Origin of the sequence: Streptomyces neyagawaensis (assembly GCF_023516595.1) — a bacterium.
GTDB classification, from domain to species: domain Bacteria; phylum Actinomycetota; class Actinomycetes; order Streptomycetales; family Streptomycetaceae; genus Streptomyces; species Streptomyces neyagawaensis.
Map to the genome: position 1 here is coordinate 1 of NZ_JAMGBG010000027.1, position 229597 is coordinate 229597.

Annotated in this window: 198 protein-coding genes, 1 tRNA gene and 2 pseudogenes (1 of these 201 cut by a window edge); 92 read left to right on the forward strand and 109 right to left on the reverse strand. The window is 71.4% G+C overall.

The window, feature by feature from the left end; translation table 11 throughout:
* The first annotated feature begins 151 nt into the window (after nt 1-151).
* Nucleotides 152-1642, forward strand: a complete 1491-nt coding sequence (locus M8J73_RS13890) for a glycosyltransferase family 2 protein (protein WP_206187781.1) — start codon at nt 152-154, stop codon at nt 1640-1642.
* Nucleotides 1639-3735: an ATP-binding protein gene (locus M8J73_RS13895; protein ID WP_107423919.1), complete on the forward strand. Its 2097-nt coding sequence runs from the start codon at nt 1639-1641 to the stop codon at nt 3733-3735. Before M8J73_RS13890 ends, M8J73_RS13895 begins: the two co-directional genes overlap by 4 nt.
* A 25-nt stretch (nt 3736-3760) precedes the next feature.
* Here the strand turns inward: M8J73_RS13895 and M8J73_RS13900 are convergent, their stop codons facing one another.
* Nucleotides 3761-4675: a glycoside hydrolase family 16 protein gene (locus M8J73_RS13900; protein ID WP_055537505.1), complete on the reverse strand. Its 915-nt coding sequence runs from the start codon at nt 4673-4675 to the stop codon at nt 3761-3763.
* A gap of 289 nt (nt 4676-4964) precedes the next feature.
* On the opposite strand from M8J73_RS13900, the gene M8J73_RS13905 reads away from it, so the two are divergent.
* The 3 genes from M8J73_RS13905 (at nt 4965) to M8J73_RS13915 (ending at nt 7825) form a co-directional block, all read left to right on the forward strand.
* Nucleotides 4965-5888 carry an ABC transporter ATP-binding protein gene (locus M8J73_RS13905; RefSeq protein WP_055537506.1) on the forward strand — a complete coding sequence of 308 codons (924 nt, stop codon included), beginning with the start codon at nt 4965-4967 and terminating at the stop codon, nt 5886-5888.
* A gap of 142 nt (nt 5889-6030) precedes the next feature.
* Entirely contained in the window at nt 6031-6747 is a 717-nt protein-coding gene (locus tag M8J73_RS13910) for an ABC transporter permease (RefSeq protein ID WP_055537526.1), read from the forward strand.
* A gap of 70 nt (nt 6748-6817) precedes the next feature.
* Nucleotides 6818-7825, forward strand: a complete 1008-nt coding sequence (locus M8J73_RS13915) for a COX15/CtaA family protein (RefSeq protein ID WP_055537507.1) — start codon at nt 6818-6820, stop codon at nt 7823-7825.
* A 116-nt stretch (nt 7826-7941) separates the two neighbouring features.
* On the opposite strand, the gene pgl is transcribed toward M8J73_RS13915, so the two are convergent.
* The 5 genes from pgl to tkt are packed head-to-tail and all read right to left on the reverse strand — an operon-like array spanning nt 7942 to nt 14760.
* Entirely contained in the window at nt 7942-8724 is a 783-nt protein-coding gene (gene pgl / locus M8J73_RS13920; RefSeq protein ID WP_055537508.1) for a 6-phosphogluconolactonase, read from the reverse strand.
* Nucleotides 8724-9995 (reverse strand): glucose-6-phosphate dehydrogenase assembly protein OpcA, encoded by a 1272-nt coding sequence (opcA, locus tag M8J73_RS13925; RefSeq protein ID WP_055537509.1) that lies wholly within the window; start codon nt 9993-9995, stop codon nt 8724-8726. The genes pgl and opcA overlap by 1 nt, the downstream gene beginning before the upstream one ends.
* The gene (zwf, locus tag M8J73_RS13930) at nt 9992-11524 is read right to left on the reverse strand and encodes a glucose-6-phosphate dehydrogenase (protein ID WP_372503945.1); all 1533 of its coding nucleotides are present in this window, start codon (nt 11522-11524) and stop codon (nt 9992-9994) included. The genes opcA and zwf overlap by 4 nt, the downstream gene beginning before the upstream one ends.
* On the reverse strand, nt 11521-12639 hold the full coding sequence (tal, locus tag M8J73_RS13935) for a transaldolase (RefSeq protein ID WP_055537511.1): 1119 nt from the start codon (nt 12637-12639) through the stop codon (nt 11521-11523). The genes zwf and tal overlap by 4 nt, the downstream gene beginning before the upstream one ends.
* Before the next feature lie 33 nt (nt 12640-12672).
* Entirely contained in the window at nt 12673-14760 is a 2088-nt protein-coding gene (gene tkt, locus M8J73_RS13940) for a transketolase (RefSeq protein WP_055537512.1), read from the reverse strand.
* A 373-nt stretch (nt 14761-15133) separates the two neighbouring features.
* Here tkt and M8J73_RS13945 point away from each other — a divergent pair, with 373 nt between their 5' ends.
* The 3 genes from M8J73_RS13945 (at nt 15134) to M8J73_RS13955 (ending at nt 17816) form a co-directional block, all read left to right on the forward strand.
* Nucleotides 15134-16090 (forward strand): heme o synthase, encoded by a 957-nt coding sequence (locus M8J73_RS13945; RefSeq protein ID WP_055537527.1) that lies wholly within the window; start codon nt 15134-15136, stop codon nt 16088-16090.
* 198 nt (nt 16091-16288) lie between these two features.
* Nucleotides 16289-16651, forward strand: a complete 363-nt coding sequence (locus M8J73_RS13950; RefSeq protein ID WP_055537513.1) for a hypothetical protein — start codon at nt 16289-16291, stop codon at nt 16649-16651.
* Between the two features lie 58 nt (nt 16652-16709).
* Nucleotides 16710-17816: an amidohydrolase family protein gene (locus tag M8J73_RS13955; RefSeq protein WP_055537514.1), complete on the forward strand. Its 1107-nt coding sequence runs from the start codon at nt 16710-16712 to the stop codon at nt 17814-17816.
* Nucleotides 17817-17856: 40 nt separating this feature from the next.
* Here the strand turns inward: M8J73_RS13955 and M8J73_RS13960 are convergent, their stop codons facing one another.
* Nucleotides 17857-18804: an NHL repeat-containing protein gene (locus M8J73_RS13960; RefSeq protein ID WP_063799168.1), complete on the reverse strand. Its 948-nt coding sequence runs from the start codon at nt 18802-18804 to the stop codon at nt 17857-17859.
* 481 nt (nt 18805-19285) lie between these two features.
* On the opposite strand from M8J73_RS13960, the gene M8J73_RS13965 reads away from it, so the two are divergent.
* From M8J73_RS13965 to fabG, 13 genes are all read left to right on the forward strand, one after another.
* Nucleotides 19286-20128: a 2-amino-3,7-dideoxy-D-threo-hept-6-ulosonate synthase gene (locus M8J73_RS13965; protein WP_079054700.1), complete on the forward strand. Its 843-nt coding sequence runs from the start codon at nt 19286-19288 to the stop codon at nt 20126-20128.
* Nucleotides 20125-21330, forward strand: coding sequence for a 3-dehydroquinate synthase II family protein (locus tag M8J73_RS13970; RefSeq protein WP_055537516.1), 1206 nt, complete (start codon nt 20125-20127; stop codon nt 21328-21330). The genes M8J73_RS13965 and M8J73_RS13970 overlap by 4 nt, the downstream gene beginning before the upstream one ends.
* A 5-nt stretch (nt 21331-21335) precedes the next feature.
* Nucleotides 21336-22745: a class I adenylate-forming enzyme family protein gene (locus tag M8J73_RS13975; RefSeq protein ID WP_055537517.1), complete on the forward strand. Its 1410-nt coding sequence runs from the start codon at nt 21336-21338 to the stop codon at nt 22743-22745.
* Nucleotides 22746-22806: 61 nt separating this feature from the next.
* The gene (locus tag M8J73_RS13980; RefSeq protein ID WP_055537529.1) at nt 22807-23079 is read left to right on the forward strand and encodes an acyl carrier protein; all 273 of its coding nucleotides are present in this window, start codon (nt 22807-22809) and stop codon (nt 23077-23079) included.
* Between the two features lie 71 nt (nt 23080-23150).
* Entirely contained in the window at nt 23151-23474 is a 324-nt protein-coding gene (locus M8J73_RS13985; RefSeq protein ID WP_240501063.1) for an acyl carrier protein, read from the forward strand.
* Nucleotides 23464-24648, forward strand: a complete 1185-nt coding sequence (locus tag M8J73_RS13990) for a beta-ketoacyl-[acyl-carrier-protein] synthase family protein (protein WP_055537518.1) — start codon at nt 23464-23466, stop codon at nt 24646-24648. Before M8J73_RS13985 ends, M8J73_RS13990 begins: the two co-directional genes overlap by 11 nt.
* Entirely contained in the window at nt 24645-25574 is a 930-nt protein-coding gene (locus M8J73_RS13995) for a hypothetical protein (protein WP_240501065.1), read from the forward strand. The genes M8J73_RS13990 and M8J73_RS13995 overlap by 4 nt, the downstream gene beginning before the upstream one ends.
* A complete protein-coding gene (avaA6, locus tag M8J73_RS14000) occupies nt 25561-27258 on the forward strand; it encodes a 3-aminoavenalumate diazotase (RefSeq protein ID WP_055537519.1) in 1698 nt (565 codons plus the stop codon). Before M8J73_RS13995 ends, avaA6 begins: the two co-directional genes overlap by 14 nt.
* Nucleotides 27255-27797, forward strand: coding sequence for a hypothetical protein (locus tag M8J73_RS14005; protein ID WP_055537520.1), 543 nt, complete (start codon nt 27255-27257; stop codon nt 27795-27797). Before avaA6 ends, M8J73_RS14005 begins: the two co-directional genes overlap by 4 nt.
* A gap of 3 nt (nt 27798-27800) precedes the next feature.
* Nucleotides 27801-28724 carry a 3-diazoavenalumate denitrifying reductase gene (avaA7, locus tag M8J73_RS14010; RefSeq protein WP_055537521.1) on the forward strand — a complete coding sequence of 308 codons (924 nt, stop codon included), beginning with the start codon at nt 27801-27803 and terminating at the stop codon, nt 28722-28724.
* Complete coding sequence (locus M8J73_RS14015; protein ID WP_055537522.1) at nt 28721-30649, forward strand: FAD/NAD(P)-binding protein; 1929 nt, start codon at nt 28721-28723, stop codon at nt 30647-30649. The genes avaA7 and M8J73_RS14015 overlap by 4 nt, the downstream gene beginning before the upstream one ends.
* A gap of 30 nt (nt 30650-30679) precedes the next feature.
* Complete coding sequence (locus M8J73_RS14020) at nt 30680-32146, forward strand: nitrosuccinate lyase (RefSeq protein WP_249828705.1); 1467 nt, start codon at nt 30680-30682, stop codon at nt 32144-32146.
* A complete protein-coding gene (fabG, locus tag M8J73_RS14025; RefSeq protein WP_055538518.1) occupies nt 32139-32855 on the forward strand; it encodes a 3-oxoacyl-ACP reductase FabG in 717 nt (238 codons plus the stop codon). The genes M8J73_RS14020 and fabG overlap by 8 nt, the downstream gene beginning before the upstream one ends.
* 114 nt (nt 32856-32969) lie before the next feature.
* Here fabG and pgi read toward each other — a convergent pair whose 3' ends face one another.
* The 14 genes from pgi to M8J73_RS14095 all read right to left on the reverse strand — a co-directional run bounded on the left by pgi (nt 32970) and on the right by M8J73_RS14095 (nt 53389).
* Nucleotides 32970-34625 (reverse strand): glucose-6-phosphate isomerase, encoded by a 1656-nt coding sequence (gene pgi / locus M8J73_RS14030; protein WP_055538517.1) that lies wholly within the window; start codon nt 34623-34625, stop codon nt 32970-32972.
* A 241-nt stretch (nt 34626-34866) separates the two neighbouring features.
* Nucleotides 34867-35202 (reverse strand): RNA polymerase-binding protein RbpA, encoded by a 336-nt coding sequence (locus tag M8J73_RS14035; RefSeq protein WP_003957010.1) that lies wholly within the window; start codon nt 35200-35202, stop codon nt 34867-34869.
* A gap of 224 nt (nt 35203-35426) precedes the next feature.
* Nucleotides 35427-35657, reverse strand: coding sequence for a preprotein translocase subunit SecG (secG, locus tag M8J73_RS14040; protein WP_055514354.1), 231 nt, complete (start codon nt 35655-35657; stop codon nt 35427-35429).
* Nucleotides 35658-35815: 158 nt separating this feature from the next.
* On the reverse strand, nt 35816-36571 hold the full coding sequence (tpiA, locus tag M8J73_RS14045) for a triose-phosphate isomerase (RefSeq protein ID WP_055538516.1): 756 nt from the start codon (nt 36569-36571) through the stop codon (nt 35816-35818).
* Between the two features lie 39 nt (nt 36572-36610).
* Entirely contained in the window at nt 36611-37822 is a 1212-nt protein-coding gene (locus M8J73_RS14050) for a phosphoglycerate kinase (RefSeq protein WP_055538515.1), read from the reverse strand.
* A 134-nt stretch (nt 37823-37956) separates the two neighbouring features.
* Nucleotides 37957-38967 carry a type I glyceraldehyde-3-phosphate dehydrogenase gene (gene gap / locus M8J73_RS14055; protein WP_055538514.1) on the reverse strand — a complete coding sequence of 337 codons (1011 nt, stop codon included), beginning with the start codon at nt 38965-38967 and terminating at the stop codon, nt 37957-37959.
* A 269-nt stretch (nt 38968-39236) separates the two neighbouring features.
* On the reverse strand, nt 39237-42194 hold the full coding sequence (locus M8J73_RS14060; protein ID WP_055538513.1) for a M14 family metallopeptidase: 2958 nt from the start codon (nt 42192-42194) through the stop codon (nt 39237-39239).
* 188 nt (nt 42195-42382) lie between these two features.
* On the reverse strand, nt 42383-43372 hold the full coding sequence (gene whiA / locus M8J73_RS14065; protein WP_055514344.1) for a DNA-binding protein WhiA: 990 nt from the start codon (nt 43370-43372) through the stop codon (nt 42383-42385).
* Nucleotides 43363-44433, reverse strand: a complete 1071-nt coding sequence (locus tag M8J73_RS14070) for a gluconeogenesis factor YvcK family protein (protein WP_055538512.1) — start codon at nt 44431-44433, stop codon at nt 43363-43365. The genes whiA and M8J73_RS14070 overlap by 10 nt, the downstream gene beginning before the upstream one ends.
* A complete protein-coding gene (gene rapZ, locus M8J73_RS14075; RefSeq protein ID WP_055538511.1) occupies nt 44430-45482 on the reverse strand; it encodes an RNase adapter RapZ in 1053 nt (350 codons plus the stop codon). Before rapZ ends, M8J73_RS14070 begins: the two co-directional genes overlap by 4 nt.
* On the reverse strand, nt 45479-47551 hold the full coding sequence (gene uvrC / locus M8J73_RS14080) for an excinuclease ABC subunit UvrC (RefSeq protein ID WP_055538510.1): 2073 nt from the start codon (nt 47549-47551) through the stop codon (nt 45479-45481). Before uvrC ends, rapZ begins: the two co-directional genes overlap by 4 nt.
* Before the next feature lie 78 nt (nt 47552-47629).
* On the reverse strand, nt 47630-48301 hold the full coding sequence (locus M8J73_RS14085) for a response regulator transcription factor (protein WP_055538509.1): 672 nt from the start codon (nt 48299-48301) through the stop codon (nt 47630-47632).
* A 305-nt stretch (nt 48302-48606) separates the two neighbouring features.
* Nucleotides 48607-51288: a PAS domain S-box protein gene (locus M8J73_RS14090; RefSeq protein WP_063799197.1), complete on the reverse strand. Its 2682-nt coding sequence runs from the start codon at nt 51286-51288 to the stop codon at nt 48607-48609.
* Nucleotides 51289-51949: 661 nt separating this feature from the next.
* The gene (locus tag M8J73_RS14095; protein ID WP_079055034.1) at nt 51950-53389 is read right to left on the reverse strand and encodes an ABC transporter substrate-binding protein; all 1440 of its coding nucleotides are present in this window, start codon (nt 53387-53389) and stop codon (nt 51950-51952) included.
* Nucleotides 53390-53546: 157 nt separating this feature from the next.
* Here M8J73_RS14095 and M8J73_RS14100 point away from each other — a divergent pair, with 157 nt between their 5' ends.
* The 3 genes from M8J73_RS14100 to M8J73_RS14110 all read left to right on the forward strand — a co-directional run bounded on the left by M8J73_RS14100 (nt 53547) and on the right by M8J73_RS14110 (nt 56193).
* Nucleotides 53547-53924, forward strand: a complete 378-nt coding sequence (locus M8J73_RS14100; protein ID WP_055540626.1) for a response regulator — start codon at nt 53547-53549, stop codon at nt 53922-53924.
* A 212-nt stretch (nt 53925-54136) separates the two neighbouring features.
* The gene (locus tag M8J73_RS14105; RefSeq protein ID WP_055540614.1) at nt 54137-55102 is read left to right on the forward strand and encodes a hypothetical protein; all 966 of its coding nucleotides are present in this window, start codon (nt 54137-54139) and stop codon (nt 55100-55102) included.
* A 179-nt stretch (nt 55103-55281) separates the two neighbouring features.
* Nucleotides 55282-56193: a carbohydrate kinase family protein gene (locus tag M8J73_RS14110; protein WP_055540615.1), complete on the forward strand. Its 912-nt coding sequence runs from the start codon at nt 55282-55284 to the stop codon at nt 56191-56193.
* 108 nt (nt 56194-56301) lie between these two features.
* Here M8J73_RS14110 and uvrA read toward each other — a convergent pair whose 3' ends face one another.
* A complete protein-coding gene (uvrA, locus tag M8J73_RS14115; protein ID WP_055540616.1) occupies nt 56302-59340 on the reverse strand; it encodes an excinuclease ABC subunit UvrA in 3039 nt (1012 codons plus the stop codon).
* Between the two features lie 224 nt (nt 59341-59564).
* On the opposite strand from uvrA, the gene M8J73_RS14120 reads away from it, so the two are divergent.
* Together M8J73_RS14120 and M8J73_RS14125 are read left to right on the forward strand one after the other, a co-directional pair.
* Complete coding sequence (locus tag M8J73_RS14120) at nt 59565-60281, forward strand: maleylpyruvate isomerase family mycothiol-dependent enzyme (protein WP_055540617.1); 717 nt, start codon at nt 59565-59567, stop codon at nt 60279-60281.
* Between the two features lie 36 nt (nt 60282-60317).
* On the forward strand, nt 60318-60974 hold the full coding sequence (locus M8J73_RS14125; RefSeq protein ID WP_055540618.1) for an MBL fold metallo-hydrolase: 657 nt from the start codon (nt 60318-60320) through the stop codon (nt 60972-60974).
* A 118-nt stretch (nt 60975-61092) separates the two neighbouring features.
* On the opposite strand, the gene M8J73_RS14130 is transcribed toward M8J73_RS14125, so the two are convergent.
* A complete protein-coding gene (locus tag M8J73_RS14130; protein WP_055540619.1) occupies nt 61093-61965 on the reverse strand; it encodes a universal stress protein in 873 nt (290 codons plus the stop codon).
* A gap of 756 nt (nt 61966-62721) precedes the next feature.
* Here M8J73_RS14130 and M8J73_RS14135 point away from each other — a divergent pair.
* Genes M8J73_RS14135 through M8J73_RS14145 form a run of 3 tightly spaced genes read left to right on the forward strand, consistent with a single transcriptional unit; the run spans nt 62722 to nt 65329 of the window.
* Complete coding sequence (locus M8J73_RS14135; protein ID WP_055540620.1) at nt 62722-63621, forward strand: ABC transporter substrate-binding protein; 900 nt, start codon at nt 62722-62724, stop codon at nt 63619-63621.
* The gene (locus M8J73_RS14140) at nt 63618-64535 is read left to right on the forward strand and encodes an amino acid ABC transporter permease (RefSeq protein WP_055540621.1); all 918 of its coding nucleotides are present in this window, start codon (nt 63618-63620) and stop codon (nt 64533-64535) included. Before M8J73_RS14135 ends, M8J73_RS14140 begins: the two co-directional genes overlap by 4 nt.
* Complete coding sequence (locus M8J73_RS14145; protein ID WP_055540622.1) at nt 64532-65329, forward strand: amino acid ABC transporter ATP-binding protein; 798 nt, start codon at nt 64532-64534, stop codon at nt 65327-65329. The genes M8J73_RS14140 and M8J73_RS14145 overlap by 4 nt, the downstream gene beginning before the upstream one ends.
* 67 nt (nt 65330-65396) lie before the next feature.
* Here M8J73_RS14145 and aroQ read toward each other — a convergent pair whose 3' ends face one another.
* Nucleotides 65397-65870 carry a type II 3-dehydroquinate dehydratase gene (aroQ, locus tag M8J73_RS14150; protein ID WP_055540623.1) on the reverse strand — a complete coding sequence of 158 codons (474 nt, stop codon included), beginning with the start codon at nt 65868-65870 and terminating at the stop codon, nt 65397-65399.
* 100 nt (nt 65871-65970) lie between these two features.
* Between aroQ and M8J73_RS14155 the strand changes: the two genes are divergently transcribed.
* On the forward strand, nt 65971-67017 hold the full coding sequence (locus M8J73_RS14155; RefSeq protein ID WP_055540624.1) for a S66 family peptidase: 1047 nt from the start codon (nt 65971-65973) through the stop codon (nt 67015-67017).
* Nucleotides 67018-67139: 122 nt separating this feature from the next.
* Nucleotides 67140-68417 (forward strand): MFS transporter, encoded by a 1278-nt coding sequence (locus M8J73_RS14160; protein WP_249828674.1) that lies wholly within the window; start codon nt 67140-67142, stop codon nt 68415-68417.
* A gap of 50 nt (nt 68418-68467) precedes the next feature.
* On the opposite strand, the gene M8J73_RS14165 is transcribed toward M8J73_RS14160, so the two are convergent.
* The 6 genes from M8J73_RS14165 to M8J73_RS14190 form a co-directional block, all read right to left on the reverse strand.
* On the reverse strand, nt 68468-69568 hold the full coding sequence (locus M8J73_RS14165) for a calcium:cation antiporter (protein WP_055542602.1): 1101 nt from the start codon (nt 69566-69568) through the stop codon (nt 68468-68470).
* A 111-nt stretch (nt 69569-69679) separates the two neighbouring features.
* Complete coding sequence (locus tag M8J73_RS14170; RefSeq protein WP_055542603.1) at nt 69680-70678, reverse strand: TerC family protein; 999 nt, start codon at nt 70676-70678, stop codon at nt 69680-69682.
* Nucleotides 70679-70969: 291 nt separating this feature from the next.
* Nucleotides 70970-72949, reverse strand: coding sequence for a TerD family protein (locus M8J73_RS14175; RefSeq protein ID WP_249828675.1), 1980 nt, complete (start codon nt 72947-72949; stop codon nt 70970-70972).
* A gap of 46 nt (nt 72950-72995) precedes the next feature.
* Nucleotides 72996-73574, reverse strand: a complete 579-nt coding sequence (locus M8J73_RS14180) for a TerD family protein (RefSeq protein ID WP_055539083.1) — start codon at nt 73572-73574, stop codon at nt 72996-72998.
* A 170-nt stretch (nt 73575-73744) separates the two neighbouring features.
* Entirely contained in the window at nt 73745-75889 is a 2145-nt protein-coding gene (gene uvrB / locus M8J73_RS14185) for an excinuclease ABC subunit UvrB (protein ID WP_055539084.1), read from the reverse strand.
* A 40-nt stretch (nt 75890-75929) separates the two neighbouring features.
* Nucleotides 75930-76820 carry an MHYT domain-containing protein gene (locus tag M8J73_RS14190; protein ID WP_055539085.1) on the reverse strand — a complete coding sequence of 297 codons (891 nt, stop codon included), beginning with the start codon at nt 76818-76820 and terminating at the stop codon, nt 75930-75932.
* A 282-nt stretch (nt 76821-77102) separates the two neighbouring features.
* On the opposite strand from M8J73_RS14190, the gene M8J73_RS14195 reads away from it, so the two are divergent.
* Together M8J73_RS14195 and M8J73_RS14200 are read left to right on the forward strand one after the other, a co-directional pair.
* The gene (locus tag M8J73_RS14195) at nt 77103-77975 is read left to right on the forward strand and encodes a glycerophosphodiester phosphodiesterase (RefSeq protein ID WP_055539086.1); all 873 of its coding nucleotides are present in this window, start codon (nt 77103-77105) and stop codon (nt 77973-77975) included.
* A gap of 126 nt (nt 77976-78101) precedes the next feature.
* Entirely contained in the window at nt 78102-78656 is a 555-nt protein-coding gene (locus M8J73_RS14200) for a methylated-DNA--[protein]-cysteine S-methyltransferase (protein ID WP_055539087.1), read from the forward strand.
* Between the two features lie 27 nt (nt 78657-78683).
* On the opposite strand, the gene M8J73_RS14205 is transcribed toward M8J73_RS14200, so the two are convergent.
* Nucleotides 78684-79112 (reverse strand): VOC family protein, encoded by a 429-nt coding sequence (locus tag M8J73_RS14205; protein WP_055539088.1) that lies wholly within the window; start codon nt 79110-79112, stop codon nt 78684-78686.
* A gap of 66 nt (nt 79113-79178) precedes the next feature.
* On the opposite strand from M8J73_RS14205, the gene M8J73_RS14210 reads away from it, so the two are divergent.
* On the forward strand, nt 79179-80117 hold the full coding sequence (locus tag M8J73_RS14210) for a pseudouridine-5'-phosphate glycosidase (protein WP_206187852.1): 939 nt from the start codon (nt 79179-79181) through the stop codon (nt 80115-80117).
* A gap of 37 nt (nt 80118-80154) precedes the next feature.
* Nucleotides 80155-81096 (forward strand): carbohydrate kinase family protein, encoded by a 942-nt coding sequence (locus M8J73_RS14215; RefSeq protein WP_249828676.1) that lies wholly within the window; start codon nt 80155-80157, stop codon nt 81094-81096.
* A 76-nt stretch (nt 81097-81172) separates the two neighbouring features.
* Here the strand turns inward: M8J73_RS14215 and M8J73_RS14220 are convergent, their stop codons facing one another.
* Nucleotides 81173-81970 (reverse strand): methyltransferase domain-containing protein, encoded by a 798-nt coding sequence (locus M8J73_RS14220; protein ID WP_055542970.1) that lies wholly within the window; start codon nt 81968-81970, stop codon nt 81173-81175.
* Nucleotides 81971-82232: 262 nt separating this feature from the next.
* Here M8J73_RS14220 and M8J73_RS14225 point away from each other — a divergent pair, with 262 nt between their 5' ends.
* Entirely contained in the window at nt 82233-83360 is a 1128-nt protein-coding gene (locus M8J73_RS14225) for a magnesium and cobalt transport protein CorA (protein ID WP_055542969.1), read from the forward strand.
* A 142-nt stretch (nt 83361-83502) separates the two neighbouring features.
* Here the strand turns inward: M8J73_RS14225 and M8J73_RS14230 are convergent, their stop codons facing one another.
* Both M8J73_RS14230 and M8J73_RS14235 read right to left on the reverse strand, forming a co-directional pair.
* Nucleotides 83503-83931, reverse strand: coding sequence for a CBS domain-containing protein (locus tag M8J73_RS14230; protein ID WP_055542968.1), 429 nt, complete (start codon nt 83929-83931; stop codon nt 83503-83505).
* 224 nt (nt 83932-84155) lie between these two features.
* Nucleotides 84156-84797: a nucleoside/nucleotide kinase family protein gene (locus tag M8J73_RS14235; RefSeq protein WP_206188069.1), complete on the reverse strand. Its 642-nt coding sequence runs from the start codon at nt 84795-84797 to the stop codon at nt 84156-84158.
* A gap of 92 nt (nt 84798-84889) precedes the next feature.
* Between M8J73_RS14235 and M8J73_RS14240 the strand changes: the two genes are divergently transcribed.
* The 3 genes from M8J73_RS14240 to M8J73_RS14250 all read left to right on the forward strand — a co-directional run bounded on the left by M8J73_RS14240 (nt 84890) and on the right by M8J73_RS14250 (nt 87913).
* On the forward strand, nt 84890-85573 hold the full coding sequence (locus M8J73_RS14240) for a DUF2293 domain-containing protein (protein ID WP_055542967.1): 684 nt from the start codon (nt 84890-84892) through the stop codon (nt 85571-85573).
* 146 nt (nt 85574-85719) lie between these two features.
* Nucleotides 85720-86199: an anthrone oxygenase family protein gene (locus M8J73_RS14245; protein ID WP_055542966.1), complete on the forward strand. Its 480-nt coding sequence runs from the start codon at nt 85720-85722 to the stop codon at nt 86197-86199.
* A 226-nt stretch (nt 86200-86425) separates the two neighbouring features.
* Nucleotides 86426-87913, forward strand: coding sequence for a glutamate synthase subunit beta (locus M8J73_RS14250; RefSeq protein ID WP_249828677.1), 1488 nt, complete (start codon nt 86426-86428; stop codon nt 87911-87913).
* Between the two features lie 91 nt (nt 87914-88004).
* On the opposite strand, the gene M8J73_RS14255 is transcribed toward M8J73_RS14250, so the two are convergent.
* Complete coding sequence (locus M8J73_RS14255) at nt 88005-88547, reverse strand: carboxymuconolactone decarboxylase family protein (RefSeq protein ID WP_372503943.1); 543 nt, start codon at nt 88545-88547, stop codon at nt 88005-88007.
* Nucleotides 88548-88594: 47 nt separating this feature from the next.
* On the opposite strand from M8J73_RS14255, the gene pdxR reads away from it, so the two are divergent.
* On the forward strand, nt 88595-90034 hold the full coding sequence (gene pdxR / locus M8J73_RS14260) for a MocR-like pyridoxine biosynthesis transcription factor PdxR (protein ID WP_055542495.1): 1440 nt from the start codon (nt 88595-88597) through the stop codon (nt 90032-90034).
* Between the two features lie 291 nt (nt 90035-90325).
* On the forward strand, nt 90326-91075 hold the full coding sequence (locus M8J73_RS14265) for a protein-tyrosine phosphatase family protein (RefSeq protein WP_240501722.1): 750 nt from the start codon (nt 90326-90328) through the stop codon (nt 91073-91075).
* Between the two features lie 150 nt (nt 91076-91225).
* Here the strand turns inward: M8J73_RS14265 and M8J73_RS14270 are convergent, their stop codons facing one another.
* From M8J73_RS14270 to M8J73_RS14280, 3 genes are all read right to left on the reverse strand, one after another.
* Nucleotides 91226-92029, reverse strand: a complete 804-nt coding sequence (locus M8J73_RS14270; RefSeq protein WP_055540388.1) for an SAM-dependent methyltransferase — start codon at nt 92027-92029, stop codon at nt 91226-91228.
* Between the two features lie 89 nt (nt 92030-92118).
* Nucleotides 92119-92397 (reverse strand): DUF397 domain-containing protein, encoded by a 279-nt coding sequence (locus M8J73_RS14275; protein WP_055540389.1) that lies wholly within the window; start codon nt 92395-92397, stop codon nt 92119-92121.
* Between the two features lie 28 nt (nt 92398-92425).
* On the reverse strand, nt 92426-93286 hold the full coding sequence (locus tag M8J73_RS14280) for a Sco1979 family transcriptional regulator (protein ID WP_055540386.1): 861 nt from the start codon (nt 93284-93286) through the stop codon (nt 92426-92428).
* A gap of 244 nt (nt 93287-93530) precedes the next feature.
* Here M8J73_RS14280 and M8J73_RS14285 point away from each other — a divergent pair, with 244 nt between their 5' ends.
* The 3 genes from M8J73_RS14285 (at nt 93531) to M8J73_RS14295 (ending at nt 97431) form a co-directional block, all read left to right on the forward strand.
* Nucleotides 93531-94247: an ATP-binding protein gene (locus M8J73_RS14285; RefSeq protein WP_283946611.1), complete on the forward strand. Its 717-nt coding sequence runs from the start codon at nt 93531-93533 to the stop codon at nt 94245-94247.
* The gene (locus M8J73_RS14290; RefSeq protein WP_055540387.1) at nt 94238-94702 is read left to right on the forward strand and encodes a hypothetical protein; all 465 of its coding nucleotides are present in this window, start codon (nt 94238-94240) and stop codon (nt 94700-94702) included. The genes M8J73_RS14285 and M8J73_RS14290 overlap by 10 nt, the downstream gene beginning before the upstream one ends.
* 770 nt (nt 94703-95472) lie before the next feature.
* A complete protein-coding gene (locus M8J73_RS14295; RefSeq protein WP_055543079.1) occupies nt 95473-97431 on the forward strand; it encodes an ABC transporter ATP-binding protein in 1959 nt (652 codons plus the stop codon).
* A gap of 57 nt (nt 97432-97488) precedes the next feature.
* On the opposite strand, the gene M8J73_RS14300 is transcribed toward M8J73_RS14295, so the two are convergent.
* The 5 genes from M8J73_RS14300 to M8J73_RS14320 all read right to left on the reverse strand — a co-directional run bounded on the left by M8J73_RS14300 (nt 97489) and on the right by M8J73_RS14320 (nt 103379).
* Entirely contained in the window at nt 97489-97674 is a 186-nt protein-coding gene (locus tag M8J73_RS14300) for a DUF8839 family protein (protein ID WP_055543078.1), read from the reverse strand.
* 328 nt (nt 97675-98002) lie between these two features.
* Nucleotides 98003-99409: an amidohydrolase gene (locus M8J73_RS14305; protein ID WP_274757605.1), complete on the reverse strand. Its 1407-nt coding sequence runs from the start codon at nt 99407-99409 to the stop codon at nt 98003-98005.
* 65 nt (nt 99410-99474) lie between these two features.
* Nucleotides 99475-101526: an FUSC family protein gene (locus M8J73_RS14310; RefSeq protein ID WP_079055171.1), complete on the reverse strand. Its 2052-nt coding sequence runs from the start codon at nt 101524-101526 to the stop codon at nt 99475-99477.
* A gap of 663 nt (nt 101527-102189) precedes the next feature.
* Nucleotides 102190-102921 (reverse strand): DUF7873 family protein, encoded by a 732-nt coding sequence (locus M8J73_RS14315; RefSeq protein ID WP_055542127.1) that lies wholly within the window; start codon nt 102919-102921, stop codon nt 102190-102192.
* 74 nt (nt 102922-102995) lie between these two features.
* Nucleotides 102996-103379: a hypothetical protein gene (locus tag M8J73_RS14320; RefSeq protein ID WP_055542128.1), complete on the reverse strand. Its 384-nt coding sequence runs from the start codon at nt 103377-103379 to the stop codon at nt 102996-102998.
* Nucleotides 103380-103661: 282 nt separating this feature from the next.
* Between M8J73_RS14320 and M8J73_RS14325 the strand changes: the two genes are divergently transcribed.
* Complete coding sequence (locus tag M8J73_RS14325; protein ID WP_055542129.1) at nt 103662-104066, forward strand: RidA family protein; 405 nt, start codon at nt 103662-103664, stop codon at nt 104064-104066.
* Nucleotides 104067-104180: 114 nt separating this feature from the next.
* On the opposite strand, the gene M8J73_RS14330 is transcribed toward M8J73_RS14325, so the two are convergent.
* Together M8J73_RS14330 and M8J73_RS14335 are read right to left on the reverse strand one after the other, a co-directional pair.
* Complete coding sequence (locus M8J73_RS14330; RefSeq protein ID WP_249828679.1) at nt 104181-104906, reverse strand: aspartate/glutamate racemase family protein; 726 nt, start codon at nt 104904-104906, stop codon at nt 104181-104183.
* A gap of 5 nt (nt 104907-104911) precedes the next feature.
* On the reverse strand, nt 104912-106396 hold the full coding sequence (locus M8J73_RS14335; RefSeq protein ID WP_055543358.1) for an NCS1 family nucleobase:cation symporter-1: 1485 nt from the start codon (nt 106394-106396) through the stop codon (nt 104912-104914).
* A 161-nt stretch (nt 106397-106557) separates the two neighbouring features.
* Here M8J73_RS14335 and M8J73_RS14340 point away from each other — a divergent pair, with 161 nt between their 5' ends.
* Entirely contained in the window at nt 106558-107277 is a 720-nt protein-coding gene (locus M8J73_RS14340) for a GntR family transcriptional regulator (protein ID WP_249828680.1), read from the forward strand.
* A 105-nt stretch (nt 107278-107382) separates the two neighbouring features.
* Here M8J73_RS14340 and pip read toward each other — a convergent pair whose 3' ends face one another.
* Entirely contained in the window at nt 107383-108360 is a 978-nt protein-coding gene (gene pip / locus M8J73_RS14345) for a prolyl aminopeptidase (protein ID WP_055543160.1), read from the reverse strand.
* Between the two features lie 109 nt (nt 108361-108469).
* Complete coding sequence (locus M8J73_RS14350; RefSeq protein WP_055543159.1) at nt 108470-109195, reverse strand: uracil-DNA glycosylase; 726 nt, start codon at nt 109193-109195, stop codon at nt 108470-108472.
* Here M8J73_RS14350 and M8J73_RS14355 point away from each other — a divergent pair.
* Nucleotides 109181-109339 carry a hypothetical protein gene (locus M8J73_RS14355; RefSeq protein WP_157873450.1) on the forward strand — a complete coding sequence of 53 codons (159 nt, stop codon included), beginning with the start codon at nt 109181-109183 and terminating at the stop codon, nt 109337-109339. The two genes, M8J73_RS14350 and M8J73_RS14355, sit on opposite strands and share 15 nt — an antisense overlap.
* On the forward strand, nt 109329-109835 hold the full coding sequence (locus tag M8J73_RS14360; RefSeq protein WP_055543158.1) for an RNA-binding S4 domain-containing protein: 507 nt from the start codon (nt 109329-109331) through the stop codon (nt 109833-109835). Before M8J73_RS14355 ends, M8J73_RS14360 begins: the two co-directional genes overlap by 11 nt.
* Nucleotides 109836-109885: 50 nt before the next feature.
* Here the strand turns inward: M8J73_RS14360 and M8J73_RS14365 are convergent, their stop codons facing one another.
* The 3 genes from M8J73_RS14365 to M8J73_RS14375 all read right to left on the reverse strand — a co-directional run bounded on the left by M8J73_RS14365 (nt 109886) and on the right by M8J73_RS14375 (nt 112340).
* Nucleotides 109886-110425 carry a DoxX family protein gene (locus M8J73_RS14365; protein ID WP_249828681.1) on the reverse strand — a complete coding sequence of 180 codons (540 nt, stop codon included), beginning with the start codon at nt 110423-110425 and terminating at the stop codon, nt 109886-109888.
* Between the two features lie 171 nt (nt 110426-110596).
* Nucleotides 110597-111289, reverse strand: a complete 693-nt coding sequence (locus M8J73_RS14370; protein ID WP_055539517.1) for a class I SAM-dependent methyltransferase — start codon at nt 111287-111289, stop codon at nt 110597-110599.
* Between the two features lie 37 nt (nt 111290-111326).
* Nucleotides 111327-112340, reverse strand: a complete 1014-nt coding sequence (locus tag M8J73_RS14375; protein ID WP_055539516.1) for an acyltransferase domain-containing protein — start codon at nt 112338-112340, stop codon at nt 111327-111329.
* Nucleotides 112341-112508: 168 nt separating this feature from the next.
* Here M8J73_RS14375 and M8J73_RS14380 point away from each other — a divergent pair, with 168 nt between their 5' ends.
* The gene (locus M8J73_RS14380) at nt 112509-112775 is read left to right on the forward strand and encodes a DUF6343 family protein (RefSeq protein WP_055539515.1); all 267 of its coding nucleotides are present in this window, start codon (nt 112509-112511) and stop codon (nt 112773-112775) included.
* 29 nt (nt 112776-112804) lie between these two features.
* On the opposite strand, the gene M8J73_RS14385 is transcribed toward M8J73_RS14380, so the two are convergent.
* The 4 genes from M8J73_RS14385 to rpsA all read right to left on the reverse strand — a co-directional run bounded on the left by M8J73_RS14385 (nt 112805) and on the right by rpsA (nt 116580).
* The gene (locus M8J73_RS14385) at nt 112805-113185 is read right to left on the reverse strand and encodes a tetratricopeptide repeat protein (RefSeq protein WP_055539514.1); all 381 of its coding nucleotides are present in this window, start codon (nt 113183-113185) and stop codon (nt 112805-112807) included.
* A 49-nt stretch (nt 113186-113234) separates the two neighbouring features.
* Nucleotides 113235-113864, reverse strand: a complete 630-nt coding sequence (gene coaE, locus M8J73_RS14390; protein WP_055539513.1) for a dephospho-CoA kinase — start codon at nt 113862-113864, stop codon at nt 113235-113237.
* A 93-nt stretch (nt 113865-113957) separates the two neighbouring features.
* Nucleotides 113958-114896 (reverse strand): PAC2 family protein, encoded by a 939-nt coding sequence (locus tag M8J73_RS14395; protein ID WP_055539512.1) that lies wholly within the window; start codon nt 114894-114896, stop codon nt 113958-113960.
* A gap of 187 nt (nt 114897-115083) precedes the next feature.
* Nucleotides 115084-116580: a 30S ribosomal protein S1 gene (gene rpsA, locus M8J73_RS14400; RefSeq protein ID WP_031166273.1), complete on the reverse strand. Its 1497-nt coding sequence runs from the start codon at nt 116578-116580 to the stop codon at nt 115084-115086.
* A 336-nt stretch (nt 116581-116916) separates the two neighbouring features.
* Here rpsA and M8J73_RS14405 point away from each other — a divergent pair, with 336 nt between their 5' ends.
* Both M8J73_RS14405 and hrpB read left to right on the forward strand, forming a co-directional pair.
* Nucleotides 116917-117816: a class I SAM-dependent methyltransferase gene (locus tag M8J73_RS14405; protein ID WP_372503946.1), complete on the forward strand. Its 900-nt coding sequence runs from the start codon at nt 116917-116919 to the stop codon at nt 117814-117816.
* A 115-nt stretch (nt 117817-117931) separates the two neighbouring features.
* Complete coding sequence (gene hrpB / locus M8J73_RS14410) at nt 117932-120526, forward strand: ATP-dependent helicase HrpB (RefSeq protein WP_249828682.1); 2595 nt, start codon at nt 117932-117934, stop codon at nt 120524-120526.
* On the opposite strand, the gene pgfA is transcribed toward hrpB, so the two are convergent.
* The 3 genes from pgfA to M8J73_RS14425 all read right to left on the reverse strand — a co-directional run bounded on the left by pgfA (nt 120516) and on the right by M8J73_RS14425 (nt 123667).
* Nucleotides 120516-121508 (reverse strand): cell envelope lipid trafficking protein PgfA, encoded by a 993-nt coding sequence (gene pgfA, locus M8J73_RS14415; protein ID WP_055541977.1) that lies wholly within the window; start codon nt 121506-121508, stop codon nt 120516-120518. The genes hrpB and pgfA overlap by 11 nt on opposite strands.
* Nucleotides 121509-121620: 112 nt before the next feature.
* Nucleotides 121621-121755 (reverse strand): SPW_0924 family protein, encoded by a 135-nt coding sequence (locus M8J73_RS14420; RefSeq protein ID WP_107099360.1) that lies wholly within the window; start codon nt 121753-121755, stop codon nt 121621-121623.
* A 157-nt stretch (nt 121756-121912) separates the two neighbouring features.
* Entirely contained in the window at nt 121913-123667 is a 1755-nt protein-coding gene (locus tag M8J73_RS14425; protein WP_249828683.1) for a lytic transglycosylase domain-containing protein, read from the reverse strand.
* Between the two features lie 413 nt (nt 123668-124080).
* On the opposite strand from M8J73_RS14425, the gene M8J73_RS14430 reads away from it, so the two are divergent.
* On the forward strand, nt 124081-124929 hold the full coding sequence (locus tag M8J73_RS14430; RefSeq protein ID WP_055541194.1) for a DUF4184 family protein: 849 nt from the start codon (nt 124081-124083) through the stop codon (nt 124927-124929).
* A 1336-nt stretch (nt 124930-126265) separates the two neighbouring features.
* Here the strand turns inward: M8J73_RS14430 and polA are convergent.
* Nucleotides 126266-128992 carry a DNA polymerase I gene (gene polA, locus M8J73_RS14435; RefSeq protein ID WP_249828684.1) on the reverse strand — a complete coding sequence of 909 codons (2727 nt, stop codon included), beginning with the start codon at nt 128990-128992 and terminating at the stop codon, nt 126266-126268.
* Between the two features lie 240 nt (nt 128993-129232).
* Between polA and M8J73_RS14440 the strand changes: the two genes are divergently transcribed.
* The 8 genes from M8J73_RS14440 (at nt 129233) to M8J73_RS14480 (ending at nt 139144) form a co-directional block, all read left to right on the forward strand.
* On the forward strand, nt 129233-131512 hold the full coding sequence (locus M8J73_RS14440; protein ID WP_055538378.1) for an FdhF/YdeP family oxidoreductase: 2280 nt from the start codon (nt 129233-129235) through the stop codon (nt 131510-131512).
* A 72-nt stretch (nt 131513-131584) separates the two neighbouring features.
* Nucleotides 131585-132070: a hotdog fold thioesterase gene (locus tag M8J73_RS14445; RefSeq protein WP_055538377.1), complete on the forward strand. Its 486-nt coding sequence runs from the start codon at nt 131585-131587 to the stop codon at nt 132068-132070.
* 67 nt (nt 132071-132137) lie between these two features.
* Nucleotides 132138-132539: a hypothetical protein gene (locus M8J73_RS14450; protein ID WP_055538376.1), complete on the forward strand. Its 402-nt coding sequence runs from the start codon at nt 132138-132140 to the stop codon at nt 132537-132539.
* An 878-nt stretch (nt 132540-133417) separates the two neighbouring features.
* A complete protein-coding gene (locus M8J73_RS14460) occupies nt 133418-134653 on the forward strand; it encodes a branched-chain amino acid ABC transporter substrate-binding protein (RefSeq protein WP_055538715.1) in 1236 nt (411 codons plus the stop codon).
* A 115-nt stretch (nt 134654-134768) separates the two neighbouring features.
* Entirely contained in the window at nt 134769-135701 is a 933-nt protein-coding gene (locus M8J73_RS14465) for a branched-chain amino acid ABC transporter permease (RefSeq protein ID WP_249828685.1), read from the forward strand.
* Nucleotides 135702-135706: 5 nt separating this feature from the next.
* Nucleotides 135707-137530, forward strand: a complete 1824-nt coding sequence (locus M8J73_RS14470; RefSeq protein ID WP_055539397.1) for a branched-chain amino acid ABC transporter permease — start codon at nt 135707-135709, stop codon at nt 137528-137530.
* Between the two features lie 7 nt (nt 137531-137537).
* Nucleotides 137538-138431 (forward strand): ABC transporter ATP-binding protein, encoded by an 894-nt coding sequence (locus M8J73_RS14475; protein WP_055539396.1) that lies wholly within the window; start codon nt 137538-137540, stop codon nt 138429-138431.
* Entirely contained in the window at nt 138428-139144 is a 717-nt protein-coding gene (locus M8J73_RS14480; RefSeq protein ID WP_055539395.1) for an ABC transporter ATP-binding protein, read from the forward strand. Before M8J73_RS14475 ends, M8J73_RS14480 begins: the two co-directional genes overlap by 4 nt.
* A 107-nt stretch (nt 139145-139251) precedes the next feature.
* On the opposite strand, the gene M8J73_RS14485 is transcribed toward M8J73_RS14480, so the two are convergent.
* Nucleotides 139252-139908 carry an ANTAR domain-containing response regulator gene (locus M8J73_RS14485; RefSeq protein ID WP_033528041.1) on the reverse strand — a complete coding sequence of 219 codons (657 nt, stop codon included), beginning with the start codon at nt 139906-139908 and terminating at the stop codon, nt 139252-139254.
* A gap of 102 nt (nt 139909-140010) precedes the next feature.
* Between M8J73_RS14485 and M8J73_RS14490 the strand changes: the two genes are divergently transcribed.
* Both M8J73_RS14490 and M8J73_RS14495 read left to right on the forward strand, forming a co-directional pair.
* Nucleotides 140011-140083, forward strand: a tRNA-Leu gene (locus M8J73_RS14490).
* 105 nt (nt 140084-140188) lie between these two features.
* Nucleotides 140189-140944, forward strand: a complete 756-nt coding sequence (locus tag M8J73_RS14495; RefSeq protein WP_055539394.1) for a helix-turn-helix domain-containing protein — start codon at nt 140189-140191, stop codon at nt 140942-140944.
* 13 nt (nt 140945-140957) lie between these two features.
* Here M8J73_RS14495 and pyk read toward each other — a convergent pair whose 3' ends face one another.
* On the reverse strand, nt 140958-142397 hold the full coding sequence (pyk, locus tag M8J73_RS14500; RefSeq protein ID WP_055539393.1) for a pyruvate kinase: 1440 nt from the start codon (nt 142395-142397) through the stop codon (nt 140958-140960).
* Between the two features lie 172 nt (nt 142398-142569).
* Complete coding sequence (locus tag M8J73_RS14505) at nt 142570-143277, reverse strand: SIMPL domain-containing protein (RefSeq protein ID WP_249828686.1); 708 nt, start codon at nt 143275-143277, stop codon at nt 142570-142572.
* Nucleotides 143278-143471: 194 nt separating this feature from the next.
* Here M8J73_RS14505 and M8J73_RS14510 point away from each other — a divergent pair, with 194 nt between their 5' ends.
* Nucleotides 143472-145280, forward strand: a complete 1809-nt coding sequence (locus M8J73_RS14510; protein WP_055543262.1) for a 5'-nucleotidase C-terminal domain-containing protein — start codon at nt 143472-143474, stop codon at nt 145278-145280.
* A gap of 133 nt (nt 145281-145413) precedes the next feature.
* Here M8J73_RS14510 and M8J73_RS14515 read toward each other — a convergent pair whose 3' ends face one another.
* The 5 genes from M8J73_RS14515 to M8J73_RS14535 form a co-directional block, all read right to left on the reverse strand.
* A complete protein-coding gene (locus tag M8J73_RS14515) occupies nt 145414-146856 on the reverse strand; it encodes a lysine N(6)-hydroxylase/L-ornithine N(5)-oxygenase family protein (RefSeq protein WP_249828687.1) in 1443 nt (480 codons plus the stop codon).
* Nucleotides 146853-148244, reverse strand: coding sequence for a pyridoxal phosphate-dependent decarboxylase family protein (locus M8J73_RS14520; protein WP_249828688.1), 1392 nt, complete (start codon nt 148242-148244; stop codon nt 146853-146855). The genes M8J73_RS14515 and M8J73_RS14520 overlap by 4 nt, the downstream gene beginning before the upstream one ends.
* Before the next feature lie 916 nt (nt 148245-149160).
* Entirely contained in the window at nt 149161-151665 is a 2505-nt protein-coding gene (gene pepN / locus M8J73_RS14525) for an aminopeptidase N (RefSeq protein WP_055540355.1), read from the reverse strand.
* A gap of 90 nt (nt 151666-151755) precedes the next feature.
* Nucleotides 151756-152307: a response regulator gene (locus M8J73_RS14530; RefSeq protein WP_055540356.1), complete on the reverse strand. Its 552-nt coding sequence runs from the start codon at nt 152305-152307 to the stop codon at nt 151756-151758.
* 140 nt (nt 152308-152447) lie between these two features.
* Entirely contained in the window at nt 152448-152897 is a 450-nt protein-coding gene (locus M8J73_RS14535; protein ID WP_055540357.1) for a chorismate mutase, read from the reverse strand.
* Between the two features lie 157 nt (nt 152898-153054).
* Between M8J73_RS14535 and M8J73_RS14540 the strand changes: the two genes are divergently transcribed.
* Nucleotides 153055-154005, forward strand: a complete 951-nt coding sequence (locus M8J73_RS14540; RefSeq protein WP_249828689.1) for a hypothetical protein — start codon at nt 153055-153057, stop codon at nt 154003-154005.
* A gap of 265 nt (nt 154006-154270) precedes the next feature.
* Here M8J73_RS14540 and M8J73_RS14545 read toward each other — a convergent pair whose 3' ends face one another.
* Together M8J73_RS14545 and M8J73_RS14550 are read right to left on the reverse strand one after the other, a co-directional pair.
* Nucleotides 154271-155182 (reverse strand): SDR family oxidoreductase, encoded by a 912-nt coding sequence (locus tag M8J73_RS14545; protein ID WP_249828690.1) that lies wholly within the window; start codon nt 155180-155182, stop codon nt 154271-154273.
* On the reverse strand, nt 155179-156003 hold the full coding sequence (locus M8J73_RS14550) for an SDR family oxidoreductase (protein WP_055541959.1): 825 nt from the start codon (nt 156001-156003) through the stop codon (nt 155179-155181). Before M8J73_RS14550 ends, M8J73_RS14545 begins: the two co-directional genes overlap by 4 nt.
* 53 nt (nt 156004-156056) lie before the next feature.
* Between M8J73_RS14550 and M8J73_RS14555 the strand changes: the two genes are divergently transcribed.
* The 4 genes from M8J73_RS14555 to M8J73_RS14570 are packed head-to-tail and all read left to right on the forward strand — an operon-like array spanning nt 156057 to nt 159478.
* Nucleotides 156057-156827 (forward strand): enoyl-CoA hydratase family protein, encoded by a 771-nt coding sequence (locus M8J73_RS14555; protein ID WP_055541960.1) that lies wholly within the window; start codon nt 156057-156059, stop codon nt 156825-156827.
* On the forward strand, nt 156820-157668 hold the full coding sequence (locus M8J73_RS14560; RefSeq protein WP_055541961.1) for a CoA transferase subunit A: 849 nt from the start codon (nt 156820-156822) through the stop codon (nt 157666-157668). Before M8J73_RS14555 ends, M8J73_RS14560 begins: the two co-directional genes overlap by 8 nt.
* The gene (locus M8J73_RS14565) at nt 157665-158411 is read left to right on the forward strand and encodes a CoA-transferase subunit beta (RefSeq protein WP_249828691.1); all 747 of its coding nucleotides are present in this window, start codon (nt 157665-157667) and stop codon (nt 158409-158411) included. The genes M8J73_RS14560 and M8J73_RS14565 overlap by 4 nt, the downstream gene beginning before the upstream one ends.
* Nucleotides 158411-159478 (forward strand): NAD(P)H-dependent flavin oxidoreductase, encoded by a 1068-nt coding sequence (locus M8J73_RS14570; RefSeq protein ID WP_249828692.1) that lies wholly within the window; start codon nt 158411-158413, stop codon nt 159476-159478. Before M8J73_RS14565 ends, M8J73_RS14570 begins: the two co-directional genes overlap by 1 nt.
* A 528-nt stretch (nt 159479-160006) precedes the next feature.
* Here the strand turns inward: M8J73_RS14570 and M8J73_RS14575 are convergent.
* The 4 genes and pseudogenes from M8J73_RS14575 to M8J73_RS14580 form a co-directional block, all read right to left on the reverse strand.
* A pseudogene (locus M8J73_RS14575) lies at nt 160007-161170 on the reverse strand (transposase); the annotation flags it as partial.
* Nucleotides 161161-161376: a recombinase family protein gene (locus tag M8J73_RS45500; RefSeq protein ID WP_055540533.1), complete on the reverse strand. Its 216-nt coding sequence runs from the start codon at nt 161374-161376 to the stop codon at nt 161161-161163. The gene M8J73_RS45500 and the pseudogene M8J73_RS14575, both read right to left, overlap by 10 nt.
* A pseudogene (locus M8J73_RS45505) lies at nt 161283-161825 on the reverse strand (bifunctional DNA primase/polymerase); the annotation flags it as partial. The pseudogene M8J73_RS45505 and the gene M8J73_RS45500, both read right to left, overlap by 94 nt.
* Before the next feature lie 164 nt (nt 161826-161989).
* On the reverse strand, nt 161990-162202 hold the full coding sequence (locus M8J73_RS14580; protein ID WP_055540534.1) for a helix-turn-helix domain-containing protein: 213 nt from the start codon (nt 162200-162202) through the stop codon (nt 161990-161992).
* A gap of 713 nt (nt 162203-162915) precedes the next feature.
* Between M8J73_RS14580 and M8J73_RS14585 the strand changes: the two genes are divergently transcribed.
* Nucleotides 162916-163128 (forward strand): hypothetical protein, encoded by a 213-nt coding sequence (locus tag M8J73_RS14585; RefSeq protein WP_055540535.1) that lies wholly within the window; start codon nt 162916-162918, stop codon nt 163126-163128.
* A 454-nt stretch (nt 163129-163582) separates the two neighbouring features.
* On the opposite strand, the gene M8J73_RS14590 is transcribed toward M8J73_RS14585, so the two are convergent.
* Both M8J73_RS14590 and M8J73_RS14595 read right to left on the reverse strand, forming a co-directional pair.
* Nucleotides 163583-164167, reverse strand: coding sequence for a TRADD-N-associated membrane domain-containing protein (locus M8J73_RS14590; RefSeq protein ID WP_240501529.1), 585 nt, complete (start codon nt 164165-164167; stop codon nt 163583-163585).
* Between the two features lie 171 nt (nt 164168-164338).
* Nucleotides 164339-164575: a GntR family transcriptional regulator gene (locus tag M8J73_RS14595; protein WP_055540536.1), complete on the reverse strand. Its 237-nt coding sequence runs from the start codon at nt 164573-164575 to the stop codon at nt 164339-164341.
* Between the two features lie 112 nt (nt 164576-164687).
* On the opposite strand from M8J73_RS14595, the gene M8J73_RS14600 reads away from it, so the two are divergent.
* Together M8J73_RS14600 and M8J73_RS14605 are read left to right on the forward strand one after the other, a co-directional pair.
* Entirely contained in the window at nt 164688-164864 is a 177-nt protein-coding gene (locus M8J73_RS14600; RefSeq protein ID WP_169797881.1) for a hypothetical protein, read from the forward strand.
* A 399-nt stretch (nt 164865-165263) separates the two neighbouring features.
* A complete protein-coding gene (locus M8J73_RS14605) occupies nt 165264-165461 on the forward strand; it encodes a hypothetical protein (protein ID WP_055540537.1) in 198 nt (65 codons plus the stop codon).
* A gap of 281 nt (nt 165462-165742) precedes the next feature.
* Here M8J73_RS14605 and M8J73_RS14610 read toward each other — a convergent pair whose 3' ends face one another.
* From M8J73_RS14610 to M8J73_RS14620, 3 genes are read right to left on the reverse strand one after another with little or no spacing between them, the layout of a single operon-like run.
* Entirely contained in the window at nt 165743-166900 is a 1158-nt protein-coding gene (locus M8J73_RS14610) for an acetyl-CoA C-acetyltransferase (RefSeq protein ID WP_055540538.1), read from the reverse strand.
* 33 nt (nt 166901-166933) lie between these two features.
* On the reverse strand, nt 166934-167548 hold the full coding sequence (locus tag M8J73_RS14615; RefSeq protein ID WP_055540542.1) for a TetR/AcrR family transcriptional regulator: 615 nt from the start codon (nt 167546-167548) through the stop codon (nt 166934-166936).
* 14 nt (nt 167549-167562) lie between these two features.
* Nucleotides 167563-168351, reverse strand: a complete 789-nt coding sequence (locus M8J73_RS14620) for an SDR family oxidoreductase (RefSeq protein ID WP_055540539.1) — start codon at nt 168349-168351, stop codon at nt 167563-167565.
* A 69-nt stretch (nt 168352-168420) separates the two neighbouring features.
* On the opposite strand from M8J73_RS14620, the gene M8J73_RS14625 reads away from it, so the two are divergent.
* Both M8J73_RS14625 and M8J73_RS14630 read left to right on the forward strand, forming a co-directional pair.
* On the forward strand, nt 168421-169560 hold the full coding sequence (locus M8J73_RS14625) for an acyl-CoA dehydrogenase family protein (protein ID WP_055540543.1): 1140 nt from the start codon (nt 168421-168423) through the stop codon (nt 169558-169560).
* Nucleotides 169560-170528 (forward strand): acyl-CoA dehydrogenase family protein, encoded by a 969-nt coding sequence (locus M8J73_RS14630; RefSeq protein WP_055540540.1) that lies wholly within the window; start codon nt 169560-169562, stop codon nt 170526-170528. The genes M8J73_RS14625 and M8J73_RS14630 overlap by 1 nt, the downstream gene beginning before the upstream one ends.
* On the opposite strand, the gene qcrB is transcribed toward M8J73_RS14630, so the two are convergent.
* Both qcrB and M8J73_RS14640 read right to left on the reverse strand, forming a co-directional pair.
* On the reverse strand, nt 170506-172137 hold the full coding sequence (qcrB, locus tag M8J73_RS14635) for a cytochrome bc1 complex cytochrome b subunit (RefSeq protein ID WP_249828693.1): 1632 nt from the start codon (nt 172135-172137) through the stop codon (nt 170506-170508). The two genes, M8J73_RS14630 and qcrB, sit on opposite strands and share 23 nt — an antisense overlap.
* A gap of 199 nt (nt 172138-172336) precedes the next feature.
* Nucleotides 172337-173056, reverse strand: a complete 720-nt coding sequence (locus M8J73_RS14640) for a vWA domain-containing protein (RefSeq protein WP_249828694.1) — start codon at nt 173054-173056, stop codon at nt 172337-172339.
* Nucleotides 173057-173266: 210 nt separating this feature from the next.
* Between M8J73_RS14640 and M8J73_RS14645 the strand changes: the two genes are divergently transcribed.
* On the forward strand, nt 173267-174196 hold the full coding sequence (locus tag M8J73_RS14645; protein ID WP_055540692.1) for a rhomboid family intramembrane serine protease: 930 nt from the start codon (nt 173267-173269) through the stop codon (nt 174194-174196).
* Nucleotides 174197-174500: 304 nt separating this feature from the next.
* On the opposite strand, the gene M8J73_RS14650 is transcribed toward M8J73_RS14645, so the two are convergent.
* The 3 genes from M8J73_RS14650 to M8J73_RS14660 all read right to left on the reverse strand — a co-directional run bounded on the left by M8J73_RS14650 (nt 174501) and on the right by M8J73_RS14660 (nt 181658).
* Nucleotides 174501-175961, reverse strand: coding sequence for a glutamate synthase subunit beta (locus M8J73_RS14650; protein ID WP_055540691.1), 1461 nt, complete (start codon nt 175959-175961; stop codon nt 174501-174503).
* On the reverse strand, nt 175954-180558 hold the full coding sequence (gene gltB / locus M8J73_RS14655; protein WP_079055041.1) for a glutamate synthase large subunit: 4605 nt from the start codon (nt 180556-180558) through the stop codon (nt 175954-175956). The genes M8J73_RS14650 and gltB overlap by 8 nt, the downstream gene beginning before the upstream one ends.
* A 371-nt stretch (nt 180559-180929) precedes the next feature.
* A complete protein-coding gene (locus M8J73_RS14660) occupies nt 180930-181658 on the reverse strand; it encodes a VIT1/CCC1 transporter family protein (protein ID WP_055540690.1) in 729 nt (242 codons plus the stop codon).
* Nucleotides 181659-182160: 502 nt separating this feature from the next.
* Here M8J73_RS14660 and M8J73_RS14665 point away from each other — a divergent pair.
* The 6 genes from M8J73_RS14665 to M8J73_RS14690 are packed head-to-tail and all read left to right on the forward strand — an operon-like array spanning nt 182161 to nt 189085.
* Nucleotides 182161-183243 (forward strand): ADP-ribosylglycohydrolase family protein, encoded by a 1083-nt coding sequence (locus M8J73_RS14665; protein WP_249828695.1) that lies wholly within the window; start codon nt 182161-182163, stop codon nt 183241-183243.
* Nucleotides 183240-184472: an ADP-ribosylglycohydrolase family protein gene (locus tag M8J73_RS14670; protein WP_249828696.1), complete on the forward strand. Its 1233-nt coding sequence runs from the start codon at nt 183240-183242 to the stop codon at nt 184470-184472. The genes M8J73_RS14665 and M8J73_RS14670 overlap by 4 nt, the downstream gene beginning before the upstream one ends.
* A 41-nt stretch (nt 184473-184513) precedes the next feature.
* Nucleotides 184514-185665, forward strand: a complete 1152-nt coding sequence (locus M8J73_RS14675; RefSeq protein WP_372503944.1) for an ADP-ribosylglycohydrolase family protein — start codon at nt 184514-184516, stop codon at nt 185663-185665.
* Nucleotides 185662-187038, forward strand: a complete 1377-nt coding sequence (locus tag M8J73_RS14680; RefSeq protein ID WP_249828697.1) for an ADP-ribosylglycohydrolase family protein — start codon at nt 185662-185664, stop codon at nt 187036-187038. The genes M8J73_RS14675 and M8J73_RS14680 overlap by 4 nt, the downstream gene beginning before the upstream one ends.
* Nucleotides 187035-188234: a CaiB/BaiF CoA transferase family protein gene (locus M8J73_RS14685; protein WP_055536709.1), complete on the forward strand. Its 1200-nt coding sequence runs from the start codon at nt 187035-187037 to the stop codon at nt 188232-188234. Before M8J73_RS14680 ends, M8J73_RS14685 begins: the two co-directional genes overlap by 4 nt.
* Nucleotides 188231-189085 (forward strand): HpcH/HpaI aldolase/citrate lyase family protein, encoded by an 855-nt coding sequence (locus M8J73_RS14690; RefSeq protein WP_055536708.1) that lies wholly within the window; start codon nt 188231-188233, stop codon nt 189083-189085. Before M8J73_RS14685 ends, M8J73_RS14690 begins: the two co-directional genes overlap by 4 nt.
* Before the next feature lie 118 nt (nt 189086-189203).
* Here the strand turns inward: M8J73_RS14690 and lgt are convergent, their stop codons facing one another.
* The 11 genes from lgt to hisI form a co-directional block, all read right to left on the reverse strand.
* Nucleotides 189204-190301: a prolipoprotein diacylglyceryl transferase gene (lgt, locus tag M8J73_RS14695; RefSeq protein WP_063799136.1), complete on the reverse strand. Its 1098-nt coding sequence runs from the start codon at nt 190299-190301 to the stop codon at nt 189204-189206.
* A gap of 126 nt (nt 190302-190427) precedes the next feature.
* On the reverse strand, nt 190428-191204 hold the full coding sequence (locus tag M8J73_RS14700) for a thioredoxin domain-containing protein (RefSeq protein WP_055536706.1): 777 nt from the start codon (nt 191202-191204) through the stop codon (nt 190428-190430).
* 151 nt (nt 191205-191355) lie between these two features.
* On the reverse strand, nt 191356-192174 hold the full coding sequence (trpA, locus tag M8J73_RS14705) for a tryptophan synthase subunit alpha (RefSeq protein ID WP_055512157.1): 819 nt from the start codon (nt 192172-192174) through the stop codon (nt 191356-191358).
* Nucleotides 192171-193460 (reverse strand): tryptophan synthase subunit beta, encoded by a 1290-nt coding sequence (gene trpB / locus M8J73_RS14710; RefSeq protein WP_055536705.1) that lies wholly within the window; start codon nt 193458-193460, stop codon nt 192171-192173. The genes trpA and trpB overlap by 4 nt, the downstream gene beginning before the upstream one ends.
* A 189-nt stretch (nt 193461-193649) precedes the next feature.
* A complete protein-coding gene (trpM, locus tag M8J73_RS14715; RefSeq protein ID WP_240496240.1) occupies nt 193650-193991 on the reverse strand; it encodes a tryptophan biosynthesis modulator TrpM in 342 nt (113 codons plus the stop codon).
* A 9-nt stretch (nt 193992-194000) separates the two neighbouring features.
* Complete coding sequence (gene trpC, locus M8J73_RS14720; protein ID WP_055536704.1) at nt 194001-194810, reverse strand: indole-3-glycerol phosphate synthase TrpC; 810 nt, start codon at nt 194808-194810, stop codon at nt 194001-194003.
* Between the two features lie 219 nt (nt 194811-195029).
* Complete coding sequence (locus M8J73_RS14725) at nt 195030-195500, reverse strand: DUF2752 domain-containing protein (RefSeq protein ID WP_079054630.1); 471 nt, start codon at nt 195498-195500, stop codon at nt 195030-195032.
* Between the two features lie 132 nt (nt 195501-195632).
* Nucleotides 195633-195908: an HGxxPAAW family protein gene (locus tag M8J73_RS14730; RefSeq protein WP_055536703.1), complete on the reverse strand. Its 276-nt coding sequence runs from the start codon at nt 195906-195908 to the stop codon at nt 195633-195635.
* A 145-nt stretch (nt 195909-196053) separates the two neighbouring features.
* Nucleotides 196054-196698, reverse strand: coding sequence for a TIGR02234 family membrane protein (locus tag M8J73_RS14735; protein ID WP_055536702.1), 645 nt, complete (start codon nt 196696-196698; stop codon nt 196054-196056).
* 52 nt (nt 196699-196750) lie between these two features.
* Nucleotides 196751-198229, reverse strand: coding sequence for an anthranilate synthase component I (locus tag M8J73_RS14740; RefSeq protein ID WP_055536701.1), 1479 nt, complete (start codon nt 198227-198229; stop codon nt 196751-196753).
* 11 nt (nt 198230-198240) lie between these two features.
* The gene (hisI, locus tag M8J73_RS14745; RefSeq protein ID WP_055536711.1) at nt 198241-198687 is read right to left on the reverse strand and encodes a phosphoribosyl-AMP cyclohydrolase; all 447 of its coding nucleotides are present in this window, start codon (nt 198685-198687) and stop codon (nt 198241-198243) included.
* Nucleotides 198688-198878: 191 nt separating this feature from the next.
* On the opposite strand from hisI, the gene M8J73_RS14750 reads away from it, so the two are divergent.
* Nucleotides 198879-199514, forward strand: a complete 636-nt coding sequence (locus M8J73_RS14750; RefSeq protein WP_055536700.1) for a TIGR03085 family metal-binding protein — start codon at nt 198879-198881, stop codon at nt 199512-199514.
* An 87-nt stretch (nt 199515-199601) separates the two neighbouring features.
* Here the strand turns inward: M8J73_RS14750 and hisF are convergent, their stop codons facing one another.
* The 8 genes from hisF to hisD are packed head-to-tail and all read right to left on the reverse strand — an operon-like array spanning nt 199602 to nt 205381.
* Nucleotides 199602-200357: an imidazole glycerol phosphate synthase subunit HisF gene (hisF, locus tag M8J73_RS14755; protein ID WP_055536699.1), complete on the reverse strand. Its 756-nt coding sequence runs from the start codon at nt 200355-200357 to the stop codon at nt 199602-199604.
* A 16-nt stretch (nt 200358-200373) separates the two neighbouring features.
* Entirely contained in the window at nt 200374-200778 is a 405-nt protein-coding gene (locus M8J73_RS14760; protein WP_055536698.1) for a RidA family protein, read from the reverse strand.
* Complete coding sequence (gene priA, locus M8J73_RS14765; RefSeq protein WP_055536697.1) at nt 200775-201500, reverse strand: bifunctional 1-(5-phosphoribosyl)-5-((5-phosphoribosylamino)methylideneamino)imidazole-4-carboxamide isomerase/phosphoribosylanthranilate isomerase PriA; 726 nt, start codon at nt 201498-201500, stop codon at nt 200775-200777. The genes M8J73_RS14760 and priA overlap by 4 nt, the downstream gene beginning before the upstream one ends.
* Nucleotides 201501-201503: 3 nt before the next feature.
* On the reverse strand, nt 201504-202181 hold the full coding sequence (gene hisH / locus M8J73_RS14770) for an imidazole glycerol phosphate synthase subunit HisH (protein WP_055536696.1): 678 nt from the start codon (nt 202179-202181) through the stop codon (nt 201504-201506).
* Nucleotides 202178-202342 (reverse strand): CG2302 family histidine operon protein, encoded by a 165-nt coding sequence (locus tag M8J73_RS14775; protein ID WP_055536695.1) that lies wholly within the window; start codon nt 202340-202342, stop codon nt 202178-202180. Before M8J73_RS14775 ends, hisH begins: the two co-directional genes overlap by 4 nt.
* Nucleotides 202339-202932 (reverse strand): imidazoleglycerol-phosphate dehydratase HisB, encoded by a 594-nt coding sequence (hisB, locus tag M8J73_RS14780; RefSeq protein WP_055512118.1) that lies wholly within the window; start codon nt 202930-202932, stop codon nt 202339-202341. Before hisB ends, M8J73_RS14775 begins: the two co-directional genes overlap by 4 nt.
* Nucleotides 202929-204038, reverse strand: a complete 1110-nt coding sequence (locus tag M8J73_RS14785) for a histidinol-phosphate transaminase (RefSeq protein ID WP_055536694.1) — start codon at nt 204036-204038, stop codon at nt 202929-202931. Before M8J73_RS14785 ends, hisB begins: the two co-directional genes overlap by 4 nt.
* Nucleotides 204035-205381, reverse strand: coding sequence for a histidinol dehydrogenase (hisD, locus tag M8J73_RS14790; RefSeq protein WP_055536693.1), 1347 nt, complete (start codon nt 205379-205381; stop codon nt 204035-204037). Before hisD ends, M8J73_RS14785 begins: the two co-directional genes overlap by 4 nt.
* A 183-nt stretch (nt 205382-205564) precedes the next feature.
* On the opposite strand from hisD, the gene M8J73_RS14795 reads away from it, so the two are divergent.
* The 4 genes from M8J73_RS14795 to ybaK all read left to right on the forward strand — a co-directional run bounded on the left by M8J73_RS14795 (nt 205565) and on the right by ybaK (nt 209647).
* Complete coding sequence (locus M8J73_RS14795; RefSeq protein WP_055536692.1) at nt 205565-207148, forward strand: hypothetical protein; 1584 nt, start codon at nt 205565-205567, stop codon at nt 207146-207148.
* Between the two features lie 149 nt (nt 207149-207297).
* The gene (locus M8J73_RS14800; protein ID WP_055536691.1) at nt 207298-208356 is read left to right on the forward strand and encodes a hypothetical protein; all 1059 of its coding nucleotides are present in this window, start codon (nt 207298-207300) and stop codon (nt 208354-208356) included.
* Nucleotides 208357-208367: 11 nt separating this feature from the next.
* Nucleotides 208368-209108, forward strand: a complete 741-nt coding sequence (locus tag M8J73_RS14805; protein WP_055536690.1) for an LON peptidase substrate-binding domain-containing protein — start codon at nt 208368-208370, stop codon at nt 209106-209108.
* A 38-nt stretch (nt 209109-209146) separates the two neighbouring features.
* Entirely contained in the window at nt 209147-209647 is a 501-nt protein-coding gene (ybaK, locus tag M8J73_RS14810) for a Cys-tRNA(Pro) deacylase (RefSeq protein ID WP_055536689.1), read from the forward strand.
* A gap of 216 nt (nt 209648-209863) precedes the next feature.
* Here ybaK and M8J73_RS14815 read toward each other — a convergent pair whose 3' ends face one another.
* The 4 genes from M8J73_RS14815 to M8J73_RS14830 form a co-directional block, all read right to left on the reverse strand.
* The gene (locus M8J73_RS14815; protein WP_055539697.1) at nt 209864-210517 is read right to left on the reverse strand and encodes a hypothetical protein; all 654 of its coding nucleotides are present in this window, start codon (nt 210515-210517) and stop codon (nt 209864-209866) included.
* Between the two features lie 34 nt (nt 210518-210551).
* Nucleotides 210552-211412 carry an ABC transporter permease gene (locus tag M8J73_RS14820; RefSeq protein WP_063799231.1) on the reverse strand — a complete coding sequence of 287 codons (861 nt, stop codon included), beginning with the start codon at nt 211410-211412 and terminating at the stop codon, nt 210552-210554.
* 70 nt (nt 211413-211482) lie between these two features.
* The gene (locus M8J73_RS14825; RefSeq protein WP_079054938.1) at nt 211483-212508 is read right to left on the reverse strand and encodes an ABC transporter ATP-binding protein; all 1026 of its coding nucleotides are present in this window, start codon (nt 212506-212508) and stop codon (nt 211483-211485) included.
* Between the two features lie 135 nt (nt 212509-212643).
* On the reverse strand, nt 212644-213855 hold the full coding sequence (locus M8J73_RS14830) for an NYN domain-containing protein (protein WP_055539699.1): 1212 nt from the start codon (nt 213853-213855) through the stop codon (nt 212644-212646).
* 243 nt (nt 213856-214098) lie between these two features.
* Here M8J73_RS14830 and M8J73_RS14835 point away from each other — a divergent pair, with 243 nt between their 5' ends.
* Complete coding sequence (locus tag M8J73_RS14835) at nt 214099-214263, forward strand: hypothetical protein (RefSeq protein WP_169797859.1); 165 nt, start codon at nt 214099-214101, stop codon at nt 214261-214263.
* Nucleotides 214264-214534: 271 nt separating this feature from the next.
* On the opposite strand, the gene dnaE is transcribed toward M8J73_RS14835, so the two are convergent.
* Nucleotides 214535-218074 carry a DNA polymerase III subunit alpha gene (gene dnaE / locus M8J73_RS14840; protein WP_055539700.1) on the reverse strand — a complete coding sequence of 1180 codons (3540 nt, stop codon included), beginning with the start codon at nt 218072-218074 and terminating at the stop codon, nt 214535-214537.
* Nucleotides 218075-218302: 228 nt separating this feature from the next.
* Here dnaE and M8J73_RS14845 point away from each other — a divergent pair, with 228 nt between their 5' ends.
* The 3 genes from M8J73_RS14845 (at nt 218303) to M8J73_RS14855 (ending at nt 221348) form a co-directional block, all read left to right on the forward strand.
* Nucleotides 218303-219652 carry a DUF2252 domain-containing protein gene (locus tag M8J73_RS14845; protein ID WP_055539701.1) on the forward strand — a complete coding sequence of 450 codons (1350 nt, stop codon included), beginning with the start codon at nt 218303-218305 and terminating at the stop codon, nt 219650-219652.
* A gap of 98 nt (nt 219653-219750) precedes the next feature.
* On the forward strand, nt 219751-220437 hold the full coding sequence (locus M8J73_RS14850; protein WP_249828698.1) for a hypothetical protein: 687 nt from the start codon (nt 219751-219753) through the stop codon (nt 220435-220437).
* Between the two features lie 110 nt (nt 220438-220547).
* Complete coding sequence (locus M8J73_RS14855) at nt 220548-221348, forward strand: DsbA family protein (protein ID WP_055537878.1); 801 nt, start codon at nt 220548-220550, stop codon at nt 221346-221348.
* A gap of 166 nt (nt 221349-221514) precedes the next feature.
* On the opposite strand, the gene M8J73_RS14860 is transcribed toward M8J73_RS14855, so the two are convergent.
* On the reverse strand, nt 221515-222153 hold the full coding sequence (locus M8J73_RS14860; protein WP_055537879.1) for a hypothetical protein: 639 nt from the start codon (nt 222151-222153) through the stop codon (nt 221515-221517).
* Between the two features lie 213 nt (nt 222154-222366).
* Here M8J73_RS14860 and M8J73_RS14865 point away from each other — a divergent pair, with 213 nt between their 5' ends.
* Both M8J73_RS14865 and M8J73_RS14870 read left to right on the forward strand, forming a co-directional pair.
* Nucleotides 222367-225582, forward strand: coding sequence for a helix-turn-helix transcriptional regulator (locus M8J73_RS14865; RefSeq protein WP_240501120.1), 3216 nt, complete (start codon nt 222367-222369; stop codon nt 225580-225582).
* A 157-nt stretch (nt 225583-225739) separates the two neighbouring features.
* On the forward strand, nt 225740-227389 hold the full coding sequence (locus tag M8J73_RS14870) for an alkaline phosphatase D family protein (RefSeq protein WP_055537881.1): 1650 nt from the start codon (nt 225740-225742) through the stop codon (nt 227387-227389).
* Nucleotides 227390-227429: 40 nt separating this feature from the next.
* Here M8J73_RS14870 and M8J73_RS14875 read toward each other — a convergent pair whose 3' ends face one another.
* On the reverse strand, nt 227430-227999 hold the full coding sequence (locus M8J73_RS14875) for a dienelactone hydrolase family protein (RefSeq protein ID WP_055537882.1): 570 nt from the start codon (nt 227997-227999) through the stop codon (nt 227430-227432).
* A 106-nt stretch (nt 228000-228105) separates the two neighbouring features.
* Here M8J73_RS14875 and M8J73_RS14880 point away from each other — a divergent pair, with 106 nt between their 5' ends.
* Nucleotides 228106-229221, forward strand: coding sequence for a mechanosensitive ion channel family protein (locus M8J73_RS14880; RefSeq protein ID WP_249828699.1), 1116 nt, complete (start codon nt 228106-228108; stop codon nt 229219-229221).
* Between the two features lie 192 nt (nt 229222-229413).
* Here the strand turns inward: M8J73_RS14880 and M8J73_RS14885 are convergent, their stop codons facing one another.
* On the reverse strand, nt 229414-229597 hold the 3' end of the coding sequence (locus tag M8J73_RS14885) for an SDR family NAD(P)-dependent oxidoreductase (RefSeq protein WP_055542500.1). Its footprint extends 557 nt past the window's final position; only the last 184 of its 741 coding nucleotides appear in the window; its start codon lies off the right edge, out of view; it ends in the stop codon at nt 229414-229416.

The following is a 229597-nucleotide window of genomic DNA, read 5'->3' on the forward strand; positions in this document are numbered from 1 at the left end:
CCCTGCTGCGACTCGGCCCGGCGGGCGAGGCGGCGCTGCGCGGGGCCGTCGGCGACCGCCCGGACGCGCGGGCGGCCGCCCAGGCCAGGGCCGTGCTCGCGGAGGCGGCCGTCGGCGGCATACGCCATGACGTCCTGGTGGAGGTGGGTCTGTGAACTTCACGGCCATCGGGGGCCGGGAGGGACCGCTGGGTGCCCTGTACGACGTGATCGCGGTGTGCGACACCGCCGTCATCCTCTATTTCGTGGCCCTCAACACCGGGCATCTGGTGCTCAACCTCCTCGCCCTCGGGGAGATCGCCAGGAGAATGCGCCGGGAGCCCTTCGCGGGGCACGAGGACGCCGCCGTCAGCCCCTTCACCCCGCCCGTCTCGGTGATCATGCCCGCGTACAACGAGGCGGCGGGCATCACGGAGGCCGTACGGGCCATGCTGCTGCTGCACTACCCGGTCTTCGAGGTCATCGTCGTCGACGACGGCTCCACCGACGGCACCCTCGATGCCCTCGCCGAAGCCTTCGACCTCGCCGAGGTGGACCATGCCGTCCCGGAGGACGTCCCCATGCGGGGCCCGGTCGTCTCGCTGCATCTGCCCAGAGGCGGTCCGGTGCCGCTGGTGGTGGCCCGCAAGGAGAACGGCGGCAAGGCCGACGCGCTGAACGTCGGGATCAACCTGGCCCGGTACCCGCTGCTGTGCATGGTGGACGCCGACTCCATCCTCGACTCGCAGGCGCTGCTCGCCGTGGCCAAACCGTTCAGCGACGATCCGCTGCGGGTGATCGCCACCGGAGGTGTGGTCGGGATCGCCAACGGCTGCACCGTGGAGGCGGGACGCGTGGTCGAGGCGCACGTCCCCACCGACCTCCTCGGCCGGGTGCAGGTCGTCGAGTATCTGCGCGGCTTCTTCCTCGGCCGGACGGGATGGTCCAGGGTCGGCGGACTGCTGATCATCGCCGGGGCCTTCGGTTTGTTCCGGCGGGATGCGGTGGTGGCGGTGGGCGGGATGGACCCGGACTGCATCGGCGAGGACGCGGAGCTCGTCGTCCGCCTCCACCGGCACATGCGGGAACGAGGCCGTGGGAATCGCGACTACCGCATCGTCTTCGTCACGGAGCCGATCTCCTGGAGCGAGGCGCCCTCCGAGCTGCGGGTCCTGGGACGCCAGCGGCGGCGGTGGCAGCGCGGGCTGGCGGAGATCCTGCTCAAGCACCGCCGCATGATCGGCAACCCGCGGTACGGCCGCGTCGGGACGATCGCCATTCCGTTCTACGTGATCTTCGAGCTGGCCGCGCCGCTGGTGGAGCTCGCCGGGCTGGTCCTGGTGCCCCTCGGTGTCCTGCTCGGCGCGGTCGACGTGGCCTTCCTGGGGCGCTTCCTGCTCGCCGCGTATGTCTACGCCATGATCGTCAGCCTGGTGTCGGTCGCGGTGGAGGAGTACGCGTACCACCGGTTCTCACGCTGGCGTGACGTGTGGGGCGCTTTCGTCGGTGTCGTCGTCGAGAACGTCGGCTACCGCCAGTTCACGGCGTGGTGGCGGCTGCGGGGCATGTGGGACGTGCTGAACCGGGCGCCGCAGGTGTGGGGCTCGATGGCACGCAGTGGATTCGGCTCCGAGCAGATCCGGAAAGGCGGGGAGCGGGCATGAGGGCGGCCCCACAGCGGCACGGCGTCCGCGTGGCACGCCGGCTCACCCTGACCTTCGCACTGCTGATCACACTTTTGCTGATCGTCGGGGCGGGGGCGCTCACCGTCACTTCCATGGCGAACGGGCTGCAGCGTCGGGTCCTCACCGAACTGGAGCCGGAGGTGCGGGAGAACCTGCGCGTGCGCGAACGCGCGAACCGCATGCACCGTGCCGTACGCACCTACCTCCTCACCGGCGACGAGACGGAGCTCGTCGGCTACGAACGAGCACGTGAGCAGTCCTTCGCCGCCCTTGCCGCCGCCCGCCGGGACACCACCAGTGCGGTCCGGCGGAACCTGTCGGCGCAGCACCGAGAGCTACGTGCCTATGTGACCGTCGCCGACCGCCAGGCGAAGGCCACTCCCGGCAGCGACGAGGCGAACCGGCTGACCGTTCAGGCAGCCCGGCGGTTCGCAACCTTCGACGCCACCAACCGGCGTCTCGAGCTGAGCCTCACCCGTGAGATGAACCGGCTGGAGGCGCGGGCCGACACGATCCTGCGGACCAGCATCGTGGGCATCGGCGTCCTGCTCGCCGTGGGCGGAGGGGTGGCCGTCCTGATGTCCGTGCACACCACTCGCGCCCTGACCAGGCCGCTCAGAAGCACCGCTCAGACGCTCGGCCGGCTGGCGGCGGGCGAGCACTCGGCTCGGGCTCGGGAGACGGGGCCGGAGGAGATCAGGGCGGTGGCGCGGTCGGTCAACGTGCTCGCCGACGAGAGCGACCGGCTGCGCGGGGTCGAGCGGGAACGCACGAGCCTGTCGCAGGCGGCGCGCGAACTCGGCATCCGGATCAGGGACCGCCTCGACGTGGACTACGTCCTCGACTCCGCGTGCGGCGGCATCGGCGAGATCCTCGCCGCCGACTACGTCTTCGTCCTGCTCGCCGAGGAGGGCGGCTCCGCCTTCCCCCTGGCCCGGGTGTGGTCGGCCGAGCGGGGTCTGCTGCCCGACGCGGAGGCCCGGGCCATACCGTCGCTCCCGGCGGACGTGGTCCGCGACCACTACCGGCGGGGAACGGTCTGGCTGGTCGCCGACCTGCCCCGGTATCTGTCCGCCAACACGCCGATCGCGGGCGCCCCGGGTTCTTTCGGAAAGGTCGGCATGCCGACCGAGAACCGCGCCGCCGCGGCGGCGCTGGGCCTGGAGTCGGCGGTGGTCACACCGATCGGAGTCGGCGAGGAACCCATCGGCGCCGTGTGCGTGGCCCGCACCAGCGGCCGCGCCTGGCGTCCGGTGGAGGTGGAGATCGCCGAGTCGATGGCCAGCGGTGTGGGCCGGGCGCTGCACACCTCCCTGCTGTACGAGAAGGAGACGCGTCTCGTCGAGAAGCTGCGTGCCCTGGACAAAGCCAAGAGCGACTTCCTGTCCACCGTCTCCCATGAGCTGCGCACCCCGCTGACCAGCATCGTGGGCTACGTCGAGTTGCTGAAGGACGAGGAGACCGGGTCGCTGACCCCGCCGCAGCGGCGGATGCTGGACGTCGTCGACCGCAACGCCAACCGCCTGCGGGCGCTCATCGAGGATCTGCTCACTCTCTCCCGTATCGAGTCGGGGACCTTCGGCTCCATGAAGAAGCCGGTGGACCTGCACGGTCTGGTGGCGTCGGCAGCCGACGCGATCCGCCCGGCCGCCGAAACCGCCTCGGTGACCCTGGAGACGCACTGCCCCTCTGGCCCCCTGGTCCTGGAGGCGGACGGCGACCAGTTGGACCGGGTCCTGATGAACCTGCTGTCCAACGCCGTGAAGTTCACCCCGGAGGGCGGGAAGGTCACCGTAGGTGCCGACGCCCGCAACGGAGAGGCGGTCCTCACCGTCAGCGACAACGGCATCGGCATTCCGGCGGCCGAGCAGGAGAGGCTGTTCCAGCGGTTCTTCCGGGCCTCGAACGCCACCGACGCGGCCATTCCGGGCACGGGTCTGGGGCTGACCATCGTCCACACCATCGTGGCGAACCACGGCGGCGAGATGGAGGTGCGCTCCGAGGAGGGCCGTGGCACCACCTTCACCGCCCGGTTTCCGATCACCGGCGAGAACGGGGCGGCCTCCTGCTGAGACCGCCCCGTCATCCGCCGGCCGCTCAGACGGTGTCCTCGAAGGTCACCCCCCGCGACCGGTAGTCGGCCACCGCGGCCTCCACTTCCGAGGGGCTCAGCACCTGGTCCTGGGCGAAGTACACGTAGTCGACCTTCTGCTCGTACGCCCGTTTCTTGCGGCTGCTGATCCCCGTCAGGTTGATCAGCCAGTGGTTGAAGCGGATGCTCATCGTCGACTCGGGCAGATACGGCTCGGTGTGCGTGGCGAAGAACCGGCCGTCGATGTAATAGGTGACGGCCGTACCGTCGACCGTGATGACCAGGTCGTGCCAACCGGAGAAGCCGGCGCGCTCCTGGGTGGTGACGTGCTCCTCCTGGGGCGGGTCCTCCGAGTACGTCTCCCAGGAGGAGGCGAGCAGCGCGCTGCCGGGGATGCCCCATCCGCCGTTGGGCAGGTACTCGAAGTCGAGTTCGCTGTAGGCGGGGTCCATCGAGTAGTTCAGCGGCGAGATGGTGAAGAACGTCTGCACCATGCGGTCGCCGTCCGGTCCGTAGATCGGCACGTCGCTGAAGCGCACCCGCGCCGCATAGGTGCCGTGCAGGAACTTGCGCTGCTGGTAGATCTCGGTGTGCTCGGTACCGACCGCCGTGCCGTTGGTGCCGGAACGCATCGTCATGACGGAGGCGCCGGACTCGGTGGCGAACGTGATGTTCTGCGGCAGCCAGGTGGCGCCGGGCACGCCGGGTCCGCCCTGGCCGGACCGAAGGGTCCAGCCGCGCTGGACGAGGAGCGGATCCAGGTGGGTGCTGTAGTTCAGGTCGTCGAAGAGCTGCGGTCCGACCACGGGCTGGGCCACGGCACGCGGGGCGGGCAGCACCACGAGGACCGTGCACAGCAGGCCCCAGGCGACGAGTGCGGCCGTGGCTCTGAGCCGGGTGAGCGAGGAACGTCCGATCACGGGTCAACTGCCTTTCAGGGGAAGGGAGAAGGGGTCCACTTGTCGCCCGGGGCAGACCATGGCAAGTGAAGCACCGTCAGAAGATCGGCATATGCGAGACAGGACCGCTTCACCCGAACAGCCCAGAACGCGCGAGATCGCTGTTCTCGCCCCGATGTGCGCCCGGCACGAAAACCCCTGGCCCCGGCGGCGCGGCCGCCCGGAGAAGGAGCGCTCGCGAAGGGCTGCGGACGGGGAGCGCACCCACCCGCCGGTCTCGGGCGGCGAGCGCCTCCCTAGACTCGGGGCCATGCGATGTGAGCCCGTGGTCCAGATCCAGGCCCTGGTGAAGCGGTACGGCACGAAGACCGCGGTGGACGGCCTCGACCTGGTGGCCCGGGAGGGCGTGACCGCCGTGCTCGGCCCGAACGGGGCCGGTAAGACGACCACGGTCGAGACCTGCGAGGGGTACCGGAAGCCGGACTCCGGCACGGTACGCGTCCTCGGCCTCGACCCGGTCGGGCAGTCGGCCGAGCTGCGGCCGAGGATCGGCGTCATGCTGCAGTCCGGCGGCGTCTACTCGGGCGCCCGCGCCGACGAGATGCTGCGCCATGTGGCGAAGCTGCACGCCCACCCGCTCGACGTGGACGCCCTCATCGAGCGCCTCGGCCTCGGCGGCTGCGGCCGTACGACGTACCGCCGTCTGTCCGGCGGACAGCAGCAGCGGCTCGCCCTGGCGATGGCCGTGGTCGGCCGCCCCGAGCTGGTCTTCCTCGACGAGCCGACCGCGGGCCTCGACCCGCAGGCCCGGCGCGCCACCTGGGACCTCGTCCGGGACCTGCGCGCCGACGGGGTCTCCGTCATCCTGACCACGCACTACATGGACGAGGCCGAGCAGCTCGCCGACGACGTCGCGATCATCGACGCCGGCCGGGTCATAGCCCAGGGCACCCCCGAGGAGCTGTGCCGCGGCGGCGCCGAGAACACCCTCCGCTTCACCGGGCGCCCCGCCCTCGACGTCGGCTCCCTGCTGAAGGCGCTGCCCGCCGACTCCAGCGCCGTCGAACTGACCCCGGGCGTCTACCGGGTCACCGGCAAGGTCGACCCGCAGCTCCTCGCGACCGTCACGTCCTGGTGCGCCCAGCACGGGGTGATGCCGGACCGGATCTCGGTGGAACGGCACACCCTCGAAGACGTCTTCCTGGAACTGACCGGCAAGGAGCTGCGCACATGATCCGGGCCCACAAGCGGATCGGCTGGGGGTCCGGGGGTCGTCCCCCGGGAAGGCACAGTCTGGAACTGACCGGCAAGGAGCTGCGTTCGTGACCACCAGCGGTACCTACGCGCCCCGGCCCGGCGCCGCCCCACTGCCCCGCATGATCGCGGCGCAGGCGGCCCTGGAGACGAAGATGCTGCTGCGCAACGGCGAGCAGCTGCTGCTGACGGTCGTGATCCCCACCCTGCTGCTGGTGCTGTTCGGGTCCGTGGACATCGTCGACACCGGCAAGGGCGAGGCCGTCGACTTCCTGGCACCCGGTGTCCTCGCGCTCGCCGTGATGTCGACGGCGTTCACCGGGCAGGCCATCGCCACCGGCTTCGAACGCCGCTACGGCGTCCTGAAGCGGCTGGCGGTGTCCCCGCTCCCCCGCTGGGGCCTGATGGCCGCGAAGACGCTGTCCGTACTGGTCACCGAGGCCCTCCAGGTCGTCCTGCTGACGGTGATCGCGTTCGCGATGGGCTGGTCCCCGCACGGCAACCCGTTCGCCGTCCTGCTGCTCCTGGTCCTCGGCACGGCGGCCTTCTCGGGCCTCGGTCTGCTGATGGCGGGCACCTTGAAGGCGGAGGCGACGCTCGCCGCCGCGAACCTGGTCTTCCTGCTGCTGCTCGTGGGCGGCGGCGTCGTGGTGCCCCTCGACAAGTTCCCCGACGCGGCGCAGAGCGTGCTCGGGCTGCTGCCGATCGCGGCGCTTTCCGACGGACTGCGCGACGTCCTCCAGCACGGCGCCGGGATGCCGTGGGCGGACCTCGGGATCCTCGCGGTGTGGGCGGTGCTCGGGCTCGGCGCGGCCGCCCGGTTCTTCCGCTGGGAGTAACAGCAGGTCACAGCGGTGGTCCGGGAGCGGTGCGCCCCCTCGTGAACGCGTGCACAAGCGGCGGCCTACCATGGTGCGCGTGCCGAACGTGACCCGCGACGACCTCGTCTCCGCAGCGCGCAACCCGCTCGCCTTCATCGCCGACCGCTGGACCCCCGATCCCCGGACGGTCCGGCGCGCAGCCCTGGCCGCCCTCGTCATGGCGGTGGTCATCGTGGTGACCGGTGGCGCCGTGCGGCTGACCGGGTCGGGCCTCGGCTGCCCGACCTGGCCCAAGTGCACCGACGACTCGCTCACCGCGACACGCGAGATGGGCGTCCATGGCGTCATCGAGTTCGGCAACCGCATGCTGACGTACGTGCTGTGCGCGGCGGTCGGCTGGGCGATCATCGCCGCGCGCTCCCGGAAGCCGTACCGGCGCGACCTGACCCGGCTGGGCTGGACGCAGTTCTGGGTGGTCATGGGCAACGCGGTCCTCGGCGGCATCGTCGTGCTGGTCGGCCTCAACCCGTACACGGTGGCCGCGCACTTCCTGCTGTCGACCGCGCTCATCGCCGTCGCCGCGGTGATGTGGCACCGCACCCGGGAGGGTGAGGGCGCCCCGCGTCCGCTGGTCGGCACGGCGGTGCGGCAGCTGGTGTGGATCCTGGTGGGCGTCACGGTGCTGCTGATCGCGGTCGGCACGGTCGTCACCGGCGCGGGTCCGCACGCCGGTGACTCCAGCGAGGTCGAGCGCATCCCGCTGAACTGGGAGACGGTCACCAAGCTGCACGCCGTGCTCGCGTGGATCGTGGTGACGCTGACCTTCGCCCTGTGGTTCGTCCTCAAGGCGGTCGACGCGCCCCGCGACCCGCTGCGCCGGACCCGGGACCTGTTCCTGGTCCTGCTCGCGCAGGGCGTCATCGGCTATGTCCAGTACTTCACCGACCTTCCCGAGGTCCTGGTCGGCGCCCATATGCTCGGCTCCTGCCTGGTGTGGATCGCCACCCTGAGGGTCCTGCTGTCCCTGCGGGAGCGACCGGAGGCCACGGCGGACGTACCGGGACCGCCGGCGGAGAGAGTGGCCACGCGGGCGTAGGCGCCCCCGCGCGCGAACGCCGGAGGGGCTGGGTGATCCAGCCCCTCCGGCGTTCGAGGACGAGCCCCTTCAGGGCCGAAGCGGGTGGGTGGGGGCGGCAGCCCCCACCCAAGGGGTCAGGGCGACGCCGGCGGGTACAGCGAGCGGGGAAGCTGGGACGCCGCCGCCGCGTCCAGCAGCCACAGCGTGCGGGCCCTTCCGTACGCGCCCGCGACCGGCGCCTGGATCTCACCGGCGCCGGACAGGCCGATCGCGACCGCCCGCGCCTTGTCCTCGCCGGCCGCCAGCAGCCACACCTCCCGCGCCGCCCGGATCGCCGACAACGTCAGGGTGACCCGAGTGGGCGGAGGCTTCGGCGCGCCCCGCACCCCGACGACCGTCCGCTCGGTCTCCCGTACGGCCGGCAGTTCCGGGAACAGCGACGCCACATGCGTGTCCGGGCCGACGCCCAGCATCAGCACGTCGAACGTCGGCACCGAACCGTGGTTCTCCGGCCCGGCCGCCCGTGCCAACTCCTCCGCGTACGCGGCGGCCGCCGAGTCCACATCGGTGCCCCACGGCCCGTCCGACGCGGGCATCGCGTGCACGCGCTTCGGGTCCAGCGGCACCGAGTCCAGCAGCGCCTCCCTCGCCTGGGTGACGTTCCGCTCGGGGTCGCCCTCGGGCAGGAACCGCTCGTCACCCCACCACAGGTCCAGGCGGCCCCAGTCGATGGCGTCCCGCGCGGGCGCCGCCGCCAGCGCGGCGAGCAGACCGTTGCCGTTGCGGCCCCCGGTGAGGACCACCGAGGCGTAGCCGCGCGAGGCCTGCGCGTCCACGACCTTGGTGATCAGCCGGGCGGCCGCCGCCTGCGCCATCAGCTCCTTGTCGCGGTGCACGACCAGCTGAGGAGTACTCACTACGAGGCCGCCTTCTTCACGGGCGGCATCTGCGCCGGCGTGGGCCGCTCGCCCTCGCCGTCATCACCGGCCGCCAACGCCGGCAGGGCCACCGAAGCGGACGAGGAAGCCGACGCCGACGCCGAACTCGAAGCGGACGCGGAAGCCGAGCCGGAAGCCCCACCGGAGGCGGCCGTCGAAGCCGTGCCCGCACCGGAGGCATCCGCCGCCGAGGACGACGTGCTTCCCGAGGGCAGGGCCGACCCGGCGCCCCCCGGAGAAGCCGCGCCCCCACCCGACGCCGAAGCCGACACCGGAGCCGACGCCGTCTCGGACGTCGTCCCGCCCGGCAGCGCGCTCCCCGCGGAGCCGCCCAGCCGGTCCACCCCGAACCGCAGCGCCGAGGCGTACGTGTCGTCCGGGTCCAGTCGGCGCAGTTCCTCCGCCAGCAACTCGGACGTCTCGCGGCGCTTCAGCGCCACCGCCCGGTCCGGCTGGTCCTCCAGCGTGAGGAGGGCGAGACCACCGGAGGGCCGGTACAGCCGGATGGGGCCGGTGCTGGTCAGCATCCGCACCTCGTTCAGGCCCGGGCCCGCCGACACCCCGCGCCGCACATGGACGTGCAGCCGGTCCGCGAGCCACATCGCCAGCAGCTCCACGCTCGGGTTGTACTGCTCGCCGTGCACCTCCGCGGAGATGACCTCGCAGTCCACCTGGTCGAGCGCGGCGGCCAGCATGGAACGCCACGGGGTGATCCGCGTCCAGGCGAGATCCGTGTCGCCGGGCTCGTAGTTGTCGGCGCGGGCCCGCAGCTCGTCGATCGGCTTCTCGGCGGAGTAGCTGTCGGTGACCCGTCGCTGGGCGAGCGCGCCCAGCGGGTCACGGGCCGGGTCGAGCGGCGCGGTGACCGGCCACCACACCACGACCGGCGCGTCCGGCAGCAGCAGCGGCAGCACCACCGACTGGGCGTGGTCCGCGACCTCGCCGTACAGCCGGAGGACGACCGTCTCGCCGGCGCCCGCATCCGCGCCCACCCGCACCTCGGCGTCGAGGCGGGACTTCGTCCGGTCCCGGGGGCCGCGCGAGACCCGCTTGATGACCACGAGCGTGCGCGAGGGATGCTCGCGGGACGCGTCGTTGGCGGCCTTCAGCGCGTCGTACGCGTTCTCCTCGTCCGTGACGATGACCAGCGTGAGCACCATGCCGACGGCCGGGGTGCCGATCGCGCGGCGGGCCTTGACGAGCGCCTTGTTGATCTTGCTGGCGGTGGTGTCCGTGAGGTCTGTCTTCATGGCCGGCGCCAGCTCCGTCCGTCTCGCTCGAGCATCTCGTCCGCCTCGACGGGGCCCCAGGTACCGGCCTGGTACTGGGCGGGCCTGCCGTGCTTGTCCCAGTACTCCTCGATCGGGTCGAGGATCTTCCAGGACAGCTCGACCTCCTCCGTGCGCGGGAAGAGGTTCGAGTCACCGAGCAGGACGTCGAGGATCAGCCGCTCGTACGCCTCGGGGCTGGACTCCGTGAACGACTCGCCGTACGCGAAGTCCATCGACACGTCCCGGATCTCCATCGAGGTGCCCGGCACCTTGGAGCCGAAGCGGACGGTGACGCCCTCGTCGGGCTGGACGCGGATGACGATCGCGTTCTGGCCGAGTTCCTCGGTGGCGGTGGAGTCGAAGGGGGAGTGGGGCGCCCGCTGGAAGACCACGGCGATCTCGGTGACCCGGCGGCCGAGGCGCTTACCGGTCCGCAGATAGAACGGCACACCCGCCCAGCGGCGGTTGTCGACCTCCACCTTGATCGCGGCGTATGTGTCGGTCTTCGACTTGCGGTCGATGCCGTCCTCTTCGAGGTAGCCGATGACCTTCTCGCCGCCCTGCCAGCCGGCCGCGTACTGCGCGAACACCGTGTCGCGGCCCAGGTCCTTCGGCAGCCGCACCGCGCCGAGGACCTTGGTCTTCTCCGCGGCGAGCGCGTCCGCGTCGAAGGAGGCGGGCTCCTCCATCGCGGTCAGCGCCATCAGCTGGAGCAGGTGGTTCTGGATGACGTCACGGGCGGCGCCGATGCCGTCGTAGTAGCCGGCGCGGCCGCCGATGCCGATGTCCTCGGCCATGGTGATCTGCACATGGTCCACGAAGGACCGGTTCCAGATCGGCTCGAACATCGTGTTGGCGAAGCGGAGCGCCAGGATGTTCTGGACGGTCTCCTTGCCCAGGTAGTGGTCGATGCGGAAGACCTGGTCCGGGGCGAAGACCTCGTGGACGATCGCGTTGAGCTCCTCGGCCGACTTCAGGTCGTGGCCGAAGGGCTTCTCGATGACCGCGCGCCGCCAGGAACCGCTCGACTGGTCGGCCAGGCCGTGCTTCTTCAGCTGCTGAATCACGACCGGGAACGCCGACGGCGGCACGGAGAGGTAGAAGGCGAAGTTGCCACCGGTGCCCTGCGCCTTGTCCAGCTCCTGGATCGTGTCGCGCAGCCGCTCGAACGACACGTCGTCGTCGAAGGTGCCCTGGACGAACCGCATGCCCTGGATGAGCTGCTGCCAGACCTCCTCGCGGAAGGGGGTGCGGGCGTGCTCCTTGACCGCGTCGTGGACCTCCTGCGCGAAGTCCTCGTGCGCCCATTCACGGCGCGCGAAACCGACGAGCGAGAAGCCCGGCGGCAGCAGTCCGCGGTTGGCGAGGTCGTACACGGCAGGCATCAGCTTCTTGCGTGACAAGTCGCCTGTGACACCGAAGATGACCAGGCCCGACGGCCCCGCGATACGCGGGAGCCGTCGGTCCGCGGCGTCACGCAGCGGATTGCTGCTCGACAAGGTGTTCAGCCCTCCGAGGGTGCGAGGCGCTTCAGCTCCGCCTCGGTCGACTTGAGCAGGTCGTTCCAGGACGCCTCGAACTTCTCGACGCCCTCGTCCTCCAGCAGCTGGACGACCTCGTCGTACGAGATGCCGAGCTTCTCGATCGCGTCCAGGTCGGCACGGGCCTGCTCATAGGTCCCGGCGATCGTGTTGCCGCGGATCTCACCGCTCTCGGCGGTGGCCTCCAGGGTGGCCTCCGGCATGGTGTTCACCGTGTTCGGCGCCACCAGCTCGTCGACGTACAGGGTGGGCTTGTACGCCGGGTCCTTGACGCCGGTCGAGGCCCACAGGGGACGCTGCTTGTTCGCGCCCGCGCTCTCCAGGGCCGCCCAGCGCTCGCCGCTGAAGACCTCCTCGTACGCCTGGTAGGCGAGGCGCGCGTTGGCGACGCCGGCCTTGCCGCGCGCGGCCTTGGCCTCGGGCGTGCCCAGCGCGTCGAGGCGCTTGTCGATCTCGGTGTCCACGCGGGACACGAAGAACGACGCCACCGAGTGGATCTTCGACAGGTCGAGGCCGCGCTCCTTGGCCTTCTCCAGACCGGCCAGGTAGGCGTCCATCACCTGGCGGTAGCGCTCCAGCGAGAAGATCAGCGTGACGTTGACGCTGATGCCGAGGCCGATGACCTCGGTGATGGCCGGCAGGCCGCCCATCGTCGCCGGGATCTTGATCAGGGTGTTGGGGCGGTCCACCAGCCAGGCGAGCTGCTTGGCCTCGGCGACCGTCGGCTTGGTGTGGTGCGCCAGCCGCGGGTCGACCTCGATGGAGACCCGGCCGTCCTGGCCGTCGGTCGCCTCGAAGACGGGGCGCAGGATGTCGGCGGCGTCACGGACGTCCGCCGTCGTGATCATGCGGATGGCCTCCTCCACGGTCACCTTGCGGGCCGCGAGGTCCGACAGCTGCTGGTCGTAGCCGTCACCCTGGGAGATCGCCTTCTGGAAGATCGAAGGGTTGGTGGTGACGCCCACGACGTGCTGCTGGTCGATCAGCTCGGCGAGGTTGCCGGACGTGATGCGCTTGCGCGACAGGTCGTCCAGCCAGATCGCCACGCCTTCCTCGGAGAGGCGCTTGAGTGCGTCTGTCATGGAATTACATCTCCTACGTGTCGTATGTGAGCGTCAGCGCTGGGCGGCCGCGAGCGATTCCTGCGCGGCGGCGGCCACGTTCTCCGCGGTGAAACCGAACTCCTTGAAGAGCACCTTGCCGTCGGCCGAAGCGCCGAAGTGCTCCAGCGAGACGATGCGGCCCGCGTCACCGACGTACCGGTGCCAGGTCAGCCCGATCCCGGCCTCGACGGCGACACGCGCCTTGACGGACGGCGGCAGGACGCTGTCCCGGTACCCCTGGTCCTGCTCCTCGAACCACTCGACGGAGGGCATCGACACCACTCGGGTCGGCACGCCCTGCGCCTGGAGCTGCTCGCGGGCCTCGACGGCGATGTGCACCTCGGAGCCGGTGGCGATCAGGATCACCTGGGCGTCGCCGCCCTCCGCCTCGAAGAGCACGTAACCGCCCTTGGCCGCCCCCTCGTTGGGCTCGTACGTCGGTACGCCCTGACGGGTCAGCGCGAGGCCGTGCGGAGCGCCCTTGCCCCACTCCTTGGTCCAGCGCTTGAGGATCTCGCGCCAGGCGATGGCCGTCTCGTTGGCGTCGGCCGGCCGGACGATGTTCAGGCCGGGGATGGCGCGCAGCGAGGCCAGGTGCTCGACCGGCTGGTGCGTCGGGCCGTCCTCGCCGAGGCCGATGGAGTCGTGCGTCCACACGTACGTCACCGGCAGGTGCATCAGCGCGGAGAGCCGGACGGCGTTGCGCATGTAGTCGGAGAACACCAGGAAGGTGCCGCCGAAGATACGGGTGTTGCCGTGCAGCGCGATGCCGTTCATCTCGGCGGCCATGGCGTGCTCGCGGATGCCGAAGTGGATCGTGCGGCCGTAGGGGTTCGCCTCGGGCAGCGGGTTGTCCGCGGGGAGGAAGGACGACGTCTTGTCGATCGTGGTGTTGTTCGAGCCCGCGAGGTCGGCGGAGCCGCCCCACAGCTCGGGGATCACCGAACCGAGCGCCTGGAGGACCTTGCCGGACGCGGCGCGGGTGGCGACACCCTTGCCCGCCTCGAACACCGGCAGGTGCGCCTCCCAGCCCTCGGGCAGCTCACCGGCCGCGACGCGCTCGTACTCGGCGGCGCGCTCGGGGTTGTTGTCCCGCCACTGCTGGAAGGACTTCTCCCACACGGCGCGGGCCGCCTGGCCGCGGTCGCCCAGGCCGCGCGTGTGCGCGATGACCTCGTCGGTGACCTCGAAGTGCTTCTCCGGGTCGAAGCCCAGGACCCGCTTGGTGGCCGCGACCTCGTCCTCGCCGAGCGCCGAGCCGTGCGCGGCCTCGGTGTTCTGCGCGTTCGGGGCGGGCCAGGCGATGATGGAGCGCATCGCGATGAACGACGGCCTGTCGGTGACGGCCTTCGCGGCCTCGATCGCCTCGAACAGCGCGGCCGGGTCGAGGTCGCCGTTCTCCTTGGGCTCCACCCGCTGCACATGCCAGCCGTACGCCTCGTACCGCTTGGCGGTGTCCTCGGAGACGGCCGTCTCGGTGTCGCCCTCGATCGAGATGTGGTTGTCGTCCCACAGCATGATCAGGTTGCCGAGCTTCTGGTGCCCGGCCAGCGACGACGCCTCGGCGGAGATGCCCTCCTGGAGGCACCCGTCACCGGCGATCACGAAGATGTGGTGGTCGAACGGCGACTCGCCGACGGCGGCCTCCGGGTCGAACAGACCGCGCTCGTAGCGGGCGGCCATGGCCATGCCGACGGCGTTGGCGACCCCCTGGCCGAGCGGCCCGGTCGTCGTCTCCACACCCTTGGTGTGCCCGTACTCGGGGTGGCCCGGCGTCTTCGAGCCCCAGGTGCGGAAGGACTCCAGGTCCTCCAGCTCCAGACCGAAGCCGCCCAGGTACAGCTGGATGTACAGCGTCAGGGAGGAGTGGCCGGCGGACAGGACGAACCGGTCACGGCCCACCCAGTCCGGGTCGGCGGGGTCGTGGCGCATCACCTTCTGGAAGAGGGTGTACGCCGCGGGCGCGAGGCTCATGGCCGTACCCGGATGGCCGTTGCCGACCCTCTGTACGGCGTCGGCGGCCAGGACGCGGGCGGTGTCGACGGCCCGCTGGTCCAACTCGGTCCACGCGAGGTCTGTAGTGGTCGGCTTGGTGCTCACCCTGGGTCAGGGCTCCTCTCACATGTCCGGTGCCGGCGTTCTCGGGGCGCCGGCCGCAGTCGAGCCTACCCCCGTAACAACGCGCATTTTTTCGAGTCATTCCAGACTGCCGGGACCGTCCCGGATCCGCCTCCCGACCGGTCGTTCCGCATGGTGAGACCAGCGGGTTCGGTCGCTCGACATCTGAATACGCAGCCGCTCATCCGACTGCTCAACCGAAGTGTGTTCGGCTCGTCCGGGCAGGCCGTCCAACACGACCCGACCCCCTTGAAAGGCTGGCTCTGGGCAACGTCTACAGTGGCGTGGTACGCGCGAGCCGTTACGGGGAGTTCACATCCGTGGTGCTCGCTGGGAGTCTCTGTCAGGGGTGTGCGTGACGGCCGTCGAATCCCGTCCACCGGGAGTGCTGGGCGCGAACAGCACGAGCAGCATCCGGGGTCAGCGGCCGTTCGGGGCCCGCGTCAAGGCGTTCGTGGCCCTCACCAAGCCGAGGATCATCGAACTGCTGCTGATCACCACCGTTCCGGTGATGTTCCTCGCGGAGCAGGGCGTGCCCGACCTCTGGTTGGTCCTCGCCACCTGTATCGGCGGCTACCTCTCCGCGGGCGGCGCCAACGCGCTCAACATGTACATCGACCGTGACATCGACGCCCTCATGGAGCGCACCTCGCAGCGCCCCCTCGTCACCGGCATGGTCACCCCGCGTGAGGGCCTGGTCTTCGGCATCACCCTCGCCGTCGTCTCCACCGCCTGGTTCGGCGTCCTCGTCAACTGGCTGTCCGCGTGGCTGTCGCTCGGAGCGCTCCTTTTCTACGTCGTCGTCTACACGATGATCCTCAAGCGGCGTACGGCGCAGAACATCGTGTGGGGCGGCATCGCCGGCTGCATGCCGGTCCTCATCGGCTGGTCCGCGGTGACGAACTCGATGTCCTGGGCCGCGGTGATCCTCTTCCTGGTCATCTTCTTCTGGACCCCGCCGCACTACTGGCCGCTGTCCATGAAGGTGAAGGACGACTACGCCCGCGTCGGCGTGCCCATGCTGCCGGTGATCGCCTCCAACAGGGTCGTCGCCCGCCAGATCGTCCTCTACAGCTGGGTGATGGTCGCCGTCTCGCTGCTGCTGACGCCCCTCGGCTACACCGGCTGGTTCTACACGACGGTCGCCCTGGTGACCGGCGGCTGGTGGCTCTGGGAGGCCCACGCCCTCCAGAACCGCGCGAAGAGCGGCGCCACCGGCGCCAAGCTCAAGGAGATGCGCCTCTTCCACTGGTCGATCACGTACGTCTCCCTGCTCTTCGTGGCCGTGGCGGTGGACCCCTTCCTGCGCTGAGGGTCCCTCCCTGCAGAGACGTCCGCAGCAGCGCAGCCAAGGGGCGCGGGGCTGTACCCATCCGCGGCTCCGCCGCGCGGGCGCGAACGAGCACAACGCACCCGCACGCGCCCCTCACCGCGACGCACGACGGCGAGTGGCCAACCCCACTGGCCCCCACCGTCGCAGCACCGCCCTACTCATCGGTAGCATCCAGCCATGGCAGACACGAAGCAGCCCGACGAGGCCAAGGACACCAAGGCCGCAGCCAAGGCCGAGCGCCAGGCGGCCAAGCTCGCCAAGCAGATCGGCGCCTTCGCGAAGGCACACGGTGGCGCCGAGGCCCAGGTCGCCTACATCGGCGAGCGCGGCTCCCGCATCGTCCTCGTGGGCGAGGACGGCGGCTGGGGCGACCTCGTCGCCGCCACCCACGCCATCGCCGAGGAAGCCGTGCGCAAGGCCGGCGTCACCGTGCACGAGGACTTCGACGGCGAGTTCGCCGCCAAGGTGCGCACCGGCCCGTACGAGTGGTCGCGGATGGCCGGAATCCAGGTCGGCGGACCGGCCAACAGCAACACCTGAGCCCGACTCACCCGTTAGGACCTGTGGGAGCACACCGGTCCAGCGACGGGGAGTCCGGATGATCGAAACGCCGTCCCTCGTGGATCAGTACTGCCACGGCGTACTGAGAACGGAGCTGGGCCTCGGCACGTTCGAGGCCCACCTCGCCCGCGGTGAGGGACCACCGGCGCCAGGCACCACCTACTTCGACACCCAGACCGGCTTCGCCGTGCGCCGCTGGTGCCCGCCCCTGCTGGGCCTCGAACCGCACTGCCCGCCGGCCCGCTATCTCGCCCGCCGCCGTGAACTGGGCGTCCTGGAGGCGGGCCGCCGACTGCTGCGGGGCAGCGGCATCACCACCTACCTCGTCGACACGGGGCTGCCCGGCGATCTCACGGGGCCCGGCGAGATGGCCTCCACGGGTGACGCGGACGCCCATGAGATCGTCCGGCTCGAACTCCTCGCCGAACAGGTCGCCGACACCTCCGGCACCGTGGAGTCGTTCCTCGCCAATCTCGCCGAGTCGGTGCACGGGGCCGCCGCGCACGCCGTGGCCTTCGCCTCGGTGGCGGGCGTACGGCACGGTCTGGCGCTCGCACCCGAGCCGCCCGGCCCCGGGGAGGTGCGGGGGGCCGCCGGACGCTGGCTCGCGCACCGGCCCGTCGGCGGGACCCTCACCGACCAGGTGCTCCTGCGTCATCTGCTGTGGATCGCCATCGCCTCCGGGCGCCCCCTCCAGCTCCACGCCGGACTCGGCGAGCCCGGCCTGCGCATCGACCGCACGGACCCCGTCCTGCTCACCGACTTCGTCCGTGCCACGGCCGGCCTCGGCACCGACCTGGTCCTGCTGCACGGCTACCCGTACCACCGCCACGCCGCCCACCTCGCCGGTGTCTTCCCGCACGTCTACGCAGACCTCGGCGCCGAACTCGTCCGCACCGGGGCGCGTGCCCCCGCCGTGCTCGCCGAGGTCCTCGAACTCGCCCCCTTCGGCAAGCTCCTGTTCTCCAGCGGCGCCCACGGCCTGCCCGAGCTGCACGTCGTCGGCGCCCGCCTCTTCCGCGAGGCGCTGGCCCGGGTACTGGGCACCTGGGTCGCGGAGGGCGCCTGGTCCCTGACGGACGCGCAGCGCGTGGCCGCACTGATCGCGGCGGACAACGCGCGACGGGTGTACGGACTGGAGTAGGCGGCCGTACGGGCTGGTACAGCTGCCCGGACCTGGGGGTTCAGCGCACGAGTGCGAGTCCGGTGACCGGGCCGGGGAACTTCGTGACGAGCCACTTGTCACCGTCCGCGACAGTGATCCCGTACACGGCGCCCGAGAGGTCGGACACATAGACGGTGCCGTTCGCGTGGTCGACGGCCAGTCCGATCGCCTCGTGGAAGTCGCCGGCGATGATCGTGGGCGGGTCGCCCCGCCGTCCGGGCGGCGGTACGGGAGCGCGGTTCAGGGTGTTGCCCAGCGGGCCGGCGCCGCGGTCGGTCCAGTGGAGAACCTGGCCGTTCGGGTCGAGCTCGAGGTCGATGGGCTCGGGAAGCCCGTCCCACAGCGTCTCGATGTCGTCGCGGTCGTCGGGCGAGGTTCCTGCCGGGAGTTCGAGCCCGGCGCGAAGGATGCGGCCCCTGCCGCCGTCACTGGGACCCTTCTGGGTCCAGTACAGCCAGCCACGCACCGTGTCGACCGCGATGCCGACGCATTCCTCCTCGGCGCGTGTCGGCCCGTGACCGGCGGTCAGGATGAGGGCTGTCAGTCCGGAGCCGTCCCGCTCGGCGCGGTAGACGCCGCGGCCCTCCCGGTCGCACCAGTACAGCCGTCCGGTCGCCGGGTCCGTGGTGAGCTGCTTGCCGGTGGTGAAGGTGCCACGCGGGACGACGATCTGCGGGGCGCCCCCTGCGAGGGGCACGCGCTGGACGGAGCCGTTGCGCTGGGTGAACGGTGGCTCCGCGCCGGGTTGGGGCGGTGTGTCCGGCGTTCCCATGAGCGTGATGTACGCATAGCCCTCGACCTCGTCCACCACGATGCCGTCCGGCGCCTCCGTGATACCGAGGGCTATGTCCGTCACGGTGCCGTCGTCCGGGTCTATGCGGTGCACGCCGCCCGGGACGACATCGAGAGCGTAAAGACGCGGTGAGCGGGCCGGCCGGGCGGCCGCGGCCCCTTCTTCTGTCGTCATCTGGGACCTCTTCGGCACGGAGACGGCTTGTCCGGAGTGCGCCAGTCACCCTAGGCCCGGGAATTCAATTCCCACAAGGAAGGCCCACCTAAATAAGCAACCCTTATTTCAGACCCGAGGGCATTCACCCCTCGCAAGAGAAATAAAGCATGCACACCCCTATGGAACCGGACAGTTCTCCATAGGTCACCCAGACCCTCCGCAACAACCACCTCCCCCCTTACCGCATAACTACCCACGAACACGACCCATCGACAGCGTCAACCCCGAGCAAGCTATCAAGCAGCTGTCAATATTCTTTCCGTTTACTGTATAAAAATTCACACGCGATTACGCCTTGCCAACAGCCGATCACGCACGGAATGCTGTGCCGGGGCGGAACTTGAAAGTTCTACAACCCTCTATTTTCGGACATGCAGACCGCAGCGGGACGACCGCTTTCGGCTTTCCGAAATGCGGCCTCGCGGAAGGCTCATTACCCATGCTGAGAACTGGCAAGCCATTGAGATTAAGAAGACTGTCGCTGGCGGGCGACGACCGGCACCTGTTCGTCCCCCTCGACCACAGCGTCTCGGACGGCCCGGTCGTCCCCACGGGTCAGTGGAACGACCTGCTGCGGGCGCTGGTGACCGGCGGGGCCGACGGGATCATCGTCCACAAGGGACGCGCCCGCACCCTTCCGCCGGACATCCTCCAGAACTGCGCCCTGGTGGTGCATCTGAGCGCCAGTACCGCCTGCTCCGCCGATGTCGACGCCAAGGTGCTGGTCGGCGATGTCGAGGAGGCCGTGCGGCTCGGCGCGGACGCGGTGAGCGTGCATGTGAACATCGGGTCGGACACCGAGCGGCAGCAGCTCGCCGATCTCGGGGCGGTGGCCCGCTCCTGTGACACCTGGGGCATACCGCTGATCTCGATGATCTATCCGCGGGGCCCCCGCATCGAGAACCCCCGCGATCCCGCCCTCCTCGCGCACCTGGTCAATGTGGCCGCGGACCTGGGGGCCGACATGGTGAAGACCTCCGTCACCCTGCCGATCGACCGGATGGCCGAAGTGGTCGCCCACAGCCCCATTCCCGTCCTCGCGGCAGGCGGGCCTCCGGACGGATCGGACCTCATCGAGTACGGCGCCGCGGTGATGGCCGCCGGCTGCGCGGGGCTGGCCGTCGGCCGGCGGATCTTCTCGTCCCCCTCCCCCGCCTCCCTGGTGTCCCGGCTCGCCGCGGTCGTCCACGGGACGCATGCCGGCAGGGCCGGCGGCGCGGACAGCCAGGCTAACGACATGAACATGACTAACTACTCGACTTTTGTGGCAGGTGTCGTATGAGGTTCGCGTGGATCGATCTCCGTGAAGTCCCCCGGCCGCAGCTCCAGGCGGTGGTCGACGCGGCCATCCACACCCGGATGGCCGGGGTGCTGGCCGCCGATGCCGAGCTGCTCGCGACGCTGCCACCGACCGTCACCCGGGTGCTGGTCCCCGGGGGCCCGGCCCCTACCGCCGCGAAGAAGCCCGGCGCCAAGGGCGACAAGGAGCAGCAGGAGACCAGGCCCGCCTCCGACGCCAAGCCCTCTGCCGCGACCGGATCCTCGGCCGACGCCGGAATCGACGTCCTGCTGCGGACGTTCACCGCCCAGGATCAGCTGGACGCTCTCGCCGCGGACAACCGCGCCACCGGGGCCACGCCCGTCGCCGGCTTCATCGACGTACGGGACGACCGCACCCTGCGGCTGTCGTGCGCGGGCGCCATGGTGCTGCCGTACACCGTCATCCACTTCGCCGACCCGACCAAGATCCCGCTGGAGATCGTCCTCGCCGCGGCCGAGTCCGCCGAGGGCAAGCTGGTGACCGTGGTCGGCGACCTGGAAGAGGCTGCCATCGTCTTCGACGTGCTGGAGCGCGGCTCGGACGGCATCCTCTTCACGCCCCGCAGCGCCGACGACGTGTTCGCCCTGGCACGGCTGCTGGAGGCCACCACGCCCCAGCTGGAGCTGTGCACGCTGACCGTGGAGAGCATCCGGCACGTGGGGCTCGGCGACCGGGTCTGCGTGGACACCTGCTCGCACTTCGAGGAGGACGAGGGCATCCTCGTCGGCTCGTACTCCTCCGGGTTCGTCCTGTGCTGCAGCGAGACCCACCCGCTGCCGTACATGCCCACCAGGCCGTTCCGGGTCAACGCGGGAGCCCTGCACTCGTACACGCTCGGCCCCGACAACCGCACCAACTACCTGAGCGAGGTCGGCTCCGGCAGCGCCCTGCTGGCCGTGGGCGCCGACGGCCGTACCCGGCGGGTCGTGGTCGGCCGCGCCAAGCTGGAGTCCCGGCCGCTCCTGGAGATCCGCACCCACGCCGAGGACGGACGGCTGGTCAGCCTGACTGTGCAGGACGACTGGCACGTACGGGTGCTCGGCCCGGGCGGGAAGGTCCTCAACGTCACCGAGCTGCAGACCGGTGACGAACTGCTCGGCTACCTGGCCACGGACAAGCGCCATGTGGGCCTTCCCATCGGCGAGTTCTGCAAGGAGGTCTGAGCCGGATGGGCGAGCCTGCAGCGGAAGCGCAGGACGGGATGAGTTCCCTGCTCCAGCGGCTGTTCGACGCCGAGGACGACCGACTGCCGTATCTGACACACCGCCAGGACACCGTGACCCGTGGCGAGTTGCGGGAACGGGTGGCCAAGCAGGCCGCGGTGTTCGCCGGATACGGCATCGGTCCGGGCAGCACCGTGGGACTGCGGACACCGCCCAGCTTCACCCAGGTCGAGGTGCTGCTCGCGCTGTGGCGGCTCGGCGCCCAGGTGATGCTCTTCGACTTCCGGCTCAAACCGGCCGAGGTGGAGGCGCTCTGTGTCTCCTGCCGGCCACAGTTCATGGTCAGCGCCGGTACCAACGTCCGGGCGGCCTTCGGCTTCCGGCCCGAGTACGAGGTCGCCACCGAGTGCCACAGAACCGGGAGACCGGCCACCACCGGGCACCGGCTGGTCCAGTTCAGCTCGGGCTCCACGGGACGGCCGAAGGTGATCGGCAGGACCGCCCGGTCGCTCGCCGCCGAGGTGGAGCGGTTCACCCGGATCCCCGGTATGCCGGGTGGGGGCGACCGGCTGCTGCTGCTCAGTTCGACGGCGCACAGCTTCGGTCTGGTCGGTGGGCTGCTGCACTCCCTCGCGGCCGGTGTCTCCGTGGTCTTCGCGCCCCGGGTCTCGGCCCGCGACATCCTGGCGGCCGCGGTGGACCACCGGATCACCGCCCTGTTCGGCGTGCCGATGCACTACGAGCTGCTCGCCGCCGCCGTCGATCCGCCCGCACTGCCCGAGCTGCGGATCGCGGTGTCGGGCGGCGAGCTGATGCCCCCGGAGGTCGCCGCGCGCTTCACCGAGACCTACGGCGTGCCCGTCGGCGAGTCCTACGGCACCACCGAGACCGGTGTGGTCGCCATGGACACCCGCGGCACGCTGCGGCCGTCGGTCGGCCGCGCGGCACCGGGTGTGGTGGTACGGGCGCACAAGGGCGAACTCGACGTCGCGCTGGAGGAGTCGCCGTACCTCTTCGACTCGGGCGGCGCCCAGTACGCCGACGGCTGGCTGCACACCCGGGACCGCGCCACGATCGACACCGCCGGCACGGTCCGGGTACAGGGCCGCGCCGACTCCCTCGTCGTGATCGGTGGCCTGAAAGTGGACCTCATCGAGGTCGAGAACGTGCTGCGCGAGCATCCCGCGGTCGAGCAGGCGGTCCTGGTCCACGAGGACGTGACCGAGGCCTACGTCGCGGTCACCGACGGGGACCGGCAGCCGTCCGCCGAGGAACTGCTGCGCTGGTGCCGCGAACGGCTGGCCGACTACAAGCTCCCCCGGGTGATCCGGCTGATGGAGGCCCTGCCGCGCACCGCCAACGGCAAGCTCGTCCGCCACGCCGCGCACCTACGTGGAACCACGACAGACGCCTGACACGGCAGGGCACTTTCCCTCCGTTTCCGTATGACTTTTCCCCCCGGAGATACCCATGAGCATGTCCATAGCCCTGGAAGACGCGATCCGTGAGTTCGTCCTGACGACGGTCATCGACGAGATGAACATCCTCATGAGCCGCGACGGCATCACGGACGACAGCCCGGTGACTGTCGGCGGGCTGGAACTGGACTCGCTGAGCCTGATCGAACTCACTCTGCGCATGGAGGCGCGGTTCGGCGTCGAGATCCCGGACACCGACATCGAGCCCCTGGCCTCCCTGACCTTCGGTGGACTGGTCTCCGAGGTCGTCCGACGCGGTGCGAAGGCATGAACTCCGGAACCTCCGCGCTGACACCCATGTCCTCCAGGCCCCCCACATCCCCCACTTCCCCCACATCCCTCATGTCTCTCCTCACCACCGAAACCATCCGGGACCTGCTGTCGGACCCGAAGATCTTCCCCGGGCTGCCGACCGACCTCGACGAGGACGCGGAACTGGTGCTCGACTCGCTCGGCCTGATCTGGCTGCTGCACGAGATGGAAGAGCGCTACGCCCTGATCGTCGAACCCACCGACGCCGACATCGCCGGACTCACCTCGCTGCGGCGGATCACCGACTACCTGAACACCGCCGCCCGGGCGCAGGACCCGGAAAGTCAGCAGGACGGGGACGGGGAGATGGCCGGGGACGAGGACGGAAGGGGAGGTCGCGGCGATGAGCGGTGAAGTGACGGTGACCGGATTCGGCGTCCGCACGGCGTTCGGCACGGGCGCCGACGCCCTGCGGCGCGGGGTCTTCGCGGGAGTCCCCGCGTTCACGCCCACCACCAGGTTCGACACCGGCCCGTACCGTACGCCGATGGCGGCCGCCGCCCCGGACGGACCCGACGCGGTCGAGGGCTGGGCACTGCGCCACGCGCTCGCCGAGTGCGGAACGGAAGGCCTCGACATGGCGGGCCTGCCCTCGGGCACGGAGGCAGCGGTCCTGCTCGGCACCGTCGGTGACACCACCAGCATCACCCACCACTGGCAAGCCGCCGCCGGCTCCGCACCGGGCGCGGGCGAGGCGATGGAGCGGGCCGCCGACGCCGTGCCCGCACACCTGGCCGAGCAACTGGCCGGGGGGCTGGGACTGACCGGGCCCCGGCTCACCTTCACCAACGCCTGTGTCGCCTCCGCCGCCGCGATCATCCACGCCTGCCGGCTGATCTCCTCCGGCCGGATCGACGTGGCGGTCTGCGCGGGCGCTTATCTGGTGGAGGAGGCGACGTTCGGCAAGTTCGACTCCGGCCGGGCGTTGTCCCGCGACGGCATGGTGCGCCCGTTCAGCGTCGACCGCAGTGGACTGCTGCTCGGCGACGGGGTGGCCGTCGTGGTGCTGGAGTCCGCCGAGCACGCCCGGCGCCGTGGTGCCCGGCCGCTGGTGAACGTGGTGGGCTGGGGCGCGGCCACGGACGCCCACCACATCGCCCAGCCGCACCCCGAGGGTGCCGGGCTGGCGGCGGCCGCGCGCCAGGCGCTGCGGCTCGCCGGCGACGCGGACGGCTCCACCCTCGGGTACGTCAACGCCCATGGCACCGGCACCAAGTACAACGACGCGGCCGAGACCCGTGGCCTGCGGGCCGCCTTCCCGGAGCGGGCCGAGTCGATACCGGTCAGCTCCACCAAGGGCACCACCGGCCACCTCCTGCAGGCGGCCGGCGTCGTGGAGTTCGTGATCACGATGCTGGCCGTGATGGACGGCGTACTGCCGCCGACCGCCGGGTTCACCCGGCCGGACCCGGAGTGCGACCTGGACTACGTGCCGAACTCACCGCGCCCGGCCGACCTGCGCCGGGCCCTGACCATCAACGCCGCCTTCGGTGGCGCCAACACCGCACTCGTCCTGGAGCGGCCATGACGACCGGGAACGTCGACAGCGTCGAGAAGGCCGGCGAGGCCGGAAAAGCACGGGAGGCGGAGAACGCCGAGAAGGCGGAGAAGGCGGAGAACGCCGAAAAAGCGGTGCTCCGCTCGCCCCTCGGCATCCTCGCGACCGCCACCGCGACCCACGGCACCGGCGGGGACGACGACACCCCGCTGCCCAGACTGTCCGGCTTCGTGGAGTCGGTCTTCAGCCCGCTGGCGTACGAGGTCAGCAGACGGTGTCTGACCGAACGGCCCGGAGACGGCTCACGCACCGCGGTCGTCCTGGCCAGTTTGCAGGGTGACACCACCACCGAGGATCTGGCCGGTCAGCGCATGGTCGCCGGTCGGGTCCACAACCCGCTGCTGTTCATGCAGGCCACCGCCAACTCCGTACTGGGCTATCTCAGCCGGGAGTTCCGGATCACCGCGCAGATGTTCAGCCTCTCCACCCTCGATGACCCGGTGACCGAACTGCTGGCCATGGCGGATCTGCTCCTGGAGGACCCGGAGCTCGACCGCGTGCTGGTGCTGGGCGTGGAGCTGGGCGGCGGCGAGCGTGTGGCCGCCGTGCACCGGGAACTGGCCGCGGGCACCGGCCGCCCCGAGCCGGACACGCCCGCGTCCGCCGGTCTGGCAGCGGCTGTGCTGCTCGGCCGGCCGGGCGCCGAGGCACCCGTGTCGGTCCGGCCGGCCGAACCGTACGACGTCGCCGACCATGCCGAGAACCCCGGGGCAGCCGGGCACTCCGGGAGCATCCAGGGCCTGTTCGACCTGGCCGCCGCCCACCGCCGACTGCTGCGGCACGGTGGCAGCCACCTGCTGGCCACGGACCCGGCCGAGTGGCACGGCCCGGCCGCGTTCACCCTCACCGCGCATGCGCCCGGAACGAACGAGACGGAGAGCCATGCTCATCAGTAAGCAGGAGCGGTCGCGGATCTGCGCCGACACGGAACTCGGCGCCGGTAACGTCCTGGACCGTCTGAAGGCGTACGACCGCTCGCTCGACGAGCCCGCCCTGTGGACGGACGGCACCTGGCAGGCACCGGACGGCAGCCGTCCCGAGGTACTGACGCTCGGACAGCTGCACGTGGTCGTCGAAACGTACGCGGGCTGGTACGCCGCCCACGGTGTCAAGCCGCGCGACCCGGTCGCCGTGCACTCGTACTCCAGTGCGGAGAACGCGGTGAACTACCTGGCCCTGACGTCCCTCGGCGCGATCCCGTCGCTCGTCAACGGCAATCTGCGCCCGGACATCGCTCGGGAGTACGTGCGCCGTCAGGGCGCGGTGGGCGTGTTCACGGACGCCGAGCACCACGACGTGTTCTCGGAGTCGGGACTCGGCTTCTCGGTGACCGCCGTCGACATCCGGCCGAAGCACCGCGAACTGCTCCCGCAGTCGTACCCGTATCGGCACGACCCCACCGATCCGGTGATCATCACGCACTCCTCCGGCACCACCGGCATGCCCAAGGGCGTGCCGCACACCCACCGGACGCTGTTGTACTCCCAGTTGCACAGCCTGGGCTACTCCACCGGGGCCGACATGGAGCGCACACTGGTGGCGCTGCCCGGACCGCACAACGCGTCCATCTCGACGCTGCTGAAATGCCTGTTGCTGCGTGCGGACATCAAGCTGCTCTCCAGCCAGCGCGGCACCGACGTGCTCGACGCCATCGAGGAGTTCCGGCCCACCACGGTGCTGGCCTTCGCCGGGACCTTCGGTGAGATGGCCGCCGAGGACCTCGCCGCCCGCGACCTGTCGAGCGTGCGGTCGTGGTTCAACACCGGGGACGCGGCGCACGAGGCGCACATCCGCACCCTGGTGCAGTACGGCCACCACCAGAAGATGGGCCGGGACCTGCGCCTCACCCGGGTCGAGGGTTCGGTCTTCGTGGACGGCCTCGGCACATCGGAGCTCGGCAACTCGGTCTTCCGCATCGTGCACACCAAGGACACCTCGGCGTACTCGCGCTGCGTCGGCAAGGTGGTCGGCTACGCCGAGGCCGCCGTGCTGGCCGAGGACGGCACCCCGCTGCCGCCCGGGCAGATCGGCCGCCTCGGGCTGAAGTCACCCACGCTCACGCCGGGTTACTGGAACGACTCCCTGACCTGGAACCGGATGCGGCTGGGCGGCTACTGGCTCCCCGGCGACCTCGCCTACCAGGACGAGAAGGGCAACTTCTACCACCTGGACCGGGCCACTGACGCCATCCGGACCCGGGGCGGCGTCCTGTTCAGCACCCGCACCGAGGAACTGCTGCTGCGGGAGATCCCGGAGCTCGTGGACTGCACCGTCGTGGGCATCGCCCCGGAAGGCGTACGGGCGGACTGGGACGGCGACGGGGAAGCCGAGGCGCGTGTGCTGCTCCAGCTCGCGCACGACGACGCGGCCGACGGCACCGGCGTCGACGGTGACGAGGCGTGGACCGAGCGGGTCAACGCGATCCTGGCGGACGCCGGATTCCCCCCGGTGACCCACGCCCTGCCCATGAAGGGCGACGACGTGGCCAAGGGCGCCACCGGAAAGGTCCTCAAACGAGTGATGCGCGACCGGCTCGCCGCTGACGCGGCCGGCACGGTCGCCACCAAGGAGCACGCATGAGCACGAGCGAGGTCAACCACCGTGCCCAGACGGTGGAGGCCTACCGGCTGTGGTGGCAGCACGACGCCCACTGGTACCAGGGGGTGGCCAAGCGGTTCGGGCAGGAGGCCGCGAACGAGATCAACGCCGAGGCGATTCGCAAGGTCGCGTTCCAGATCGGGCAGCGCGTCGCCCGGCAGTGGGGCGTGCTCCCCGACAGCGGTGACCCGGGCAAGGACCTCGCGGAGCTGCGCCGCCGGTACGACGAGTGCGGTGACCGGATGTTCCCGCGCGAACTGCGCAACGCCTCCACGGAGGTGGAGGGCGACGATCTGATCGTGCGCACGCTGACGCGGAACTTCGCCATCACCATGCTGCGGATGGCCGGTTCCCTGGACGGCTACCAGTGCCCGTGCACCGACATCCACGCCGGCTGGGCCGAAGGGCTCGGCGTGACCCTGACCGAGAACCGGGCCGAGAGCTGTCTGCGGGACGGCGACAAGGCGTGCCGTCTGCTCATGCGGGTCGCCACTCCCCTCTCCACCGAAACGGAGGACTGAACCATGCGTATTCTCGTCGCCGGGGCCACCGGAGTGATCGGACACCCGCTGGTGGGCGCACTGCGGGCCCGGGGCCACGAGGTGAGCGCGCTGGTACGCCCGGAGTCGCGGGAGCGGGCTCCGGAGGCGGACGGCGTCGTGGTCGCCGACGCCCTCGACCGCGAGGCCCTGCTGTCGGCGGTGTCGGCCGCCCGGCCCGAGGTGGTCGTCCATCAGATGACGGCGCTGCGGCTGCTGGACGACGACCCGGTGGCGGCCTTCACCCTCACCGCGCGGCTGCGCACCGAGGGCACCGCCAACCTCGTCGAGGCGGCCCGGGCGGCCGGTGCGCGGCGGCTGGTCGCGCAGTCCATCGCCTTCGCCGCCGCCCCGGCCGGGGAGCCGGTCCTCGACGAGGACGCGCCGCTGTACGTGGACGCGCCCGATCCCGGCTGGGCCGCCACCGTAGGGGCCGTCGCCGAGCTGGAGCGGCTGGTACGGGACAGCGGGCCGCTCGCCGGGGTGGTGCTGCGGTACGGCACGCTGTACGGCCCCGGCACCCTGTACGCCCGCGACGGCGGGGCGGCCCAGGCGGTGCTGGCCGGACAGCTCCCGCTGCCCGGGGACGGTGCCGGGATCACGTCGTTCCTGCACGTGGAGGACGCCGTGGGGGCCACGGTCGCGGCCGTCGAATCGGAGGCCACCGGGGTGTTCCATGTGACCGACGACGAGCCGGCCCCGGCCGCCCAGTGGCTGCCGCACTACGCACAGGTGCTGGGCGGGCCGTCCCCCCGTACCGTCCCGGCGGCGCTCGCGCCCCGGCTGCTCGGCTGGTTCGTGGCCCATCAGATGACCGCGGCGCACGGCGCGGCCAATGACCGGGCCCGTACGGCGCTGGGCTGGAAGCCGCTGCGGCCGAGCTGGCGCGACGGGCTGGGCCGGGAATGACCGGAGCCAGTGACTCTCTCGCCGTCGGTGTGATCGGTGCCGGTCCGCGCGGGCTCTCGGTACTGGAGCGGATCTGCGCCAACGCCGGCGACGGGGCTCACCGCAGGATCGTGGTCCACCTGGTCGACCCTCACCCGCCCGGCGCGGGCGCGGTGTGGCGGACCGACCAGCCCGGTGAGCTGCTGATGAACACGGTCGCCTCCCAGGTGACCCTGTTCACCGACGACAGCGTGGACTGCGCCGGACCGTCCGTGCCGGGTCCCAGTCTGTACGAGTGGGCGCGCATGCTCTGCGACGGCACGGTTACCGGGGATCACCCGGCCCGGCTCCTGGACGAGGCGCGGCGGCTCGGCCCGGACACCTACCCGACCCGGGCGTTCCACGGCTCCTACCTGGAGTGGGTGTTCCGGTACGTCTTGGGCACGGCGCCTCACCAGGTGACGGTCCACACGCACCGGGCAACCGCGGTCGCGCTGGAGGACACCCCGGACGGGCGGCAGACGGTCGTACTGGAGGGTGGCGGTCGGCTGGCCGGACTGGACGCCTTGGTGCTGGCGCTCGGCCACGGTGACCTGGAGCCCGGCCCTGAGGAGCGGGAGCTGCGCTCCTTCGCCGAACGGCACGGCGGTGTCTTCGTGGGGCCCGGCAACCCGGCCGACGCCGATCTGAGCGGTATCGGGCCAGGCACACGGGTGGCGCTGCGCGGACTGGGGCTGAACTTCTTCGACCTCGTGGCGCTGTTCACCGAGGGCCGCGGCGGCACCTTCAAGGAGAGCCAGTCCGGTCCGGTGTACATCCCGAGCGGCAACGAGCCGGTCCTGTACGCCGGTTCGCGGCGCGGAGTGCCGTACCACGCCCGGGGGGAGAACGAGAAGGGCGCACTCGGCCGCCACCACCCGCGGTTCCTCACACCGGAGGTCATCGCCGGGCTGCGGCGCCGGGCGGACGGCGGCCGGCCCGTCGGCTTTCGCGACGACATCTGGCCGCTGATCGACCGGGAGGTCCGCACGGTCTTCCACGAGGCGTGGATCCGGGCCGCCCACGGGCCCGGGGCCGCCGCGGAGTTCGTACGGGCGTGTCTGGCCGGGGAGGACGCGGCGGCCCTCCTCGACCGGTACGCGGTGCCACCCGGTGAGCGGTGGGACTGGCAGCGGATCGAACGCCCTTACGGCGACCGGACCTTCGCCGACCGTGACGACTTCCGGCACTGGCTGCTGGGGTATCTGCGGCGGGATGTCGCCGAGGCCCGCCGGGGGAATGTGACCGGACCGCTGAAGTCCGCGCTGGACGCCCTGCGGGATCTGCGCAACGAGATCCGGCTGGTGGTCGACCACGGCGGTGTCTCCGGCGCGTCGTACCGGGACGAACTGGACGGTTGGTACACGCCGTTGAACGCCTTCACCTCGATCGGTCCCCCGGCCTTCCGGATCGAGCAGCTGATCGCGCTGATCGAGGCCGAGGTACTGCATGTGGTCGGTCCGGGGATGCGGGTACGGCCTTCCGAGTCCGAGGGCGGGTTCCTGGTGGACGCGGAGCTGGTGTCGGCGCCGCCGGTGCTGGTGAGCGCCCTGGTGGAGGCGCGGCTGCCCGCTGTCGATCTGCGGCGGAGCGCCGATCCGCTGCTGCGTGGGCTGCTCTCCGCCGGCCGGTGCGCCCCGTACCGGCTGAACGGCTGGGAGACGGGCGGGCTCGCGGTGACAGGGAGCCCGCCCCGGCTGGTGGACGCGGCGGGCCGGGCGCATCCGCGCCGTTTCGCCTTCGGGGTGCCCACGGAGGGCGTGCGCTGGGTGACGGCGGTCGGCGTCCGGCCGGGCGTCGGCTCGGTGACGCTGGAGGACTCGGACGCGATCGCGCGGGCCGTGCTCGGGTCGGCCGAGGCCGGTCCACCGGTGGGCGCAGGTGTCACGACGACCCGTCAGGCGTGAGGGCAGAGGAGGTCTGGGAGCGTGAACGGGATGTCTGTGGGCACCGACGCGGGTCTGCTCGCCCCCACCTGGGCGGGCACACCCGTGGCGGCCGAGGCGACCGACGAGGCGTGGCTGCAGGCCATGCTCGACGCCGAGGTGGCGCTGGCACGGGCCCAGCACGCCGTGGGGCTGACGCCCGCCGCCGCGGTGGAGGCGATCGCCTCGGTGGCCCGTACGGACCGGCTGGACCTGGTCGCCCTGGCCCACGCGGCCCGGGCCGCCGCCAACCCGGTGGTGGCGCTGGTCACCGCCTTCACCGAAGTGGTCGCGGCCAAGGACGCGGCCGCCGCCGAGTACGTCCACCGGGGGTCGACCAGCCAGGACATCCTCGACTCGGCGGCCATGCTGGTGGCCCGCCGGGTACTCGGCCTGATCGCCGCCGATCTGGACCGCACCGCCGCCGCCCTGGCCGCACTGGCCGACACGCATCGCCACACCGTTCTGGCCGGGCGCACCCTGGCCCAGCACGCGGTGCCCACCACGTTCGGCCTGAAGGCCGCGGGCTGGCTGCGGCTGGTCGCCGACGCCCTGGCCCGGGTGCGGGCGGTCGGGTCCACCCTCCCGGCCCAGCTCGGCGGCGCGGCGGGCACGCTCGCCGCGTACCGCGAGTACGCGGCCCTTGACCGCGGGGAGACCGGCGGCCGGGCCTCTGACCGCGGCGGGGTGGAGCTGCTGGGGCCGTTCGCCGAGGCGCTGGGGCTGGCCGAGCCGGTACTGCCCTGGCACACCGTCCGTACGCCGGTCGCCGAGCTGGGGGCGGTGCTCCAGCTGGTCACCGGAGCGCTCGGGAAGTTCGCGCTCGATGTGCAGACGCTGTCCCGTACCGAGATCGGTGAGGTGTCCGAGCCGGCGGCCGCCGGGCGCGGAGCCTCCTCCGCCATGCCGCAGAAGCGGAACCCCGCGCTCGCCACCCTGATCGTGGCGGCCGCCCGTCAGGTCCCCGCCCATGCCCTCGTCCTTGCCCAGTGTCTGCTGGCCGAGGACGAGCGGCCCGCCGGGGCGTGGCACGCCGAGTGGCAGCCCCTGCGGGAGGCACTGCGGCTGGCGGGCGGGGCCGCGCACACCGCCGTCGAACTCGCCGAGGGGCTGATCGTCCACCCGGACCGGATGCGGGCCAACCTCGAACTGACCGGGGGCGCTCTCGTCACCGAGCGGCTGGCGGTGGCCCTCGCCCCGGTGCTCGGCAAGGTGCGGGCGAAGAAGCTGCTGACCGCCGCCTCGGCCGAGGCGGCCGACACGGGGCGGACGATCAACGAGGTGCTGTCCGGCCACCCCGAGCTGTCGGCGCGCTTCACCCCCGCCGAGCTGTCGGGACTACTCGACCCGGCCCGCTACACGGGGGCGGCCGACGCGCTGGTCGACCGGGCACTGCGCGCATGGGATCCCGCGGACGCCGACAACGCGACGCGACAGGCCACGACAGGACAGGAAAGGGAAGGAAGGCACGATGGCTGAGGCAACGCCCCGCTCGGTCCTGGTGACCGGGGGAAACAGGGGAATCGGGCTGGCCATAGCCCGCCGCTTCCTGGCTGCCGGGGACCTGGTCACGGTGACCTACCGCAGTGAGGCACCAGCCGGCGACGAAGGCTTTCTTTCCGTGCGGTGCGATGTGACGGACGCGCAGGAGGTGGACCAGGCCTTCAAGGAGGCCGAGGCGGCCCACGGTCCGGTCACCGTCCTGGTCGCCAACGCGGGCACCAGCCAGGACCGTCTCCTGATACGGATGAGTGAAGCGGACTTCACCTCCGTCATCGACACCAACCTCACCGGGGCCTTCCGCGTCGCCCAGCGCGCGGTGCGCGGAATGCTCCGGGAACGCCATGGCCGTATTGTGCTGATCTCCTCCACGGCGGCCCTGCACGGCCACCCCGGACAGACCAACTACGCGGCGGCGAAGGCGGGTCTGGTCGGTTTCGCACGGTCACTGACCCAGGAGCTCGGCCCCCGGGACATCACCTGCAACGTGGTGGCTCCCGGCCTGATCGAGACGGACATGACCCGTGCGCTCACCGAGGAGCAGCGCAAAGAGCTGCTGCGGCAGACCCCGGCCGGACGGCCGGCCCACCCCGAGGAGGTCGCCGACGCGGTGGCGTTCCTGGCCGGCGCCGGCTCTGTGCGCGGCGCCGTGATCCCGGTCGACGGAGGCGCGGGCCTGGGGCACTGAGGCCGGTCACCCCCGCCGGGCCCGGGCGCTGAGCCCGGCGGGCCCGACACCGCAGGGGCCCGAGAGCAGGGTGGGGAGGGGCTCGGAGAGCCTCCCCCCTCCCCACCCGATCCACTACCGACGGCCGCGCAGCTCCCGGTACTTGGCGACCAGGGCCCGCGTGGACGCGTCCAGACCCGGCACCTCGGCGCCCTCGGTCAGGGCGGGCTCCACCCGCTTGGCGAGGACCTTGCCCAGCTCGACGCCCCACTGGTCGAAGGAGTCGATGTTCCAGACGGCGCCCTGGACGAACACCTTGTGCTCGTACAGCGCGATCAGCTGGCCGAGGACCGACGGGGTCAGCTCCTTCGCCAGGATCGTGGTCGTGGGGTGGTTGCCCTTGAACGTCTTGTGCGGCACCAGTTCCTCGGGCACGCCCTCGGCCCGCACCTCGTCCGGTGTCTTGCCGAAGGCCAGCGCCTGCGGCTGGGCGAAGAAGTTCGCCATCAGCAGGTCGTGCTGGGCCCTGAACCGCTCACCGAGGTCGGCGATCGGCTCGGCGAAGCCGATGAAGTCCGCCGGGATCAGCTTCGTGCCCTGGTGGATCAGCTGGTAGTAGGCGTGCTGCCCGTTCGTGCCGGGCGTGCCCCACACCACCGGCCCGGTCTGCCACTCGACCTCCTGGCCGTCGCGGCCCACGGACTTGCCGTTGGACTCCATGTCCAGCTGCTGGAGGTACGCCGTGAACTTGGACAGGTAGTGGCTGTACGGCAGGACCGCGTGGGACTGGGCGTCGTGGAAGTTGCCGTACCAGATGCCGAGCAGGCCCAGCAGCAGCGGCACATTGGACTCGGCGGGCGCGGTGCGGAAGTGCTCGTCGACGATCCGGAAGCCGTCGAGCATCTCCCGGAAGCGGTCCGGGCCGATCGCGATCATCAGCGACAGACCGATCGCCGAGTCGAACGAGTAGCGGCCGCCGACCCAGTCCCAGAACTCGAACATGTTGGCGGTGTCGATACCGAAGTCCGACACCTTCCCGGCGTTCGTCGAGAGCGCGACGAAGTGCTTGGCGACGGCCTCGGGGCCCGCCTTCAGCTCGGTCAGCAGCCAGTCGCGGGCGGAGGTCGCGTTGGTGATCGTCTCGATCGTGGTGAACGTCTTCGAGGCGATGATGAACAGCGTCTCCGCCGCGTCCAGGTCCCGTACGGCCTCGTGCAGGTCGGCCCCGTCGACGTTCGACACGAAGCGGACGACCAGGTCGCGGTCGGTGTAGGAGCGCAGCGCCTCGTACGCCATGGCCGGGCCCAGGTCGGAGCCGCCGATGCCGACGTTGACGATGTTCTTGATGCGCCTGCCGGTGTGTCCGGTCCACTCGCCGGAGCGGATCCTCTCGGCGAAGCCGGCCATCTTGTCGAGGACGGCGTGCACGGCCGACACCACGTTCTCGCCGTCGACCTCGATCACCGCGTCACGCGGGGCGCGCAGCGCGGTGTGCAGGACGGCGCGGTCCTCGGTGGTGTTGATCTTCTCGCCGCGGAACATGGCGTCCCGCAGTCCGAACACGTCGGTCGCGGCGGCCAGCTCCCGCAGCAGCCGCAGTGTCTCGTCGGTGACCAGGTGCTTGGAGTAGTCGACGTGCAGATCGCCGACCTCCAGCGTGTACCCGGCGCCGCGTCCGGGGTCGGCCGCGAACAGCTCCCGCAGCTGTACGTCGCCCAGCTGCTCCCGGTGCTCGGCCAGCGCGGTCCACTCGGGCGTCTGGTTGAGCCTGGTACGGCTTTCTGCGTTCATCTCGGACTTCAGCCTTCTTTCCTACTGGTCCTGCGTACCTTGCCCCGCTGCCGGTCCCAACTTAATTGATCACGAGGCGACACGAGCGAGTCGTCCCGCCGTGGTCCGGCTCGACAAGAGATACGTCGGCCGTGCGCACCGGTGTCAGCGTGTCGAGGGACAGGAGGCGAACAGGAGGGAAAGCGGTGCCCGGCGAACGACTACGGCCGGACACCCTGGGGTGCCCGGCCGGCCGCACTTCCTAGATCTCGCCCCGCAGTTTGGCGAGCGCCTCGGCGAGGATCGCCTCGCCGTCCGCGTCGCTGCGTCGCTCCCGCACATACGCGAGGTGCGTCTTGTAGGGCTCGGTGCGCGGTGGGTCCGGCGGGTTGTCCCGGTCCTGTCCGGCCGGGAAGCCGCAGCGCGGGCAGTCCCAGGTGTCGGGGACCTGCGCGTCGCTTGCGAAGCTCGGCTGGGTCTCGTGTCCGTTGGAGCACCAGAAGGAGATGCGAAGCCGGGGTGCGGACTCGCCGCGCTCGGCTTCGCCCATCGGCCCCGCCCCGACCCGGCTTCCTCGGATCGCGTTGCCACTTGCCACGGTCGTAACTCCCTGCGTGATGGTGCGGCGAAGCGAGTCGGCGTTTCGCTTCGCTGCGAGCGCCTCAGTCTACGTAAGGCCCAACGCGCGTCCAGTGATTGGAGTTACATCCCATCCCAGACGCAAGCCCCATGATAGGCCGCGCTCGAAGTCGCGTACCCAGCATGGGGCTTTACGTGCGGATTGGTGCGTCCGTGACGCGTTGTCCTACGCGGACCCGAGGGTCAGTTGTTGACCTTCATGAGGATGCCGAGTACGACAATGCACGCGAACCACAGCAGACCGACCACCACGGTGATCCGGTCGAGGTTGCGCTCGGCGACCGAGGAGCCGCCGACGGACGACTGCATGCCGCCACCGAACATGTCGGAGAGGCCGCCGCCCTTGCCCTTGTGCATCAGCACCAGCAGCATCAGCAACCCGCTGAAGACGATCAGGGCGATCGAGAACCCCATAACCACGGCTGGACCAACTTCCTCGGATCTGGATGGACGACAGGGGCATGGCGGCTGAGCCATGCCCCCGCAAGACTACGACGTTACGTCGCTAGCGCCTACTCACCTTTCCCTGATCGCCGTCGGGACGCTCTGATCCGGTGTCGCGTCCCGACGGCTCACTGGTCACGGAAGCGCACGATCTTGACGAACTCGTCCGCGTCCAGGGAGGCGCCGCCGACGAGGGCGCCGTCGATGTCGGCCTGGGCCATGATCTCGGCGACGTTGCCGGCCTTGACGGAGCCGCCGTACTGGATGCGGACCCGGTCGGCCAGATCCTGGCTGTACAGCTCGGCCAGCTTGGCACGGATGGCCGCGCAGACCTCCTGGGCGTCCTCGGCGCCGCAGACCTTGCCGGTGCCGATGGCCCACACGGGCTCGTAGGCGATGACGACGGTCTCGGCGTGCTCGGCGGGAACGTCCTTGAGGCCGCCCTCGACCTGGGCGAGGGTGTGGGAGACGTGGTTGCCCGCCTCGCGGACCTCCAGCTCCTCACCGACGCAGAGGATCGGGGTGAGGCCGTGCTTGAAGGCCGCCTTGACCTTGGCGTTGACGAGCTCGTCGGTCTCGTGGTGGTACTGGCGGCGCTCGGAGTGGCCGACCGCCACGAAGGTGCACTTGAGCTTGGCCAGCATCGAGCCGGAGATCTCGCCGGTGTAGGCGCCGGAGTCGTGGGCCGACAGGTCCTGGGCACCGTACTTGATCTTGAGCTTGTCGCCGTCGACGAGGGTCTGCACGGACCGCAGGTCGGTGAAGGGGGGCAGGACCGCGACCTCGCAGGCCTCGTAGTCCTTGTCGGCCAGGGCGAAGGCGAGCTTCTGGACGTGGGCGATGGCCTCGAGGTGGTTGAGGTTCATCTTCCAGTTGCCCGCCATCAGGGGCAGGCGGCCGTTTTCAACAGCAGTCATCGAGGGTCAGTCCTCCAGTGCGGCGAGTCCGGGGAGCGTCTTGCCCTCGAGGTATTCGAGGGAGGCGCCGCCACCGGTCGAGATGTGGCCGAATGCGTTCTCGTCGAAGCCCAGGATGCGCACGGCCGCGGCGGAGTCTCCGCCGCCGACGACCGTGAACGCCTCGGAGTCGAGGAGAGCCTGGGCGACCGCCTTGGTGCCCTCGGCGAAATCGGGGTGCTCGAAGACGCCCATCGGCCCGTTCCAGAAGACGGTGGCCGCGTCGGCGATCTTCGAGGCGTACAGCTTGCGGGTCTCCGGACCGATGTCCAGACCCATCTGGTCGGCCGGGATGGCGTCCGCGGCGACGGAGGTGGGGTGGGCCGGGGCCTTGGCCTTCAGGTCCGGGAACGCGGACGACACGAGGGCGTCGACGGGCAGGACCAGCTCGACGCCGGTCTTCTCGGCGCGCTCCAGGTACTCCGCGACGGCGGGGAGCTGGTCCTCCTGGAGGAGGGAGCTGCCGATCTCGTACCCCTGGGCCTTGAGGAAGGTGTACGCCATGCCACCGCCGATGAGGATGCGGTCGGCCTTGCCGAGCAGCTGGTCGATGACGGCGAGCTTGTCGGAGACCTTGGCGCCGCCGAGCGCGACCACGTAGGGGCGCTTGACGTCCTCGGTGAGCTTCTTGAGGACGCCGACCTCGGTGGCGATGAGGTGGCCGGCGTAGTGCGGCAGCCGGGCCGGAAGGTCGAAGACGGAGGCGTGCTTGCGGTGCACCGCGCCGAAGCCGTCGCCCACGTAGATGTCGGCGAGGCCGGCGAGCCGGTCCGCGAAGGCGGCGCGCTCGGCGTCGTCCTTCGACGTCTCGCCGGCGTTGAAGCGCAGGTTCTCGAGCACGGCGACCTGGCCGTCGGCGAGGCCCGTGACGGTGGCCTCGGCGGACTCGCCGACCGTGTCCGTCGCGAACGCCACGTCGGCGCCGAGGAGTTCACCGAGGCGGGCGGCGGCCGGGGCGAGCGAGAAAACCGGGTCCGGGGCGCCCTTGGGGCGGCCCAGGTGCGAGGCGACGACCACACGGGCGCCCGCGTCGGCGAGGGCCTTCACGGTGGGCAGGACGGCGCGGATACGGCCGTCGTCGGTGATCGTGGTGCCGGACAGCGGCACGTTCAGGTCGGCGCGGACGAAGACCCGCTTTCCGGCGACCGGGCCGGCGAGCAGTTCGTCGATCGTCTTCATTGAGGGGACTCCCGGAGAGGACTTGTGGTGCTCGTGATCGTAAGAGGGCCGTTTCGCACGTGAGTCAGGGCCCGGGCGGCGCGTCACTGCGCCGCCCGAGCCCTGCCGTCACCTCACGTGCCTGTTTCCGTCGATCAGAGCTGGTTGCCGACGAAGACCGTCAGGTCGACGAGGCGGTTGGAGTAGCCCCACTCGTTGTCGTACCAGCCGAGGATCTTCACCGACGTGCCTTCCTGGACCATGGTCAGGGAGGCGTCGAAGGTGCAGGAGGCCGGGTCGCTGACGATGTCCGAGGACACGATCTGGTCCTCGGTGTAGAACAGGATGCCCTTGAGGTCGCCGTCCTCGGAGGCCTTCTTGAACGCGGCGTTGACCTCGTCCTTGGTGACCTCGCGCTGGAGCTGCACGACCAGGTCGGTGGCCGAGCCGGTCGGGACCGGGACACGCATCGCGATGCCGTCGAGCTTGCCCTTGAGCTGGGGCAGGACCAGCGCGGTGGCCTTCGCGGCACCGGTGGTGGTCGGGATGATGTTCTCGGCGGCGGCGCGGGCGCGACGCAGGTCCGAGTGCGGGAAGTCCAGGATGCGCTGGTCGTTGGTGTACGCGTGGACCGTCGTCATCAGGCCCTTGACGATGCCGAAGTTCTCGTCGAGGACCTTGGCCATCGGCGCCACACAGTTGGTGGTGCAGGAGGCGTTGGAGATGACGTGGTGGTTCGCCGGGTCGTACTTGTCCTGGTTGACGCCCATCACCACGGTGATGTCCTCGTCCTTGGCCGGAGCCGAGATGAGGACCTTCTTGGCGCCGCCGGCCAGGTGCTTCTCGGCGTCGGCCTTCTTGGTGAAGATGCCGGTGGACTCGATGACGATGTCGACGCCCAGCTCGCCCCACGGGATGTCGGCGGGGTTGCGCTCGGAGAGGACCTTGATGGTGTGGCCGTCCACGGTGATCGTGTCGGCGGTGTGCGACACCTCGGCCTTGAGACGGCCCAGGATGGTGTCGTACTTCAGCAGGTGCGCGGTGGTCGCGGTGTCACCCAGGTCGTTGACAGCCACGATCTCGATGTCTGCACCCTGCTCCAGCAGCGCGCGGAAGTAGTTACGACCGATGCGGCCAAAGCCGTTGATGCCTACGCGGATCGTCACGAACCGATCTCCTCGTTGGTACGCCGGCTCAGTGCCGGCGAGCTGTATGGGATGTCCCCGACCGCCTACGACCCTACCTCCCCGGGGCCCGTCGAGTGACATCGAGATGCCCTATACATGCCGGTGCGATCCGTACCCGCCAGTAGGGGTACGGACCGCCCGGGTTTTACAAGCTGATTACCTTTTGAGCGGCCATCCGATCATCTGATTTCAGACGTTCGGGGTGGCCTCTCCAGGGCCTGCCATCAGCCCTTCGGCGCAGTCGGCGCTCACTTCCTGAGCGCCGCCAGCGCCTTGCCGAGCAGAGCCGTGCGGTCGGCCGCCGCGGGCACCTGCTCCAGGCCGAAGCCCAGCAGCACGGTGTCCTCCGTGGTGACCCCGCCGAACGTCTTGAACAGTTCGCCGGACAGGCCCCAGTCCCGGACGACCGCCGGGCTGCCCGCGGGCGGGCCGGGGGTCTTCCACGCGCCGAGCGACGTCTCGAAGCCCTCGGTCGCGCCGGCGGTGCCGCCGGTGACCACCGTGGTGTTGTCGAGCAGCACGCCACGGCCGCCGGAGCCGGGGTCGGTGATGTAGCTGAACGACACCTCGACCGACTTGCCCGCGTAGGCGGACAGATCGAACTCGACCTGCTTCCAGCCGTCGGAGGCCCCGGTGAAGCTGTTCCAGGCACCGCTGGTGCCGGTCGGCGTGCAGCCGCCGGAGCCCAGGGTCAGGTACCGCTTCAGCGCCGGGTGGGCCTGGATGAAGTACCCGGCCTCGCACTCGACGGGCACGGCGGTGGAGGTGGCGCCGCCCGCCTCGGGCAGCGTCGTCCAGTCGTCCGCCCCGGCGGTGTGCGCCTCCAGGACCGCGTGGTCGTAGCCCTCCTCGGTGTTCCACAGGATCCGGGTGCGCAGCGTGGGCTTGTCGGCCGCGGTCACCGAGGTGAGGTCGATGGTGCGGGTGAGCCGGTTCCAGGCGTAGTCGGAGTGCGTGACCGCCGCCATGGACGCGCCCTCGTACGGGCCGTAGGGGTTGACGGTGCCGGGGTACTGGCCCGCCCCGGCGCTCGCGAACTGCGGGAAGGCGTCCGCCGGCAGGGCGTCGGAGGTGAGGCCGAACGATCCCGCCGTGTTGAGCGGGTTGCCGGGCGCGTCGCCGAGCGTTCCCGTGAAGCCCGCCAGCTTGCCGCTGCCCGCGAAGGACGTGGCGTCGGGCAGGGACGTACGGCTGTAGGCGCCCAGGTAGTACTGGCTGAAGTCGTTGGACAGGGTGCCGCCGCCGAGGTCGACGGAGCCGCCGGCGCTCTCGCCCGCCTCGATCAGCTTGCCGCCCTCGTTGAGGTAGGCGCGCAGGGCGAGCTGGGTGGCGACACCGGGGCGCACGGCGCCCGTGTAGTGGACGACATGCTTGAAGTGCTTCAGTACGCCCAGCGCGTGGGGAGCACCCTGGGTCGCGACGTCCCAGACGAGCGCCTTCTTGCCATTGGCCTTCAGCGCGTCGACATAGGTCTGGGTCTGGGTCGCGGTCGCGCCCTCCTCGGCGACGACGAGGGTGTCGGCCTTGGGCCGCTCGGCGATCGTGTAGGTGAAGCGCTCGCTGCGGGTGGGCTTGCCGTTCTTGGTCTCGCCGGTGAACCAGACCTCGACCTTGTCGCCGGGTTCGCCGTCCTGGACCTTCGCCCGGTACTCGTCGAACCAGAGGTTGTCCTCACCGCCGAACGTCTCGCCGCCCTTCCAGGGCCTGAGCGTCTGGTCGTAGGTCCGGCCACGGCCGTTGATCCGGTACTTCAGCTCCTTGTCGCGCACGGACTTGCGGACGACGACGGAGATCTCCTGGTCGGCGCCGCGCGAGTACGACGTGGTGAAGGACGCCGGGGTGAAGTCGGGGGCGTCGAGGCCGACCGAGGACTTCGGCTGGTCGGGCTTGGCCGCGGACGCGGCGACGGAGAGCGCGAAGGGGATGTTCTTCTCGAACTCCTGCTTGATCAGCTTCTCGTCGTCCGGGAACGTGAAGACGGAGGCGCAGTCCTCCGGCTTCCAGGCGTCGGCCGGGTCGATGTTCGACGCGGTCTGGCACGTCGACATCTCGGGGGTGAACATGGCCGTGCCGTTGACGTTGCCCGCGTGGCCGTCCGCCTCGCCGTTGGTGGTGTACAGCTCCGAGGAGAGCTGGGGGTGGTATCCGGGGACCGCGGGGTTCTCCGGGGTACCGGCCAGCGCCTTGTAGAGCACGTCGTCCGGGGTGGGGGTGGCCACCTGCCAGCCGACGCCGTAGAGGATCAGTTCGGCGGCGGAGTGGTAGTTGATGCCGTACTCGAAGCCGATGCGCTTCTCGAAGGCGTCCAGGGCCTTGGTCTCGGGCTCGGAGCCCGGGCCCGCGCCGCGGTAGGTCTCACTGGTGGGGAACGGGGACGAACCCTCGTTGTCGTAGCCCCACTTGTAGGCGAAGTTGCGGTTGAGGTCGACGCCGTCGCCGACGGTGATGGCGTTGTCGCCGTTGATGTCGCGCAGGTTCTTGCGCCACTGGCGGTTGCCGTCGGCCTTGTGGGTGAAGTCGTAGCCGTCCGGGTTGGCGGAGATCAGGAACCACAGCTCGGTGGTGTCGACGATCTTCTTGATCCGCTTGTCCGTCTTGTAGTTGTCCAGGTAGTGGTGCATCAGCCGCCGGGTCATCTCCGGGGTGATCCACTCACGGGCGTGCTGGTTGGACATGTACAGGACGGAGGGCTTGGCGCCGTCCTTGGTCTTCTTCGCGTTCTTGGTCAGTTTGAGCGCGAGGATGTCCTGTCCCTGGAGGGACTTGCCGATGGAGACCACCTTGGTCAGGGACGGGTGCTCCTGACCGGTCCGGAGGATCTCCTCCTTGATGTTGCCGGCGCCGCTGTACGGGCGGTAGACCCCGTCGCCCGCGGCGTCCACCCGGGCCTCCGCCTTGCGGGTGAGCCTGTGCTCCTTGAGGTCGACGCCCTGCTCCTCCAGGGCCTTCGCCTGCTTGTCGGTGAGGTAGACCTCGACCGACGCGGTGCCCTTCTCCGGTGCCTGCTCGCTGAGTTCGTGACCGTCCTGCCCGGCCGCCAGAAGCAGGGGTATCTGCTTCTTCGTGACCTCGGCGCGGAAGACCTTGACCGCTTCCGCATCGCCGGAACCGTCGTTCTCGGCCGCCTGGGCGAACGGCGCGAGCCCCGCGCCGCCACCCAGCAGGAGCACGCCGACCGCGAGGATCGATCTCGCTCTTCGTCTCATGAGCCCCCCTTGCGTGGGTTCGCCCCAGTGGCGAACAGACGCCAGGCTCATGTCAGATCGGGGTCACGTCAAGGGTGCCGCACAGGCCACACAAGGAATTCACCCCGTCGCCGGAAAGCCGGCGCCGACAGCCCAACAGGGCGTCGGCACCGGCGAGTTCGTCGATACGGCGTTCGGGTGACGGAGGGTCACCCCACGAGGTTTTCGGCCATCTCCTCGGTGAGGCTCGACTCGGTCCCCGGGATGCCCAGGTCCTGTGCGCGCTTGTCCGCCATGGCCAGCAGTCGGCGGATACGGCCCGCGACGGCGTCCTTGGTGAGCGGCGGGTCGGCGAGCGCGCCCAGCTCCTCCAGCGAGGCCTGCTTGTGCTCCATGCGCAGCCGTCCGGCGGCGGCGAGGTGCTCGGGCACGTCGTCGCCGAGGATCTCCAGGGCGCGGCCCACCCGGGCACCCGCGGCTACGGCGGCACGGGCCGAGCGGCGCAGGTTGGCGTCGTCGAAGTTGGCGAGCCGGTTGGCCGTGGCCCGCACCTCGCGGCGCATCCGCCGCTCCTCCCAGGCCAGCACGGACTCATGGGCGCCGAGCCGGGTCAGCAGCGCGCCGATCGCGTCACCGTCCCGGACGACGACCCGGTCGACGCTGCGCACCTCACGGGCCTTCGCGGCGATCGACAGCCGGCGGGCCGCGCCGACCAGCGCGAGGGCCGCCTCCGGACCCGGGCAGGTCACCTCCAGGGACGACGAACGGCCGGGCTCGGTGAGCGAGCCGTGCGCCAGGAACGCCCCGCGCCAGGCGGCCTCGGCATCGCAGGTGGCCCCCGAGACCACCTGCGGGGGCAGCCCGCGGATGGGCCGGCCGCGACCGTCGACCAGTCCCGTCTGACGGGCCAGCTGATCGCCGCCCGCGACGACCCGCACCACATAGCGCGAGCCACGGCGCAGTCCGCCGGGCGCCATCACGATCAGCTCGGAGCTGTGGCCGAAGATCTCCAGGATGTCCCGCTTGAGGCGGCGCGCCGCCATCGCGGTGTCCAGCTCCGCCTCGATCACGATGCGGCCGCTCACCAGGTGCAGCCCGCCCGCGAACCGCAGGATCGCCGAGACCTCCGCCTTTCTGCAGCAGGTCCGGGTGACGGGTAGCCGAGAGATCTCGTCCTTCACCGCTGCCGTCATCGCCATGGGCCGATCCTTCCATGCATCCGAAAAATACGGTCGTACGCGGCGGCCAGCAGCTCCGGATCATGCCGCGGAGATCCATCGGGCCGGGCCACCGGCGCCAGCTCGACCGCGGCGCCGAACCGCTTCGCGGCCTCGGTGAGCAAATCACGGTCGGGCACGGCGGCCTCGTCGGCCAGCACCACGTCCAGGGCGAGTTTAGGGGCGTGTCGTGCCAAAACCTCCAAATGACGCTGCGGGGAGAAGCCATCGGTTTCTCCCGGCTGCGGGGCGAGGTTCAGCGACAGCACCAGCCGGGCCTTGGTCTCGGTGAGGGCGTCGAGCAGCTCGGGCACGAGCAGGTGCGGGATGACCGACGAGAACCAGGAGCCGGGGCCGAGCACCACCCAGTCGGCGTCGAGGACGGCCGCCACCGCCTCGGGCACGGCGGGCGGGTCGTGCGGCACGACGTGCACGGACTGCACCTCGCCCGGGGTGAGCGCGACGGTCGCCTGGCCCCGGACGGTGTCGACGTCATCAGGGCGGGCCGGGTCGTGCCCCTTGACCAGGGCCTGGAGCTCCAGGGGCACCGCGGACATGGGCAGCACACGGCCCTGCGCGCCGAGCAGCTTGCCGACCAGGTCCAGCGCCTGGACGTGGTCGCCGAGCTGCTCCCACAGGGCGACGATCAGCAGGTTGCCGACGGCGTGGTCGTGCAGGTCGCCCTGGGAGGTGAAGCGGTGCTGGATGACGCGGGCCCAGGTCTGGCCCCAGTCGTCGTCGCCGCACAGCGCGGCCAGCGCCTTGCGCAGGTCGCCGGGCGGGAGCACGCCCAGCTCGTCGCGCAGGCGTCCGCTGGAGCCGCCGTCGTCGGCCACGGTGACGACGGCGGTGAGGTCGCCGGTGATCCGGCGCAGGGCGGCGAGCGAGGCGGACAGGCCCATGCCGCCGCCGAGCGCGACGACCTTGGGCTGGGCGCCACGACGGCGCGGCCGGCCGCCGCGGACCTCGGCGGGGCCGGTCGTGCGTCCTTCCGGGGTGGTCCGGCGCAGTCTGCTCAGCCGCAGAGCAGCACGTCCGGTCATTCGCGGCCCATGTCGCGGTGCACGACGACGGTCTCGACGCCCTGGGAGGCGAGGCGGGCGGCGAGCTTCTCGGAGGTGGCGACCGAGCGGTGCTTGCCGCCGGTGCAGCCGACCGCGATGGTCACGTACCGCTTGCCCTCGCGACGGTACCCGGCGGCGATCAGCTGGAGCAGCTCGGCGTAGCGGTCGAGGAACTCCTTGGCGCCGGGCTGGTTGAAGACGTACGCCGAGACCTCCTCGTTGAGGCCGGTGAACGGGCGCAGCTCCGGGACCCAGTGCGGGTTGGGCAGGAAGCGCATGTCCACGACCAGGTCGGCGTCGACGGGGAGGCCGTACTTGAAGCCGAAGGACATGACGGTGGCCCGCAGCTCGGGCTCCTCCTCGCCGGCGAACTGGGCGTCCATCTTGGCCCGCAGCTCGTGCACGTTCAGGCTGGAGGTGTCGATCACCAGGTCGGCGTCGCCGCGCAGCTCGCGCAGCAGCTCCCGCTCGGCGGCGATGCCGTCGGTGATGCGGCCGTCGCCCTGGAGGGGGTGCGGGCGGCGCACCGACTCGAAGCGGCGCACGAGGGCGTCGTCGGAGGACTCCAGGAAGACGATCCGGCGGGTGACGTTCTTCGTCTCCAGGTCGGCGAGGGAGTCGCGGAGGTTGTCGAAGAAGCGGCGGCCACGGACGTCGACGACGACCGCGATCCGCACCACGTTGCCCTGGGAGCGGGCGCCGAGCTCCACCATGGTGGGGATCAGCGCGGGCGGCAGGTTGTCCACGACGAACCAGCCGAGGTCCTCCAGACACTTGGCGGCCGTGGACCGGCCGGCGCCGGACATGCCGGAGATGATGACCAGCTCGGGGATGGCCGCCTCGGGGACCCCGGCTGTTTCGATGCCCGTACTCACGTGTGCTCCGTCTTCCTGTGGCGCTGGGTGCTGGGAGGCGTGGTCGCCCACCGCGCTGGGGGCCTGTCCGCGCTCCGCCGTGTGATCTTGGTGCTGTTCTTCTGGACGCTCGGGGCGCTCGTGGGGTTCTGGGCGCTGTTGGTGCTCGGTCATGTCTCCTGCCCTCGTCGCCGGTCCGGGGGCCCCGCGGTGAACGCCGCCACGGGCTCCTCGGAGGTGTCCGCCGTCGTGCCGGGCTCCTCTTCCTCCATGATCTCCCCAGTGGCGGTGTTCACGGCGGGTGCCGCCGGAGCCGCCTGTGCCAGGGCCGCGGCGATGGTCTCGGCCGTCTTGCGGCCTATGCCGGGGACCTCGCAGATCTGGTCGATCGTCGCGGCGCGCAGTTTCTTCAGCGACCCGAAGTGCTTGAGGAGGGCCTGCTTGCGGGTGTCGCCGAGGCCGGGCACGTCGTCCAGGGGGCTCGCCCGGAACCGCTTGGACCGCTTGGTGCGCTGGTAGGTGATGGCGAAGCGGTGGGCCTCGTCGCGGACGCGCTGGAGGAGGTACAGGCCCTCGCTGGTGCGGGGCAGGACCACCGGGTCGTCCTCGCCGGGCAGCCAGACCTCCTCCAGGCGCTTGGCGAGGCCGCACACGGCGATGTCGTCGATGCCCAGCTCGTCCAGGGCGCGGCGGGCGGCGGCGACCTGCGGCTGTCCGCCGTCGACGACGACGAGCTGCGGCGGGTAGGCGAAGCGCTTGGGGCGGCCGTCCTCCTCGGTGAAGGCGTCCTCGCCCTCGGCCCACTCGCCGGTCTTCTCCTTCTCGGCGAGGTAGCGCCGGAAGCGACGGGCGATGACCTCGTGCATGGACCGGACGTCGTCCTGGCCCTCGCCGTGCCAGACCTGGGTGTCCCCGACACGGCCCTTGATCTGGAAGCGGCGGTACTCGCTCTTGCGGGCCAGCCCGTCCTCGAAGACGACCATGGACGCCACGACGTCGTCGCCCTGGAGGTGGGAGATGTCGTAGCACTCGATCCTGAGCGGGGCGCTGTCGAGGTCGAGGGCCTCGGCGATCTCCTCCAGTGCACGGGAGCGGGTGGTGAGGTCCGAGGCGCGCTTGGTCTTGTGCAGCACCAGCGACTGCTGGGCGTTGCGCTGCACGGTCTCCATGAGGGCCTTCTTGTCGCCCCGCTGCGGGATGCGCAGGGAGACGTACGAGCCGCGGCGCCCGGTGAGCCACTCCTGGACGGGTTCGACGGGGTCGGGCAGCGCCGGGACGAGAACTTCCTTGGGCACCGAGTCGCCGGTCTCCTCGCCGTAGAGCTGTTGCAGGGCGTGCTCGACGAGGTCACCGGTGGTGACGGCCTCGACCTTGTCGGTGACCCAGCCGCGCTGGCCGCGTACGCGTCCGCCGCGGACGTGGAAGATCTGGACGGCGGCCTCCAGCTCGTCCTCGGCGACCGCGATCAGGTCGGCGTCGGTCGCGTCGGCGAGCACGACCGCGTTCTTCTCCATGGCCTTCTTCAGGGCCTCGATGTCGTCGCGCAGCCGGGCGGCCCGCTCGTACTCCATCTCCTCGGCCGCGTCCGTCATCTGCCGCTCCAGGCGGCGGAGGTAGGTGCCGGTGCGGCCGGCCATGAAGTCGCTGAACTCCTCGGCCAGTTCCCGGTGGTCCTCGGCGGTGATGCGCTCGACGCAGGGGGCGGAGCACTTGCCGATGTAGCCGAGCAGACAGGGGCGGCCGGTGCGCGCCGCGTTCTTGAAGACGCCGGCCGAGCAGGTGCGGACGGGGAAGACACGCAGCAGCAGGTCCACGGTGTCGCGGATCGCCCACGCGTGCGCGTAGGGGCCGAAGTACTTGACGCCCTTCTTCTTGTGACCGCGCATCACCTGCACGCGGGGGTACTGCTCGTTCATCGTGACCGCGAGGTACGGGTAGCTCTTGTCGTCGCGGTACTTGACGTTGAACCGGGGGTCGAACTCCTTGATCCAGGAGTACTCCAGCTGGAGCGCCTCCACCTCCGTGGACACCACCGTCCACTCCACGGAGGCGGCCGTGGTCACCATGGAGCGGGTGCGCGGGTGGAGGCCGGCCAGGTCCTGGAAGTAGTTGGCCAGGCGCTGGCGCAGGCTCTTCGCCTTCCCGACGTAGATCACCCGGCGGTGCTCGTCACGGAACTTGTACACCCCGGGAGAGTCCGGGATCTGTCCCGGGCTGGGGCGGTAGCTGGAGGGATCGGCCATACTCCACACCCTACTGGCGGGGAGTGACAGCGCGGGGCGCACGGGCAGCCCTCGGAGGGCGGCTGCCCGCCCCGTCGGCTAGCGCGTCTCCAGGAACGTGAGGACGGCCAGGACCCTGCGGTGGTCGTCCGGTTCCTCCGGCAGCCTCAGCTTGCCCAGGATGCTCCGTACATGCTTCTCGACGGTGCCCTCGGTGACCCACAGCCGCTTGCCGATGCCCGCGTTGGAGCGCCCCTCGGCCATGAGGCCGAGCACCTCGCGCTCACGGTTGCTGAGCATGGCGAGCGGATCGTCGCGGCGCTGCGCGGCGACCAGCTCCTGCACGAGTGAGGGATCCACCACACAGCCGCCCCGGCGGATGCGGTCGAGCGTCTCCAGGAACTCGTCGACGGCGGTGATCCGGCTCTTGAGCAGGTAGCCGATGCTGCGCCCGCCGGCCAGTAGCTCCAGGGCGTCCTCGACCTCGACGAACGCCGACAGGACGAGGATCCCGACGGAGGGGTACCGCTCGCGGATGGCCCGGGCCGCCTTCAGGCCCTCGGTGGACTGGGTCGGCGGCATCCTGATGTCGATGATCGCGATGTCCGGCACCTGCGACTCGACGAGGTCCATGAGCCCACTGCCGTCGCCGGCCTGGCCCACCACCTCGTATCCGACGCGCTCGCACAGACTGGCCAGTCCCTCGCGCAGGAGCACGTCGTCGTCCGCGAGCACCACCCGTCCGAGCGCCGGATGCTGATCGGCGTGCATTGGTCTCGGCCTCCCCCTGCCCGACCCGTTCACTCTTCTCCATGGCAGCCTGCCCGAACACGGTCTTACGGCTAGCTGGAAGCCTAGTTGGGGGAGAGCCGGGGCGACACCGTGAGGGCGGCACGTCATGCTCGAAAGAGTGCAGTCGCGGGTGGCCGGTTGTCTCGGCGGAGACGGATCGGCCGCTCTCCCGCGTGCTGGGCCGGGCGGCCGTCTTCACCGTCCGGCACGGCCGCCCGAACGTACGCCCGACCGAGCCCCGTACTCCCCCCCTTGAAGGGTCTCGCCGCGTACGCTTCGGGCGGTCATGAACGGGGCACGACGCCGTCCCCGGTGTCCGGGGGCGGTGTCAGCGGCAGGCGGACACCCAGCGTCGTCCCGCTGCCCGGAGGGCTGGTCACGGTCAGCCGGCCGCCGATCGCCTCCACCCGGTCGATGAGCCCGATCAGTCCCGAGCCCCCGCCCGGTTCCGCTCCCCCGGCGCCGTCGTCGTGGATGACCACCTCCAGGACGCCGCCGGTGTCCTCGGCCGTGACGGTCACCACGCTCGCGCGCGCGTGCTTGACGGCGTTGGTCAGGCACTCCGAGGTCACGTAGTACGCGGCCACCTCGACCGGCTCGGGGAAGCGGGGCGTGGAGAGCCGCAGGTCGAGTTCGACGGGGATCGCGGAGCGGCGGGCGAGGGAACGCAGGGCGGGGCCGAGGCCGCCCTTGGTGAGAATGGCCGGGTGGATGCCGCGGGCCACCTGGATCAGGTCCTGGAACGTGTCGTCGAGGCCCTTGCCCAGGTGCGCGAGTTGCCTGCCGAGCTCCGAGCCGCGCTCCTCGACGAGGGTCTGCGCCATCCGCAGCTCCAGTTGGAGGGAGATCAGGCGCTGCTGCACACCGTCGTGGAGGTCGCGTTCGATACGGCGCCGGGAGGCATCGCCCGCGGCGACGACACGCGCGCGTGAGGCGGCCAACTGGGCGCGGCTGTCGGCGTTGGCGATCGCGGTGGCGATGAGTTCGGTGAAGTCGGCGAGCCGGCACTCGGTGCCCTCGGGCAGCGGGTCGAGCAGCGAGGCGGCGACGACGACACCCCACAGCCGGCCCTCGACGACGATGGGGGCGCCCGCGGCGGTGCCGGACCGGGCGGCGCCGCGTGTGCGGGCCACCTCCCGTATCACCGTGCGCGCCACCTCACGCCGGGTCAGTGGCGGCGCTCCGCCGCCGTCGTCGGCGTGTTCGCGCGCGATGCCGAGGACCGTGACGTCGCCGTCGCTCCCGTAGCGCAGGACGGCCGCGGACGTGCTCAGCAGGGCGCCCACCTCCTGCGCCACCTTCGCGAACACGTCGAACGGCGGCACCCCGCGGGCCACCTCGGTGGCGACGCGGCGCAGCGCGGCCTGTTCCCGGGCGGCGAGGCGGCTCTCGGTGACGTCGCGGGCGGCGGCGTAGATGAGGCCCTCCTCGGGGACGGGCCGGGCGCTCCACTGGAGCCAGCACTCGGTGCCGTCCGCGCGCACGTAGCGGTTCTCGAACTCGGCGACGTCGGCGCCGCTCGCCAGCAGCGCGATCGCCTCGCGGGTGCTGTCGCGGTCCTCCTCGTGGACGAACTCGACGAGCGGCCTGGCCGTCAGGGTCTCGACGGGATAGCCGAGGGTGCGTTCGAAGGCCGGGTTGACGCGTTTGAAGTAGCCGTCGAGTCCGCTGATGCAGAGCAGGTCCAGGGAGAGGTTGAAGATGCCTTCCAGTTCCTGTTCGGCGCGCCTGCGGCGGCCGTGGGCGGCGGCGAAGGACGCCATGGTGTCGTTCATGCCGCCCAGCAGCTGGGCCCAGGTGCCGTCGAAGGCGTCGACGTCGGCCCGGTGTTGGAGGCGGCCGGCGTCGATCGCCGTGTTCATGGCCCGGATCTGGCCGGCCAGCCGTTCCGTGGTCACCCGCAGCTCCCGGAACGTGTCCGCGACGTCCCCGAGTTCGTCGCGGCCCGCGTAGCGGATGTCGTACGACAGGTCGCCCTCCGACAGGGCCCGCGCGCCCTCGGCGACCTGTCCGAGGGGGCGGGTGATCGAGCGGCGCAGGGCCAGCGCGAGGACGGTGACGGCGCACAGGACGGTCAGGAAGAGGGCCAGGTCGCTGTAGGCGCGGGTGCGAGTGGCCCGCAGTTCGTCGTCGGCGGTGCGGGCGAGTTCCCGCATGGCCCGGTCCTGGATGTGCCGCAGATCGTCGACGTACTGCCCGGAGTCGGCGAGCCAGGCGTCGTACGAGGGCCAGTCGGCGGGCCGGGTGTCGGAGTCGTCGAGCAGGTCGCGGACCTTGCGGACGGCTCGGCCGGGGGCCTGGAACATGGTGCTGTGCAGTTGGGCCCAGAGCGCCGCGGAGGTGTTCTGCTCGAAGGTGCGGAGCTGGGCCTTCTCCAATTCGGTCCAGCGGCCGGCGGCGGTGGGGCGTTGGCCGGCGGGGACGCCGAACAGGATGGCGAGCTCGGCCCGTTCCCGTTCGGCGGCGGCGATGGCCTTCCGCAGGGCCACATGGGCGTCGGCGGCGCGGCCCGCGGCCCGCGTGGGGCGTCCGGACTCCAGGGTGGCGACGGTGTCGAGCAGGACGTCCTCGATGCCGTCGTACCGCTGGGCGACGGTCTGCGCGTCCAGGGAGTTCGTGCCCGCCTCCACGCGCAGCGCGTGCAGTTGCCGGCGCACGGCGTCGAGGACACCGGCGACGTCGGGGACCGGCCGGCCGGTGGCCTGCCCGACGGCCCGGCGCAGCGCGGTGTCGGTGGCGCGCTGGGCGGCGGCGCGCTCGCGGGCGGTGCCCGGTTCGACGTGCAGCCGGGCCTTCACGGCGGCCATCCGCTCCCGCGCGACGGCATCGGAGACGTCGCCGGTCGCGAACGACACCGCGATCGCCGTGTCGAAGTCGCGCAGCGTCCGCCCCTTCTCCCAGTGCGACATGGCGGCGAACACGGTGAACACCAGCAGCACGGTCACCGGCAGCAGCACGAGCAGCATCAGCTTGGCGCCGACCCTCAGCCGGGCGAGGAACGGCACCCCCGGCACACCCCTCCCCCACCGCCGGCCCGCCCGGACGTGGCGGGACGCCACCGTCCCGTCCGGCCCAGGGGTCTCCGGCGCCGGGTGGGACGCGGGATCGGCCGAGCGCGCCGGTCGACGCGGACTGGGCACGCGCCCCTCGGGACGCCCTGCCGAGGCGGGGCCTGCCGAGGCGGGCCCTTCCGAGGCATGGTCCGCCGGGGAACGGTCCGCCGGGGATGTGGGGCGCGCGACCGGTATGTGCGCCGCCGGGGACACGCTGGGTGCGTCCGGTGCGCGGTCCGTGGGCGGCGAGGTCGGCTCGGGGGTGTCGGGGGACCGGTTCGGGGAGGGGGTGCGGCGCATGGGGGGGCTCACGGGTGCTGGGGGGTGGGGGTGTTGTCCGGGTGGGCCGGCGCGGAGTCGTCGGTCGCGTACATGTGGTCCGCCTTTGCAGGCTCGGCGGCGTCGTCCGTGCTTCGGGCCGCCCGCGACCAGGCGCGCCCCGTCGGCCGCTCGACGGGGAAACGTTCGATCAGGTCGCCGCCCGGCACCGCGCGGCCCCCGGGAGGGGGCGCTCGGTGTCCTCAGCATCCCGCTGATCCGGGCGACGGTCCAGGCACCCTCGGCGCCCCGGCGGTCACGGCTCGCTCTGCGGGTAACCATCGTGAGCGGCCAGGTCCTTGTTGATGTCCTCGACCGCCGCGTCCAGCGTCTTCTCGACCGGGGCCCCCGCGAAGACGCTGTCGGCGACCGCGCGGGAGAACGCCTTGGTGATCGCCGGGTACGCGGGGGTCTGCGGCCGGGGCCGGGCGACACCGCCGCGCAGTTGCTCGATGAACAGCCGCTCCGGACCGTTCTCGTCGAACTTCTTGGAGAGGCCGACCGCCCGTTCCGTCCCGGGGATCGCCCCGTTGGCCTCGCTCATCCTCAACACCTGCTCCGGCCGCAGCAGATACTCCAGGAACCGCCACACCGCGTCGCCGTCCGCGCCGCCGGAGGGGATGCCCCACTGCCAGGAGCCCATCCCGGTGGCGGTGCCGGCGCCGAAGTCGGGCAGCGGCACGATCGCCACGTCCCCGGGGTGCGCCGCACTGAACTCGCCGTACTTCCAGTGCCCCATCCAGGACAGGGGGGTGCGTCCCTTCACGAACGCGTTCTTGTTCCGGTCCCGGTCGACGTATCCCTTCGTCACCCAGCTCTGCAGGGTGGTGAGCGCCTTCACCGACTCGGGGCCGTTGAGGAAGCCGTCCGCCGTGCGGAACCCCTGGGGGTCGATGAGGTCGCCGCCGGCCGACCACACGGCCGGGGCGAAGGCGTAGGTGTTCCACTCGTCGGGGCTCGCCGAGTCGACGAAGTTGAGGTCGAGGGGCGCCTCGTACCCCTCGGCCCGCAGCTTGCGCAGGATCCCCGTCAGCTCGTCGGCGGTCCAGGCGTCCCCGGTGCCCTTGGGGATCCGGATCCCGGCCTTGCGGAGCACCGAGGGCCGTACGTACAGACCGAGCCCGGAGTCGAAGGTTCCGACCCCCCACAACCGGCCGTCGTACGTGCCCTGTTGGCGGATCGAGGGCAGCAGGTCCTTGCGGACCCCGGCGGGCACACAGGAGTCGATCGGCTTCAGCTTGCCGGACCAGGCGTAGCTGTAGAGGTTGGGGCCGTCGAAGTCGAGGAGGTCCGGGAGGTCTCCGCTGGCCGCCGCGGACAGGACGAGCTCGGTGTACGGGCGCTGCTCGGGCAGGGTCACCAGTTCGACCCGCACCTGCCGCTGGGCCTTGTTGAACTCCTTGACCTGGCTGCGCAGGGTGCTCTGCTCACCGCTCTGCCCGGCGTGGAACCACAGGGTGATGTGGGCGGTGCCGTCGATCCTGCCGTCGCAGGTCGTGTCACTCGCCGCCTTGCCGTCCGCGCCCTGCCGGTCCTCCTCGTCACCGGCGCTGCATCCGGCCAGTAACAGTGCCACCGCCGCCATTCCCGCCACCAGGGCACGACGGATCTGACGTCTCCCGACGCCGTTGTGCGACGCGTTCATCGCGTAGTACTCCCATTCGACCGGGCCACTCGGCCCCCAGGGCAGCGACATGCTACTCCCCGTGGCCTGTTCGATTCCCTCGGTGAGTGGGAACGGATCGAATCGGCAAGGGACATCAGCACATTCCACGTAACGGGGCACGCGCCGGGAGGACACTTTCCGGCTGACCGGGATGTGGTTCCGTCACCGGCCGGGGGAGGCTGTCAGCATGTCCACGCGCTGTCTCATCGTCGACGACAGTGCCCGATTCCTGGAGGCCGCCCGGGCCCTCCTCGAACACGACGGGATCCGGGTCGTCGGCGTGGCGTCCACCGGCGGTGAGGCGCTGGCGCGGATCGCGGAACTGGCGCCGGACGTCGTCCTGCTGGACCTCGACCTCGGCGGCGAGAGCGGACTGGACCTCGCGCCGACGCTCGCACGCGCAGCACCGTCGGCCGTGATCGTCCTGACGTCCGCGCATCCCCTGGAGGACGTCCGGGAATTGGTCGCGGCCGCTCCGGTGCGCGGATTCCTTCACAAGTCGAGGCTCTCGGGACAGGCGCTGCGCGACCTGCTGGGGCCCGGTCAGGGGTCCCCGGAGCACTGAGGATCTTGCCGTCGGTGTCCGGCCATGTCCCGTCCCGGGTGTTGTCGGGACTTTGTCAACACGCTTCAATGCGGGGGAACTCAGGGCGGGGAACGCCGTCGTACGGATGTGAAGACGGACGGTCGCCGAGAGCCCCGCGCGTCCGCGGGGCGCCCCGACCGGCCCACGCGTGGTCCGACCAGCCGACGCGCACCTCACAGAAAGGCTCCTCCATGCGGCACGCCACAGAGCACGCCGACGTCGCGGCGATCGCGAACGTCGCCACCGCGGAGCTGGAGTCGGCCCTGCGGGGTGGTCCCTTCCATGTGGCGCTGCGCGCCGCGATCGCCGCGCGCGGACTGCCGTTGCAGCGGGTGCAGCACCATCTGTCGCGCCACGGGGTCAAGGTCGGGGTGACCAGCCTGAGTTACTGGCAGCAGGGCGCCCGGCGCCCGCAGCGCCCCGAGTCGCTGCGGGCGGTGCGGGCCCTGGAGGAGATCCTGCAACTGCCGGACGAGTCGCTGATCCGTCTGCTGGCCCGGTCCGAGGAGCCCTCCGGGCCGGGCCGCGGCGCCGGCCGTTCCTACCGCTCCTTCATGGAGGCCTCGGGTGTCCTGGAGCGGCTCCTCGGCGAGCTGGGGTCGCCGCTCGACGGCGGGGTGCACACCATCGGCCATCACGAGCGGGTGCGTGTCGGCGCGCACCGGGAGCTGCTGGGCCGCGAGTCGCAGCACATCGTGCGGGCGCACCGGGACGGCGTGGACCGCTATGTGGCCGTCCACCACGGCGACCCGGGCTGCGCCCCGGAGCGGATGGCGGTCCGCGCCCTGGAGAACTGCCGCCGGGGCCGGGTGCGCTGGGACGACGACACGGGGGTGCTGGTCGCCGAGTTCCTCTTCGACACCCGGCTGCGCAGCGGCGACACGTTCCTGTTCCGCTACGGCGTCGACGACGGGACGGCCGGGGTGTGCACCGAATACGTCCGCGGTTTCCGGTCGGGGGGCGGGCAGTACGCCCTCCAGGTGCGCTTCGACGAGCGGGCGCTGCCGGTGCGCTGCCACCGGTTCAGCCAGCACTCGCAGGCCTCCCCGCGCGGAGGGCGGCAGGCCCTCCCCCTGAGCGGACTGCACCGTTCGGTGCACCTGGTGGAGCCCCGGGTGCGCACGGGGGTCCTCGGGATCGGCTGGGACTGGGAGTGAGGGCGAAGGGGCCGGGGTTCCCTCCCCAGGGCCTCGGTCGGGGGCGCGGGCCGGGGTGCCTTCCTCCGTGCCGCGCGGGCCGGCGTGTCCTCCTCCAGGACCTCGGTCGGGGCCGCCCGTCGCGGGGCGAAAACCTCTGAGGTACCTTCCGGCGGAGACATCCCAGAAAGGACCCCTTCGTGATCGTCGTCGCCGGTGAAGCCCTGATCGACCTGGTCCCGAGGGGTTCGGGTCCGCTCGTGGATCTGCGGCCGGCGCGCGGCGGCGGGCCGTACAACACGGCGGTCGCCCTCGGCCGTCTCGGCTCCCCCACGGCGTTCTGCTCCCGCGTGTCGTACGACGTCTACGGCGAGGCCCTGCTGACCGGGTTGCGCGAGGCCGGTGTGGACGTGACATCGGTGCAGCGCGGCCCGGAGCCGACGACGCTGGCGCTGGCCTCGATCGGCGAGGACGGCTCCGCCCGCTACTCCTTCTACGTGGAGGGCAGCGCCGACCGCCTGTTCGAAGCCCCGGAGCGGCTCCCCGCGGGCACCCGCGCCGTCTCCTTCGGCACCTGCTCCCTGGTCCTGGAGCCGGGGGCGAGCGCGTACGAGGAGCTGCTGCACGGCGCGGCCGCGCGCGGGGTCTTCACCGCCCTCGACCCCAACATCCGGCCGGGCCTCATCCCCGACCCGGCCGCCCATCGCGCCCGCTTCAAGAGCTGGCTGCCCTCCGTGTCGCTGCTGAAGCTGTCGGAGGAGGACGCCGAGTGGCTGGGCGGCACCCCGGAGCAGTGGCTGGCCTGCGGCCCCGCGGCCGTCGTGGTGACCCGGGGCGGGGAGGGGCTGACCGCCTACACCCGCGACGGCGCCGAGCACCGTGTGCCGGGCGAGAAGGTCGATGTCGTCGACACCATCGGTGCCGGTGACACGGTGAACGCGGCCCTCCTGCACGGCCTGTCCGCGCGTGACGCCCTGTCCACGGCCTCGCTCGCGGCCCTGACCGCCGAGGACTGGGGCGGACTGCTCCGCTTCGCCGCCCGCGCGGCCGCGGTCACCTGCTCCCGAGCGGGCGCGGAACCGCCGTACGCGTCCGAGGTGGACGGGGACTGATCCGCCCCGGTGGTGGCGGAACGAACGGCGTGCCCCGCGGGGAGGTTCCCGCGGGGCACGCCGTTCGTCCGGGTCGGGCAGGGTCAGGCCTTGCCCGCCCGCGTGGTCTCAGGCCTTGCGGGCCCGCGTGGTCTTCTTCGCGGGAGCCGCCTTCTTCGTGGCCGAGGCCGTCTTCTTGGCCGCCGTGGAGCCGGTGCTCCTCGTCGTGCGGGCGGTGGCCGTCTTCTTGGCCGTCGCCCCGGCGGCGACCGCCTTCTTGGCCGTGGCCCCGCGCGGCGCCTTCACCGGTGTGGCGTCGCTGATCCGGTCGGCGCCGAGGATCTCGCGCAGGAACTTGCCGGTGTGGCTGGCCGGGACCCCGGCGATCTGCTCCGGCGTGCCCTCGGCGACCACGAGACCACCGCCGGCGCCGCCCTCGGGACCCATGTCGACGATCCAGTCGGCGGTCTTGATCACGTCGAGGTTGTGCTCGATGACGATGACCGTGTTGCCCTTGTCGACCAGGCCGGACAGCACCTTGAGGAGCTTGCTGATGTCCTCGAAGTGGAGACCGGTGGTCGGCTCGTCCAGGACGTAGACCGTGCGGCCGGTGGAGCGCTTCTGCAGCTCGCTGGCGAGCTTCACACGCTGCGCCTCACCGCCGGACAGGGTGGTCGCCGCCTGGCCGAGGCGGACGTAGCCGAGGCCGACGTCCTTCAGGGTGTTGAGGTGGCGGGCGATCGCGGGGACGGCCTCGAAGAAGCCCGTCGCCTCCTCGATCGGCATGTTCAGCACCTCGGCGATGGACTTGCCCTTGTAGTGGACCTCCAGGGTCTCCCGGTTGTACCGGGCGCCGTGGCAGACCTCGCACGGGACGTAGACGTCCGGGAGGAAGTTCATCTCGATCTTGATGGTGCCGTCGCCCGCGCAGTTCTCGCAGCGGCCGCCCTTGACGTTGAAGGAGAAGCGGCCGGGCAGATAGCCGCGGACCTTCGCCTCGGTGGTCTCGGCGAACAGCTTGCGGATGTGGTCGAAGACGCCGGTGTAGGTCGCCGGGTTGGACCGGGGGGTGCGGCCGATGGGCGACTGGTCGACATGCACGACCTTGTCGACGAGGTCGTCGCCGTCCACGCGCGTGTGCCGTCCCGGTACGTTCCTCGCGCCGTTCAGCTCGCGGGCGAGGTGGGTGTACAGGATGTCGTTGACCAGCGTGGACTTGCCGGAGCCCGAGACGCCCGTGACGGCCGTGAAGACGCCGAGCGGGAAGGACACGTCGATGTCCTGGAGGTTGTTCTCCCGGGCGCCGTGCACGGTGAGCCGGCGGGTCGGGTCGAGCGGGCGGCGGATGTCGGGCAGCGGGATGGCCTTCCTGCCCGAGAGGTACTGCCCGGTCTGCGACTCGGTGTTCGCCAGCAGCTCCTTCAGGGAGCCGCTGTGCACGACCTTGCCGCCGTGCTCACCGGCGCCGGGGCCGATGTCGACGACCCAGTCGGCGGTCTTGATGGTGTCCTCGTCGTGCTCGACGACGATGAGCGTGTTGCCCATGTCGCGGAGCCGGACCAGGGTCTCGATGAGCCGGTGGTTGTCCCGCTGGTGCAGACCGATGGAGGGCTCGTCGAGGACGTAGAGCACGCCGACGAGTCCCGAGCCGATCTGGGTGGCGAGGCGGATGCGCTGGGCCTCACCGCCGGAGAGGGTGCCGGCCGCGCGGTTCAGCGAGAGGTAGTCCAGGCCGACGTCGACCAGGAACCGCAGCCGTTCGTTGACCTCCTTCAGCACGCGCTCGGCGATCTTCTTGTCGCGGGCGGTGAGCTTCAGCTCGCCCAGGAAGTCCGCGCAGTCGCTGATGGACATCGCGGAGACCTCGGCGATCGACTTGTCCATGATCGTGACCGCGAGGACGATCGGCTTCAGACGGGTGCCCTCACAGGTGGGGCAGGGCACCTCGCGCATATAGCCCTCGAAGCGCTCCCGGCTGGCGTCGCTCTCGGCCTCGCTGTGCCGCCGCTTCACGAAGGGGACGGCGCCCTCGAAAGCCGTGGTGTACACCCGCTCGCGGCCGTAGCGGTTGCGGTAGCGGACCTCGATCTGCGTCTTGTGGCCGTACAGCAGGGCCTTCTTCGCGCGCTGCGGGAGACCGGCGAAGGGGATGTCGGTCCGGAAGCCCAGCGCGTCGGCGAGGGCGCCGATGAGGCGGCCGAAGTAGTCCTTGGTGTGGCCGTGCGACCAGGGGTGGATGGCGCCCTCGTCGAGCGACTTGTCCTCGTCCGGGACGATCAGCTCCGGGTCGACCTCCATGCGCGTACCGATGCCGGTGCAGTCGGGGCAGGCGCCGAAGGGCGAGTTGAAGGAGAAGGAGCGGGGCTCCAGCTCCTCGAAGGACAGGTCGTCGTACGGGCAGTACAGGTGCTCCGAGTACATGCGCTCGCGCTCGGGGTCGTCCTCGGGGAGATCCACGAAGTCGAGCACGACCATGCCGCCGGACAGGCCGAGGGCGGTCTCCACGGAGTCGGTGAGCCGGCGCTTGGCGGAGTCCTTCACCGTGAGGCGGTCGACGACCACCTCGATGGTGTGCTTCTCCTGCTTCTTCAGGGTGGGCGGGTTGGACAGCTGGACGGTCTCGCCGTCCACCCGCGCGCGGCTGTAGCCCTTGGTCTGGAGGTCCGCGAAAAGGTCGACGAACTCGCCCTTGCGCTCCCGCACCAGCGGGGACAGCACCTGGAAGCGGCTGCCCTCGGGCAGCTCCAGCACGCGGTCGACGATCGCCTGCGGCGACTGGCGCGTGATGGGGCGGCCGCATTGGGGGCAGTGCGGCTTGCCGATGCGCGCGAAGAGCAGCCGGAGGTAGTCGTAGACCTCGGTGATCGTGCCGACCGTCGAGCGCGGGTTGCGCGAGGTCGACTTCTGGTCGATGGAGACCGCCGGGGACAGACCCTCGATGAAGTCGACGTCCGGCTTGTCCATCTGCCCGAGGAACTGCCGGGCGTAGGAGGACAGCGACTCGACGTACCGGCGCTGGCCCTCCGCGAAGATCGTGTCGAAGGCCAGCGAGGACTTGCCCGACCCCGACAGGCCCGTGAAGACGATGAGCGAGTCGCGTGGGAGGTCGAGCGAGACGTTCTTCAGGTTGTGCTCGCGCGCGCCACGGACGATGAGACGGTCGGCCACGCCGGTCCGCACCTTTCTTGAGTGAAGTGACAGGAGCGGAGCCCCCAGTCCTTCTCAGACTAGGGGGAGCCACTGACAGCGCCGGTCCTGTTTCCCCGTTCCACAACAATCCCGGGCCTTCCAGCATGCCCGACGCAGGACTCGACCATATAGCACGTGCATTCGATTTCGGTCCGGGGTCCACCGCCTTCACCCGAAGGAGTGGCGGAGCTAGGGTCGGCGTCATGAAGTTTCACGCGCGTGACCTGGACTCTGTACGGGAAGCGACCGAGCGGCTCCTCACCGCAGTCGCCAAGATGGACAACGCGGCTGTGACCCAGCCGTCACGGCTGCCCGGCTGGACCCGCGGCCATGTCCTCGCCCACCTCGCCCGCAACGCGGACGCGATCGTGAACGTCCTGGAGGGGCGTCCCATGTACGTGTCCGGCGAGGCCCGCGACGCCGACATCGAGCGGGACGCGCCCCGGCCCCTGGACGCCCAGCTCGCGGACCTGCGCGACAGCGCGAACCGCTTCCAGGACGCCGCCGCCGTCCCCGCGGACTGGTCGCGCACGGTCGAGCTGCGCAACGGCGTCACGGACGAGGCGTCGCGGGTGCCGTTCCGGCGCTGGATCGAGGTGGAGCTGCACCACGTGGACCTCGGCATCGGCTACGAGCTGGAGGATCTGCCGGAGGAATTCACGCAACGCGAGATCAACTTCTTGACGGAGCGGTTCCGCGACCACCCCGCCGTCCCCGCGGTGACGATCAAGCAGGACGACGGACGGCTCCTGTTCACCGGAGCCGTGAAGGGACTCACCCCGGAGCAGCTCGAGAGCGGCAGCCACACGCTCATGGTCACCGGCCGCCAGGCAGACCTCCTCGGCTGGCTCGCCGGACGACGCGACGGCACCGCCCTGCGCGTCGAGGGCGGCACCCTGCCGTCCCTGCCCGCGCTGTAGCGGCCGCGGGCGCCCCCGCGCCCTAGACTGACGGCCATGACGTACAGCGGAGCGGTGAAGGTCGGCGGCCCTGCGGATGTGCACGAGCTGCCGGACCTGATGATCTCCAAGGTCGCGGTGGGACCGATGGACAACAACGCTTATCTGTTGCGCTGCCGGGCCACCGACGAGCAGTTGCTGATCGACGCCGCGAACGACGCCGGCACCCTGCTCACGCTGATCGGTGACGACGGCATCACGTCCGTCGTCACCACGCATCAGCACGGCGACCACTGGCAGGCGCTCGCCGAGGTGGTGGCCGCCACGGGTGCCCGTACGTACGCGGGGCGGGACGACGCCGAGGGCATCCCGGTGCCGACCGATGTGCTCGTCGACGACGGCGACACCATCCGGGTGGGGCGCGTGGAGCTGACCGCGCGCCACCTGGTGGGCCACACGCCGGGTTCGATCGCCCTGGTCTACGACGACCCGCACGGGCATCCCCATGTGTTCACCGGGGACTGCCTCTTCCCGGGGGGCGTGGGCAACACCCGCAAGGACCCGGTGGCGTTCGCCAGCCTCATCCACGACGTGGAGACGAAGATCTTCGGCACCCTGCCCGACGAGACGTGGGTCTACCCCGGCCACGGCAACGACACCACGCTCGGCGCCGAGCGGCCTCACCTCGGCGCGTGGCACGAGCGGGGCTGGTAGCTCGGCGTATCGGCGCGACGAGGTCGCCCATACGATCTGTCGGCGCCCACCGGGGGCCACCGGACCGCCGCACCGGTGGCCCAGGACGGCGAGCGGCGGGAGGAGCGGTGAGTCCGGCTCAGGTATGGGGGACGACAGCCACGGGGCAGCGTCCGTGATGGAGGGCGGCGTGAGCGACGTGGCTCAGCAGCGGCCCCGTGTGCGCGTGTCGGTGCACGCGCCGGCCGACGACCAGCAGCCCGGCGTCCGCGGTGGCCTGCACGACGGCCTTGGCGGGGCTCGTGAGGCGGACACTGTCGGACACGTCCACCCCCGGGTACTTCTCCTGCCAGGGTCGGAGCGCCTTGTCCAGTTCCTTCTTGCCGTTCCTCGTCATCTCCTCGGTGACGTCGTGGTCCACACCCCAGGGGGTGCGGGCGTGGAGCGGCACGCTGCGGCCGAGGACGGCCAGCAGGGGAGCGCCGCGCACGGCGGCGGCGTGGAAGGCGAAGTCGAGCAACTCGTCGCTGGACCCGTGCGGTTCCACCGCCACGACCACGCGGCTCGCGGTTGCCGGAGGCGGGTGTTCCTTTTCCGGGACCGTGCGGACCACGACGACGGGCCGGTCGGCGCGTGCCACGACCGGGAGGCTGACGTCGCCCAGGAAGTAGCTCGAGAAGGTCTCCAGCCTCCGGGAGCCGAGCACGAGGATCTCGGAATCCGATGCCGCCCGCAGCAGGGCCTCCCGGGCGTCCTCGGCGACCAGGCTGCCCACGACCGTCAGGCCCGGATGGCGTGTCTGCAGCTCCGACTGCGCGGTGTGGACCAGACGCTTCGCCCAGTAGTTCTGGTCGACTTCGGAGGGCCCGCGGAGGGGCTCCGGCACCAGCATCGGCCACGCGTGCAGCAGCCTCAGGGTGAGCTTGCGCCTATCGGCCTCGTCGGCGGCCCAGCGGGCGGCGGTGAGGCTCTCCGGTGAGCCGTCGAGGCCCACGGTGACGACTGGTTGCATGGCGGGGGCCTCCGTCTCGTACGAAACTGGACATGACGGTGAACGAGTCCGGGGGCGAGCCGTCCGGACGTCGCCGGCGGGCCGAGCGTGGTGCGTTTCTCTCCCTTCGACAAGTACACCAATCCCCTGCGGCGCGCATGTGGACCTAGGGAGGACAGGACGGGCGAGGATGCCGGAACGGTGACGTTTCCGGGTCAGAGTGGTTGGGGCACCGGAATCCCGGCGAGAACGATCATGGTCGTTCAGCAGGCGTGACCGGTCTGGCGCGGGGGTTCGGAGCTGGCGCCCTCAGGAGAGTCGCGGCGTCATACTCGGGGCGTTCCTCACCCGAGTGGGCGGAAACGTCGTTCCCGATGTACCCGCCGCCGGCCTCCCAGGGGGTTCTCCTGGGAGAACGTGCACAGGTCGCTCATCTGCCGGAGTGGCACGCGCGGGTCGGTGAACACCCGCGCGCCGCACGGCAGTTGCCGAGCCGTACGCCGGGGGCACGGGGCGCGCTCTCACGCGCCCCGTGTGAATCGAACGCACACGCCGGTGTCACGCGCGCGCTCCCAGCGCACGCCCTGGCGTAGTCCACTGGAGGACAGGTCCGCATGGGATGACGGCTCCCGCGCGGATGGGCCGCCGGCCTCCCAATCCCCGCCCTCGGCCGGCGGCCCCGCCCAGGTTCACAGGATTGCAACACGCGTTCCCACTATGCGGACAATTGCCGACGTGACCTCGACAAACGGGTCGTGGCGCTGTCAGTCTCCCGCCATGCGTCCTGCCCTTCGAGCCCCGCGCCCGTCCCGTCGCACCGTCTCCGCCGCCACCGTCGCCCTGTTCGCCACGGTCGCGGTCGGGTGCGCCCCGCAGCCGGAGGAGGACCCGTCCGGCAAAGCCTCCGCCTCGGCGACCGGAGCGTCGTGCGCCAAGGGCGAGTTGCGCACCGAGGCGTCCGGGAAGCTGACCGTCGCCACCGACTCCCCCGCGTACGAGCCCTGGTTCAAGGACGACGACCCGAAGAACGGCGAGGGCTTCGAGTCGGCGGTCGCGTACGCCGTGGCGAAGCAGCTCGGCTACGACAAGGCGGACGTCGTCTGGCAGTCCGTGCCCTTCAACAAGGCGTACGCGCCGGGTGAGAAGACCTTCGACTTCGACATCAACCAGGTGTCCGTCAGCGACGAGCGCAAGAAGGCCGTGGACTTCTCGTCCGGTTACTACGACGTGCGCCAGGCCGTCATCGCCCTCAAGGGCTCCAAGGCCGCGAAGGCGAAGAGCATCGCCGACCTCAAGGGCCTCCACCTGGGCGCCCAGGTCGGCACGACCAGCCTCGACTACATCGACGACGTGGTGAAGCCCGGCCAGGACCCCGCCGCCTACGCCAAGAACGACCAGGCCAAGTCCGCGCTGAAGAACGGCCAGATCGACGCGATCGTCGTCGACCTGCCGACCGCGTTCTACATCACCGCCGCCGAGGTGACGGACGCGACGATCGTCGGCCAGTTCGAGAACAAGGGCGGCACCCCTGAGCAGTTCGGCCTGGTCCTCGACAAGGGCAGCGCCCTGACGCCGTGCGTGACGGCGGCCGTGGACGCGCTGCGCGAGGACGGCACCCTGGCGAAGATCGAGCAGAAGTGGCTCTCCGACGCCATCGACGCCCCGGTACTCAAGTGACCGTCGTGAAGGAGGAGCCGGGCCGGGACGGCGCGGACGACGACGGCGGCATGCCCGGCGGGGACGACGGCTACGTCCCCTCCGCGCGACGGCTCGACCGGGAGCGGTACAAACGCGCCCGGTCCCGGCGCGCCACGGGCATCGCCGCCCTGTCGACCCTCGTCACGGCCGTCGTCCTCTACGTGGTCGTCGTCAACGCGCCCGGCTGGCCGCGCACCAAGGAGACGTTCTTCAGCGCGCAGTACGCGCGCGAGGCGCTGCCCGAGGTGCTCGAAGGGCTCTGGCTCAATGTGCGGCTGCTGCTGGTGTGCGGTGCCGCCGTGCTCGTCCTCGGCATGCTCATCGCCATCGCACGGACCCTGCGCGGCCCGGTGTTCTTCCCGGTGCGGGCGCTGGCCGCCGCGTACACCGACTTCTTCCGCGGTCTCCCGCTGATCATCAACCTGATGATCGTCGTCCTCGGGGTCCCGGCGCTCCGCCTCCAGGGCGTGACCGTCGACCCGGTCCTGCTCGGCGGCACCGCGCTGACCCTGACGTACTCGGCGTACGTCGCCGAGGTGTTCCGCGCCGGCATCGAGTCCGTGCACCCCTCGCAGCGCGCGGCGGCCCGCTCGCTGGGCCTCACCAACCGGCAGGCGCTGCGGCACGTCGTCCTGCCCCAGGCGGTGCGCCGTCAGGTGCCGCCGCTCCTCAACGACCTGGTGTCGCTCCAGAAGGACACCGGTCTGGTGTCGATCGGCGGTGCGATCGACGCGGTGCGCGCCGCCGACATCATCGCGGGCCGCAGCCTCAACTACACGCCGTACATCGTCGCGGGACTGGTCTTCGTCGCCCTGACCATCCCGATGACCCGCCTCACCGACTGGGTCACGGCCCGGATGGACCGGCGGCGGGCCCAGGGAGGCACGATATGAGCGACGCTCCCAAGGCGGTCGAAGTGTCCGGGCTGCCCGAGCTGCCCGACGCCCCCGTGCTGCGGATGGAGTCCGTCCGCAAGACCTTCGGCGGTGCGCCCGTTCTGCGCGACGTCGACCTGGAGGTCGCCCCGCACACCGTGACGGCGCTGATCGGCGCCTCCGGGTCCGGCAAGTCGACGCTGCTGCGCTGCGCCAACCTGCTGGAGGAGATCGACGACGGGGCGATCTGGCTGGACGGCGAGGAGATCACCGACCCACGGGTGGACCAGGACACGGTACGGCGCCGTATCGGTGTGGTCTTCCAGTCGTACAACCTGTTCCCGCACATGACCGTCCTGGAGAACATCACCCTCGCCCCACGCCGGGTGCACGGTGTGGGCCGGGCGGAGGCGGAGGAGCGGGCCCGTGAGCTGCTCGACCGGCTGGGGCTCGGCGCCAGGGCGGGCGAGTACCCGGACCGGCTGAGCGGCGGGCAGCAACAACGCGTGGCGATCGTCCGCGCGTTGGCCGTACGGCCCCGGCTGCTGCTCCTGGACGAGATCACCGCCGCCCTCGACCCGGAGCTCGTGGGCGAGGTGCTCACCGTCGTCAGGGACCTGAAGGACGAGGGCATGACCATGGTCCTCGCCACGCACGAGATGGGCTTCGCCCGCGATGTCGCCGACCAGGTCTGCTTCCTGGACGGCGGGGTGGTGCTGGAGCGCGGGACCGCCGAGGAGATCTTCGGCGACCCGCGGCAGGAGCGCACCCGGCGCTTCCTGCGGCGGATCGTGGAGTCGGGCCGCCTGTGAGGTGATGACTCGTGGCGTCGGGCCCGCGGTGAGGCGGGGGTCGCCGTCCTCGACGGACGCGCGGTCGTCAGGCGTCGGCCTTCCCCGCGCCCACCAGCGCGGCCACCCGCTCCACGCCGAACACATAGCCCTGCACCCCGCAGCCGGCGATGACACCGTCGGCGCGCAGCGAGACGTACGAGTGGTGCCGGAACGTCTCCCGCTGGTGGATGTTGGAGATGTGCACCTCCAGTACGGGCAGGCCGTCACAGGTGTTGAGGGCGTCCAGGATCGCCACGGAGGTGTGCGAGTAGGCGCCGGGGTTGATGACGATCCCGCAGTGGTTCAGCCGTGCCTCGTGGATCCAGTCGACCAGCTCGCCCTCGTGGTTGGACTGCCGGAGGTCGACCGTGCCGCCGTGCGCGGCCGCGGCCTTGGCGCACATGGCCTCCACGTCGGCGAGCGTGTCGGAACCGTAGATCTCGGGCTGCCGCTGGCCCAGCAGGTTCAGGTTGGGCCCGTTGAGGATCATGATCGGGGCGTTGGCGAGGCTGCGGGGCACGGTTCCTCCGGTCCGTTCGGGTGGGCGGCCCGCCGGGGCCGCTGCTCGGACCCGGTTTATCACGATGCGACGCCCTGGTGAGAGGCCCTAGCCTCCCGTCATGACCATGCCCATGCATCCCCCCAAGCCGTCGCCCGGCGACCACGTGGCCGTCGTCTCACCCGGCGCCGGTCTGCCCGGACTGTTCCCTCGGCCCTTCGAACTCGGACTGGAGCGGCTGCGGAAGGAGTACGGACTCGAACCGGTCGAGTACCCGACGACCCGAAGGATGGGTTCGACACCTCGGGAACGGGCCGACGACGTCCACGCGGCCTTCGCGGACCCGGACGTCAAGGCGGTGTTCACCTCCATCGGCGGCGACGATCAGATCACCGTCCTGCCGCTGCTGGACCGGGAGTTGATCCGGGCCAACCCCAAGCCGTTCTTCGGGGTCAGCGACAACACCAACCTGCTGGCCTTCCTGTACAACGCCGGGATCGTCGGCTACCACGGCGGGACCGTGATGACCGCGCTGGGCAGGCCCGGCGCCCTGCACGCGGTGACCGCCGAGTCGCTGCGCGCCGCGCTGTTCACCTCGGGGCCGTACGAACTGCGGCCCGCCGAGCGCTTCAACGACATCGAGCGCGACTGGGCGGACCCGGCGACCTTCGACGCGGAGCCGGGGAGCCGGCCCGGCGCCGGATGGACCTGGGTGAACGCCGACCGGGTGGTGGAGGGCCGCAGTTGGGGCGGCTGTCTGGAGATCCTGGGCTGGCTGCTGATGGCCGACCGCGAGGTGCCGCACGACCTGTCCGTCTTCGACGGGGGCGTGCTCTTCCTGGAGACCTCGGAGGAACTGCCCAGCGGCGAGGAGGTCTTCCGGACGCTGCGGAACATGGGTGAGCGCGGGCTGCTCGGGCGCTTCTCCGCGCTCCTGATGGGCCGCCCCAAGACCTGGTCCTTCGAGAAGCCCAACAGCCCCGAGGAAGCGGAGCGTTACGCCTCCGGCCAGCGGGAGGCGGTGCTGCGTGCGATGCGGGTGTACGCCCCGGACACCACGATCGTCTTCGACGTGGACCTCGGGCACACCGATCCGCAGGTCGTCATGCCGTACGGCGGTGCGGTCAGGGTCGACGGTCCCGCCCGGCGCATCACCGTGAGCTACTGACCTCGGTTGACGCCACCCGGGACGCAGCACGTCGCGCGGGCCTCCGCACGCCCCCGTAACCAGGTGTCACGGCGGGTAGTTGACGCTGCATGCACAGTGCACGCAACGGAGGACCACCCTCCATGCCGCGACTCGCGGCCGCCTCGCTCGCCGGGACAGCCATCGAGTTCTACGACTTCTTCGTCTACGGGACGGCGGCGGCCCTCGTCCTGGGGCCGTTGTTCTTCCCGACGTTCTCGCCGCTGGCGGGCACCCTCGCGGCCTTCGCGACGTTCGGGGTCGGCTTCGTGGCCCGGCCGCTGGGCTCCGTGCTCTTCGGGCACATCGGGGACCGGCACGGGCGGCGCCCGGTCCTCGTCGCGTCCCTGCTGCTGACCGGGGGCGCGACCGTCGCCGTCGGCTGCGTCCCCACCTTCGACTCGATCGGTGTCACCGCCCCCTTCCTCCTGCTCGTCCTGCGCTTCCTGCAAGGGCTCGGGCTGGGCGGGGAGTGGGGCGGGGCGGTGCTGCTGACGGCGGAGCACGCGCCGGCCGAGCGGCGCGGGCTGTGGTCGAGCTTCCCGCAGGTCGGCCCCGCGGTGGGCTTCCTGCTGGCCAACGGGGTGATGCTGGCGCTGGCGGCGACACTGACGGACGCCCAGTTCGCCTCCTGGGGATGGCGGGTGCCGTTCTGGGCGGCGGGCGTCCTGGCCGTGGCCGGGCTGTGGCTGCGTGCGTCGCTCGTGGAGAGCCCGCGGTTCCTGGAGATCGACGACCACGCGCGCGTGCCGCTCGCCGAGGTGGTGCGCGACCACTGGCGGCTCGTCCTGCTGACGGCCGGGGCGCTCTCCGTCGGGTACGCGGTGTTCTACACGGTGACGACGTGGTCCCTCGCCTATGGGACCGAGCGGCTCGGGGTGAGCCGTACCGTCATGCTGACGTGCGTCATGGGCGCCGTGGTCGTGAAGGGCGCCCTCACCCCGCTGGCGGCCCTGCTCGGCGACCGATACGGACGGCGCCCCCTGTGCCTGGCTGGGTGCGCCGCCACCGTGCTGTGGATGTTCCCCCTGGTCGCACTGCTGTCGACCGGCGAGCCCCTGCTCATGTTCCTCGGCTTCCTGGTGGCGATGCTCGCGTTCGTCACGATGTTCGCCGTCATCGCCGCGTATCTCCCGGAGCTGTACGAGCCCCGGGTGCGCTGCACGGGAGCCGCCGTGGGCTACAACCTCGGCGGGGTTCTCGGCGGTGCCCTCACCCCGATCGTGGCCACCGCCGTGTCCCAGGGCGGCCGGGTGCCCTGGGGGGTCGGCGCCTATCTGACGGGGATCGCCCTGCTGAGCCTCGGCTGCTTCGCGCTGCTGCCGGAGACCCGGCCGGTCCCGAGGGCCACGACGGAGGCGGCGGAGGCCACGGCGGGGTGAGCCGACGGGGGTGCTGGGGGCGTCCCTGCCAGCGGTCGGGGGCGCCCGGTCTACGGGGTCACCGCGAGTTCCAGGTACGCCGCGAAGATCACGAGGTGCACCCCGCCCTGGAGCGGCGTCGCCCGCCCCGGCACCACCGTCAGCGAGGCCACCACGACGGTCAGGGCGAGCAGCACCATATGGGTCGCGCCGAGGCCGAGGACAAGGGGACCGGAGAGCCAGAGCGAGGCCAGGGCCACCGCCGGGATGGTCAGGCCGATGCTCGCCATCGCGGATCCGAGGGCGAGGTTGAGGCTGGTCTGGACGCGGTCGCGGCGGGCGGCGCGCAGGGCGGCGATGGTCTCGGGGAGCAGCACGAGCAGGGCGATGACCACACCGACGACGGCGTGCGGCAGCCCCGCGGCCTGCACACCGGACTCGATGGTCGGCGAGACGCCCTTGGCGAGGCCGACCACTCCGACGAGCGCGAGGCCGAGCAGTCCGAGGCTGACGGCGGCGGTACGGGCGGTCGGCGCCTCGGCGTGGTCGTCGGAGGTGATCACCTCGCCCTGCCGGGTGATCGGCAGGAAGTAGTCCCGGTGGCGCATGGTCTGGGTCGCCACGAAGAGGCCGTAGAGCAGCAGTGACGCCAGGGCCGCGAAGGTGAGCTGAGCCGTGGAGAACTCCGGGCCGGGCTTGGTCGTGGTGAAGGTGGGCAGCACCAGGCTGAGCGTGGCGAGGGTCGCGACCGTGGCGAGGGCGGCGCCGGTGCCCTCCGGGTTGAAGACGGCGAGTCCGTGACGCAGTGAGCCGACGAGGAGGCACAGGCCGAGGATGCCGTTGCAGGTGATCATCACCGCCGCGAAGACGGTGTCCCGGGCGAGGGTGGAACTCTTGTCGCCGCCGTCGGCCATGAGCGTGACGATCAGCGCCACCTCGATGATCGTCACCGCGACCGCGAGGACCAGCGATCCGAACGGTTCGCCGACGCGGTGGGCGACGACCTCGGCGTGGTGGACGGCGGAGAGGACGGCCCCCGCGAGCACCAGCGTGACCACGGCGACGAGCACCCCGGGCAGATCACGCCCCCAGGTCAGAACGAGCAGGACGACCGCGGCCACCGGGACGGCGGCGGTCCATCGCGCCGTGAGCGACCGGAGTCGAGCGAGCATGCGGTGATCCTTTCAGACGTGAAGGGGCCCCGCACACCGGTCGACGCCGTGGATGCGCGTCTTCGGTGGGCGGGGCCCCTTCGATCGTTGCTGTGCTGTGCGGTGGCCGCGTCAGGCCTCGACGCTGTCCTTCTCGGCGCCTTCGCTCTTCGTCTCCGCCTCGGCCGCCGCCTGCTTCTTGGAAGCGCGGAGGCTGGTGATCGTGGTGACGATCAGGACCGAGACGATCACACCGAGGGAGACCGGGATGGAGATCTCGGGTACATGGACGCCGGACTCGTGCAGCGCGTGCAGGACCAGCTTCACGCCGATGAAGCCGAGGATGACCGACAGCCCGTAGGACAGGTGGACCAGCTTCTTCAGCAGCCCGCCGATGAGGAAGTACAGCTGCCTCAGGCCCATCAGCGCGAACGCGTTGGCCGTGAAGACGATGTACGGGTCCTGGGTCAGGCCGAAGATGGCCGGGATCGAGTCCAGGGCGAACAGGACGTCGGTGGTGCCGATCGCGAGCATCACGACGAGCATCGGCGTCATGACGCGCTTGCCGTTCTGCTCGATCCAGAGCTTGGTGCCGTGGTAGCGGTCGGCGACACCGAAGCGCTTCTCGGCGGCCTTGAGGAGCTTGTTCTCCTCCCACTCCTCGTCCTCCTCGTCGGCCCTGGCCTCCTGGATCAGCTTCCAGGCGGTGTAGATCAGGAACGCGCCGAAGATGTAGAAGACCCAGGCGAAGCTGGCGAGGATCGCCGCGCCCGCGGCGATGAATATCGCACGGAGCACCAGGGCGATCAGCACACCGATCAGGAGCACCCGCTGCTGGTACTGCGAGGGCACCGCGAACTTCGCCATGATCAGGACGAAGACGAAGAGGTTGTCGACGCTCAGCGACTTCTCGGTGATGAAGCCGGCGAAGAACTCTCCGGCCGGCTGGCCACCGGCGAAGACGAACAGTCCGAGTCCGAAGAGGCCGGCCAGGACGATCCAGACGACCGTCCAGATTCCGGCTTCCTTGATGGACACGTCATGGGGCTTGCGGCCGATGAAGAAGTCGACCGCGATGAGGGCGGCAAGGCCCACCACTGTCAGGACCCACAGGGTCGTGGAAACATCCACTGCGCCTCCGGCAGTACGTAACGGCAAATTGCAGCGTCATCGCTACCGGAGGTCTCTTCCACCCGGTCCTCCAAGGCGTTCCACAACGCCTGGTGTCGCCGGGCCGACGCCCCGGGATCTGTCTGATCCGTATTGACGGGTACGCCGCAGCAAGTAGGGAGTACTCCCCTCCGCTCATCAGAGCATACCCATTCACCAAGAATGGGTAAAGGGGTAGGCAAAGAAAGTATCAAAACCGCAGGTCGGGGAGGCTTTACTAGGTCTTGATGCAGGTGCGGGCCGGGTCGGTGCTCAGCGGTTCCAGGAGCGGCGGGCGTCCGCGACCTGGGTGAGCACCTCGTGGAGGATCCGGCTGCCCGGCGGGACGAGCGGCGGCTCGTACGTCCACGCGTGCCCCACCCAGGGGTCGGCCAGATGGTCGTCCGGGGTGGGCGTGAGTCGCAGCAGCGAACGCCACAGCGGGTCGAGCAACGGCCCGTAGGCGGCGGCGTCCTGACGGTCGGCGACCATCATCAGATGGACGCCGACGGCGGGGCCCTCGTCCGCGAGGTAGCGCAGCTGGGTCACGGCCCGGTCGTCGAAGCCGTGCGGGAAGTCGTTGACGATCAGGAGCTGTTCGGCCGTGTCGAAGCCGGGCGGCAGCGCGTCCGGGGCTCCGCCGCGCACGGCCATCTGCACGAGGTCCACCCGCTGGGTGAGCCGCCCGAGGACGTCCGAGACGCCCGCGGCGCCGACGGCGGGCGGTCCGGCGAGGACGCCCGGCCGGGTCAGCGGTGCCAGCGTGGTCGCTCCGGCGCCGGCCGGATCGATGACATGGACGCTGAACTCCCCCGGCGGGTACACCGCGAGGAGCCGCGCGGCGAGCGCCACGGCGGTGTCCAGGGCGAGACGGCGCAGTTCGTCGGAGTCGGCGAAGGAGTCACCGGAAGGGCCGGCGTCGATCCACAGGCCCCGCTCCAGCGGCAGCCGGACCAGCATGGGGATGCGCAGCCCGTCGCTCTCCGGCAGACGCAGGTCGCCCAGGCGCAGGGCCATCGGGACCTCCATCGGCACCCGGTAGCCGTGCCACACCGGGTTGTCCCAGCGGGCGTACGCCATGGGCAGCGCGGGCTCCACGACGTCGGCCTCGGCCCGCAGCTGGTCGAGGTCACGGTCGAGGGCGGCGCGGGCCTGGTCGACGAGCTGGGCGTGCTTGGCGCGGGCGGCCTCGCGCGCGGCGTCACCCTGACCGCTGATGCGGCTGCGCGGGTCGGACAGGACCCGGTCGAGCTCCTGCTCCATACGCGACTCGGCGAAGTCGACGGCGCTGCGGTATGCGGCGGTGGTGCGGGCCAGGTCCTCGAACATGCCCCACACCTGGTTGTAGAGCCGCTCGTCCATGGACCAGCCGGTGGCGTCCCCGGCGACGGGCTGCGCGGGCTGACCGGGCTGTGCCGGGGGCGCGGTCGGCGGGGGCGGGGGCGGTGCGGTGGTCTGCCGACCGGGGTGGGCGTAGTTGACGGGCCCGCCGACCATGGGGGCGGTGGGCTGGGTGTCGGCGGACGGGTCGTGCGGCGCGGTGCCGCCGCCGTGCGAGCCGCCGACGGGCGGGGGCGGGCTTCCCTGGGGTGCCGTGCCGGAGCCGCCGTGGGTCTGGTCCGGGCCCAGTGCGGGGGCGGGGGTCTGCCGGGGGCGGTCGGCGTCCGGCACCCGGGGCGGGGGTGCCGCCACCGAGCGGGCGAGGCCACGGGCGACCGCCTCGTGGATGCCGGCCGCGAGCTGCCGCGCCTCGGGCAGGTCCTGGTCGGCGAGCAGTTCCGCGAGGCCGCCCGCGTAGCCCTGGCCGACCGCGCGGACCTTCCAGGCGCCCTGCCTGCGGTAGAGCTCCAGGGCGACGACGGCGGTCTCCGTCTGCAGGCCGATGATGGTGTACGTGGCGACCTCGCTGCCGTCGAGGCCGGTGACCGCGAGGAACGGGGCGGCGACCGCGCCGAAGCGGGCCGGACCGCCGGTTCCCGTCGGCAGGGCGAGCAGCACGGTCACCCGGTGCACGGACGGCGACAGCGCGTCGAGGTCCACCGCGAGGCGGTGGTCGGCCGCCGCCTGCTTGGAGACCTCAAGTCCGGGCAGGGTGGGTGCGCCCGGGTGCGCCACCCATTCCACGCCGTGCACCTTGCCGTGCTCGTCGCCGAGGGTGGCCCCGGCGACGATCGGCGTGCCGGCCGAGACGCGGATCTCCAGTCGGGCCTCGGGCAGTGGATGGTTCTGCCCCCGGACCAGCTCGGCCGTCATCGACTTCGTCCCCCTGTGTCGCTTGCTGCGTGATGCGTCGGGCTGCCTACAGGACCGGCAGGATCGCCGGCATCAGGTCCTGGAAGGTGCGGCCATTGGCGGGCGAGCCGATGGCCGTCATCTGCCAGCCGGCACCCGAACGGTGCACCTTGGCCATGATCTGGGCCGTGTACTGGCCACCGCCCGCGAGCGTGTAGCGGGCCAGCTCCTGGCCGTTGGTCTCGTCCACCAGACGGCAGAACGCGTTCTGCACTTCCTGGAAGGTCTGGCCGGTGAAGGAGTTGACGGTGAAGACGATCTGGTCGATGTGGACCGGGACCCGGGCCAGGTCCACGAGGATCGCCTCGTCGTCGCCGCCCGCGCCGACACCGCCGACGAGGTTGTCACCGGTGTGACGGACGGAGCCGTCGTCGCTCACCAGGTGGCGGAAGAACACGACGTCGACGGGCTGCTTGTCCGCGAACAGCACGGCGGAGGCGTCGAGGTCGATCTCACGGGTACGGGACCCGAACAGGCCGCGCCGGGGGGCAGCCTGCCAGCCGAGACCCATGCGGACCGCGGTCAGGCTGCCTCCGTCGTTCTTCTGCAGACTGATGGCCTGACCCTTGGTCATGTTGACGGTCACGCGCCGATTCCCCTCTCGAACTGTCCCCTGTTGCCGCGGACTCCGCGGATGTGCAGCACCTTACGCAGCGGCACTGACATTGCCGCAGCCTGTGTCGCACTTTGTGTCGGTCTTGCAACACAGCGCGCCGCGCCGGGGGCACCGCTTTCCCCCGGCGCCCCTCGGGCCCGTCAGGCCAGCCCCGCCTCCTTCATCTGCCGCAGTTCCTTCTTCATCTCGGACACCTCGTCGCGCAGCCGGGCGGCGATCTCGAACTGCAGGTCGGCGGCTGCCGCGCGCATCCGCTCCGTCATGTCCTCGATCTGCTGGGCGAGGTCGGCCGCCGGGCGGTCGGTGGGGACGGTCTCCTTGGCCTTGCCCTTGCCCTTGCTCGTGGTGGACTTGGCCGCCTTGCCGCCGAGGGACGGCACCGGGGCCTTGGCACCCTTGCCGTCCTTCCCGCCCTTGCGGTAGCCCGTGCCGAGCAGCTGCTCGGTGTCGACGTCCTCGCGGGCGATCTGCGCGACGATGTCGTTGATCTTCTTGCGGAGCGGCTGCGGGTCGATGCCGTTGGCCTTGTTGTAGGCGACCTGCTTCTCCCGGCGACGGTTGGTCTCGTCGATGGCCTTCTCCATCGCCGGGGTGATCTTGTCGGCGTACATGTGGACCTGGCCGGAGACGTTGCGCGCCGCGCGGCCGATGGTCTGGATGAGGGAGGTCCCCGAGCGCAGGAAGCCCTCCTTGTCGGCGTCGAGGATCGCGACCAGCGAGACCTCGGGCAGGTCGAGGCCCTCGCGGAGGAGGTTGATGCCGACCAGGACGTCGTACTCGCCGGCGCGCAGCTCGCGCAGCAGCTCGACCCGGCGCAGGGTGTCGACGTCACTGTGCAGGTAGCGGACCTGAATGCCGAGTTCCAGGAAGTAGTCGGTGAGGTCCTCGGCCATCTTCTTGGTGAGCGTGGTGACAAGGACCCGCTCGTCCTTCTCGGTGCGCTTGCGGATCTCGTGCACCAAGTCGTCGATCTGACCCTCGGTGGGCTTGACGACCACCTCGGGGTCGATGAGGCCGGTGGGGCGGATGATCTGCTCGACCTGGCCGTCGGAGCGGGACAGCTCGTACTGGCCGGGGGTGGCCGAGAGGTAGACCGTCTGGCCGATGCGCTCCTGGAACTCCTCCCACTTCAGCGGGCGGTTGTCCAGGGCGGACGGCAGGCGGAAGCCGTGGTCGACGAGGGTGCGCTTGCGGGAGGCGTCGCCCTCGTACATCGCGCCGATCTGCGGGACGGTCACATGGGACTCGTCGATGACGAGGAGGAAGTCGTCCGGGAAGTAGTCGAGCAGCGTGTTCGGCGGGGAGCCGGGCTCTCGGCCGTCGAAGTGCATCGAGTAGTTCTCCACGCCGGAGCAGGAGCCGATCTGGCGGAGCATCTCGATGTCGTACGTGGTGCGCATACGCAGGCGCTGGGCCTCCAGGAGCTTGCCCTGCTTCTCCAGCTCCGCGAGGCGCTCCCCCAGCTCCTTCTCGATGTCGTTGACGGCCCGCTCCATGCGTTCAGGTCCGGCGACGTAGTGGGAGGCGGGGAAGACGTACAGCTGCTCGTCGTCGCTGATGATCTCGCCGGTCAGGGGGTGCAGGGTGGAGAGGGCCTCGATCTCGTCGCCGAACATCTCGATGCGGACCGCGAGCTCCTCGTAGACCGGGAAGATCTCGATGGTGTCGCCGCGGACGCGGAAGGTGCCGCGGGTGAACGCCAGGTCGTTGCGGGTGTACTGGATGTCGACGAAGCGGCGCAGCAGCTCGTCCCGGTCGATCTCCTCGCCGACCTTGAGGGGGACCATGCGGTCCACGTACTCCTGGGGAGTGCCGAGGCCGTAGATGCAGGACACGGAGGCGACCACGACGACGTCGCGTCGGGTGAGCAGCGAGTTGGTCGCGGAGTGGCGCAGCCGCTCCACCTCCTCGTTGATCGAGGAGTCCTTCTCGATGTAGGTGTCCGACTGGGGGACGTACGCCTCGGGCTGGTAGTAGTCGTAGTACGAGACGAAGTATTCGACCGCGTTGTTCGGCAGGAGCTCGCGGAACTCGTTGGCCAGCTGCGCGGCCAGCGTCTTGTTCGGCGCCATCACCAAGGTGGGGCGCTGGAGCTTCTCGATCATCCACGCGGTGGTGGCGGACTTGCCGGTGCCGGTCGCACCGAGCAGGACGACGTCCTTCTCACCTGCCTCGATGCGCCGGGCCAGGTCGGCGATGGCCGTGGGCTGGTCACCGCTCGGCTGGTAGGGACTGACGACCTCGAAGGGCGCCACCGTGCGTTCGATCTTGGAAACGGGCCGCATGGAATCCACCGTACGACCCCGCACTGACAACGGGGTCGGGTCAGCGGTTCTGCGGGGTGCGGGAGCGGGGTGCGCGATCTTCGTGCTCGGCGCGGAGCAGGGGGCGGCCCGCGTCGGCGAGCGGTCGCCGGTCGGTGTGCGCGCAGGCGTGGGTGGGGACTCCGGGCCGCCGTTCGGCGGGGCTGCCGTGGAACTTTCCCATGATCATGAAGGGGTCGAACATCACCACGACGCCCGCCAGGAGCAGGAAGACCAGCGGGCCGATCATCAGCGGGGCGAGGAGGACCGCGGACGACGAGCCGTCGGCCGGGGCGGCGTCGGCCGCGCCGTGCAGATGGACGCTGAGGGCGGCCATGCCCGTGTAGTGCATGCCGCTGACCGCGACGCCCATGACCAGGCTCGCGCCGACGCTCCACAGGAAGCCGCGGACCTGTCCGGCCGCCCACAGGGCGGCGATCGCGGCCACCACGGCGATGACGACGGAGACGGAGACGGTGACGGTGTTGTACTCGAGTGTGCCGTTGAGGCGCATTCCGGCCATGCCGAGGTAGTGCATGGAGGCGATGCCGAGGCCGGTGATCGTGCCGCCGGTGAAGAGCGCGGCCCCGGTCGCTCCTTTGGAGCCGACCATGAAGATGCCGATGCCGACCATGACGATCGCGACGGCGAGGCTCGCGAACGTCATCAGCGGGTCGTAGTGGACCGGGGTCCGCAGGACCTTGAACCCCATCATGGCGACGAAGTGCATGGTCCATATGCCGGAGCCGATGGCGGCCGAGCCCAGCGCCAGCCAGCCGATCCGCAGGCGGCCGTCGACCAGCATCGATCTCGTGGTGCAGCGCAGGCCGAGCGCGCCACCCAGGCAGGCCATGAGGTAGGCCGCCACCGGTGTGACGAGTCCGTAGCTGAAGCCGTCGACGGTGCCCTGCATCCGCGGCTGCCTTTCCCGCCCTGTCGCGTCCCTGGATTCCCTGTACTGCCCCCGCCCCCGGGTCCGCCACAACGGTCAGGGTTGTCGCAGAGAGTATGACCCCCACCGGAATGGTCGAACGACTTTCCGGCAAAGAAACACGGCCTTGCCCCACTTGTGCGGCGCCCGTGTGCGGACTTGGGCAACTCCATTCAATTCATGGCCATCCTGCACCCCCTCTCCCGTTGACTCGCTGCTGTCACGCTTGAGCTGACCGTGACCGAATCGACGCGAGGAGTACGCATGCATGTGCGCGCAGTTGCCGCCGCGGCCGCCGCGTTCATGGGGGCCGTCGGCCTCCTGCTCCCCACTTCGGCCGCCGAGGCGGCCTCGCACACTGACAATCTGATGGTCGTGGCGCATCGCGGGGCTTCCGCCTATGCGCCCGAGAACACCTTGGCCGCCGTCGACAAGGCCGACGAGATGGGCTTCAGCTGGGTCGAGAACGACGTCCAGCGCACCAAGGACGGCGCGCTCGTCGTCGTCCATGACGCGACGCTGGCCCGCACGACCGATGTCGAGCAGGTCTTTCCGGACCGCGCGCCGTGGAACGTCCGCGACTTCACCGTCGCCGAGATCGCCCGTCTGGACGCGGGCAGCTGGTTCGACACGCGCTACGCGGGCGCGCGCGTGCCGACCTTGGAGCAGTACGTGAGGCGACTGTCCCGCAATCATCAGAAGCTCGTCCTGGAGATCAAGAATCCCCAGCTCTACCCGGGCATCGAACAGCAGACCCTGAAGGTGCTGGCCAACGAGGGCTGGCTGACGCCTCTGCACCTCCGGGACCGGCTGGTGGTGCAGAGCTTCAGCGCGGACACGGTGCGGCGGGTGCACGAGCTGAGCCCCGGCGTGAAGACCGGCTTCCTCGGCACCCCGGACATCGCGGACCTGCCCGAGTACGCGTCCTTCGCCGACCAGATCAACTCCTCCTACACGACGATCTCGCCCTTCTACGTCGCCACGATCCACGCCTTCGAGGGTCCGCACGGCAAGCCTTTGCAGATGCTCACCTGGACCGTGAACGACGCGGAGAACGCGCGCAAGGTCGCCCAGTACGGCGTGGACGGCATCATCACGAACAAGCCGGACGTGGTCGAGGAGGCCACACGGGACTGACCGCTCGCGACCGGTAGGGGTGACCTTCACACGGGGCGTGCGTCCGGTGGCCCGGCGCCGGTCGGGGCCGCGGCCGGCGCGGCGCACGCCGCGAGCGTTGTCAGTGGCGGGCCGTACGGTGGTCGCATGAACAGCCACGGGCAGTACGAGCATCAGGTCGTGTGGGCCGTCGTGGGCACGGACATCGGCCCGCTGCTGCTGGCCGCGACGGACGACGGCCTGGTGAACGTCGTGTTCCGCGCCACGGACTCGGTCCGCGACAAGGCGCTCGACCGCCTCGCGTCCCGGCTCGGCACCCAGCCCGTCGAGGCGCCCGGTGCCCCGCAGCTGGCCGAGGCGATACGCCAGGTCGACGCGTACTTCGCGGGTGACCGGCAGGTGTTCGAGCTGCCCCTGGACTGGTCGCTGGTCTCCGGTTTCAACCGCCAGGTGCTGCGGGAGCTGGCGGTCGGTGTCCCGTTCGGCTCGGTCGTGGGCTACGGCGACCTGGCCCGCCGGGTCGGGCAGCCGGGCGCGGCCCAGGCGGTGGGCATGGCGATGGGGGCGAATCCGCTGCCGGTGGTGGTGCCGTGCCATCGGGTGGTGGAGAGCGACGGCGGCATCGGCGGGTTCGGCGGCGGGCTGGAGACCAAGCGGAAGCTGCTGGCGCTGGAAGGAGTGCTGCCCGAGCCGCTGTTCTGAGCCGCACCCTGTGTGCGGTCGTCCGCGCTACTCGTAGTGGCGGACCTCGACGATGTTGCCGTCCGGGTCCCGGAAGTAGAAGCTGCGTCGGGCCGCGCCTCGGGCGCCGAAGGAGTCGTACGACAGGTCGGAGACCGGGACCGCCCGTTCCCGCAGCCGGGACCGCAGTTCCTCGAAGCGGTCACCGGGCAGGGCCAGGCACACATGGTTGACGGGGTGGCCGGCGCTGTCGGCGGCGCCGGGCAGCATCCTCATGCGCTCCGCCGAGCTGAGCGGCATGAGGTCGAGGATGGTCTCGTCGTTGACGCGTACGGAGGGAAAGGCAACCGTTCCCTCGGAGTACTCGGCGAGGCGTACGGGTGCCAGACCCACGGCCGTCTCGTAGAAGTCGGCCGCGGCGACAGGTTCCCGCACCCAGAGGACGACGTGGTCGAGACGTGTCGTGGTGTCCGTCATGCTCCCCAGGCTGGTGTCCCTCACCACAGGTCGCAAGGGTTTGGCCGGGCGCATCGGCCGCCAGTGATGAGGGAGGAACGACTGACAGGAGGCAAGCGCGTGCTGGTGGTGTCGGAAGAGGTGCGGGACGCGGTTGACGCGCGTCAACCCGTGGTGGCGCTCGAGTCCACGATCATCGCGCACGGCCTGCCCCGGCCGCGCAATCTGCAGGTGGCCCGGGAGCTGGAGGACGTCGTACGGCAGGAGGGCGCCGTACCGGCGACCATCGCCGTGCTCGACGGGCGGCCGCACATCGGCCTCGACAAGGACCAGTTGGAGCGGGTCGCGAACGAGGACGGCATCCGCAAGCTCGGCCACCGGGACCTGCCACTCGCGGTGGCCTCCGGGGTGAGCGGCGCCACGACGGTGTCGGCGACCGCCCAGCTGGCGTCCCTGGCGGGCGTACGGGTGTTCGCGACGGGCGGTCTCGGCGGGGTGCACCGGGAGTGGACGACGACGCAGGACGAGTCGGCCGACCTGGGGCTGCTGGCGCGCACTCGGATCACGGTGGTGTGCGCGGGCGTGAAGTCGATCCTGGATGTGCCGGCGACGCTGCAGCGCCTGGAGACGCTGGGTGTCGCGGTCGCCGGGTACGGCACGGACCGCTTCCCCGGCTTCTATCTCTCCGACTCGGGGCACCCCGTGGAGTGGACGCTCCGGTCGCCCGGCGAGGTCGCCGAGGTCATGCGGGCCCAGGACGCGCTCGACGGGCCGGAGTCGGCGCTGATCGTCGCCAACCCGGTGCCCGAGGAGGAGCAGCTCGACCCCGATCTCCACGCGCGTGTGCTCGCCCAGGCACTGCGGGCGGCCGAGGAGGAGGGGATCACGGGGCAGGCGGTCACACCGTTCCTGCTGAGCCATCTCGTACGGCACACGGACGGCGCCTCCTTGAGTGCCAACCTGGCGGCGGTCCGGGGGAACGTACGGCTCGCCGCGCGGATCGCGGCGGCCTGGGCCGGGGCGTGACATGGCCGGGCGGGGCGGGCAGGGGGCCGGCGGTGCGATGAACCCGCCGGGCACCGACGGGACGGGCGCCGACGAGAAGACGGGTGGGGCACTGCTCGTCGTGGGCGACGTCGTCACCGATGTGGTCGCCCGGCATCACGGGCCGCTCGCGCCGGGCACCGACACGGCGTCCGCGATCCGTACGCTGCCCGGCGGCGCGGGCGCCAATGTGGCCTGCTGGGCGGCCCATCAGGGCTGTGCGGACGTGCGGCTGCTCGGACGCGTGGGCACGGACGCGGCGGGGTGGCACGAGCAGGAGTTGCGCGCCTCGGGGGTACGCCCCCACCTCGTCGTCGACCCGGAGGCCGCGACGGGCACGGTGATCTGCCTGGTGGACACGGGCGCCGCCGCCGAACGCACGTTCCTCACGGACAGCGGTGCCTCACTGCGGCTGGACCCGGACGACTGGTCGTCGGATCTGCTCGACGGGGTGGTCCGGCTGCATCTGTCGGGCTACCTGTTCTTCTCGGAGCCGAGCCGGGCGCTGGTTTCGGTGGCCCTCGCGGCGGCACGCGCGCGTGGGGCGCCGGTGAGTGTGGATCCGGCCTCGGCGGGGTTCCTGACGGAGCTGGGCGTGGACCGTTTCCTCGCACTCGTCGAGGGAGTGGATGTGCTGCTGCCCAGCAGGGACGAGGCGTGTCTGCTCACCGGGCTGCCCGATCCGGCCGACGCGGCGGCCAAATTGAGCCGCCTCTTCCCGCTGGTGGTGGCCAAGCAGGGGGCCGAGGGCGCCCTGATCGCCCAGGGGGGCGGCGTGCGGGCGCGGGTTCCGGCGGCCCCCGCCGTGCCCCGGGACACGACCGGCGCGGGCGACGCGTTCACCGGGACGTTCCTCGCCGCCCTGCTCGCGGGCGCGGAGCCGGAGGACGCGGCGGCACGGGGGTGCCGCGCGGGCGCGCTGGCCGTGGGGAAGGTGGGCGGGCGGCCACCGGTGGACTGAGAGGGTGCGGGGCGCGTCGCAGCCCCGTACCCGTTCCGCGTGACGTCGGCCCCGTGGTGGCTCTCGCGCGCCACGCCTACGGCTTCCTCCCCCACGCCGAGACGAGCGGTGTGGCGGCGATGTCCATCGTGCCGGAGGACAGGTTGGCCAGATGGCGGTCGATCTCCTCGTCCGTGGTGAGACCGGCGGTGACGAGGGCCGTACGGAGCCGTTGGATCGTGGAGGTCTCCAGAGCGGCGCAGGCGGGCGAGGCGATGGGGAAGTACACATCGGCCTCCACACCGCGCAGCCCGGCCCCGCGCAGCAGACGCGGGAGCCTGCGGCCGTGCGCCGGGTCCACCCCGCGCTCGTCGAGGAGAGCGCGGATGGCCTGCCGCAGCCGGTTGGCCAACTGCTGGTCGGGGCCGGTCTCCTCAAGGCACGCCAGGGGCTGGAGCGCGGGGTCGGCGTCCTCGATCAGCAGGCGTCCGCCGGGTCGCAGGGCCTTGATCATCGACACCACGGCCCGCTCTCGGTCCGGGGCGTGGACCAGGGCCAGGCGGGCGTGGACGAGGTCGAATCCGTCGCCCGGCGGCTGGTCGACGCCCACGTGGTGGACGAGGACCTCGACCGGTGGGCGGGTGACCGAGGGGACCGCCCAGGAGAGGTCGATGCCGGTGGCGATGACCTTCCCGGTGGGCCCGACCCTCTTGGCCAGCCAGGAGACGACCGAGGCCCCGCTCGCGCCGACCTCCCAGCAGCGCCAGCCGGATCCGAGGCCGAAGCCCTCCATGTGCCGGAACGTCGTGCGGTCGAAGAGGGTGGCGAAGGCGTCGGAGCGCTGCCCCGTCTCGCCCTGCCGGTGGTCGAGGAGATGTCCGTCGGTTCGCATCATGCCGAGATCATCCCATTTACCCGACTTATCACTCTTCGCGACGCTCCAACAGTCCCCCAGGACCGCCCCGGCGGCGGGCCGAGACGGTACCGATCGTCACCCCGGACCACCCGGCACCGCCCGCACCGAGGTGCCCGGAGAGACCACAAGCGAAGTGGAGCGTTCCGTTCCCACAGCCTTACCCGCAGCTCAAAGACGCCTGGCACACTGGCGCGACAAGGCACGAAGTGCGGTGCGAGGGGATCCACGCAAGGAGATCCAGATGTCCATGGCAGGGAATCTGCGGAAGGTCACCGGCCTCGACAGGGTCGGCGGCCTGCGCAAGGTGGCACGGCTGGCACGGCGTCGCGCCCGCGTCGACCTCAGCCACCCGGCCCGCTCCCCCCTGGGCACCTCCGTGGTGAACTGCGTGACGTACCACAAGGGGGCGCGCGCCCCCGGCGGCCGCGATGTCGTCGAGGCCCTCAGGCAGGTGCGCAGGGCCGACCACGGCTTCGTCTGGCTCGGGCTGCACGAGCCGACGGAGCGGGAGTTCGCCGGCATCGCCGAGCTCTTCGACCTGCACCCGCTGGCGGTCGAGGACGCGGTCGAGGCCCATCAGCGCCCGAAGCTGGAGCGGTACGGCGACACGCTGTTCGCGGTGTTCAAGACCGTCTGCTACGTCGAGCACACGGAACTGACCGCGACGAGCGAGGTGGTGAACACCGGCGAGATCATGGTCTTCGTCGGCCCCGACTTCGTGATCTCGGTGCGCCACGGCCGCCACGGCTCGCTCGGCCCGCTGCGCGAGGAACTGGAGGCGAACCCGGAGCAGCTCGCCAAGGGCCCGGCCGCCGTCCTGCACGCGATCGCCGACCATGTCGTGGACGACTATCTGACGGTCACGGACTCCGTGCAGGCGGACATCGACCAGGTGGAGACAGACGTGTTCGCGGCGAACGGCGCGCGCGTCGACCCCGGTCGGATCTACCAGCTCAAGCGGGAACTGCTCGAACTGAAACGCGCGGTGGCCCCGCTCGCCCGGCCGCTGCTGGAGCTCACCACACGGCCCATCCGGGTGGTGGAGCCGGAGATACAGGCCTACTTCCGTGATGTCTCCGACCACCTGCTGAGGGCGACCGAGCAGATCGCCGCGTTCGACGAACTGCTCAACTCGATCCTCCAGGCGCACCTGGCTCAGGTCAGCGTCGCGCAGAACGAGGACATGCGGAAGATCACCGCGTGGGCGGCGCTGATCGCCGTGCCGACCATGGTCTGCGGGGTGTACGGCATGAACTTCACGTACATGCCGGAGCTGACCTGGAAATTCGGCTACCCGCTGGTCCTGGGTGTCATAGCCGTGGCCTGCGTCGTCCTGTACCGGGGCTTCAAGCGCAACGGCTGGCTCTGAGCTCGGCGCCCGTCACCGGCACCGACACCGACAGCGGCAGCGGCACCGGCACCGGCGCCGGCGCCGACAGCGGCAGCGGCAGCGGCAGCGGCAGCGGCAGCGGCAAGGAGAGGACAGGAGCGGCGGACGGGGCTCGGCCGGGTCAGCGTGCGGCGGTCCGGGCGTACACGCTCTCGGCCCAGTCGGCGATCTGGTCCTCCGGGAGATGCCGGGCGATGTCGGCCTCGCTGATCATGCCGACGAGGCGCTTGTTGTGGATCACCGGAAGCCGGCGGATCTGGTGCTCCTTCATCTCTTCGAGCACCTCGCTGATGTCGGCGTCGGCGTCGATCCAGCGCGGTGTGCCCTTCGCCAGGTCGCCCGCCGTGACGCGGGACGGGTCGTGTCCCATGGCGACACAGCCCACGACGATGTCGCGGTCGGTGATGATGCCGCAGAGGCGTTCGTTCTCGTCGCTGATGGGGAGCGCCCCCACATTCAGCTGGCGCATCAGCTGGGCGGCGCGGTCCAGGGTCTCGTGGGAGGGGATCCACTGGGCGCCCCGGTGCATGATGTCTCCGGCGGTGGTCATGCGGTACCTCCTGAAGCCGGGCGGCCGGCGCGGCGCGGGAGGCGCCGCTGGTCCCGACGCGGCGCGGACGGCACCGCTGGTCCCGGCGCTGCTCATTCTCACCGCGCCCGACGGCGGTCGCACCCGGAGGAAGACGCCGCCGAGGTAGTCGCCCCCCGCTTGACCGGCCTCCCGTGCCGCCTCGGCAGAGAGGTGGGGCGGTGGGTCGAGCTGACGGTCGGCCGTCAGCCGCCCCAGGCCGGATGCCGTGGGTCGTCGGCGCGGACCAGAACATCAGCCGTGGCGGCCGGGTCCGTCTCGGTCTCGTAGCGCTGGAAGGCGGGCAGGGTCCAGTGCTCGCTCTGCGGGGTGCGGCGGTGCAGGGCGCCCGGGGAGAGGAGGACGTGGACGGTGAGGTCGAAGGGGAACCAGTCCTTGAGAAGGAGGGGACCGTGCAGCAGCAGCAGGCCGTCGGAGGGGAGTTGTACGTAGGGGCTGCGGGTCGCGCGGTCCGTGTCGGGGTCCCAGAGGTCGGGCAGGACACGACCCGTGCCGCCGGGTTCGAGCGGACCGAAGACTTCACGCCACAAGGCAGCCGTGTCGAACCAGCCGTTGTAGTACGCCTCCACGTCCTGGTGTCCGTACTCGAAGCGGAGCGACGCCGGCCGGAGGAAGCCCTCGGTTCCCACGACGAGCGAGGACCGGCCGCGCACGCGCAGCGCGTCCGACACCCGTGCGGCGAGGTCGCCCGGGCGGGCGGCGGGGGCGCCGTCGAAGGCGATGCGCGGCCAGGGGGAACCGTCGTCCGGCTTCAGGTCGAGGAGACGGTCGGCGAGGAGATCGCCGAGCCTCTCCCAGGTGATCGCTTCCAATCGCACACGCTCCATGATGCCGCGCCCCGCACGCCCCTCCCGAGTCGGCCGCGGTACCGGCCCATCTGCCACGTGACCATGCGGTCGGCGGGGGGAATGAACCGCGTATGGCAGCGCTCGCTACTCCCCCGCCCCGTACCGGACTTGTCGTCGTGCAGGCACTCAGGAGGAAGCACTGCGCCGAGTGCCGGGGCGGGCCGGTGGCGCTGCTCGCGCCGGAGAACGGGGCGCCACGCTGCCTCGACTGCGCTGACCTGGGGCATCTGGTGTTCCTGCCGCGCGGCGACACCGCGCTCACCCGCCGGGCCAGGGAGGAGAGTTCGCTGTCGGCGGTGGTCGTGCGGTTCAACCGACGCAAGAGCCGCTACGAGCGGCAGGGCGTCCTGGTCGAGGAGGCGGCGCTCGCCCGCGCGGAGGAACGGTGCCTGGCCGACGCCGAGGCACGAAGGCGCCGCCGGGTACGGGACGCGCGGCGGCGGGCCGCGGAGGACGTGCGGTTCACGGACGCGTTCGCGGCGGAGATACGGCGGCTGTTCCCCGCGTGTCCGGCCGAGCGGGCGCGGGAGATCGCCGCCCACGCCTCCGTGCGCGGCAGCGGACGCGTCGGGCGCAGCGCGGCGGGGCGGGCCCTGTCGGAGATGGCGGTGACCTCGGCGGTCATCGCGTCCGTACGGCACGTGGACACGCCGTACGACCGCTTCCTGATGAACGGGGTCGCGCGCCACGAGGCCCGGCGCCGCATCGCGGGAGCCGTCGAGACGAGGCTGCGGGAGTGGCGGGGTACGGGGTGAATGTGCCGTGCGGCCCCACCTTGGACGCTCGCTGATGGGGGTGCGCTTCTCGGCCATGGTGACGCTGTCCGTGCGGGCGTTCACTTGTGGTGACGGCGAGGGCCGGGGCAGGCTCTTCGGATTCGGGGGAACGAGGTGGAGCGCACATGATCGACGGGCCGTACTTCGTGTTGGTGGTGCTGGGGCTGCTCGGTACCGCGGTCGTGGCGGGCGTGTTCTGCGGGTTCTCGACCTTTGTGATGAAGGGCCTGTCGTCGTTGCCGCCGGCGCAGGGGGCCGCCGCGATGCAGGCGATCAACATCAGTGCCGTGACACCGGCGTTCATGCTCGTCTTCGTGGGGACGGCGGTGCTGTGCGCGGTCCTGGCGGTGGTGACGTTCGTGCTGTGGCCGGACGAGGGCACGGTCGCGTTGCTGCTGGGCAGCGCGCTGTATCTGGTCGGCTGCTTCGGCGTGACGATGGTGGCGAACGTGCCGCGCAACGACACCCTGGCCACGCTGGACCCGGGCACGCGGGAGGCGGCCGCCTACTGGCAGCGGTATGTGAGCGAGTGGACCATGTGGAACCACGTGAGGACGGCCGCCTCGGTCGGCGCGGCGCTCTGCTATCTGCTGGCGCTCGCCTGAGTCGTACGCGTATCTGCTGGCGCTCGCCTGAGTCGTACGCGTATCTGCTGGCGCTCGCCTGAGGCGTACGCGTATCTGTTGGCGCTCGCCTGAGGCGTACGCGCCGGGCGCGTCGTATCGTGGCGGGAGACGGGTGCCGCCCGAAGACGGACGACCTCCCAGCGCCCCGAGTCCGCCGATGTACGGCCGTGCCCGTACGCGCATGCGATAGGTGAGGGAGACGGCGATGGCCGATCCCAAGGGTTTCCTGACCACCCCGCGCGAGGAGTGGCCCCGTCGGCCCGTGCCGGAACGGGTGCGGGACTGGAACGAGGTGTACGTTCCGGGGGCGCTGCTGCCGATCATCAGCAAGCAGGCCGACCGCTGCATGGACTGCGGGATCCCGTTCTGCCACGACGCGTGTCCGCTGGGGAACCTCATCCCGGAGTGGAACGACCTCGTCTCGCGGGAGGACTGGCGAGCGGCCGGCGACCGGCTGCACGCGACGAACAACTTCCCCGAGTTCACGGGGCGGTTGTGCCCCGCCCCCTGCGAGGCGGGCTGCGTGCTGGCGATCAACCAGCCCGCGGTGACCATCAAGAACGTCGAGGTGGCGATCGCCGACCGCGCCTGGGAGGACGGTTTCACTCCGCCCCGGCCGCCCGACCGGCTGACCGGGAAGACGGTGGCCGTCATCGGTTCCGGGCCCACGGGTCTGGCGGCCGCTCAGCAGTTGACCAGGGCGGGGCACACGGTCGCCGTGTATGAACGGGCGGACCGTGTCGGGGGTCTGCTGCGGTACGGGATCCCGGCGTTCAAGATGGAGAAACGGCATCTGGACCGGCGGCTGGAACAGATGCGGGCGGAGGGCACGAAGTTCCGAACGTCGACGAGCGTCGGCGAAGACATCGGGGCCGCCGAGCTGCGGGCCCGGTACGACGCCGTGGTGATCGCGACAGGTGCCACGGCGTGGCGTGAACTGGACGTTCCTGGGCGGGAGTTGGCCGGGATCCATCAGGCGATGGAGTATCTGCCGTTGGCCGACCGGGTGTGCGAGGGGGATCTGGAGGTCTCGCCGCTGTCGGCGGCGGGCAAGCATGTGGTGATCGTCGGGGGCGGCGACACGGGGGCGGACTGTCTGGGGACGGCGGTGCGGGAGGGGGCCGCGTCGGTGACCCAGCTGGACATCTATCCGCTGCCGGAGGCGGAGCGGGACGAGGACGTCGAGCCATGGCCGACGTATCCGAAGATCTACCGGCTCTCGGCGGCGCACGAAGAGGCGCGCGATCTGCGCACCGCGCCGGCCGCGGACGCGGACGCGCGGCTGTTCGCGGCGTCCACGCTCCGCTTCACGGGGGACGAGGCGGGTCATGTGCGCGCGCTGCACCTGGTCGAGGTGGACGAGCGGCGCCGGCCGCGGCCGGGCACCGGGCGGACCCTCCCCGCCGACCTCGTCCTGCTCGCCCTCGGCTTCTCCGGCCCCGACCGCCATGACGGGCTGATCGACCAGTTGGGGCTGGCGGTCGAACCGCGGGGCACGATCGCCCGCGGGCCGGACTTCGAGACCAATGTGCCCGGCGTGTACGCGGCCGGGGACGCCGCCCGGGGGCAGTCCCTCATCGTCTGGGCGATCGCCGAGGGTCGGGCGGTGGCCGCCGCGGTGGACCGTCGGCTCACCGGCATGGAGCGACTGCCGACGCCGATAGGCCCGTACGACCGACCGATGACGGCGTGACGCGGGCGGCTCCGCGCGGCCACCGCCGGCGCCGGCTCCAGGCATTGGTCGGTGCCCGCCGGCTCCCGGCATTGATCGGTGCCGGCTGGCTCTAGCGTCCGTCCGTGCCCGCCACCTTTCCCGTCGCCAGGGCGATCCGGTTCCACGTGTTGATGGTGAGGATCACGGACAGGACGTGGGCCAGTTCGGTGTCGTCGAAATGGGCGGCGGCCTCGGCGTAGACGTCGTCGGGTACGCCTCGGTCGGCGACGAGGGTGACCGCTTCGGTGAGGGCGAGGGCCGCCTGCTCGCGTGGGGTGAAGAAGTGCCGGGCCTCGCGCCACACCGGGACCATGTGGAGGCGGTCCTCGCTCTCGCCGGCCTTGCGGGCGTCGTTGGTGTGCATGTGCAGGCAGTAGGCGCAGTGATTGAGGTGGGAGGCGCGGATCTGGATCAGTTCGACGAGGGCGGGGTCGAGGCCCTCGCGGGCCGCCGCGTCGAGGCCGATGAGCGCACGGAAGACGGGCCGGGCCGCTTTGGCGAAGTCGACGCGGCGGGGCTGGGGCGCGGTGCTCGCCGGCGCGTTCGTGCTCGCGTTCAGGCCCGCGCCGGTGACCATGTCCGTGCTCGTGTTCATGCTCGTGTTCGTCGTCATGACCATGAATCTAGGGGCCGGAAAGACCTGCCGTAGGGTGCATTTCCATGGAGGATTCGTGGGTCAATTCCGCGGAGCGGATCGGTGCCGATCTGCATCTGGAGCTGTCAGCCGCCGGGGGCCGACGCGCCGCCCTCATCCGGGCCCTGCGGGACGCGGTGCGCGGCGGTCGGCTGGCGCCCGGCACCCGGCTGCCGCCGTACCGCTCGCTCGCGGCGGATCTCGGGGTCGCGCGGAACACGGTCGCCGACGCGTACGCGGAGCTCGTCGCCGAGGGGTGGCTGACGGCGCGGCAGGGCTCGGGCACCCGGGTCGCGGAGCGGGCGGCGCCGCTGGACGCGTCCGCGCGCGTCCCGAAGAAGGCGTCGGCACGCGCGCGTGGGCCACGGCACGATCTGCGGCAGGGCACGCCGGACGCGTCGTCGTTCCCGCGGGCGGCCTGGGGGGCGTCGTACCGCAGGGCGCTGGCGCAGGCGCCCAACGACGCGTTCGGGCCCGGTGATCCGGCGGGCCGTATCGAGCTGCGCGAGGCGCTCGCCGAGTATCTGGCACGCGCGCGTGGGGTGCGCACCGAGCCCTCACGCATCGTGATCTGTTCGGGCTTCGCGCACGCCCTGCGGCTGCTCTTCCACAGTGACGTCAGCGGCGCGGGTCACGGGCGGGTGCTGCGGGGCCCGCTGGCCGTCGAGTCGTACGGCCTCGGGTTCCACCGAGAACTGCTGGCCGCGGCGTCCGTACGGACCATTCCGCTGCCGCTGGACGAGGACGGGGCGCGGGTCGACGGACTGGACCGGGAGCGGGCCGTGCTGCTCACGCCCGCGCACCAGTTCCCGACCGGCGGGACGCTGCATCCGTCCCGCAGGGCCGCCGTCGTCGACTGGGCACGCGCCCGGGGCGGGTTGGTGCTGGAGGACGACTACGACGGGGAGTTCCGCTACGACCGCAAGCCCGTCGGCGCCGTACAGGGGCTGGATCCCGAGCGGGTCGTGCACATCGGTTCGGTCAGCAAGAGCCTGTCGCCGGCGCTGCGGCTGGGCTGGATGGTGCTGCCGGGGCGGTACGTCGACGCCGCACTGGAGGCGAAGGGCGAGCGGGAGGCGTGGGCGAGCGTGCCGGACCAGCTGGCGCTGGCGGACTTCATCGTCTCGGGGTCGTACGACCGTCATGTGCGGCGCATGCGGCAGCGGTACCGGGCGCGGCGGGACCGGCTGGTGGCCGCCCTCGCCGCGCAGGCGCCGCACATCGAGGTCACCGGGATCGCGGCCGGGCTGCACGCGGTGCTGCGGCTGCCGCCGGGCACCGAGCGGTCCGCGGTGCGGGCGGCGACCTGGCAGGGCATCGCGCTCGACGGGCTGGCCGAGTTCCGGCACCCGCGGGCGGTCGGCAGGGACGCGCCGGACGGCCTGGTCGTGGGGTACGCGACGCCCCCGGAGCACGCGTACGCGGCGGCGGTGGAGGCGCTGTGCGAGGTGCTGCCGCCGGGGTGAACGCTCCGGCCGCGCGCGTCGGCGCCCAGCCCCTGTCATTCGTCTCCCTGACCCAGCCGACGGCCCCGCTGCGCCCGCTCACCGGCTCCGAAGCGGCCCCTCTCGCACGAGCGGCCCGCGCGGGGCTTCCGGTGCTGCCCGGCTTCGTGCTCCCGCCCGGCTTCGAGGTGTCAGCGGGGCCGTCGGCCCACCACGACCCCCGGCCCGCCCACGAGGACATCGGTGCCTCCCACGCCGAGGACAGCATCGCCTCCGTCGCCGTCGCGCAGGCGTGGGTGGAGCTGTCCCGGCGTGGTACGCGTCCTCTCGTCGTCCGGTCGTCCTCGCCGCAGGAGGACACGGAGGAGTCGTCCCTGGCGGGCCGGGTCGACTCGGTGCTCGATCCGCCTCCTCCTCCCCGCGCACATCGTCGTCGGCGTCCTGCTCGGCTACTTCGTCCTGTGGGCCGCCGGCACGCTCGGGATCCTGGCCATGTCGTACGTCGCGCGCGAGTCGACCGCGCCGCCCGCCGGTACCCGTGCCGTGCAGGGCATCCACAACTTCCAGCCCGTCGGCAAGGCCGGCAAGCTGTGGCGAGGGGCGGCCCCCTCCCCCGCCGGCTACCGGGCGCTCTCCGACCTCGGCTTCGCCACGGTCGTCGACCTGCGGGCCGAGAACCTGTCCGCGGCACAGCTCGCCGAGCCGCGCGAGGCGGGGCTGGACGTCGTACGCCTGCCGGTGCGGGACGGGCAGACGCCGAGCCCGGAGCAGGTGCAGCGGCTGCTCGACACCGTGTCCCGGAGCTCCCGGCCGGTGTTCGTGCACTGCGGCGCCGGCGTCGGCCGTACGGGGACGATGGCGGCGGCGTACCTCGTCAAGACCGGGCAGGAGGGCGCCAAGGGCGCGGTCTGGCGCAACCTCTCGGTCGGGCCGCCGTCGATCGAGCAGATCTACTACGGGCTGAACCTGGAGCGGGAGCGGGCGACCGAGAAGCCGCCGCTGTCGGTGGTCACCCTCAGCCGACTCGTGGACGCGCCGCGCCGTATCTGGTCGTACCTGTAAGCCCCCGCTGGCCCCCGCAGCTGCGGCCCTGCCCGCAGGGCCATGGGGTCATGGGGTCATGTGCAAGGGGCGGTCGCAGTGAGCGACCGCCCCTTGCACATGACCCGCGTTACGCATGCCTGCGCGCCCGTCTCAGGCCGCGCGCCCGTCTCAGACCTTGCGTGCCACCGCCCCGTACCCGGGAATGACTCCGTCGTCCTGGCCGGGTACCGGCTCGCCCAGCTCGGGGTGCCACTGGTGCGGGACCTCGACGCCGGGGTCGACCAGGTCGAAGCCGTCGAAGAAGCGGGTGAACTCCTCTCGGGAGCGCAGGGCCAGGGTGACGCCCGCGGCCTTGAGCTTCTCCGTGGCCGCCTTCGACTCCTCCGGGGTGAAGTCGCCGGTCGCGTGCGTGACGACCAGGTAGCTGCCGGAGGGCAGCTCGGCCGTCAGCCGCCGGACCAGGTCGTGCGCGCCGTCCTCGTCGGAGACGAAGTGCAGCAGCGCGATCAGGGAGAGCGCGACGGGCCGGCCGAAGTCCAGCACCTTCCTGGCGCCCTCCATGACGGCGTCCGGGTCCCGCACATCGGCCTGGAGGTACTCGGTCCGCCCCTCCGGGGTACCGCGCAGCAGCGCCGCCGCGTGCGCCAGCACGATGGGGTCGTTGTCGCAGTAGACGACGCTCGCGTCGGGGGCGACCTCCTGGGCGATCTGGTGGAGGTTCGGCTCCGTGGGGATCCCGGTGCCGATGTCGAGGAACTGCCGTACCCCGTTCCGGGCCAGCCACCGGGTGGACCGGTGCATGAAGGCGCGGTTGACGCGTGCCATCACCGGCACGCGAGGGTCGAGGGCCAGCATCTGCCGGCCCATCGCCTCGTCCACCGGGTAGTTGTCCTTGCCTCCGAGGTACCAGTCGTACATCCGCGCGGGGTGGGGTCTACTCGTGTCGATCTCGACGGGGGGCCGCCCGCTCATGACGAACTCCATAAGGTTCCGCAGCAGTCAATGATCAATTCAGGGCCAACATAGGGGGATCGGCTGAACAACAGGGAGTACGCAACAAGTCAGGAGAGCAGGAAGTCGGCCACCCCCGCCTTGGCCCCCTCGATGAAGGCGTTCATCTCGTCGGGCGTGTAGATGAGGGCCGGCCCGTCGGGGTCGGTGGACTGCCGGACGGCGATACGGCCGTCGGCGAGCTTCATCGCCTCCAGGCAGTTGCCGCCGTTGCCGCCGCTCCAGGGCTTGTGCCAGCCTTCGCTGCCCAGCTCCCGGGCGGGCATTCCGTTGTAGACGCGGATGTGCGACTGCGAGTGCGTGCGCGACTGCGGCTTGATGCGATCCATTTCCTTGATGCGATCCATTTCGGTGTCTTCAGAGCTCCTTGCGGAGATCCCGGAGGATCTCCTTAGTGCGTTGTGCCGTGGCGGCCTGCGCCGCCATGCGGTCCATGACCTCGAGGTGGGTCGCCACCTCGGAGCGGTCGTCCAGGTAGACGGCGCCGGTCAGGTACTCGCTGTAGACCATGTCCGGGAGTTCCGGCATGGTGAAACGGAACAGGACGAACGGCCCGTACGTGCCGGGATGGGGTCCTGTGTCGAAGGTGGTGACCTGCACCGTCACATGGGGCAGCTCCGTGACCTCCAGCAGTCGGTCGAGTTGGGCGCGCATGACGTCGGGTCCGCCGACGGGGCGGCGCAGTGCGGTCTCGTCCATGACGAACCAGAGCCGCGGGGCGTCCTTACGAGTGAGCAGCTCCTGCCGCTGCATGCGCAGGGCCACATGTCGTTCGATGTCGTCGGGCCTGGTCTGGCCGATGGCGCCCGAGACCATCACCGCGCGCGCGTAGCCCTCGGTCTGCAGCAGGCCGGGGATGAAGTGCGGGTCGTAGCTGCGGATGAGGCCGGCCGCGCCCTCCAGGCTGACGTACATGGAGAACCAGTTCGGCAGGATGTCATGGAACCGCTGCCACCAGCCGGGCTTGTTGGCCTCCTCCGCGAGGCGGACGAAGGTCTCCGCCTCCTCGTCGCCGACGCCGTACGCCTTCAGCAGGAGCTGGAGGTAGGGGATCTTGAGGGCGACCTCGGCGGTCTCCATACGGCGGACCGTGGCCGGCGCGACATGCAGGATGCGCGCGGCGTCCTCCCGCCGGATGCCCGCGCGCTCACGCAGATCCAGCAGACGCCGGCCGAGCACCACCTGGCCGACCGTCGGCGCGGACCGCGGCTCGCTCATCTCGCAACTCCATCCGACCGTGAAAAAGCCCGACACGAACCCCGTACACCTGGTCCCCACAGCCCGGCGGCGCCATACGGAAGTCCGCAGCTCACATCCGTTTCCGCATACATACGGACACTGTGCGTACATGTGAGCGTTGTGCGAGGGATTTCCAACTGGCGCCGCTACACGTGCTGTTGCGTGCAGTGTGCCATGACCGTTCAGAGAGTCATACGGCACTCTGCAATTTTCAGAGTGACACTTGCCAAGTGTTCATGGCGCGGCGATAGTGGCAAGCGTGATTCCGCCCCCTGCGCCGTTAGGAACAGACGCCGCCGGTGACCGCCTCGGTCCTGGTCCGGCCGCCGGGGCGCGCCCCGATACCACCGCCGACCGCCGGTTTCGCTTCGAGCTGGCCGCGCACCCGGGTGCCGTGGCACAGGCCCGGCGCGTGACACGTACCCAGCTCACCGGCTGGGCCCTGTGCGAGGACACCTGCGACACGGCGGCCCTGGTCGTGTCCGAGCTGGTGACCAACGCGATCGTGCACACCGCGAGCGCCCAGATCGTCTGCGAGCTGCAGGACGGCGACGACCTGGTGCGGATAGCGGTACGCGACGAGGGCTGCGCTCCCGGCGAGCCGCATCCCTCGCCGCAGCGGCCCGAGGAGGAACACGGCCGGGGACTGCTGCTCATAGAGTCCCTCTGCCGTTCCTGGGGCGCCCAGCCCGCCGGCCTGGGCCTGCTGGTCTGGGCCGATGTCCCCCGTGGCGTGCTGGACGCGGCCACCGCGGCCCGCTCCGACCTGGGCTGGGGCGCGAAGAAGCCGCCGAACGACGACCGCGGCGGCGAGGCGGACGCCGGCCACCGCGGGGAGCCGCGGATCGAGGACCGTTCAATGCCCGATCGGGGCAGTGCGATGCCCGAACGGGGCAGGACGGGGGCCGAACGGGGCAGGACGGGGGCCGAATGGGTGTGAGCGCGTCGATCGGCCCCACCGGTGCCGCCGGTGGGGGCAGAGTGGCCCGCGTGGTGAGCCTCGACACCCTGACCCGCCTGCGCCGCGCCCAGCGGCCCGTCGCGACGCCCCGCCCCATCCCGTTGCCCGAGGGCATGACCACACCCATGGGCTGCGACGCCGTCGCCGTCCCGGCGGACATCGGCCCGTTGGTACTGCCCCGGCTGCCCCGCGTCGGCTGCGTCTACGCCGACCGGGAGCACTGGTGGTGGCTCGTTCCGGCCGACTCCGACTATGCGCTGGAGTGGCCGGAGCCGGCGCGGTACACCACCGGAGCGTTGGTCTCCGACGGTTCGGCCGCGCTGATCCACCGGCCGGAGGGGACGATTCCCTATACACCGCCGATACCTCTGTACCTGGCGGTGTGCCGGGTGACGGGGACTACGCCGGCGTGGTCGCGGACCATGACGGCTTGAGGGATTAGAGGCTGCGGGGGTTCGCCTTTTGCCCGCGGCTGCGCCTGTTGTGCGCCGAGTGCGCCTTCCGGGTGGGGTGTGTCGGCTCGTGGGCGGGTGCGGGTGGGGTGGGGCTGGTCGCGCAGTTCCCCGCGCCCCTGGAGGGCCTTCGGCCCTCCTCGGGGTCGCCAGGCCCTTCCCGCCGAGCCGCCGAATCCCTCACAGCCCGCCCACTCCTCTCGCGGTCCGCCGAACCCCCTCGCGTACCGCCGGGTTCTCGTGGCCCGCCGAGCCCTCTTGCGGTCCGTCGGGTCCTCTCGTGGCCCGCCGAGCCCGAATCACGGCCCGCCAAGCAGTCTCGCGTTCCAGCGAGCCCTCTCGCGTTCCGCTGCAATTCCTTTCTCACAGCCCGCAGCGTCCTCTCGCGGCCCGCCGAGCCCGAATCACGGCCCGCCAAGCAGTCTCGCGCTCCGGCCAGTCCTCTTGCGTTCCGCTGCGCGTCCCCTCTCACCGGCCGCCGAGGCCTCTCACGGCCCGCCGAGCCCTCTCGTGTTCCGGCGAGTCATCTCGCGTTCCGGCGCGAGTGCCCTCTCATGGCCCGCCGGGGCCTCTCATGGTTCACCCGGGGCCCCTCCCGAGCCGTAGTTTCCGAGTTTCTGGCGGCGCGCGTTCTTCTGGCTTTGAGCGCCCTGCGTGCTCCGGAGGGACAGGGAGGTGCTCCCGTGCGCCCTGGTTCGGGGCGGGGCTGGGGGTCATAGTGGCCGTCGGCGACGACTCCGGGGAGGGCGCGGGTGCGGAAGGCGCGGGACAGGGTGAAGCCGGAGACGTCGGAGTCGGAGCAGCTGCTGTTCGGGGGGCCGCTGCGCTACGACATGGGCTGGTCGCAGCACGCGGACGCGTTCCTGGAGCTGAACTTCCGCGGGATGGTGCGCCGGCTGCCGTCGCTGCTGGCGTCGAGTTTCCGCCTGGCCTGGCGCGCGGACCGACGCGCCGCCCGTACCGTGCTGGCCGCCGAGACCGGCCGCGGCCTCGCCCAGGCGGTGAGCCTCCTCGCGGTGAACACGATCCTCGCCCGGCTGATGGCGGACGGCACGGTCGAGGAGCGGTTACGGGGAGCCGCTCCCGCTCTGATCACCATCGCCGCCGTGACCCTCGTGGCCACCCTGCTGCGGGCCGCCTCGACGTATGCCACGGGCCGTCTGGAACCCAAGGTGGAGCGGGTCGCGACGGAGCTGTACCTGGAGCGGGCGGCGGCCGTGGAGCTGTCGGCCATCGAGGACGACGGCTTCCACAAACTGCTGGACACCGCCAAGTACGGCGCCCAGTCGGCCCGCCGCATGATCAGCTACTCCGCGCGCGTGGTGAACGCGCTGATCTCCCTGATCGCCGCGGCCGGTGTGCTGACCGTGCTGCATCCCGCCCTGCTGCCGCTGCTCGTGACGATGACACTGCCGAGCGCGTGGAGCGCCCTGACGATCGCCCGCCGCCGCTACGCGTCGTTCCACGCCTGGGTGCAGCACGCGCGCGCGGGCTATCTGATCGGCTCCCTGCTGATCGAGCCGGAGGCCGCCCCGGAGATCCGGGTGCACGGCGTGGGCCCGTTCCTGCTGCGTCACTTCCGTTCCATGTCGGAGACCGCGGAGGCCGAGCAGGCGCGCCTGGCCCGGCTGGCGGCCCGCACGGGGCTCTACGCGGCCGTGTGGACCGGGCTGGCCACCGTGGCGACGTACGCGACGCTGGGCGGTCTGCTGCTCGGCGGGATGATGGCGCTGTCCGTGGCCGGTACGGCGGTCATCGCGATCCGCACCGGTTCCGCCAGCCTCGACACGCTCGTCCTTGAGGTGAACTCCCTGCACGAGGAAGCCCTCTTCGTCGGCGACATGGAACGCCTGTACGTCGAGGCCGCCAAGCGCGCGATCCCGGTGGGGGGCGACCCGCTGCCCGAGGACCCGCACGAGATCCGCGTGGAGAACGTGACGTTCACCTATCCCGGGAAGTCCACCCGGCCCGCGCTCGACGACGTGACGCTGACCGTGCCGCTCGGCAAGATCGTGGCGCTCGTCGGCGAGAACGGCTCGGGCAAGACGACGCTGGTCAAGCTGCTGGCCGGGCTGTACACCCCGGACCGGGGCAAGATCCTGTGGGACGGTGTGGACGCGGCGGCCGCCGACCGGCACCAGCTCGCCGAGCGCATCGCCATGGTCGCGCAGGACTTCAAGCGATGGCCGTTCACCGCCCGCGTCAACATGGCGATCGGCCGTCCCTCCGCACCGCTCACCGAGGAACGGCTCGCCGCGTCGGTCGCCGAGGCGGGGGCGCAGGACGTGGTGGGGGACCTCCCCCGCGGCCTCGACACCCTGCTGGCGCGCGGGTTCAGCGGCGGGCACGAGCTGTCGGGCGGCCAGTGGCAGCGCCTGGGGATCGCGCGGGCCGCGTACCGGCGCGGGCGCATCCTCATCGTGGACGAACCGACCGCCGCCCTGGACGCGCGGGCCGAGCTGGAGGTCTTCGAGAAGATCCGCGCCCTGGCCGGAACCGGGCAGACCGTCGTCCTCATCACGCACCGGCTGGCTTCGGTGCGCCACGCCGACCTGGTGCACGTCCTCGACCAAGGCCGACTCGTGGAGTCCGGCACCCCTCAGGAGCTGCTGGCCAGGGGCGGGGTGTACGCGGAGCTGTACGCCCTCCAGGCGGAGCAGTTCGCGGTCGAGGTCCCGACGGCAAAGGTGCCCGCTCCGAAGGCGGGGTGACGCAGGCGGTGCGACTCGGGCAGTACGACGCAGGCCTGACGACCCAGGCGGTACGACTCAGGCGGGGGCGGCCGCGGCGGTGCCGGCGCCGCGCACGATGACCAGGAACATGTCCGTCGCTATGTCCATCACGACTTCCGCCTGCTGCCCTTCCTCGCGGGCAGCGTGCGCCAACTCCTCCGCCGGCCACGAGCCTCGCGGCCCACCGGCGGGAAAGCGTCCCAGCACCGTTCGCACGTCCACCTTGCACCTCCGTTTAGCGCTGTCCTCGTAGAGTTAAACGCCAACCATGGCCTGAACGACTCTTCCAGTGACGCTACTGAGACGTAGTTGACACGCGGTCAACGCCGGAGCGAGAGATACCTCGCAAAAACCACACGTTCCGGTGACTTTCCGTGGCATCTCCCGTACGCGTCGTGACGGCGGCTCCTCTCACCGTGCGCGGGCGGCGGTTCACTCATGGTCAACGCGTACGTCGGGTAACCGGAACCGGCCCACCTCATGCGGCCTTTCCGGTCGCTTCGTGCGGGAGTGCGGCGTGCGGGCATGCGGCGTCCGGGCATGCGGGCGCTCACGCCGGAGGAGCGTCGTAGTCCTGGATACGTCCGCCGTGGCTGCGGTCGGTGAGGGCGGTCAGCCGGTCCTCCAGTTCACGCACGGTCGCCGCCACGTCCACGGTGAGCAGTTCGCCGTCCCGCATCAGGACGCGGCCGTCGACGACGGTGGTGCGGACGTCGGCGGAGCGGGCGCTGTGCACGAGGGTGGCGGCGAGGTCGTGCACGGGCTGGGTGTGCGGGCCCGTGAGATCGACGAGGACGATGTCGGCGCGCCGGCCGGGCGCCAGGCTGCCGATCCGCTCCCCGAGCCCGACGGCCCGCGCGCTCTGCAGCGTGGCGTGGTGCAGCGCCTGCCGGGCGGTCAGCCAGCGAGGATCGCCCTCCGTCGACTTCTGCACGAGCGCGGTGAGCGCCATGGACTCCCACACGTCGAGGGAGTTGTTGGAGGCGGCACCGTCCGTGGCGAGCCCGACGGGGACGCCGATGCGCCGCAGCTCCCGCACCGGTGTGGTGGGCCAGGCGAACTTGAGGTAGCCGCGGGGCGCCGTCGCGACGGCCACCGGCCCGGTCGCCCGCTCCAGCACCGGCAGGTCCCGCGCGACGATGCCGGTGCCGTGCGCGATCAGTACGCCCGCTTCGACGCCGAGGAGCCCGGTGCGCTCCAGGACCTCGATGGGGGTGACGCCGTGCCGGGCGAGGCTGTTGTCGGTCTGGTCGCGGCTCTCGGCGGCGTGCAGATGGACCGGGAGGCCGTGCGCGCGGGCCAGTTCGGCGGTGGCGGCGAGGTCGGCTTCGTCGACGGTGTAGGGGGCGTGCGGGGCGAGTGTGGTGGTGATACGACCATCGGCCGCGTCCCGGTGCCGTAGCGCGAACTCCAGCGACCGTTCCCGCCCTTCGACGCCGAGCGAGGAGAAGAACGCCTCCCCCAGATGGGCGCGCAGACCGGTCTCGGCGACGACACCGGCGACCGTGTCCATCGAGAAGTAGTGGTCGGCGAAGCAGGTCACGCCGCCCCGGATCATCTCCGCGCAGGCCAGCCGCGCCCCCAACTCCACGTCCTTGGCCGTCAGATTGGACTCGACGGGCCAGATGACGTCGTTGAACCACTCCTCGGCCGGCATGTCCTCGGCGATGCCGCGCAGCGCGACCATCGGTGTGTGGGTATGACAGTTGATCAGCCCGGGCATCGCGACCTGGCCCCGGGCGTCGATGCGTTCGGCCGTGGCGACGACGGCCGTCTCGGACTGCGGCCCGATGCTCTCGATCACCCCGTCCCGCACGACGATCGCGGCGTCCTCGACGAAGGCGATGCCCTCGTGCTCGTCGTGGACGAGGGCGGTGCAGCCGGTGATGACGAGATCGGCGGGCGAGGAGGACAGTGAGGGAGGGGGCGTGGGTGACGGGGGCGGAGGCGGCGTCATGCGGTCACGGTACGACGGGGGCGGGCCCGGAAGCGGCGGTATCCGGGCGGGTGGGGAGCACCGGCTCAGGCCGTGAGCCGAGGCCGCCCTGCGCCCCTGCGCCCTTCCGCTCCACCGGCCCGAGTCCCACCTGCGCCGCCTGCCCCACGCGACGCACCCGACACACCCGACGTACCGGACGCACCTGCCCCACCCGGCGTTTCCCGCATGTCCAGCGCGTCGGGCCCGTCCGGCCCGTCCGGCACTTCCGGGAGGCTGATGCCGGTGTGCCGCTGATGGCGGGCGAGCTGGTCGAGGAGGGCGGTGAGCTGCTCGGTGTGGTGACGGCCGAGTCCTCCGGTGTCGTCGAGGTGGACCGCGCAGGCGGTGGTGGTGTCGACGAGCTGTTCGAGGACGGCGGCGATCTCGTCGGTGCCCTCGCTGTGCCGGGCGAGGGCGGGGTGTTCGGCTCCGGCGAGGGCGATCGCCGTTCGTGCCCGGGCGAGGGTGCGGTAGGCCTCGCGGCGCAGGGTCCAGCGGGCGGCGCGGTCGTCGGACTCCAGCACATGGGCGAGATAGAGGTGGGCGGCCGCGGCCGCTTCGTCGAGGCGGGCGCGGACGCCTCCGCCGCGCTGGCCCTTCGGTATCGGCAGATGGCCGACGATCAGGACGATGGCGCAGGCCAGCAGCGTCTCGCCGATCCGGCTCCAGGAGGCCTGGGGTTCGCCGCCGACCATGACGAGGGCGAGGACGAGAACGGTGACGACGGCGGTCTGGGCGGCGAAGTGCCGTGTGGCGACGGGGATGAGCGCGCCGCTGACCGCGACGAGGACGACGAGGCCCTCCGGCCGGGGCAGTACGGCGGCGCAGCCGGCGAACAGCACGGCGCCCAACACGGTTCCCGCGGCCCGGCACAGCACACGCGACACGAGCGGCCCGAGGTCGGGCTTGACCAGGAACACGGCGGTCGCCGGCAGCCAGTACCAGTGCTCGTGGTGCAGTGCCTGCGCCACGGCGGCGCTGGCGCCGAAGGAGAGGGCGACGCGGAGGCCGTACTCGCGGCCGCCGGTCCCGAGCGCGAGGCGGAGGAGCGATCCGACGGTACGGCGCCGGGTGGGGAGGGTGCGCGCGTCGCCCCGGTCGAAGGCCTCGGCGGCGTGCAGGAGCGCGTCGTCGAGGGCGCGCAGCGCGGGCGCTGAGCGGGCGGGCGCGGGCAGCGGCCCGGTGGCGGTGTTGCCGCGTACGGCCTCGGCGAGCCGCCGGGGTCCCGCGGAGGCCCGGCCGTCGATGTGGTCGCCGGTCCAGGCCAGCGCGGTCGCGGCCTCTGCGAGCGGCAGGGCTGCCGTGTACTGGGCGTGCAGCCGCCGTTCGGTCGACGAGCTGGCGTACCGCCGCAGTCGGGGTCCGGTGAGCGCGTCCTGGGCGTGGTCGAGAGCGGCGGTGAGCGCGGCGCGGCGGGCGGTCGCGTCCGGGGTGCCGACGGCGTCGAGCAGCGCGGCGATGGCGTCGTAGACGGCGGCCACGGCGTCCCGTTCCCCGTCGAACCGGTAGTCGCCGCCGGTCAGTGCGCTGGGGGTGGGCAGCACGAGGCGCAGGGCGAGCAGCCATCCGGCCCCGGCGAGATAGCCGAGCGCCCGCTCCCACCCCGGCTCCGGCAACGGCATGCCGGCCCCGATGGCGGTGGCCACGAGCAGTTGGGTGCCGGCGCCGGAGGCGACGGGTCCGACGGCGCTCATGCCGCCGGCGAGCAGTCCGAGCGAGGTGAGCAGCAGGGTGAGGGCCACGGCGCCGGCGTACTGTCCGGGGCCGCCGGGGGCGTGGCGGTCCGCGTAGGCGGAGGCGTACTGCCCGGCATACGTGCCGATGAGCAGTCCCAGGGCACCGGCGAGGGCGGGCACGCCGAGGCGCTGTACCGAGACCCGGCGGCTGCCGGGCCGGTCGTTGATCCCGGCGAGCATGGCGCCGAGTGCGGCGACGACGCCGAGGGAGGGGTGTCCGGCGAGCAGGGCGAGGGTGAGCAGCGGTCCTCCGGCGAGCGCTCCGCGCACCACCGCGTTCCAGGGCACCGGCCCCCTTTGCGCACGCAGGGCATGAGCGAGCCAGGGCGGCAGGGCGGTGCGGAGTGCGGGGCGGGACACGGGGCTCCTGTCGTCGGGGGAGGCGGAGGTGTGCCTTCGGGCGACGGCGGCCGGGGCGCGGGTGGGGCGTGGTACCGGTGAGGGCCGATCGACGGGGTGGTGCCGTTCGGCCGTGGTGTCCACGGTAGGTCCCGGATCAGGAGGTTGTGGAACGCTGGTATTACCGCGATGTGACGATACTTGGAAAGGCCATGTTCTTTATGAACGCAATTGCTGCGTGAACTCGCGCGGCCCGTGCACGGATCCACGCCGAATACCTTCGGCAACCGGTGGGAACTTCCGGGAACGTGCGGGAACCTTCGGGAAAGGAAGCGGGCCCGGGGGCGTAGCCGGCCCCCGGGCCCTGTGATGCCGCCCATTCGGCACGCCGCTACGGTTGAGAACCCAGGTCAGTCGTCATGTCGTCGCGTCCTGCCTTTGGACCACCGCACATCGAGCTGTGCGGGCCGGACTTGAACCGGCATTTCGACGTCCCGGGGCCTGGGTCCGGTCGTTGCGACGATCGGCGGCGAATACTGAGTCTGGAGCAATAGTCTGAGATTGAACGCGGCCCGTCCCTGAAATCCTCGGCGGGTACGGTCCGCTCCGTCACGACAAGCCTCAGCTTCAGCTTTGCGCTCCTCGCGCACCCCGCCCGAAACATCGGGCGGGGAGTCTGTGAGGCTACCCGAACAGGTAGCCGAACACCGCGTCACCGACCCGCTGGTCGACGACGTCCACGCCGTTCGCCTCCTCGCGCGCGAACTTCACGGCCTGCTGCAACTTCTCGACGCGGTCGAGGATCTCCCGGACCCGGCGGGCGGGCAGCGCACCGGAGAACTTCACGGTGGTCCAGTACCCGACGGGTATGTCCTCGTAGTACACCTCGACCTGTGCGGGGTGCTTGTCGGTCGCCTCCGCCTTCACGTGGTTGCGGGGCACCTTCTTGGTCCGCACCGTCCGCACCGGCTCGGTCTTCCAGGCGTCGGTGGAGGGGTCCTGCACCCACGCCTCGGAGGCGTCGAGCACGGGCAGCTTCCGCACGAGCGCGTTGATCTCGCCGAGCTGCTTCTCGAGGAAGAGCAGGTAGGCCACCGGCACCTCGGCGACGAGTACCCGCCCGTCGACCGTCACGTCCGCCCGTGCCGTGCAGTTGGCCCAGTCCTTCGTGGCGGTCACATCGAACAGCCGCGTGAGGATCCCCGCCGTCTCCCGCAGCACGTCCTCCGCCCGCACCTGCACCCGGGTCGACTCGGGCGGCAACTGCTCGCCCTCCTCGTCCTTCGGCTGATACGTACGCGCGATTCCGGCCAGCAGGGCAGGCTTCTGGAGCCCATGATGAGCGGCCGTCAGGTCCTGCTGTGACTTGGCCTTGACGCCCTTCTCCACTGCGATGATCTGATTGAGTTTCGCCACGCCTGGAAGGTAGCAGCCGGGTACGGGCTTCTTCGAAGGGATATTCCTCCCGGAGGGATACGCCCTCTTCTGCGTCACGCCTCCCAGAGGTTGCGGTGACGGTGGCGGGTCGGGGGATGGTCGAGGGTTTCGGCCACGGTGACGAGGTCGCCGGGCCGGGCTGCGCGCAGGTGGTTGCGTGCCGTGGTGCGGAAGGTGCGCAGGGCGGCGCGGGCCCGGGATTCGTAGGGGTTCCAGAAGCATTGGTTCACGGCCCGGGCGTACCGGTAGGACGTGAACGCACGGACGACTCGGGTCGGCCGGGGGCGGCGGCCCTCCCAGTGCGCGCGGCTCAGTTCGGCCCCGCAGTAGCGGAGCCCGGTGAGGGTGTGCGCGGTCCAGGGGGCCGGCAGTCCGGCCGCCCAGTACGCCGGGATGTCCCGGTGCCGGCTGCGGATGTGGTGCACGGTGCGTGACATGGCTGACCTCCGGGGGCTCGCCGGAATCTCCGGCTCGGCCCGCTACACGTCAGCCGCCGTGAAGCGCCCCAGGGGCTTCGCGCGCATGCGTACAGACATGGACGGAGCATGGGCCGCCGGGCGCCGAGATGTCGAGCGATTATCGACGTGGGCTCAGCACACGGCGGCCGGTGAGGCGGCGCGATGTGGCGAACAGCCAGGAATTTCAGATGCGTTCGCGTGCCGTACTTCGCATCATCGACAGGTTGCCCCAGCACTCCCACCAGCGCACCGGAGCCCTTCATGATCAAACGAGTCACCGTCCCCAGTCTTTTCCAGCCGCCGGTCTACTCGCACGCCTCGGTCGTCGAGGCCGGTACACGGCTCGCGTTCCTCGCCGGTTCCGTTCCGCTGGACGCCGACGGGAAGCTGGTCGGTGAGGGGGATCCGGTACGGCAGGCGCAGCAGGTGCTCGCGAATCTCGGGGAGCAACTGCGCGCGGTGGGCAGCGACTTCGCCCATGTCGTGGCGACCGATGTCTATGTGGTGAGCAGCGAGCCCCGGGTCCTCTCCTCGGTCTGGGACGTCGTCGAGGCCTCCGGTCTCAGCATCGGCCCCCACTCGTCGACCCTCCTCGGCGTGGCCTGCCTGGGCTACACCGGCCAGTTGGTCGAGATCACGGCGACCGCGGTGGTGCCGGAGTCGTAGCGGATCCGGGGGGCGGGCGACGGCAGGGCCAGGACGGCGGCCCGGTCCACGGCAGGCCAGGACGACGGCCCGGCGTACGGCGGGGCAGCCGCGGGGACCGGCGCGGCGCGCCCCTCATGCCGACCCCCGGCCGCCCCTCCCCCACACCCGCTGCTTGGCCAGCGGCTTCGCGTACGTCCCCGCCCGGCTGGTCTCCAACCCCAGCCCCACCAACGCCTCCGCCAGCTTCACGGCCGCCCCCACCCCGTCCACCACGGGAACGCCCACCTTCCCCGCCACCACCTGCTGCAACCCGGTCATGCCGGCGCACCCCAGTACCAGCACCTCCGCACCGGCGTCCCGGACCCGCCCTGCCGCGTCGACGAAGGCCCGCACCGTGCGGTCGGTGTCGTACAGGTCGAGGACGCCCAGCCCGGTCCCGACCACGCCCACGCAGTTGCGCCCCACACCGGCCGTCTCCAAGCTGTCCTCGATCTGCCCGCACGACCGTTCCAGGGTGGTGACCACCCCGTACCGCCGCCCGAGCAGACACGCGAGGTGCGCGGCGGCCTCGGTGATGTCGACGACGGGCACGTCCAGCAGTTCCCGCGCCCCTTCGCGCCCGTGTTCACCGAACCCGGCCATGACCACGGCGTCGTAGGGCTCGTCGTACGTGCGCAGGGTGTCGAGCACGGCCGCGGCCGACAGATAGCTGTCGAGCCAGCCCTCCGCGGACTCGGGCCCCCACGCCGGGGTCAGCCCGGTCACGGTGGTGCCCGGGCCTGCCGCGGCCCGGGCACCTCGCACGATCTCCTCGGTCATCTCCTGCGTGGTGTTGCAGTTGGTGACGACGATCCGCACGCTTCTCAGACCTCCACGGTGACGGTCGGCTCGGTCTGCGTGGCCCCCTTCGCGGCACGCTCGTCGCGGCACAGCACCGCGTACAGCCCGGCGGCCAGCGCCGTTCCGATGAACCAGGAGTACGGGGCGACCGCGCTGAAGTCCTTCACCAGCGCGAGGACGGCGGAGACGGCGGCCGCGGGGAGGAACGCCCAGAGGGCCTTGGGGTTGACGCCCTTGCGGTAGTAGTACCGGGAGCCGGGCTGCGCGTTGAACAGTTCGTCGACGTCGATGCGTCCGCGCTTGACCCAGAAGTAGTCGAGCATGATCACACCGAACAGCGGGCCGAGGAACGCGCCGAGACCGCCGAGGAAGTAGTTGACGACGGTCGGGTTGGAGAAGAGGTTCCACGGGGTCACGACGAGCGCCGCGACCGTGCTGATCATGCCGCCCACCTTGAAGCTGATCTTCTGCGGCCAGACGTTGGCGAGGTCGTACGCGGGGGAGACGAAGTTCGCGACGATGTTGACGCCCATGGTGGCGATGGCGAAGGTCAGGGCGCCCAGCACGAGGATCCAGGTGTTGCCGATCTCCGCGACGAGGTACGCGGGGTCGGTGATCGCCTTGCCGAACACCTCGATGGACCCGGCGGTGACGATGACCGACACCACCACGAAGGCGGTGGAGTTGATCGGCAGTCCCCAGAAGTTGCCGCGCTTGACGGTCCGGTAGTCGGGGGCGAAGCGGGAGAAGTCGCAGAAGTTGAGCATCAGCGTGCCGTAGGTGGCGAGGACCAGGCCGATCGCGCCGAACCACTGCCGCCACTGCTCACCGACGGAGACCGGGTGCGGGGTGGAGGTGAGGGAGATGGTCCAGTCGGCCTTGGCGAGGATCCACACCGCGAGCGCGATCATGACCAGCCAGATCGCCGGGCCGCAGAAGTCCTGGAACTTCCGCACCGACTCCATGCCCTGGCTGATGATCACCGCCTGGATGAGCCAGAGGGCGACGAAGGTGATCCAGCCGAGCTGGTGCAGGCCGAGGAAGGAGCCGTGGGTCCAGGACTCCAGGCCCGGCCAGGCGGCCAGCAGCATGATGTTGACGGCGACGGACGCGAGATAGGTCTGGATGCCGTACCACATGATGGCGATCACGGCCCGGATGATGGCCGGGATGTTGGCGCCCCAGACACCGAAGCTGATGCGGCTGACGACGGGGAACGGCACACCGTGGCGCTGGCCGATCTTCCCCATCCAGTTCATGCCGATGTAGATGATCACGAAGCCGACGAGCAGCGATGTGAAGACCTGCCAGACGTTCATGCCGAGGACGAGCAGTCCGGCGGCGAAGGTGTAGTTGCCGAGGTTGTGGACGTCGGACATCCACAGGGCGAAGAGGTCGAAGACCTTCCAGTTGCGCTTGTCGGCGGGGGCGAGGTCTTCGTTGGTGAGGCGGGGGTCGGGCACGAACGCGGTGGTGGTGGTTGCTTCGGCGGGATCGGCGAGGGACACGGGGCCTCCGGGAGCGAGAGGAGGAGACGGGGAGGGAGCGGACCGCGCGCAGGAGTTTTGGTATACCAAACTCCCGCCATGGTCCGCCGTCAACCGTTCGGACCGATGTCGCTGTTGTTAACGACCCGTAAAACGCCTCGGGCGTCGGCGAGGATGGCCTCATGAGCTCCCTGGCTCCTGAAGGAGCGAAGATCGAAACCCTCGGTCCTCTCGGTGCGGTGCGCGAGCGGGTTCTGGGGACCCTGCGGCAGGACATCATCGCGGGCCGGCTCCGTCCGGGCGACCGGCTGGTCGAGCGCGAGCTGGCCGATCGTTTCGGGGTCTCACGGGTCCCGGTCCGCGAGGCGATCCGCGCGCTGGTCGCCGAGGGCTTCGTCCTCTTCGAGACACCGCGGCGCACGGTGGTCCGTCGTCTCACCAGGGCGGACGTCGCGGAACTCTTCGAACTGCGCGAGGCGTTGGAGGTGTACGCCGCCGGACTCGCCGCCACCCGCGCCACGCCGGAGAGCCTGACCGAGCTGTCGGCCCTGCTCGACCAGGCGGCGGCCGCGACCCGTGCCGGTGACGCCGAGGCGATCACCGACATCAACACCCGCTTCCACGATCGTGTCCTCGCCATGGCCGGCAACAGCCTGCTCATCTCCGTCATGGAGCCGGTCGACGGCCGTCTGCGCTGGCTCACCCGCCAGAACACGGAGTGGCCGCAGCTCCTCACCGAACACCGCGAGCTGTACGAGGCGATCGCCTCCGGCGACCCCGACCGCGCCCGAAGCCACGCCCTCACCCACGTCCAGACCAACTACCGCTCCACCGTGCGGCACCTTTTCGAGGAGGACGAGATGGGGGGCGAGGGCGGAGGCGGAGGCGGAGGGGAAGGCTAGGGCGACCGAGGTGGTGGCAGATGGCAGAGGGGACTGGGCGGGACGGGCGTGGCCGAGGGGCGCGCCCCGGCTCCCGCCGCCGCTCCCGCTCCCGCCCCCGCCATCTCACCCCTTGGCGTACTTGTCCGTCGCGTCCACCAGCGCCTGTGTCATGTCCGGCGCGCCCGCGTTGTGGCCCACGTCGTCGATGAGGACCAACTCGCTGCCGGGCCAGGCGTGGTGGAGGCGCCAGACGATGCCGAGGAGGTTGCCGGGGTCGAGGCTGCCCTGTACGAGGGTGCCGGGGATGCCCTTGAGCACTCGCACGTCGCGCAGCACGACACCGTCAACGCCCGCACTGCCCCCGCCGCCCTCATCGAGGAAGTGGCCGTTGCCCCAGTAGTGGGTGACGGTACGGGCGAAGCCGTAGCGGAACACGGGGTCCTCGTAGCGCGGAACGGAGCGGGGTGGCTGTGCCGCGATGGCCGTCTCCCAGTCGGTCCAGGCCCTCGCGGCGCGCGCCCGTACCTCCGCGTCGGGCGATTCGAGCAGCCGGTTGTAGGCGGCGGCGAGGTTGCCGTCCCGCTCGCCCTCGGGCAGCTCCGCGAGGAACCGCTCGAACGCCTCCGGGAAGAGCCGGCCGAGGCCCCGGGTCAGCAGGGCGACCTCGGCGTCGGAGCCCGATGCGACCCCCGTCAGCACCAGCTCGGACACGGCACCCGGATGCGTCTGCGCGTACCGCAGCCCGAGCACCGACCCCCACGACACACCCCACACAAGCCATCGCTCGATCCCGAGGTGCCGTCGCAGCAGCTCCAGATCGGCGAGGAGACGAGGCGTCGTGTTGACGCTCATGTCCGTCTCGTACGCGCTCGCCGGCGGTGTCGAACGCCCGCAGCCGCGCTGGTCCAGCAGCACGATCCGGTACGCGTCGGGGTCGAACAGGCGCCGGAACCAGGGGCCCGCCTGGGATCCGGGCCCACCGTGCAGCACCAGCGCGGGCTTGCCCCGCGGGTTCCCGCAGACCTCCCAGTACACGTGGTTGCCGTCACCGACGTCGAGCATGCCGCGGTCGTACGGTTCGATCTCGGGATAGAGAGGCATTGCGCGACCCTAGAGGGCGCACGACACCATCGGCAGCCGCTTTTCCGCCGCCCCGGAGCGGGGCCCGGTCAAACCCGGCGGACGCCCACGCCGTCGCCCGCTCCCGCCCCTACGAGGTGACGCTCAGCCCGGCCGCTCCGGCAGCCGTGCGCAGGACGTCCCGGAGCATGTCCGGGGTCAGCCGGCCGGTGAACGTGTTGCGCTGGCTCACGTGGAAGCAGCCGAAGAGATCGAGCCCGTCCAGCGGTACGCGGGTGCCGTGGCCGAAGACCGGTCGGGGCCGGGGTACCCGCCAGCCCGCCTCGGCGAGCGCGGGCAACGCGGCCTGCCAGCCGAACGCACCCAGGACGAGCACGGCCCGCAACGAGGGCCGCAGCAGCTCCAGCTCACTGACCAGCCACGGTCGGCACGTGTCGCGTTCCTCGGGGGTCGGCTTGTTGGCGGGCGGTGCGCAGTGCACGGGTGAGGTGATCCGTACGCCGTGGAGTTGCAGGCCGTCGTCGACGCCGACCGCGGTGCCGCGCGAGGCGAGGCCCACGTCGTGCAGCGCCGCGTACAGCACGTCGCCCGAGCGGTCGCCGGTGAACATCCGCCCGGTGCGGTTCGCGCCGTGCGCGGCTGGGGCGAGCCCGACGATCAGCAGCGCCGCGTCGGACGGTCCGAAGCCGGGCACCGGACGACCCCAGTACTCCTGGTCGGCGAACGCGGCCCGCTTGGTCCGCGCCACCTCTTCCCGCCAGGCGACCAGCCGGGGGCAGGCCCGGCATCCGGTGATCCGGGCGTCGAGCGCGTCCAGCCCGCTCCCACCACCGAACCCGGGGTGCCCTCCGCCCACGCCTCCACCATCCCGGCCACCGTCGCCGCCATCATCCCGGCCACCGCCACCGCCGCCTTCACCGCTGCGCATGTCTCCACGGTACGGCCGGTGATCTCCTCCCCCGTCGGCACCAGGAAGCTAAGGTCGATGCATGGCTTCTGAAGGAACGGGCGAGCGGACGGACGGCCCTGGCACCACGCACCGGGATCCCGGCGCCGCGGCGGCCGCCGCCGAGGCCGCGCGGCCCACGGGCGGCGAGACCGTGCGCATCGACAGCTGGATCTGGTCCGTCCGCCTGGTCAAGACCCGCTCCATGGGGGCGACGGCTTGCCGGGGTGGGCACGTCCGCGTCAACGGCGAGCGGGTCAAGCCGGCGTACGCGGTGCGTGTCGGCGACGAGGTACGGCTCCGCCAGGCCGGTGGGCATGAGCGGATCGTCGTGGTCAAGCGTCTGATCCGTAAGCGGGTCGGCGCGCCTGTCGCCGCCGAGTGCTACGTGGACAACTCGCCGCCGCCCCCGCCTCGCGAGGCCATCGCCCCCGCCGGTATCCGCGACCGGGGAGCCGGTCGCCCGACCAAGCGCGACCGCCGGGACCTCGAACGCCTCCGCGGCCTCACCGACTCCGCGAACGCCGCCCGCGCCCGCCGCGACGACTGACGGCGGCCGAGCGGCACCCGGCTCCACCGCGGCACGCCGTGCCCCGTTGATCACGCCGTCCGTCGCGGCAGCCGCGTCAGTCCGGCCACGTCCTCCCGCCGTGCCCAGGCGATGACGAGCAGCGGCACCATCAGGATCAGCGGGGTCGCCGCGTACTCCCCGTCGAAGACGGCGACCTGGGTGATGAACGCCCCCACCATCAGCGCGCTCAACGACACCCCGGCGACCGAGGCCAGCGCGGGGATCACCAGCCCGATCGCGCCCGCCAGTTCGAGCGCGCCGATGGTGTACATACCCGCGCTGCCCCAGCCGAGCGTCTCGAAGGACTCGGCGGCCGACGGGTGCGCTATCAGCTTGGGCAGCGCGCTCGCGACCGCGAAGAACAACGCGAGCACGATCTGCAGTGCGCCCAGCGAGATCCGGGCCCGCCGGCTGCGCGCCCGGCCCTTCGTGCCCGTGCCGGAAGCCGAGGCCGTGACCGCGGCAGTGGCGGGGGCGGGGGCAGGGGCAGGGGCAGGGGCAGGGGCAGGGGCAGGGGCAGGGGCAGTAGAGGTGGCGGCTCGGGAGGTGGGAGCGGTGGTCTCGGACATGAGGTCTCCTGGCGGAAGCGGTGCGTCGTGCCTGTCACAGAGACAGACCGGCGACCTCTCCCGAACTCATCGGTCCCGAGCGGATTTTCACGCGAAACCACTCAGACCCCGCGCGCCCTGTCAGCCGTCTCACCACATGCCCCGTCAGCCGTCCCACCCGCGCGGGCCCTCTCACCCCACCGGCACCGCCCGCACCCACGTCCGGTCCTCCGTCAGATACCGGTCCACCTTCAGCCCCGACTCTCCCAGCGCCTCCTCGAACTGCTCCCTCGTCATCGGCCGCACCCGGAACGTCTGGGTCCACTCGCCGTCCGGGAAGTGGTACTCCGCGTGCACCGAGCGGACCCCGTCCCCCACCGACTCGCTCGACGCGATACGGACCGTGAAACCACGGGCGTCGACCCGCTCCCGGGGCACATCCGTGTGGTAGTTCTCCCCCTCGCGCTGGATCAGCACGATGCCGTCGTCCGCGACGTGCCGCAGGCACGTGGCGAGCAGTCCGCGCCGCAGCTCGCGATCGCCGGTGTGGACGAGGAACGACGCGAGCAGCACCACGTCGAACTTCTCGCCCAGGTCCAGTTCCTCGATGGGGCTGCGTATCGTCCGCGCCCCGCGCACCCGCTCCAGCATCTCCGCCGACTCGTCCACGGCCGTGACCGTGAAGCCCCGTTCGATCAGGGGGTGGGTCATGCGGCCCACCCCGCTGCCCAGTTCGAGAATGCTCGCCCCCGCGGGCGCGGCGGCGGTGATCACCTCCGGCTCGTCTCCCACCGGCAGTCGTGTGTACACCTCGACCGCGCAGCCGTCCGGGGTGATCGCCCCCGGCCCCGTCCCCTGAAACCCTTCACGCGTCTGGATGCTCATATCCGTTCAACGGCCGGGCGGACACGGGCCGTTCCGCTCATCCCTCACCCGATGGGGTGAACCTGAACCAACCGTGCCCGCTGTACCAGTGCTCCCCGGCCCGCAGATGGTCTCCGACGGCCCGTTCGAGACGTGTCCGGCGCGGCAGTGTCTCCACCGGCAGGTCGGGGTCGCCGAACACGAAACGAAGGGGCAGGCCGTCCTTCGGTTCGCTGTTTCCGCAGGTGATGTGGAACCGCTCCTGGAAGCGGACGATGTTGGAGTCCGCCGGCAGATACCGCTTCAGCTGCGGGTCGAGCAGCCACGAGTGGCAGCAGGCGGCGGTGTGGCGCTCCGTCGGGAAGTGCCTCGGGAAGAACTCCCGGGCCAGCGCGAGCGACCGGTCGCACGCCTCCGGTGTCAGAGGGCCCGCGTAGTCGGGTATGTGCAGGTCGAGGCAGTGCTCCCCGGGCCGCAGCGCCAGGCCGGCCGCCGCGAGCGCGACGCCCTCCCGGCCGCCCAGCCGGGTCCGCTGGAACTGCAGCCGCCCGAGCTGGAACAGCTCCCCGTGGAAGTGGAGCGAGAACCAGCCGGGCGCCACGAGCCCGCCCACCCCGTACCTCCGGCGGTGCAGCACGAGACCCCGGCCCACGTCCGCGAGGGTACGCCGGGAGATGTCCTCGGGGATGCCCCGCTCCCGGTGGTACGCCCGCACGTACGGCAGGGCGGCGACGAGGACGTACACGGGGAAGTATCGGCCCAGCGAACCGGACTCCAGCGGCAACGGCCGCAGTCTCAGCCCTTTGCCGATCTTCCCCATGTCCCGTACGAGACCCCGTACGCACCGTCCGAGGAGCGCGGTCGCCTCCTCGTCGTCCATCAGCGTCCGGCGCAGCGCGACCAGGTCGTTGACGTCCTCGTACGGCACGGCCAGGTCCTGCAGGACGTCCGGGAGCTCCTCGGCGCCGGGCAGCCACGCGCGGGGCCTGCCCGGCGCCTCCTCGTCGTTCTCCTCCAGCTCCTTGAGCCACTCGGCGAGCCTCTCGTCCGCCCGCACCACATCCCAGAGCACCTTCGGCCTCCCCCGTCACTCCACACCGTCTCCTGGAGAACGCACGAGCCGAAGAGTACGTTTCCGAGTAGGACGAACCGGACAAGCGCAGACAAGAGGACGCACAGGGGCAGGAGGGTCAGAAGGACGGAAGAGCGAAAAGGGCGGGAGCGGGAGGCGGTGGTTCCGATGCGTACGGGCAGTGAACCGAGGACGGCGCGCAGTCCGCTGCGGATGCGGCTCTGGATGAGCGTGTGGGGTGTGATCTGGGCGGTCCTGGGGACCGTGGCCTTCGCAGTCGTCGGCCGCCCCGGCTGGGCGGCCGTCTGCGGTGCGGTGTTCCTGATCGCCGCCGTCGACGCCATGGTGATCGTGCGCCATATACGCGAGGGCGCGCACTACCAGCCGGGCCGTGACGTCCCGCCGTACCAGCCGCCGGACCCGCGCCACCCGTAGCGGCGGCGCGTCACGCGCTCCGGCGGCCGTCAGGAGTCGAACCGGGCGGCTTCCAGGTACTGCGGGTTCGGATCGAGCGCCGCGGCCAGCCGGAAGTGGCGTTTGGCCTGGTCGGGGCGGGCCTGCCGCTGGTAGGTGCGGGCGAGCGCGTAGTGCGCGTACGCGTTGTCCGGCTCACGCTCCAGGACGATCGTGAACTCCAGTTCGGCCGGGCGTAGTTGGGCGGCGGCGAAGAAGGCGCGGGCGCGCAGCAGACGGGCCGCCGTGTTCTCGGGGTGTTCGGCGATGACCCGGTCGAGCAGCTTGACGGCGCCCTGCGGGTCGTTCGCCGTGAGGAGCCGCTCGGCCGCGCGGAAGTCGATGACGTGCGTCTCCGGGGTACGTCCGGTGGAACCGCTGGTCTCGGGCACGGCTGAGTCCTTCCCTTGCTGCGACGGTTCAACGCCCCCTGGGGGTGGGCTATTCCTGTGCGTGTTCGGACCGCTCCCGGGGCTGGTGTGCCCTGCGCTCCAGGTCGGCCCAGACGTCCCGGACGCGTCGCCGCAGGTCCTCCAGGGGTACGTCGTTGTCGATGACGATGTCGGCGATCTCGCGGCGCTGGTCGCGCGTGGCCTGGGCGGCCATCCGTGCGCGGGCGTCCTCCTCGGTCATGCCACGCAGCCGGACGAGGCGGTCGAGCTGGGTCTCCGTGGGCGCGTCCACGACGATGACCAGGTCGTACAGCGGGGCGAGGCCGTTCTCGGTGAGGAGCGGGACGTCGTGGACGACGACCGCGTCCGGCGCGGCGGCGTGCTCCAGTTCCTGGGAGCGGGCGCCGACCAGGGGGTGCACGATCGCGTTGAGCGTGGCGAGCTTGTCCGGGTCGGCGAACACCAGGGAGCCCAGCTTGGGGCGGTCCAGGCTGCCGTCCGGCGCCAGCACGTCCTCGCCGAAGGCGTCCACGACCGCCGCGAGCCCGGGGGTGCCGGGGGCGACGACCTCGCGCGCGATCCGGTCCGCGTCGATCAGCACGGCCCCGTGCTCCACGAGCAGCCGGGACACCTCGCTCTTGCCGGCGCCGATACCGCCGGTCAGACCCACTTTCAGCATGCCCGGCAGCTTAGGGGGTGGGTGAAAGCCCCGCACAGAACTGTGGGAGGCCCGGTCCGCGCGAGCCTCCCACGGCTGGTGGAGGAGCGGGCGTCAGCCCTCGCCCTCCCGTTCCGCCAGGAACTTCTCGAACTCGAGGCCGATCTCGTCGGCAGAGGGGATCTCGACGGGCTCGGCGAGCATGTTGCCCCGTGTCTCGGCCCCCGCGGCGGCGTCGTACTGGTGCTCCAGGCCCTGGACGAGGGCGACCAGTTCGTCGTCGCCCTCGCGGATCTGCCGGTCGATCTCGGTCTGCGTGCGGTGGGCCTCCGTGCGCAGGGCGTGCGCGACGCTCGGCAGGACCAGGCCGGTGGCGGCGGTGACGGCCTCCAGGACGGTCAGTGCGGCGTCCGGGTACGGGGAGCGGGCGATGTAGTGCGGAACGTGCGCGGCGACGCCCAGCACGTCGTGGCCGGCCTCCATGAGGCGGTACTCCACGAGGGCCTCGGCGCTCCCGGGGACCTGGGCCTCCTCGAAGGGGCTGCGGTGTCCGGGGACCAGCTCGGCCCGGTTGCCGTGCGGGGTGAGGCCGACGGGCCGGGTGTGGGGCACGCCCATGGGGATGCCGTGGAAGTTGACGGAGAGGCGGACGCCGAGCCGCTCCACGATCTGCTGGACGGCCTTCGCGAAACGCTCCCACTCCACGTCGGGCTCGGGGCCGGACAGCAGCAGGAAGGGCGCCCCCGTGGCGTCCTGGACGAGGCGCACGTCCAGGCTCGGCTCCTCGTAGTCGGTCCAGCGGTCGCGCTTGAACGTCAGCAGCGGGCGCCGGGCCCGGTAGTCCACGAGCCGGTCGTGGTCGAAGCGGGCGACGACCTGGTGGGGCAGCGAGCCGAGGAGCCGGTCGACGATCTGGTCGCCGGTCTCGCCCGCGTCGATGTATCCGTCGAAGTGGTAGAGCATGACAAGTCCCGCCGACTCCTGGGCCAGCGCCATGTCGACGACTGCCAGGCCCTTCGGCTCCCATGCGTACAAACCCTGCGGATCAAGCACTGTGACCGCTCCTCCTCGTGTTCGTACGTCCCAACGCCGTACGGGGGCCCGGCATTCCCGGAGCCGGTTGGAGAAGTGCGGTTCGCGCGCGCCGGAGCGGGGATGGCGGCGCACACACGTCGGGCCCGCACCCCCCGGAGGGGATGCGGGCCCGGCGTGTTATCGGCTGTGCCTCAGCGGCGAGCGGTCAGCTCTGGCCGCCGGCCAGCTTCTCGCGCAGAGCGGCGAGCGCCTCGTCCGAGGCGAGCGCACCGGAGGTGTCCGCACCCTCGGAGGAGTACGAACCGCCACCCGCGGCCGGAGCGGCACCCGCGGCGTCGCCACCCTCGGCGGCGGCAGCGGCGTCGGCCTCGCGGCTCTTGATGACCTGCTGCTGGTGCTGCTCGAAGCGGGTCTGCGCCTCGGCGTACTGGCGCTCCCACTCCTCGCGCTGCTTCTCGTAGCCCTCGAGCCAGTCGTTGGTCTCGGGGTCGAAGCCCTCGGGGTAGATGTAGTTGCCCTGGTCGTCGTAGGACGCGGCCATGCCGTACAGGGTCGGGTCGAACTCGACCGAGGCCGGGTCGGCACCGAAGGACTCGTTGGCCTGCTTCAGCGAGAGGCTGATGCGACGGCGCTCGAGGTCGATGTCGATGACCTTGACGAAGATCTCGTCGTTGACCTGGACGACCTGCTCCGGGATCTCCACGTGGCGCTCGGCCAGCTCGGAGATGTGGACCAGACCCTCGATGCCCTCGTCCACGCGGACGAACGCACCGAACGGAACCAGCTTCGTGACCTTGCCGGGCACGACCTGGCCGATCTGGTGGGTGCGGGCGAACTGCTGCCACGGGTCTTCCTGGGTCGCCTTCAGCGACAGGGAGACGCGCTCGCGGTCCATGTCGACGTCGAGGACCTCGACCGTGACCTCCTGGCCGACCTCGACGACCTCGGAGGGGTGGTCGATGTGCTTCCAGGACAGCTCGGAGACGTGGACCAGACCGTCGACGCCACCCAGGTCCACGAAGGCACCGAAGTTGACGATCGAGGAGACCACACCGGAACGGACCTGACCCTTCTGGAGGGTCGTGAGGAACGTCTGGCGGACCTCGGACTGGGTCTGCTCCAGCCAGGCACGGCGGGACAGGACCACGTTGTTGCGGTTCTTGTCCAGCTCGATGATCTTGGCCTCGAGCTCCTTGCCCACGTAGGGCTGGAGGTCGCGGACGCGGCGCATCTCGACGAGAGAGGCCGGGAGGAAGCCGCGGAGGCCGATGTCGAGGATGAGACCACCCTTGACGACCTCGATGACGGTACCGGTGACGATCCCGTCCTCTTCCTTGATCTTCTCGATGGTGCCCCAGGCACGCTCGTACTGGGCGCGCTTCTTCGAGAGGATCAGGCGGCCTTCCTTGTCCTCCTTCTGGAGGACCAGGGCCTCGATCTCGTCACCGACGGCGACGACCTCGTTGGGGTCGACGTCGTGCTTGATCGAAAGCTCGCGGCTCGGGATAACGCCTTCGGTCTTGTAACCGATGTCGAGCAGGACCTCGTCCCGGTCGACCTTCACGATGACGCCGTCGACGATGTCGCCGTCGTTGAAGTACTTGATCGTCTCGTCGATCGCGGCGAGGAAGGCTTCCTCGTTACCGATGTCGTTGACCGCTACCTGCGGGGTGGTGGCGGTGGTCTCGGTGCTGCTCGTCATGTGGGAAAGGGCTCCGGTACGGACATTGAAGTCGTAGGTACTGCTTACGCCGGGAGCCCGTTTCGCTCTGCAGAAGCCGGACAGCCAAGGAAGCGCCACACAAAACCGCTGGTGGCGCCTCGACAACCGAGGGGACATACAACAGATGCGAGCGCAGCCTGCTACGTCTGAGGTGCGCAGGCCCGCAGCGCAACTTGTAGCATACGGGGGCAGCCAGGCAGGGTCAATGCGCGAAGGCGCACCACCCGGGGCGGAACGCCGCATACCCGGCACAAATCCCGTCCCGTGAGGCCACGCAGGCCTGGGACACACCTTCCGTGACGCGATTCTGAGGCCATCGCGCCACTCGGGTTACGGAAGAGTACGACGAGGGAGCCGATCATCCAAGAGCGCGATGTCCACGAAATCTCCACCGCCCCCGCGACCGCCGGCTCCCCCGATGCCGACGAGCCCGAGGCCACCCGGCGCGAGGCCGGGGTGGCGGAGAGCTCCCGGGCCAACCGGGGCTGGTGGGACCGGAACGCGGACGACTACCAGGTCGAGCACGGCACGTTCCTCGGCGACGACCGGTTCGTCTGGGGCCCGGAGGGGCTCGACGAGGTCGAGGCGGAGCTGCTCGGGCCGCCGGAGGAGCTGAAGGGCAAGGACGTCCTGGAGATCGGCGCGGGGGCCGCGCAGTGCTCCCGCTGGCTCGTCGCGCAGGGGGCCCGGCCCGTCGCCCTGGACCTCTCGCACCGTCAGCTCCAGCACGCCCTGCGGATCGGCGGATCGTTTCCCCTGGTGTGTGCCGACGCGGGCGACCTGCCCTTCGCGGACGCCTCCTTCGACCTGGCGTGCTCGGCGTACGGGGCGCTGCCGTTCGTCGCGGACCCCGTGCGGGTGCTGCGGGAGGTCCGTCGCGTCCTGCGGCCCGGGGGCCGTTTCGTGTTCTCGGTGACTCATCCGATCCGCTGGGCGTTCCCGGACGAGCCCGGCCCGGAGGGTCTGTCGGTCTCCGCGTCGTACTTCGACCGCACGCCGTACGTCGAGCAGGACGAGGAGGGGCGGGCCGTGTACGTGGAGCACCACAGGACGGTCGGCGACCGCGTCCGGGACATCGTCGCGGCGGACCTCCGTCTCGTCGACCTGGTCGAGCCGGAGTGGCCCGCCTGGAACAGCTCGGAGTGGGGCGGCTGGTCGCCGCTGCGCGGGAACCTGATCCCGGGCACCGCGATCTTCGTGTGCGCACGGGACTGAAGCCGGGACTGAGACACACGGCCGCCGCTCCGGCTCACGCGCGCGTGACGGCTCACCCGCCGTACCGGCTCACGCGCGCGTGGGGTGCCGTCCCGGACGTACGACACTGAAGGGCGTGATCCGTTACGACGCTCTGGACGCGCTGCCCGTGCGCGGTGCCCTGCCCGGTCTGAACGACGCCCTGGAGGGGCACGGCACCGCCGTTCTCGTCGCGCCGCCCGGCACCGGCAAGACGACGCTGGTGCCGCTTGCACTGGCCGGGCTGCTGGGCGGCGGGCCGGCGCGGCGGGTGGTCGTGGCCGAGCCGCGGCGGATCGCCGCGCGGGCGGCGGCGCGGCGGATGGCGTGGCTGCTGGGCGAGAAGCCCGGCGAGAGCGTCGGCCACACGGTGCGCGGCGAGCGGGTCGTGGGGCGGCACACACGCGTGGAGGTCGTCACGACCGGTGTGCTGCTGCAGCGGTTGCAGCGGGACCAGGAACTCGCCGGGGTCGACGTGGTGGTGCTCGACGAGTGCCACGAGCGGCATCTGGACGCGGACACGGTGGCGGCGTTCCTACTGGATGTGCGGGAGGCGCTGCGGCCCGAGCTGCGGCTGGTGGCGGCGTCGGCGACGACGGACGCGGAGGGCTGGGCGCGGCTGCTGGGCGGCGCGCCGGTCGTGGCGGCGCAGGGTGTGTCGTATCCCGTCGAGGTGGTGTGGGCGCCGCCGTCGCGTCCGGTGCGGCCGCCGCACGGGATGCGGGTGGATCCGGCGCTGCTGGCGCATGTGGCCTCGGTGGTGCGGCGGGCGCTCGCCGAGCGGTCGGGGGACGTGCTGTGCTTCCTGCCGGGTGTGGGCGAGATCGCGCGCGTCGCCGGGCAGCTGGGCGAGGTCGACGGCGTCGACGTCCTCCAGGTGCACGGGCGGGCGTCGGCGGCCGTGCAGGACGCGGTGCTGGCCGGCGGGGAGCGGCGGCGGGTGGTGCTGGCGACGGCGGTGGCGGAGTCGTCGCTGACCGTTCCGGGGGTCCGGGTGGTCGTCGACTCGGGGCTGGCCCGGGAGCCGCGGGTCGACCATGCGCGCGGGCTGAGCGCCCTGACGACCGTACGGGCGTCGCAGGCGGCCGGGCGGCAGCGGGCGGGGCGGGCCGGGCGTGAGGCGCCGGGGGCGGTGTACCGGTGCTGGGCCGAGGCCGAGGACGGCCATCTGCCCCGGTTCCCGGCGCCGGAGATCAGGGTCGCCGATCTCACCGCGTTCGCCCTTCAGGCGGCCTGCTGGGGCGATCCGGAGGCTTCCGGTCTCGCGCTGCTCGACCCGCCGCCCGGTGGGGCGATGGCGGCGGCGCGGGAGGTGCTGACGGCGATCGGCGCGGTGGACGCCGCCGGGCGGGCCACCTCGCGCGGTGCGCGCATGGCGCGGCTGGGTCTGCATCCCCGGCTGGGGCGGGCCCTGCTGGACGCGGCGCCCCTGGTGGGGGCGGACCGGGCCGCGGAGGTCGTGGCGCTGTTGAGCGAGGAGCCGCCACGGGAGTACGGCGACGACCTCCTGGCGGCGCTGCGGGCGGCCCGGCGCGGCGGTGACGCCTACGCCGGCCGCTGGCGTGCGGAGGTGCGACGCCTGCGGACGGCCGCGACGCCGCCCTCGAAGCGGGACGCGTCCGGCCCGTCCCGCCCGCCCGCCGATGCCCACCGCGCGCAGTCCGCCGATGATCGTGACGGGCACGCCTCGGGCGGCGGCCGCCCGCATCCCGCCGACTCCGACGAGCGGCTCGTGGGGACCGTGGCGGCATTGGCCTTCCCCGAGCGGGTCGCCAAGGCGGTGCAGGGGGCCCATCTGATGGTCAACGGGACTCGGGCGCAGGTCGGGGAGGGGTCCGGGTTGCGGAACGCCCCGTGGCTCGCCGTGGCCGTGGCGGACCGGCCGGTGGGTGCCGGGCACGCGCGCGTGCGGCTCGGGGCCGTCGTCGACGAGGAGGTGGCGCGGTCGGCGGCCGCCGCCCTGCACGGCGAGGGCGAGGAGGTCCGCTGGAGCGACGGGGATGTCGTGGCGCGGCGGGTGGAGCGGCTGGGGGCCGTGGAGTTGGCGGTACGGCCGCTCCGGGATCCCGGGTCCGGGCTCGTACGGGCGGCGTTGCTGGAGGGGTTGCGGACCGAGGAGCTGGGGCTGCTGCGGTGGTCGGAGGGGGCCGTGTCGTTGCGGCAGCGGCTCGCCTTCCTGCACGCGCGTCTCGGTGAGCCCTGGCCCGATGTCTCCGACAGTGCCCTGCACGCGCGCGTGGACGACTGGCTGGAGCCGGAGTTGAGCCGTGCCCGGCGGCGGGCGGATCTCGGGCGGATCGACGCCGGGGAGGCGCTGGGGCGGCTGCTGCCGTGGGCCACCGGGGACGCCGTACGGCTGGACGAGCTCGCACCCGAGCGGATCGAGGTGCCGAGCGGGTCGCGGATACGGGTCGACTACACGCGGCCCGAGCAGCCGGTGCTGGCGGTGAAGTTGCAGGAGATGTTCGGGCTCCAGGAGTCGCCCGTACTCGCCGGAGTGCCGGTGCTCGTGCATCTGCTGTCGCCCGCCGGGCGGCCCGCCGCCGTCACCGCCGATCTCGCCTCGTTCTGGAAGGACGGGTACCGGGCCGTGCGGGCGGAGCTGCGCGGCCGGTATCCCAAGCATCCGTGGCCGGAGGACCCGGCGGCGGCCGAGCCGACCCGGTTCACCAACGCGCGACTCAGGCGGTGACCGGCTCGGAGGTGACGGGTTCCTCGACCCCGGATCCTCCCGCCCTGCGGCCGCGGGCCTCGATGGAGAGGGCGAGGGCCAGGAGCAGGAGGCCCAGGCCCAGGAAGCCCCAGGGCAGGTAGGAGGTCATGAGGAGCACGACGACGCGCTGGGACGTGACGAGGTCGACGGTGTGTTCGATGTAGTCCTCGCGCATCTTCACGTGGCCGGCGAACGCGGTCACCTTCTTACGGTCGCCGAGGAGGGTGCCGCCGCGCAGTTCCTCCTTGTGGATCTCCTCGCCGTACACGGGGGCCCCGGTGACCGGCTCCACCCAGAACTTGCGGACCGTGGTGTACCAGCGGGTCGTGCCGGTCTTCGCGACCGTCTCACGGGTGATGCCCTCGACGGGCATGATCCGGGGGAAGGGGACCTCGGTCCAGGGGATGGTCTGCTCGAAGTAGTAGACCTCCACGCCGCGGAAGTCCTGGGTCCCCTTGTAGTGGATGGGGGCGGTGACACGGGCCTGGGCGTCGAAGTACTCGTAGTCGCGGGGCTCGGTGAGGAAGGGCCACTTGAACTCCAGGCCCTCACGGCGGACGGGGTCGCCGTCGACCATCTCGCCCCTGGCGTGGACGGGCTCCTGGGTGTGGGCGTCGAAGATGTAGCGCTCGGGGATCTTGGAGACCATCTCGCCGTCGGGCCCCTGGACATAGGACAGGCCGTCCCAGACGACCACGTCGCGGCCCGCCGTCTTCTCGATCCGCTCCGAGGCCTCCACGTTGCCCTTGAGGGTCTGAACGATGGTGACCTGGGGGACCTTGCGTTCGGTCATCGTGCCGTAGTCGAGGAGGGTGGCGTCCTTCGCGACGAGGACCATGTCCTGGTACTGGTCGGCGGGGATCTTGGCCAGGCGGGGGAAGGCGTACCAGCGGGTCAGCGGGGACAGCGCGGCGAAGAACACGGCCAACGCGAGCAGGATCAGACCGGCCCTGCGGTGCATCTCGGCCTCCCTCCCGGGCGGTTGTGGATGTGCGGTTCCCTCGGCCGTCGAACTGCGGACGGCGCGGTCGGCGCGGTCGGCGCGGACGGCGCGGTCGGCGTCGGTCGTTCGGCTACGGGTGCGGGGGCACCGTCGTCAGCAGGGGTTTCGGGGATGTCTCCCCCGTCGGTGTGCCCAGCTCGGTGAGTGCGAGGACCAGCGCGAACGCCAGGGCGAGTCCGGTCGCGGCGGCGATCAGGGCACGCATACGGAACCTCCCGACCGGTGAGCCCGCCGACAAGCGGGAGCTGATACATCGTCAGGTCCGGCACCGTAGCAACGGCCGGGCGAGATGAGAACACGTTGCACACACAACGACGGCGCCCCTCCGGAAGAGGGGCGCCGTGGTGGCGTGTGCGTGGTGGTTACTGCGAGGCGCCGGCACTCGGCGAGGGGGACTCCGTGGGGGTCGCCTCCGTGGGGGCGGCCTCCACCTTCAGTTCGACGGTGAGGGTCGCGCCGCCCTCGGTCTCGATGCGGAGGAGGTAGGTGCCGGGGGCGTCGTCCGCGTACAGCTTCGGCAGGGTGAGCAGGCCGTCCTTGTCGGTCTGCAGGCCCGTCAGGGTGCGGAGCGGCTTGCCGTCGGCGGGGTTCCTGAAGAAGGGGCCCTTGTCGTTCTCGGTGGGGTCCACGGGCGACTTGATGAGGGTCGCCGTGGCCGCGACCTTGCCTGCGACCGCACCCTTGTAGGTGGCCTTCACCGCGACCTGTTCGGCGAACTCGCCGTTCGCGACGCAGGTCAGCTCGGTGGTCGTGGTGCGGGCGAGGGCGTCGGCCCGGCGGGCGGTGACGGTCGCCGTGTAGTCGAGGGCGGCCACGGTGCGGCCCACGACGGTGGCGCGGACGGTGACGGCGCCGGTCTTCTCGCCGGCCACGAGCCCGGGGGCGGTCGCCTTGCCGGTGCTGTCCGTGACGACCGTGGCGACCTTCTCGCCGCCGGTGAAGGTGGTGTCCGTGTCGCCGATGACGGTGAAGCGGACCCTGACCTTCGCGACGGCCTTGCCGGCCTTGGTCTCCGTGCGGGCGGCGATCCGGTCGGTGAAGGTGGCGCCGGCGGTGGCGGTGAGCTTCGCCGGGCCCGCGGCCTCCAGGTGGTGCACCGTGTCGGTGTTGGTGGGCGGCTTCGTCGGCGGGGTGGGTGGGGTCGGCGGCTTGGGCGTGGAGCCGCCGCCGGGCTTGCCGCCACCGGGCTTGTCCTTGTTCGGCGGGGTCGGGCTGGGGCTGGGCTTCGTGCCGCCCGAGCCGCCCTTGTTCCCGGTGTTGCCGTTCCCGGTGGTTCCGCCGCCGTTGCCACTCGGGGTGCGGGGCAGCGAGCCGGTGCCGTCGGGGATCTCGTGGGTGCCCTTGCGGTAGTACTCCAGCCACGACATGACGGTCTTGTAGTAGGCCGTCGAGTTGTTGTAGCTGAGGATCGCGCTGCGCAGGTTCGCGCTGTCGGACAGGTCCCAGTTGAACCGGCACAGGTAGTGACCCGCGGCCAGGGCGGCGTCGTAGACGTTGTTGGGGTCCTTGGCGCCATCGCTGTTGCCGTCGCGGCCCGCCCACTCCCAGGTGGAGGGGATGAACTGCATGGGACCGACCGCCCGGTCGTGCGTGGTGTCGTCGTCGTACGCGCCGTTGTCGGTGTCGCTGATGTTCGCGAAGCCGTTGCCGTTGAGCTGGGGGCCGAGGATCTTGCCTATCGTCGTGCCGCTCGCGTCGACACGGCCGCCGCGCGCCTGGCCGGACTCGACCTTGCCGATGGCGGCGAGCAGTTGCCAGGGCAGGTTGCAGCCGGGCTTGGAGTCGCGCAGGGACGCCTCGGCCTTCTTGTAGGCGTCGAGGACGGTCGCGGGGATGCCCCGCTCGCCGCCGCCGACCGTGGGCGAGTCGTCGCCCGTGCCGGGTGAGGGCTTCGGGCTGTCGAGGGGCGGGAGGTCCGTGTAGTAGCGCCCGTCGCCCGACGCGGTGTCCTCGGAGTAGGTGGTCGCCTCCGGCGAGGGTGACTCGGCGGTCTGTCTCCCGGCGCTGTCGGTGGTCACTCCCGGAGCCTGGGACGCGGCCAGTGCCGCTACCGTGGCCGCGGCCAGGGCGGTGGTGGCCGCCCCCTTGCGGAGCCTCAATCCGAACTGCGCCGCCATTGAGTGAACCCTCCCCGGTGGTCGATCGCCTTGGCGTTCTTCCCTTTTGACACTGTCTCGGGCGACTTCTCCGGATTTTCTCCGGAGCGGCCTTCCCGCTCTGCTACACCGACTACGGAGTTCCGGATTTGGTTGCCCTGTTACGGCGTTTCCTTCTCCGGATTTCCGATGACCCCCGCACGCATCGACGCGGCGGCCCAGGCGACCCTACGGCAACTTCCGTCGCCCGGACACCCGTTCGTGCCCGATTTCCGCCGGTTGCCCCTGCCCGTTCGCTGTCACGCGGGCGCACGCCGGGGGCGGCGGGCGTCGCGCATACTGACGCCGGTGATCGCCGGACCGGCCGACCGCGCCGGAGGTCCACCACGGACACTTCACGCACAATGCCACAAAATCCGCTCCAGGGGGACGAATTGCCTTTCACGCTGAGCCATGCGGCCGCCGTGCTGCCCGCGCTGCGCGGGGACGGGAGCGCGCGGGGGCGACTCGTACCGTCGGTGCTCGTCGCCGGTTCGTTCGCGCCCGATCTGACCTATTACGCGGCGAGTGTGCTGCCGGGGGCGATGGAATTCGGCGACGTCACGCACTCCTTCGCCGGGGTCTTCACCGTCGACGTGCTGTTCACCTGGGCGTTGGTGGGCGTGTGGCTGGTGCTCCGGGAGCCGCTCGTCGCGCTGCTGCCGAGGACGCGGCGGGCGCGGGTGGCCTCGCTGGTGCGGTGCGGGGCCGGCGTGCGGCGGGTGGGTCCGTCGCTGGTGCTGTGGTGGTACGTCTCCGCGGTGCTGGGTGCGCTCACCCATGTCGTCTGGGACGCGTTCACGCATCTCGACCGGTGGGGGATGCGGCTGTTTCCGGTGCTGGGTGAGGAGTTCGCGGGCTCGCCGTTGTACTGGTACCTCCAGTACGGCGGTTCGGCGGTCGCGGCGGTCGTGATCGCCGTGTTCCTGGTGCTGGCGCTGCGCCGTCAGCCGGTGGGCGAGCCCGTGGGTGTGCCGGTGCTCTCCTCGGCCGACCGGTGGGTGGCGGGCGCCGTGATCGGGGGGTGCGCGCTGATCGCGACGGCGCAGCGGGTGGCCCGCTGGTGGGCCTCCTGGGGTTCGATCGCCAAACCGTACGAGGTGATCCCGACGGTGTGCTTCGGGGCCGGGGCCGGGCTGATGGTCGGCGTGGTGCTGTACGGCGTAGGCGTCAGGATCTGGCGCCCGGCTTCCGCTGCGGTGATCGCAGCCGACGCGGAGGCGGACAGCTCGGTCCGCCGCTGAGCACCGGACGGCGGCGCACGGGGGCCCCACGGGGGATACGGGGTCTGGCCGCGCCGGGGGCGTATGGCGGGACGTGGCCCAGCAGGGCCGGGACGGGGTGGGTGAGCCTCCAGGGGATCAGTGTGTGCGCCCAGCGGCGGTGGGGCGCCCATGGGAAGTGGGGCTGCACCCTGGAGAGGCGGGTGAGCGCCCGTGGCAGGCGGCCGGCAGCTGTCGCGGTACGGCGGCGGAGCGTGCGTATGCCCATGCGGGCATCCTCATGCCGCCCCGCCCCGCCGGGCCCCTCGACGGGGTCCAGCCGGGTGACACCGGGGGCGCGCCGCGGGGGCGGATGGGAGAGTGCCGGGGAGCGCCGCTGAGGGGGGTGGCGCTGTGGCAGAGGCGGGCGGCACCGGCAGAGGCCGGCCCCTGAGCGAGCACCGAAGGACCGAGGGGACGACCGGTCCGCTCGGCACCGCCGGACAGCGCCGTCGTGGCGAAGCGCCGCTGCGGCGGAGTAACGAGGGCGGCAGGGAAAACCAGCCCCCTCGGAAGGGGCACGGGAGCGCCGCTGGCCAGCCGGTCCGCTCGGCACCGCCGGACAGCGCCGTCGTGGCGAAGCGCCGCTGCGGCGGAGTAACGAGGGCGGCAGGGAAAACCAGCCCCCTCGGAAGGGGCACGGGAGCGCCGCTGGCCAGCCGGTCCGCTCGGCACCGCCGGACAGCACCATCGTGGCGAAGCGCCGTCGCGGCGGAATGAAGAGGGCGGCAGCAAGCAGCCCTCGAGAGGGGCGTCGAAACGACGGGCGAGGGACAACCAGCCCCTCCCAAGGGGCACGGGAGCGCCGCTGGCCAGCCGGTCCGCCCGGCACCGCCGGACAGCACCATCGTGACAGAGCGCCGTTGCGGCGGAGTTAAGGGGGCGGCAGGGGAACCAGCCCTCGAGAGGGACGCCGGAACGACGGGCGACCGGCTCCCTCGGCAGCACCGTTCCGGCGGTGCCGGCCGGTCCGCACGGCACCGCCAGGCAGCACCGTTCCGGTGGAGCCGGCCGGTCCGCACGGCACCGCCGGACAGCGCCATCGTCGCGAAGCGCCGTCGCGGCGGAGTAAAGAGGGTGGAAGGAAAGAACAGCGCTCTAGAGGTGCACAGGAACGACGGGCGACCGGTTCCCTCGGCAGCGCCGTTGCGGCGGAGCCGGCCGGTCCGCTCGGCACCGCCAGGCAGCGCGCCGTCGCGGCGGAGTAAGGGGACGGTGCGCTGCCCTGGTGGAGCGCCGTCGCGGCCGAGTAAGCGGACAGCGGGGAGGAGCCGCCCCTCCGGAGGGGCCCGGGTGTGGGCGGGCCCATCGTCGGGGGTCAGTGTGCTGCTGATTCCCAGTCCGGGCCTTGGCCCACTGAGACGTCCAGGGGGGCTCGGAGATGGACCGCGTTGGACATTTCGTGGCGGACGAGGTCCTCTACGCGGGCACCCTCGCCGGGGGCGATCTCCAGGACGATTTCGTCGTGGACCTGGAGGAGCATGCGGGACGTGAGGCCGGCGTCCTCCAGGGCGCGGCCCACATTCAGCATGGCGATCTTGACGATGTCCGCGGCCGTGCCCTGGATGGGCGCGTTGAGCGCCATCCGCTCGGCGGCCTCGCGGCGCTGCCGGTTGTCACTGTTGAGGTCGGGCAGATAGCGGCGGCGGCCGAAGAGCGTCGCCGTGTACCCGGTCGCCCGCGCCTCGTCGACCGCCCGGCGCAGATAGTCCCGGACCCCGCCGAAGCGCTCGAAGTACGCGTCCATCAAGGCGCGGGCCTCCCCCGCGTCGATGTTCAGCTGCTGGGAAAGGCCGAATGCCGACAGGCCGTACGCGAGGCCGTACGACATCGCCTTGATCTTGCGCCGCATCTCGGCGTCGACGGCATCGGGCTCGACGCCGAACACCTGCGCCGCGGCCGTGGTGTGGAGGTCCTCGCCGGAGGTGAACGCCTCGATGAGGCCCTCGTCCTCGGAGAGGTGCGCCATCACGCGCAGCTCGATCTGGCTGTAGTCGGCCGTCATCAGCGACTCGAAGCCCTCGCCGACGACGAAGCCGCGGCGGATCGCCCGGCCCTCGTCGGTGCGGACGGGAATGTTCTGCAGGTTCGGGTCGACCGAGGAGAGACGGCCCGTCGCGGCGACCGTCTGGTTGAAGGTGGTGTGGATGCGGCCGTCCGTCGCGATGGTCTTGATCAGGCCCTCGACGGTGACGCGGAGCTTCGCCTGCTCGCGGTGGCGGAGCATGATGACCGGCAGTTCGTTGTCGGTCTGGGTGGCGAGCCAGGCCAGGGCGTCCGCGTCGGTGGTGTACCCCGTCTTGGTGCGCTTGGTCTTGGGCAGGGCCAGCTCGCCGAAGAGGACCTCCTGGAGCTGCTTGGGCGAGCCGAGGTTGAACTCGTGCCCGGCCGCCGCGTGCGCCTCCTTCACCGCCTGCTGCACGGCACCGGCGAACATCTGCTCCATGGCTTCGAGGTGGGCTCGGTCCGCGGCGATGCCGTGCCGCTCCATGCGGGCCAGCAGCGCCGACGTCGGCAGCTCCACGTCCCGCAGCAGCTCGGCGGCGCCGACCTCCTCCAGGCGCTGCCCGAACGCCTCGCCCAGGTCGAGGATGGCGCGGGCCTGCACCATGAGGGCCTCGGCCTCGGCGCCGTCGTCCGCGCCGAAGGCCAGCTGGCCGTCGGCGGTGGCGGCGGGGGCCAGCTCCCGACCGAGGTACTCCAGGGACAGCGCGTCCAGGTCGAAGGAGCGGCGGCCCGGCTTGACCAGGTACGCGGCGAGGGCGGTGTCCATGGTGACGCCCTCGATGATCCAGCCGTGCTCCGCGAAGACCCGCATCGCGCCCTTGGCATTGTGGAACACCTTGGGCGTCGCCCGGTCGGCGAGCCAGGCCGCCCACGTGGTCTCGTCCGTCTCGTCGAGCTGGGTCGGGTCGAACCAGGCGGCCGCTCCCCCGGCGGCGGCGAGCGCGATCTCGGTGACCGAGCCCGTGCCGAGCGCCCAGGTGTCGACGCTGGCGACACCGAGGACCTCCGTGCCGTGCTCGGTGAGCCAGCCGGTCAGCTCGCCGGAGCCGAGGACCGTGCCGTCCACGGCGACGCCCGCGGCGGGCTGCGGCCCGGCGTCCGCCTCCTCCGCCCCCGGGTCGACGGCCAGCAGCCGCTCGCGCAGCGACGGGTTGCGGATCTCCAGGGTGTCCAGGACCATCGCGACGGCCTTGCGGTCGTACGGGGCGCGCTCCAGGTCGGTGACCGTCCTCGGCAGGTCGACCGTGCGCACCATCTCGGTGAGGCGGCGGTTGAGCTTGACGGCCTCCAGATGGTCACGGAGGTTCTGCCCCGCCTTGCCCTTGACCTCCTCGACGCGCTCGACCAGATCCGCGAACGAACCGAACTGGTTGATCCACTTCGCGGCGGTCTTCTCGCCGACGCCGGGGATGCCGGGCAGGTTGTCGGACGGGTCGCCGCGCAGGGCCGCGAAGTCCGGGTACTGGGCGGGCGTCAGGCCGTACTTCTCGAACACCTTCTCCGGGGTGAACCGGGTCAGCTCCGAGACGCCCTTGGTGGGGTAGAGCACGGTGGTGTGTTCGGAGACCAGCTGGAAGGAGTCGCGGTCACCGGTGACGATGAGGACCTCGAAGCCCTCCGCCTCGGCCTGGGTGGCGAGGGTGGCGATGATGTCGTCGGCCTCGAAGCCGTCGACCGCGAAGCGCACGGCGTGCATGGCGTCGAGCAGCTCGCCGATCAGCTCGACCTGCCCCTTGAACTCGTCGGGGGTCTTGGAGCGGTTGGCCTTGTACTCGGTGAACTCCTCGGAGCGCCAGGTCTTGCGGGAGACGTCGAACGCCACCGCGAAGTGGGTGGGCGCCTCGTCGCGCAGCGTGTTCGCCAGCATCGACGCGAAGCCGTAGATCGCGTTCGTCGGCTGGCCCGTCGCGGTCGTGAAGTTCTCCGCGGGGAGCGCGAAGAACGCGCGGTAGGCCAGCGAATGCCCGTCCATGAGCATGAGCCGGGGACGGCTGCCGCCGGTGGTCGTGTCGGTCTTCTTCGATGCTGTCTCTGCCACGCACCCGATCCTGCCACGTGCCACTGACACTCGGACCACGCCCGCCGCCCCGCGCCCTCGCACCGGCCCCCGACCCCACCCCGCCCCCGGGCGTCGAAGCGGACACATCCCCGTACCCGTCCCCGCCCGGTCACGGCGGATCGTCCCCGTGCACCGATCTCGATCGGGGCCGGTGACACGTGCGAGGATCGGGGGCGTACCTCAGGCTCGACAGCACACGTACGCGAATGGGGAGCAGCGATGGCCGGCAAGGCGCCCAAGAGTGATCCGGTTCAGGACGCGCCGCAGGTCGCGCAGCCGAAGCATGCGGCGGCGGGGCTCCCCGCGATCGGGCACACCCTGCGGATAGCGCAGCAGCAGATGGGGGTGAAGCGGACCGCGCTGACACTGCTGCGGGTCAATCAGAAGGACGGCTTCGACTGTCCCGGCTGCGCCTGGCCGGAGCCGGAGCACCGGCACACGGCGGAGTTCTGCGAGAACGGCGCGAAGGCGGTCGCCGAGGAAGCCACGCTGCGCCGGGTCACTCCGGAGTTCTTCGCCGCGCACACCGTGGCGGACCTGGCCACCCGCAGCGGCTACTGGCTGGGCCAGCAGGGCCGGCTCACCCACCCCGTGTACCTGCCCGAGGGGGGCGACCGGTACGAGCCGGTGTCCTGGGAGCGGGCCTTCGACATCGTCGCCGAGGAGCTGCACGCCCTCGGCTCCCCCGACGAGGCCCTCTTCTACACCTCCGGGCGCACCAGTAACGAGGCGGCGTTCCTGTACCAGTTGTTCGCCCGCGAGTTCGGCACGAACAACCTGCCGGACTGCTCCAACATGTGCCACGAGTCGTCGGGCTCCGCGCTGTCCGAGACGATCGGCATCGGCAAGGGCAGCGTCCTGCTGGAGGATCTGTACAAGGCGGATCTGATCGTCGTCGCCGGGCAGAACCCGGGCACGAACCACCCGCGCATGCTGTCCGCCCTGGAGAAGGCCAAGGCCGGCGGCGCGAAGATCATCACGGTCAATCCGCTGCCCGAGGCGGGCCTGGAGCGGTTCAAGAACCCGCAGACCCCGCAGGGCATGCTCAAGGGCGCCGCCCTCACCGATCTGTTCCTGCAGATCCGCATCGGCGGCGACCAGGCCCTGTTCCGTCTCCTCAACAAGCTGGTCCTTCAGACGGAGGGAGCGGTCGACGAGGAGTTCGTGCGCGAGCACACGCACGGCTTCGAGGAGTTCGCCGAGGCGGCCCGCGCCGCCGACTGGGAGGAGACGCTCACCGCGACCGGTCTGACGCGCGAGCAGATCGACGAGGCGCTGCGCATGGTCCTCGCCTCGAAGCGGACGATCGTCTGCTGGGCCATGGGCCTGACCCAGCACAAGCACGCGGTGCCCACCATCCGCGAGGTCGTCAACTTCCTGCTGCTGCGCGGCAACATCGGCCGCCCCGGCGCGGGCGTCTGCCCGGTGCGCGGTCACTCCAACGTGCAGGGCGACCGCACGATGGGCATCTTCGAGCGGCCCGCCCCGGCGTTCCTGGACGCCCTGGAGAAGGAGTTCGGCTTCGCGCCGCCCAGGGAGCACGGCTACGACGTCGTACGGGCCATCAAGGCCATGCGCGACGACAAGGCGAGGGTGTTCTTCGCGATGGGCGGCAACTTCGTGTCGGCGTCCCCCGACACGGAGGTCACGGAGGCGGCGATGCGGCGCGCCCGGCTGACGGTGCACGTGTCGACGAAGCTGAACCGCTCGCACGCGGTCACGGGCGCGCGGGCGCTGATCCTGCCCACCCTGGGCCGCACCGAGCGTGATCTGCAGGGCAGCGGCGAGCAGTTCGTGACCGTCGAGGACTCCATGGGCATGGTCCACGCCTCCCGCGGCCGTCTGGAGCCCGCGAGCCGGCATCTGCTGTCCGAGCCGGCCATCGTGTGCCGCCTCGCCCGCCGGGTCCTCGGCGAGGAGAGCCGCACACCGTGGGAGGAGTTCGAGAAGGACTACGCGACGATCCGTGACCGCATCGCGCGCGTGGTGCCCGGTTTTGAAGACTTCAACGCGCGCGTGGCGGATCCGAACGGCTTCGCGCTGCCGCACGCCCCGCGCGACGAGCGCCGCTTCCCCACCGCCACCGGCAAGGCCAACTTCACCGCCGCGCCGGTGGAGTTCCCCCGGCTGCCCGAGGGCCGTCTGCTGCTGCAGACCCTGCGCTCGCACGACCAGTACAACACCACGATCTACGGCCTCGACGACCGCTACCGGGGCATCACGGGCGGCCGCCGGGTCGTCCTCGTCCACCCTGAGGACGCCGCGGAGCTGAAGGTCGCCGACGGCTCCTACGTGGACCTGGTGAGCGAGTGGAAGGACGGTGTCGAGCGCCGGGCGCCCGGTTTCCGGGTGGTGCACTACCCGACGGCCCGCGGCTGCGCGGCCGCCTACTACCCCGAGACCAACGTCCTGGTGCCGCTGGACGCCACCGCGGACACCAGCAACACCCCGGCCAGCAAGTCCGTCGTGGTCCGTCTGGAACAATCGGCCACCGACTGAGCGTTTGCTCAGGCAGTGAGGCCGGTATACGACCGCCGACGGCACGCGGCGGTCGACGACGAACGGAGCCCCATGGGCGAGCAGCACCACGTCACGTTCCCGCAAGAGGTCATCGACGAGTACGCGGCACTCGGCGTCGACCTGGTCGCGATGTTCTCCGCGGGGCACCTGGGCACCCGCATGGGCGTGCAGATCGTGGAGGCGTCCGCGGACCGCGTCGTCGGCACCATGCCGGTCGAGGGCAACACCCAGCCGTACGGGCTGCTGCACGGCGGCGCGTCCGCCGTGCTCGCGGAGACCCTCGGCTCGGTCGGCTCCATGCTGCACGCGGGCAGCTCCAAGATCGCGGTGGGCGTCGACCTGAACTGCACCCACCACCGCGGCGTGCGGTCCGGGCTGGTCACCGGGGTGGCCACACCGGTGCACCGGGGGCGCTCGACCGCCACGTACGAGATCGTCATCAGCGACGAGGCGGGCAAGCGGGTGTGCACGGCCCGGCTGACCTGTCTGCTGCGCGACGTCCTGCCGGCCGACGCCCAGCGGGTCACGGGCGGCTGACCCGTCGGCGAGCCCGCGGGCGCCCGGCGCTGGCGGACGACGGCGGGAGAGGTCTAGCTTTCGGGGCATGGGATCGGGAGGAGCCTCCGGGTGGGGGGCCGCCCTGGGACCGGCGCTGCTGATCGGCGTCCTGGTCACCGGGTGCGGAGCGTCGGAAGCGAACAACGGACCGGCGGCCGGCGGCTCGGCGTCGCCGTCAGCGGCGGCCACACCGCCCGAGCGCTTGTGCGCGCGAATCGTCTCCCACTGGTCGCGGGAGGCCCTGGACGGCGAGGGCTACGGCGACTACCAGTCCATGGGGATGTCGAACGGCCAGTACGACATCCTGCGCGAGGTCGTCGACGCCGCCCGCGCCGAGCAGGAGCGCGCCGGCCGGAAGGCGGCCGAGCGGCTCGTCGACGAGGAGGCGCGCACACGCTGCGCGAAGCTGTACCGGGACGGCAACCCGACCGGGGGGCCGTGGAGTTGAGTGGCGTCGGACCCGTCGAAGCGGGCGAGGGGACCCACGCCGAGGACGCCCCGTCACCGCGCGGACGCCTCGCCCCGCTGTACACCCGTCACCGCCGCGCCGCGCTCGCCGCCGGCGCGGCCGCCCTCGTCCTCACGGGCGGCCTCCTCTACGTGACCCGCCCCCGGCCGGAGCCCCCGGCCCCTCCCCCGTACCCGTCCCAGGCCGTGGGGTTCACCTACCTCGGGCCCGAGCCCCGGCCCGCCGACCTTCCGGCGGGGAGTTTCCGCTTCGGCATCGCGGTCACCACGCGCGACGGACCCCCGGTCACCGTGACCCGGATCTCCCAGCCGTCCGCCGGACTCACCCTGACCTCCACGCCGCGACCGCCCTTCCGGGGCCCGGCCGACGGCGCCCTCACCGTCGTCATCACCATGCGGGTGACGGATTGCGGGAAAGTCCCGAGGAACGCCGGACTGCCTTTCCTGGACGTAACTCTGCGTAATAGGCGCGCAATAGAGGACCACAGTTTCATCCTCGGCGAAGGCTATGCCCGCGACCTCTCCGAAGCGATTGAGGTCGCCTGCAGCAACGACTTGGCGTCACTACCAAAACTTAAGAACACTCCTGAAAACGCCGACGCACTTCCTGCGGCTTCTCACAATGTGGACAGGGCGAATCGGCCTTAATTCCTCGCATCCACCCACGGAGTACCGCTCTGCATTACGTCGTGTCATAACAAGAGCGTCACAGCCTCCCTCAGACCCTCCTCCACGTTCCCATCACACGCTTAGAGTCACGCCCAGTCACCGCGCCATCGGATTCGAAGTCATTTTCGTCCCAGCGCTCGACTCGGCCCGCTCAACCAGGAGCGGGCCGTGCCACGGAAAGGACTGATCGTGCGTCAACGCTCGCTCATCGCCATCACCGCCGCGCTGGCGGCGGGAGCTCTCACCCTCACCGCCTGCGGCTCGCGCGACGACAGCGCCGGCTCGGACTCCGAAGGAAGCGGCGGCGGCACCACCGTCGTCATCGGTGTCGACGCACCGCTGACCGGCGACCTGTCGGCCCTCGGTCTCGGCATCAAGAACTCCGTAGACCTGGCCGCCAAGACGGCCAACAAGGAGAAGACCGTCGAAGGCGTCACCTTCAAGGTCGAGGCCCTCGACGACCAGGCGCAGCCCTCCTCGGGCCAGCAGAACGCCACCAAGCTCGTCGCCGACAAGGACGTCCTCGGCGTCGTCGGCCCGCTGAACTCCTCGGTCGCCGAGTCCATGCAGAAGGTCTTCGACGACGCCAAGCTCGTCGAGGTCTCCCCGGCCAACACCAACCCGGCCCTGACCCAGGGCACGGACTGGCAGAAGACCAAGACCCGCCCGTACAAGTCGTACTTCCGCACCGCGACCACGGACGCCATCCAGGGCCCGTTCGCAGCGCAGTACGTCTTCAACGACGCCAAGAAGAAGAAGGTCTTCGTCATCGACGACAAGAAGACCTACGGCGCCGGTCTGGCCGCCACCTTCACCGAGGAGTTCAAGAAGCTCGGCGGCAAGGTCGCCGGCACCGAGCACATCAACCCCGACACCAAGGACTTCTCCGCGGTCGCCACCAAGGTGAAGAACTCGGGCGCGGACGTCGTCTACTACGGCGGCGAATACCCGCAGGCCGGCCCGCTCAGCAAGCAGATCAAGGCCGCCGGCGCCAAGATCCCCGTGGTCGGCGGCGACGGCATCTACAGCGCCGACTTCATCAAGCTGGCCGGCGCCAGCGGCAAGGGCGACCTGGCCACCTCGGTCGGCGCCCCGGTCGAGGAGCTCCCCTCCGCCAAGGAGTTCGTGGCGAACTACAAGGCCGCGGGCTACAAGGAGGCCTTCGAGGCCTACGGCGGCTACTCCTACGACTCGGCCTGGGCGATCATCGAGGCCGTGAAGAAGGTCGTCGAGGACAACAACGGCAAGCTCCCGAGCGACGCTCGCGCCAAGGTCACGGCCGCGATGCAGAACGTCTCGTTCGACGGGGTGACCGGCAAGGTCTCCTTCGACGAGTACGGTGACGCCACCAACAAGCAGCTCACCGTCTACGCCGTCGAGAACGGTGCCTGGAAGGCCGTCAAGTCCGGTACCTACTCCGGCTGATCCTCCACAACCGCACCATTCCTGAGCCGCGCGGGGCGCTGTTCCACTGGCGCCCCGCGCGGACTCGCATCCGGCCCCCCGTCGAAACATCCGAAACCCTCTCGGAGGACATGCGGTGAACGAACTGCCGCAGCAGCTGGTCAACGGCCTGCTACTGGGATCCATGTACGGGCTGGTCGCCATTGGCTACACAATGGTCTATGGCATCGTCCAGCTCATCAACTTCGCCCACGGCGAGATCTTCATGACCGGAGCGTTCGGCGCTCTGACCATCTACGTGTACGTCCTGCCCGACGGCACGTCCATGTGGATCGCCCTGCCGCTGATGCTCATCGGCGCCGCCCTGGTCTCCACCACCATCGCCGTGGGAGCGGAACGATTCGCCTACCGCCCCCTCCGCAGCGCCCCACGCCTCGCCCCCCTCATCACCGCCATCGGCCTCTCCCTCGCCCTGCAGCAGGCGGTGTGGGCCTGGTACCCCGAGGCCAAGTCCGCCCGGACCTTCCCCGAGATCCCCGGCGGCCCCTTCGAGATCGGCAGCGTCACCATCCAGACCGGTGACGTCTTCCTCCTGATCGCGGCCCCCATCAGCATGGCCGTCCTCGCCTACTTCGTCATGAAGACCCGCACCGGCCGCGGCATGCAGGCCACCGCGCAGGACCCGGACACCGCCAAGCTCATGGGCATCAACACCGACCGCATCATCGTGGTCGCCTTCGCCCTCGGCGCGATCTTCGCCGCGGTCGGCGGTGTCGCCTACGGCCTGAAGTACGGCCAGATCGACTTCCGCATGGGCTTCATCCTCGGCCTGAAGGCCTTCACCGCAGCCGTCCTCGGCGGCATCGGCAACATCTACGGAGCCATGATCGGCGGCGTGGTCCTCGGCATCGCCGAAACCCTGGCCACCGCCTACATCGCCGACATCCCCGGCATGGACCAGTTCGGCAGCCAGTCCTGGGCCGACGTCTGGGCCTTCGTACTCCTCATCCTCGTACTGCTGTTCAGACCACAAGGTCTGCTCGGCGAGCGCGTCGCGGACAGGGCGTGACACCGATGACCACACAGACCACAGCACCCGAAACCCCCACCCCCGCCTCCGGCAAGCCCGCCGGCCTGATCGGCCTCCCCGAGAAGACCGGCCTCGCGCTCGCCCTCGGCGGCAGCGTCCTCACCATCGTCTCCACGTTCCTCGCCTGGACCTGGACCTCCGCCTTCCCCGGCGACCTCACCGTCTACGGCTACCCGGGCGGCCTGCAGGTCCTCGTCCTCATCGGCGGCGCCCTGGCCACGCTCTTCTGCCTGGCCCGCTACGGCGTGCAGGGCCTCGGCTGGCTGGTGCCCGCCGGCGCCGACGCGGCCATCAAGTTCGCCACCCTCGCCACCTTCGCCACCAGCTGGTACACGGTCCTCGCCATCAGCGTCGACCTCGGCGGCCTCGTCAACCTCGAACCCGGCGGCTACCTCGTCGCCCTCGCCAGCCTCGCCGCCCTCCTCGGCGCCCTGGCACTGCCCTTCGAGCGCCCCGAGCCCGACCCGTTCGACCCCGACGACACCGGCTGGGAGCTGTTCAAGCACCGCGCGGGCAGCAAGTGGGCCACCTTCAAGGCGGCCTTCGCCACCGGCACCCCCCGCCGCCTCGGCACGCTCCCCTCGTACGTCGAGATCCTGATCATCGTCGCCGTCCTCGCACTCGGCCTGACCGTCTTCACCTACGGCATCGGCACCGAGTACGACGAGCTGTTCATCGGCTTCCTGATCACCGCCGGCTTCGGCTTCGGCGCCCTCAACAAGGCCGGCCTCATCGCCCAGGCCTCCCAGATCACCGCCAAGCACCAGAACATCACCATCTGCGGCGCCTTCGTCGCGGCGGCACTGTTCCCCTTCACCCAGACCGACGACCAGTACGCGACCATCGGCGTCTACATCCTGATCTTCGCCACCGTCGCCCTCGGCCTGAACATCGTCGTCGGCCTCGCCGGCCTCCTCGACCTCGGATACGTCGCCTTCCTCGGCGTCGGCGCCTACGCCGCCGCCCTGGTCTCCGGCTCCCCCAGCTCGCCCTTCGACGTGCACTTCCCGTTCTGGGCCGCCGTCCTCGTCGGAGCCCTCGCCTCGCTCGTCTTCGGCGTCCTCATCGGCGCCCCGACCCTGCGACTGCGCGGCGACTACCTGGCCATCGTGACCCTCGGCTTCGGTGAGATCTTCCGGATCACCGCCAACAACCTCGACGGCACCTCCGGACCCGACCTCACCAACGGCTCCAACGGCATCTCCTCGATCCCGAACCTCAACATCCTCGGGTTCGACTTCGGCCTCCAGCACACCATCGGCGGCTTCACCATCGGCCGCTTCGCCAACTACTTCTTCCTGATGCTGCTCATCACCGCCGTCGTCGTGCTGGTCTTCCGGCGCAGCGGTGACTCCCGCATCGGCCGCGCCTGGGTCGCCATCCGCGAGGACGAGACCGCCGCGCTCGCCATGGGCATCAACGGCTTCCGCGTCAAGCTCATCGCCTTCGCCGTCGGCGCCTCCCTGGCCGGCCTCGCCGGAACCGTCCAGGCCCACGTCACCTACACCGTGACACCCGAGCAGTACCTCTTCGCCGGTGTGATCCCGCCCAACTCCGCCTTCCTGCTCGCCGCGGTCGTCCTCGGCGGCATGGGCACCATCAGCGGACCCCTCATCGGCGCGGCCCTGCTCTTCCTGATCCCCAACAAGCTCCAGTTCCTCGGCGACTACCAGCTCCTCGCCTTCGGCCTCGCACTCATCCTGCTGATGCGCTTCCGCCCGGAGGGAATGATCCCCAACCGGCGCCGCCAGCTCGAGTTCCACGAAGACGCGGAACCGCCCACAGTGCTCACCAAGACGGGGGCCTGACACCACCATGACGACTGACACCATCACCCCGAGCACCACGGGCCAGACGGTCCTCGACGCCCGCGGCGTCACCATGCGCTTCGGCGGCCTCACCGCCGTCCGCAACGTCGACTTCACCGTGAACGCAGGCGAAATCGTCGGCCTCATCGGCCCCAACGGCGCCGGCAAGACGACCTTCTTCAACTGCCTCACCGGCCTGTACATCCCCACCGAGGGCGAAGTCCGCTACAAGGGCAACGTCCTGCCGCCCAAGTCCTTCAAGGTCACCGCGGCCGGCATCGCCCGCACCTTCCAGAACATCCGCCTGTTCGCGAACATGACGGTCCTGGAGAACGTGCTCGTCGGCCGCCACACCCGGACCAAGGAAGGCTTCTGGTCGGCCGTACTGCGGCTGCCCAGCTTCCACAAGGCCGAGGCCAAGTCCCGCGAACGCGCCATGGAACTCCTGGAGTTCGTGGGCCTGGAGAACAAGGCCGACCACCTCGCCCGCAACCTCCCCTACGGCGAACAGCGCAAGCTGGAGATCGCCCGGGCACTCGCCAGCGAACCCGGCCTCCTCCTCCTGGACGAGCCCACCGCCGGCATGAACCCGCAGGAGACACGAGCCACCGAGGAACTCGTCTTCGCCATCCGCGACAAGGGCATAGCCGTCCTCGTCATCGAGCACGACATGCGGTTCATCTTCAACCTCTGCGACCGCGTCGCCGTCCTCGTCCAGGGCGAGAAGCTCGTCGAGGGCGACAGCGCCACCGTCCAGGGAGACGAACGCGTCGTCGCCGCCTACCTCGGCGAACCCTTCGAAGACGCTCCCGGCAAGGACGAGGTCGCGGAAGTCGAAGCCGCCGAAGCACACGCCGAGGCCGCCACCGACGCCGCGCCCGGCAAGGAGAACGACCGATGACCGCACTGCTCGAAGTCGAGGACCTCCGGGTCGCCTACGGCAAGATCGAAGCCGTCAAGGGCGTCTCCTTCAAGGTCAACGCAGGCGAAGTCGTCACCCTCGTCGGCACCAACGGCGCCGGCAAGACCACGACGCTCCGCACCCTGTCCGGCCTCCTCAAGCCCGTCGGCGGCCAGATCAAGTTCAACGGCAAGTCGCTGAAGAAGGTCCCCGCACACGACATCGTCTCGCTGGGACTCGCCCACTCCCCCGAGGGGCGGCACATCTTCCCGCGCATGAGCATCGAGGACAACCTCCGCCTCGGCGCCTTCCTGCGCAGCGACAAGCCCGGCATCGAGAAGGACATCCAGCGCGCCTACGACCTCTTCCCCATCCTGGGCGAACGTCGCAAGCAGGCCGCCGGCACCCTCTCCGGCGGCGAGCAGCAGATGCTGGCCATGGGCCGCGCGCTCATGTCCCAGCCGAAGCTGCTCATGCTCGACGAGCCCTCCATGGGCCTCTCGCCGATCATGATGCAGAAGATCATGGCGACCATCGCCGAGCTGAAGTCCCAGGGCACCACGATCCTGCTCGTCGAGCAGAACGCCCAGGCGGCGCTCTCCCTCGCCGACCAGGGCCACGTCATGGAGATCGGCAAGATCGTCCTCTCCGGCACGGGCTCCGACCTGCTGCACGACGAATCCGTCCGCAAGGCGTACCTCGGCGAGGACTAGCGGACCAGCCACCGGACCGACACGCGAGGAGGCCCGCACCCCCCTTCCCAGGGGGTGCGGGCCTCCTCGCACGTACGACGCGGCCTACGCGGCCGACCGGGCCGCCCTCAGCCCTTCGCGGCCTTCTTCTCGTCGGCGTCCTGAATGACCGCCTCCGCGACCTGCTGCATCGACATCCTGCGATCCATCGACGTCTTCTGGATCCACCGGAACGCCGCCGGCTCCGTCAGCCCGTACTCCGTCTGCAGGATCGACTTCGCCCGGTCGACCAGCTTGCGGGTCTCCAGCCGGAGCGTGAGGTCGGCGACCTCCTTCTCCAGCTCCTTCAGCTCCGTGAACCGCGAGACGGCCATCTCGATCGCCGGCACGACGTCACTCTTGCTGAACGGCTTCACCAGGTACGCCATCGCGCCCGCGTCCCGCGCCCGCTCCACCAGGTCGCGCTGCGAGAACGCGGTCAGCATCAGCACCGGGGCGATACGCTCCTCGGCGATCTTCTCGGCGGCGGAGATACCGTCCATCTTCGGCATCTTCACGTCAAGGATCACCAGGTCCGGCTGGTGCTCCCGGGCCAGCTCGATGGCCTGCTCGCCGTCACCGGCCTCGCCCACGACGGAGTAGCCCTCCTCTTCGAGCATCTCCTTGAGGTCGAGGCGGATCAGTGCCTCGTCCTCGGCGATGACGACACGGGTCGTGAGCGGAGGCACGTGCGACTTGTCGTCGTCGGGCACGTCGAGGGGCTGGGGCGACTCGGGGGCGGTCACGTGGGCTCCTTGTTCAGGGCAGGGGTACTGCTGACAAGAGGGTACCTAGCTGCGGTAAGGTGGGGGCACGGCGGGTGGCCGCTGACCTTCGTTTTAGAGGAAGCCCCGGTAGTCCAGCGGAAGAGACACGGTGCTCAAACCACCGACAGCGTGGGTTCGAATCCCACCCGGGGCACTTTTCCTTCGTTTCCAAGGTCACCACCAGATGCGGATGTACACGTTCTCGTGAACATCCGCTTTTTGCTGCACCCAGAAGCGAGCAGTCGCCCAGAGTGACCGCATGTACGACACCAGCACACGTCGGCGAGCCCTGGCACTTGTCGCGCAGGGGCGCAGCCTGAACTCCGTGAGCCGCGAAACCGGCGTCTCCCGGGCCGCGATCCGCTCATGGCAGGAGAGGGTCGAACCACTCCCCCGCATGACGACGCCGGATCCCGGGCCACCAGCAGACGACCCCGCGTACTCCTACCTGCTCGGCCTCTACCTCGGTGACGGCTGCCTCAGCGCCCACCCACGGGGCGGCCATTACCTCCGCATCGCTTGCGCCGACGCGTGGCCAGGGCTGGTCCGACTGTGCCGGGAGGCCATCGCGCAGGTACGACCTGGCGTCGGCGTGTACGCACAGCAGAAGCAGGGCTGCGTGATGGTCACCAGCTACTACCCGCACTGGCCTGCCCTGTTCCCCCAACACGGCCCCGGCAAGAAGCACGAGCGTCGCATCGTGCTGGAACCCTGGCAGCAGGCCATCGTCGAAGCTCACCCCTGGGAGTTCGTGCGGGGGCTCATCCACTCCGACGGGTGCCGTGTCACCAACTGGACCACCCGCCTCGTCGGCGGTGAGCGCAAGCGGTACGAGTATCCGCGGTACTTCTTCACCAACAAGTCGGACGACATCCGGCGGCTCTATACCGACACCCTCGACAGGCTGGGCCTGGAGTGGACGCACTGCACCCGTCACGGCGCCCCCTACAACATCTCCGTCGCCCGTAAGGCCTCCGTCGCGCTGATGGATGCCCATGTCGGGGCCAAGCACTGACATCTGCGAGCCGCTACGCCTTCGGCGCGTCGTCCTCGGCGATGTGGTGGATGTGGACCAGGTTCGTGGTGCCCGCGACGCCCGGTGGGGAGCCGGCGGTGATGACGACCGTGTCGCCCTTGCGGCAGCGGGCGTACTCCAGCAGCAGTTCGTCGACCTGGCCGATCATCGCGTCCGTGGAGTCGACGCGCGGTCCGAGGAACGTCTCGACGCCCCAGGTGAGGCTCAGCTGGGAGCGCGTCGCCGGGTCGGGGGTGAAGGCGAGGAGGGGGATCGGGGAGCGGTAGCGGGACAGGCGGCGGGCGGTGTCGCCGGACTGGCTGAACGCCACGAGGAACCGGGCACCGAGGAAGTCGCCGATCTCGGCGGCGGCGCGGGCCACGGCGCCTCCCTGGGTGCGGGGTTTGTTGTGCTCGGTGAGGGGTGGGAGGCCGTCGGCGAGCAGGTTCTCCTCGGCGGCGGCGACGATGCGGCTCATCGTGCGGACCGTCTCGACGGGGTGTTTGCCGACGCTGGTCTCGCCGGACAGCATCACCGCGTCGGTGCCGTCGAGGACCGCGTTGGCGACGTCGCTGGCCTCGGCGCGTGTGGGCCGGGGGTGGTGGATCATCGAGTCGAGCATCTGTGTGGCGACGATGACCGGTTTGGCGTTGCGTCGGGCGAGGGCGATGGCGCGCTTCTGGACCAGGGGGACCTGTTCGAGGGGCATTTCGACGCCGAGGTCGCCGCGCGCGACCATGACGCCGTCGAAGGCGGCGACGATGTCGTCGAGGGCGTCGACCGCCTGGGGTTTCTCGACCTTGGCGATGACGGGGAGTCGGCGGCCCTCCTCGTCCATGATGCGGTGGACGGCGTCGATGTCCCGTCCCGTTCGCACGAAGGACAGGGCGACGATGTCGAAGCCGGTGCGCAGGGCCCAGCGGAGGTCGTTCTCGTCCTTGGTGGAGAGGGCGGGGACGGAGACGGCGACGCCGGGGAGGTTGAGGCCCTTGTGGTCGGAGACGATGCCGCCTTCGACGACCTCGGTGTGGACGCGGGGTCCGTCGACGGCGGTGACGTGGAGGGTCACCTTGCCGTCGTCGACGAGGATGCGTTCCCCGGTCGTGACGTCGGTGGCGAGGCCGTCGTAGGTCGTGCCGCAGATCTCGTGGGTGCCTTCGACGCCGGGTTCGACGGTGAGGGTGAAGGTGTCGCCGCGTTCGAGGAGTACGGGGCCTTCGGTGAAGCGGCCGAGGCGGATCTTCGGGCCTTGAAGGTCGGCGAGGAGGCCGACGCTGCGGCCGGTTTCGTCGGAGGCCTTGCGGACGTGTCGGTAGCGCTCCTCGTGTTCGGCGTGGTCGCCGTGGCTGAGGTTGAAGCGGGCGACGTCCATTCCGGCTTCGACCAGTGCCTTGATCTGGTCGTACGAGTCGGTGGCCGGCCCGAGGGTGCAGACGATCTTTGCTCGGCGCATGGTTCGAGCCTAGGGCTTACCCGCTGGTAGGGACTTGGAGGCACGTGACTACTCAACGGCCTTTGGGTGAAGGGTATTTGACAAGCAGTCATCAGATGTCGTCAGTAGTTGTCGAGGCGTCGTCAAGGTGGCGTCAAGCAGTGAAGCCGGGCGCCGGGCGTGGCGGGGGCGCTCACAGGGTGGGTGGGTGCAGGGTGAAGCGGGCGTTGACCTGGGCGTGGATGTGCTGGCGTTCGGGTTCGAGGTCGAGGGGGGCCGGTGCGGCGTCCTCGGCGGCGTAGGCCATGGTGCGGGCGTAGGCGGCGGGGCGGAAGGGTTCGGGGGTCTCGGTGCCGAGGTCGGCGAGTTCGACGAGGGCGGCGAGGGTGGTGCCGAGCGCGTCGGCGTATTCGCGGGCGCGCTGGACGGCTTCGCGTACGGCTTTCTGGCGGGCTTCACGGTGGGCGGGTGAGTCGGGGCGGAGGGACCAGGTGGGGCCGTCGACATGGGTGAGGTCGAGGTCGGCGATTCGGGTGGCGAGTTCGCCGAGGGCGGTGAAGTCGGTGAGTTCGGCGGTGATGTGGACGCGGCCGTGGTAGGCGTGGACGCGTTCGCCGCGGCCTTTCTCCTTGAGTTGGGGGGTGAGGGAGAAGGTGCCGGTTTCGAGGCGTTCGACGGCGTCGCCGTAGCTTTTGACGAGGTCGAGGGCGGTGTTGTTGCGGCGGGTGAGGTCGTCGAGGGCGGTGCGGCGGTCCTTGCCTCGGGCGGTGACGGTGATTCCGATGCGGGCGATCTCGGGGTCGACCTCCAGGTGGGCGTCGCCGCGGACGGCGATGCGGGGGGCGTCGGGGGTGCCGTAGGGGAGGGCGGTGGGGTGGGGCTGTGCGGGGGTGTCGGTCATACGTCCCACTCTGTCACCGCGGGTCCGGTTGGCGTCGGGGGCCGCGGTGAGCCGGTCACCAGATCGCAACCTGGAGGGACTGTTGCTGTGTGGAATGTACGGGTCAGAATCTACGCGCGTTATCGCGTGTGGCCTTTTTTCTTGTTCGCTGGTCTACGCGCGTTGAGATCCCGTTCCTCCCGAGGAGTACCGATATGGCCTTGAACCGCCGGAAGTTCCTGAAGAAGTCAGCCGTGACCGGTGCCGGGGTGGCCATCGCCGGTTCGGCTCTGGCGCCGAACGCTGAGGCGGCCGAGGCGACCGGCGGCAAGGAGAAGGCCCCGAAGCGCTACCGGTTCACCGTGATGGGGACGACGGACCTGCACGGCAACGTCTTCAACTGGGACTACTTCACGGACAAGGAGTTCGACGACAAGGCGCACAACGACGTCGGCCTCGCGAAGATCTCGACGCTGGTGAACCAGGTCCGCAAGGAGAAGGGGCGCGGCAACACGCTCCTCATCGACGCCGGTGACACCATCCAGGGCACGCAGCTGTCGTACTACTACGCGAAGGTCGACCCGATCACGGCCAAGGGCGGTCCCGTCCACCCGATGGCGCAGGCCATGAACGCGATCGACTACGACGCGGCGGCGCTCGGGAACCACGAGTTCAACTACGGCATTCCGGTGCTGCGGAAGTTCCAGGAGCAGTGTCGTTTCCCGCTGCTGGGTGCGAACGCGCTGGACGCGAAGACGCTGCGCCCGGCGTTCCCGCCGTTCAGCATGCATCGGCTGCGGACGCCGTTCGGCCGTGATGTGAAGGTGGCGGTGCTGGGTCTGACGAACCCGGGCATCGCGATCTGGGACAAGGCGAACGTGCAGGGGAAGATGACGTTCCCGGGTCTGGAGGAGCAGGCGGCGAAGTGGGTGCCGAGGCTCAGGTCGATGGGCGCGGACGTCGTCATCGTGTCGGCGCACAGCGGTTCGTCGGGGACGTCGTCGTACGGTGACCAGCTGCCGTACATCGAGAACGCGGCCGGGCTGGTGGCGGAGCAGGTGCCGGGGATCGACGCGATCCTCGTGGGGCACGCGCACACGGAGATCCCGGAGTACTTCGTCACCAACAAGAAGACCGGCAAGCAGGTCGTGCTGTCGGAGCCGCTCAAGTGGGGTCAGCGGCTGACGCTGTTCGACTTCGAGTTGGTGTGGAGCCGGGGCTGCTGGAAGGTCGAGAAGGTCGGTTCGAAGGTCCTCAACTCCAACGCGGTGGAGGAGGACCCGAAGATCGTGAAGCTGCTGTCGGACGAGCACGCGAAGGTCGTGACGTATGTCAACCAGGTGATCGGTACGAACGCCGCGGAGATGCGGTCGGAGGAGGCGCCGTACAAGGACGTCCCGATCATCGACCTGATCAACCACATCCAGGCGGACACGGTGAAGAAGGCGCTCGCGTCGTCCGAGTACGCGTCGCTGCCGGTGCTGTCGCAGGCCGCCGCGTTCTCCCGCAGCGCGGTGATCCCGGCGGGGAACGTCACCATCCGGGATGTCGCCGGTCTGTATGTCTTCGAGAACACGCTGGAGGCGCGTCTGATGACGGGTGCGCAGATGAAGGCGTATCTGGAGTTCTCGGCGAACTACTTCGCGCAGACGGCGCCGGACGCGGTGGTGGACCCGGCGAAGCTGACGAACGCGAACGGTACGCCGGACTACAACTACGACGCGGTGAGCGGTCTGTCGTACGAGATCGACATCGCGCAGCCGGCGGGTTCGCGGATCAAGAACGTGCGGTTCGAGGGTGCGCCGTTGGCGGACGACCAGAAGTTCGTGTTCGCGGTGAACAACTACCGGGCCAACGGTGGCGGCAACTTCCCGCATGTGGCGGCGGCGCCGATGCTGTGGTCGAACTCGGACGAGATCCGTAACACGATGATCGCGTGGGTGAAGGCGAAGGGGTCGATCGACCCGGCGGCGTTCGCGTCGGTGGACTGGAAGCTGACCCGGAACGGTACGCCGGTCTTCTAGGGGTTCGGCCAGGGATTCGGCCAGGGGTTCGGCTCCCGGTTCGCGGGAGTGGCAGGTCGACGGCGTCGGCGCACGATGGGTGCGCCGACGCCGTCGGTGTGTTCGGTGTGTGCTGGGGCCGTGCCGGTGGCGGTCAGCGCACGTCGACCAGGGGGGTGAGGGGGCCCGTGGTCCGCTCGTCCCTGGCGCGGGGGATGTGGGGCCGGGGTTCGAGGCCGAAGGTGGTGAAGGCGGTGCGGCTCGGCAGGGCGTAGGTCTCCTTGCCGGTGAGGGTGTTGAGGATGGTGGCGCTGCGCCAGGCGGCGAGGCCGAGGTCGGGGGTGCCGACGCCGTGGGTGTGGAGGTCGGCGTTCTGGATGTGGAGGTGGCAGCCGGAGGCGGTGACCGACGGGGCGAGGACCATCCGGAAGTGTTCGTCGACTCTGGGGCGGTCGTGGCTGTCGCGGCGGATGTAGGGGTCCAGGCCGGCGAGGAGGCGGTCGAGGGGGCGTTCGCGGTAGCCGGTGGCGAGGACGACGGCATCGGTGGTGAGGCGGGAGCGGGTGCCCTGCTCGGTGTGTTCGAGGTGGAGTTCGACCTTGGTGGTGGCGAGGCGGCCCGCGGTGCGGACGTGGACGCCGGGGGTGAGGACGGTGTCGGGCCAGCCTCCGTCGAGGGTGCGGCGGTAGAGCTCGTCGTGGATGGCGGCGATGGTGTCGGTGCCGATGCCCTTGTGGAGTCGCCATTGGGCGGCGACGAGCCGGTCTCGGGTGGTTTCGGCGAGGGTGTGGAAGTAGCGGGTGTAGTCGGGGGTGAAGTGTTCCAGGCCGAGCTTGGAGTACTCCATGGGGGCGAATGCCTCGGTGCGGCCCAGCCAGTGGAGTCGTTCGCGGCCGGCGGGCCGGTGGCGCAGCAGGTCGAGGAAGATCTCGGCGCCCGACTGGCCTGCGCCGATGACGGTGACGTGTCCGGCGGTGAGGAGGCGGTCGCGGGCGCCGAGGTAGTCGGCGGCGTGGAGGACGGGGACGCCGGGGGCTTCGACGAGGGGCTTGAGGGGTTCGGGCACGAAGGGTTCGGTGCCGACGCCGAGGACGACGTTGCGGGTGTAGGTGCGGCCGAGGGCCGCGTCGCCCTCGGTGTCGAGGCGGGTGAAGTCGACCTCGAACAGGTCGCGTTCGGGGTTCCAGCGGACGGAGTCGACCTGGTGGCCGAAGTGCAGGCCGGGGAGGTTCTCGCTGACCCAGCGGCAGTAGGCGTCGTACTCGGCGCGTTGGATGTGGAACCGCTCGGCGAAGTAGAAGGGGAAGAGCCGGTCGCGGGTCTTGAGGTAGTTGAGGAACGACCAGGGGCTGGCGGGGTCGGCGAGGGTCACCAGGTCGGCGAGGAAGGGGACCTGGAGGGTGGTGCCCTCGATGAGCTGGCCGGGGTGCCAGTCGAAGCGGGGGCGTTGTTCGTAGAAGACGGCGTCGAGTTCGGTGAGGGGGTGGGCGAGGGCGGCGAGGGAGAGGTTGGCGGGGCCGATGCCCACGCCGACGACGTCGCGGGGGGCTTCGGGGGCGGGGGGCGGGGTGCTCGGGGTGGGTGGGGGCGTGCTCATGTCGGGGTGTGTCCTTCGGGGAGGTCCGCGGCAGCGGCGGGGTCCGTGCGTTCCACGAGTGCGAGGAGGGCGGTGAGGTCGCCGGGCCGGGCGTGGGGGTTGAGCAGGGTGGTCTTGAGCCAGAGCCGGCCGTCGAGGGCGGCGCGGCCGAGGACGGCGCGGCCGTCGTGCAGGAGTTTTCGCCGGATGGCGGCCACGGTGTCGTCGCTGGCGCGGGCGGGCCGGAACAGGACCGTGCTGATGGTGGGCCGGTCGTACAGCTCGAAGCCGGGGTGGGCGTCGATGAGTGCGGCGAACTCGTGGGCGAGGTCGCAGACCTGGTCGACGAGGGCGCCGAGTCCCGTGCGGCCGAGGGTCTTGAGGGTGGCCGCGATCTTGAGGATGTCGGGGCGGCGGGTGGTGCGCAGGGAGCGGCCGAGGAGGTCGGGGAGGCCGGCTTCGGTGTCGTCGTCGGCGTTGAGGTAGTCGGCGCGGTGGCCGAGTACGGCGAGGTCGGCTTCGTCGCGGACGGTGAGGAGTCCGGCGGCGACGGGCTGCCAGCCGAGTTTGTGCAGGTCGAGGGTGACGGTGTGGGCGCGGTCCAGGGCGGTGAGTCGGGGGCGGTGGCGGGCGCTGAAGAGGAGCCCTCCGCCGTAGGCGGCGTCGATGTGGAGGCGGGCTCCGTGGGCCGCGCACAGGTCGGCGATGTGGGGCAGCGGGTCGATGAGTCCGGCGTCGGTGGTGCCGGCGGTGGCGGCGACGAGGAGGGGCCCCTGGAGCCGGGTGAGCGTGTGGTCGAGGGCAGCGGGGTCGAGGGTGCCGGCCGGGGTGGGGACGATGACGGGTTCGGGCAGGCCGAGGAGCCAGGCGGCGCGGGGCAGGGAGTGGTGGGCGTTGGCTCCGCAGACGAGCCGTACTCCGGTGTGGGCCTCGCGGGCCAGGAGGACGGCGAGTTGGTTGGACTCGGTGCCGCCGGTGGTGACGAGGGCGTCGGCGGCGCTGGTCTCGGCGGCGAGGGCCCGGGTGACGAGGGCTTCGAGGGCGGAGGCGGCGGGGGCCTGGTCCCAGGAGTCCAGCGACGGGTTCAGTACGGAGGCGGCGAGGTCGGCGGCGGTGGCGACGGCCAGGGGTGGGGTGTGCAGGTGGGCCGCGCACAGGGGGTCGGCGGGGTCGGCGGTTCCGGCGGCGAGGGCGAGGACCAGCCGCCGCAGCGCCTGCGGGTCCCCTTCGGCGGGCAGCGGGTCACCGAGCGCGTCCCGCACGGCCGCGGCGACCGCCTCCGGCCCACCGGCGGGCAGCGGCCCGCCCCTCGCACGGGCCCCGTCCCGCAGCGCGCCGAGCACGACCTCGACCAACGACCGCAGCGCGTCGGGGCCTTGGGGGCCTGAGGCGAGGGGCGGGCTGGTCATGGGTTCCTCCGGGGCGCGGGAGTCCCATCTTGTACGCCGATTGGGTGCTCGGCCCCGAAAAGGCCGCCGAATACCACCAAAAGAGCGTACGGCGCCGCCCCGGACCGCCGCGGGGTGGCGGAGCACCAGGCCGCCCGGCCGCGTACGGCCGGGGTGCCCCGACCGACCGCGCAGCGTGTCGGCGGGGACCTGGCGCCGGGTACTGCACGGGCCGTGCACCGCGGCTGGCCCAGCGCGACCTGAGGACCTCGACCGGCTAGGCGCGCGAGCGCACGGCAGCGGGCTCCCGCAGGGGGCGAGGCACCGGGCCACCGGCCACGCGAGACGCGCCGACCGGGCCCGGGCGACCAGCCCCGCATCACCCGCGGAACGCGAACAGCCACGCAAGGCTCAAGGACCACGCCCGTCCACACGCGCGAGCACACAGCGGCGGGCACCCGCAAGGCGCGAGGCACCGGGCCACCGGCCACGCGAGACGCACCGACCGGGACCGGGCGACCAGCCCCGCATCACCCGCGGAACGCGAACAGCCACGCAAGGCCCGAGGACCACGCCCGGCCACACGCGCGAGCACACAGCGGCGGGCACCCGCAGGGTGCAAGGCATCGAGCCAGGCACCGGGTGACGGCCGCTCGGTGTGGCCTGGCGGTGGGGGCCTTGCGAGCCGGTCCCCCGCGGCCCGCAGAGTCCGACCGGCCAGGCGGGGGCTTGGGGGCCTCGACCGAGTGGGACTGCGGGGCGGCGCCTCTAGCGGCCCCGTCGCGCGTGGCCCCGTGGCCGTCGTCGGCTCGGGGTGCCGTCCGCCTCCGCCGGCCCTGCCCCCGGCTACGCGCAGCCTCGGGGGTGGTACCTGCTTCGCGTGGCCTTGGAACGCCGTCGGCCCAAGGGTGGGCCGACGGCGTTCTCCGGGGAGCGGTTACGCGTTCCTGACCTTCAGGGCGCGGTTCAGGTCGTCGAGTTGGTCGACCAGCTTTCGGCGTAGGGCCGGGATGGGGGCGGCCTCGGTCAGGCAGCGTTCGCCCAGGGCGAGGGTTTTCGCGTCCACCGTGTGGACGGGGAACGCCCAGCGTCCGGCGGCCTCCGCGATGGCCGGGCCCCGTCGGGCGGCCAGCGCGACCGCGTCGTCCCAGTAGCGGTCGACGTACTCCTGGAGGAGTTCCGTCTGTTCCGGCTGCCAGAAGCCCTGGGCGGTGGCGGTGAAGAGGTAGTTGGAGAGGTCGTCGGTGGTGAACATCGCCTCCCAGGCGGCCTGCTTGGCCTCCGGGTCGGGGAGGGCGGCCCGGCAGCGGGCGGCGCCCTCCTGGCCGGTGGCGCTGGGGTCGCGTGCCAGTTCCTCGGCGATCGCGTCGGCGTCGACCGCGCCGAGGACGGCGAGCCGGCCGAGGACCCGCCAGCGCAGCTCGGGGTCGAGTTCGGGGCCGCCGGGGACCGTGCCCTCGGCGAGCCAGGCGGCGATGGTGTCGGGGTGGGCGGCGACGTCGATGAAGTGGCGTACGGCGGTCAGGCGCAGGCCGGGGTTGTCGCCGTCCTCGGTGCGGCGGATGAGGTCGCGGCACAGGGCGGCGAGGGTGGTCAGGCCGGCGGGGCGCTGCTCGGGGGTGAGGAAGCGGTCGGCGACCTGGGTGGTGGCGAAGGTGAGGACGCCCTGGACGATGGCGAGGTCGGTCTCGCGGGGCAGATGGGTGCGGGCGGCGTCCAGGTAGGCGGTGGGCGGGAGTTCGGCGTCGCGTACGGCGTCGCGCAGGGCGTTCCAGACGACGGCGCGGGTGAGCGGGTCGGGGAGTCCGCTGAGGTGGCCGGTGACGGTGGTGAAGGAGTCGGGGTCGAAGCGGACCTTGGCGTAGGTGAGGTCGCCGTCGTTGAGGAGGAGCAGGGCGGGGCGTTTGCCAATGGGCTGTTCGCCGGTCTGCGGGATGTCGAGGGCGAGGCTCTCGCGGAGGGTGAGGTGGCCCTGGTCGTCGCCGAGGTCCTGGTCGTAGATGCCGACGGTGATGTGGTGGGGGCGGGTGCCGGCGTGGTCGACGGTGAGGGTGTAGGTGCTGTCGGTGCCGCGGGTGACCTTGGGTGTGAGGGTGTCGACGCCGGTGGTGCGCAGCCAGGCGTCGGCCCAGGCGTGGACGTCGCGTTCGGTGGCGCCGGCGAGGTTGTCGATGAAGTCGGCGAGGGTGGCGTTGCCGAAGCGGTGGCGGGTGAAGTGGGCGTTGATGCCGGCGAGGAAGTCCTTCTCGCCGAGCCAGGCGACGAGCTGGCGCAGGGCGGAGGCGCCCTTGGCGTAGGAGATGCCGTCGAAGTTGAGGAGGGCGGCGGCGGTGTCGTCGACGTTCTCGGGGGCGACGGGGTGGGTGGAGGGGCGCTGGTCGGCGTCGTAGCCCCAGGCCTTGCGGGCGACGCCGAAGTCGACCCAGGTCTCGGTGAAGCGGGTGGCCTCGGTGAGGGTCTGATAGCCCATGTACTCGGCGAAGGACTCGTTGAGCCAGATGTCGTCCCACCACTTGAGGGTGACGAGGTCGCCGAACCACATGTGGGCCATCTCGTGGGCGATGACCATCGCGCGGGTCTGGCGTTCGGTGTCGGTGACGGCGGAGCGGTAGACGAACTCGTCGCGGAAGGTGACGAGTCCGGGGTTCTCCATGGCGCCCGCGTTGAACTCGGGGACGAACGCCTGGTCGTAGGAGTCGAAGGGGTACGGCTCCTCGAACTTCTCGTGGTAGCGGTCGAAGCAGGCGCGGGTGACGTCGAGGATCTCGTCGGCGTCGGTGTCGAGGTAGGGGGCCAGGGAGCGGCGGCAGTGGATGCCGAAGGGCAGACCGCGGTGTTCGGTGCGGACGGAGTGCCAGGGGCCGGCGGCGACGGCGACGAGGTAGGTGGAGATGAGGGGGGTGGTGGCGGCGCGCCAGGTGCCGTCGTCCTGCTGGGCGGTGATGCCGTTGGCGAGGACGGTCCAGCCCTCGGGGGCGGTGACGGTCAGGTCGAAGACGGCCTTGAGGTCGGGTTGGTCGAACGCGGCGAAGACGCGTTGGACGTCGTCCATGAACAGCTGGGTGTAGACGTAGGTCTCACCGTCGGTGGGGTCGGTGAAGCGGTGCATGCCCTCGCCGGTGCGGGAGTAGCGCATGGCGGCGTCGACGCGCAGTTCGTGTTCGCCCGGGGTGAGGCCGGTGAGCGGCAGGCGGTTGCCGTCGAGGGCCCCGGGGTCGAGGGGCTTGCCGTCGAGGGTGACGGAGCGCAGGTCGGCGGGCTTGAGCTCGACGAAGGTGTCCGCGGCCTTTTTCTTTCCCCGTACGGTGAAGCGGATGACGGTGCGGGAGTCGAAGGTCTCGTCGCCGCGCGTGAGGTCGAGGGTGATCTCGTAGCGGTGGACGTCGAGGAGTCGGGCACGGGCATGCGCTTCGTCGCGCGTCAGTACGGACATGAGGGACATGCTGCCTGATGCCCAGGGCACGGGACAGGGGCGGGCCTGGTACGCCACCTATGTCCGGTCGTATGCGCCGCGCGCCCGGTCGTATGCGGCCTATGCCCGGTCGTTCGCGCCGTCCCGCGCGTCGTCGTCCGTGCGCTCCCGTTGGGCGGGGACGTGGCCGCCGGTGTCGTCGTGTTTGCGGTCCGCGCGGTCGTCGCGGTCCTGGTGGTCCTTGAGGCGGGCGCGTAGTTCGCGGACCTCGCGTTCCAGGGCGTGGGAGCGTTCGTGGGCGTCGAAGAGGTAGCGGACCTTGGTGCGCAGCGCCCAGGGGTCGATGGGCTTCATGACGAGGTCGGCGACGCCGAGGCGGAAGGCGGCGGCGGTCAGTTCGGCGTCGGGGCCGAAGCCGGTGAGGAGGAGGACGGGGATGTGCTGGGTCTGTTCGACGCCGCGCATGTAGCGGACGACGTCGAGTCCGCTGACGCCGGGCATGCGCACGTCGAGGAGGAGCAGGCCGACCTGGCCGCGCAGGACCTCCTTGAGTGCCGCGTCGCCGCTGGTGGCGCGGGTCAGGTGGTAACCCAGCGGGGCCAGGGCGCTCTCCAGGGCGTAGAGCGTGTCCTCGTGGTCGTCCACGATGAGGATCTTGGCTTCCGACGGCATGGCCCGTGTCCCCTCGCTCGGCTCGGCGGCACGCGGTCGGCGGCGCCTTGATCCGAGTTTCTCACTGCATGTAGTCACTGTTTGACGAAGAGTGCTCACGCAGGATGCCCGCTGGAGGGCGGGATGTCACTCCCCCGTGGTCACCGCCGGCCCGCGCCGGCACCGTTGGTGGTGGTGCCGTTGCTGCCGAGTGCGTCGGTCGTGCCGTTGTCGCTGGTCGTGCCGTTGTCGGTGGTCGTGCCGTTCAGTGCGTCGTCCGCGATGCGTTCGTGGTGCCGGATGACCTCGGCGATGATGAAGTTGAGGAGCTTCTCCGCGAACGCCGGGTCCAGCTTGGCACTTTCGGCGAGGCCGCGCAGCCGGTTGATCTGCTGGGCCTCGCGAGCCGGGTCGGCGGCGGGCAGCTGGTGCGCGGCCTTGAGGTGGCCGACCCGCTGGGTGCACTTGAAGCGCTCGGCGAGCATGTGGACGACGGCGGCGTCGATGTTGTCGATGCTGTCCCGCAGCCGGGTCAGCTCCGCCCGCACCTCGGCGTCGACCTCGCCGGCCGCCGCGCCGTTGTTCGCCTCGTTGGTGTCGCTGGTGGTCATGGTCGTCACCCTACGTCGGCCCGGTCCGCCGTCCCACGCCGCGGGCGGTGTGCCCCGAGGGCACAGGGCGGCGGCTTCGGACGCCGCGGACACCGGTCGGCGTCGGCCCGCACCGGCTTAGAGTGGAACGTGTCGAGGCGTCTTTGGGGGTGCGGACGTGGCGAACGGCGGACCGGTCGAGCACGGATACCCGCACCTGGAGGTCGTGCGGGCGTCGATCACCGCGCTGTACAAGCGGCTGTCGTACGACACGATCCAGGCGTTCGACACGAGCGTCGTCCCCGTCGACGTGGCGTTCTGCGACACCGACGATCTCCATCTGGGCGCCCAGAGGATCGCCCGTGAGCTGGTGCGGCACTTTCGGCTGCCGGAAGCCCGGCTGATCGTCGGCTTCCGGGAGATGACCCATGCGGCGAACGTCGAACTGGCCGCCGGGCCCGAGTACTTCGTCGAGCTGAACGACCGCTTCCGCACGCACCGACGGGACATCGGGGCGGCTCTCGCGCACGAGGTGACGCACGTCTATCTGCACCGGTTGGGGCTGTCGTTCCCCGGTGTCCGCGAGAACGAGATCCTCACGGACACGGCGGCGACGTATCTGGGGGCGGGCTGGCTGCTGCTCGACGCGTACCGGGAGGACGGGGCCTCGTCGCAGAAGCTGGGGTACCTGACGCCGGAGGAGTTCGGGTACGTGCTGGCCAAGCGGGCGCGGGTGTTCGGGGAGGACCCGTCGGTGTGGTTCACGAGCGCGCAGGCGTACACGGCGTACATGGAGGGGCGGGGGCGGGCACGGCGGGACGAGGAGCAGCCGCCGTTGTCCGCGGCGGGGTGGGCGGGGCGGCGCCGGTACGCGCGGGACCGGCGCCGGGCGCGGGAGCCGCGGGAGCCGTGGGCGGGTGGGGTGGAGCGGGGGGCGCCGTACGTCTTCTCGGCGGAGGGGGCGCCGGGGGCGGGGGCGCGTGCCGCTGGGGGCGGTGGGAGTGGGAGTGGGGGGTTGCGGGTGTCGTTTCCCTGTCCGACGTGTCATCAGCGGATCCGGGTGCCGGTTCGGGGGCGGGTGCGGGCTCGGTGTGGGTTGTGCCGGACGGTGCTGGAGTGCGACACGTAGGTTTTGGGGCCGGGCGCGGTGAGGGGGGTGGGGGCCGCCGGGTGCGTGGGCGGGTGCGGGTGGGTGGGGGTTGGTCGCGCGGTTCCCCGCGCCCCTGGGGAGGTGGGGTGCGGGGATGGTGGGAAGAGTGCCGGTCGCCGGCGGGGCTGCATCCTCTGCGCGTGCGTGGGGGCTGGGCGCGCGGTTCCCCGCGCCCCTGGGGAGGTGGGGTGCGGGGATGGTGGGAAGGGTGCGGTTCCCCGCGACCCCGTGAACCCCCGGGGGGCTACGTGCCGTAGGTGCGGGCGGGCTGTTGGGCTTCTGCCAGGAGTTTCAGGGTGGCCTCGCCTGCTTCCCCCGGGGTCCAGCGGGAAGGGCGGGTGGCTGTGGGGCCGGGGTGCCAGCCCTCCATGACCGTGATGCGACCGCCCTCCGTCTCGAAGACGCGGCCGGTGACTCCGGTGCACGCGGCGGAGCCCAGCCAGACCACCAACGGGGAGACGTTCTCCGGGGCCATCGCGTCGAAGCCGGTGCCGGGCGCGGCCATCGTCTCGGCGAAGACCCGCTCGGTCATCCTCGTGCGGGCCGCGGGGGCGATCGCGTTGACGAGGACGCCGTAGCGGCCCAGTTCCGCCGCCGCGACCAGCGTGAGGCCGACGATGCCCGCCTTGGCCGCGCTGTAGTTGCCCTGGCCGGCCGAGCCCAGGAGGCCGGCGCCGCTGCTCGTGTTGATGACGCGCGCCTCGGGGCGGCGGCCCTCCTTCGCCTCGGCGCGCCAGTGCAGGGCGGCGTGCTTCAGCGGGAGGAAGTGGCCCTTGAGGTGGACGCGGAGGACGGCGTCCCAGTCGTCCTCGTCGAGGTTGACGAGCATCCGGTCGCGCAGGAATCCGGCGTTGTTGACCAGGGTGTCGAGGCGTCCGTACGTGTCGAGCGCGGTGCGGACGAGGGACGCGGCGCCGTCGGTCGTGGCGACGTCCCCGCCGTGGGCGACCGCCTCCCCTCCGGCGGCGCGGATCTCGTCGACGACCCGGGCGGCGGGGCTGTCGGGGTCCGGGGTGCCGTCCAGTCCCACGCCGAGGTCGTTGACGACGACATGGGCGCCCTCCGCGGCGTACGCGAGGGCGTGTGCGCGCCCCAGTCCGCGCCCCGCGCCGGTCACGATCACCACGCGCTCCTCGCACAGTCGCCGTCCACTCATCGTCCGCCTCCTCGGGTTCCGTCACTGTCGTTGTCGCCCCCGGCGTCCCGGTCCGGTGTCGCCGCCGTCAGGAACGCCGGGCGCTCCCCGCCGCCGTGGACCAGCAGGGACGCCCCGGTGATGTACGCCGCCGCGTCGGACGCGAGGAAGACCGCCGCTCCTCCGACGTCGGAGGGGTCGGCGAGGCGGCCGAGGGGGACCGTGCGGGCGACGGCGGCGACTCCGTGCTCGTCGCCGTAGTGGAGGTGGGACAGCTCCGTACGGACCATGCCGAGGACGAGCGTGTTGACGCGGATGTCGGGGGCCCACTCCACGGCCATGGAGCGGGCAAGGTGTTCCAGGCCGGCCTTGGCGGCGCCGTACGCGGCGGAGCCGGGCGAGGGGCGGCTGCCGCTGACGCTGCCGATCATCACGATCGAGCCCCGTGACCGCCTCAGCTGCGCGTGGGCGGCGAGGGACACCGTCAGGGGCGCGGTGAGGTTGAGGTCGATGACGCGGGCGTGCCGGCGGGCGGCGGTGGCAGCGCCGGGGTCGGTGGCAGCTCCGGGGTCGGTGCCGGTGCCGGTGAGTGGGCGGTAGGGCGTGCCGCCCGCGTTGTTGACGAGGACGTCGACGCGGGGCAGGCCGTCGAAGAGGGCCTGGACGGCGTCCGGGTCACGGACGTCCACCGGTAGGAACTCGGCGCCCTTGAGCGGTGTGTCGGGTGGGCGGCGGGCGCAGATCACGACGTCGGCGCCCGCCTCGGCGAAGGCGTGGGCGATGCCGGCGCCGACGCCGCGTGTGCCGCCGGTGACGACGGCGAGCTTCCCGTTGAGCTCCATCCGCTGCTACCTTCCACCAAACAAACGTTAGGTGGAAGGTAGCTGATGCTCCCATGGGTGTCTCCACCTCGTCCCCGGAAAAGGGGACGGTTCTCGTCACGGTCGATTTCCCTCCGGTGAACGCCCTGCCGGTGCGGGGGTGGTTCGAGCTGGCCGACGCGGTGCGCGCGGCGGGGCGTGATCCGGCGGTCGGGTGTGTGGTGCTCGCGGCGGAGGGACGCGGGTTCAACGCGGGCGTCGACATCAAGGAGATCCAGGCGGCGGGGCAGCGCGCGCTGATCGGCGCCAACCAGGGCTGCGCGGAGGCCTTCGCGGCGGTGTACGAGTGCGAGGTGCCCGTGGTGGCGGCGGTGCAGGGGTTCTGCCTGGGCGGCGGGATCGGTCTGGTCGGGAACGCGGACGCGATCGTGGCGAGCGAGGACGCGACGTTCGGTCTGCCCGAGCTGGACCGGGGGGCGCTCGGGGCGGCGACGCATCTGGCGCGGCTGGTGCCGCAGCACCTGATGCGGGCGCTGTACTACACCTCGCGCACGGCGACCGCGGCCGAGCTGCGGGCGCACGGCTCGGTGTGGCGGGTGGTGCCGCGGGACGAACTGCGCGCCGCCACGCTGGAGTTGGCGGCGGAGATCGCCGCGAAGGACGGGCGGCTGATCCGGCTGGCCAAGGCCGCCATCAACGGCATCGACCCCGTCGACGTACGGCGCAGCTACCGCTTCGAGCAGGGCTTCACCTTCGAGGCGAACCTCAGCGGGGTCGCCGACGAGATCCGCGGCACATTCGGCAGGGAAGGCAGGAAGGGCAGGGAGGTGGGCGCGGATGAGTGACAAGACCATGACCGCCGAGGAGGCCGTGGCGCGGTTGGAGAGCGGGATGACCCTGGGCATCGGCGGCTGGGGCTCCCGGCGCAAGCCGATGGCCCTGGTGAGAGCGCTGCTCCGTACGGAGATCACTGATCTCACCGTCGTGTCGTACGGCGGCCCGGACGTGGGGATGCTCGCCGCCGCCGGACGGATCCGGAAACTGGTCGCCGCGTTCGCCACCCTCGACTCGATCCCTCTGGAGCCGCATTTCCGCGCGGCGCGCGAACGCGGGGCGTTCGAGTTGATGGAGGTCGACGAGGCGATGTTCATGTGGGGTCTGCACGCCGCCGCGAACCGGCTGCCCTTCCTGCCGGTGCGGGCGGGCATCGGCTCGGACGTGATGCGGGTCAATCCCTCCCTGCGGACCGTCACCTCGCCCTACGCCGACGGGGAGACGTTCGTCGCCATGCCGGCCCTGCGTATGGATGCCGCGTTCGTGCACGTCAACCGGGCCGACCGGCTCGGCAACGGTCAGTACCTCGGCCCGGATCCCTACTTCGACGACCTGTTCTGCGAGGCGGCGGACACCGCGTACGTCTCCTGCGAGCGGATCGTGGACACGGCCGAGCTGACCGAGGAGGCGCCGCCGCAGTCGCTGCTGATCAAGCGACATGTGGTGACCGGGGTGGTGGAAGCACCGAACGGGGCGCACTTCACGTCCTGCGCGCCGGACTACGCGCGGGACGAGCCCTTCCAGAAGCGGTACGCGGGCACGGCGTGGCCGGAGTTCGCCGAACGGTTCCTCACCGGCGACGAACACGCCTACCAGGCGGCCGTGCGGGCCTGGCGCGAGGAGGAGGCATGAGCGGAGACGGTAGGGGCGGGGCGACCCGCGCCGAGTACTGCGTGATCGCGTGTGCCGAGGCATGGCGCGGGGCCGGGGAGATCCTCGCCAGCCCCATGGGGCTCGTCCCGTCGCTGGGCGCACGCCTCGCCCGGCGAACGTTCGCCCCGGATCTGCTGCTCACCGACGGGGAGGCGCTGCTCGTCGGCCCGGACGGCACCGTCGAGGGGTGGCTGCCCTACCGGCAGCACCTGGCCCTGGTCACCGGTGGCCGACGGCACGTGATGATGGGCGCGAGCCAGATCGACCGGTACGGCAACCAGAACATCTCCTGCGTCGGTGACTGGTCCCTCCCCCGGCGTCAGCTCCTCGGGGTGCGGGGCGCGCCGGTCAACACGTTGAACAACGCGACGAGTTACTGGGTGCCCCGGCACTCCCGGCGGGTGTTCGTGGCGAAGGTCGACATGGTGTGCGGGGTGGGGTACGACCGCGCCGCCGCGCATCCCGGGACGGCCCGCTTCCACCGGCTCCCCCGCGTCGTGTCCGACCTCGGGGTGTTCGACTTCGCCACCCCGGACCGCTCGATGCGGCTGGCCTCGCTGCACCCGGGGGTCACCGTCGAGCAGGTCGAGGAGGCCACCGGGTTCGCGCTGGCCGTACCGGAGGAGGTGCCGTACACACGGGAGCCGTCGGTTGAGGAGCTGCGGTTGATCCGTGAGGTGCTCGATCCGGGGAACGCCCGCGCACGGGAGGTCCAGGGGTGATGGACACCGCCCTCACGCGGCTCGTGGGCGTCCGCCATCCGATCGTGCAGACCGGGATGGGCTGGGTCGCCGGCCCCCGCCTGGTGTCCGCCACGGCCGAGGCGGGCGCCCTCGGCATCCTGGCGTCCGCGACGATGAGCCCGCAGCGGCTCCGGGACGCCGTACGGGAGGTGCGGTCCCGCACGGACGCGCCGTTCGGGGTGAATCTGCGGGCCGACGCCGGGGACGCGCGGGAACGGGTGCGGATCATCGTCGAGGAGGGCGTCCGGGTGGCGTCGTTCGCGCTCGCGCCGTCCAGGGAGCTGATCGCCGAGTTGAAGGACGCGGGGGTGGTCGTCATCCCGTCCGTGGGGGCCCGGCGGCATGCCGAGAAGGTGGCGGCGTGGGGTGCGGACGCGGTCGTCGTGCAGGGCGGGGAGGGCGGCGGGCACACCGGTGACGTGGCGACGACCGTGCTCCTGCCGCAGGTCGTGGACGCGGTGGGCATCCCCGTCGTCGCCGCGGGCGGCTTCCACGACGGGCGGGGGCTGGTCGCCGCGCTCGCTTACGGGGCGGCCGGTGTCGCGATGGGCACACGGTTCCTGCTGACGTCGGACTCGACGGTGCCCGACGCGGTCAAGGCGCGCTATCTCGCGGCTACCGTCAAGGACGTCACCGTCACCAGGGCCGTGGACGGGCTGCCGCACCGCATGCTCCGCACGGAGTTCGTGGACGCCCTGGAGAGGTCCGGCCGCGTCCGCGCCCTGCTGCACGCGGCGCGCCACGCGGCCGGCTTCCGCCGGATCTCGGGGCTCACCTGGCGCGGCATGATCCGGGACGGGCTCGCGATGAAGCACGGCAAGGACCTCACATGGAGCCAGGTCCTGCTAGCCGCCAACACCCCGATGCTCTTGAGGTCCGCGATGGTCGACGGCCGCACGGACGTCGGCGTCATGGCCTCCGGCCAGATCACCGGAGTCATCGACGACCTGCCGTCCTGCGAGGAGCTGGTGGCCCGGATCATGAAGGAGGCGGAGGAGACGATGACGAGGCTGACGGCACCGGGGCGACTCGCCCCCGAGAGCTGACGGCGCCCCGGAGCCCACCGGCCACCCCCCGGTGCCAGGCGACTGGAAGCCGCCCGCCCCTCGACCGCGGACCACCGGCCACCGGCACACCCCCGCCTCGGCTCCACCCGGCCACGGGCCGCCGGGCCAGCGGACCACGGACCGCCGGGGCACCGGACCACGGGCCGCCAGGCCACCAGGCATCGGGAGCACGGGCCCGCCGGGCCACCGGACCACGGGCTGCCAGGCCGCCAGGCAACAAGCCACCGGACCACAAACCGCCGGGCTGCCGGGCTGCCGGGCTGCCGGGCCACCAGCCGCCGGGCGACGGGCGACAGGCGACGGGAGTCCTGTGCCTCCGGACACCGCTTCTTCCTGCACGTTGTCGGCGTCGGTCAGGACGCGCGGGTCAACTCGGCCTTCCACCCGGAACGGTGGCACCAGGGGCGGGGTCCACACCGGCTGACCCGTGTTGGGCAGGGCAGCGAGGATCTCGTCCCACACACCGCAGTTGCGCCAGGTCTTGTATCGGGAGTGGATGCCCTTCCATAGACCGAACCGCTCGGGCAGCTCCTCCCACAGGCACCCGGTGCGCGCCTTGTAGAACATCGCATCGAGCATCACGCGCCCGGGGCGCATCCGGTGGTTCGGTGGCTCCCATGCCTTGACGATCGGCTCGACCATGGCCCATGCCTCGTCGGTCAGCTCGTCCGGGACCAGGCGGTCATTCGCCTTGAACCACTCCGCCATCGAGCACACGAGACCGACGCGGGGCTTCGGCACGGGACCGGTGATCGTGACCCGCACGTCGAGCAGCCCGAGCACCTCGGCCTGGTGGGCGGGGTCCATGTCGGCCAGCCGCTCGCGGGCGACCGTGGCCAGGGCGGCAAGGTCCTTGGCGCGACGCTCGGCGGCCTCGGTCTCCTCAAGCCACGCGGTGGCCTCGCCACGCATCGCCTGAAGCTGCTCCAGCTCCTCGGTCAGCGCGCGGGTGGCTGCGGTCACGGCGACCGCCGGAAGCCCTGCCTTGGCGTACTCGGTGACCGTGGTGGTGATGGCCTGCTCGCGCTCGGCAATCTGGCGGTCCAGGTCGGCGATGCGTGCCGCGTGGTTGGACTTCTGGCCAACCGCCATGCCGACCCACTCAGCCGCCATCGCCTTGAGCCGCTCCGGGTCGCCCAGCAGGTTGACGACCTCGCCCCAGACCGCCGACTCCATCGCGTCGGCGTCGACCATCTTGCAGGTGCAGGTCACACCGCCCGGGTACTTCGAGGCGAGGCCACTGCACCGGTACCAGCGACCTTCACGGCCGGAGCGCTTCATGCCAACGTGGTGCGAGTTGCAGCCGGTGCGCTCGTTGAACAGTCGCTTCGACAGCGGATAGGGCTTCGGCTGGAGCTTGCCCTTGCCCTTGGACGTCTGGCCGAGACCTGCGGCGAGGGCGGCCAGCTCGCCCGGCGTGAAGATCGGATCGAGCTTGATGACGACCGTCTTGCCGTGCTTGGCCGTGCCGTCCTTGTTGAGGGCAGCGCCGTGCCCGGCGTGCGCCCGGTTCGGGTTGCGGAAGGTGACGCTCGCGCTCACGGTCGCTTCGTTGGTGAGCTTGGCGCGCAGGTTGGAGTGAGACCAGGGCTTGCCCGAGCGGGTGACCATGCCCAGCGCGTTCAGCCGGGCGGCCATCTCGCGCCCGTTCATCCCCTCCTCTACAACCATCTTCCAAGCGGCCTTGAGGATGGCGGCCTCGTGCTCGTCGATGACCAGTGAGGAACCGCGCTTGCCCTGCCCTCGATGCGGTAGCCGTAGGGCGGAGCACCCCCGGGCCACCCGCCCGCCTCCGCCTTCTTCTGCAACCCGCCTTGGGTGCGCTCGCGGATGAGGTTGTACTCCATCTCGGCGATGGCCGCGTACTGCTGCAACATGAACTCTCCTCGTCGGAGTGGCACAGCCAAGGCCGGTAGTCATCGGCGCGGATGCGGAAGTGGAGGTGGTGGCCTCGGCGAGACGTGACCTTGAGGGCGCGGTTGAACACCGCTTCGCCAAGACGATCGCGCCAGTATTCAGCGGCCTCCGGAGAGTCCAGGTCGAGCACGACGCGCTTGGAGCACTGACCGGTGGCGAGCCACAGCCCGTACGTGCCCGTACTGAAGATGTCCCAGAGAGCCGGGAACGTGGGTCGGCCGGGCTTCGCCCAGTCCTCCACCCACTTGATGCTGAAGTCCGTTCCGGGGTTCTTTCCGCCCCGCTTGAGCGGGAAGACGGTAAGGCCCTGGGCCGCGTAGTCGGCCCACAGATCGCGCAGGTTGGAGGGCATCGCGCTGGCCGCTTGCGCAGGGGCCAAATCCCGTGTTTCCGTAGTCGTGGTGGTCATGGCAGCACCGCTTTCTTGTTGGAGCCCTCGGGTTTGGTTTGGTCGCCTTCCGGGGGCTCAGGCATGTTTGGGGTGGGGTTACTTCTGCGTCTGCTTGTCGAAGAGGAGACGGAGGAGCCGCTTACGCTCGGACTCCGTCATGGGGCGCGCGTCCTTGAGGTCCATCACGCCACCGCCTTGATGAAGCGCTCCATCGGTGCGCCGAGGACGCTGGCGATGGTGGCGAGGGTCTCGACCGGCGGCGTGGACCGGCCGTTCTCGTACATCGACACGGCGGTGTGGCTGCGGTCGATAGCACCGGCCAGTTCGACCTGGGTTACTCCACGCTCGCGCCGGACTTCCCGGACCGCAGCGGGGTCGAACTCGAATGCAGGCATGGCAGTTCCCGTCTGAGGTGTGGCAGGACGTGCCGAACACGGCGGGGAACCTCGGGCCGCACCGCCGAAGCGGGGCCCTGACCGGGGGCTGTGCCGCCCGGCTGGTACCAGGAGAGCACGGGGGTTCAGCCCCGTGCAATTTGCGTATGGCGCAAGTAGCTGGAGGGTCGGCGACCCCCTGAGCGCCAGTAACGAGAAGTATTGAGATCAATCACGGGAGGTAAGGCCGGCGAGCGCCCGGGGTCTCAACATGACGCCCAGCCGTCCGGCGCTCCAGCCAGCGGGCACGGGCACACCCAGCGGCGGCCTCCCGTGGGGTCTCCGGCGGCCTGGAGCCCCCGCCCGGGGCGTCCCGACCGTACCCGCCCGCACGAGGCCACGAGAGATACCGTCCCGGGCCTCGGGCCTGGCGACCCGTCAACGCGGTCCGGTTCCGGTACAGTTGACGCCGTACATGAACTCATGAGCCCGGTGCCGACGTTCCGGGTAGATCGGCTCTGCGTGGCTCCCTTTTGGCCCCGGGTCGTGTCGTGAGGCGCAGTCCGTAGGACTGTTGGAACTAGGTCAAAGAGGGTGGAGCCGTCCACAACAGCCCTGGCAGGGCACAGAGAGCCTAAAACGTCGGTGGGCCTCAGCAAGACCACACGTGTGTCACGTGGTGGTCGGGCTGAGGTCTGACACCCGGTCCGATCACCGGAAAGGTACTCGGACCGTTGAACCTCTCTCTCGGCGTCAAGATGCTGATCGTCGTCATCTGCGCCCTGATCTCCGTCATCATCGGCAGCGTGGCTGGTTACATGAGCCACAAGCCAGGGGCACGCCACCGTGACGCCGTTCTCTTCGGGGGCGGCGTGTTCATCGGCGTCATGACGCTTTTCGTGACAGTGCTAGGCTCACTCGGCGTGCTATCGAGCGACTCGGCATGAAAGGCCGTTAGTCCCGGAGGCGACGACCTCCGGGACTACGCTCCTGCCATAGCATTGCAACCCTGAGAAGCCACACTCAGAGTCATCAGATGGGCCCTTCCTCGAAGTAGCTGACGCTGTGTCAGTTCTTCAAGTGATGCTATACTCTTAAGAGTTGGTCCGTTCGCCAAGCTACAGCCACGTTTCACGGTTCAAATCCGGCAGCGGCGCCAATTGCGGTAATTTTTCTACTCTGGGACTTGTTCGAATTGGTTCAGCGGATTAGGGATAACCGTAAGGCACGTCGAGTAAGTGAAAACAATAAGAAGAAGAATGGCGGTGGTCGGATGCGTATCTTTCTGACAGCAATGGCTACCGCAAGTGTCGCCAACGCAGTGGTACACGTGGCTGAAGCTGGGTAAACGGCACGACATCGAGAGGGCACACCATCCAGGTGTGCCCTCTCGCTTTGCGGTCAGTTAGCCGAGCTACCCGGCTCGATCTCCTTGGGCTGCTCTGGAAGAAGACGGTTGACCATCGTCTCAGGCGCCGCGTCCATGCCCAACGCCTTCATTGCCGCAGCAGTGTTTAGACCATTCTTCTGCTTCTCATCCGTAACGCGGTCGATGAACGTCGTCGCCACTTCGAGCTTGTGGTCGATGTCGATCTTCTTCTCGTTGTCCTCGGCCGCCTTGGTCAGGGTGGCCATCGTGCGCTTGGAGTGCAACGCCAACGCGCCGCCGCCGGTGGTAATTAACGCACCGGTAAGGGCCGTCACGTATGGCAAATAGTTGAGGTCGGGGTTCCCCGCATGAACCAGGGCCAGCACACCACCCGCAAGAATAACCAGCGCGCCACCGGTCATGAACCACACGCTAAGGCGAAACGTCCACTCAGCCTGCTTCAGCGCGTGGTTCAGAAAGTCGAAATGGAATTTCTGCCTCTGCTCGGCGAGGCGGGAGCCGCTTCGGCCCGGAAGCCTAACGTCACCCGTATTGATAACAACCGAGCTATTTTCACCAATGGCGACACTTTGAATAGCGCCGCCTGCTGCTGCCACGCCCTTGTTCTGCCTGCCGCGCCTTCTCATCGACATGCCTGCCCCCGCTCACGCCTGCCGCCGCATCGCCAACTCCCCTCAGCGTAGCGGCGCAGACAGGCGGCGCACCCTCCGTCGTCAAGCTTGAACTGACGGAGGGTCCAGCTCTGACCTTCTTGACCGCGTGGACTCTCACCCGGCGTCGGCGACGAAGGTGCCCAAACCCAACTCGGTGCGTACGTCGCCCGTGTCGCGCAGGTGCGCCAACGCCTTCTGAGCGGTACTGGCCGCGATGCCGAACTCCGCGCTCAGCTCGACGATGCCCGGCACGCGGCTGCCCGGCGGATAGGTCCCGTCGGCGATGCGCTTGCTGATGACCTCGGCCACCTGACGCCATACCGGACGAGAACGGTCAAGATCGACGCTCATTTTTCGACCATACGATCACGCAGTAACCCGCGCTACCGCAGTCTTATGCGATATCGCGACGGTAAGGTGCGATACCGCGATACCTACTGGTCAGAGCGGCGAGGGGGCCTCGATGGCCGCGTTAAGCATTCGGGTGTACCAGTACGACGCCACCACCAAGGAGATACGCGAGGTCAGAACGCGCGAGTGGTCGGTCGACAAGATGCCGAACCAACCGCTGATCGACGACCGGTGGCCCCTGTGCCAGTGCCACCGATGCCAGGGCAACGGCACCCCCGACCGGCGCTGACCTGACCCAACATCAGCCCCACCCCAACTCGACCGGGGTGGGGCTCAGTTGTGCCTTGACGCGTTGCTTATCGGTGTGCACTATCATCCCTCCTTGAGGGCCGCATACGGCCCTTCGCACCTGGGCGACCCGGCGAACACGCCAGGAACCAGGACGATGCAAGCCCCGTTGGAGCTTCAGAACCCCTTTCTATGATCGAGGGTTTCGACGCACAGAGCACTGAAGACGGGGCTTGGCCGCTGAGGATGGAACCACCTGCAAGACCGGGCTGGCGATCAGCCCACCCGAGAACATTTGCGCTAAGTGCGTCAAGCGCGGGTGTCTCGGTCCGAACCGTAGGGTTCGGATCGAGGCTGCCTGCGCACCCGATCCGACCCATGACAGGGAAGGTAAGGATCGGTGGACGGCACCGCCATCATCATCATTCTCGCCATCGCTGGCGTGGCTTCCGTGCTGCTCTTCGCTCTGAAGGGTCTGCTGGACCAGGTCCCGGACGTGATCGACTCCGCCGGACGCGCTCGCGACTCGTGGCAGCGCTTCAAGAGGCCCGAGCAGCCGCCCCGGGCGGACGACGAGGAGCCGCCCATGGCCGCGTAGGCCCGTCGTGGGGTCTCCGTCGCTCTCCCTGGACATAGAAGACCGCCCCGGGTGCTCGGTGCCCGGGGCGGTCTTCTGTGCGGCGGGAGGGCCCTCCGGGGGCTCAGGCGGCGATGGCCACCCGGAACCGGATCGGAGCCAGAGCGGCACCCCCGGAAAGAGGTGTGGGGCGACGGGCCACAAGCCACCGCGCCACGGGCCGCCAGGCCGCCGGGATACGTCGGCCCCGGCCCCCCGCCCGGTTCGCTCCCAGCGGCTTCACCGTCGGCCCGGGCCGCCCCTCACACCCGCTCGATGATCGTCACGTTCGCCTGGCCGCCGCCCTCGCACATGGTCTGGAGGCCGTAGCGGCCGCCGGTGCGTTCCAGTTCGTGCAGGAGGGTCGTCATGAGCTTGGCACCCGTCGCGCCCAGGGGGTGTCCGAGGGCGATGGCGCCGCCGTTGACGTTGACCTTGTCCGGGTCGGCGCCCGTCTCCTTCAGCCAGGCGAGGACGACGGGTGCGAAGGCCTCGTTGATCTCGACGAGGTCGATGGCGTCGAGGGAGAGGCCGGCCTTCTTCAGGGCGTACGCGGTCGCCGGTATCGGCGCGGTCAGCATCCGGATGGGGTCCTCGCCGCGCACGGAGAGGTGGTGGACGCGGGCGCGCGGGGTCAGCCCGTGTTCCTCGACGGCCCGCTCGGAGGCGAGCAGCAGCGCGGCGGCGCCGTCGGAGACCTGGGAGGAGCAGGCGGCGGTGACGGTGCCCCCGTCGATGACGGGCTTCAGCGCGGCCATCTTCTCCAGGGTGGTGTCCCGGCGCGGCCCCTCGTCGACGGTCACCTCCCCGTACGGCACGGTCTCCCGCTCGAAGCGGCCCTCGTCGACGGCCCGCACCGCCCGCCGGTGGGAGCGCAGCGCGTACTCCTCCTGGTCGCGGCGGCTGATGCCCCACTTCGCGGCGATCATCTCGGCGCCGGCGAACTGGTTGACGGGCCGGTTCCCGTACCGGGCGCGCCAGCCCTCGCTGCCGGCGAAGGGGCCCTCGGTGAGCCCGAGGGGCACGGCGGCCTGGCGGGAGGCGAAGGCGATGGGGACCATCGTCATGTTCTGGACGCCGCCGGCGACGACGAGGTCCTGGGTGCCGGACAGGACGGCCTGGGCGGCGAAGTGCACGGCCTGCTGGGAGGAGCCGCACTGCCGGTCGACGGTGGTGCCCGGCACCTCCTCGGGCAGCCCGGCGGCCAGCCAGCTGGTGCGGGCGATGTCACCGGCCTGCGGCCCCACGGTGTCCAGGCAGCCGAAGACGACGTCCTCCACGGCGGCGGGGTCCACGCCGGCGCGCGCGACGAGCGCCTTCAGCACATGTGCGCCGAGGTCGGCGGGGTGCACGCCGCCGAGCCCTCCTCCGCGCCGCCCGACGGGCGTACGGACCGCTTCGACGATGTAGGCCTCGGCCATGGCGACTCCCGGACTCTGCGCTTGAGTTGGTGGTCAGGTACGTACGGCGATCCCGTCCAGCACCATCGACAGGTACTGCCGGGCGATCTGCTCCGGGCTGTACTGCCCGCCGGGCCGGTACCAGGAGGCGGCGACCCACACGGTGTCGCGCACGAACCGGTAGGTGACCTTCGTGTCGAGGTCGGCCCGGAACTCCCCCTCGGCGACCCCGCGTTCCAGCGTGGACAGCCAGGTCTGTTCGAACTTGCGCTGCGACACCTCCAGGAACCCGAACCGGCGTTCCTGCGCGATCAGTTGCTTCGCCTCGTTCTGGTAGATCTCGACGGCCGCGCGGTGCCGGTCGATGGCCAGGAACGACTCGGTGACCAGGGACCGGAAGGTCTCGCTGGGCCCGAGGCCGGCGGCCAGGACGGTGTCGTACTGCTCCCAGAGCTCGTCGAGGAAGGTCCGCAGGATCTCCTCGAGCATCGCGTCCTTGGAGTCGAAGTAGTAGTAGAGGCTGCCCGCGAGCATGCCCGCGTCGTCCGCGATCCTGCGGACGGTGGTGGCGTTGTACCCCTGCTCGGCGAAGACCTCGGCCGCCCTGTCGAGGAGTTCACGACGGCGGGCGGGGGCGGCGGTCACCTGGGGCTTCTTCTTGGTCGGCACGCTGTTCATTGTCCTCAAGGGTGCTGGTTGCTGACGGACACGACCTCGCCCGTCAGGTACGAGGAGTAGCCGGACGCGAGGAACACGATCACGTTGGCCACCTCCCAGGGTTCGGCGTACCGCCCGAGGGCCTCGCGTTCGGTGAGTTCCGCCAGCAGTTCGGGGGTGGTCACCTTCGCGAGGTGGGGGTGCATGGCGAGGCTGGGTGACACCGCGTTGACGCGCACCCCGTACGCGGCGGCCTCGACGGCGGCGCAGCGGGTCAGCGCCATCACGCCCGCCTTCGCCGCCGCGTAGTGCGCCTGCCCGGCCTGGGCGCGCCAGCCGACGACGGAGGCGTTGTTGACGATCACACCGGCGCCGGTCTCCCGCATGTGCCGCAGGGCGGCCCGGGTGCAGCGGAAGGTGCCGTTGAGGGTCACGTCGAGCACTTTCGACCACTGTTCGTCGGTCATGTCGACGAGGTCCGCGGTGCCGCCGAGTCCCGCGTTGTTGACGACGACGTCGAGGCGTCCGTGCAGCCGGACGGCCGTGTCGAACAGGGCGCGCACCTGGTCCTCGTCGGTCACGTCACACGCCGTCGCCGCGATCGCGTCGGCGCCGAACTCCCCGGCCAGCTCGGCCTCGTGCTCCTTGAGGCGGCGGGTGTGCGCGTCGCTGATCAGGACGCGGGCGCCCTCCTCCAGGAAGCGGCGCGCGGTCGCACCGCCGATGCCCGCGCCGGCCGCCGCGGTGATGACGGCGGTACGGCCGCGGAGGAGGCCGTGGGCGGGGACGTAGGTCGGAGGCTCGACGTTCGTCATGAGGGCACGCTAACCTACCAAACACTTGTTAGGGAAGGTTGGGTGCTTGCCCGGAAAGAGGTGACCCCCGTGGACCTCGCCCATTCCCCCGCCGACGAGGCGTTCCGCGCGGAGGCCCGCGCCTGGCTGCGCGCTCGTGTGCCGTCCGTCCCGCTGCCCTCCCTGGAGACCGAGGAGGGCTTCGCCGCCCACCGCGCCTGGGAGGCCGAACTGGCGGCCGACCGCTGGTCGGTGGTGAACTGGCCGGCCGCGTACGGCGGCCGGGACGCGAGTCTGACCCGCTGGCTGATCTTCGAGGAGGAGTACTACGCGGCGGGCGCCCCCGGCCGGGTCGGGCAGAACGGCGTCAACCTGCTCGCTCCGACCCTGTTCGACCACGGCACGCGGGAGCAGCGGGCGCGGGTGCTGCCGCCGATGGCCTCGGGTGAGGTGGTGTGGGCGCAGGCGTGGTCGGAGCCGGAGGCCGGTTCGGATCTGGCCTCCCTGACCTCGCGGGCGGTGCGTACGGACGGCGGCTGGCTGCTCAGGGGCCAGAAGACCTGGTCGTCGCGCGCGGCTTTCGCGGACCGCGCGTTCGGGCTGTTCCGCAGTGAGCCGGGCGCCCCGAAGCCGCATCAAGGGCTGACGTACCTCATGTTCGATCTGCGCGCGCCCGGTGTGACGGTCCGCCCGATCGGCCGCCTCGACGGAAAGCCCGCCTTCGCGGAGCTGTTCCTGGACGACGTGTTCGTGCCGGACGAGGACGTCATCGGCGAGCCGGGGCAGGGCTGGCGGATCGCGATGTCGACGGCCGGCAACGAACGCGGGCTGACGCTCCGCTCCCCCGGCCGCTTCCTCGCCTCCGCCGAGCGGCTGCGCGACCTGTGGGAGGCCCGGGGCCGCCCGGCGACGGCCCGCGACGGGGTGGCCGACGCCCTGATCGGCGCCCGCGCCTACGAGCTGTTCACCTGGGCGAGCGCCTCCCGCTTCCTCGACGGCGAGTCCCTGGGCGCCGAGTCCAGCCTCAACAAGGTGTTCTGGTCGGAGTACGACATCGCTCTGCACGAGACGGCACTGGAACTCCTGGACAAGGAGGGCGAGTTCGCGGACACCGACTGGTCCGAGGGCTACGTCTTCTCCCTCGCCGGGCCGATCTACGCCGGCACCAACGAGATCCAGCGGGACATCGTCGCCGAACGCCTGCTGGGGCTGCCGAGGGGGCGTCGCTGATGCGTTTCCTCCTCGACGCCGAGCAGCGGGCGTTCGCCGCGTCGCTGGACGCGATGCTGACGGCCGCGGACACCCCTGCGGTCGTGCGGGCCTGGGCCCGGGGGGAGCGTGCGGCCGGGCGGGCGCTGTGGGCGCGGGTCGCGCGGGCCGGCGTGTTCGCGCTGGCGGCGCCGGAGGCGTACGAGGGAGTGGGCCCACTGTCCGTCGAACTCGCGGTCGCCTTCGTGGAGTTGGGGCGGCACGCCGTGCCGGGCCCGCTCGTGGAGACGGTCGCGGCCACGGTGCTCCTCGCGGGGCTGGACGACCCGGGCCCGGCGAAGCGGCTGCTCCCGGCGCTGGTGTCGGGGGAGGCGATGGCCACGGTCACGGCGCCGGGGTCGCCGTACGCGCTGGACGGGGACGCGGCGACCATCCGTCTGTCCCTGAGTGGCGCCGAACTGCGGCTGTCCCCGGGCCATGGCCCGGTCCGCCCTTCCCTCGACCCGGCCCGCCGACCGACGCCCCTCTCCCCCGGCGGCGAACTCCTCGCCACCGATCCGCCCGTCGCCCGAGCGGTCCTGTGGGCGCGGCTCGCGGTCGCCGCGCAGGCCCTCGGCGTCGGTCTCACCCTCCTGGACAGGACGGTGGCGTACGTCGGGCAGCGCACCCAGTTCGGGGTGCCCGTCGGCTCGTTCCAGGCAGTGAAGCACCGGCTGGCCGACGCGAAGGTGGCCCTGGAGTTCGCGCGACCGCTGGTGTTCGGCGCGGCGGTCACCCTGGACCCGGCGGACGTGGCCGCCGCCAAGGTCATGGCCTGCGAGGCGGCGTACCGCGCCGCCCGCACGGCGCTCCAGTCGCACGGCGCGATCGGCTACACCGCGGAGTACGACCTGTCGCTGTGGCTGACCAAGGCCCGGGCGCTGCGCTCGGCGTGGGGCTCGCCGGACGACTGCCGGAAAGCGGTGCTCAGTGGTGATCGCCACCGGTGAGCCGCCGGTACTCCTCCGGGGTCGGTTTCGGGACGTGGGTGCCGGGGCCGAACATGGCGTGGGCGAGGCGGGCGCGCAGCCGGTCCACCGGTCGGACGCGGCGCCGGACGCCGTTCGCGTCGACGAGCGGCCCGGTCTCGTAGGGCGGCGGCTGCTCGTGCTGGGTGAGTGTGAACAGCTGCGCCCGAGTGAGCGGTTCGTGGACCTCGACGTATTCGCCGTGCGGGAGTCGCTTGATGACGCCGGTCTCCCGGCCATGGAGCACCTTGTCGCGGTCCCGGCGTTGCAGGCCCATACAGACACGGCGGGTGACGACGAAGGCGACGACGGGCACCACGAAGAAGCCGATGCGTACCGCCCAGGTGATCGCGTTGATGGACAGGTGCAGATGGGTTGCGACGATGTCGTTGCCGCCGCCAATGAGGAGGACGCCGTAGAGGCTGAGCCAGGCGACGCCGAGGGCGGTGCGCACGGGGACGTTGCGGGGCCGGTCGAGGAGGTGCTGTTCGCGCTTGTCGCCGGTGATCCAGGCCTCCACGAAGGGGTAGACGCCGATGGCCAGCATGATCAGCGGGAAGAGGGAGAACGGGATGAAGACACCGAGGTTGAGGGTGTGCCCGAAGGCGTTGATCTCCCAGCCAGGCATCACCCGGATCAGGCCCTCGGAGAAGCCCAGGTACCAGTCGGGCTGGGCGCCGGTGGTGACCAGGTCGGCCCGGTAGGGGCCGAAGGCCCACACGGGGTTGATGGTGGCGATGGCACCCATGAGGGTCAGGACGCCGAAGACCAGGAAGAAGAAGCCGCCGGCCTTGGCCAGGTAGACGGGCATGAAGGGCATGCCGACCACGGACTTCTGGTCCCGCCCCGGCCCCGGGTACTGGGTGTGCTTGTGGTGGAAGACAAGGATCAGATGGGCGACGACCAGCGCCAGCATGATCCCGGGCAGCAGCAGCACATGGATCGGGAAGAGCCGGGAGATGATGTCGTGCCCGGGAAACTCCCCGCCGAACAGGAAGAACGACAGGTACGTGCCCACGACCGGGACGGACAGGATGGCGCCCTGCGCGAAGCGGAGGCCGGTGCCGGAGAGCAGATCGTCCGGGAGTGAGTAGCCCGTCAGGCCGGTGATGATGCCGAGGAACAGCAGGGTCCAGCCGAACAGCCAGTTCATCTCGCGGGGCTTGCGGAACGCGCCCGTGAAGAAGACCCGCATCATGTGCACGAGCATCCCGGCGACGAAGACGAGCGCGGCCCAGTGGTGGATCTGCCGGATGAGCAGGCCGCCGCGCACGTCGAAGCTGATCTCCAGCGTGGACTCGTAGGCGCGGGTCATCAGGACGCCGTTGAGCCGCTCGTAGGTACCGTTGTACTCGACCTCGACGCCACTCGGTTCGAAGAACAGGGTGAGCCAGACGCCGGTGAGGATGAGGACGAGGAAGCTGTAGAGGCAGATCTCGCCGAGCATGAAGGACCAGTGGTCCGGGAACACCTTGCGCAGATTGGCCCTGGCGAGCCCGTACAGCCCGAGCCGCCCGTCGGCCCAGTCGGCGACCCGCTCCCCCTTGCCGCCGCCCACCCCTGTCGCTCCTGTCGCTCGCGCGCCGTCCATGCGTCGCCCTCCCCTTGGCTCGTCCAAGAGTGGCAGCCGGGCCCCCGCTTGTAAATGGGGAGCACTCCCCACTTTGCCCGTCGGCTGCCGTTTCCCATGCGACGAGCCGGGGCCGGCCGATGTGACATCCCGGCCGGGACCCGGCCCCGGTCTCCCTCCCCGGCCGGACTCGGCCCAGGCCACTCCCCCACCGGGGCGGTTACCCGACGATCCCCCGCGCCCGCGCCTCCACCAGCCACTTCGGGAACTCGCCCAGCAGCCGGTCGTACAGCTCCCCGTCGGACAGGGCGCCGGGATCCGAACCGGCGTGGAAGAAACCGGCGTTGTCGACGACCCGCTTGCCGGGCACGGCCAGCTCGTCGAGCCTGCGCAGGAAGTCGAACTGCCGGCTGTCCGGGTCCCCGAAGCCGATGAACTGCCAGAAGAGGGGCAGCCGCGCGGCCTTGCACACATACCGCTCGGCGGCGAGTTTGCTCGTGGGCCCGCCGTCCGTCTGGAAGACGACGAGGGCCGGGTCCTGCGCACCGCAGTCGAGGTAGTGGTCGATGACCGCGTCCATGGCCAGGTGGTAGTCGGTCTTCCCCATGTGTCCGAGCCCGGACACGATCCGCTCGATCCGGCCCTGGTGGTCGGCGAGCCCGATCTCCGTGACCGCGTCGACGCCGGTGGAGAAGAAGACGACCGGCACGATCCCGTCGTCGTCGAGCTGCGCGGACAGCCCGAGCACCCGGTCGGCGAGGGCCTGCACGCTGCCGTGCTTGTAGTACGGCCGCATGGAGCCGCTGTGGTCGACGACGAGGTACACGGCCGCGCGCTGTCCGCGCAGCCCGTGCTTGTCGAGGGAAACCCCGGCGGCCTTGTAGAGGTCCACGAGAGCGGGGGCGGTCTCCCGCACCTTGCTGAGACTGACAGCGGGCATACGGGCCCTCCTGGCGTACGGGGTCGACGGGCCCCCGAGGCTACGGCGTCGGCGGGTCACCGGTGGCGGGATCACCCCCCGACGCCCTCCCACACCCCCGCCCGCACTCCCATACGCCTCCCCGTCCCCTCTCCCCCTCGATCGTTCGCTATTTTGTTCGCCGCCGTCCTCACCGGCTCGTCATCAGTCCGCACCCCCAAGGAGCCGGCCGTGGAACCCCAGTCGCCGTCGTCGTCCGAGCCAGCCGTCACCACCTGCTACCGGCACCCCAAGGTGGAGGCGTACGTCCGCTGCACGCGCTGCGACCGCTTCATCTGCCCGGACTGCATGCGTGAGGCGGCCGTGGGCCACCAGTGCCCCGAGTGTGTGAAGGAGGGCGCCCGGACCGTCCGTCAGGCCCGCACCGCCTTCGGCGGCCGGATCTCCGCGGTGCCGCTGGTGACGTACGTCCTCATCGGCCTCAACGTCCTCGCCTACGTGGCCGAACTCGTTCGCCCCTCCGTCGTGGACGACTTCGCGGTGCTGGGCCGGGGCCTCACCGGCCCGGACGGCATGCACTACGTCTGGCAGGCCGTCTATCCGTCCGGCTTCCACCCCGAGGGCGTCATCGACGGCGAGTGGTACCGCCTCCTCACCGGGGCGTTCCTCCATCTCCCGCCCACCGAGGGCACGTTCGGCGTCCTCCACATCGTGATGAACATGGTCACGCTGTGGAACGTCGGCCGGGTCGTCGAGGCCCAGCTGGGCCGCGCCCGCTACCTCGCCCTGTACCTCCTGTCCGCCCTCGGCGGTTCGGTGCTCGTCCTGCTCCTCGCGCCGGACGCCCGCACGGTCGGCGCCTCCGGCGCGCTCTTCGGCGTCTGCACCGCGTACTACGTCATCGCCCGCCGCCTCGGCGCCGACCCCAGGGGCATCAACCGCTTCATGGCGGGCCTGCTGATCTGGCTGGTGCTCTCGGCGGTCGTCACCTCCTGGCAGGGCCACCTCGGCGGCCTCCTCACCGGCGGCCTCATCGCCCTCGCCTACGCGTACGCCCCGCGCGACCGCCGTCGCGTCCTCGTCCAGGCGAGCGCCTGCGCGGTGGTCCTCGCCCTCCTGCTGGTGCTGGCGGTGGCGAAGGTCGCGGCGATGACGAGCTGAGCGCTGGGGCCCTTCTGATGGATCTCCGTGGGAGAAGGAACGGCGTTCGGTGCGTGCTCTGGGGGTACCCCCTGCTCGGAGAGCTTGGGGGAGTGCCGGGCGTCGCGACGCCGCGGAGATCCATCAGAAGAGCCCCAGGGGGCGCCGCCCGGCCGCCCCACCGCGTCCGCACATGCGACAGCGCCTGCCCAGTCGTCCGGTCGGGGACTGGCGGGCAGGCGCCATCAGGTGTTCCGTACGCCGTTGTACGGGACGTATGGAGGGTGACCCGGAGGTCACCCGGTGGGTGTGGTCGGTGCGGTCGTCAGACCGTCAGCGCGCGGTCCGTCGGGCGGATCGGTGCCGGCAGGTCGCTCGCGCCCGTCAGGAAGCGGTCGCAGCCGCGGGCGGCCGAGCGGCCCTCCGCGATCGCCCACACGATGAGCGACTGGCCGCGGCCCGCGTCACCGGCGACGAAGACGCCCGGCACATTGGTCTGGAAGTCGGCGTCGCGGGCGATGTTGCCGCGCTCGTCGAGCTCCAGGCCGAACTGCTCGACCAGGCCGTTCTCCCGGTCGGTGCCGGTGAAGCCCATCGCGAGGGTGACCAGCTGGGCGGGGATCTTGCGCTCCGTGCCCGGCTTCTGCGTCAGCTTGCCGTCGACGAACTCGACCTCGACGAGGTGCAGCCACTGGACGTTGCCGTCCTCGTCGCCCTCGAAGTGGGTGGTGGAGACGGAGTAGGCCCGCTCGCCGCCCTCCTCGTGCGCCGAGGTGACCTTGTAGAGCATGGGGAAGGTCGGCCACGGCTGGTGAGGGGCCCGGTCCTCGCCCGGCTTCGGCATGATCTCCAGCTGGGTGACGGAGGCCGCGCCCTGGCGGTGGGCGGTGCCCACGCAGTCCGCGCCCGTGTCGCCGCCGCCGATGACCACGACGTGCTTGCCCTCGGCCGTGATGGGGGGCGCCACGAAGTCGCCCTCCTGCACCTTGTTGGCCAGCGGCAGGTACTCCATGGCCTGGTGGATGCCGTTCAACTCACGGCCGGGCACCGGCAGGTCGCGCGCGGTCGTGGCACCGGCGGCGATCACGACGGCGTCGTACCGCTTCTTCAGGTCGGTCGCCTTGAGGTCGCGGCCGATCTCGATGCCGGTGCGGAAGCGGGTGCCCTCCGCGCGCATCTGCTCGATGCGGCGGTTGATGTGCCGCTTCTCCATCTTGAACTCGGGGATGCCGTAGCGGAGCAGACCGCCGACGCGGTCGGCGCGCTCGTACACCGCGACGGTGTGACCGGCCCGCGTCAGCTGCTGCGCCGCCGCGAGGCCCGCCGGGCCGGAGCCGATGACCGCGACCGTCTTGCCGGACAGGCGCTCCGGGGCCTGGGGCGCGACATCGCCGCTGTCCCACGCCTTGTCGATGATCGAGACCTCGACGTTCTTGATGGTGACGGCCGGTTGGTTGATGCCGAGCACACACGCCGACTCGCACGGGGCCGGGCACAGGCGGCCCGTGAACTCCGGGAAGTTGTTGGTGGCGTGCAGGCGCTCGGAGGCGGCCGCCCAGTCCTCGCGGTAGGCGTAGTCGTTCCACTCGGGGATGAGGTTCCCGAGCGGACAGCCGTTGTGGCAGAACGGGATGCCGCAGTCCATGCAGCGGGACGCCTGCTTCGAGATGATCGGGAGCAGCGAACCGGGGACGTAGACCTCGTTCCAGTCCTTCAGCCGGACGTCGACGGGGCGGGACTTGGCGACCTCGCGGCCGTGGTTGAGAAAGCCCTTGGGATCAGCCATTGGTCGCCGCCTCCATCATCTTCTCGGTGATCTCGGTCTCGGAGAGACCGGCTCGCTCGGCGGCGTCCTTGGCGGCGAGCACTGCCTTGTACGTGCTGGGGATGATCTTGCTGAAGCGGGTCACGGCCTCGTCCCACTCCGCGAGCAGCTTCTCGGCGACCGTGGAGCCGGTCTCCTCGGCGTGGCGGCGCACCACGTCGTGCAGCCACTGCTTGTCGGTGTCGTCGAGCGCCTCGACGGCGTTCACGTTGCCGACGTTGACGTTGTCGCGGTCGAGGTCGATGACGTACGCGACGCCGCCGGACATACCGGCCGCGAAGTTGCGGCCCGTCTCGCCGAGGACGACCGCGTGACCGCCGGTCATGTACTCGCAGCCGTGGTCGCCCACGCCCTCGGAGACGACCAGCGCGCCGGAGTTGCGGACGCAGAACCGCTCGCCCGTGCGGCCGCGCAGGAACAGCTCGCCGCCGGTCGCGCCGTAGGCGATGGTGTTGCCGGCGATCGTCGAGTACTCGGCGAGGTGGTCGGCGCCCCGGTCCGGGCGGACGATGACGCGGCCGCCGGAGAGGCCCTTGCCGACGTAGTCGTTGGCGTCGCCCTCCAGGCGCAGCGTGACACCGCGCGGGAGGAAGGCGCCGAAGGACTGGCCCGCGGAGCCGGTGAAGGTGATGTCGATGGTGTCGTCGGGCAGGCCCGCGCCACCGAACTTCTTCGTCACCTCGTGGCCGAGCATGGTGCCGACCGTGCGGTTGATGTTGCGGACCTTGACCTGGGCGCGCACGGGCTGGGCCTCGGTCGCGTCGGAGGCGGCCAGGGCGTCCGCGGCGAGCTTGATCAGCTCGTTGTCGAGCGCCTTCTCCAGGCCGTGGTCCTGCTCGATCAGCTGGTGGCGTACCGCGCCCTCGGGCAGCTCGGGCACGTGGAACAGCGGCTCCAGGTCCAGGCCCTGCGCCTTCCAGTGGTCGACGGCACGCTGCACGTCGAGGACCTCGGCGTGGCCGACGGCCTCCTCGATGGAGCGGAAGCCCAGCTCGGCCAGCAGCTCGCGGACCTCCTCGGCGATGAACCGGAAGAAGTTCACGACGTACTCGGCCTTGCCGGAGAACCGGTCGCGCAGGGTCGGGTTCTGCGTGGCGATGCCGACGGGGCAGGTGTCGAGGTGGCAGACGCGCATCATGACGCAGCCGGACACGACCAGCGGCGCGGTCGCGAAGCCGAACTCCTCGGCGCCGAGCAGCGCGGCGATGACCACGTCACGGCCGGTCTTCAGCTGGCCGTCGGTCTGGACGACGATGCGGTCGCGCAGACCGTTGAGCAGCAGGGTCTGCTGGGTCTCGGCGAGGCCGAGCTCCCAGGGGCCGCCGGCGTGCTTCAGCGAGGTCAGCGGGGAGGCACCGGTGCCTCCGTCGTGACCCGAGATGAGGACGACGTCCGCGTGGGCCTTGGAGACACCGGCCGCGACCGTGCCGACGCCGACCTCGGAGACCAGCTTCACGTGGATGCGGGCCTGCGGGTTGGCGTTCTTGAGGTCGTGGATCAGCTGCGCCAGGTCCTCGATGGAGTAGATGTCGTGGTGCGGCGGCGGGGAGATCAGGCCCACGCCCGGCGTCGAGTGACGCGTCTTCGCGACCCACGGGTACACCTTGTGGCCGGGCAGCTGGCCGCCCTCACCGGGCTTGGCGCCCTGGGCCATCTTGATCTGGATGTCGTCCGCGTTGACCAGGTACTCGGAGGTCACACCGAAGCGGCCGGAGGCGACCTGCTTGATGGACGACCGGCGCGCCGGGTCGTACAGGCGGTCGGGGTCCTCGCCGCCCTCACCGGTGTTGGACTTGCCGCCCAACTGGTTCATGGCGATGGCGAGGGTCTCGTGCGCCTCCTTGGAGATGGAGCCGTACGACATGGCGCCGGTGGAGAACCGCTTGACGATCTCGGAGACCGGCTCGACCTCGTCGACGGGGATCGGCTGCCGGTCGGACTGGAAGCCGAACAGACCACGCAGCGTCATCAGCCGCTCGGACTGCTCGTTCACCCGCTCGGTGTACTTCTTGAAGATGTCGTAGCGGGCCGCGCGCGTGGAGTGCTGGAGGCGGAAGACCGTCTCCGGGTCGAACAGGTGCGGTTCGCCCTCGCGGCGCCACTGGTACTCGCCGCCTATCTCCAGGGCGCGGTGCGCCGGGGCGATGCCGGAGGCGGGGTACGCCTTGGCGTGGCGGGCGGCGACCTCCTTGGCGATGACGTCGATGCCGACGCCGCCGATCTTGGTGGCCGTGCCGTTGAAGTACTTCTCGACGAAGTCGTCCGCGAGACCGACGGCCTCGAAGACCTGGGCGCCGCGGTAGGAGGCCACGGTGGAGATGCCCATCTTCGACATGACCTTGAGGACGCCCTTGCCGAGGGCGTAGATCAGGTTGCGGATGGCCTGCTCGGCCTCGATACCGGAGAGGAACGTGCCGGCACGGACGAGGTCCTCGACGGACTCCATCGCCAGGTACGGGTTGACGGCGGCGGCGCCGTAGCCGATGAGCAGGGCGACATGGTGGACCTCGCGGACGTCACCGGCCTCGACCAGCAGGCCCACCTGGGTGCGCTGCTTGGTGCGGATGAGGTGGTGGTGGACGGCCGCGGTGAGCAGCAGCGACGGGATCGGCGCGTGCTCGGCGTCCGAGTGGCGGTCCGACAGGACGATCAGCCGGGCGCCGTTCTCGATGGCGGCGTCGGCCTCGGCGCAGATCTCCTCGATGCGCGCGGCGAGGGCGTCACCGCCGCCGGAGACCCGGTACAGGCCGGAGAGGGTCGCGGCCTTCATGCCGGGCATGTCGCCGTCGGCGTTGATGTGGATGAGCTTGGCCAGCTCGTCGTTGTCGATCACCGGGAAGGGCAGGGTGACGCTGCGGCACGAGGCGGCGCTCGGCTCCAGGATGTTGCCCTCGGGGCCCAGCGAGGAGCGCAGCGAGGTGACGAGCTCCTCGCGGATTGCGTCCAGCGGCGGGTTGGTGACCTGCGCGAACAGCTGGGTGAAGTAGTCGAACAGCAGCCGGGGGCGGGAGGACAGCGCGGCGATCGGCGAGTCGGTGCCCATGGAGCCGATCGGCTCGGCGCCGGCCTTGGCCATCGGCGCGAGGATGACGCGCAGCTCCTCCTCGGTGTACCCGAAGGTCTGCTGGCGGCGGGTGACCGAGGCGTGGGTGTGCACGATGTGCTCGCGCTCGGGCAGGTCGGACAGCTCGATCTCGCCGGCCTCCAGCCACTCCGCGTACGGGTGCTCGGCGGCGAGGCCGGCCTTGATCTCGTCGTCCTCGATGATGCGGTGCTCGACGGTGTCGACGAGGAACATGCGGCCGGGCTGGAGGCGGCCCTTGCGGACGACCTTCGCGGGGTCGATGTCGAGGACGCCGACCTCGGAGCCGAGGACGACGAGGCCGTCGTCGGTGACCCAGTAGCGGCCGGGGCGCAGTCCGTTGCGGTCGAGGACCGCGCCGACCTGCTTGCCGTCGGTGAAGGTGACACAGGCCGGGCCGTCCCAGGGCTCCATCATCGTGGAGTGGAACTGGTAGAAGGCGCGGCGGGCGGGCTCCATGGAGTCGTGGTTCTCCCACGCCTCCGGGATCATCATCAGCACGGAGTGCGGGAGGGAACGGCCACCGAGGTGGAGCAGTTCGAGCACCTCGTCGAAGGACGCCGAGTCGGAGGCGTCCGGCGTACAGATCGGGAAGATCCGCTCCAGCTTGTCCTGCGGGCCGAACAGGTCGGAGGCGAGCTGGGACTCGCGGGCGACCATCCAGTTGCGGTTGCCCTTGACCGTGTTGATCTCGCCGTTGTGGGCGACGAAGCGGTACGGGTGGGCGAGCGGCCACGACGGGAACGTGTTGGTGGAGAACCGGGAGTGCACGAGCGCGATCGCGGAGGCGAAGCGGCGGTCGGACAGGTCCGGGAAGAAGGGCTCCAGCTGGCCGGTGGTCAGCATGCCCTTGTAGACGATGGTCCGCGCGGACAGCGAGGGGAAGTAGACGTCGACCTCGCGCTCGGCGCGCTTGCGCAGCACGAACGTCTTGCGGTCGAGGTCGATGTCCGTGGCCGGCTCAGCGGCGCCGTCGGCGACGAAGATCTGACGGAAGGCGGGCATCGTCGAGCGGGCCGTGGCGCCGAGCAGCTCGGGCGCGACGGGCACCTCGCGCCAGCCGAGGACGGTCAGGCCCTCGTCGGCGGCGATGGCCTCGATGCGGGCGGCCGCGTCGTCGGCGCCGTCCTGGGGCAGGAAGGCGATGCCGACCGCGTACGCGCCGGCCTCGGGCAGCTGGAATCCGGCCACCTCACGGAAGAAGCCGTCGGGCACCTGGGAGAGGATGCCGGCGCCGTCGCCGGAGTCCGGCTCGGAGCCGGTGGCACCACGGTGTTCCAGGTTGCGCAGAACGGTGAGCGCCTGCTCGACCAGCGCATGGCTCGCCTCGCCGGTGAGGGTGGCCACGAAGCCGACGCCACAGGCGTCGCGCTCGTTGCGGGGGTCGTACATACCCTGCGCAGCAGGGCGAGCATCCATGAACGACCACTTCTGGCCATTCGTGGAGTGCTGGGACGGCTGGCGCGGCGTACGCATCGGCTCTCCCGTCGTCGTCATGTGGCATATGCAAGTGCCGAGGGACGACGTTGGCCCTCTGCGTGGAGTGCAAAATTTCGTGCAGGTTACATGATGGAGCGATTCTCGGGAACCGGGATAGTTCGTTCCAACATGCGGACGCCGCGGCGCTGAGCGGGTGCGTCGCACGGCGGCGGGAGCAAGGGGAGCCTTCCGGACAGATCCATGTCCTTCGACTCGATGTGCGGGGGGCGTCGTCGCTCCCTGCGGCAAGGTGCGGTGCAGGCGTCATTGCCGGCGGCGCTTACGGCTCATGCCCAGCGGTTAAGCATTCGAAACCGCGTAGTAACGACTATTTATGCGGCCTCACGCATACGTAGCCATCCGATGCATCATACGGCCGCACCGAACAGCGTGCCCAGGGCGTACGTCACACCGGCCGCGGCACCCCCGAGGGCCAGCTGACGCAGCCCGCTGAACCACCAACTTCTGGCCGTCACCTTCGCCACCAGGGCACCACAGGCGAAGAGTCCCAGCAAGGCCACCAGCACGGCGGGCCACAGCGTGCTCGCGCCGAGCAGATAGGGCAGCACGGGCAGCAGGGCTCCGAGCGCGAAGGAGCCGAAGCTCGACACGGCGGCGACGGTGGGCGAGGGGAGGTCGCCGGGGTCGATGCCCAGCTCCTCGCGGGCATGGATCTCCAGGGCCTGCTCGGGGTCGTGCGAGAGCTGTCTCGCGACCTCGCGGGCGAGCTTCGGCTCGACGCCGCGCGCTTCGTAGAGGGCGGCCAGCTCCTCCTCCTCGTCCTTGGGATGCTTGCGCAACTCGCGCCGCTCCACGTCCAGTTCCGCCTCGACGAGTTCGCGCTGCGAGGCCACGGAGGTGTACTCGCCGGCCGCCATCGAGAAGGCCCCGGCGGCCAGTCCCGCGAGCCCGGCCACGACGACCGTCTCCCGGCCGACCGTGCCGCCGGCCACACCGGTCATCAGCGCCAGATTGGACACGAGCCCGTCCATCGCGCCGAACACGGCGGGCCGCAGCCAGCCGCCGTTCACGTCGCGGTGGGTGTGGTTGTCGCGGTGCGCCACGTGGAGCGCTGCTTCGGTGTCAATGATCGCCATACGTCGAACGTACGCTCGGAAAATCGCTTCTGCCAGCAAGGAAGGCCGTACTTACCTGCGGCCGAGGGGAGTTCGAGGGCAACCGGGCGGGGGTACCGATGGGCGTCCAGGTGCGCTTCGGAAGTGTTCGAGGAATCGTCGCCGCTCATTCGTACAAGGCCCCGCACAGATGTCGACCGGGTGATACCGCTGCGTTCCGGGGCCCGGTCGGGCACGCGATGTGGCAGAGATCTTCACAGAGAAATCGTCAGAACGGATCAACTGCCCACAGTGCCGCGCGGGACCCACCGGTCGGAGCACGCACGGGGCACCGAGGAGCCACCGGCACCACCAGGCCGCCGCAGGGCACCGCGGCCCAGACGCCGCCCTCCCCTCCACACCGCCAAGCAGCGGCCCGCACACCGCCGCCCCATCCGACCCAGCAGCCGCGCCGATCCCCCGCTCCTCCCCACCCCCTCGGACACGATCCGCTGGACCGGCCCTCGGGCCAGAGAGGCGTCCTATGCCTTCGATCGCCTGCGTCCCCCCGGCCCCGCTGGGGGACGCCATCGGTCTCCGTGAGCGGGCGCGCGGCGCCATGCTCGGGCTCGCCGTCGGGGACGCGCTGGGGGCGCCCGCGGAGAACATGAAGCCCTCCGAGATCCGCGCCCGCTGGGGCCGCATCACGGGCTACGTCATCGAGAACCCCGCGGGCACGGACGACACCGAGTACGCCATCTTCTCCGGGCTGCTGCTGGCCCGGCACGGCTCGGCGCTCACCGTCACGCATGTGGAGACGGCCTGGCACCAGTGGATCGCGGACCTGGACGAGGGCCCGTTCCGGGGCGCCGGCTTCAGCGAACGCGGCACCCTGGAGAACCTCCGCCGGGGTCTGGCCGCCCCCATCTCCGCGCAGCACCGGCACGCCTGGAGCGACGGTCTGGCGATGCGCGCGGCCCCCTTCGGCGTCTTCGCGGCGGGCCGCCCCGCCGAGGCCGCCCGGCTGGTCGCCATCGACGGCTCGGTCAGCCACGACGGAGAGGGCATCTACGGAGGTCAGGCGGTCGCGGCGGGCGTGGCGGCGGCCATGGCGGGCGCGCCGACCATCTCGGTCGTGGCCTCCGCCCTGGCCGTCGTCCCGGACGACTCCTGGACCGCGCGCTCGCTGCGCCGCGCGGTCGCCGTCGCCCACCGGGGCGAGCGCGCGGTCCGCTCCGCCGTGGTCGTCGGCGGTTACCCGTGGACGGACCTGGCCCCCGAGGCGGTCGCCCTCGCGTTCGGCGCGTACGCGGCGGCCGACGGCGACTTCACGGAGTCCGTCCTCACCGCGGTGAACATGGGCCGCGACGCGGACACGACGGCGGCCGTGGCGGGCGCCCTGGCCGGCGCCACGCGCGGCGCCTCGTCCATCCCCGCGGAGTGGACGACGCCCATCGGCCCCGCACAGGGCAGTTGCCTCCCCTCCATGGCCGGCCATCACGTCCTGGACGTGGCCGAGCTTCTCACCCCGGACGACTGCGCCAAGTGGATCACCGGCCCCCTCCCCCCGACCTGGCCCACTCCGTCCGCGTACGCCCTGGCCCCCGAGGAGGAGACCCACCCATGAACCCCCCGAGCCCCTGGGACGAGGGCCCGACAGGCACGCCCCTCACCCTGACGCCGCCCACGCCGACGCCGTCCGAGGAACCCGCGGAGTCACCGCCCCCCGCCGGGACCCGGCCGAGAATCGAGGGTCTCCTCCTCGGCCTCGCCGCGGGTGACGCCGCCGGCTGGCCCGCCGCCCGGCACCGTGCCGCCCGTATGCCCGAGTGGACCCGCCGCCTCACCCGCGAACTCGACACCTTCGCGGAGCAGAACGCGACGACCACCCTCCCCGTCCCCATCGCCCTCAACCAGCCCCCCGAGCCGCTCCGCCTCGGCCCCTCCGACGACGCGGAATGGGCGGCGTTCGCCGCCGAGGCGCTGCTGCGTGCCGGGGACGCCGCCGCGCTCGGCGACCTGAGCCTGGAGCGCCGTACCCGCGCCTCCATCGACCTGTCCTGGAACACCGTCGCCAGCGAGATCGCCGCGGCGGCGGAACGCGCCCCCGAGGTCGAGTCCGCCGTGCTTCCTTTGCGCGCCCGCATCTCCGTACGCGCGGGACTCGGCAACCTCGCCACCGGCCTGCGCCCGCCCGCGACCGGCCACGACAACCCGCACTACTTCGACGACGCGGCCTGCGTACGCGCCTGCGTGCTCGCGGTGGCCCACCCGGGCGACCCCCGACGCGCCGCCGAACTCGCCGAGTTCGACGCCCGCTACACCCAGGACGGCGACGGTGTGCACGGCGCCCGCGCGATGGCCGCCGCCCTCGCGCTCGCGCTCGCCGGCGCGGACGTCGACGCGTGCGCGGCGGCGGCCCTCGGCGAACTCCCCGCGGAGACGGAGATCGGGCGCAACACCCGCCACGCCCTGGACCTGGCCCACCGCCACAAAAGAGAAGGAACATTCGCTCTCGTGCCGCTGCTGGAGCACCAGATCGTCGACCACGTCTACAGCTACGGCATCGCCGCCGCCGAGACGGTCCCCGTCGCCCTCGCCCTGGCCACCGCCGCCCGCGGCCGGATCGCCGAGGCCGTCCCCGCCGCCGCCTGCCTCTCCCGGGTCGCCGACTCCGCGCCCGCGCTCGCCGGCGCCCTGACCGGCGCGCTCGGCGGCGGCGCCGCCATCCCCGACACCTGGCGGGACGCCTGCCGCACCCTCTCCGGCTGCGCCCTGCCCCGCCTCACCGGTACGGATCTCGTACACCTCGCCGAACTTCTCGCAGCCACGGAACTCGCCTCCCCTGGAGGATGATTCGGGGCATGACGCCCCCAATGGAACCCTATCGACACGCAGTGCCGCATACCGACGCGGGTCTGGAGGAACGCATCACCGGCGCCCTGGTCGGCGCCGCCGTCGGCGACGCCCTCGGCGGCCCGGTCGAGGGCTACACCCCGGAGCAGATCCTCGAACGTCACGGCGGCCGCGTCCACGGCATCGTCGGCCCCTGGAACGGCGACGACTGGCGCACCGCCCGCCCGATCGCCCCGTACCACAAGGGCGACGGCCACGTCACCGACGACACCTTGATGACGCACGCGCTGGTGCGGGTCTACGAGCGGGTCCGCGACCACCTCGACGCGTACGCGATCGCCGAGCACCTGGTCCCCGACATGATGACCACCCCGCGCTGGATCCCGGAGCTGGAGGCGGAGGCCCTCCCCCTGCAACGGGTCTTCCTCGCCGAGAAGTGGCTGGTGGCCCGGCTGCACTACGGCCATGTCGACCCCCGCGAGGCCGGCACCGGAAACATCGTCAACTGCGGTGCCGCGATGTACATGGCGCCGGTCGGTCTGGTCAACGCGGCCGACCCGAGGGGCGCGTACGCCGAGGCCCTCGACATCGCGGGCGCCCACCAGTCGTCGTACGGCAGGGAGGCGGCCGGCGTGTTCGCGGCGGCCATCGCGGCGGCGTGCGCGCCGGGCGCCACCGCGCGCTCGGTGGTCGACACCTGCGTGCGGCTGGCGAAGGACGGCACGCGCGCCGCGATCGAGGCGGTGTGCGAGGTGGCGTCCCGGCACGCGGACTTCGAGTCGGCGCTGAAGCCGCTGCGGGAGGCCGTGACGCCCTTCGACACGGTCGGCCCCGACTACCGCACCCCCTCCCTGGGCGCCCGCCGTCCCTCCCGCATCCACTCCATCGAGGAACTCCCCGTCGCACTGGGCATGTTGCTGGTGGCCCGCGGCGACTACCGCCACGCGGTGCTGGGTTCGGTGAACTACGGCCGCGACTGCGACTCCATCGCCACGATGGCCGGCGCCCTGGCCGGGGCGCTGGGCTCGGACGTCCCCGCGGACTGGGCGAAGACGGTCGCCGAGGCGAGCCGCCTGGATCTGCACGCACCGGCCACGGCGTTGACGGAGGTCGCCCTGCACATCCACGAGCAGGACGTACACCGCCGCCGCGCCCACGAGGCGGCCTTCACCACCCTGGCGGGCACCCGATGACCGCCCTCCGCCTCACTTGGGTCCAGCCCGAGGACCTCCTAGGCCACGAGCTCCAGCAGGCGGCCCAGGACGGCCGGGCGCCCGCCGCCATCGCCGCCCGCTGGAAGAACGCGGGCGGCCCCCCGGCCCCGGTCCGCGCCGGCGCCTCCCCCCAACCGGCCTCCCGCTACCTGCGGTTGCTGGCCGAGGACCTGCTGGACGAGCTGGAGGACCTGCCCAGCCGGTCGGCGCACCGGGAGCCGACGGAACTCGACCGGATCAAGGCCCTGTGCCCCGACTGGCCCACCGCGCGCGGGAGCGCCGCCAAAGGGGCGGCCGGAGACCCGGCGGCGCTGGAGGCCGCCTGGCTGGGCCGAGCCGTCGGCTGTCTCCTCGGCAAACCCGTCGAGAAGCTGCCCCTCACCGCCATCCGGCAGCTCGCCCAGACCGCCGGGAACTGGCCCCTCAACACGTACTTCACCGCGCGGGGCGTCCCCGACGACCTGCTGCGGGCCCACCCGTGGAACCGCCGCTCGGCGCACACCTCCCTCGCCGAGAACATCGACGGCATGCCCGAGGACGACGACCTCAACTACCCGCTCCTCAACCTCCTTCTGCTCCAGCGGCACGGCCCCGGCTTCACCACCGCCGACGTGGCGGCCCTCTGGCTCGACGAACTCCCCGCGGGCCGCACCTTCACCGCCGAACGCGTCGCCTACCGCAACCTGCTCAGCGGCATCGAGCCACCCCGCACGGCACGCCACCGCAACCCGTTCCGCGAGTGGATCGGCGCCCTGATCCGGGCCGACGTCCACGGCTGGACCCACCCGGGCGACCCGGCGGCCGCGGCCGAACAGGCCCACCGCGACGCCACCCTCACCCACACCGCGAACGGCGTGTACGCGGCGATGTTCGTGGCGGCCGTCATCGCCGAGGCCGCCACCGGCGCCCATGACATCCACCACTGCCTGCGCACCGGCCTCACCGTCGTCCCCGAGCAGTCCCGCCTGGCGGGAGCGATCCGCCACGCCCTGCGACTGGCCGCCGAGGAGCGGGACTTCGACCGGATCGTCGACGCACTCCACACCACCTACGCCGACCACCACTGGGTCCACGCCCTCCCCAACACGGCCCTGCTGACGGCCGCCCTCACCCACGCGGACGGCGACTTCACCGCCTCCGTCTGCCGAGCGGTGTCGGGTGGCTGGGACACCGACTCCAACGGCGCCACGGCGGGCAGCATCGCGGGCCTCCTCGCCGGTTCCCCCCGGGCGCTCCCCGACCGGTGGACGGCGCCCCTCAAGAACCGCCTGGCCACCTCGGTCGCCGACTTCAACGGCATCGGCTTCGACGCCCTGGCCCACCTCACCCACCGGGAGATCCGCCGCTCATGACCCAGGCGTACGACCCCCCGCTCCGCCATCTGCGCGTCCTCGACCTCGCCACGCTCTTCGCCGGCCCCCTCGCCGCCACGATGCTCGGCGACTTCGGCGCGGAGGTCATCAAGGTCGAGCACCCCACGAAGCCCGATCCGTCCCGCGGCCACGGCCCCTCGAAGGACGGCGTCGGCCTGTGGTGGAAGCTCCTCGGCCGCAACAAGCGCACCCTGACGCTGAACCTCTCGACGCCGGGCGGCCGGGACACCCTCCTCCGGCTCGCCGCCACCTCCGACGTGATCATCGAGAACTTCCGCCCCGGCACCCTGGAGCGGTGGGGCCTGGGCTGGCCGGAGCTGTCCGCGGTCAACCCGCGCCTGGTCCTGGCCCGCGTGACCGGCTTCGGCCAGTTCGGGCCGTACGCGCGCCGCCCCGGCTTCGGCACACTCGCCGAGGCGATGAGCGGGTTCGCCGCGATCACCGGCGAGCCGGACGCCCCGCCGGTGCTCCCGCCGTTCGGCCTCGCCGACTCGATCGCGGGCCTGGCGACGGCGTACGCGGTGATGACCGCGCTCGCCGCGCGTGACCGCACGGGCGAGGGGCAGACGGTGGACATGGCGATCATCGAGCCGATCCTCACCGTCCTCGGCCCCCAACCCCTCTGGTACGACCAGCTGGGCCACGTCCAGCCCCGCACGGGCAACCGCTCCGCGAACAACGCGCCCCGCAACACCTACCGCGCGGCGGACGGCTCCTGGGTGGCCGTGTCGACCTCCGCCCAGTCCGTAGCGGAGCGGGTGATGCGCCTGGTCGGGCGCCCGGAGCTGATCGACGAGCCGTGGTTCGGTTCGGGGGCGGAGCGGGCCCGCCACGCGGACATCCTGGACGAGGCGGTCGGCGCGTGGATCGCCCGCCACACCCGCGAGGAGGTCATCGAGGCCTTCGAGAAGGCGGAGGCGGCGGTCGCCCCCATCCAGGACGTGCGGGACGTGATGACCGACCCCCAGTACCGGGCGCTCGACACCGTCACCACCGTCGACGACCCCGAGCTGGGCCCCCTGCGTATGCAGAACGTCCTCTTCCGGCTCTCCGCGACACCGGGCGCCATCCGCTGGGCGGGCCGCCCGCACGGCGCGGACACGGACGCGGTCCTGACCGAGCTGGGTCTGACCGGCACGGACATCGCGGCCCTGCGCGAGGAGGGCGTCCTGTGACCCCCCATCCCGTCGCCTCCGTCCCGCTGACCTGGCTGTACGTCCCCGGGGACCGCCCCGAGGTGGTGGTCAAGGCCTTGGTCTCCGGCGCGGACGTCGTGATCGTGGACCTGGAGGACGCGGTCGCCGCCGACCGCAAGGAGTACGCGCGGTCCGCCACCGCCGAACTGCTCTCGGAACCCCCGCCGGTCCCCGTTCACGTCCGGGTGAACGCCCTGGACACCGTGTACGCCGAGGACGACCTCAAGACACTGGCCCCGCTCCCCGGCCTGGGCGCCCTCCGACTGCCGAAGATCTCGGCTGGCGCCGACGTGGTGCGCGTCGCGGAGCGCGCCGCCCCCGCCGACGGAGGGGCTCTCCCCCTCCACCCCCTGCTGGAGTCGGCGCTCGGCGTGGAACGGGCGTACGAGATCGCCGCCGCCCACCCGTCGGTCCAGGGCATCGCGCTCGGTGAGGCGGACCTCCGCGCCGACCTCGCCGTCCGCGACGACCGGGCGCTCGACTGGCCCCGCTCCCGGGTGATCGTCGCCGCCCGCGCCGCGGGGCTGCCCTCGCCGGCGCAGTCCATCCACCCGGACACCAAGGACCTCGACGGCCTGGCCCGCTCCTGCGCGCACGGCCGCGCCCTGGGGTTCCTCGGCCGGGCCGCGATCCACCCCCGCCAGCTCCCGGTCATCGAACGCGCCTACGCCCCGACCGCGGCGGAGATCGAATCCGCCGAGCACATCGTCGAGGCCGCCACCGCGAGACCCGGTGCCCAGGCGCTCCCCACGGGTCACTTCATCGACCCGGCGATCCTGGCCCAGGCCCGCCGCACCCTGACCCTCGCGCACCGCGCCGCGAGATCCTGACCGACGCCGGGTCCGGCCCGCCGCCTCCGAGAAGCCGAACGCCCACCCGCCTGATCCGGCGGGTGGGCGTTCACGACGTCCGTCGCGGGGCGGCGGGTCGCAGCGGGCGAGCGGGGCCTCAGCTCTTCTCGGCAGCCTGCGGCGCGGCGTCCGAGACCTTCGCGTCCTTCTTCTGCTCGGACTTGTCGACAGAGGTCGTGGAAGACCTCTCCGTGGGCTTCCCGGACTCGGTCGCCTTGTCGGCAGCCTTCCCGGAGCCCTTGTCGGCGGCCTTCTCGTCGGTCTTCTCGTCGGTCTTCGCGGGGCTCTTGCCGGTCGCCTCCTCGGCGTCCTTCTCCGACTCCGTGTCCCCGTCGTCCCCGTCCTTCTTCAGGGCGGTGGAATCGTCGTCGCCGTCATCGGTGCCCGGCTCGACGATCTCCTCGCGCCCCGGCCGCTTCCGGGCCGACAGCACGATGTAGATCACGGCGAGCACGAACACGAACAGCGCGGTCCAGTTGTTGAGCCGCAGGCCCAGGATGTGGTGCGCGTCGTCGACCCGCATGTACTCGATCCAGAACCGCCCGGCGCAGTACGCGGCGACGTACAGCGCGAACGCCCGCCCGTGCCCGAGCCGGAAGCGCCGGTCGGCCCAGATGACCAGCACCGCGACACCGATGCACCACAGCGACTCGTACAGGAAGGTCGGGTGGTAGGTGCCCGGCATCCGACCGTCCGTGGAGGACGTGATCTCCAGGGCCCAGGGCAGATCCGTGGGCCTGCCGTACAGCTCCTGGTTGAACCAGTTGCCCCACCGCCCGATCGCCTGGGCGAGGGCGATGCCCGGCGCGACGGCGTCGGCGTAAGCGGGCAGCGGGATGCCACGGTGGCGGCAGCCGATCCACGCGCCGACGGCGCCGAGGGCGATCGCGCCCCAGATGCCGAGGCCGCCCTCCCACACCTTGAAGGCGTCCACCCAGTCACGGCCCTCGCTGAAGTACAGCTCGTAGTCCGTGATCACGTGGTAGAGCCGGCCGCCGACCAGGCCGAAGGGAACGGCCCAGACCGCGATGTCGGCGACCGTGCCGGCGCGCCCGCCCCGGGCGACCCAGCGTTTGTTGCCGAGCCAGACGGCTACGAAGACACCGATGATGATGCAGAAGGCGTAGCCGCGCAGCGGGACGGGACCGAGGTACAGCACCCCGCGCGACGGGCTGGGAATGTAGGCAAGTTCCATGGCAGGGTCGACGCTACCCTGCCGGGCCCGGCCGACGGCAGGCAGCCCGGCAACGGGTCCATAACGCCGCCCCATGAACTCCCGGACGCCACAGGGGTTCCCGTGGCCCCGGGCGCCCCCGTGGTCTCACCCCTGGGCGTTCTTCTCCACCATCTGCTTCAGCTTGGCCGGGGTCATCGACCGGTCGGCGTAGATGTTGGTGCCGTTGAGGAAGACGCTCGGGGTGCCGCCGTAGCCGCCCTTCTGGAAGGCCTCGTTGGACTTGGCGACCCAGGCGTCGTGGGTGCCCTTCTCGACGCAGGTGCGGAACGCGTCCGTGTCGAGGCCGTCGACCTTCTCCGCCAGGTCGATCAGCGTGCTGTTCCGTGAGAAGGCGTCGTCGGTCTCGGGCGGCTGGTTCTCGTAGAGCACGTCGTGGTACGCCGGGAACTTGCCGGCGTTCTGCGCGCACGCGGCGGCGTTGGCGGCCTTGCGGGAGCCGCTGCCGCCCATGTTCCCGTCGATCAGGGTGACCAGGCGGTATTCCACCTTCAGCTGACCGGCCTCGGTCAGTTCGTGGATCGTCGAGCGGTACGCGTCCTCGAAGGACTTGCAGGCCGGGCAGCGGAAGTCCTCCCAGACCGTGAGGGTGGACTCGGCACCGGCGTCCCCGACGGGGAGCGCCAGGCTGTTCTCGCCGTTGGCCCCGGAGGGCGCCACGACCGGGCCCGAGGCGTCGCCGCCGTCGTCCTTGCCCGCGTTCGCCGCGACGATGCCGATCACGGCGGCCAGCCCCAGGACACACACCACCGAGGCACCCACGATCAACGCCCGACGGCGCTTCTCGGCAGCCTTCTGCTTCTCGCGCTCCTCCGCCAGCCGCTCACGGGCGGTGCGCTTTCCCTCACGGTTCTTCTCGCTCACATCCCGCAGAACGAACCGGGGAGGCGCACCGCGCCTCCCCGATCCCACTTCCACCCCTTCGAGTGAGCGGATGACCCGTTACGTCCCGCCCGCCCCGTACGACAAACGGGTGAACGTCACGCGCCCCCCTCCGCCGGGGCTGACGCGCCGGTCACGCGCTCCGGCGCACGCCCTTGGCGAGGTCGCCGGCCAGCTCCCGTACGGCGTCCAGCCCGGCCGCCTCGTCCGGGGCGTCCAGCATCCGCTTCACGAACGCGGAGCCGACGATCACCCCGTCCGCGAACCCGGCGACCTCGGCGGCCTGCTCGGCGTTCGAGACACCGAGGCCGACGCAGACCGGCAGCCCGGAGCCGGTGGCCCGGGTGCGTTCCACCAGGTCCTGGGCCTGGGCGCCGACCGACTCCCGGGTGCCCGTGACGCCCATCAGCGAGGCGGCGTAGACGAAGCCGCTGCCCGCCGCGGTGATCTCGGCGAGGCGGGCGTCCTTGCTGCTGGGCGCGACCACGAAGACCGTGCCGAGGCCGTGCTTCTCGGCGTGCTCCCTCCACAGCGCCGACTCCTGGACGGGCAGGTCGGGAAGGATGCAGCCCGCGCCGCCGGCCTCCGCCAGCTCGGCGGTGAAGCGCTCGACGCCGTAGCGGTCGATGGGGTTCCAGTACGTCATGACGAGGACGGGCTTGCCGGTCGCCTCGAAGGCCTCCCGCACCGTGCGCATCACGTCCGCGATCTTGACGCCGCCGCGCAGGGCGATGTCGTCGGCGGTCTGGATGACAGGACCGTCGAGGACCGGGTCGCTGTGCGGCAGACCGACCTCGACGACGTCGGCGCCGCCCTCGAAGACGGCCTTGATGGCGGCGATACCGCCGTCGACGGTCGGGAACCCGGCCGGCAGATAGGCGATGAGCGCGGACCGCCCCTCCGCCTTCGCGGCGGCGAGGGTGTCACTCAACAGCTGGATGTTCCCGCTCACTTGGCGTCCCCCTCGATCTCGGCGGTGTCGGCGGCGTTGGCGGCGACCTCGGCGTCGGTCCCCTCGTCGTAGAGACCGAAGTAGCGGGCCGCGGTGTCCATGTCCTTGTCGCCGCGCCCGGACAGGTTGACCACGATCAGCCCGTCCTTGCCCAGTTCCCTGCCGACCTCCAGGGCTCCGGCGAGCGCGTGGGCGCTCTCGATCGCCGGGATGATGCCCTCGGTGCGCGACAGCAGACGCAGCGCCTGCATGGCCGCGTCGTCGGTGACCGCGCGGTACTCGCCGCGACCGCTGTCCTTGAGGTAGGAGTGCTCGGGACCGATGCCCGGGTAGTCCAGACCGGCCGAGATCGAGTACGGCTCGGTGATCTGTCCCTCCTCGTCCTGAAGGACGTAGGACCGCGAGCCGTGCAGGATGCCTGGCTCCCCGGCGGTCAGGGTCGCCGCGTGCTCGCCGGTCTCGACGCCGTGGCCCGCGGGCTCGCAGCCGATGAGCCGGACCGAGGCGTCCGGGATGAAGGCGTGGAAGAGGCCGATGGCGTTGGAGCCGCCGCCCACACAGGCGACGGCGGCGTCGGGCAGCCGACCGGCGCGCTCCAGCAGCTGGCGCCGGGCCTCGACGCCGATGACCCGGTGGAAGTCGCGGACCATCGCGGGGAAGGGGTGCGGTCCGGCGACCGTGCCGAACAGGTAGTGGGTGCGGTCGACGTTGGCCACCCAGTCGCGGAACGCCTCGTTGATGGCGTCCTTGAGGGTCCGGGAACCGGACTTCACGGCGACGACCTCAGCGCCCAGCATGCGCATGCGGGCCACGTTGAGGGCCTGGCGCTGGGTGTCGATCTCGCCCATGTAGATGGTGCAGTCGAGGCCGAAGAGGGCGCAGGCCGTGGCGGTGGCGACGCCGTGCTGGCCCGCGCCGGTCTCGGCGATGACCCGGGTCTTGCCCATGCGCTTGGTGAGCAGAGCCTGCCCGAGGACATTGTTGATCTTGTGGGAACCGGTGTGGTTGAGGTCCTCGCGCTTGAGGAACACCCGGGCGCCACCGGCGTGCTCGGCGAACCGGGGCACCTCGGTCAGCGCACTCGGCCGGCCGGTGTAGTTGACGAGCAGGTCGTCGAGCTCGCGCGCGAACTCGGGATCGGCCTTGGCCTTGTCGTACTCGACGGCGACCTCGTCCACGGCGGCGACCAGCGCCTCCGGGATGAACTTGCCGCCGTACGCGCCGAAGTACCCCTCGGCGCTGGGGACCTGACCCTCGGGGTCGGGAATGAAGAACTCGCTGGACATGCGCTTACCTCACAGGGGCAACGGCCCCGATGTCGAACGGACGATGAGAGGCCCATACAGGGACGTCACCGGGGACGAGGGGCGCGGGGCAGCGGCGGACGGCCGCGTGTGCGGCGGTACCGAACCGGCCGGGGCCGTACTGGTCCTCCGGTGGACAGGCGTCACCCGGTGTGCGGAGCGGAGATCGGCTCAGCTCACCGCGGGTGACACGGGCCGGGGCCATCGCATGCCGTTCACCTGGCCCGGCTCGTCACCGATGACATAGCGGACCCGGCGCCCGTGGACCCGGCGCGCGGGCGCCCGGCAGCCACGGGGACGGCACCCGCGCGCGAGGCGGGCGTAGGGGTCCCTGGTGGTCATGGTGAGCGAGAACATCGGGGCACAGCCTACCGGCCCGATCTCACCCGTGTGAGGGATGCCGGGCTCGGTCGTACCCGCCATGGGCGAGGCCGTCGTGGCCGCCCGTACGCACCCCGCGGCCCCGGCCGGGACGTGCCCGGACCGGTCGGCGGCGGTGGTGCGGTCGGTCATGGTGCGCGGTCAGCTCCGGCCGTGTCGCAGCGCCGGGTGCTCACCGGCGGCGACGAGGTCGGCGACAGCGGTCTTCGGGTCCTTGCCGGTGACGAGGGACTCGCCCACGAGGACCGCGTCCGCGCCGGCGTTGGCGTAGGCGATGAGGTCGTGGGGGCCTCGGACGCCGGACTCGGCGACCTTGACGATGTGGTCGGGGATCTCGGGGGCGACGCGTTCGAAGGTGGAGCGGTCCACTTCGAGGGTCTTGAGGTTGCGCGCGTTGACGCCGATCACCCGGGCGCCCGCGTCGACCGCCCGCTCGACCTCGTCCTCGTCGTGCACCTCGACGAGCGGGGTGAGCCCGATGGACTCGGCGCGCTCGATGAGGGACTCCAGGGCGGGCTGGTCGAGGGCGGCGACGATCAGCAGGGCCAGATCGGCGCCGTACGCCCGTGCCTCCCACAGCTGGTAGGAGGTGACGATGAAGTCCTTGCGCAGCACGGGGATGTCCACGCGGGCCCGCACGGCCTCCAGGTCCGCGAGCGAACCGCCGAAGCGGCGCTGTTCGGTGAGGACGGAGATGACCGCGGCGCCGCCCGCCTCGTAGTCGGCGGCGAGGCCGGCCGGGTCGGCGATCGCGGCGAGCGCACCCTTGGAGGGGCTGGAGCGCTTGACCTCGCAGATGACCTTGACGCCGTCACCGCGCAGGGCGGCCACGCCGTCCTTGGCAGCGGGAGCCTTGGCCGCGCGCTCCTTGAGCTCTTCGAGGCTGACGCGGGCCTGCCGCTCCGAAAGGTCGGCACGGACTCCGTCGATGATCTCGTCGAGCACACTCACGCGAGCGGCCCCCTTTCAGACGGTTGCGGTCGGTGACAACGGTCGACAGTCGATTTTCGGCTGACGGGCGCTTCACACGGTCCTGGCGGTTCACTGCGATGGTAGCCGGACCGGGGCACAGCTCTCGCATCCGGTTGACGGCGGTCCCTCCCCCACCCCCGAACCAGCTTCGCTCGGCTCGGGCGGAAGGTGCCCCCATCCTGGACGTTCCCCGTTCGATCAAGGGTGAAGCCAGGCGCCGAAGGGCAGGTTCCGGACAACCGTGAAGACCAGCACCGACGCGCCGAGCGCCCACAGGACCGCGGGCCGGAGTTCGAGTCTCATCGGCCGTCCGCGGGCCGCCCGGACCACCCATACGGTCCACAGCACCGCACAGGTCACGAAGGCGACCACGGCCAGGGCGTTGTCCGTGAAGGCGGTCGCCACGTCCCCGTGGGCGAAGGCATGGGCACTGCGCAGCCCGCCGCAGCCCGGGCAGTACAGGCCGGTGAACCGCCAGAGCGGGCACACGGGGTAGTGGCCGGGTTCGTTCGGATCCACGGCCGCGACATACGCGAAGGCCCCACCGACGGCCGCGAGCGCGGCGGCAGGGATCCAAAGCCTTCGCAGCGCACCGCCCTGGGCCGGGACGGCCCGAACGGCGTGCGGGGGCGGCGCGACTGGCTGGGGATCGGCGTTCACACACCGCATTGTGCCCGGCGGGCGCCCCACGCGCGCGTGCGGGCGGCCGGGCACCCCCGGGGCGAACCGGACGGCCGGGTGCCCCGAGGTGGACCGGACGGCCGGTGGCCCGAGGCGGACCTGACCGCCCTGTGCGGAACGTCAGCCCTTGGCGGGGACGGGCTCGCCGCTGATGGCCTTGGCCTCCGCCTTCGCGGCACCGGACCAGTCGTCGCCGTGCGTCGACTTGGCCTGGCCGAGGCCCATCGCCTTCATGATCATGCCCACGACGCCGCCGAGCAGGACGATGACCATGCCCGCCCAGAATCCCAGCGGTTCGGCCATCACCATGTAGGCGCCCGAGACGCAGAAACCGATGAAGGCGATGGTGACGCCGGTCCAGGCGGCCGGGGTGTGGCCGTGGCTGCTGCCCGCCATGACTTTGCTCCTCGTTGCTCAGTTGCTCTGTGCGAGTGCTCGATGCGTGCCGCTTGATGCGTGGCGCTCGATGCCGGTGGTGAGTCGGACGCTCGGCGTCCATTGTCCCGTACGCCCACGGGTGCCTTGAGCGGGGGTCCGCCCCCTAGCTCGGGTCCGGTCCTGTGGGGTCCTCGCCCCGGTCCAGGGCCTTCCACATGTCCTCGGGCCGGTCGGGGTCCACCGGCTTGGCCTTGCGCGGCCGGGGCGTGCCGTCGCGCTCGTAGCGGCCGGACATCCCGGGCCACAGCCGTCCGTACCGCAGGGCGAGCAGCCCGGCGAGCAGGATGAGGGCGCCGCCGACCGCCGCGACGTACGGCCAGCCGGTGTGGCTGAGCGCGTCGACGGTGGCGGAGGTGTCGCCGGAGGCCTCGGCGGCCTTGTCGTCGAGGGCCGAGCTGTCGTAGGCGCCGAACAGCGCCGCGGCGACGGTGCCCGCGCCGGAGAGGGCGAGCAGCACGGCGACCAGGACGCGTCCGGAGCGGCGGACGGCGAAGACGGCGACGAGCGCGGCGAGGCCCACTATGGCGAGGGCCGCGGGCACGCCCGTGACGTCGCTGCCCTTGGCGGTCAGCGGGAAGGCGCCGCCGGCCACCGACGCCGTGCCCTCCGACCAGCGCTGGCGGGTGGCGAGCAGCGCGACGGCGGCGCCGAGCGCGCCGCTCAGCAACGCCAGGGCGAGGCTGCGCCGGCCGGAGCGGACGAACGCGGGCTCGGAACGGGGGTGAGGTACTGCGGTCACGTACTCCACTATCGCCTGACCCCCGGGTGGGTTGTCACCCGGGGTTCACGTGAGAAGCGCCCTATTGTCCGAGCCGGTTCGCCGTGTGCACGGCGCGCAGCACGGCCGCCGCCTTGTTGCGGCACTCGGTGTCCTCCGCGACCGGGTCGGAGTCGGCGACGATGCCGGCGCCGGCCTGGACGTACGCCGTGCCGTCGCGCAGCAGGGCCGTGCGGATGGCGATGGCGGTGTCCGAGTCGCCCGCGAAGTCGAGATAGCCGACGCAGCCGCCGTACAGGCCGCGGCGGGAGGGCTCCAGCTCGTCGATGATCTGCATCGCGCGCGGCTTGGGGGCGCCGGAGAGGGTGCCCGCGGGGAAGCAGGCGGTGAGCACGTCGAATGCGGTGCGCCCGGCGGCGACGCGGCCGGTGACGGTGGACACGATGTGCATGACGTGGGAGTACCGCTCGATCGACATGAAGTCGACGACCTCGACCGAGCCCGGTTCGCAGACCCGGCCCAGGTCATTGCGCCCCAGGTCCACGAGCATGAGGTGCTCGGCGCGCTCCTTGGGGTCGGCGAGCAGTTCGTCGGCGAGGGCCTGGTCCTCCTGCGGGGTGGCGCCCCGGTGCCGGGTGCCGGCGATGGGGTGGACCATGGCCTGTCCGTCCTCGACCTTGACCAGGGCCTCGGGCGAGGAGCCGACGACGTCGAAGCCGTCGAACCGGAACAGGTACATGTACGGGGAGGGGTTGGTGGCCCTGAGGACGCGGTAGACGTCGAGGGCGCTCGCCGTGCAGGGGGTCTCGAAGCGCTGGGAGGGGACGACCTGGAAGGCCTCGCCCGCGCGGATGCGCTCCTTGATGTCCTCGACGGCCTCCTGGAAGTCGGGGCCGCCCCAGCGAGCGGTGTACTCGGGCAGCTCGGAGGGCGGGAGGACCGCCGGGGGCTGGGCGACGGGCCGGGTGAGGTCGGCCTGCATGGCGTCGAGGCGGGCGACGGCGTCGGCGTAGGCCTCGTCGACGCCCGTGTCCAGGTCGTTGTGGTTGATGGCGTTGGCGATGAGCAGGACCGAGCCCTCCCAGTGGTCCATGACCGCCAGGTCGCTCGTCAGCAGCATGGTCAGCTCGGGCAGCCGCAGGTCGTCCTGCTCGCCGGGGCCGATCTTCTCCAGGCGGCGCACGATGTCGTAGCCGAGGTAGCCGACCATGCCGCCGGTGAAGGGGGGCATGCCCTCCTGGTGCGGGGTGTGGAGCGCCTCGATGGTGGCGCGCAGGGCGGCGAGGGGGTCGCCGTCGACCGGGACGCCGACCGGCGGGGTGCCGAGCCAGTGCGCCTGGCCGTCCCGCGCGGTGAGGGTGGCGTGGCTGCGGACGCCCACGAAGGAGTAGCGGGACCACGAGCGGCCGTTCTCCGCCGACTCGAGGAGGAAGGTGCCGGTGCGCTCGGCGGCGAGCTTGCGGTAGAGCGCGACCGGGGTGTCGCCGTCGGCGAGGAGCTTGCGGCTGACAGGGATGACACGGCGGTCGGTGGCCAGCTTGCGGAACGTCTCGAGGTCCATGGCGGCTGACCTTACTGATCCAGTGGCGGTACGCCGGAATCGGCGCCGCCCTCGACGGCCTTGAGGACGTCCTCGTCGAAGCAGGTGCGGGCGCCGGTGTGGCAGGCGGCGCCGACCTGGTCGACCTTGACGAGGACGGTGTCGGCGTCACAGTCCAGGGCGACCGACTTCACCCACTGGAAGTGGCCGGAAGTATCGCCCTTCACCCAGTACTCGCGGCGGCTGCGTGACCAGTAGGTACAGCGTCCGGTGGTGAGGGTGCGGTGGAGCGCCTCGTCGTCCATCCAGCCGAGCATGAGCACCTCGCCGGTGTCGTACTGCTGGGCGATGGCGGGCAGGAGCCCGTCGGCGCTGCGCTTGAGGCGCGCGGCGAGCTCGGGGTCCAGCGCGCTGGGAGCGCCGGGGCCGCTCGGTGCTCCGGGACCGCTGGGGCTGCTGGGGGACGGCGTGCTGGTCATGCGTGCCATTGTGCCGCGCCGCGGCGATCGGCCCCGCCCGTTGTCCACAGGCCGGACCGTATCGTCGTACGAACGACTCCCGCGTTGACGGCCGCGCCGCGCGAGCGGCCGCCCCGTTCGCCGTCCCGGTCCTCGCGCGTCGACGGGGCCTGCCCTGGGCCGGCGGGGGCGGCGGGTCGTAGGCTGGCGGCATGTCGACCCATGCCAAGCGTGAACGGCTCCTCTTCGCCGACCTGTTGGAAACTTCGGGCCCCGACGCCCCCACCCTGTGCGAGGGCTGGACGACCCGGGATCTGGCCGCGCATGTGGTGGTGCGCGAGCGTCGTCCCGACGCCGCCGGGGGCATCCTCATCAAGCAGCTCGCCTCCCGCCTGGACCGGGTGATGGCGGAGTTCGCCGCGAAGCCGTACGAGGAGCTGATCCAGCTCGTCCGTACCGGCCCGCCGCGTTTCTCGCCCTTCTCCCTCAAGCAGATCGACGAGGCGTCCAACACGATCGAGTTCTACGTCCACACCGAGGACATCCGCCGCGCCCAGCCCGACTGGTCGCCGCGCGAACTCGACCATGTGTTCCAGGACGCCCTGTGGTCCCGGCTGGAGCGCACCGCCCGCCTCATGGGCCGGGGCTCCCCCACTGGTCTGGTCCTGCGTCGCCCGGACGGCCGTACGGCGGTGGCCCACCGCGGGACCCCGGTCGTCACGGTCACCGGCGAGCCGTCGGAGCTGCTCCTGTTCCTCTACGGCCGCCAGCAGGTCGCCGACGTGGAACTGGAGGGCGAGAAGGAAGCGATCGCCAAACTCCACGAGACCAAGCAGCTGGGCATCTGACCGGGCTCCGTCCCGGCGGCGGTGCCGACAGTTGAGCCCCGGCCACCCAGTGACCGGGGCTCAGCTCGCCATGGACCGCGGCCGGGGTCACCGCACCGGGTGGCCCGCTTCCCTGAGCGCGTTCTTGACCTCGCCTATGCGGAGGTCGCCGAAGTGGAAGACCGAGGCGGCGAGGACGGCGTCGGCGCCCGCCTCGATGGCCGGGGGGAAGTCCGTGAGCCTGCCCGCGCCGCCGGAGGCGATGACGGGGACCGTGACGTGCTTGCGGACGGCGGTGATCATCTCCAGGTCGTAGCCGTCCTTCGTGCCGTCCGCGTCCATCGAGTTGAGCAGGATCTCCCCGGCACCCAGCTCGGCGGCCCGGTGGGCCCACTCGACGGCGTCGATGCCCGTGCCCTTGCGGCCGCCGTGGGTGGTGACCTCGAAGGAGCCGGACTCCGTGCGCCGGGCGTCCACGGACAGGACCAGGACCTGGCGGCCGAAGCGCTCGGCGATCTCGCGGATCAGGTCGGGGCGGGCGATCGCCGCGGTGTTCACGCCGACCTTGTCGGCGCCCGCCCGCAGCAGCTTGTCGACGTCCTCGGCGGTGCGGACGCCACCGCCGACGGTCAGCGGGATGAAGACCTGCTCGGCGGTGCGGCGCACCACGTCGTAGGTGGTCTCGCGGTTGCCGGAGGACGCGGTGATGTCGAGGAACGTCAGCTCGTCGGCGCCCTCGGTGTCGTACACCTTGGCCATCTCGACCGGGTCGCCCGCGTCACGCAGGTTCTGGAAGTTGACTCCCTTGACGACCCGGCCGTTGTCCACGTCCAGGCAGGGGATGACTCGGACCGCCAGGGTCATGAATTCCACGGCTCCTTCAGGAGGGCCTTAGGCCCTTGAATGCTTCGACTTCTACTTCGACGAGGATGCGCGGGTCGAAGAAACCGTCCACGACCAGCAGGGTCGCGGCGGGACGCACGGGCTCGAACAGTTCCCGGTGGGCCCGCCCGACCGCGTCGACGTCCCGCAGGTGCGCCAGATACATCCTCGTCCGGATCACGGACTCGGCGCCGAGCCCGAACTCGCCGAGCGCCTCGACCGCGCTGGTGAAGGCCACCTTGGCCTGCTCGTACGGGTCGCCCTCCCCGTAGAGCACGTCGCCCTTGAAGGACGTGGTGCCCGCCACCAGCACGCGGTCGCCCGCCGCGACGGCTCGCGCGGAGCCGAAGGACTCCTCCCAGGGACTCCCGCTCTGCACCCGCCGCACGGCATCGGACGTCATGACGACACAGCCTCCAGGGCCTCTTCCAGGGTGAACGCCTTCGCGTACAGGGCCTTCCCGACGATGGAGCCCTCGACACCGAGGGGTACCAGCTCGGCGATGGCACGGAGGTCGTCGAGGGACGACACGCCACCGGACGCCACGACCGGGCGGTCGGTGACCGCGCAGACGTTGCGCAGCAGCTCCAGGTTGGGGCCCTGGAGCGTGCCGTCCTTGGCGATGTCGGTGACGACGTACCGGGCGCAGCCCTCCTTGTCGAGGCGGGCCAGCGTCTCGTAGAGGTCGCCGCCGTCGCGGGTCCAGCCGCGGCCCTTCAGGGTCGTGCCGCGGACGTCCAGGCCGACGGCGATCTTGTCGCCGTGCTCGGCGATGACCTTGGCGACCCACTCGGGGCTCTCCAGGGCGGCGGTGCCGAGGTTGACGCGGGTGCAGCCGGTGGCGAGGGCCTTCTCCAGGGAGGCGTCGTCCCGGATGCCCCCGGACAGCTCGACCTTGATGTCCATGGCCCGGGTGACCTCGGCCACCAGCTCACGGTTGTCCCCGGTGCCGAACGCGGCGTCCAGGTCGACCAGGTGCAGCCACTCGGCGCCCGCCCGCTGCCAGGAGAGGGCGGCCTCCAGCGGGGAGCCGTAGGAGGTCTCCGTGCCGGACTCGCCGTGCACGAGGCGGACGGCCTGGCCGTCGCGGACGTCGACGGCGGGGAGGAGTTCGAGCTTTGCCATGGTCTACAGGGTTCCGATCCAGTTGGTCAGCAGCTGGGCTCCGGCGTCGCCGGACTTCTCGGGGTGGAACTGCGTGGCCCACAGGGCGCCGTTCTCGACGGCCGCCACGAAGGGCTTGCCGTGCGTCGCCCAGGTGACCTTGGGCGCGGTGATGTTCGGGTTGTGCGTCTCCAGGGACCAGTCGTGGACGGCGTAGGAGTGCACGAAGTAGAAGCGGGCGTCGGTATCCAGGCCGGCGAACAGCTCCGAGCCGGCCGGGGCGTCGACGGTGTTCCAGCCCATGTGGGGCACGATCTCGGCCTGGAGCGGCTCGACCGCGCCGGGCCACTCGTCGAGGCCCTCGGTCTCCACGCCGTGCTCGATGCCGCGGGCGAAGAGGATCTGCATGCCGACGCAGATGCCCATGACGGGGCGTCCGCCGGCGAGCCTGCGGTCGATGATCCAGTCGCCGCGCGCCTCCTTCAGTCCCTTCATGCAGGCGGCGAACGCGCCGACGCCGGGCACCAGCAGCCCGTCGGCGTTCATCGCCGTGTCGAAGTCACGGGTGATCTCGACGTCGGCTCCCGCGCGCGCGAGGGCGCGCTCGGCGGAGCGGACGTTGCCGAAGCCGTAGTCGAAGACGACGACGCGTTTGGCGGGGGTGGTCGCGGTGGTCCCCGGTCCCGCGTTCCCGGTGCTCAATTCCACACCTCCAGCCTCATGACGCCCGCGACGAGGCACATCGCGGCGGCGAGGGAGAGCAGCACGATGAGGCCCTTCGGCATCTGCTGCTTGACGAAGGAGATGATCCCGCCGACCAGGAACAGACCGACGACGATCAGGATGGTCGAAAGGCTGTTCACAGCGCGCCCTTCGTGGAGGGCAGGATGCCGGCCGCGCGCGGGTCGCGCTCGGAGGCATAGCGCAGGGCGCGGGCCAGCGCCTTGAACTGGCACTCGACGATGTGGTGGGCGTTGCGCCCGTACGGCACGTGCACGTGCAGCGCGATCTGCGCCTGGGCGACGAAGGACTCCAGGATGTGCCGGGTCATCGTGGTGTCGTACTCGCCGATCATCGGCGCCATCTTCTCGGGCTCGGTGTGCACGAGGTAGGGGCGGCCGGAGAGGTCGACGGTGACCTGGGCGAGGGACTCGTCCAAGGGGACCGTGCAGTTGCCGAAGCGGTAGATGCCCACCTTGTCGCCGAGGGCCTGCTTGAAGGCGGCGCCCAGCGCGAGGGCGGTGTCCTCGATGGTGTGGTGGGAGTCGATGTGCAGGTCGCCGTCGGTCTTCACGGTGAGGTCGAACAGTCCGTGGCGCCCGAGCTGGTCGAGCATGTGGTCGTAGAAGCCGACCCCGGTGGAGATCTCGGTGCGGCCGGTGCCGTCGAGGTTTATCTCGACGACGACCGACGTCTCCTTGGTGACCCGCTCCACGCGTCCAACGCGGTTCATGCGCTCTGCTCCTTCTTCAGTTCACGTACCGCGTCGAGGAACGCGTCGTTCTCGGCCGGGGTTCCCGCGGTCACCCGCAGCCACCCCGGTACGCCGTTGTCCCGGACCAGGACGCCCCGGTCGAGGATCTTGCGCCACACTTCGTGCGCGTCGTCGAACGTCCCGAACTGCACGAAGTTGGCGTCGGACTCGGTGACGTCGTAGCCGAGGGCGCGCAGCTCGGCGACCAGCCGGTCCCGCTCCGCCTTCAGCTGCTCGACATAGCCGAGGAGGGTGTCGGTGTGCTCCAGGGCGGCCAGGGCGGTCGCCTGGGTGACAGCGGAGAGGTGGTAGGGCAGCCGGACGAGCTGGACCGCGTCCACGACCGCCGGGTGCGCGGCGAGGTAGCCGAGGCGCAGTCCGGCGGCGCCGAATGCCTTGGACATGGTGCGCGAGACGACGAGATTCGGCCGTCCTTCGAGCAGCGGCAGCAGGGAGTCGCCGTGGCTGAACTCGATGTAGGCCTCGTCGACGACGACCATGGACGGCTTCGCGGCCTGGGCGGCCTCGTACAGGGCGAGGACCGTCTCCTCGGGGACCGCGTTGCCCGTGGGGTTGTTGGGGGTGGTGACGAAGACGACGTCAGGCCGGTGCTCGGCGATGGCCCGCTCGGCCGCCGCGAGGTCGATCGTGAAGTCGTCGTTGCGGGGGCCGGAGATCCAGCCGGTGCCGGTGCCCCGCGCGATGAGTCCGTGCATCGAGTACGACGGCTCGAAGCCGATGGCCGTACGGCCGGGGCCGCCGAAGGTCTGCAACAGCTGCTGGATGACCTCGTTGGAGCCGTTGGCCGCCCAGACGTTCGTGACGTCCACGGCGAACCCGGAGGTCCGCGTCAGGTATTCGGCGAGCCGGGTCCGCAGCTCCACCGCGTCCCGGTCGGGGTAGCGGTTGAGGTTCCGTGCCGCCTCGCGCACCCGCTCCGCGATCCGCTCCACCAGCGGCTCGGGCAGGGGGTAGGGGTTCTCGTTGGTGTTCAGCCGCACCGGGACGTCGAGCTGGGGCGCGCCGTAGGGGCTCTTGCCGCGCAGTTCGTCCCGGACGGGGAGATCGTCGATTCCGAAGCTCACTGACCAGGTACCTTCCAACCGCGTGTCCACTGTTCGGCTCCGCCAAAACGAGCCTTGATCGCCGCGCCGTGCGCGGGCAGGTCCTCCGCCTCCGCCAGCGTGACCACGTGGTGCGCGACCTCGGCCAGCGCCTCCCGCGTGTAGTCGACGATGTGGATGCCGCGCAGGAAGGACTGGACGGACAGACCGGAGGAGTGGCAGGCGCAGCCGCCGGTCGGGAGCACGTGGTTGGAGCCCGCCGCGTAGTCGCCGAGCGAGACCGGCGCCCAGGGGCCGATGAAGATGGCGCCCGCGTTGACGACGCGCTCGGCGACCGCCGCGGCGTCCGCCGTCTGGATCTCCAGGTGTTCGGCGCCGTAGGCGTTGACGACCCTGAGGCCCTCGTCGATGCCGTCGACGAGGACGATCGCGGACTGGCGGCCCGCGAGGGCGGGGCGGATCCGGTCCTCGATGTGCTTGGTGGCCTCGACCTGCGGGCCCAGCTCCTTCTCGACGGCGTCGGCGAGCGCGACGGAGTCGGTGACGAGCACGGCGGCGGCCAGCGGGTCGTGCTCGGCCTGGCTGATCAGGTCGGCGGCGACGTGCGCCGGGTCGGCGGTGTCGTCCGCGAGGACCGCGATCTCGGTGGGGCCGGCCTCGGAGTCGATGCCGATGACGCCGGTGAAGTAGCGCTTGGCGGCGGCCACCCAGATGTTGCCCGGCCCGGTGACCATGTTGGCCGGCGGGCAGGACTCGGTGCCGTACGCGAACATCGCGACGGCGGTGGCGCCGCCGGCCGCGTACACCTCGTCGACGCCGAGCAGGGCGCACGCTGCGAGGATCGTGGGGTGCGGCAGTCCGTCGAACTCGGCCTGCGCGGGCGAGGCCAACGCGATCGAGGGGACGCCCGCCTCCTGCGCCGGGACCACGTTCATGATCACGGAGGAGGGGTAGACCGAGCGGCCGCCGGGGGCGTAGAGGCCGACGCGCTCGACCGGCACCCACTTCTCGGTGACGGTGCCGCCGGGCACGACCTGGGTGGTGTGGGTGGTGCGGCGCTGCTCGCGGTGGACGAGGCGGGCGCGGCGGATGGACTCCTCCAGGGCCGCGCGGACGGCCGGGTCGAGCTGGTCCAGCGCGTCCGTGAGGGCCTCGGCCGGGACCCGCACGGAGGTGAGGCGTACGCCGTCGAACTTCTCGGCGAAGTCGATCAGCGCCGCGTCCCCGCGATGATGCACGGCCTCGCAGATCGGACGCACCTTCTCCAGGGCGGCCGAGACGTCGAAGTCGGCTCGGGGCAGCAGGTCGCGCAGGGCGGGTCCCTTCGGGAGGGCGTCGCCGCGCAGATCGATTCGGGAGATCACAGGCCCAATTCTCTCAGACCTCGGTCGACGGCTGTCCGCACGTTCCAATGGCTGATACGCGTCGCCGACGAAACCCGGAAGATCCTCTTCACGTCTAGCGTTCGGGGCGTCACTCAGCGGGCATCACCTGCGTGAACTGTTGTGCGATACACGCGAGTGACGGAGACGGAGGAAGGAACAGCCGTGAGCGAGGGTGCCGCCATCCGGGACGACGGGGAGATCCCGGACGACCTCACCGCCGCCGAGGCCGGTATGTGGCAGGCGTTCCGCAACGGCAGCGTGTACGACCTCCGCAGCGGCGACACCGCCGAGGACGATCCGCACGGCGGCCACCCCTGGGGCCCGGAGCGGACGGTACGGGCCCGGATCGTGGCCTGGCTGCTGCTGGACGGGCCGCCCGCGCTGGCCGGCCGGGTGTCCGCGCTCAAGCTGGTGGGCGTGCAGATCAAGGGCGTCCTGGAGCTGGCGGGCGGCCAGGTGGTGCCGTACGTGGAGATGAAGGGCTGCCGCTTCGAGAAGGAGATCCTGCTGCCGGAGGCCCGGTTCACCACCGTGCGGCTGGTGGACTGCTCGGTGCCGCGGCTGGAGGCGGCCCGGCTGCACACCGAGGGCGACCTGCATCTGCCGCGCTGCCGCTTCCACAACGGGGTGCGGCTCGCCGACGCGCACATCGGCACCGATCTGTTGCTCAACCAGGCGGTCGTCTACCGCGACCGGCACGGCCGGTCCCTGTCCGCCGACGGCCTCAGCGTCGCCCAGGACGTGCAGGCGGAGATGCTGGAGTCGCACGGCGAGCTGAGTCTGCGCGGCGCGACCGTCGGGGCCTCGCTCAGCCTGCGCGGCAGCCGGCTCGCCAACCCCTACGGCCGTCTCGCCCTGAACGCGCCGCAGCTGACCGTCGAGCGCACCCTCTATCTGACCCCCGCCGGCGTCGGCAATCCGCTGTACACCAGCGGCAGCACGCCCGCGCGCGGCACCCGCGTCCAGCGGTTCGAGTGTCAGGGCGGGATACGTCTGGACGACGGGCGGTTCGGGGACGCCGTCGACCTGGAGCGGGCCAGGTTCACCTTCACGGATGAACAGGAGCTGTCCCTGCGCCGGGTCCAGGTGCCCGAGCTGCGCTTCCTCGGCGAGCGGCCCGAGCGCGGCAAGGTCGTGCTGTCGGGGGCCCGGGTCGGCGTCCTCATCGACCGGGCGGACAGCTGGCCGGGCCCCGGCAACCTCCAGATGGGGGGCTTCCAGTACGAGAACCTCGTGCCCCGGGACCGGTTCCCGCTGGCCGGACGGCTGGAGTGGGTGGCGGCGGCGACCCCCGAGTACCAGCCGGAGCCGTACGAGCGGCTCGCGACGGTGCTGCGGGCCAGCGGCGACGACGAGGGCGCCCGCGAGGTGCTCCTCGCCAAGCAGCGCCACCGCCGGGAGAACCTGCCGCTCGCGGCCAAGCTGTGGGGCTACGCGCAGGACTGGGCGGTGGCGTACGGGTACCGACCCGGCCGGGCCGTCGTGTGGATGGCGCTGCTGTGGGCGCTCACCTCGTACGCCTTCTCCCACGCCGACCATCCGCCGATCAAGAGCGGCGAGCACCCGCACTGGAGTCCGTCCCTGTTCGCCCTGGATCTGCTGCTCCCGGTGATCGACCTCGGCCAGGTCGGCTACTGGCAGCTGCGGGGCGGCTGGCAGTGGCTCGCGGTGGTGGTGATCCTGCTGGGCTGGATCCTCGCGACGACGGTCGCCGCGGGCGCCACGCGACTGCTGAGCAGGAACTGAAAAGGTTGTGAAGAGGCACAACCCGAGTCGCCCGCGCTCCGTCTTCCCCTCGAACCACCGACCACGACACCACCGTCGAGGCGTTGTACCGAGACGGAGAGCACCGGTCCCGCCGAGCGGACCGGCCGGGCGCTGAGGGGGCGCGCCACATGGACCTGCTGCGTGCGCTCGTGCGCACGGCCCGGATGGCGCGGCACACCTCGGGCCTCGCCGACGGCCTGCCGGCCGACGACGACGTGCTGCTCGACGCCCCGGACGAGCGGCTCGGGCCCGCGCTGGTCGCGGCCGGCCGGGGGGCGTACGCGCCCGCGGCCCGGCTCCTCGCGACGACGCGGGAGGCGGCGGAGTGGGAGAACCGCGACCGGTACGCGCTGCGGCTCGCCGCCTTCGCCCGCGCGCGCGACCCATGGCTGCGCGAGTGGCGGCGCGCCGCCCCGCACGACCCGGACGTCCTGCTGGTCAGGGCCGAGCTGGCGGTGTCCCGCGGCTGGCACTCCCCCGCCAGGGTGGAACTGCTGCGCGAGGCGGGCCCGTTGATCATGGCGGCCGCCGAGCGCGAGCCCCGCGACCCGGTGCCGTGGCGGATCGCCCTGGACCAGGCGCGGGGCACGGGCGTGGGCCGCGCCGGCTTCGAGCGGCTGTGGGCGGAGGCCGTCCGCCGTTCCCCGCACCATTACGGCTGCCATGTCTCGGCCCTGAAGTACCTCTCCGCCGCCTGGTACGGCTCGCACCCCGAGTGCTTCGACTTCGCCGAACGGGCCGCCGAGGACGCCCTGCCCGGCTCCCTCGTCCAGGCCCTCCCCGTTCGGGCGGCCTTCGCCCACTTCGTCGACGGCGGCGGCCCCGAGGTACGGCGCGCACGACTGGACGAGGCGGCGGACCGCGCGATCGCGCTCTCCGCCGCGTACGAGCCGGGCGACCCGTGGCCCGCCGAGGTCCGCAACCTCCTCACCTACGTCCTGGTCCGCCTCGAACGCTGGCCGGACGCCCTGGAACAGCTGCGCAGGATCGGCCCGTACGCCACCTCGTTCCCCTGGGACCGGGTCTCCGGCGATCCGCTGGGCCAGTTCCTCCAACTGCGGGACGGGGTACGGCTGGAGGTGGCGTCCTCGATGCCGCTGCTGACGCGGTCCCAGAAGCGCGCCGGGCGGCCCGCGGCAAGGTCACAAACCAGTACGAGCGAACGCGCGCGCCCCGACGGCGACTAGGCTCTGGCCTCGTGACCACCGTCCGGCTGCCGCTCTTCCCCCTGAACTCCGTGTTGTACCCGGGGCTCGTGCTTCCTCTGAACATCTTCGAGGAGCGCTACCGCGCCATGATGCGCGAGTTGCTGAAGACCCCCGAGGACGAACCGCGCCGCTTCGCCGTCGTCGCCATCCGTGACGGCCACGAGGTCGCGCCGAGCGCGCCCGGCATGCCGGATCCGACGGCGCTCCCGGAGCGCGGCCCGACCGCCGGGTTCGGCGACGACCCGGCCAAGGCGTTCCACACGGTGGGCTGCATCGCCGACGCGGCCACCATCCGGGAGCGCGACAACGGCACGTTCGAGGTCCTCGCCACCGGCACGAACCGGGTCCGGCTGCTCTCCCTCGACACGAGCGGACCGTTCCTCGTGGCGGACCTGGAGGAGCTGCCGGAGGCACCCGGTGACGAGGCGGGCGCGCTCGCCGAGGGCGTGCTGCGGGCCTTCCGCCAGTACCAGAAGCGTCTGGCGGGGGCGCGGGAGCGGTCGCTGTCGACGGGCGCGGACCTGCCCGACGAGCCGGCCGTGGTGTCGTACCTGGTCGCCGCGGCGATGATGCTCGACACCCCGGCCAAGCAGCGGCTCCTCCAGGCCCCCGACACCGCGTCCCGGCTGCGTGACGAGCTGAAACTCCTGCGCGCCGAGAGCGCGATCATCCGTAGTCTGCCGTCGTTGCCCGCGTCGGAGCTGACGCGGGGTCCGACGAGCCTCAACTGACGACGGCTCGCGGACACGGCTACCGGGAACAGGCTGGGATGGCGAAGAAGGCGAAGAAGCAGCAGGCGGGGGGCACGCCGGCGACGGTGGCGCTGACGGCGGCGGGCGTGGAGTTCACCGTCCACGCCTACGAGCACGACCCGTCCCACCCCTCCTACGGCGAGGAGGCGGCGGAGGCGATGGGAGTCTCGCCCGAGCGTGTCTTCAAGACCCTCGTCGCGGACGTCGACGGCGCGCTGGTCGTGGCCGTGGTGCCGGTCGCGGGCCAGCTGGACCTGAAGTCGCTGGCGACGGCGGTCGGCGGGAAGCGGGCGGCGATGGCGGACCCCACGCTGGCCGAACGCACGACGGGGTACGTCCGCGGGGGCATCTCCCCCCTCGGCCAGCGCAAGAAGCTCCGCACGGTCCTGGACGAGTCGGCCTCCGGCCACACCACGATCTGCGTCTCGGCGGGCCGCCGGGGGCTGGAGGTCGAGCTGACGCCGGGGGATCTGGCGGGGTTGACGGGGGCGACGACGGCGCGGATCGCGAGGGCGTAGGGCGCCTGGTAGCTCGGGGGTGCGGGTGGTAGGGCGACTGCGGGTGGTTCGTGGTTTCTCGCGCAGTTCCCCGCGCCCCTGACGGGACGGGCCTGCGGCCCGCCCTTCACCCTGTGAAAAGCACGGGGCGCAGCCTGGTCGCTTTTCAGGGGCGCGGGGAACTGCGCGACAAGCCCCCACCCACCCGCACCCGCCGACGAACCCCCCGGCCCCGAGTTATTTCGCGCCCTCGTACTCCTCGACCCGCTCCGGATCCCGCGGCCCGAACAACCCCGTCAACGCGAGGTGCACCAACAGCCCCGCCAAAGGCCACGCCAGCAACGCCCCCTTCGCCGCCAGCTTCAGCGGCGCCGAGAACGTCACCCCCCGCCCCGCTTCCTTCGCCCGTGCCACCACATCCGTACCGGGACCGAGCCACACCCCGAGGCGCCACGCCACTACCGCGCCCAGCAGCCCGCCCACGGCGAGCGCCGCGACCAGTGGCACACCACCGCGCCGGCGCAGGAGGAACACGACGAGCGCGCTCACCGCGCCCATACCCAGCGCGAGCAGCGTGAACGTTCCGTCGACGCCGACGGCCTGCTCGCCCTCGGTGTCCTTGAAGTAGACCGCCGACCCGTCGGAGACGAGTGGCACGTGCGGGGCGAGCCACCACCACAGCACTCCGAGCAGCACCCCGCCGACCAGCGTCATGACCACCGTGACGACGGCGGCCTCCAGCAGCTCTCTCCCCAGCCCGGGCCCGGACGGCTCCTCCGGCTCGTGCCACCCGTGTCCCTCGCCGTGTCCGCCGGTGGGCGGCGGGGCCCAGGGGTCGGTCGGCGGCTGGTGGTGCGGCTGCGGCGGAGGCGAAGAAAACGGTGCGGTCACTCTGACATCGTGCCAGGCGCGGCTGTGCGGCGCGTCACCGGACGGCGGCCCTGCGGTACGCCCAGGTGGCGACGGCGAGGGAGACGACACCGACGCCCGCGCACACGGCGAGGTCGCCGAGGACGAACGCCCAGTCGGGGTGGGGCCCGAAGGTCCGTGCGAAGGCCTCGACGCCGTAGGTGGAGGGCAGCAGGTCGCGGGCGAACTGGATCACGGTGGGCATCCGGTCGGCCGGGAGCACGCCCAGCAGCAGCGCCGCCGACATGCCGAGCTGGCCGAGGACGGTGGCGAGTTCGGGGCGCGGGGCGAGCAGGCCCAGCGCGGCGCCGAGCCCGGCGAGGGCGGCCCCGGCGAGCGGGATCACCGCGGCGAGGACCCACAGGTGGGCCAGCGGCAGCCCGAACAGCACGCACCCGAACACCGCCGTGACCACGGTGCCCGGCACGGTGAACGACGCGTACGCGCCGGCGGCGCCGAGGACGACGGCGGCCGGCGGCACCGGCAGGGTCGCGTAGTGGTCGAGGCCGCCGCTGGAGCGCAGCTGCCCGAAGTACTGCGCCAGCAGGTTCAGCGCCACGAACGCGACGACGAGCACGGACGAACCGGCGACGACGGCCCGTGCCTCGGCCCCGCCGTCCACCACCCCGCGCATCAGGATCATGATCCCGATCGACTGGAAGGTGGCGACGAACAGCAGCGGGATCCGCGCGACCCGCGCCCGGGAGAGCTGCGCCCGGTACACGGCGGCGAGGGAGGGCCACAGCCGGGCGCGGGGCCCCAGCTCGGCGGCCTCCCGCTTCGCACGCTCCTCGACTGCCAGGGCACTGCCCGGCAGGGCCTCGGCGGGTACGACACTCACGTCGAGCTGCTCCTTCGCGCTTCGGCTGTCGCCCATTCTCGTACGGCTGCGGCAGCCCTGGCGTTCACGCCGGTACCGGCCGCCGTCCGGCCCATGCCCGCGCCCCTCACGCCTTGACCAGGCCCTGTGCGTGGCCCGCGCTGCCGCCGAGCGCCAGGTAGACGTCCTCCAGGCTCGGTGTGGCGAGCGTGAAGTCGTCGAGCGCGACGAAGGCGGCGCCGCCGGTGACGGTGGCCACCACCGCGCGCGCCTCCTCAGGGGCGAGCCGCAGCGTCCAGCGGCGGCCGGACTCCACGGCCCGGGGCAGCAGGGCGGCGACCTCGGGCACGTCCAGCGGGGCCCGCTCGCGCCACACCAGTTCGACGCGGACCTCGCCGGCGACCTTCTCCTTCAGCCCGGCCGGGGTGTCGCAGGCGATGACCCGCCCCTGGTCGAGGACGGCGACCCGGTCGAGGACGGTCTCGGCCTCGATGACGTTGTGGGTGACCAGCAGGACGGTGGTGCCGGACTCGGCGCGCCGCCGGTCGACGGCCGCCCACACGGACCGGCGGGCGACGGGGTCCATGCCGCTGGTCGGCTCGTCCAGTACGAGCAGCGGCCGCTCGCCGACCAGCGCGGTGGCGAAGCAGGCGAGCCGGCGCTGCCCTCCGGACAGCTTCTTCAGGGGCCGTGCGGCGAGGCCGCTCAGCCCGAGTTCGTCGAGGACGGCGTCCCGCTCGGCGCGCGCCCGCCGTACGTCGAGGCCGCGCAGCCGCCCGGTGGTCTCGGCGGCCAGCGCCACGGTCAGCTCGTCGAGCGCGGTCGACTCCTGGCCGAGGTAGGCGAGGATGCGCGCGGCCCGCTCCGGGTGGCGCACGATGTCGTGCCCGAGGATCTCGACGGTGCCGTCGTCGGGCCGCATGAGCCCGGTCAGCTGCCGTACGAGGGTGGTCTTTCCGGCGCCGTTGGGCCCGAGCAGTCCGAAGATCTCGCCGCGCCGGACCTCCAGTCCGACCGCGTCGTTGGCCCGTACCTCGGGGGTTCCCGGCGTCCCGCGCCGTGCCCGGGTCGCCGGATACGTCTTGGTGAGGCCCCGCACGGCACACACGACATCCCCGTCATGCCGAACCGCCTGTGCCGAACGCGTACTCACGAGGGACGAGCCTACGGGGTCCCGGGGACCGAATCGCCTCCGGGGCACCCCTCCCGCGGCGCGGGGAACCGGGCGACACGCCGCGGCGAACCCGTCACCGCCGGGGAACCCGCAGGCCGGGGCGGTGCCGCGGGGTCACTCCCCGGCCGGTGCGTGCTCCGCGGCCGTGCGCACATCGATCTCGCGCCAGAACCCGGCCCGGATGGCGTACCGGTCGTGCTCGTCGATCTGGTCGTCCTTGTGCGCGAGCAGCCCGAACCGGGCCGCGTACCGGAGCAGCTCGCCGTCCACGCGGTGCGGCACCCGCGGGTACATCGCCGACAGCTTCTGCACATGGGACTGGTCGGTCAGCCGTGAGATCCACCGCCGGGCGAACACCTGTCCGACCTCGAAGGGGTCGCCGCCGACCGTGGTGATGTCCTCCTCGCGGTCGGCCCACCGCTGCTCCGCCGTGGTCAGCTGCGCCAGCGTCGGCATCGCCGCCGCCTCCGGCGGCTCCGCCGTGGCACCGGGCCGGTCCACCCATCCCTTGTCGGAGGACCAGCGCAGCGTGGCGGTCGCCGGGTGCTGAACGGGGTGCGCGCCGGGTCCCCGCATCGCGGCGAGGTCCTTCGGCGTCGGTACGCCCTTGGCGGCGGCCGGCACCCGCTCGGCGGCCCCGTTGCGTCCCGCGGGGGCCTGCTCGGGCTCGGGGGCCGTCCGCTCCGCGGCGGCGAGGGCGGACTCGGGCAGCGGCGCCGACAGGATCGCGGCGATCTCGGGCCGGGGCACGGGAGGCGGTGCGCAGACCCCGCCGAGGTCCTTCGCCCGTACGGCCTTGGTGATCCACGCCCGGTCGAGGACGCGCCGCTCGTCGGCCTCGGCGACCAGGTCCTCGGACTGGTTGTAGTCCCCGTCGGCGGCCTGCACCGCCCACAGGTGCACGGCGACGCCGTGCTCCTTGGCCGCCATCATGCCGGGCAGGAGATCCCCGTCGCCCGTGACGAGGACCACGTCGGAGCAGGCCCGGTTGCGGGCCAGCTCGGTCAGCTCGGCGTGCATGGCGGCGTCCACGCCCTTCTGCGCCCAGCGGCCGTCGCTACGGGTCAGGGCGCCGAGCCGGACGGTCACCCGGGGCATCACGCGCAGCCTGCGGTGCTCGGGCTGCGGTACGCGGTCAGGGGCGCCGTCGAACCAGTAGATGCGCAGCAGGGGGCGTTCGGTGTCGGCCTCGGCGCGTTCGCGCAGGCCCTGGATGAGGGCCGTGTGGTCGACGGTGATGCGGGAGCGGGAGGGTTCCCCGGCGAGGAGGCTGGCGGCCGCGCCGAGCAGATACCCGGCGTCCACCAGGACGATGCAGCGGTCCACTCGATCCACCCTCTTTCCGGGAGGTGTGCTTAGGGCTTCCTTCGAGTCTGCCCGACCTCGCGGAGGTTAACGGCCGGAACTGGATCATCGGCGTGGCGTGTTCGCCGGTCGCGCCACACATCGCACCGCAGGTGGCGACAACGGTCGTCACGGACGGTGATTCCCCGACATGCGCGGCGTGTCGGGCTATGTGAATCTGGTCGCGGCCCTGGCCCCTAGATCCCCCACAGGAGGCAGATCACCATGGCCAAGAACAAGAAGCAGGACCGTAAGCAGCCCCAGTCCGAGCGTGGTCAGCAGGAGGTACAGCCGTCCTCCATGGAGTCGGGCGCCGACCAGCGTGTCGCCTCGGTGACCCCCGGCGACATGTCCCGCAAGGGTCGGCAGAAGCGCTTCGGCCACAACTGACATCCGTATGACGGGCTGGTCGCAGCCCCATGGCACCGAGGGGCGCATCCGGAACTCCGGATGCGCCCCTCGCGCGATCACGCCCCCTAGGGCGCTTCTGATGGATCTCCGCGGGAGAAGGAGCGGCGTCCGGTGCGTGCTCTCGGCGTGCCGCGCGGAAGCCCTCGTACTGGATGTACTTGGGCTTTCGCGCGGTGCGGCGAGAGGGCGTGCCGGGCGTCGCGACGCCGCGGAGATCCATCAGAAGGGCCCTAGGTCCGCCGGGGCGGACTCAGCCGGCCAGACAGGACGGGCCGAGCAGGACCTTCAGGTCGCCGAAGAGGGCCGGGTCCGGCTTCACCCGGTGCCGGTCGAGGCGGAGCACCGTGGTCTTGGTGGGCCCCTGGAGCCGGATGCGCACCTCGCTCTCGCCCTTGTGGTGGGTGAGGATCTCGCCGAGCCGGCTGACCATGGGCGGGGTCACCCGGGTGGCCGGGATGGTGAGGATCACGGGCGCGTTGGTGCCCGCGTTGGACAGGTCGGGGACCTGGAGCTCCATCGCGACGAGCCGGGGAACGTCCTCGCGCTTGTCGAGGCGGCCCTTGACGAAGACGACGGCGTCCTCGACGAGCTGGGTCGAGACGAGCTGATAGGTCGCCGGGAAGAACATGCATTCGATGGAGCCGGCGAGGTCCTCGACGGTGGCGATGGCCCAGGCGTTGCCCTGCTTGGTCATCTTGCGCTGGAGGCCGGAGATAATGCCGCCGATGGTGACGACCGCGCCGTCCGCGTGCTCGCCACCGGTGAGCTGGGCGATGCCCGCGTCGGCCTTGTCGGAGAGCACGTGCTCCAGCCCGAACAGCGGGTGGTCGGAGACGTAGAGGCCGAGCATCTCCCGCTCCTGGGCGAGGAGGTAGGCCTTGTCCCACTCGTCGTCGGTGAACTGGACGTCGAGTCCGAAGCCGGGCTCGCTGCTCTGCTCCTCGCCCATGCCGCCGAAGAGGTCGAACTGGCCCTCGGCCTCCTTGCGCTTGACCGCCACCACGTTGTCGATCATGGGTTCGAACTGGGCGGTGAGGCCCTTGCGGGTGTGGCCGAGGGTGTCGAAGGCGCCGGCCTTGATCAGCGATTCCGTGGTGCGCTTGTTGCAGGCGGCGGCCTCGACCTTGTCCAGGTAGTCGGGGAAGGAGGCGTACTTCCCCTTCGCCTTGCGGGAGCGGATGATCGCGTCGACCACGTTGGTGCCGACGTTACGGACGGCCTCCAGGCCGAACAGGATCACGTCGTCGCCCTGGGCGGCGAAGTTGTGCACCGATTCGTTGACGTTCGGCGGGAGCACCTTGATGCCCATGCGCCGGCACTCGTTCAGGTAGATCGCGGACTTGTCCTTGTCGTCCTTGACCGAGGTGAGGAGCGCGGCCATGTACTCGGCCGGGTGGTTCGCCTTGAGGTAGGCGGTCCAGTAGGAGACCAGTCCGTACGCGGCGGAGTGCGCCTTGTTGAAGGCGTAGCCGGCGAAGGGGACCAGCACGTCCCACAGGGCCTGGATGGCCTCGTCGCTGTAGCCGTTCTTCTGGGCGCCGGCCTGGAAGATGGTGAAGTTCTTCGCCAGCTCGTCGGGCTTCTTCTTGCCCATGACGCGGCGGAGGATGTCGGCCTCGCCGAGCGAGTAGCCGGCGATGATCTGGGCGGCCTTCTGCACCTGCTCCTGGTAGACGATGAGGCCGTAGGTGACGTCCAGGACCTCCTTGAGCGGCGCCTCCAGCTCGGGGTGGATCGGCGTGATCTCCTGCTGCCCGTTCTTGCGCAGCGCGTAGTTCGTGTGGGAGTTCATGCCCATCGGGCCCGGGCGGTACAGGGCCGACACGGCGGAGATGTCTTCGAAGTTGTCGGGCTTCATCAGGCGCAGCAGGGAGCGCATGGGGCCGCCGTCGAACTGGAAGACGCCCAGGGTGTCGCCGCGCTGGAGCAGTTCGAAGGTCGTGGGGTCGTCCAGCGGCAGCGACAGCAGGTCGATGTCGATGCCCTTGTTGGACTTCACCATCTTGACGGCGTCGTCCATGATCGTCAGGTTGCGCAGGCCGAGGAAGTCCATCTTCAGCAGGCCGAGCGACTCACAGCTCGGGTAGTCCCACTGGGTGATGGTCACGCCGTCGGTGTGCCTGACCCAGACGGGGACGTGCTCGGTGATGGTCTCGCTGGACATGATCACGCCGGCGGCGTGCACACCCATCTGCCGGACCAGGCCCTCCACACCGCGGGCGGTGTCGATGACCTTCTTCACGTCCGGTTCGTTCTCGTACATCCCGCGGACCTCGCCGGCCTCGCTGTAGCGGGGGTGGCTGGGGTCAGTGATGCCGGAGAGCGGGATGCCCTTGCCGAGGACGTCGGCGGGCATGGCCTTGGTGATGCGGTCGCCCATCGCGTACGGGTAGCCCAGGACGCGCGCGGAGTCCTTGATGGCGTTCTTCGCCTTGATGGTGCCGTACGTGCCGATCATGGCGACCTTGTCGGCGCCGTACTTCTCGGTCACGTACCGGATCACCTCGACGCGCCTGCGCTCGTCGAAGTCGATGTCGACATCGGGCATCGAGATGCGCTCGGGGTTGAGGAACCGCTCGAAGATCAGGCCGTGCGGGATGGGGTCGAGGTCGGTGATGCCGAGGGCGTACGCGACGATCGAACCGGCCGCGGAGCCTCGGCCGGGGCCGACCGCGATGCCCTGCTTCTTGGCCCACATGATGAAGTCGGCGACCACGAGGAAGTAGCCCGGGAAGCCCATCGAGATGATGGTGTCCATCTCGTACTCGACCTGCTTCATGCGGTCGTCCGGGATGCCGTCCGGGAACCGGCGGGCCATGCCGCGCATGGTTTCCTCGCGGAACCAGCTGACCTCCGTGTACCCCTCGGGGATGTCGAACTTGGGCATCAGGTCGCGCTTTTCGAACATGCCCTTGGTGTCGACCATCTCGGCGATCAGCAGGGTGTTGGCGCAGCCCTCCTGCCAGGCGTCCGAGGAGTCGATGGCGTACATCTCGTCGGTGGACTTCAGGTAGTAGCCGGTGCCGTCGAACTTGAAGCGGTCCGGGTCGGAGAGGTTCTTGCCGGTCTGGATGCACAGCAGGGCGTCGTGCGCGGTCGCCTCGTGGGCGTAGGTGTAGTGCGAGTCGTTGGTGACCAGCGGGGGGATGCCGAGCTTCTTGCCGATCTCCAGCAGGCCGTCGCGGACCCGGTGCTCGATCTCGATGCCGTGGTCCATCAGCTCCAGGAAGTACTTGTCCTTGCCGAAGATGTCCTGGTACTCGGCGGCCGCCTTCAGCGCCTCGTCGTACTGGCCGAGGCGCAGCCGGGTCTGGAGCTCACCGGAGGGGCAGCCGGTGGAGGCGACGATCCCCTCGGACCACTTGGAGATGGTCTCCTTGTCCATACGGGGCCACTTCTGCAGCCAGCCCTCGGCGTAGGCGTCCGAGGAGAGGCGGAAGAGGTTGTGCAGGCCCGTGGCGTTCACCGCCCACATGGTCTTGTGGGTGTAACCACCGGAGCCGGAGACGTCGTCGCGCTTCTGGTGCGGCTGGCCCCACTGGATCTTCCGCTTGTTCCGCCGGGACTCGGGGGCGACATAGGCCTCGATGCCGATGATCGGGGTGATCCCGGCCTTCTGCGCGGAGTGGAAGAAGTCGTACGCGCCGTGGAGGTTGCCGTGGTCGGACATCGCGATGTGGGTCATGCCCATCTCGTTGCACGCGTTGAACATGTCCTTGAGCCGCGCGGCACCGTCCAGCAGCGAGTACTGGGTGTGGACGTGCAGGTGCGTGAACGGCGGCTTTGACACGGCTTCGGCCTCCAGGGAGAACTGCGGACGACAGGGCGACGACGGGTCCCCGGCGGGCTGCGGACAGTCTGGGGGACAGCGTCGAAGTCTATGCCTCGGCACTGACACCGTGAGGGCTCTCCCCCGTACCTTTCGTGAAGGAGTCGCGGGCACTCCCGCGCACCCCCGAACGTTGCCCAGGGGACGGACCAGCCGTCCCATTCTTCATGTACCAGGAGGCACCCAGCGATGTCGGTTCCGCAGCTCAGCGACGAGCGACGCGGCGAGGAGATCCTCGCCGTCTTCGACACCGCCTTCGGCCGGCTGCTGGCCGCCGACCCGGCCGCGTTCCACGTGAAGTTCCGGAAGATGGCGGCCTCGGCCTTCGCGTTCTACCGGGGTACGGCGTGCCTCTTCTACCACGACCTGAGCGAGGCGACCTCCGGTTGGGGCGGCGGGGACGGTGCCTCCGGTCCCTACCTGGACGAGCGCACCTCGCGCGTGTGGATCCACGGCGACCTGCACGCGGAGAACTTCGGCACGTACATGGACTCCACGGGCCGTCTGATCTTCAACGTGAACGACTTCGACGAGGCCTATGTCGGCCCCTTCACCTGGGACCTGAAGCGCTTCGCCGCCTCCGTGGCGCTCATCGGGTACGCGAAGGCGTTCAGCGACGAGCAGATCACGGACCTGGTGAACGTGTACGCGGCCGCCTACCGCGAGCGGGTCCACGCGGTCGCGGCGGGCGCCAAGCGGGACGAGGTGCCGCCGTTCACCCTGGACACCGCGCAGGGCCCGCTGCTCGGGGCGCTGCGGGACGCGCGTTCGCTGACGCGTTTCGGGCTGCTCGACTCGATGACCGAGATCCGCGACTTCGAGCGCCGTTTCGCGCCCGGCGGCGGCTCCATCGAGCTGGACGCGGCCACGCGCTACAAGGTGCTGGCCGCCTTCGACGGCTATCTGGAGACGCTCCCGGAGTCCTCCCTGACCCGCCCCGACTCGTATCGGGTGAAGGACGTCGTGGGCCGCCGCGGCATCGGCATCGGCTCGGCGGGACTGCCGTCGTACAACATCCTGCTGGAGGGCGCCACGGACGCCCTGGAGAACGATGTGGTGATCTACATCAAGCAGGCCCAGACCCCGGCCGTCTCCCGGCACATCACCGACCAGCGCATCCAGGACTACTTCCAGCACGAGGGCCACCGCACGGTGATCTCCCAGCGCGCCCTCCAGGCGCACGCCGACCCGTGGCTCGGCTGGACCGAACTGGACGGCACGGGCCAGTTGGTCGCCGAGGTGTCGCCGTACGCGGTGGACCTGGACTGGAGCGACATCGACGACCCGGAGGAGGTCGCGGCGGTCGTCGCCGACCTCGGCCGGGCCACGGCGACGATGCACGCGGCCGCGGACGACCTCTCCGGCCAGTCCCTGGTGCCGTTCTCCACGGAGCGGGCCATCGACGCGGCGATCGCCGCCGACGAGGCGAACTTCGCGCCCCTGCTGGTGGACTTCGCCCACCGCTACGGCGCACGCGCGCGCACGGACCACCGGATCTTCGTGGACCTGTTCCGCAACGGCCGGATCCCGGGCCTGTGATCGGCCGGATCGCGGTCCTGCAGGGGAGCCCTGCAGGGGAGCGCACAGGCACCCTTTAAGGCTCCCTTACGGGGGTCCGTGGGACACTCTCCAGCGGTATGGACATATCCGGGACGCATCTCAGAGCCGTGCGCGCGGCGCTGTTCACGGCACTCGTCGTGACGCTCAGCACCGCGTCGCACGTCCTGCTGTCCCGGGCCCCGCTGCCGCTGGTCGCCGTGGCCGCGATCACCGCCGCCGTCTATGTCGTGGCGTACGCGCTGGCGGGCCGCCGTGAGCGCGGCTTCGGACGGATCGCCGCCGTGCTGATCCCGCTGGAGCTGGCGGCGGACACGGTGTTCACGACGGGTCAGCACGCCTGTTACGGCGAGGCGGGCGGCCCGGTCACCGGTCCGCTGCGCCAGGTCGGTCTGGACGTGCTGTGCGCCGGTGGCATCGGCGCCCCGCTGGCGCGCGTCACCGGTGACTCCGACCAGGCGGCCGCGCTTCTGTCGGGCGCGGGACCGGCCGCCGTCTGGCTGCTGCTCGCGGCGCACATCGGTGTGGGGCTGTTGGCCGCCGCCTGGCTGCGCCGCGGCGAGCGGGCGCTGGCCCAGCTCCTCGGCGCCGCCGTCGCCGCCGGTTTCCGGCCCCTGCTCCTCGCGGTCGCCGCGCTCACGCCGCGGTGCGCTCCGGCGAAGCAGCGGCCGACGCGCACCGCGCACCGCGGGTCCACCGCCCGCGGCCTTCTCCTCGCCCACTCCCTGGGGCGGCGCGGACCGCCGCGCTCGGTCACCTTCGCGTGACCCCTCCGGGCGTTCGGTGAGCCACGGGCTCCCGACGCCGCCGAGCACGAGCAGTCCATCCACGTATCCCGCACACCCACGTGTGCGCGTTTTCCAGGGAGTTCACCCACATGAGCAAGCGGAACAGCCAGACGGCGAAGTCGGCGGCGCGCGAGCGGCTGCGGCTGGAGCGCGAGCGTCAGGCCAAGCGCGCGAAGGTCAGGCGGCAGGCGATCGTGGCGGCCTCGGTCGTCGCGGTCCTCGCGGCCGCCGGCGGTATCGGCTACGCCGTCGTGCAGACCGGCAAGCCCACCAAGTGGGAGGCCGCCGCCGAGGACACCGTGGTCAAGCCCGCCAACACCTCGGGCGAGAACGGCGCCACCGTCGTGATCGGCGACTCCAAGACCGCCAACGTCGTCCACCTGTACGAGGACCCGCGCTGCCCTGCCTGCGCCCAGTTCGAGCAGACGGTCGGTGAGACGGTCGACAAGGGCATGGAGGACGGCGACTACAAGCTGTCCTTCACCCTCGGCACCTTCCTCGACGACAAGCTCAGCGGCGAGGGCTCGAAGAACGCGCTGAGCGCGCTGGGCGCCGCCCTGAACGTCAGCCCCGAGGCGTTCCTCGACTACAAGGCCGCGCTGTACTCCGCGAAGTACCACCCGGAGGAGACGACCGACAAGTTCGCCGACGACAGCTACCTGATCAAGGTGGCGAACACGGTGGACGCGCTGAAGAACAACAAGAAGTTCCAGGACGCCGTGGAGAAGGGCACCTACGACGCCTGGGCGATGAGGATGAGCAAGTCCTTCGACAACGCCAAGGGCGTCCAGTCGACCCCCACCATCAAGATCAACGACAAGACGGTCGGCAACCCGTCCTCGGTCGCCGACTGGGAGAAGTCCCTGAAGGACGCGGGCGTCACCAAGTAACGCCCGCGTCCGCGCCGTTCGCCGTGGGGCGGGCGGGTGTTCCCGGAGGCCGCCAGGAACACCCGCCCGTACGGCCCGCCCGCGGCACGGGGCCGCCGGAGGCAGCGGAGGGCACGGCGAAGGGCGCGGTGGAGGACCCGGAAGGGCCCGGCGGGCGCCGGCCGCGCTACGGGGCGATGTACGGCTTGACGCGCTTGCGGTAGTCCTCGGGGCGCACCTCGTTGTAGTACTTGTTCGCGTCCTCGCCCTTCGAGGTGAGGATGTAGTACGGGCACTCGTCGGACTCGGCCTTGCCGGTGTACGTGTACTGCTCCTTGCCGGTGCGCGCCTCGACCACCCGCAGCCGGTACGTGGTGTTGTACGTCTTGATCTTCAGCGGCTTGCCGTCGGCCTCCATGTCGCACACCTTGCCGGTCGCGGTGGCCTTGGTGCGCTCGACGCAGACGACCAGTTCGGCCTTCTCCGGCTTGTCCATGTAGTCGAGGAACCAGCCCTTGGGGAAGTCACCGTCGGAGGGCACGCTGCTCGTCCAGCCGTCGTCGTCGCCGTCGCTGCGCATGAGTTGCGCCGGGTGCACGGACTTCTTCGCACGGTCGTAGGCCGGCAGCCCCTTGAAGCCGAGCCCGTCGGAGCAGACCCGCTCCAGGTCCTGGGTGGTCACCGGCACCTCGGGCGTGTCCGCCGCGGCCCCGCCCGACGACGACCCGCCGCCGCTGCCCGCTCCCGTGGACCCGGTGGACGACGAACACCCGCACAGGGCCACGCCCAGTACCCCGGCGACGGCCCACATCCGGGCACCCTGCATGACGACCTCCCAGCACGACGGTTAAAGCGGCAGGCAGGGCATGTCCCCCCAGGTCATGCCCTGTCCCCCTGCCCTGCCGGTAGCAAGCGTGCCCCGGCGCCGGGCCCCCGGCCATCGGGGAAGATCCCCCATATAGTTGTGCGGCCCCTGTGAACACGGGTACTAACCTGTACGCCTCGAAGGCGTATTCGACGTGGCGCAGGGAGCCTTGAGGTGTCGTCGTTCTCATCACTGTCGGCGCCCGCGCTGGTCGGCAGGGAGGCGGAGCGGGACCTTCTGACCGCCGCCGTACGGGCGGCCCGCGAGGGGCGGGGCGCGTCGGTGTTCGTGCTCGGCGAGCCCGGCATCGGGAAGTCCCGGCTCGTCGAGGAGGCCGCGGCCGCCGCGGCGCGCTCCGGAGCGCGCGTACTGCGCGGGCGGGCGGCGTCCGCGGGGCGCGCCGTGCCGCTGCGTCCGCTCGCGGAGGCCGTGTTCTCCGCGTTGCGCGGGGAGGGCGCGCCCTCGGACGGTGACCTCGGCCTCTACGAACCCCTGCTGTCCCGGCTGTGCGGGCTGGCTCCGGAGGACGGGGCACCCCTGGTCGGGTACGCCGAGGCGGTGTTGAGGCTCCTGGCGGTACTGGGGCGCGACGGTGGCTGTGTGCTGGTGCTGGAGGACCTGCACGACGCGGACGCCGACACCCTCGCCATCGTCGACTATCTGGCCGACAACCTCACCGGCCAACGGGCCGTCCTGCTGGCCACGTTGCGCGGCGAGCCCGGTCCCGCCCTCGACCTGGCCGAGGCGGCGGCGTCCCGCCGCACCGCCCGTTCGCTGCGGCTCGCCCGTCTCGGGCCGGCCGGCACCGCCGAGTTGGCCGCCCGCTGTCTCGGCCACGGTGATGCCGACGAGGTGCCCGCGGCCGTACTGGAGCGGCTGCACGCCGTCTCCGAGGGCGTCCCGTTCGTGGTGGAGGAACTCCTGCGGGCCATGGTCGACGGCGGCAGCCTCGTCCGGGACGGCGCCGCCGGCTGGACGGTCACCGGTTCCCTCGACGCCGGGGTCCCCGCGACCGTCGCCGCCGCCGTGCTGCAACGCGTGGACCGGCTGGCGGCGCCCGGTGTGGCCCTCCTGGAGGCGGCGGCGGTCCTCGGCAGACGGTTCCCGGTGGACATCGCGGCGCGTGTCGCCGGCCTCGACCGCGCCACCGCCCTCACCCACCTGCGCCACGCGGCCCACGCCGACCTGGTCTCCGGCGGCTCCCCGGCGGGCGAGCCCGGCTGGCATGCCTTCCGCCACGCCCTGACCGCCGACGCCATCGCCCACCGCCTCCTCCCGACCGAACGAGCCGCCCTCTGCCTCGCCGCCGCCGACGCGATCGAGTCGGTACGGGACACGACGGGACGGCTGCCGGGGGCTTCGGGGCACACGGAGGACGAGGGCCCGCGCCACGCGGACACGCGGCACGAGGACACGCAGTTCGAGGGTACGGAGGACGAGGGCACCCGACACGCCGGAGCAGGGCACGAGAGCGCACGACACGCCCGAACGCGGCAGGTGACCGCACCCCACACGGGGACGCGCCACGAGGACGCATGGCCCACCGGGACGCGCCACGCGGGCGTCCCCAACGAACCGCACGGGCTCATCGGTGGGGAGGCCGGGGACGATCTCGACCGGCTGGCCGCCGAGTTGTGTGTCGCCGGTGGCCGGCGGGCACGGGCGGCCGTCCTGCTCACCCGGGCGGGGCGGCAGGCCGTCGCGCGCGGCGCGCTGCTGACCGCGGTGGAACTCCTCGACCGGGGCCTGGAGTTGACCTCGGGCGCACCGGACACCCCGCCCGAGGCCGTGGCCGGGCTGTTGGAGGAACTGCTCCGCACCCTGGTCCTCACCGGTGACGTCCGGCGCGTGCCGGAGCTCGGGGACCGTCTGGACGACGTACTGACCGCGTCGGGCGCGCCGAACACCCGGCGGGTGGCGGGCTTCGTGACCCGGGCCAGGGCCGCGGCAACGGCACAGCAGTGGGAGGAGGGGCTGGCCACCGTACGGCGGGCGAGGGAACTGCTCGGCGACGACCCGGACCCTGGTTCGCGCGCCTCCCTGGACGCGGTCGCCGCCCACCTGGTCCTCAACTCGCGGCGCCCCGACCGGTTGGAGTCCGCCCGCGCCCTCGCCGAGGGAGCCGTCGCCACCGCGGAGGCGGTCGGGCTGCCGGAGGTGAGCTGCAAGGCGCTGAACATGCTCGGCTACTGTCTGCGGCCCCAGAGCCTCGCCGAGGCGGAGGAGACGTTCGCCCGTCTGGTGGCGACGGCCGAGGCCCATGCCCTGCCCGTGTGGCGCATCCGCGGTCTGCTGGAACTCGGTGTGCTCGACCGGCTGCGGTTCACCGGCACGGACCGTCTGACGGCCGCGCGGCGGGCGGCCGAGGAGACGGGCGCGACGCTCATGACAGCCTGGGCCGACATGCATCTGACGCTCGCTCATGTGCTGCGCGACGAACCGGACCGGGCGGTGGAGTCCGCCCGGCGGCTGCGGGAGACGGCCCGGCGGCTGCGGCTGCGCGAGGTGGAGCTGATCGGGATCGGCGTGGACGGCGTCGTCGCCGCCGCGCTCGGTGAACGCGAGCGCCTCCAGAGTGCCCTGGACGCCCTGCGGAACGCGCTGGCCGGCCGGAGCGCGGGGGCGGTCTGGGGCTACGACACCTCCGTGTGGGGCTGGGCCCAGGGCATCTGCTCCCTGATGCGGGAGGAACACGATCGGGCGCTGGCCGAGTTCACGGAGGCGGACCACGTCATGCGGGCGCTGCCCAGCACTCGGGGGGTCGGCGGCTTCCTGGGGCCGTATCTGCTGCTGCGCACCCTGAAGGGCACGGTCGGCTGGGCGGAGCTGGAGGGCCCCGGCACGGGCCGGCTCGCCCAGGTCCACTGGGACCGGCCCTTCGTCGGCTGGTCCCGGGCCGTGCTGCTGGGCCGCGAGGGCAGGGCCGCCGAGGCCGCGAAGTCCGCGGAGGAGGCCCTGGTCGGGACCGAGTCCATTCCCCTCGCCGCCCACCTGTGTCTGCGTCTGGGCGCCGGGGCGGCCCTCGCCGACGGCTGGGGCCGGCCGGTCGAATGGCTGCGCTCCACCGAGCAGTTCTTCCATGACCGGGGGACCACCCGGGTGTCGGCGGCGTGCCGCGCGCTGCTGCGTGACGCGGGCTCCGCCGTGCCCCGGCGCCGCCAGGGCCACGACACGATCCCGGCGGAACTGCGGAGGACGGGGGTGACGGCCCGGGAGTACGAGGTGCTCCGGCTGCTCGGCCGCCGCTTCGGCAACCAGGAGATCGCCGAGCATCTCTTCCTCTCCCCGCGCACCGTCGAGAAGCACCTGGCGAGCCTGCGCAACCGCACCGGCTGCGCCGACCGAGCCGCGCTGATCGCCCTGGCCCGCAGGTACGCCGACGGACGGTGACCGGGCAGACCATCGACCAACAGGGCACCGCGATCTGAACATTGGGCGGATTTCGCGTCATACGCCTTACCCAAACCTCTACTGATCAGTAATCTCATCCGCCGTGACCAGTCGCAGATCTCACTCCAACTCCGGTGTCCCCGCCGACCCCAGAGGCATGTCGCCCGCTCAGCCGGGCCTCTCCTCCTCCGCCCCGCGCCGCCGTACGGTCGTCAAGGCGGCCGCCGCGGGCGCGGTCCTCGCGGCCCCGCTGACCGCCGCGTTCCCCGCGAGCGCCGCCGACGCCCCCGCGTTCCTGCACGGTGTAGCCTCCGGCGATCCGCTGCCCGACGGTGTCCTGCTGTGGACCCGTGTGACGCCCACTCCGGAGGCCGTACCCGGCTCGGGGCTGGGCCCGGACGTCGAGGTCGGCTGGACCGTCGCCCTGGACAAGGCGTTCACGAATGTCGTGGCCAAGGGTTCGGTCACCGCGACCGCCGACTCCGACCACACCGTGAAGGCGGACGTCCGCGGTCTCGCCCCGGCCACCGACTACTGGTTCCGCTTCTCGGCCGGCGGCACCGACTCGCCCGCCGCCCGCACCCGTACGGCACCCGCCGCCGACGCCGCCCCGGCGGGGCTGCGCTTCGGAGTGGTCTCCTGCGCCAACTGGGAGGGCGGCCACTTCGCCGCCTATCGCCATCTGGCCGCCCGCGGCGACCTGGACGCCTGGATCCACCTGGGCGACTACATCTACGAGTACGGCACCGGCCAGTACGCCACCCGTGGCAAGGTCGTCCGACCGCACGCGCCGACCCACGAGATCGTCTCCCTCGCCGACTACCGCGTCCGGCACGCCCGTTACAAGACGGACCCCGACCTCCAGGCCCTGCACGCGGTCGCGCCGGTCATCGCCATCTGGGACGACCACGAGATCGCCAACGACGCCTGGTCGGGCGGCGCCGAGAACCACACCGAGGGCACGGAGGGCTCCTGGGCGGCCCGTCAGTCGGCGGCCAAGCGGGCGTACTTCGAGTGGATGCCGGTGCGCCCGGCGATCGCCGGCACCACCTACCGGCGGCTGCGCTTCGGCAAGCTCGCCGACCTCTCGTTGCTCGACCTGCGCTCCTACCGCTCCCAGCAGGTGGGCGTCGGCAACGGCCAGGTCGACGACCCGAACCGTACGCTGACGGGCCGGGCCCAGCTCGACTGGCTGAAGACGGGGCTGAAGTCCTCCGACACGACCTGGCGTCTGGTCGGCAACTCGGTGATGATCGCCCCGTTCGCCCTCGGCAACCTCACCGCCGATCTGCTGGGACCGCTGACCGAGCTGCTCGGTCTGCCGAAGGAGGGCCTCGCCCTCAACCCCGACCAGTGGGACGGCTACACCGACGACCGCCGTGAACTCCTCGCCCACCTGCGGGAGAACGCCATCCGCAACACGGTCTTCCTCACCGGCGACATCCACATGGCCTGGGCCAACGATGTGCCGGTCAACGCCGGTACGTACCCGCTGTCGGCGTCCGCGGCCACCGAGTTCGTCGTCACCTCGGTCACCTCGGACAACCTCGACGACCTCGTGAAGGTCCCCGAGGGCACCGTCTCCGCGGTGGCCTCCCCCCTGATCCGCGCCGCCAACCGGCATGTCCACTGGGTCGACACCGACCGGCACGGCTACGGCGTCCTCGACATCACCGCCGCGCGGGCGCAGATGGACTTCTACGTCCTGTCCGACCGGACGAAGCCCGACGCGAGGTCGTCGTGGGCGCGCTCGTACCGGACGCGGAGCGGGACGCAGAAGGTGGAGCGGACGTACGACCCGGTGTAGTCCGGAGCACCCTCGGGCCCCGGGGGGCATGCTCCGGCCGTCAGAGGGTGTCGAGGAAGCCGAGTGCCACCCGCCAGGTGGCCTCGGCGGCCTCCTCGTCGAAGTCGGGCAGGTCGAAGTCGGTGTAGAGGTGGCCCGCGCCGGGGTAGCGGTAGATCTCCACGTCGGCGCCGGCCTTGCGCATCTGGAGGTACCAGGCGCTCAACCAGTCGTCCGTCTCGAACGCGTCCGGCTCGGCGACGTGGAGCTGCACGGGCAGGTTGTCGACGGACGCGGTGGCCGCGATGTCCGACGTACCGTGCAGGAGCAGCAGCCCGCGGGCCTTGGCGTCGCCCAGGGCCAGGGTCTGCGCGGTGGCCGCGCCGAGGGAGAACCCGGCGTAGACGAGCCCTCGCTCCGAGTAGGGGGCGGCGGCCAGGACGGCCCGCTTGAGCAGCTCCTCCTTGCCCAGCTCCTCGTTGAAGGCCATGCCCTCCTCGACCGTGTCGAAGGTCCGTCCGTCGAAGAGGTCGGGGGTCCACACCTCGTGCCCGGCGGCCCGCAACCCGGCCGCGGCCCGGTGGACCGCGGGTCGCAGGCCGTAGGTCGAGTGGAACAGCATGATGTTCATGAGGCCATGGTGCCAGCCGGGTACGACAGCGGCTCGCGGCCCCGTACCCCGAGCGCGGCCGAAGTCACATGTTCATGACCCCGCGAGGGCGGTTACGTTCGAAGGCATGGAGAACCTACTCCGCCCACTGATCGTCATCGGTGGTTCGGTCGTCCTGACACTCGTCATCGGCTGGACCACCGACCTTCTGCTGCGCAAGGCGGACCAGCGGCACCACGAGACACCTCTGTGGGGCCTGCTGCGCCGCGGCCGCATCCCCTACCAGCTGGTCCTGTGCGCGGCCTTCCTCAGAGCGACGTACGACGAGGCGCAACTGCTGGAGCAGTACCGGACCACGATCGGCCGTGCCCTGACGCTGGTGCTGATCGGCGCCACGGCCTGGCTGGTGATCCGCATCGCGGCGGCGGTGGTGGAGACCTCGTACAGCAGGTACGCCCGCGTCCACCGTGACCCGGCCCGGGTGCGCCGGGTGCGGACCCAGGTGACGCTCATCATGCGGGTGGTCTCCGCGATCGTCGGTGTGGTCGCCGCGGCGGCCATGCTGCTGACCTTCCCGGCGATGCGGGCCGCGGGCGCCTCCCTGCTGGCCTCGGCGGGCCTGCTGGGCATCGTCGCCGGTATCGCCGCGCAGTCCACGCTGAGCAACCTGTTCGCGGGGCTCCAGATCGCCTTCGGCGACATGGTCCGCCTCGGGGACGTGGTCGTCGTGGAGGGCGAGTGGGGGACGGTCGACGAGATCACCCTCACGTTCCTGACCGTGCGGACCTGGGACGAGCGCCGGATCACTATGCCCGTGTCGTACTTCACGGCGAAGCCGTTCGAGAACTGGTCGCGCGGTGGCGCCCAGATGACCGGCACGGTCTTCCTGCACGTCGACCACGCCGCTCCGCTGCCCGCGATGCGGGAGAAGCTCCGCGACATCCTGCGGGAGTGCCCGGCGTGGGACGGCCGGCACTACGACCTGACCGTCACCGACTCGACGCCGTCGACGATGGAGGTCCGCGCCCTGGTCACCGCCAAGGACCCGGACGACCTGTGGACGGTCCGCGTCACGGTCCGCGAACAGCTGGTCCGCTGGCTGGCCGAGACCCACCCGTACGCCCTCCCGAGGGTCAACACGGCCGACGCGGTGCTGCCCCCGACCCACCCGCGTCCCGACGCCCACCTCCCCCGCCCCACCCGGTCCCGGGTCCACGAACCACCGAGGTCGACGGGAAGGTGACACCCCGGGGCCACGGCAGAGCCGAGGACCACGGCGGGTGGCCGTACAGGTGGCCGGTGGTTCTGGAGGAGCGGCGCGTGGCGTCTCCCTCCGGGAGCCTGCGGACGGACCGGACCGGGACGCACGGCGGGTGCCTGCGCGGAGAGCGCGGGCACCCGCCGTCCGCCGTTCGCGATGCGCCCGGCTCCGCCCTCAGTGCCCCCTCTCCGCGCCCCCGTTGACCTGGAGGATCTGGGCGGTGATGTGGCCGGCGCCCGGGGAGGCGAGCCAGTGCAGGGTGTCGGCGACGTCGGCCGGTGTGCCGGCCCGGCCCGTGGACGTCTCGGCGACGAGCCGCGCCCGCCGGGCCTCCTGTATCGCCCCGCCGAAGAACTCG

Bases quoted from the DNA above. Each gene is read 5' to 3' on its own strand.
- M8J73_RS13895 (WP_107423919.1), top strand. From the start codon at position 1,639: ATGAGGGCGGCCCCACAGCGGCACGGCGTCCGCGTGGCACGCCGGCTC.
- M8J73_RS13905 (WP_055537506.1), top strand. From the start codon at position 4,965: ATGCGATGTGAGCCCGTGGTCCAGATCCAGGCCCTGGTGAAGCGGTAC.
- M8J73_RS13910 (WP_055537526.1), top strand. From the start codon at position 6,031: ATGATCGCGGCGCAGGCGGCCCTGGAGACGAAGATGCTGCTGCGCAAC.
- M8J73_RS13915 (WP_055537507.1), top strand. From the start codon at position 6,818: ATGGTGCGCGTGCCGAACGTGACCCGCGACGACCTCGTCTCCGCAGCG.
- opcA (WP_055537509.1), bottom strand. From the start codon at position 9,995: ATGAAGACAGACCTCACGGACACCACCGCCAGCAAGATCAACAAGGCG.
- tal (WP_055537511.1), bottom strand. From the start codon at position 12,639: ATGACAGACGCACTCAAGCGCCTCTCCGAGGAAGGCGTGGCGATCTGG.
- M8J73_RS13950 (WP_055537513.1), top strand. From the start codon at position 16,289: ATGGCAGACACGAAGCAGCCCGACGAGGCCAAGGACACCAAGGCCGCA.
- M8J73_RS13955 (WP_055537514.1), top strand. From the start codon at position 16,710: ATGATCGAAACGCCGTCCCTCGTGGATCAGTACTGCCACGGCGTACTG.
- M8J73_RS13960 (WP_063799168.1), bottom strand. From the start codon at position 18,804: ATGACGACAGAAGAAGGGGCCGCGGCCGCCCGGCCGGCCCGCTCACCG.
- M8J73_RS13965 (WP_079054700.1), top strand. From the start codon at position 19,286: ATGCTGAGAACTGGCAAGCCATTGAGATTAAGAAGACTGTCGCTGGCG.
- M8J73_RS13970 (WP_055537516.1), top strand. From the start codon at position 20,125: ATGAGGTTCGCGTGGATCGATCTCCGTGAAGTCCCCCGGCCGCAGCTC.
- M8J73_RS13975 (WP_055537517.1), top strand. From the start codon at position 21,336: ATGGGCGAGCCTGCAGCGGAAGCGCAGGACGGGATGAGTTCCCTGCTC.
- M8J73_RS13980 (WP_055537529.1), top strand. From the start codon at position 22,807: ATGTCCATAGCCCTGGAAGACGCGATCCGTGAGTTCGTCCTGACGACG.
- M8J73_RS13985 (WP_240501063.1), top strand. From the start codon at position 23,151: ATGTCTCTCCTCACCACCGAAACCATCCGGGACCTGCTGTCGGACCCG.
- M8J73_RS13990 (WP_055537518.1), top strand. From the start codon at position 23,464: ATGAGCGGTGAAGTGACGGTGACCGGATTCGGCGTCCGCACGGCGTTC.
- M8J73_RS13995 (WP_240501065.1), top strand. From the start codon at position 24,645: ATGACGACCGGGAACGTCGACAGCGTCGAGAAGGCCGGCGAGGCCGGA.
- avaA6 (WP_055537519.1), top strand. From the start codon at position 25,561: ATGCTCATCAGTAAGCAGGAGCGGTCGCGGATCTGCGCCGACACGGAA.
- M8J73_RS14005 (WP_055537520.1), top strand. From the start codon at position 27,255: ATGAGCACGAGCGAGGTCAACCACCGTGCCCAGACGGTGGAGGCCTAC.
- avaA7 (WP_055537521.1), top strand. From the start codon at position 27,801: ATGCGTATTCTCGTCGCCGGGGCCACCGGAGTGATCGGACACCCGCTG.
- M8J73_RS14015 (WP_055537522.1), top strand. From the start codon at position 28,721: ATGACCGGAGCCAGTGACTCTCTCGCCGTCGGTGTGATCGGTGCCGGT.
- M8J73_RS14020 (WP_249828705.1), top strand. From the start codon at position 30,680: ATGTCTGTGGGCACCGACGCGGGTCTGCTCGCCCCCACCTGGGCGGGC.
- fabG (WP_055538518.1), top strand. From the start codon at position 32,139: ATGGCTGAGGCAACGCCCCGCTCGGTCCTGGTGACCGGGGGAAACAGG.
- pgi (WP_055538517.1), bottom strand. From the start codon at position 34,625: ATGAACGCAGAAAGCCGTACCAGGCTCAACCAGACGCCCGAGTGGACC.
- secG (WP_055514354.1), bottom strand. From the start codon at position 35,657: ATGGGGTTCTCGATCGCCCTGATCGTCTTCAGCGGGTTGCTGATGCTG.
- tpiA (WP_055538516.1), bottom strand. From the start codon at position 36,571: ATGGCGGGCAACTGGAAGATGAACCTCAACCACCTCGAGGCCATCGCC.
- M8J73_RS14050 (WP_055538515.1), bottom strand. From the start codon at position 37,822: ATGAAGACGATCGACGAACTGCTCGCCGGCCCGGTCGCCGGAAAGCGG.
- M8J73_RS14060 (WP_055538513.1), bottom strand. From the start codon at position 42,194: ATGAGACGAAGAGCGAGATCGATCCTCGCGGTCGGCGTGCTCCTGCTG.
- whiA (WP_055514344.1), bottom strand. From the start codon at position 43,372: ATGGCGATGACGGCAGCGGTGAAGGACGAGATCTCTCGGCTACCCGTC.
- M8J73_RS14070 (WP_055538512.1), bottom strand. From the start codon at position 44,433: ATGACCGGACGTGCTGCTCTGCGGCTGAGCAGACTGCGCCGGACCACC.
- rapZ (WP_055538511.1), bottom strand. From the start codon at position 45,482: ATGACCGAGCACCAACAGCGCCCAGAACCCCACGAGCGCCCCGAGCGT.
- uvrC (WP_055538510.1), bottom strand. From the start codon at position 47,551: ATGGCCGATCCCTCCAGCTACCGCCCCAGCCCGGGACAGATCCCGGAC.
- M8J73_RS14085 (WP_055538509.1), bottom strand. From the start codon at position 48,301: ATGCACGCCGATCAGCATCCGGCGCTCGGACGGGTGGTGCTCGCGGAC.
- M8J73_RS14090 (WP_063799197.1), bottom strand. From the start codon at position 51,288: ATGCTGCTCGTGCTGCTGCCGGTGACCGTGCTGCTGGTGTTCACCGTG.
- M8J73_RS14095 (WP_079055034.1), bottom strand. From the start codon at position 53,389: ATGTCGCTGCCCTGGGGGCCGAGTGGCCCGGTCGAATGGGAGTACTAC.
- M8J73_RS14100 (WP_055540626.1), top strand. From the start codon at position 53,547: ATGTCCACGCGCTGTCTCATCGTCGACGACAGTGCCCGATTCCTGGAG.
- M8J73_RS14105 (WP_055540614.1), top strand. From the start codon at position 54,137: ATGCGGCACGCCACAGAGCACGCCGACGTCGCGGCGATCGCGAACGTC.
- M8J73_RS14120 (WP_055540617.1), top strand. From the start codon at position 59,565: ATGAAGTTTCACGCGCGTGACCTGGACTCTGTACGGGAAGCGACCGAG.
- M8J73_RS14125 (WP_055540618.1), top strand. From the start codon at position 60,318: ATGACGTACAGCGGAGCGGTGAAGGTCGGCGGCCCTGCGGATGTGCAC.
- M8J73_RS14130 (WP_055540619.1), bottom strand. From the start codon at position 61,965: ATGCAACCAGTCGTCACCGTGGGCCTCGACGGCTCACCGGAGAGCCTC.
- M8J73_RS14135 (WP_055540620.1), top strand. From the start codon at position 62,722: ATGCGTCCTGCCCTTCGAGCCCCGCGCCCGTCCCGTCGCACCGTCTCC.
- M8J73_RS14145 (WP_055540622.1), top strand. From the start codon at position 64,532: ATGAGCGACGCTCCCAAGGCGGTCGAAGTGTCCGGGCTGCCCGAGCTG.
- M8J73_RS14155 (WP_055540624.1), top strand. From the start codon at position 65,971: ATGACCATGCCCATGCATCCCCCCAAGCCGTCGCCCGGCGACCACGTG.
- M8J73_RS14160 (WP_249828674.1), top strand. From the start codon at position 67,140: ATGCCGCGACTCGCGGCCGCCTCGCTCGCCGGGACAGCCATCGAGTTC.
- M8J73_RS14165 (WP_055542602.1), bottom strand. From the start codon at position 69,568: ATGCTCGCTCGACTCCGGTCGCTCACGGCGCGATGGACCGCCGCCGTC.
- M8J73_RS14175 (WP_249828675.1), bottom strand. From the start codon at position 72,949: ATGACGGCCGAGCTGGTCCGGGGGCAGAACCATCCACTGCCCGAGGCC.
- uvrB (WP_055539084.1), bottom strand. From the start codon at position 75,889: ATGCGGCCCGTTTCCAAGATCGAACGCACGGTGGCGCCCTTCGAGGTC.
- M8J73_RS14190 (WP_055539085.1), bottom strand. From the start codon at position 76,820: ATGCAGGGCACCGTCGACGGCTTCAGCTACGGACTCGTCACACCGGTG.
- M8J73_RS14195 (WP_055539086.1), top strand. From the start codon at position 77,103: ATGCATGTGCGCGCAGTTGCCGCCGCGGCCGCCGCGTTCATGGGGGCC.
- M8J73_RS14200 (WP_055539087.1), top strand. From the start codon at position 78,102: ATGAACAGCCACGGGCAGTACGAGCATCAGGTCGTGTGGGCCGTCGTG.
- M8J73_RS14205 (WP_055539088.1), bottom strand. From the start codon at position 79,112: ATGACGGACACCACGACACGTCTCGACCACGTCGTCCTCTGGGTGCGG.
- M8J73_RS14210 (WP_206187852.1), top strand. From the start codon at position 79,179: ATGAGGGAGGAACGACTGACAGGAGGCAAGCGCGTGCTGGTGGTGTCG.
- M8J73_RS14215 (WP_249828676.1), top strand. From the start codon at position 80,155: ATGAACCCGCCGGGCACCGACGGGACGGGCGCCGACGAGAAGACGGGT.
- M8J73_RS14220 (WP_055542970.1), bottom strand. From the start codon at position 81,970: ATGATGCGAACCGACGGACATCTCCTCGACCACCGGCAGGGCGAGACG.
- M8J73_RS14225 (WP_055542969.1), top strand. From the start codon at position 82,233: ATGTCCATGGCAGGGAATCTGCGGAAGGTCACCGGCCTCGACAGGGTC.
- M8J73_RS14230 (WP_055542968.1), bottom strand. From the start codon at position 83,931: ATGACCACCGCCGGAGACATCATGCACCGGGGCGCCCAGTGGATCCCC.
- M8J73_RS14235 (WP_206188069.1), bottom strand. From the start codon at position 84,797: ATGGAGCGTGTGCGATTGGAAGCGATCACCTGGGAGAGGCTCGGCGAT.
- M8J73_RS14240 (WP_055542967.1), top strand. From the start codon at position 84,890: ATGGCAGCGCTCGCTACTCCCCCGCCCCGTACCGGACTTGTCGTCGTG.
- M8J73_RS14245 (WP_055542966.1), top strand. From the start codon at position 85,720: ATGATCGACGGGCCGTACTTCGTGTTGGTGGTGCTGGGGCTGCTCGGT.
- M8J73_RS14250 (WP_249828677.1), top strand. From the start codon at position 86,426: ATGGCCGATCCCAAGGGTTTCCTGACCACCCCGCGCGAGGAGTGGCCC.
- M8J73_RS14255 (WP_372503943.1), bottom strand. From the start codon at position 88,547: ATGACGACGAACACGAGCATGAACACGAGCACGGACATGGTCACCGGC.
- pdxR (WP_055542495.1), top strand. From the start codon at position 88,595: ATGGAGGATTCGTGGGTCAATTCCGCGGAGCGGATCGGTGCCGATCTG.
- M8J73_RS14270 (WP_055540388.1), bottom strand. From the start codon at position 92,029: ATGAGCGGGCGGCCCCCCGTCGAGATCGACACGAGTAGACCCCACCCC.
- M8J73_RS14275 (WP_055540389.1), bottom strand. From the start codon at position 92,397: ATGGATCGCATCAAGCCGCAGTCGCGCACGCACTCGCAGTCGCACATC.
- M8J73_RS14280 (WP_055540386.1), bottom strand. From the start codon at position 93,286: ATGAGCGAGCCGCGGTCCGCGCCGACGGTCGGCCAGGTGGTGCTCGGC.
- M8J73_RS14290 (WP_055540387.1), top strand. From the start codon at position 94,238: ATGGGTGTGAGCGCGTCGATCGGCCCCACCGGTGCCGCCGGTGGGGGC.
- M8J73_RS14305 (WP_274757605.1), bottom strand. From the start codon at position 99,409: ATGACGCCGCCTCCGCCCCCGTCACCCACGCCCCCTCCCTCACTGTCC.
- M8J73_RS14320 (WP_055542128.1), bottom strand. From the start codon at position 103,379: ATGTCACGCACCGTGCACCACATCCGCAGCCGGCACCGGGACATCCCG.
- M8J73_RS14325 (WP_055542129.1), top strand. From the start codon at position 103,662: ATGATCAAACGAGTCACCGTCCCCAGTCTTTTCCAGCCGCCGGTCTAC.
- M8J73_RS14340 (WP_249828680.1), top strand. From the start codon at position 106,558: ATGAGCTCCCTGGCTCCTGAAGGAGCGAAGATCGAAACCCTCGGTCCT.
- pip (WP_055543160.1), bottom strand. From the start codon at position 108,360: ATGCCTCTCTATCCCGAGATCGAACCGTACGACCGCGGCATGCTCGAC.
- M8J73_RS14360 (WP_055543158.1), top strand. From the start codon at position 109,329: ATGGCTTCTGAAGGAACGGGCGAGCGGACGGACGGCCCTGGCACCACG.
- M8J73_RS14365 (WP_249828681.1), bottom strand. From the start codon at position 110,425: ATGTCCGAGACCACCGCTCCCACCTCCCGAGCCGCCACCTCTACTGCC.
- M8J73_RS14370 (WP_055539517.1), bottom strand. From the start codon at position 111,289: ATGAGCATCCAGACGCGTGAAGGGTTTCAGGGGACGGGGCCGGGGGCG.
- M8J73_RS14380 (WP_055539515.1), top strand. From the start codon at position 112,509: ATGCGTACGGGCAGTGAACCGAGGACGGCGCGCAGTCCGCTGCGGATG.
- coaE (WP_055539513.1), bottom strand. From the start codon at position 113,864: ATGCTGAAAGTGGGTCTGACCGGCGGTATCGGCGCCGGCAAGAGCGAG.
- rpsA (WP_031166273.1), bottom strand. From the start codon at position 116,580: ATGACGAGCAGCACCGAGACCACCGCCACCACCCCGCAGGTAGCGGTC.
- pgfA (WP_055541977.1), bottom strand. From the start codon at position 121,508: ATGCACCGCAGGGCCGGTCTGATCCTGCTCGCGTTGGCCGTGTTCTTC.
- M8J73_RS14420 (WP_107099360.1), bottom strand. From the start codon at position 121,755: ATGCGTGCCCTGATCGCCGCCGCGACCGGACTCGCCCTGGCGTTCGCG.
- M8J73_RS14425 (WP_249828683.1), bottom strand. From the start codon at position 123,667: ATGGCGGCGCAGTTCGGATTGAGGCTCCGCAAGGGGGCGGCCACCACC.
- M8J73_RS14440 (WP_055538378.1), top strand. From the start codon at position 129,233: ATGGCCGGCAAGGCGCCCAAGAGTGATCCGGTTCAGGACGCGCCGCAG.
- M8J73_RS14445 (WP_055538377.1), top strand. From the start codon at position 131,585: ATGGGCGAGCAGCACCACGTCACGTTCCCGCAAGAGGTCATCGACGAG.
- M8J73_RS14450 (WP_055538376.1), top strand. From the start codon at position 132,138: ATGGGATCGGGAGGAGCCTCCGGGTGGGGGGCCGCCCTGGGACCGGCG.
- M8J73_RS14470 (WP_055539397.1), top strand. From the start codon at position 135,707: ATGACCACACAGACCACAGCACCCGAAACCCCCACCCCCGCCTCCGGC.
- M8J73_RS14475 (WP_055539396.1), top strand. From the start codon at position 137,538: ATGACGACTGACACCATCACCCCGAGCACCACGGGCCAGACGGTCCTC.
- M8J73_RS14480 (WP_055539395.1), top strand. From the start codon at position 138,428: ATGACCGCACTGCTCGAAGTCGAGGACCTCCGGGTCGCCTACGGCAAG.
- M8J73_RS14495 (WP_055539394.1), top strand. From the start codon at position 140,189: ATGTACGACACCAGCACACGTCGGCGAGCCCTGGCACTTGTCGCGCAG.
- pyk (WP_055539393.1), bottom strand. From the start codon at position 142,397: ATGCGCCGAGCAAAGATCGTCTGCACCCTCGGGCCGGCCACCGACTCG.
- M8J73_RS14505 (WP_249828686.1), bottom strand. From the start codon at position 143,277: ATGACCGACACCCCCGCACAGCCCCACCCCACCGCCCTCCCCTACGGC.
- M8J73_RS14510 (WP_055543262.1), top strand. From the start codon at position 143,472: ATGGCCTTGAACCGCCGGAAGTTCCTGAAGAAGTCAGCCGTGACCGGT.
- M8J73_RS14515 (WP_249828687.1), bottom strand. From the start codon at position 146,856: ATGAGCACGCCCCCACCCACCCCGAGCACCCCGCCCCCCGCCCCCGAA.
- M8J73_RS14520 (WP_249828688.1), bottom strand. From the start codon at position 148,244: ATGACCAGCCCGCCCCTCGCCTCAGGCCCCCAAGGCCCCGACGCGCTG.
- pepN (WP_055540355.1), bottom strand. From the start codon at position 151,665: ATGTCCCTCATGTCCGTACTGACGCGCGACGAAGCGCATGCCCGTGCC.
- M8J73_RS14530 (WP_055540356.1), bottom strand. From the start codon at position 152,307: ATGCCGTCGGAAGCCAAGATCCTCATCGTGGACGACCACGAGGACACG.
- M8J73_RS14535 (WP_055540357.1), bottom strand. From the start codon at position 152,897: ATGACCACCAGCGACACCAACGAGGCGAACAACGGCGCGGCGGCCGGC.
- M8J73_RS14545 (WP_249828690.1), bottom strand. From the start codon at position 155,182: ATGAGTGGACGGCGACTGTGCGAGGAGCGCGTGGTGATCGTGACCGGC.
- M8J73_RS14550 (WP_055541959.1), bottom strand. From the start codon at position 156,003: ATGGAGCTCAACGGGAAGCTCGCCGTCGTCACCGGCGGCACACGCGGC.
- M8J73_RS14555 (WP_055541960.1), top strand. From the start codon at position 156,057: ATGGGTGTCTCCACCTCGTCCCCGGAAAAGGGGACGGTTCTCGTCACG.
- M8J73_RS14560 (WP_055541961.1), top strand. From the start codon at position 156,820: ATGAGTGACAAGACCATGACCGCCGAGGAGGCCGTGGCGCGGTTGGAG.
- M8J73_RS14565 (WP_249828691.1), top strand. From the start codon at position 157,665: ATGAGCGGAGACGGTAGGGGCGGGGCGACCCGCGCCGAGTACTGCGTG.
- M8J73_RS14570 (WP_249828692.1), top strand. From the start codon at position 158,411: ATGGACACCGCCCTCACGCGGCTCGTGGGCGTCCGCCATCCGATCGTG.
- M8J73_RS45500 (WP_055540533.1), bottom strand. From the start codon at position 161,376: ATGTTGCAGCAGTACGCGGCCATCGCCGAGATGGAGTACAACCTCATC.
- M8J73_RS14580 (WP_055540534.1), bottom strand. From the start codon at position 162,202: ATGCCTGCATTCGAGTTCGACCCCGCTGCGGTCCGGGAAGTCCGGCGC.
- M8J73_RS14595 (WP_055540536.1), bottom strand. From the start codon at position 164,575: ATGAGCGTCGATCTTGACCGTTCTCGTCCGGTATGGCGTCAGGTGGCC.
- M8J73_RS14600 (WP_169797881.1), top strand. From the start codon at position 164,688: ATGGCCGCGTTAAGCATTCGGGTGTACCAGTACGACGCCACCACCAAG.
- M8J73_RS14610 (WP_055540538.1), bottom strand. From the start codon at position 166,900: ATGGCCGAGGCCTACATCGTCGAAGCGGTCCGTACGCCCGTCGGGCGG.
- M8J73_RS14620 (WP_055540539.1), bottom strand. From the start codon at position 168,351: ATGACGAACGTCGAGCCTCCGACCTACGTCCCCGCCCACGGCCTCCTC.
- M8J73_RS14630 (WP_055540540.1), top strand. From the start codon at position 169,560: ATGCGTTTCCTCCTCGACGCCGAGCAGCGGGCGTTCGCCGCGTCGCTG.
- qcrB (WP_249828693.1), bottom strand. From the start codon at position 172,137: ATGGACGGCGCGCGAGCGACAGGAGCGACAGGGGTGGGCGGCGGCAAG.
- M8J73_RS14640 (WP_249828694.1), bottom strand. From the start codon at position 173,056: ATGCCCGCTGTCAGTCTCAGCAAGGTGCGGGAGACCGCCCCCGCTCTC.
- M8J73_RS14650 (WP_055540691.1), bottom strand. From the start codon at position 175,961: ATGGCTGATCCCAAGGGCTTTCTCAACCACGGCCGCGAGGTCGCCAAG.
- gltB (WP_079055041.1), bottom strand. From the start codon at position 180,558: ATGCGTACGCCGCGCCAGCCGTCCCAGCACTCCACGAATGGCCAGAAG.
- M8J73_RS14660 (WP_055540690.1), bottom strand. From the start codon at position 181,658: ATGGCGATCATTGACACCGAAGCAGCGCTCCACGTGGCGCACCGCGAC.
- M8J73_RS14665 (WP_249828695.1), top strand. From the start codon at position 182,161: ATGCCTTCGATCGCCTGCGTCCCCCCGGCCCCGCTGGGGGACGCCATC.
- M8J73_RS14670 (WP_249828696.1), top strand. From the start codon at position 183,240: ATGAACCCCCCGAGCCCCTGGGACGAGGGCCCGACAGGCACGCCCCTC.
- M8J73_RS14680 (WP_249828697.1), top strand. From the start codon at position 185,662: ATGACCGCCCTCCGCCTCACTTGGGTCCAGCCCGAGGACCTCCTAGGC.
- M8J73_RS14685 (WP_055536709.1), top strand. From the start codon at position 187,035: ATGACCCAGGCGTACGACCCCCCGCTCCGCCATCTGCGCGTCCTCGAC.
- lgt (WP_063799136.1), bottom strand. From the start codon at position 190,301: ATGGAACTTGCCTACATTCCCAGCCCGTCGCGCGGGGTGCTGTACCTC.
- trpB (WP_055536705.1), bottom strand. From the start codon at position 193,460: ATGTCCAGCGAGTTCTTCATTCCCGACCCCGAGGGTCAGGTCCCCAGC.
- trpM (WP_240496240.1), bottom strand. From the start codon at position 193,991: ATGACCGACCGCACCACCGCCGCCGACCGGTCCGGGCACGTCCCGGCC.
- M8J73_RS14725 (WP_079054630.1), bottom strand. From the start codon at position 195,500: ATGCGGTGTGTGAACGCCGATCCCCAGCCAGTCGCGCCGCCCCCGCAC.
- M8J73_RS14730 (WP_055536703.1), bottom strand. From the start codon at position 195,908: ATGGCGGGCAGCAGCCACGGCCACACCCCGGCCGCCTGGACCGGCGTC.
- M8J73_RS14740 (WP_055536701.1), bottom strand. From the start codon at position 198,229: ATGGACCTCGAGACGTTCCGCAAGCTGGCCACCGACCGCCGTGTCATC.
- hisI (WP_055536711.1), bottom strand. From the start codon at position 198,687: ATGACCAGCACGCCGTCCCCCAGCAGCCCCAGCGGTCCCGGAGCACCG.
- M8J73_RS14750 (WP_055536700.1), top strand. From the start codon at position 198,879: ATGTCGACCCATGCCAAGCGTGAACGGCTCCTCTTCGCCGACCTGTTG.
- hisF (WP_055536699.1), bottom strand. From the start codon at position 200,357: ATGACCCTGGCGGTCCGAGTCATCCCCTGCCTGGACGTGGACAACGGC.
- M8J73_RS14760 (WP_055536698.1), bottom strand. From the start codon at position 200,778: ATGACGTCCGATGCCGTGCGGCGGGTGCAGAGCGGGAGTCCCTGGGAG.
- priA (WP_055536697.1), bottom strand. From the start codon at position 201,500: ATGGCAAAGCTCGAACTCCTCCCCGCCGTCGACGTCCGCGACGGCCAG.
- hisB (WP_055512118.1), bottom strand. From the start codon at position 202,932: ATGAACCGCGTTGGACGCGTGGAGCGGGTCACCAAGGAGACGTCGGTC.
- M8J73_RS14800 (WP_055536691.1), top strand. From the start codon at position 207,298: ATGGACCTGCTGCGTGCGCTCGTGCGCACGGCCCGGATGGCGCGGCAC.
- ybaK (WP_055536689.1), top strand. From the start codon at position 209,147: ATGGCGAAGAAGGCGAAGAAGCAGCAGGCGGGGGGCACGCCGGCGACG.
- M8J73_RS14820 (WP_063799231.1), bottom strand. From the start codon at position 211,412: ATGGGCGACAGCCGAAGCGCGAAGGAGCAGCTCGACGTGAGTGTCGTA.
- M8J73_RS14835 (WP_169797859.1), top strand. From the start codon at position 214,099: ATGGCCAAGAACAAGAAGCAGGACCGTAAGCAGCCCCAGTCCGAGCGT.
- M8J73_RS14845 (WP_055539701.1), top strand. From the start codon at position 218,303: ATGTCGGTTCCGCAGCTCAGCGACGAGCGACGCGGCGAGGAGATCCTC.
- M8J73_RS14850 (WP_249828698.1), top strand. From the start codon at position 219,751: ATGGACATATCCGGGACGCATCTCAGAGCCGTGCGCGCGGCGCTGTTC.
- M8J73_RS14855 (WP_055537878.1), top strand. From the start codon at position 220,548: ATGAGCAAGCGGAACAGCCAGACGGCGAAGTCGGCGGCGCGCGAGCGG.
- M8J73_RS14860 (WP_055537879.1), bottom strand. From the start codon at position 222,153: ATGCAGGGTGCCCGGATGTGGGCCGTCGCCGGGGTACTGGGCGTGGCC.
- M8J73_RS14870 (WP_055537881.1), top strand. From the start codon at position 225,740: ATGTCGCCCGCTCAGCCGGGCCTCTCCTCCTCCGCCCCGCGCCGCCGT.
- M8J73_RS14875 (WP_055537882.1), bottom strand. From the start codon at position 227,999: ATGAACATCATGCTGTTCCACTCGACCTACGGCCTGCGACCCGCGGTC.
- M8J73_RS14880 (WP_249828699.1), top strand. From the start codon at position 228,106: ATGGAGAACCTACTCCGCCCACTGATCGTCATCGGTGGTTCGGTCGTC.